General features: G+C 63.8%; 177 protein-coding genes, 2 pseudogenes and 1 riboswitch. Of the genes and pseudogenes, 95 read left to right on the plus strand and 84 right to left on the minus strand.

The genetic code is table 11. The annotated features are described in order from the left end of the window. Positions 1 to 327 precede the first annotated feature (327 nt). Positions 328 to 939: a lipopolysaccharide assembly protein LapB gene (locus JQ624_RS21550; protein WP_212420911.1), complete on the plus strand. Its 612-nt coding sequence runs from the start codon at positions 328 to 330 to the stop codon at positions 937 to 939. A gap of 880 nt (positions 940 to 1,819) precedes the next feature. Here the strand turns inward: JQ624_RS21550 and JQ624_RS21555 are convergent. Beyond that, positions 1,820 to 2,344 (minus strand): DUF6101 family protein, encoded by a 525-nt coding sequence (locus tag JQ624_RS21555; RefSeq protein ID WP_212420912.1) that lies wholly within the window; start codon positions 2,342 to 2,344, stop codon positions 1,820 to 1,822. A 286-nt stretch (positions 2,345 to 2,630) separates the two neighbouring features. Here JQ624_RS21555 and JQ624_RS21560 point away from each other — a divergent pair, with 286 nt between their 5' ends. The 6 genes from JQ624_RS21560 (at position 2,631) to lpxK (ending at position 8,191) form a co-directional block, all read left to right on the plus strand. Beyond that, positions 2,631 to 4,043: a TldD/PmbA family protein gene (locus JQ624_RS21560; RefSeq protein ID WP_212420913.1), complete on the plus strand. Its 1,413-nt coding sequence runs from the start codon at positions 2,631 to 2,633 to the stop codon at positions 4,041 to 4,043. Continuing rightward, positions 4,030 to 4,839 (plus strand): 3'(2'),5'-bisphosphate nucleotidase CysQ, encoded by an 810-nt coding sequence (locus JQ624_RS21565; RefSeq protein ID WP_212420914.1) that lies wholly within the window; start codon positions 4,030 to 4,032, stop codon positions 4,837 to 4,839. Before JQ624_RS21560 ends, JQ624_RS21565 begins: the two co-directional genes overlap by 14 nt. A 93-nt stretch (positions 4,840 to 4,932) precedes the next feature. Then, positions 4,933 to 5,181, plus strand: a complete 249-nt coding sequence (locus JQ624_RS21570; RefSeq protein ID WP_212420915.1) for a DUF4170 domain-containing protein — start codon at positions 4,933 to 4,935, stop codon at positions 5,179 to 5,181. Further along, positions 5,178 to 5,891, plus strand: a complete 714-nt coding sequence (locus JQ624_RS21575; protein ID WP_212420916.1) for a lysophospholipid acyltransferase family protein — start codon at positions 5,178 to 5,180, stop codon at positions 5,889 to 5,891. The genes JQ624_RS21570 and JQ624_RS21575 overlap by 4 nt, the downstream gene beginning before the upstream one ends. After that, entirely contained in the window at positions 5,854 to 7,188 is a 1,335-nt protein-coding gene (locus JQ624_RS21580) for a 3-deoxy-D-manno-octulosonic acid transferase (protein ID WP_212420917.1), read from the plus strand. The genes JQ624_RS21575 and JQ624_RS21580 overlap by 38 nt, the downstream gene beginning before the upstream one ends. Continuing rightward, positions 7,181 to 8,191 carry a tetraacyldisaccharide 4'-kinase gene (gene lpxK, locus JQ624_RS21585; protein ID WP_212420918.1) on the plus strand — a complete coding sequence of 337 codons (1,011 nt, stop codon included), beginning with the start codon at positions 7,181 to 7,183 and terminating at the stop codon, positions 8,189 to 8,191. Before JQ624_RS21580 ends, lpxK begins: the two co-directional genes overlap by 8 nt. Positions 8,192 to 8,302: 111 nt before the next feature. Here the strand turns inward: lpxK and JQ624_RS21590 are convergent, their stop codons facing one another. Continuing rightward, a complete protein-coding gene (locus tag JQ624_RS21590) occupies positions 8,303 to 8,530 on the minus strand; it encodes a DUF2093 domain-containing protein (RefSeq protein WP_108520004.1) in 228 nt (75 codons plus the stop codon). Positions 8,531 to 8,717: 187 nt separating this feature from the next. Here JQ624_RS21590 and JQ624_RS21595 point away from each other — a divergent pair, with 187 nt between their 5' ends. Further along, the gene (locus tag JQ624_RS21595) at positions 8,718 to 9,551 is read left to right on the plus strand and encodes a dienelactone hydrolase family protein (RefSeq protein WP_212420919.1); all 834 of its coding nucleotides are present in this window, start codon (positions 8,718 to 8,720) and stop codon (positions 9,549 to 9,551) included. Here JQ624_RS21595 and xseA read toward each other — a convergent pair. Next, entirely contained in the window at positions 9,548 to 11,170 is a 1,623-nt protein-coding gene (gene xseA, locus JQ624_RS21600; protein ID WP_212420920.1) for an exodeoxyribonuclease VII large subunit, read from the minus strand. The genes JQ624_RS21595 and xseA overlap by 4 nt on opposite strands. 136 nt (positions 11,171 to 11,306) lie before the next feature. Here xseA and JQ624_RS21605 point away from each other — a divergent pair, with 136 nt between their 5' ends. The 4 genes from JQ624_RS21605 to purD all read left to right on the plus strand — a co-directional run bounded on the left by JQ624_RS21605 (position 11,307) and on the right by purD (position 14,590). Continuing rightward, positions 11,307 to 12,317, plus strand: a complete 1,011-nt coding sequence (locus JQ624_RS21605) for an alpha/beta hydrolase (protein ID WP_212420921.1) — start codon at positions 11,307 to 11,309, stop codon at positions 12,315 to 12,317. Between the two features lie 25 nt (positions 12,318 to 12,342). Further along, positions 12,343 to 12,894, plus strand: coding sequence for a hypothetical protein (locus JQ624_RS21610; RefSeq protein ID WP_212420922.1), 552 nt, complete (start codon positions 12,343 to 12,345; stop codon positions 12,892 to 12,894). Between the two features lies 1 nt (position 12,895). Further along, positions 12,896 to 13,198, plus strand: a complete 303-nt coding sequence (locus JQ624_RS21615; RefSeq protein ID WP_212420923.1) for a transcriptional regulator — start codon at positions 12,896 to 12,898, stop codon at positions 13,196 to 13,198. Between the two features lie 108 nt (positions 13,199 to 13,306). Further along, positions 13,307 to 14,590 (plus strand): phosphoribosylamine--glycine ligase, encoded by a 1,284-nt coding sequence (purD, locus tag JQ624_RS21620; RefSeq protein ID WP_212420924.1) that lies wholly within the window; start codon positions 13,307 to 13,309, stop codon positions 14,588 to 14,590. Positions 14,591 to 14,679: 89 nt separating this feature from the next. Here the strand turns inward: purD and JQ624_RS21625 are convergent, their stop codons facing one another. Then, entirely contained in the window at positions 14,680 to 14,973 is a 294-nt protein-coding gene (locus JQ624_RS21625; RefSeq protein WP_212420925.1) for a GYD domain-containing protein, read from the minus strand. Positions 14,974 to 15,421: 448 nt separating this feature from the next. Continuing rightward, on the minus strand, positions 15,422 to 16,654 hold the full coding sequence (locus JQ624_RS21630; RefSeq protein WP_212420926.1) for an acyl-CoA dehydrogenase family protein: 1,233 nt from the start codon (positions 16,652 to 16,654) through the stop codon (positions 15,422 to 15,424). A gap of 109 nt (positions 16,655 to 16,763) precedes the next feature. On the opposite strand from JQ624_RS21630, the gene JQ624_RS21635 reads away from it, so the two are divergent. Then, positions 16,764 to 17,666, plus strand: a complete 903-nt coding sequence (locus JQ624_RS21635) for an alpha/beta fold hydrolase (protein ID WP_212420927.1) — start codon at positions 16,764 to 16,766, stop codon at positions 17,664 to 17,666. A 102-nt stretch (positions 17,667 to 17,768) separates the two neighbouring features. Here JQ624_RS21635 and JQ624_RS21640 read toward each other — a convergent pair whose 3' ends face one another. Continuing rightward, positions 17,769 to 18,215 carry a nucleoside deaminase gene (locus JQ624_RS21640; protein WP_247517706.1) on the minus strand — a complete coding sequence of 149 codons (447 nt, stop codon included), beginning with the start codon at positions 18,213 to 18,215 and terminating at the stop codon, positions 17,769 to 17,771. A gap of 165 nt (positions 18,216 to 18,380) precedes the next feature. Here JQ624_RS21640 and JQ624_RS21645 point away from each other — a divergent pair, with 165 nt between their 5' ends. Beyond that, a complete protein-coding gene (locus JQ624_RS21645) occupies positions 18,381 to 20,573 on the plus strand; it encodes a pseudouridine synthase (protein ID WP_212420929.1) in 2,193 nt (730 codons plus the stop codon). Positions 20,574 to 20,580: 7 nt separating this feature from the next. Further along, complete coding sequence (rsmD, locus tag JQ624_RS21650; RefSeq protein WP_212420930.1) at positions 20,581 to 21,153, plus strand: 16S rRNA (guanine(966)-N(2))-methyltransferase RsmD; 573 nt, start codon at positions 20,581 to 20,583, stop codon at positions 21,151 to 21,153. A 67-nt stretch (positions 21,154 to 21,220) separates the two neighbouring features. Here rsmD and mutL read toward each other — a convergent pair whose 3' ends face one another. Further along, positions 21,221 to 23,032, minus strand: a complete 1,812-nt coding sequence (mutL, locus tag JQ624_RS21655) for a DNA mismatch repair endonuclease MutL (protein WP_212420931.1) — start codon at positions 23,030 to 23,032, stop codon at positions 21,221 to 21,223. Positions 23,033 to 23,255: 223 nt separating this feature from the next. Between mutL and JQ624_RS21660 the strand changes: the two genes are divergently transcribed. After that, positions 23,256 to 23,570, plus strand: a complete 315-nt coding sequence (locus JQ624_RS21660) for a ribbon-helix-helix domain-containing protein (protein ID WP_212420932.1) — start codon at positions 23,256 to 23,258, stop codon at positions 23,568 to 23,570. 69 nt (positions 23,571 to 23,639) lie between these two features. On the opposite strand, the gene JQ624_RS21665 is transcribed toward JQ624_RS21660, so the two are convergent. Genes JQ624_RS21665 through JQ624_RS21680 form a run of 4 tightly spaced genes read right to left on the minus strand, consistent with a single transcriptional unit; the run spans position 23,640 to position 26,547 of the window. Continuing rightward, complete coding sequence (locus JQ624_RS21665) at positions 23,640 to 25,208, minus strand: GMC family oxidoreductase (RefSeq protein WP_212420933.1); 1,569 nt, start codon at positions 25,206 to 25,208, stop codon at positions 23,640 to 23,642. Positions 25,209 to 25,246: 38 nt separating this feature from the next. Beyond that, on the minus strand, positions 25,247 to 25,795 hold the full coding sequence (locus JQ624_RS21670) for a gluconate 2-dehydrogenase subunit 3 family protein (RefSeq protein ID WP_212420934.1): 549 nt from the start codon (positions 25,793 to 25,795) through the stop codon (positions 25,247 to 25,249). Positions 25,796 to 25,830: 35 nt separating this feature from the next. Then, the gene (locus JQ624_RS21675) at positions 25,831 to 26,226 is read right to left on the minus strand and encodes a VOC family protein (RefSeq protein ID WP_212420935.1); all 396 of its coding nucleotides are present in this window, start codon (positions 26,224 to 26,226) and stop codon (positions 25,831 to 25,833) included. Then, positions 26,227 to 26,547, minus strand: coding sequence for a c-type cytochrome (locus tag JQ624_RS21680; RefSeq protein WP_212421063.1), 321 nt, complete (start codon positions 26,545 to 26,547; stop codon positions 26,227 to 26,229). Between the two features lie 625 nt (positions 26,548 to 27,172). Here JQ624_RS21680 and JQ624_RS21685 point away from each other — a divergent pair. The 3 genes from JQ624_RS21685 (at position 27,173) to JQ624_RS21695 (ending at position 28,385) form a co-directional block, all read left to right on the plus strand. Next, a complete protein-coding gene (locus JQ624_RS21685) occupies positions 27,173 to 27,466 on the plus strand; it encodes a hypothetical protein (RefSeq protein ID WP_212420936.1) in 294 nt (97 codons plus the stop codon). Between the two features lie 182 nt (positions 27,467 to 27,648). Continuing rightward, entirely contained in the window at positions 27,649 to 27,855 is a 207-nt protein-coding gene (locus JQ624_RS21690) for a DUF2892 domain-containing protein (protein ID WP_212420937.1), read from the plus strand. Continuing rightward, positions 27,852 to 28,385: an RNA polymerase sigma factor gene (locus tag JQ624_RS21695; RefSeq protein ID WP_212420938.1), complete on the plus strand. Its 534-nt coding sequence runs from the start codon at positions 27,852 to 27,854 to the stop codon at positions 28,383 to 28,385. Before JQ624_RS21690 ends, JQ624_RS21695 begins: the two co-directional genes overlap by 4 nt. A 102-nt stretch (positions 28,386 to 28,487) precedes the next feature. Here the strand turns inward: JQ624_RS21695 and arfB are convergent, their stop codons facing one another. The 8 genes and pseudogenes from arfB to JQ624_RS21735 all read right to left on the minus strand — a co-directional run bounded on the left by arfB (position 28,488) and on the right by JQ624_RS21735 (position 38,560). After that, positions 28,488 to 28,907: an alternative ribosome rescue aminoacyl-tRNA hydrolase ArfB gene (gene arfB, locus JQ624_RS21700; protein WP_212421064.1), complete on the minus strand. Its 420-nt coding sequence runs from the start codon at positions 28,905 to 28,907 to the stop codon at positions 28,488 to 28,490. A 167-nt stretch (positions 28,908 to 29,074) separates the two neighbouring features. Then, entirely contained in the window at positions 29,075 to 30,445 is a 1,371-nt protein-coding gene (locus tag JQ624_RS21705; protein WP_409334354.1) for a M16 family metallopeptidase, read from the minus strand. Further along, complete coding sequence (locus JQ624_RS21710) at positions 30,442 to 31,830, minus strand: M16 family metallopeptidase (RefSeq protein WP_409334358.1); 1,389 nt, start codon at positions 31,828 to 31,830, stop codon at positions 30,442 to 30,444. The genes JQ624_RS21705 and JQ624_RS21710 overlap by 4 nt, the downstream gene beginning before the upstream one ends. A 163-nt stretch (positions 31,831 to 31,993) precedes the next feature. After that, a complete protein-coding gene (locus tag JQ624_RS21715) occupies positions 31,994 to 32,707 on the minus strand; it encodes a hypothetical protein (RefSeq protein WP_212420941.1) in 714 nt (237 codons plus the stop codon). A 93-nt stretch (positions 32,708 to 32,800) separates the two neighbouring features. Further along, on the minus strand, positions 32,801 to 33,319 hold the full coding sequence (gene lspA, locus JQ624_RS21720) for a signal peptidase II (RefSeq protein WP_312014464.1): 519 nt from the start codon (positions 33,317 to 33,319) through the stop codon (positions 32,801 to 32,803). A 525-nt stretch (positions 33,320 to 33,844) separates the two neighbouring features. Then, a pseudogene (gene ileS / locus JQ624_RS21725) lies at positions 33,845 to 36,829 on the minus strand (isoleucine--tRNA ligase); the annotation flags it as partial. Positions 36,830 to 37,025: 196 nt separating this feature from the next. Beyond that, a complete protein-coding gene (locus tag JQ624_RS21730; protein WP_212420942.1) occupies positions 37,026 to 37,580 on the minus strand; it encodes a sugar O-acetyltransferase in 555 nt (184 codons plus the stop codon). Next, a complete protein-coding gene (locus JQ624_RS21735; RefSeq protein WP_212420943.1) occupies positions 37,577 to 38,560 on the minus strand; it encodes a bifunctional riboflavin kinase/FAD synthetase in 984 nt (327 codons plus the stop codon). Before JQ624_RS21735 ends, JQ624_RS21730 begins: the two co-directional genes overlap by 4 nt. 220 nt (positions 38,561 to 38,780) lie before the next feature. On the opposite strand from JQ624_RS21735, the gene JQ624_RS21740 reads away from it, so the two are divergent. Further along, positions 38,781 to 39,176, plus strand: a complete 396-nt coding sequence (locus JQ624_RS21740) for a response regulator (protein ID WP_057835874.1) — start codon at positions 38,781 to 38,783, stop codon at positions 39,174 to 39,176. A gap of 173 nt (positions 39,177 to 39,349) precedes the next feature. Here JQ624_RS21740 and JQ624_RS21745 read toward each other — a convergent pair whose 3' ends face one another. The 8 genes from JQ624_RS21745 to uvrC form a co-directional block, all read right to left on the minus strand. Next, on the minus strand, positions 39,350 to 40,204 hold the full coding sequence (locus JQ624_RS21745; protein WP_212420944.1) for a TIGR01459 family HAD-type hydrolase: 855 nt from the start codon (positions 40,202 to 40,204) through the stop codon (positions 39,350 to 39,352). A 15-nt stretch (positions 40,205 to 40,219) separates the two neighbouring features. After that, positions 40,220 to 41,683, minus strand: a complete 1,464-nt coding sequence (locus JQ624_RS21750) for an EAL domain-containing protein (RefSeq protein WP_212420945.1) — start codon at positions 41,681 to 41,683, stop codon at positions 40,220 to 40,222. Positions 41,684 to 41,937: 254 nt separating this feature from the next. Further along, complete coding sequence (locus tag JQ624_RS21755; protein ID WP_212420946.1) at positions 41,938 to 43,284, minus strand: aspartate aminotransferase family protein; 1,347 nt, start codon at positions 43,282 to 43,284, stop codon at positions 41,938 to 41,940. A 107-nt stretch (positions 43,285 to 43,391) separates the two neighbouring features. Next, on the minus strand, positions 43,392 to 44,369 hold the full coding sequence (gene prmB / locus JQ624_RS21760; RefSeq protein ID WP_212420947.1) for a 50S ribosomal protein L3 N(5)-glutamine methyltransferase: 978 nt from the start codon (positions 44,367 to 44,369) through the stop codon (positions 43,392 to 43,394). After that, a complete protein-coding gene (locus tag JQ624_RS21765) occupies positions 44,369 to 44,836 on the minus strand; it encodes a molybdenum cofactor biosynthesis protein MoaE (RefSeq protein ID WP_212420948.1) in 468 nt (155 codons plus the stop codon). Before JQ624_RS21765 ends, prmB begins: the two co-directional genes overlap by 1 nt. A gap of 8 nt (positions 44,837 to 44,844) precedes the next feature. Continuing rightward, complete coding sequence (gene moaD / locus JQ624_RS21770) at positions 44,845 to 45,096, minus strand: molybdopterin converting factor subunit 1 (protein WP_212420949.1); 252 nt, start codon at positions 45,094 to 45,096, stop codon at positions 44,845 to 44,847. After that, on the minus strand, positions 45,093 to 45,707 hold the full coding sequence (pgsA, locus tag JQ624_RS21775) for a CDP-diacylglycerol--glycerol-3-phosphate 3-phosphatidyltransferase (RefSeq protein WP_212420950.1): 615 nt from the start codon (positions 45,705 to 45,707) through the stop codon (positions 45,093 to 45,095). Before pgsA ends, moaD begins: the two co-directional genes overlap by 4 nt. Positions 45,708 to 45,810: 103 nt before the next feature. After that, positions 45,811 to 47,877 carry an excinuclease ABC subunit UvrC gene (uvrC, locus tag JQ624_RS21780; RefSeq protein WP_212420951.1) on the minus strand — a complete coding sequence of 689 codons (2,067 nt, stop codon included), beginning with the start codon at positions 47,875 to 47,877 and terminating at the stop codon, positions 45,811 to 45,813. A 225-nt stretch (positions 47,878 to 48,102) separates the two neighbouring features. On the opposite strand from uvrC, the gene JQ624_RS21785 reads away from it, so the two are divergent. Then, complete coding sequence (locus JQ624_RS21785; RefSeq protein ID WP_212420952.1) at positions 48,103 to 48,723, plus strand: outer membrane protein; 621 nt, start codon at positions 48,103 to 48,105, stop codon at positions 48,721 to 48,723. 179 nt (positions 48,724 to 48,902) lie between these two features. On the opposite strand, the gene JQ624_RS21790 is transcribed toward JQ624_RS21785, so the two are convergent. The 4 genes from JQ624_RS21790 to JQ624_RS21805 form a co-directional block, all read right to left on the minus strand. Continuing rightward, a complete protein-coding gene (locus tag JQ624_RS21790; RefSeq protein ID WP_028350729.1) occupies positions 48,903 to 49,118 on the minus strand; it encodes a cold-shock protein in 216 nt (71 codons plus the stop codon). A gap of 257 nt (positions 49,119 to 49,375) precedes the next feature. Then, positions 49,376 to 50,236, minus strand: coding sequence for a 23S rRNA (adenine(2030)-N(6))-methyltransferase RlmJ (locus JQ624_RS21795; RefSeq protein ID WP_212420953.1), 861 nt, complete (start codon positions 50,234 to 50,236; stop codon positions 49,376 to 49,378). Between the two features lie 248 nt (positions 50,237 to 50,484). Continuing rightward, the gene (locus tag JQ624_RS21800; RefSeq protein ID WP_409334359.1) at positions 50,485 to 51,117 is read right to left on the minus strand and encodes a ribonuclease T2 family protein; all 633 of its coding nucleotides are present in this window, start codon (positions 51,115 to 51,117) and stop codon (positions 50,485 to 50,487) included. A 167-nt stretch (positions 51,118 to 51,284) separates the two neighbouring features. Beyond that, entirely contained in the window at positions 51,285 to 51,761 is a 477-nt protein-coding gene (locus JQ624_RS21805) for a hypothetical protein (protein WP_212420955.1), read from the minus strand. A gap of 166 nt (positions 51,762 to 51,927) precedes the next feature. Here JQ624_RS21805 and JQ624_RS21810 point away from each other — a divergent pair, with 166 nt between their 5' ends. Further along, positions 51,928 to 52,224 (plus strand): hypothetical protein, encoded by a 297-nt coding sequence (locus tag JQ624_RS21810; protein ID WP_212420956.1) that lies wholly within the window; start codon positions 51,928 to 51,930, stop codon positions 52,222 to 52,224. A 108-nt stretch (positions 52,225 to 52,332) separates the two neighbouring features. Further along, positions 52,333 to 52,875 (plus strand): DUF3617 family protein, encoded by a 543-nt coding sequence (locus tag JQ624_RS21815; RefSeq protein ID WP_249129977.1) that lies wholly within the window; start codon positions 52,333 to 52,335, stop codon positions 52,873 to 52,875. 56 nt (positions 52,876 to 52,931) lie between these two features. Here JQ624_RS21815 and JQ624_RS21820 read toward each other — a convergent pair whose 3' ends face one another. Genes JQ624_RS21820 through JQ624_RS21830 form a run of 3 tightly spaced genes read right to left on the minus strand, consistent with a single transcriptional unit; the run spans position 52,932 to position 55,616 of the window. Then, on the minus strand, positions 52,932 to 54,317 hold the full coding sequence (locus JQ624_RS21820; protein WP_212420957.1) for an ATP-binding protein: 1,386 nt from the start codon (positions 54,315 to 54,317) through the stop codon (positions 52,932 to 52,934). Between the two features lie 7 nt (positions 54,318 to 54,324). Then, positions 54,325 to 55,059 carry a response regulator transcription factor gene (locus JQ624_RS21825; protein WP_312014465.1) on the minus strand — a complete coding sequence of 245 codons (735 nt, stop codon included), beginning with the start codon at positions 55,057 to 55,059 and terminating at the stop codon, positions 54,325 to 54,327. A 2-nt stretch (positions 55,060 to 55,061) separates the two neighbouring features. Further along, positions 55,062 to 55,616, minus strand: a complete 555-nt coding sequence (locus JQ624_RS21830; protein ID WP_212420958.1) for a MarR family winged helix-turn-helix transcriptional regulator — start codon at positions 55,614 to 55,616, stop codon at positions 55,062 to 55,064. A gap of 325 nt (positions 55,617 to 55,941) precedes the next feature. Here JQ624_RS21830 and JQ624_RS21835 point away from each other — a divergent pair, with 325 nt between their 5' ends. The 3 genes from JQ624_RS21835 (at position 55,942) to JQ624_RS21845 (ending at position 58,729) form a co-directional block, all read left to right on the plus strand. Beyond that, positions 55,942 to 57,018: a branched-chain amino acid aminotransferase gene (locus JQ624_RS21835; protein WP_212420959.1), complete on the plus strand. Its 1,077-nt coding sequence runs from the start codon at positions 55,942 to 55,944 to the stop codon at positions 57,016 to 57,018. Positions 57,019 to 57,172: 154 nt separating this feature from the next. Then, a complete protein-coding gene (locus JQ624_RS21840) occupies positions 57,173 to 58,063 on the plus strand; it encodes a branched-chain amino acid aminotransferase (RefSeq protein ID WP_212420960.1) in 891 nt (296 codons plus the stop codon). A 393-nt stretch (positions 58,064 to 58,456) separates the two neighbouring features. Then, positions 58,457 to 58,729: a hypothetical protein gene (locus tag JQ624_RS21845; RefSeq protein WP_212420961.1), complete on the plus strand. Its 273-nt coding sequence runs from the start codon at positions 58,457 to 58,459 to the stop codon at positions 58,727 to 58,729. Between the two features lie 8 nt (positions 58,730 to 58,737). Here JQ624_RS21845 and JQ624_RS21850 read toward each other — a convergent pair whose 3' ends face one another. Continuing rightward, positions 58,738 to 58,956: a hypothetical protein gene (locus JQ624_RS21850; protein WP_212421081.1), complete on the minus strand. Its 219-nt coding sequence runs from the start codon at positions 58,954 to 58,956 to the stop codon at positions 58,738 to 58,740. A gap of 44 nt (positions 58,957 to 59,000) precedes the next feature. Here JQ624_RS21850 and JQ624_RS21855 point away from each other — a divergent pair, with 44 nt between their 5' ends. The 4 genes from JQ624_RS21855 to JQ624_RS21870 all read left to right on the plus strand — a co-directional run bounded on the left by JQ624_RS21855 (position 59,001) and on the right by JQ624_RS21870 (position 62,056). Next, complete coding sequence (locus JQ624_RS21855; protein WP_212420962.1) at positions 59,001 to 59,450, plus strand: DUF2314 domain-containing protein; 450 nt, start codon at positions 59,001 to 59,003, stop codon at positions 59,448 to 59,450. Between the two features lie 228 nt (positions 59,451 to 59,678). Then, a complete protein-coding gene (hisS, locus tag JQ624_RS21860; RefSeq protein WP_212420963.1) occupies positions 59,679 to 61,151 on the plus strand; it encodes a histidine--tRNA ligase in 1,473 nt (490 codons plus the stop codon). A 124-nt stretch (positions 61,152 to 61,275) separates the two neighbouring features. After that, positions 61,276 to 61,488 carry a tautomerase family protein gene (locus JQ624_RS21865; protein ID WP_028350741.1) on the plus strand — a complete coding sequence of 71 codons (213 nt, stop codon included), beginning with the start codon at positions 61,276 to 61,278 and terminating at the stop codon, positions 61,486 to 61,488. Positions 61,489 to 61,660: 172 nt separating this feature from the next. Then, positions 61,661 to 62,056, plus strand: coding sequence for a thioesterase family protein (locus tag JQ624_RS21870; protein ID WP_212420964.1), 396 nt, complete (start codon positions 61,661 to 61,663; stop codon positions 62,054 to 62,056). A 116-nt stretch (positions 62,057 to 62,172) separates the two neighbouring features. On the opposite strand, the gene proC is transcribed toward JQ624_RS21870, so the two are convergent. Next, positions 62,173 to 63,042 (minus strand): pyrroline-5-carboxylate reductase, encoded by an 870-nt coding sequence (gene proC, locus JQ624_RS21875; protein ID WP_212421068.1) that lies wholly within the window; start codon positions 63,040 to 63,042, stop codon positions 62,173 to 62,175. Between the two features lie 125 nt (positions 63,043 to 63,167). After that, positions 63,168 to 63,668, minus strand: a complete 501-nt coding sequence (locus JQ624_RS21880) for a YbjN domain-containing protein (protein WP_212420965.1) — start codon at positions 63,666 to 63,668, stop codon at positions 63,168 to 63,170. A 375-nt stretch (positions 63,669 to 64,043) separates the two neighbouring features. Between JQ624_RS21880 and JQ624_RS21885 the strand changes: the two genes are divergently transcribed. Beyond that, the gene (locus JQ624_RS21885; protein ID WP_312014471.1) at positions 64,044 to 64,250 is read left to right on the plus strand and encodes a hypothetical protein; all 207 of its coding nucleotides are present in this window, start codon (positions 64,044 to 64,046) and stop codon (positions 64,248 to 64,250) included. Between the two features lie 96 nt (positions 64,251 to 64,346). Further along, positions 64,347 to 65,177 carry an LON peptidase substrate-binding domain-containing protein gene (locus JQ624_RS21890; RefSeq protein ID WP_212420966.1) on the plus strand — a complete coding sequence of 277 codons (831 nt, stop codon included), beginning with the start codon at positions 64,347 to 64,349 and terminating at the stop codon, positions 65,175 to 65,177. Positions 65,178 to 65,201: 24 nt separating this feature from the next. On the opposite strand, the gene JQ624_RS21895 is transcribed toward JQ624_RS21890, so the two are convergent. Further along, complete coding sequence (locus JQ624_RS21895; RefSeq protein WP_312014466.1) at positions 65,202 to 66,824, minus strand: glycosyltransferase family 87 protein; 1,623 nt, start codon at positions 66,822 to 66,824, stop codon at positions 65,202 to 65,204. Between the two features lie 366 nt (positions 66,825 to 67,190). After that, positions 67,191 to 68,171 (minus strand): tripartite tricarboxylate transporter substrate binding protein, encoded by a 981-nt coding sequence (locus tag JQ624_RS21900; protein ID WP_212420967.1) that lies wholly within the window; start codon positions 68,169 to 68,171, stop codon positions 67,191 to 67,193. 186 nt (positions 68,172 to 68,357) lie between these two features. Beyond that, positions 68,358 to 68,511, plus strand: a riboswitch (FMN riboswitch). Between the two features lie 78 nt (positions 68,512 to 68,589). On the opposite strand from JQ624_RS21900, the gene JQ624_RS21905 reads away from it, so the two are divergent. From JQ624_RS21905 to JQ624_RS21950, 10 genes are all read left to right on the plus strand, one after another. Continuing rightward, on the plus strand, positions 68,590 to 69,174 hold the full coding sequence (locus tag JQ624_RS21905; protein ID WP_212420968.1) for a 6,7-dimethyl-8-ribityllumazine synthase: 585 nt from the start codon (positions 68,590 to 68,592) through the stop codon (positions 69,172 to 69,174). 166 nt (positions 69,175 to 69,340) lie between these two features. Further along, positions 69,341 to 70,558 carry an MHYT domain-containing protein gene (locus tag JQ624_RS21910; RefSeq protein WP_212420969.1) on the plus strand — a complete coding sequence of 406 codons (1,218 nt, stop codon included), beginning with the start codon at positions 69,341 to 69,343 and terminating at the stop codon, positions 70,556 to 70,558. A gap of 145 nt (positions 70,559 to 70,703) precedes the next feature. Then, the gene (locus JQ624_RS21915; RefSeq protein ID WP_212420970.1) at positions 70,704 to 71,567 is read left to right on the plus strand and encodes a xanthine dehydrogenase family protein subunit M; all 864 of its coding nucleotides are present in this window, start codon (positions 70,704 to 70,706) and stop codon (positions 71,565 to 71,567) included. A 102-nt stretch (positions 71,568 to 71,669) separates the two neighbouring features. Further along, positions 71,670 to 72,170 carry a (2Fe-2S)-binding protein gene (locus JQ624_RS21920; protein ID WP_212420971.1) on the plus strand — a complete coding sequence of 167 codons (501 nt, stop codon included), beginning with the start codon at positions 71,670 to 71,672 and terminating at the stop codon, positions 72,168 to 72,170. Beyond that, positions 72,167 to 74,587, plus strand: coding sequence for an aerobic carbon-monoxide dehydrogenase large subunit (locus tag JQ624_RS21925; protein WP_212420972.1), 2,421 nt, complete (start codon positions 72,167 to 72,169; stop codon positions 74,585 to 74,587). Before JQ624_RS21920 ends, JQ624_RS21925 begins: the two co-directional genes overlap by 4 nt. A gap of 178 nt (positions 74,588 to 74,765) precedes the next feature. Beyond that, the gene (locus JQ624_RS21930; RefSeq protein ID WP_212420973.1) at positions 74,766 to 75,638 is read left to right on the plus strand and encodes a MoxR family ATPase; all 873 of its coding nucleotides are present in this window, start codon (positions 74,766 to 74,768) and stop codon (positions 75,636 to 75,638) included. Further along, positions 75,635 to 76,837 carry a VWA domain-containing protein gene (locus JQ624_RS21935; protein ID WP_212420974.1) on the plus strand — a complete coding sequence of 401 codons (1,203 nt, stop codon included), beginning with the start codon at positions 75,635 to 75,637 and terminating at the stop codon, positions 76,835 to 76,837. Before JQ624_RS21930 ends, JQ624_RS21935 begins: the two co-directional genes overlap by 4 nt. A 12-nt stretch (positions 76,838 to 76,849) precedes the next feature. Further along, positions 76,850 to 77,689 (plus strand): XdhC family protein, encoded by an 840-nt coding sequence (locus tag JQ624_RS21940; protein ID WP_212420975.1) that lies wholly within the window; start codon positions 76,850 to 76,852, stop codon positions 77,687 to 77,689. Between the two features lie 2 nt (positions 77,690 to 77,691). Continuing rightward, entirely contained in the window at positions 77,692 to 78,153 is a 462-nt protein-coding gene (locus tag JQ624_RS21945) for a carbon monoxide dehydrogenase subunit G (RefSeq protein WP_212420976.1), read from the plus strand. Positions 78,154 to 78,224: 71 nt separating this feature from the next. After that, the gene (locus JQ624_RS21950; RefSeq protein WP_212420977.1) at positions 78,225 to 79,034 is read left to right on the plus strand and encodes an SDR family NAD(P)-dependent oxidoreductase; all 810 of its coding nucleotides are present in this window, start codon (positions 78,225 to 78,227) and stop codon (positions 79,032 to 79,034) included. A gap of 111 nt (positions 79,035 to 79,145) precedes the next feature. Here the strand turns inward: JQ624_RS21950 and JQ624_RS21955 are convergent, their stop codons facing one another. Next, the gene (locus JQ624_RS21955; RefSeq protein ID WP_212421071.1) at positions 79,146 to 80,099 is read right to left on the minus strand and encodes a ribose-phosphate pyrophosphokinase; all 954 of its coding nucleotides are present in this window, start codon (positions 80,097 to 80,099) and stop codon (positions 79,146 to 79,148) included. Between the two features lie 173 nt (positions 80,100 to 80,272). Then, complete coding sequence (locus JQ624_RS21960; protein ID WP_212420978.1) at positions 80,273 to 80,884, minus strand: hypothetical protein; 612 nt, start codon at positions 80,882 to 80,884, stop codon at positions 80,273 to 80,275. A gap of 133 nt (positions 80,885 to 81,017) precedes the next feature. Here JQ624_RS21960 and JQ624_RS21965 point away from each other — a divergent pair, with 133 nt between their 5' ends. Further along, entirely contained in the window at positions 81,018 to 82,019 is a 1,002-nt protein-coding gene (locus JQ624_RS21965; RefSeq protein ID WP_212420979.1) for an NADP-dependent oxidoreductase, read from the plus strand. A gap of 4 nt (positions 82,020 to 82,023) precedes the next feature. Here JQ624_RS21965 and pgeF read toward each other — a convergent pair whose 3' ends face one another. The 4 genes from pgeF to JQ624_RS21985 are packed head-to-tail and all read right to left on the minus strand — an operon-like array spanning position 82,024 to position 85,516. Further along, positions 82,024 to 82,791, minus strand: a complete 768-nt coding sequence (gene pgeF, locus JQ624_RS21970; protein WP_212420980.1) for a peptidoglycan editing factor PgeF — start codon at positions 82,789 to 82,791, stop codon at positions 82,024 to 82,026. Beyond that, positions 82,788 to 83,915 carry a class I SAM-dependent methyltransferase gene (locus JQ624_RS21975; protein WP_409334355.1) on the minus strand — a complete coding sequence of 376 codons (1,128 nt, stop codon included), beginning with the start codon at positions 83,913 to 83,915 and terminating at the stop codon, positions 82,788 to 82,790. The genes pgeF and JQ624_RS21975 overlap by 4 nt, the downstream gene beginning before the upstream one ends. Before the next feature lie 8 nt (positions 83,916 to 83,923). Next, positions 83,924 to 84,769, minus strand: a complete 846-nt coding sequence (lgt, locus tag JQ624_RS21980) for a prolipoprotein diacylglyceryl transferase (RefSeq protein WP_212420982.1) — start codon at positions 84,767 to 84,769, stop codon at positions 83,924 to 83,926. 12 nt (positions 84,770 to 84,781) lie between these two features. Then, positions 84,782 to 85,516, minus strand: coding sequence for a dienelactone hydrolase family protein (locus JQ624_RS21985; protein ID WP_212420983.1), 735 nt, complete (start codon positions 85,514 to 85,516; stop codon positions 84,782 to 84,784). A gap of 196 nt (positions 85,517 to 85,712) precedes the next feature. On the opposite strand from JQ624_RS21985, the gene JQ624_RS21990 reads away from it, so the two are divergent. From JQ624_RS21990 to ychF, 4 genes are all read left to right on the plus strand, one after another. Continuing rightward, entirely contained in the window at positions 85,713 to 86,006 is a 294-nt protein-coding gene (locus tag JQ624_RS21990) for an accessory factor UbiK family protein (protein ID WP_212420984.1), read from the plus strand. 323 nt (positions 86,007 to 86,329) lie between these two features. Continuing rightward, a complete protein-coding gene (locus JQ624_RS21995) occupies positions 86,330 to 87,058 on the plus strand; it encodes a 50S ribosomal protein L25/general stress protein Ctc (protein WP_212420985.1) in 729 nt (242 codons plus the stop codon). A gap of 21 nt (positions 87,059 to 87,079) precedes the next feature. After that, positions 87,080 to 87,688 carry an aminoacyl-tRNA hydrolase gene (gene pth, locus JQ624_RS22000; RefSeq protein WP_212420986.1) on the plus strand — a complete coding sequence of 203 codons (609 nt, stop codon included), beginning with the start codon at positions 87,080 to 87,082 and terminating at the stop codon, positions 87,686 to 87,688. A gap of 176 nt (positions 87,689 to 87,864) precedes the next feature. Continuing rightward, positions 87,865 to 88,962, plus strand: coding sequence for a redox-regulated ATPase YchF (ychF, locus tag JQ624_RS22005; protein WP_212420987.1), 1,098 nt, complete (start codon positions 87,865 to 87,867; stop codon positions 88,960 to 88,962). Between the two features lie 135 nt (positions 88,963 to 89,097). On the opposite strand, the gene JQ624_RS22010 is transcribed toward ychF, so the two are convergent. Next, positions 89,098 to 89,391: a DUF4282 domain-containing protein gene (locus tag JQ624_RS22010; protein WP_025590606.1), complete on the minus strand. Its 294-nt coding sequence runs from the start codon at positions 89,389 to 89,391 to the stop codon at positions 89,098 to 89,100. Positions 89,392 to 89,596: 205 nt separating this feature from the next. Here JQ624_RS22010 and JQ624_RS22015 point away from each other — a divergent pair, with 205 nt between their 5' ends. The 4 genes from JQ624_RS22015 to JQ624_RS22030 all read left to right on the plus strand — a co-directional run bounded on the left by JQ624_RS22015 (position 89,597) and on the right by JQ624_RS22030 (position 91,096). Continuing rightward, positions 89,597 to 90,052: a MaoC family dehydratase gene (locus JQ624_RS22015; protein WP_212420988.1), complete on the plus strand. Its 456-nt coding sequence runs from the start codon at positions 89,597 to 89,599 to the stop codon at positions 90,050 to 90,052. A gap of 2 nt (positions 90,053 to 90,054) precedes the next feature. Continuing rightward, positions 90,055 to 90,534, plus strand: coding sequence for a MaoC family dehydratase (locus JQ624_RS22020; RefSeq protein WP_212420989.1), 480 nt, complete (start codon positions 90,055 to 90,057; stop codon positions 90,532 to 90,534). 257 nt (positions 90,535 to 90,791) lie between these two features. After that, complete coding sequence (locus tag JQ624_RS22025; RefSeq protein WP_212420990.1) at positions 90,792 to 90,935, plus strand: hypothetical protein; 144 nt, start codon at positions 90,792 to 90,794, stop codon at positions 90,933 to 90,935. A gap of 17 nt (positions 90,936 to 90,952) precedes the next feature. Then, complete coding sequence (locus tag JQ624_RS22030) at positions 90,953 to 91,096, plus strand: hypothetical protein (RefSeq protein ID WP_212420991.1); 144 nt, start codon at positions 90,953 to 90,955, stop codon at positions 91,094 to 91,096. 170 nt (positions 91,097 to 91,266) lie between these two features. Here the strand turns inward: JQ624_RS22030 and JQ624_RS22035 are convergent, their stop codons facing one another. From JQ624_RS22035 to JQ624_RS22060, 6 genes are all read right to left on the minus strand, one after another. Next, a complete protein-coding gene (locus tag JQ624_RS22035) occupies positions 91,267 to 91,683 on the minus strand; it encodes a hypothetical protein (protein WP_212420992.1) in 417 nt (138 codons plus the stop codon). 182 nt (positions 91,684 to 91,865) lie between these two features. Next, positions 91,866 to 92,771, minus strand: coding sequence for a hypothetical protein (locus JQ624_RS22040; protein ID WP_249129978.1), 906 nt, complete (start codon positions 92,769 to 92,771; stop codon positions 91,866 to 91,868). Between the two features lie 247 nt (positions 92,772 to 93,018). Continuing rightward, the gene (locus JQ624_RS22045) at positions 93,019 to 93,453 is read right to left on the minus strand and encodes a nuclear transport factor 2 family protein (RefSeq protein ID WP_212420993.1); all 435 of its coding nucleotides are present in this window, start codon (positions 93,451 to 93,453) and stop codon (positions 93,019 to 93,021) included. 185 nt (positions 93,454 to 93,638) lie between these two features. Next, positions 93,639 to 93,905: a hypothetical protein gene (locus JQ624_RS22050; protein WP_212421073.1), complete on the minus strand. Its 267-nt coding sequence runs from the start codon at positions 93,903 to 93,905 to the stop codon at positions 93,639 to 93,641. Between the two features lie 200 nt (positions 93,906 to 94,105). Then, on the minus strand, positions 94,106 to 94,555 hold the full coding sequence (locus JQ624_RS22055) for a nuclear transport factor 2 family protein (RefSeq protein ID WP_212420994.1): 450 nt from the start codon (positions 94,553 to 94,555) through the stop codon (positions 94,106 to 94,108). 163 nt (positions 94,556 to 94,718) lie between these two features. Beyond that, positions 94,719 to 95,552 carry a hypothetical protein gene (locus JQ624_RS22060; protein WP_212420995.1) on the minus strand — a complete coding sequence of 278 codons (834 nt, stop codon included), beginning with the start codon at positions 95,550 to 95,552 and terminating at the stop codon, positions 94,719 to 94,721. A 125-nt stretch (positions 95,553 to 95,677) separates the two neighbouring features. Here JQ624_RS22060 and JQ624_RS22065 point away from each other — a divergent pair, with 125 nt between their 5' ends. Continuing rightward, the gene (locus tag JQ624_RS22065; RefSeq protein WP_212420996.1) at positions 95,678 to 95,857 is read left to right on the plus strand and encodes a hypothetical protein; all 180 of its coding nucleotides are present in this window, start codon (positions 95,678 to 95,680) and stop codon (positions 95,855 to 95,857) included. Positions 95,858 to 96,553: 696 nt separating this feature from the next. Here the strand turns inward: JQ624_RS22065 and JQ624_RS22070 are convergent. After that, the gene (locus JQ624_RS22070; protein ID WP_212420997.1) at positions 96,554 to 97,078 is read right to left on the minus strand and encodes a Spy/CpxP family protein refolding chaperone; all 525 of its coding nucleotides are present in this window, start codon (positions 97,076 to 97,078) and stop codon (positions 96,554 to 96,556) included. A gap of 429 nt (positions 97,079 to 97,507) precedes the next feature. Here JQ624_RS22070 and JQ624_RS22075 point away from each other — a divergent pair, with 429 nt between their 5' ends. Beyond that, positions 97,508 to 97,882, plus strand: a complete 375-nt coding sequence (locus JQ624_RS22075) for a hypothetical protein (RefSeq protein WP_212420998.1) — start codon at positions 97,508 to 97,510, stop codon at positions 97,880 to 97,882. A 57-nt stretch (positions 97,883 to 97,939) separates the two neighbouring features. On the opposite strand, the gene JQ624_RS22080 is transcribed toward JQ624_RS22075, so the two are convergent. The 3 genes from JQ624_RS22080 to uvrB all read right to left on the minus strand — a co-directional run bounded on the left by JQ624_RS22080 (position 97,940) and on the right by uvrB (position 102,198). Continuing rightward, entirely contained in the window at positions 97,940 to 98,146 is a 207-nt protein-coding gene (locus JQ624_RS22080) for a hypothetical protein (RefSeq protein ID WP_249129979.1), read from the minus strand. Positions 98,147 to 98,224: 78 nt separating this feature from the next. Further along, positions 98,225 to 98,992, minus strand: a complete 768-nt coding sequence (locus JQ624_RS22085; RefSeq protein ID WP_212421000.1) for a DpnI domain-containing protein — start codon at positions 98,990 to 98,992, stop codon at positions 98,225 to 98,227. 191 nt (positions 98,993 to 99,183) lie between these two features. After that, the gene (gene uvrB, locus JQ624_RS22090) at positions 99,184 to 102,198 is read right to left on the minus strand and encodes an excinuclease ABC subunit UvrB (RefSeq protein ID WP_212421001.1); all 3,015 of its coding nucleotides are present in this window, start codon (positions 102,196 to 102,198) and stop codon (positions 99,184 to 99,186) included. A 197-nt stretch (positions 102,199 to 102,395) separates the two neighbouring features. Here uvrB and JQ624_RS22095 point away from each other — a divergent pair, with 197 nt between their 5' ends. Then, positions 102,396 to 103,691 (plus strand): hypothetical protein, encoded by a 1,296-nt coding sequence (locus JQ624_RS22095; RefSeq protein ID WP_212421002.1) that lies wholly within the window; start codon positions 102,396 to 102,398, stop codon positions 103,689 to 103,691. 293 nt (positions 103,692 to 103,984) lie between these two features. Here the strand turns inward: JQ624_RS22095 and JQ624_RS22100 are convergent, their stop codons facing one another. The 3 genes from JQ624_RS22100 to JQ624_RS22110 all read right to left on the minus strand — a co-directional run bounded on the left by JQ624_RS22100 (position 103,985) and on the right by JQ624_RS22110 (position 106,468). Continuing rightward, a complete protein-coding gene (locus tag JQ624_RS22100) occupies positions 103,985 to 104,197 on the minus strand; it encodes a hypothetical protein (protein WP_212421003.1) in 213 nt (70 codons plus the stop codon). A 152-nt stretch (positions 104,198 to 104,349) separates the two neighbouring features. Then, entirely contained in the window at positions 104,350 to 105,573 is a 1,224-nt protein-coding gene (locus tag JQ624_RS22105) for an NAD(P)-binding domain-containing protein (protein WP_212421004.1), read from the minus strand. Continuing rightward, a complete protein-coding gene (locus tag JQ624_RS22110) occupies positions 105,563 to 106,468 on the minus strand; it encodes a LysR substrate-binding domain-containing protein (protein WP_212421005.1) in 906 nt (301 codons plus the stop codon). The genes JQ624_RS22105 and JQ624_RS22110 overlap by 11 nt, the downstream gene beginning before the upstream one ends. Before the next feature lie 90 nt (positions 106,469 to 106,558). On the opposite strand from JQ624_RS22110, the gene JQ624_RS22115 reads away from it, so the two are divergent. The 5 genes from JQ624_RS22115 to JQ624_RS22135 all read left to right on the plus strand — a co-directional run bounded on the left by JQ624_RS22115 (position 106,559) and on the right by JQ624_RS22135 (position 109,655). Further along, positions 106,559 to 107,320, plus strand: a complete 762-nt coding sequence (locus JQ624_RS22115) for a sulfite exporter TauE/SafE family protein (RefSeq protein WP_212421006.1) — start codon at positions 106,559 to 106,561, stop codon at positions 107,318 to 107,320. A 29-nt stretch (positions 107,321 to 107,349) separates the two neighbouring features. Next, the gene (locus JQ624_RS22120; protein WP_212421007.1) at positions 107,350 to 107,583 is read left to right on the plus strand and encodes a hypothetical protein; all 234 of its coding nucleotides are present in this window, start codon (positions 107,350 to 107,352) and stop codon (positions 107,581 to 107,583) included. 123 nt (positions 107,584 to 107,706) lie between these two features. After that, positions 107,707 to 108,414, plus strand: coding sequence for a glutathione binding-like protein (locus JQ624_RS22125; RefSeq protein WP_212421008.1), 708 nt, complete (start codon positions 107,707 to 107,709; stop codon positions 108,412 to 108,414). A 141-nt stretch (positions 108,415 to 108,555) separates the two neighbouring features. Continuing rightward, positions 108,556 to 109,248 carry a glutathione S-transferase family protein gene (locus JQ624_RS22130; protein ID WP_212421009.1) on the plus strand — a complete coding sequence of 231 codons (693 nt, stop codon included), beginning with the start codon at positions 108,556 to 108,558 and terminating at the stop codon, positions 109,246 to 109,248. Positions 109,249 to 109,478: 230 nt separating this feature from the next. Further along, a complete protein-coding gene (locus tag JQ624_RS22135; RefSeq protein WP_212421010.1) occupies positions 109,479 to 109,655 on the plus strand; it encodes a hypothetical protein in 177 nt (58 codons plus the stop codon). 97 nt (positions 109,656 to 109,752) lie between these two features. On the opposite strand, the gene JQ624_RS22140 is transcribed toward JQ624_RS22135, so the two are convergent. Both JQ624_RS22140 and JQ624_RS22145 read right to left on the minus strand, forming a co-directional pair. Further along, complete coding sequence (locus JQ624_RS22140) at positions 109,753 to 111,093, minus strand: serine hydrolase (RefSeq protein ID WP_312014467.1); 1,341 nt, start codon at positions 111,091 to 111,093, stop codon at positions 109,753 to 109,755. Between the two features lie 303 nt (positions 111,094 to 111,396). After that, complete coding sequence (locus JQ624_RS22145; protein ID WP_212421012.1) at positions 111,397 to 112,188, minus strand: crotonase/enoyl-CoA hydratase family protein; 792 nt, start codon at positions 112,186 to 112,188, stop codon at positions 111,397 to 111,399. A gap of 89 nt (positions 112,189 to 112,277) precedes the next feature. Here JQ624_RS22145 and JQ624_RS22150 point away from each other — a divergent pair, with 89 nt between their 5' ends. Continuing rightward, positions 112,278 to 112,886, plus strand: a complete 609-nt coding sequence (locus tag JQ624_RS22150; RefSeq protein ID WP_212421013.1) for a TetR/AcrR family transcriptional regulator — start codon at positions 112,278 to 112,280, stop codon at positions 112,884 to 112,886. Between the two features lie 120 nt (positions 112,887 to 113,006). Here JQ624_RS22150 and JQ624_RS22155 read toward each other — a convergent pair whose 3' ends face one another. After that, on the minus strand, positions 113,007 to 113,696 hold the full coding sequence (locus JQ624_RS22155; protein ID WP_212421014.1) for an HAD family phosphatase: 690 nt from the start codon (positions 113,694 to 113,696) through the stop codon (positions 113,007 to 113,009). Positions 113,697 to 113,997: 301 nt separating this feature from the next. On the opposite strand from JQ624_RS22155, the gene JQ624_RS22160 reads away from it, so the two are divergent. Both JQ624_RS22160 and JQ624_RS22165 read left to right on the plus strand, forming a co-directional pair. Then, positions 113,998 to 115,581, plus strand: coding sequence for a DUF1800 domain-containing protein (locus tag JQ624_RS22160; protein ID WP_212421015.1), 1,584 nt, complete (start codon positions 113,998 to 114,000; stop codon positions 115,579 to 115,581). 44 nt (positions 115,582 to 115,625) lie between these two features. Further along, on the plus strand, positions 115,626 to 116,819 hold the full coding sequence (locus JQ624_RS22165; protein WP_409334356.1) for a DUF1501 domain-containing protein: 1,194 nt from the start codon (positions 115,626 to 115,628) through the stop codon (positions 116,817 to 116,819). Between the two features lie 194 nt (positions 116,820 to 117,013). Here JQ624_RS22165 and JQ624_RS22170 read toward each other — a convergent pair whose 3' ends face one another. The 3 genes from JQ624_RS22170 to JQ624_RS22180 form a co-directional block, all read right to left on the minus strand. Then, positions 117,014 to 117,952, minus strand: a complete 939-nt coding sequence (locus tag JQ624_RS22170; protein ID WP_212421016.1) for an aldo/keto reductase — start codon at positions 117,950 to 117,952, stop codon at positions 117,014 to 117,016. 281 nt (positions 117,953 to 118,233) lie between these two features. Beyond that, complete coding sequence (locus JQ624_RS22175) at positions 118,234 to 118,695, minus strand: GNAT family N-acetyltransferase (protein WP_212421017.1); 462 nt, start codon at positions 118,693 to 118,695, stop codon at positions 118,234 to 118,236. Positions 118,696 to 118,810: 115 nt separating this feature from the next. Further along, positions 118,811 to 119,623, minus strand: coding sequence for a PAS-domain containing protein (locus JQ624_RS22180; protein WP_212421018.1), 813 nt, complete (start codon positions 119,621 to 119,623; stop codon positions 118,811 to 118,813). Positions 119,624 to 119,823: 200 nt separating this feature from the next. Here JQ624_RS22180 and JQ624_RS22185 point away from each other — a divergent pair, with 200 nt between their 5' ends. Continuing rightward, on the plus strand, positions 119,824 to 120,177 hold the full coding sequence (locus tag JQ624_RS22185) for a DMT family protein (protein ID WP_212421019.1): 354 nt from the start codon (positions 119,824 to 119,826) through the stop codon (positions 120,175 to 120,177). Between the two features lie 32 nt (positions 120,178 to 120,209). Here JQ624_RS22185 and JQ624_RS22190 read toward each other — a convergent pair whose 3' ends face one another. The 3 genes from JQ624_RS22190 to JQ624_RS22200 form a co-directional block, all read right to left on the minus strand. After that, on the minus strand, positions 120,210 to 121,370 hold the full coding sequence (locus JQ624_RS22190) for a PQQ-dependent sugar dehydrogenase (RefSeq protein ID WP_212421020.1): 1,161 nt from the start codon (positions 121,368 to 121,370) through the stop codon (positions 120,210 to 120,212). Between the two features lie 63 nt (positions 121,371 to 121,433). Beyond that, a complete protein-coding gene (locus JQ624_RS22195) occupies positions 121,434 to 121,607 on the minus strand; it encodes a hypothetical protein (RefSeq protein WP_212421021.1) in 174 nt (57 codons plus the stop codon). Between the two features lie 206 nt (positions 121,608 to 121,813). Then, positions 121,814 to 122,464: a glutathione S-transferase family protein gene (locus JQ624_RS22200; protein ID WP_212421075.1), complete on the minus strand. Its 651-nt coding sequence runs from the start codon at positions 122,462 to 122,464 to the stop codon at positions 121,814 to 121,816. A gap of 671 nt (positions 122,465 to 123,135) precedes the next feature. On the opposite strand from JQ624_RS22200, the gene JQ624_RS22205 reads away from it, so the two are divergent. From JQ624_RS22205 to JQ624_RS22235, 7 genes are all read left to right on the plus strand, one after another. Then, on the plus strand, positions 123,136 to 124,338 hold the full coding sequence (locus tag JQ624_RS22205; RefSeq protein ID WP_212421022.1) for a pyridoxal phosphate-dependent aminotransferase: 1,203 nt from the start codon (positions 123,136 to 123,138) through the stop codon (positions 124,336 to 124,338). 215 nt (positions 124,339 to 124,553) lie between these two features. Then, a complete protein-coding gene (locus JQ624_RS22210; RefSeq protein WP_212421023.1) occupies positions 124,554 to 125,069 on the plus strand; it encodes a DUF992 domain-containing protein in 516 nt (171 codons plus the stop codon). A gap of 186 nt (positions 125,070 to 125,255) precedes the next feature. Then, entirely contained in the window at positions 125,256 to 125,738 is a 483-nt protein-coding gene (locus JQ624_RS22215; protein WP_212421024.1) for a DUF992 domain-containing protein, read from the plus strand. A gap of 292 nt (positions 125,739 to 126,030) precedes the next feature. Continuing rightward, on the plus strand, positions 126,031 to 128,079 hold the full coding sequence (locus tag JQ624_RS22220; RefSeq protein WP_212421025.1) for an elongation factor G: 2,049 nt from the start codon (positions 126,031 to 126,033) through the stop codon (positions 128,077 to 128,079). Between the two features lie 132 nt (positions 128,080 to 128,211). Next, complete coding sequence (locus JQ624_RS22225; protein WP_212421026.1) at positions 128,212 to 129,045, plus strand: shikimate dehydrogenase; 834 nt, start codon at positions 128,212 to 128,214, stop codon at positions 129,043 to 129,045. Positions 129,046 to 129,132: 87 nt separating this feature from the next. Further along, complete coding sequence (locus JQ624_RS22230) at positions 129,133 to 129,759, plus strand: hypothetical protein (protein ID WP_212421027.1); 627 nt, start codon at positions 129,133 to 129,135, stop codon at positions 129,757 to 129,759. A gap of 104 nt (positions 129,760 to 129,863) precedes the next feature. Continuing rightward, the gene (locus JQ624_RS22235) at positions 129,864 to 130,463 is read left to right on the plus strand and encodes a hypothetical protein (protein ID WP_409334360.1); all 600 of its coding nucleotides are present in this window, start codon (positions 129,864 to 129,866) and stop codon (positions 130,461 to 130,463) included. 89 nt (positions 130,464 to 130,552) lie between these two features. On the opposite strand, the gene JQ624_RS22240 is transcribed toward JQ624_RS22235, so the two are convergent. Next, positions 130,553 to 131,689: an alpha-hydroxy acid oxidase gene (locus JQ624_RS22240; RefSeq protein WP_212421029.1), complete on the minus strand. Its 1,137-nt coding sequence runs from the start codon at positions 131,687 to 131,689 to the stop codon at positions 130,553 to 130,555. 109 nt (positions 131,690 to 131,798) lie between these two features. Here JQ624_RS22240 and JQ624_RS22245 point away from each other — a divergent pair, with 109 nt between their 5' ends. The 10 genes from JQ624_RS22245 (at position 131,799) to serA (ending at position 141,738) form a co-directional block, all read left to right on the plus strand. After that, positions 131,799 to 131,993, plus strand: coding sequence for a hypothetical protein (locus JQ624_RS22245; protein ID WP_212421030.1), 195 nt, complete (start codon positions 131,799 to 131,801; stop codon positions 131,991 to 131,993). Positions 131,994 to 132,207: 214 nt separating this feature from the next. Then, a complete protein-coding gene (gene glmM / locus JQ624_RS22250; protein ID WP_212421076.1) occupies positions 132,208 to 133,554 on the plus strand; it encodes a phosphoglucosamine mutase in 1,347 nt (448 codons plus the stop codon). Positions 133,555 to 133,700: 146 nt separating this feature from the next. Continuing rightward, entirely contained in the window at positions 133,701 to 134,963 is a 1,263-nt protein-coding gene (locus JQ624_RS22255; RefSeq protein ID WP_212421031.1) for an MFS transporter, read from the plus strand. A 290-nt stretch (positions 134,964 to 135,253) separates the two neighbouring features. Continuing rightward, the gene (locus JQ624_RS22260) at positions 135,254 to 136,081 is read left to right on the plus strand and encodes an outer membrane protein (RefSeq protein WP_212421032.1); all 828 of its coding nucleotides are present in this window, start codon (positions 135,254 to 135,256) and stop codon (positions 136,079 to 136,081) included. 211 nt (positions 136,082 to 136,292) lie between these two features. Beyond that, positions 136,293 to 137,120, plus strand: a complete 828-nt coding sequence (locus JQ624_RS22265) for an outer membrane protein (RefSeq protein ID WP_212421033.1) — start codon at positions 136,293 to 136,295, stop codon at positions 137,118 to 137,120. A gap of 82 nt (positions 137,121 to 137,202) precedes the next feature. Beyond that, positions 137,203 to 137,793, plus strand: coding sequence for a glutathione S-transferase family protein (locus JQ624_RS22270; RefSeq protein ID WP_212421034.1), 591 nt, complete (start codon positions 137,203 to 137,205; stop codon positions 137,791 to 137,793). Between the two features lie 17 nt (positions 137,794 to 137,810). After that, positions 137,811 to 138,281, plus strand: coding sequence for a GNAT family N-acetyltransferase (locus tag JQ624_RS22275; RefSeq protein WP_212421035.1), 471 nt, complete (start codon positions 137,811 to 137,813; stop codon positions 138,279 to 138,281). Positions 138,282 to 138,533: 252 nt separating this feature from the next. Next, positions 138,534 to 138,728 carry a hypothetical protein gene (locus JQ624_RS22280; protein WP_212421036.1) on the plus strand — a complete coding sequence of 65 codons (195 nt, stop codon included), beginning with the start codon at positions 138,534 to 138,536 and terminating at the stop codon, positions 138,726 to 138,728. Positions 138,729 to 138,807: 79 nt separating this feature from the next. Continuing rightward, positions 138,808 to 139,980 carry a phosphoserine transaminase gene (locus JQ624_RS22285; protein WP_212421037.1) on the plus strand — a complete coding sequence of 391 codons (1,173 nt, stop codon included), beginning with the start codon at positions 138,808 to 138,810 and terminating at the stop codon, positions 139,978 to 139,980. A gap of 168 nt (positions 139,981 to 140,148) precedes the next feature. Next, positions 140,149 to 141,738 (plus strand): phosphoglycerate dehydrogenase, encoded by a 1,590-nt coding sequence (gene serA / locus JQ624_RS22290; RefSeq protein WP_212421038.1) that lies wholly within the window; start codon positions 140,149 to 140,151, stop codon positions 141,736 to 141,738. A 128-nt stretch (positions 141,739 to 141,866) separates the two neighbouring features. Here the strand turns inward: serA and JQ624_RS22295 are convergent, their stop codons facing one another. Further along, entirely contained in the window at positions 141,867 to 143,090 is a 1,224-nt protein-coding gene (locus JQ624_RS22295; RefSeq protein WP_212421039.1) for a hypothetical protein, read from the minus strand. A gap of 122 nt (positions 143,091 to 143,212) precedes the next feature. On the opposite strand from JQ624_RS22295, the gene JQ624_RS22300 reads away from it, so the two are divergent. After that, positions 143,213 to 144,133 carry a LysR family transcriptional regulator gene (locus tag JQ624_RS22300; RefSeq protein ID WP_212421040.1) on the plus strand — a complete coding sequence of 307 codons (921 nt, stop codon included), beginning with the start codon at positions 143,213 to 143,215 and terminating at the stop codon, positions 144,131 to 144,133. A gap of 136 nt (positions 144,134 to 144,269) precedes the next feature. Next, the gene (locus tag JQ624_RS22305) at positions 144,270 to 145,955 is read left to right on the plus strand and encodes a mucoidy inhibitor MuiA family protein (RefSeq protein WP_212421041.1); all 1,686 of its coding nucleotides are present in this window, start codon (positions 144,270 to 144,272) and stop codon (positions 145,953 to 145,955) included. 68 nt (positions 145,956 to 146,023) lie between these two features. Here the strand turns inward: JQ624_RS22305 and JQ624_RS39735 are convergent, their stop codons facing one another. Then, entirely contained in the window at positions 146,024 to 146,284 is a 261-nt protein-coding gene (locus JQ624_RS39735; RefSeq protein WP_409334357.1) for a ChaB family protein, read from the minus strand. A 170-nt stretch (positions 146,285 to 146,454) separates the two neighbouring features. Then, positions 146,455 to 147,189, minus strand: a complete 735-nt coding sequence (locus tag JQ624_RS22315; RefSeq protein WP_312014469.1) for a CBS domain-containing protein — start codon at positions 147,187 to 147,189, stop codon at positions 146,455 to 146,457. Between the two features lie 102 nt (positions 147,190 to 147,291). Here JQ624_RS22315 and ftsH point away from each other — a divergent pair, with 102 nt between their 5' ends. Beyond that, entirely contained in the window at positions 147,292 to 149,130 is a 1,839-nt protein-coding gene (ftsH, locus tag JQ624_RS22320) for an ATP-dependent zinc metalloprotease FtsH (protein WP_212421042.1), read from the plus strand. A gap of 121 nt (positions 149,131 to 149,251) precedes the next feature. Continuing rightward, positions 149,252 to 151,291, plus strand: a complete 2,040-nt coding sequence (locus tag JQ624_RS22325; RefSeq protein WP_212421043.1) for a protein-L-isoaspartate(D-aspartate) O-methyltransferase — start codon at positions 149,252 to 149,254, stop codon at positions 151,289 to 151,291. A gap of 65 nt (positions 151,292 to 151,356) precedes the next feature. Here the strand turns inward: JQ624_RS22325 and JQ624_RS22330 are convergent, their stop codons facing one another. The 5 genes from JQ624_RS22330 to JQ624_RS38655 form a co-directional block, all read right to left on the minus strand. Continuing rightward, on the minus strand, positions 151,357 to 152,709 hold the full coding sequence (locus tag JQ624_RS22330) for an esterase-like activity of phytase family protein (RefSeq protein WP_212421044.1): 1,353 nt from the start codon (positions 152,707 to 152,709) through the stop codon (positions 151,357 to 151,359). Positions 152,710 to 152,816: 107 nt separating this feature from the next. Beyond that, positions 152,817 to 153,623, minus strand: coding sequence for a heme ABC transporter ATP-binding protein (locus tag JQ624_RS22335; protein WP_212421045.1), 807 nt, complete (start codon positions 153,621 to 153,623; stop codon positions 152,817 to 152,819). Next, the gene (locus JQ624_RS22340; protein WP_212421046.1) at positions 153,620 to 154,717 is read right to left on the minus strand and encodes an iron ABC transporter permease; all 1,098 of its coding nucleotides are present in this window, start codon (positions 154,715 to 154,717) and stop codon (positions 153,620 to 153,622) included. Before JQ624_RS22340 ends, JQ624_RS22335 begins: the two co-directional genes overlap by 4 nt. Then, positions 154,714 to 155,667 (minus strand): hemin ABC transporter substrate-binding protein, encoded by a 954-nt coding sequence (locus JQ624_RS22345; protein ID WP_212421047.1) that lies wholly within the window; start codon positions 155,665 to 155,667, stop codon positions 154,714 to 154,716. The genes JQ624_RS22340 and JQ624_RS22345 overlap by 4 nt, the downstream gene beginning before the upstream one ends. A 19-nt stretch (positions 155,668 to 155,686) precedes the next feature. Then, complete coding sequence (locus JQ624_RS38655; RefSeq protein ID WP_249129982.1) at positions 155,687 to 155,893, minus strand: hemin uptake protein HemP; 207 nt, start codon at positions 155,891 to 155,893, stop codon at positions 155,687 to 155,689. A 257-nt stretch (positions 155,894 to 156,150) separates the two neighbouring features. On the opposite strand from JQ624_RS38655, the gene JQ624_RS22355 reads away from it, so the two are divergent. From JQ624_RS22355 to JQ624_RS22380, 6 genes are all read left to right on the plus strand, one after another. Further along, on the plus strand, positions 156,151 to 158,499 hold the full coding sequence (locus JQ624_RS22355; RefSeq protein WP_212421048.1) for a TonB-dependent hemoglobin/transferrin/lactoferrin family receptor: 2,349 nt from the start codon (positions 156,151 to 156,153) through the stop codon (positions 158,497 to 158,499). 136 nt (positions 158,500 to 158,635) lie between these two features. Next, positions 158,636 to 158,971 (plus strand): antibiotic biosynthesis monooxygenase, encoded by a 336-nt coding sequence (locus tag JQ624_RS22360; RefSeq protein WP_212421049.1) that lies wholly within the window; start codon positions 158,636 to 158,638, stop codon positions 158,969 to 158,971. A gap of 13 nt (positions 158,972 to 158,984) precedes the next feature. Continuing rightward, entirely contained in the window at positions 158,985 to 159,500 is a 516-nt protein-coding gene (gene hutX / locus JQ624_RS22365) for a heme utilization cystosolic carrier protein HutX (protein WP_212421050.1), read from the plus strand. A 57-nt stretch (positions 159,501 to 159,557) separates the two neighbouring features. Next, positions 159,558 to 160,319, plus strand: a complete 762-nt coding sequence (exbB, locus tag JQ624_RS22370; RefSeq protein ID WP_212421079.1) for a tonB-system energizer ExbB — start codon at positions 159,558 to 159,560, stop codon at positions 160,317 to 160,319. A gap of 18 nt (positions 160,320 to 160,337) precedes the next feature. Beyond that, positions 160,338 to 160,781, plus strand: coding sequence for a TonB system transport protein ExbD (gene exbD / locus JQ624_RS22375; protein ID WP_212421051.1), 444 nt, complete (start codon positions 160,338 to 160,340; stop codon positions 160,779 to 160,781). A gap of 4 nt (positions 160,782 to 160,785) precedes the next feature. Continuing rightward, positions 160,786 to 161,616: an energy transducer TonB gene (locus JQ624_RS22380; protein WP_212421052.1), complete on the plus strand. Its 831-nt coding sequence runs from the start codon at positions 160,786 to 160,788 to the stop codon at positions 161,614 to 161,616. Positions 161,617 to 161,662: 46 nt separating this feature from the next. On the opposite strand, the gene JQ624_RS22385 is transcribed toward JQ624_RS22380, so the two are convergent. Further along, a complete protein-coding gene (locus JQ624_RS22385; protein ID WP_212421053.1) occupies positions 161,663 to 162,706 on the minus strand; it encodes a C-terminal binding protein in 1,044 nt (347 codons plus the stop codon). A gap of 255 nt (positions 162,707 to 162,961) precedes the next feature. On the opposite strand from JQ624_RS22385, the gene JQ624_RS22390 reads away from it, so the two are divergent. After that, positions 162,962 to 164,647 carry a methyl-accepting chemotaxis protein gene (locus JQ624_RS22390; RefSeq protein ID WP_212421054.1) on the plus strand — a complete coding sequence of 562 codons (1,686 nt, stop codon included), beginning with the start codon at positions 162,962 to 162,964 and terminating at the stop codon, positions 164,645 to 164,647. Positions 164,648 to 165,570: 923 nt separating this feature from the next. Here JQ624_RS22390 and JQ624_RS22395 read toward each other — a convergent pair. Further along, complete coding sequence (locus JQ624_RS22395) at positions 165,571 to 166,548, minus strand: tripartite tricarboxylate transporter substrate binding protein (RefSeq protein ID WP_212421055.1); 978 nt, start codon at positions 166,546 to 166,548, stop codon at positions 165,571 to 165,573. 99 nt (positions 166,549 to 166,647) lie between these two features. Then, positions 166,648 to 167,586 (minus strand): DMT family transporter, encoded by a 939-nt coding sequence (locus JQ624_RS22400; protein ID WP_212421056.1) that lies wholly within the window; start codon positions 167,584 to 167,586, stop codon positions 166,648 to 166,650. A gap of 94 nt (positions 167,587 to 167,680) precedes the next feature. Here JQ624_RS22400 and JQ624_RS22405 point away from each other — a divergent pair, with 94 nt between their 5' ends. Further along, positions 167,681 to 168,082 carry a DUF1330 domain-containing protein gene (locus JQ624_RS22405; RefSeq protein ID WP_212421057.1) on the plus strand — a complete coding sequence of 134 codons (402 nt, stop codon included), beginning with the start codon at positions 167,681 to 167,683 and terminating at the stop codon, positions 168,080 to 168,082. Positions 168,083 to 168,188: 106 nt separating this feature from the next. Here JQ624_RS22405 and JQ624_RS22410 read toward each other — a convergent pair whose 3' ends face one another. The 3 genes from JQ624_RS22410 to JQ624_RS22420 all read right to left on the minus strand — a co-directional run bounded on the left by JQ624_RS22410 (position 168,189) and on the right by JQ624_RS22420 (position 171,289). After that, the gene (locus tag JQ624_RS22410; RefSeq protein WP_212421080.1) at positions 168,189 to 169,343 is read right to left on the minus strand and encodes an alpha-hydroxy acid oxidase; all 1,155 of its coding nucleotides are present in this window, start codon (positions 169,341 to 169,343) and stop codon (positions 168,189 to 168,191) included. Between the two features lie 105 nt (positions 169,344 to 169,448). Beyond that, positions 169,449 to 170,264: an MlaD family protein gene (locus JQ624_RS22415; RefSeq protein ID WP_212421058.1), complete on the minus strand. Its 816-nt coding sequence runs from the start codon at positions 170,262 to 170,264 to the stop codon at positions 169,449 to 169,451. Between the two features lie 98 nt (positions 170,265 to 170,362). After that, positions 170,363 to 171,289, minus strand: a complete 927-nt coding sequence (locus tag JQ624_RS22420) for a DMT family transporter (protein WP_212421059.1) — start codon at positions 171,287 to 171,289, stop codon at positions 170,363 to 170,365. A gap of 390 nt (positions 171,290 to 171,679) precedes the next feature. On the opposite strand from JQ624_RS22420, the gene JQ624_RS22425 reads away from it, so the two are divergent. Further along, complete coding sequence (locus JQ624_RS22425) at positions 171,680 to 171,838, plus strand: hypothetical protein (RefSeq protein ID WP_212421060.1); 159 nt, start codon at positions 171,680 to 171,682, stop codon at positions 171,836 to 171,838. 23 nt (positions 171,839 to 171,861) lie between these two features. Here the strand turns inward: JQ624_RS22425 and ybaK are convergent, their stop codons facing one another. Beyond that, positions 171,862 to 172,335: a Cys-tRNA(Pro) deacylase gene (gene ybaK, locus JQ624_RS22430; RefSeq protein WP_212421061.1), complete on the minus strand. Its 474-nt coding sequence runs from the start codon at positions 172,333 to 172,335 to the stop codon at positions 171,862 to 171,864. 279 nt (positions 172,336 to 172,614) lie between these two features. Between ybaK and JQ624_RS22435 the strand changes: the two genes are divergently transcribed. Further along, complete coding sequence (locus JQ624_RS22435) at positions 172,615 to 173,907, plus strand: adenylosuccinate synthase (RefSeq protein ID WP_212421062.1); 1,293 nt, start codon at positions 172,615 to 172,617, stop codon at positions 173,905 to 173,907. 37 nt (positions 173,908 to 173,944) lie between these two features. Beyond that, positions 173,945 to 174,341: pseudogene (locus tag JQ624_RS22440) on the plus strand (hypothetical protein); the annotation flags it as partial.

A 174,341-nucleotide genomic window follows, 5' to 3' on the forward strand; every position in this document is an offset into this window, starting at 1 on the left:
CGCAAGCCCATCTGAACAAAGTGGCTCGTCAGCTAAACGAACGACCACGTGAGACCTTGCAATTTGAAACACCAGCAGAGAGATTTAACGCCTGTGTTGCGTCGACCGGTTGAGCCGGCAGCGGCATAGCGGACATGGCCGGACTTGCTGCCGGTTCGACCCCGGTCGCGAATGACCCCGTTGCAGACATTGACCTGCTCATAAGACAATATTGCTGTCACACCATCTCGGTTTTCTGAATACATTTTCAGGAATGTTTGAACCAGGCCGGAGTTAACACGTTCGGTTGGATTGCGAGCTCGAAGGCGTAGCATGCAGGAGGTTCCTATGACCAACTTGATGATCAGGAGTGTGACGCTGGCAACGTGTTCGATTGCGCTGATCGCTGCGTTCTCGGTCACTCCGGTTGTTGCGGCCGGGGGCGATCCAGGTGGCAGTGAGGCAAACTATAGCGGGATGAACCAACGCTCCGCTTATCCGCCTCCGTCATACCCGAAGCGGTCGGGCACCAAGGCCACTCACGCTCCCAAGGCCAAGAAAGCCAAGCAGTCCCTTTTCGACGATCCCGCCTTCGCTCGTGGGTACCGCGCAGCCTATTCGACGGTTTACGACCGCACGGACTATGCCTCTGCGATTGAGCAGTTGAAGGCGCTCGGCCACTACGATCACCCGAATGTGGCCAATCTGATCGGCTATTCCTATCGCAAGCTCGGCGACTACAAGCTTTCGCAAGTCTGGTACGAACGCGCCCTGAAAGCAGATCCGAACCATGTGCTGACCTGGCAATATTACGGTCTGTGGCAGATCGAGCAGGGCAACCGCGATCAAGCGCAATTTCATTTGAGTCGGATAGCGGTAATTTGCGGGACGGGCTGCGAAGAGTATCGGTCGTTGGCCGCCGCGCTAGAGAAACCGCCCGGCACTGGCCTGGTTTATTAGGAGGCTTTGCAGCGGCCGTCAGCGCTCGGCGCTAACGTGATGGTTGAGGCCATATCTGTTCATGGCACATCGCGTCATTTCGCGGTGGCGCGGTCGCTTTAGCTGTGAAGCGGAGATGAGCACGTAGCCCGGATGAGCGTAGCGACATCCGGGGCCTTCGTCATTTCCCCGACTCCCGCATATCGTTGCGCTCATGCGGGCTACTTGCTGCGAACTGATTTGGTTTGCGCGCAAGCGCAATCGCGAGGCGTAACCGCGACAAATCAACACGACGGGCAAATCACTTCTGATTTTCCGAAATCGTGTCAAGTCCGGGATTTAAAAATATTCTGCTTTCGCTCTCACCCAAATCAGTAGCACAACTTCTCCCGTCTCACGGCAGATGAGGGGCGCTCGCGATCGTCACGAACGTGCGGTGAGATGCGGTGGACGCTGAGGGCGCGATAGACGTACGCGCCGGAAGCGTACGGCGAAGTCGTGTGGTTCGGGCGTCGCGGTGCTGGCGCTAAGTTTCACGGGTTATCTCGTGGAGCGACGGAGGCAAAATAGCCGTTCTCCGGGAAGAGCACGAAGTAAGCCGTAAAGCCATTGCGCAGGGAAGGCCGGAATGCTCCCGCTGCCCTGTATGCTCGTGTGCACTTTTGTTTGCGCAAATCGCACGCGAGACCGCGGGTGCAGCAAGCACCCGGTCTTCCCTGCGCCCTCTAAATCCTGGAGGGCCAAACGAAGATGCAAACCTCGGGCGAAAGGCGTCGCGAGAATGCGAAGTCGTATCTGCGTAGGATGGGTGGAGCGAAGCGATACCCATCGCCATCCGCACCGGCATTGATGGGTATCGCTTCGCTCCACCCATCCTACGAGAGCAATGACGGGTGTGGCTTCAATCCCGCGCGATGATCTCGCGCTCGTCCCGATGAATGGTCTCGGTATTGTTCAGGTTACCGCCCCGGCGGCGCACCAGAAATTTCGGGCGGCGGGCGCGGATTGCGTTGTGGCGGCGGCGGCGGGCGGCCGGTTCGTGGTGGTCATCTTCCGCCAACAGCGGCAGCGCGAAGATGTCGCTCCACATCTGCCAGGCGGAGGCGATTTCCTCGTGGTCGGAGCTCACGCACAGCGGAATATTCAGCGAGGGATCGCGATGCACCAGCACCAGCATCTGCGCATCGTCGAGACCGCGCAGCGCGACGCCGAGAAAGTCGCTGACGCGGACGTTGATCGCCATCCGCATGCCCTTGACGGCACGGTGCAGCACGACACGTTCGCGATGAAGTTCTACTCTCCGCACGCCGCCGTCTGCGCGGGTATCGTGCGCATGGAAGCTGAGCGGCAGAGAAAGAGGGTCGAGCCGCATGACGCGGCTCGACCCGGCGGGATTGATCCCGCTTGTTGCTGTTTGACGCCTCACGGCTCTCATCTCCCCGCCGGGATTATGTTCCCGGTCGATACGTGAGACCTTAGCGGAAGCGTTTCCGTTTCGCCTTAAAAAGCCTGGTTAAGGAGAGGTCACCTGCCCTGGATCTCCCCGCATGATTGACAAGACCTTGGCACGCATGATTGACGAGACCTTGCGCCAAAGCCGAAAATGTTTGGCATTAGGTGGCGCAAAATGCTTGAAATCCCTGTGAATCAGGCACATCTGGTGGGTCTGCCGATTTGCGCCCAAGCCCCTTCAATTGTCAGGGATTTTGTTTGTGAACTCTTCACCATCCAGCGCTTCGCCGCTTTCGAAGGCCGAGACGGCCTCCGGCGCAACCTCCGGCCTGTTCGATCAATCGGCGCTCTCGACGCTGGCGCAGCGACTGGTTGAGGCCGCCAAGCGCGCGGGCGCGGACGCCGCCGACGCGGTTGCGGTGCGCGGCGTCTCGCAAGGCGTCGAAGTGCGTGATGGCCGGGTCGAGGAATCCGAGCGCTCCGAAGGCGACGATGTCGGATTGCGCGTATTGGTCGGGCAACGCCAGGCCGTGGTCTCGACCAACGATATTTCCGGCGATGGCATCGCCAAGCTCGCCGAGCGGGCGGTCGCGATGGCCCGCGTCGCGCCTGACGACAAATATGTCGGTCTCGCCGATCCCGCGCTTTTGGCGCGCGAGTTCGCCGATCTCGACCTGCTCGACCGCAATATCCCGACCACCAGCGAACTGGAGCGCCGCGCCTGCGAAGCGGAAGCCGCGGGCCTTGCGGTCAAGGGCGTGACCAAATCAGGCGGCGCGTCGGCCTCGAGCGGCATCGGCGGCATGGTGCTGGTGACCTCGACGGGTTTCCACGGCTCCTACCTGCGCTCCAGCCACGGCATCTCGATGACGGCGATCTCGGGCGACGGCACCAGCATGGAGCGCGATTACGATTTCACCTCGGCCCCGCACGCCTCCGATCTCGCGTCGCCTGACAGCGTCGGCCGCAAGGCGGGCGAGCGCACCGTGGCGCGGTCCAATCCGCGCAAGGTCGAAACCTGCAAGGTGCCGGTGGTGTACGATCCCCGGGTATCGGGATCGCTGGTCGGCCATCTCGTCGGCGCCATCAACGGCGCCTCGATCGCGCGCAAGACGAGCTTTTTGAAAGACCGGATGGGCGAGCAGCTGTTCGCGAAAAACATCCGCATAATCGACGATCCCTTGCGGGTGCGCGGCCTGCGCTCGCAGACCTTCGACGCCGAGGGCGTAAGAGTGAAGAAGACCGCGCTGATCGACGAGGGGGTGTTGACCACGTGGCTCTTGGATTGCGCGACCGCGCGCGAACTCGGGCTGGTCACGACCGGACACGCCCATCGCGGCGTCTCGTCCTCGCCGTCGCCGGGATCGTATAATCTGCATCTCGAGCCCGGCGAGATGACGCCGAAGGAGCTGATCTCCGATATCAAGCAGGGCTTTTACGTCACCGACCTGATCGGCTCCGGCGTCAACGGGGTGACCGGCGATTACAGCCGCGGCGCCTCCGGCTTCTGGATCGAGAACGGCGAGATTACTTACCCGGTCAGCGAGGTGACGATCGCGGGCCATCTGCTGCCGATGTTCAAATCGCTCGTTCCCGCCAACGATCTGGAATTCCGCTACGGCGTCAACGCGCCGACGCTGCGCATCGAGGGCCTGACGCTTGGCGGACGCTGACACGGCCGACAGGATCTGGGCGCGCGATGCCGCGCTGCTGAGGGACACCGTGCGCGAGGCCGGCGCGCTGGCCTTGTCGCTGTTTCGCACCGAGCTGAAGAACTGGACCAAGGGCGCCTCGTCGCCGGTCTCCGAGGCCGACATCGCCGTCAACGACCTCGTCGAACGCCGGCTGCGCGCGGCGACGCCGAAATATGGCTGGTTGTCGGAAGAGAGCGTCGATGATGACAGCCGTCTCGGCAAGGAACTGGTCTGGATTGTCGACCCGATCGACGGCACCCGCGCCTATCTTGCCGGCCGCGAAGACTGGTGCGTCAGCGTGGCGCTGGTTGCCGGTTCGGCGCCGGTGCTGGCAGCGGTGTTCGCTCCCGCCAGCGATGAATTCTTCTTCGCGGTCCGTGGTCAGGGCACCACGCGCAACGAAGGGCCGGTGTCTGCGGCCGCCGGTACCGGGCTCGATTTCTCCCGCATGGCCGGTCCAAAGCCGCTGGTGCAACGGCTGAGTGCGTCACCGGATGAGATCACGCTGCATCCGCGGATCGGATCGTTGGCGCTACGGCTGTGCCGGGTCGCCGACGGCAGCCTCGATGCCGCTTTTGCAGGCGGTCAGAGCCGCGACTGGGATCTTGCCGCGGCGAATTTGATCGTGCAGGAAGCGAATGGTAGAATGACCGCGCTCTCGGGGGATGCGATTGAGTTTAATCGCCGGGAGGTGGTGCACGGGGTGCTGGTGGCGGCGGGACACGATCGACATGCGCGCATTGTCGAGCATTTCCGAAATCGTCCGCTGCCCTGAATCGGTCTAAATCCGTGCCACAAATCATCCCGTCCACACCGCGATATCAGCTGTCGCTTCTGCTTGCCGGGCATCTCACTAGGAAAGACCATCATGCCAGATAGTGCCCCGCAGCAATTGCTTCATCTCGTCATCGGCGGCGAGCTGACCGATCTCGAACACACGACCTTCAAGGATCTCGACCAGGTCGAGATCGTCGGCGTGTATCCCAATTACGCGTCTGCTCTCGCGGCCTGGAAGGCGAAGGCGCAGCAGACCGTGGACAATGCCCACATGCGCTACTTCGTGGTTCACCTCCACCGGCTGCTCGATCCAGGTCAAGACACGAAGTCCTCCAGTTGAAACGATTCCTTCGCGATTTGCTGCGCAGCAGCTGGGTTCAGCGCGCGCTGGGTGTGCTCGCGGCCGAATATCTGCGGCTGGTCTGGCTGACCAACCGCTTCAGCTATGAGCCGGCCAACGTCTATGACATCGTCGAGCCGGAGATGCCGGCGATCTTCGCGTTCTGGCACGGCCAGCATTTCATGACGCCGTTCATCAAGACCAAGGAGAGCCACCGTGCCAAGGTGCTGATCTCGCGGCATCGCGACGGCGAATTCAACGCCATCGCCGCGGAGCGGCTCGGCATCGGAACCATCAGAGGTTCCGGCGATCATGGCGGCGCCTTTCACCGCAAGGGCGGCGTCGGCGCGTTCCGGGAGATGCTGCAGGCGCTGGAGGACAAGTGGAACGTCGCTACCACCGCCGACGTGCCGAAGCGGGCGCGGGTGGTGGGGCTCGGCATTATCATGCTGGCGCGGGAATCCGGGCGGCCGATCATGCCCTTTGCGATGGTGACCTCCAGGTTCATCCGGTTGAAGAACTGGGACTCCACCACCATCAATTTGCCATTCGGGCGCGGTGCCGTGGTCGGCATTGAGCACGTATACGTGCCGCCGGACGCCGACGCCGAGACTATGGAAAAGCTGCGTCTTCAGGTAGAAGCTTATCTGAACGAAGCGACCCGTCGCGCCTATGCGGCCGTCGGGCGTCCGGAGGCCGCTCTTGGCTAATCCACTGCCGATGACGTTGCGCGTCTACCGGAAACTGTCGTCCGCGATGGTGCCGCTGTCGCCAGCGTTGATCAGCCGGCGGTTGAAGCTCGGCAAGGAGGACCCGGCGCGGGTCGGCGAGCGCCGCGGTCTGAGCGCCGACATCAGGCCCACCGGGCCGCTGGTGTGGATTCACGGCGCCAGCGTCGGCGAGGTGCTGGCGGCGGCGGCGCTGATCGAGCGGCTGCGGGCCTTGAACCTGCGCATCCTCCTGACCTCGGGCACGGTGACCTCGGCTGCGATCGTCGCCAAGCGGTTCCCCGCCGACGTCATCCATCAATATGTGCCCTACGACTCGCCGCGCTACGTCGCGCGGTTTCTCGATCACTGGCGGCCCTCGCTGGCGCTGTTCATCGAATCCGACCTGTGGCCGAACCTGATCCTGTCCAGCGCCGCGCGGCGGCTGCCGATGGTGCTGATCAACGGACGGATGTCGCAGCGCTCGTTTCCGCGCTGGCGACGGGTCGCAGGGACCATCTCGGCGCTGCTCGGCAAGTTCGATGTCTGCCTGGCGCAGTCGCAGACCGATGCGGATCGCTTTGCGACGCTGGGCAGCCGCAATGTCATTGTCACGGGAAATCTCAAGCTCGACGTTCCCGCTCCGCCGGCCGACGCCAACAAGCTGGACATGCTGATGGCGATGACGCGCGGCCGGCCGGTGGTGGTCGCGGCCTCCACGCATCCGGGCGAGGAAGAGATCCTGACGGAAACACACCGGACGCTGGCCGGCTATTTTCCAAAGCTGTTGACCGTGATCGTGCCGCGGCATCCCGATCGCGGCGAGGCCATCGCGCGCATGATCGCAGCTTCCGGCCTCAATCCGACCCTGCGCTCGCATGAGGACTTACCCACCGCCACGACCGACATCTATGTCGCGGACACCATGGGTGAATTGGGGTTGTTCTACCGGCTGGCGCCGATCGTGTTCATGGGCGGATCGCTGGTCGAGCATGGCGGGCAGAATCCGATCGAGGCGATCAAGCTCGGTGCGTCGGTCATCCACGGCCCCCACGTCTTCAATTTCACCGACGTCTATGAAGCCCTCGATTCCGCAGGCGGCGCGCGGCGGGCCGATACGCAGGAAGCGCTGGTCAAGCAGTTCGGGCAGATGCTCGCCGATCCCAAGGCGCGCGAAGCCGTGCTTGCCGCGTCCGAGCGCGTGGTCGGGCAGCTCGGCGGCGCGCTGGAGCGCACGCTCTCCGCGCTCGAGCCGTATTTGCTGCAATTGCGGATCGAGATGGGAGCCGCCAATGCGTGAGCCGGGCTTCTGGCACGGCCCGGCCTCGCTCAACGCGCATCTCCTGAAACCGCTCGCCGCCCTCTATGGCGCCATCGCCGCACAGCGCCTGCGGCGCAGGGGACTGAATGCAGGCATTCCGGTGCTCTGCGTCGGTAATTATCACGTCGGCGGCGCCGGCAAGACGCCGACCGTGCTGGCGCTGGCGAAACTGCTGCGTGAGCTCGGCGAGACGCCGGTGGTCCTCAGCCGCGGCTATGGCGGGAAGCTGGCTGGGCCGGTCAGGGTCGATCCTGTCAGGCACACGGCTTCCGATGTTGGCGACGAGCCCTTGATGCTGGCGGGCCAACTGCCGGTCGTGGTGTCGCGCAAGCGCGCGGACGGCGTGCCGCTGGCGCGCGCGCGAGGCGCGACCGTGATCCTGATGGATGATGGCTTCCAGAGCCCGGCGGTCGTCAAGGACGCCTCCCTGATCGTGATCGACAGCGCGCGCGGGATAGGCAACGGGCAGGTGTTTCCCGCCGGCCCCCTGCGCGCGCCGCTGCGGCCGCAACTGGCGCGCACCGACGTGCTCATTGTTGTCGGCAACGGCACTGCTGCCGAGCCGGTGGCGGCCGAGATCGCGGCGCAAGGCAAGCCGGTGTTGTCAGCGCATCTGAAGCCGGATGAGGCGCAGGTCGCGCAGCTTCGGGGCAAGCGCGTACTGGCGTTTGCCGGCATCGGCGATCCCACGCGATTCTTCGACACGCTGCGCGCCAGCGGCATCGACGTGGCCGGGCAGCGCGCCTTCGCCGATCATCATCCGTATTCGCGAGCCGAGATCGAAAGCCTGATCGCCGAGGCCGGACGCGATGGGTTGACGCTGGTGACGACGGAAAAGGATCTGGCGCGGCTGCGGGATTGGTCGCAGCAAATAGTGCCGTTCAGGGTGACGCTGGAGTTCGACGATCCGGCGCTGTTGCGGAAGTTCGTGACCGACCGGTTGTTCAAGGCGCGCGAGAGGAAACAACCGCAGCCCGGATGAGCGATGCCTGTAGGATGGGCAAAGCGAAGCGTGCCCACCATTCAAGACAATGCTCGACGATAGATGGTGGGCACGGCGCGATGCGCCTTTGCCTACCCTACGAACCCGCGATTAGCCCTGCGTCTTCAGCGCGCCGGGAAAGTGCCGCTGCAGCACGGCGGTCGGGACCGAATAGGCCTCCTGCAGGTCGACGCTCCAGTATTTCAATTCGTCGAGCGGGATCCGCACGTCGGTGATGGCGCAACGTACATACGTTCCGGGCGAGATCACGCGGAAATCGCCATCCAGATATTGCACCTGCGCTTCGCCATGGCCCGAGGGGCCGAATTTATTGAGCACCGTCAAACTCTCCGATCGGCCGGTCCGTGCGGGCTGGCCTTAAGTATATTTTCCAAATTCAGTCTATCATAAATAGGTCGTACTGTCCGCCACGGAAACTGACCTACTTGTGATGATTTTGTGCCCACCTGCATGATAGCGTGAATTTCACCGTGCCCGCAGCGTCACACCGATCCGACAGAGACCGATGCGCCTGTTGTCAGCAACGCTATCCCTGACGCTCCTTGCTGCGGCCTGCACGGCCGGTGCCGCGCCATTGCCGGCCCCGCGCCAGGTCGATATCCCGGCGAGCGGTCTGACCCTGCATGCCCAGCTCTACAAGCCTGACGGTGACGGCCCGTTTCCCACCGTGATCGCGCTGCACGGCTGCGGCGGATTGGGTGGACAATCAGAGCCCGTGCTGCCGCGCTATCGCGACTGGACGGAACAGCTGTTGAAGACCGGCCATGCGGTGCTGCTGCCGGACAGTTTTGGTTCGCGGGAGCTCGGCCCGCAATGCCGTGTCAAGGAGCGCCGTGTGCTCGCCCGCCGCGAGCGAGTGGCCGATGTCAATGCATCGCGGCAATGGCTGTTGCAGCAATCCTGGGCCGCGCGTGACCGGATCAGCCTGATGGGATGGGCGCACGGCGCCAGTGCGGTCCTGTGGGCGGTGCGCCCGCAATCGTCAGCGCGCGGTATCGAGCCGGATTTTCGTTCGGCGATCGCATTCTATCCGGATTGCCGGATCTCCTCCGGCCTCGGCTGGAGCGCGCGCGTGCCGACGCTGCTGCTGATCGGCGCGCAGGACGACGTCAGTTCGCCGGCAGCCTGCCGCCAGGTGGTGGAAGGGGCCCGCGGCCGCAGTGCACTGGCGCGGATCGTGGTCTATCCCGGTGCGCCCCACGATTTCGATCGCGCCAACCTGCCGCTGCGGGCGATCGCAGGCTCCGACGCCGCATTGCCCGAACGCGGTCATATCGGCACCGATGGGGACGCGCGCAGGGACTCGCAAAAGCGCGTCGCGGAGTGGCTGGCGCGTTAGAACAGGCTTCCCTGATCAACCGGCTTGGCCACGCGCTTCGGCGCTGCCGGCTTCGCGTCGGGCGGCGCCGCTTTCGGCGTACTCGCGGCCGGCGCCGCGGTCTGAGGCCGATCGGCATCCGCGGTGGCGCCGACGCGGCCGTCGGCGAATTCGATGGTGAGATGTGCGCTCGGTCCGATCGCGGCGGCGGCATGCACGGCGTGGCCATGCTCGTCGCGCACCAGGGCAAAGCCGCGCGCGAGCACGCCGCGATACGACAGCGCCGACAACAATTGGCCGCTATGGGCAACGCGTGCGTCGAAACGCTGCATGGCGGTCTCGAGCGCGCGGCGGGCGCGCTCGGCCAGCCGTTGCGCGCGCTCGCGATCACGCGCGATGGCATTGCGCTGCGCCTGGGCGTTGGAGAGTTTCGAGGCCTTCAGCCTGACCTCCAGCCCGGCAAAGCGGTCCCGCCGGTTGCGCAGCAGGGCGCGGGCGGACAGCCTGATGCGTTCGCCCGACACCGTGAGGCGGTGATTGGCCTGCGCGACCTGCCCGCGCAGAACCTTCAGCGTCAGGCCGGCGCTGAGATGCGAGAAGCGGCGGTGATGGGCGTGCGTATTGGCCTTCAAGCCGCGGGGCAGGGCGGCGCCGAGGTGATCCAGCCTTTGCCTGGGGATCGCGAGCAGTTCGCTTAAGCCCGGCAGGGCGCGGGCCGCGGCGCGCAATTCATTGCGACGGCTCTCCTGCCCGCGTTGCCAGCACACCATCGTGCGCCGCGCCAGGCTCTCGACCTCGACGAACAATTCGCTGCGCACGGGGACCGCCATTTCGGCGGCGGCCGTCGGCGTCGGGGCGCGCTTGTCGGCGGCGAAATCGATCAGCGTGATATCGGTCTCATGGCCGACGGCCGAGATCAGCGGGATCATGCTCTCTGCGGCGGCGCGAACCACGATCTCCTCGTTGAACGACCACAAATCCTCCAGCGAGCCGCCGCCGCGCGCGACGATCAGCAGATCCGGCCGCGGAATCTTTCCCGCCTCGGGTAGCGCGTTGAAGCCGCGGATGGCGGCCGCCACTTGCTCGGCGGAACCTTCGCCCTGGACCTTGACCGGCCACACCAGCACGCGGCGGGGGAAGCGGTCCTGCAGCCGGTGCAGGATGTCCCGGATCACGGCGCCGGTCGGCGAGGTGACGACGCCGATCACTTCGGGCAGCCAGGGCAGCAATTGCTTGCGCGCCTCGTCGAACAGGCCCTCGGCGGCGAGCTTCCGTTTGCGCTCCTCCATCAGCGCCATCAGCGCGCCGATGCCGGCGGGTTCCAACGCCTCGATGACGATCTGGTATTTAGAGGAGCCCGGATAGGTCGTGAGCTTGCCGGTGGCGATGACCTCGAGCCCTTCCTGCGGCTTGAACCGCATTCGGGCGTGGGCGAACTTCCAGATCACCGCCTCGATCTTGGCGCTCTCGTCCTTCAGCGCGAAATAGCAATGGCCCGAGGAGTGCGGCCCGCGGAAGCCGGAAATTTCGCCGCGGACGCGGACATGGCCATAGGCGTCCTCCACCGTCCGCTTCAGGGCGGAGGACAACTCCGAGACGGTGAATTCGGGCGCGTTGATCAGGTTTTCGGCAGCAGGCATCGGCAACTGATTCGGACGTTGGAGGCGTTGCCGCAACGTAGGGATTTTTGACCATCCCCGCCAATCCGGCTCTTGTGAAACTCATATACTCTGTGATACAGAGTTCTCTGTATTTCATTCCGGCGAGGCAAGCTCGATGTTCAAATTCCTGATCCGCGGCACTCTGAGCTTCCTGAAATGGGCCCTGTGCGGCGTCGGCGTGCTGGCGCTGGTGGTGCTGGCGTTGCTGGCAACGCCGCTGCAGCCGGTGCCGGAACTGCAATCGATCTCGCGGGCGCGAGCCACCGTCGATCTTTCCAGCCTGCCTGCGATTGACCGGTTCCAGGCCCGCGACGGCACATGGCTCGGCTTCCGCCATTACGCGGCGGGTGGCACGCCGACCGGCCGCGTGGCGATCGTGATTCATGGCTCCTCCGGCTCCAGCGGCGGCACTATCCATGCGCTGTCCCAGGGGCTGGCTGCGCATGGGGTGGAAACCTTTGCCGTCGACATGCGCGGCCATGGCACGTCGGGCACGCGCGGCGACATCGGCTATGTCGGCCAGCTCGAGCACGATCTCGCCGATTTCGTCGCGGAGTTGCGCAAGACCGTGCCATCAGCGCCCCTGACGCTGGTCGGCCATTCGTCCGGCGGCGGCTTTGGGCTGCGCGTGGCGGGCTCGCCAATCCAGAACCTGTTCGAGCGCTTCGTGCTGCTCGCGCCCTATCTCGGCTACGACGCTCCCTCCACCCGGCCGAGTTCCGGCGGCTGGGCCCGCGCCGACATCCCGCGCATCCTCGGCTTGGTGGTGCTACGCGAGCTCGGGATCACCTGCTGTGAGGCGCTTCCGGTGCTGGCGCTCGCGGTGCCGCCGAACTCCGAGAAGACACTGGTGTCGACCTATACCGACCGGTTGATGCGCAACTTTGCTGTGCGGGGCGATTTCCGCCACGATCTCGCCGCTGCGACAAAACCGCTCACGATCATCTCCGGCGCCGACGACGAATTGATGTTTTCGGACAAATACGCCGAGGCCGTGCGTGGCGCGAAGGTCGCTGTCGACGTCAAGGTGCTCGACGGCATCAACCACATGGGTATCGTCGCCGCGCCGAAGGCGGTATCCATCGTTGCCGAAGATGTTGCCACGCGCGCCATGGCGGGGTCATAGCGGCGACGGGGCGGGAATGGGCAACATGATCGACAGCCGCGAGGCCTCCGCGGCGCTCGCCGAAATCAACGAGATGACGCGCCGCGTCCGGCAATCGCGGATCTACAATCTCGCCAGCCTGATGCTGATCATGTGGGGCGCGCTGGTATTTGCCGGCTATCTCAGCTCGTTTCTGGCGCCGCGCCAGGCCGGCTATTTCTGGGCCGCGCTGAACGCAGCGGGGGTCGCGGGCTCGTTTGCGATCAGCGCCTTCGGATATCGCAAGACAGGCATTCGTACCTTCGATTTCAGGATGCTGATCGCGTTCGTGCTGTTCTTCGCCTTTGGTTTCCTCTGCACGAGCGTGCTCGGCCACTTCACGCCGCGCCAGATGGGCACGTTCTGGCCGATTTATTTCATGCTGCTCTACATCATCGCGGGACTCTGGTTCGGCCACGCCTTTGTTGCGATCGGTCTCTCCATCAGCGCGCTGGCGCTGGCGGGCTATTTCTGGGCCGGCGACTGGTTCGATCTCTGGATGGCCTTTGTCAACGGCGGCGGGCTCATCCTTGGCGGCCTGTGGATGCGCCGGAGCTGATATGGACGGGCTCGACGACATCATTCATCAACCGCTGCGGCTGCGAATCATGGCGGCGCTGAACGCGCTGCCGTCGGGCGTGGGGCTCGAATTTGCCAGGCTGAAGAAGCTTACCGGTGCCACCGACGGCAATCTCGGGGCCCATATCGAGACGCTGTCGAAGGCGGGCTACGTCGCGGTCGAAAAGGCCTTTGTCGGCAAGAAGCCGCAGACCACGGTGACGGCCACGGCGGCGGGGCGGGGCGCCTTCGCCCGCCATGTCGCCATGCTGCAGGAAATCATCGCAGCCTCGGGCGGCAGATAGCGCCGAAACACCTCTGCACAACGGCTATTCTGCCGCCCGGTCCCCTTGCGGCCAGGGGGCGTTTTGTGCGACCGAAGCCGCATCTCATCCCCGCATCTGGCTCATGTCATGAACATCCTCCTGCTCGGTTCCGGCGGCCGCGAACACGCTCTCGCATGGAAGATCGCCGCTTCCCCGCTGCTCACCAAGCTGTGGTGCGCGCCGGGCAATGCCGGCATCGCGCGGGAAGCCGAATGTGTCGCGCTTGATGTCGCTAATCATGCCGCGGTGATCGAGTTCTGCAAAAGCAACGCCGTCGATCTGGTCGTGGTGGGGCCGGAGACGCCGTTGGCGGCCGGCATCGTCGACGATCTCGCGGCGGCCGGCATCAAGGCGTTCGGACCGGGCAGGCAGGCCGCGCAGCTCGAGGGATCCAAGGGGTTCACCAAGGCGCTCTGCACCGAATTCAACATTCCGACCGGTGCGTATGGCCGCTTCACGACGGCTGACGATGCGCTGGCTTATGTGCGCGCGCAGGGCGCGCCGATCGTGGTCAAGGCTGATGGCCTGGCCGCCGGCAAGGGCGTTGTCGTCGCCAAAACGCTTGATGAAGCCGAGGCGGCCATCGCCATGATGTTCGACGGCGCGTTCGGTTCGGCCGGCACGGAAGTCGTAATCGAGGAATTCCTCTCCGGCCGCGAGATCAGCTTCTTCGCGCTGTGCGACGGCGAAACCGCGATCCCGCTGGCCTCGGCCCAGGACCACAAGCGCGTGTTCGATCACGACGAGGGACCGAACACCGGCGGCATGGGCGCCTATTCGCCGACACCGTTCGTGACGGCTGAAATTCACGACCAGATCATGGCGCGGATCATCCTGCCGACCGTCGCCGGCATGAAGCAGCGCGGCACGCCGTTTCGCGGCGTGCTCTACGCCGGCGTGATGCTCACGGAGCAGGGGCCGAAGCTGTTCGAATACAATGTCCGCTTCGGCGATCCCGAATGCCAGGTGCTGATGCTGCGGATGATGTCCGACATCGTTCCGGCGTTTCTGGCGTCCTGCGATGGCGAACTGAAGCATTTCGACCTGCGTTGGTATCCGGAGCCGGCGCTGACCGTGGTGATGGCGGCGAAGGGCTATCCCGGCGACTACAAAAAGGGCACGCGAATCGATGGCCTCGATGAGGCCGCCGGAATCGAGGGGGTCGAGATATTCCATGCCGGCACGGTGGCAAAGGATGGCGCGGTCCTCGCCAATGGCGGGCGCGTGCTGAACGTGTGTGCGATGGGCAAGACCGTGCTGGAGGCGCAGCAGCGTGCCTATCAAGCTGTCGACCGCATCAAATGGTCTGATGGTTTCTGCCGCCGCGACATTGCCTGGCAGGCGGTGGAGGCGGAGAAGGCGCAGCACTGACGCAAGTCAGAAAACGAGATCAGCACCCCGCGACAGCGAGTTGGATCGTCGGCTTCGCTGCAGACTGCCAGCCGAGCGAAATGCGGTTATCAGAGCATGCTGCCGACGGCCTTTGTCATCTCAGCTGCAGAAAAGGCCCGCAGCGATTCGGTGCGAACATTGCCGAGCGCACCGAGGCTCAGCGTGAGCGACATGAAGGAGGACTCATCTGGCGCATCGACGATGGTCACAATGTCATATCGCCCCTGTGTCCAGAGGATTTCCTTCACCGTCACGCCGAACGTCTTCGCCATTGCCTTGAAGGCTTCCGCGCGCTTCGGTGACTCCTTGGCGTTGCGGATTCCTTGCTCCGTGAAATTTGCCAGCACGACATAAGCTACCATGGTCGTCCTCCCCGATTAGGAGCCTGTACAATTGGGATGAGGAAGTCGCGCGCAGAGCTTGCCACAGTACTTGCGACACTGCCACCGGCGGAATCGGAAAGGTCAGCGGGCGTGACTTATCCTGCCGCATCGGCGGAGGAGCTATGAATACGCTTTCCGCCGTCATTGCGAGGAGCGATCGGGTCGCGCGAATGCGCGCCCGCGACGAGCGCAATTGCGCTCGCGCAGTGATGACAGGCTTCGCGACGAAGCAATCCATCTATCCGTTATCTGGAGCTATGGATTGCTTCCGCCTTCGCTCGTTGAGCAACGGCGGACAAGCCGCTTCACTCGCAACGACACCGATCGCAATCGCGTAGGTGGGCAAAGCGAAGCGTGCCCACCGCGGCGATCTCAGTCCGCAATGGTGGGCACGGCGCTTCGCGCCTTTGCCCATCCTACGTAGTCGTCAAAGCAGATCCCCGCCTGCGGCGCTCGCGGTGGTGCCGTGCTCGCGGAACGCCTTGATGACGTTCTTGCCGATCCGCCACTTGTGTACTTCATCGGGACCGTCGACCAGCCGCTGCGCGCGCACCTGGGTGTACCATTTGGCGAGCGGCGTATCCTGGCTGAAGCCAAGCGCACCGTGGAGCTGGATCGCGGTGTCGATCACCTTGTGCACCATGTGCGCATGGAAGATCTTTGCGATCGAGTTCTCCTGCCGGATATCGAGGCCCTTTTCCGCCTTGTAGGCAATGTGCAGCAGCATCAGGCGACCGATATAGAGTTCGCTGGCGCAATCGGCGAGCATGAACTGCACCGCCTGCCGGTCGGCGAGCAATTGGCCGAAGGTCGAGCGCTTGGTGACATGGGCTGCCGCCATGTCGAGCGCGCGTTGCGCCTTGGCGACGTTGTGCATGCCGTGACGCAGGCGGCCATAGGCGAGGCGGTGCTGGCCCATGGCAAAGCCGTTGCCTTCGCCGCCGACCAGATTGTCGGCCGGCACCTTCAGATCCCTGATCTCGATTTCGGAGTGGCCGCCGTGCAGCACGTCGTCATGCGGTCCCTCGATCGCCATGTTGGCGACGTTGCGCTTGATCTTGTAGCCGGGGTTCGGCAGCTCGACGAGGAAGGTGGAATACTGCTTGTGACGCGGTGCGTTCGGATCGGTCTTGGCCATGACCAGCGCCATGTCGGCGACACTGGCCGAGGAGGAAAACCACTTCTCGCCGTTCAGGATGTAGTTCTCGTTGCCGTCCTTCACCGCCGTGGTCTGCATGCCGGTCGCGTCGGCGCCGGCGGCCTTTTCCGTCATCGAGAAGCAGATGCGCTTGTCGCCGTTGAGCAGCGGTTTGAGGAACTTCTCCTTCTGATATTCCGTGCCATGGGCAAGGATCGTCATCATCGATGCGTCGTCGGGCCCTTGCGTGTTCATCGACAGCGCGCCCAGCATGCTCTCGCCGAGCTCCATCTGCACCAGTGCGTTGGCCAGCGGACCGAGGCCCATGCCGCCATATTCCTTCGGCACCCACGGGCACCACAGGCCGCGCGCACGGGCCTTTGCCCGCAGCGGGCCGAGCACCTCGGCGAGCGGCTTGGTGTCGAGTTCCTTCTCCGCGGGGATGCACTCGTCGTGCACCCATTGGCGGACTTTTTCGCGGATCGCCTTGGCTTCGGCCGGGATTTCGAAATCGATCGACATCGCTGGTTTCCTCGGTTCTTGTTCCTGTTGGTCAGGCTTGAGGAATGGCATAAACCTGCGTTTCTCCAGCGGCAACGGCAAACAAAGTTTGAAGCAGCAAGGAGCGTCCATGCCCGATCTTGCCGATCTGTTTCCCGGATACGCCTCCGAATGGATCAACACCTCGTCGGGCCGCATCTTTGCCCGCGTCGGCGGCAAGGGGCCGCCGCTGTTGCTGCTGCATGGATTCTCGTCGACGCATGTGATGTGGCACCTGGTCGCGCCGCAGCTTGCAGACCAGTTCACGCTGATCATCGCAGACCTGCCGGGCTATGGCTGGTCGGATATGCCTCGCAGCGACGAGAACCACACGCCCTATACCAAGCGTGCGATGGCGAAGGTCATGGTGGAGGCGATGGAGCAGCTCGGCCATGTGCATTTCGCGCTCGCCGGTCACGACCGTGGCGGGCGCGTGTCGTATCGGCTGGCGCTCGATCATCCCGGCCGGCTATCGAAACTCGCTGTGCTCGATATCGCGCCGACTTATGATTACTGGGAGAAGCTGAACCGGCTCTCGGCGCTGAAGATCTACCATTGGGCGTTTCTGGCGCAGCCGTACCCGTTGCCGGAGACGCTGATCTCCGACCATGGCGAGTTTTTTCTCAAGCAGAAGATGGCGAGCCAGACGAAGACGAATACGCTCGACGCGATCGATCCGCGCGCGCTGGAACATTATCTGGCGCCATTCCGCGATCCCGCCCGCGTGCACGCGATGTGCGAGGATTACCGCGCCGGCGCCTATGCCGACTACGAGATCGACAAGGCGGATTTCGATGCTGGCAACAGGATCACGCTTCCGATGCTGGCGCTGTGGGGCGATGCCGGGGTCGCGAAGGCTGCGGCGACGACGCTGGATACGTGGAAGAAGTGGGCGACGAATGTAAGCGGTGCGCCGGTGGATTCCGGGCATTTTCTCACCGAGGAGAATCCGGAAGTGACGGCGAAATTGTTGAGGGAGTTTTTCCTGGCGTAGTTTTCCGTCATTGCGAGGAGCGAAGCGACGAAGCAATCCATCTATCCGTTATGCCGCGCGATGGATTGCTTCGCTTCGCTCGCAATGACAGTGGAGGGAGCGTCACCGCCTCACCTTGAAAAACTCCTTGAGCAGCGTCGCCGCTTCGGTTTCCCCGACGGCCGAATAAACCTCCGGCACGTGGTGGCAGGTCGGCTGGGCAAAGAACCGCACGCCGGAATCCACCGCGCCGCCCTTGGGATCGGCGGCGCCGTAGTAGAGCCGCCGGATCCGGGCGAAGGAGATCGCGCCGGCGCACATCGTGCAGGGCTCCAGCGTGACGTAGAGGTCGCAATCGACCAGCCGCTCGGTCCCGATGGCCTCGGCCGCCTGCCGGATCGCCAGGATTTCGGCGTGCGCAGTCGGATCGCGGTCGGTCAGCGTCCGGTTGCCGGCCGTGGCGATCACCTCGTAACCCCTGACGATTACGCATCCGATCGGAACTTCGCCGGCTTTTCCGGCGTTTTCGGCCGTTTTCAGCGCCAAATCCATGAAAGAAGGGACAGTCATGCCTCGTATCATCGGAAGAAACCTGCTAAGAGAGCCGCCTTCAGCAAACGCGGATACCGGTTTTGCGTGAGAATGCGCCTTGAGCAGAGTGCGCGCGCGTTATCGCTATGACAGCCCATCCGCATAAGTCTGATAGCCATTTCATCTGTACCCGAGAGACCATTCATGCCCCGCGATAGCGACAAAAACAACGATTCCCGCGGCCGGCGTGACCGTCCCGGCGGCGGCACGGGCCGCGCCGGCGGTGGCAAGGGCGGCGCCGGCGGTGGCAAGGGCCGCTCCGGGGCGGCGAGGGGGCCTGAGAAGAAGTTCGCCAAGCGCGGTTTTGCCGGAAAGGGTGAAGGCGACGGCGAGCGGCGCCCCTATGCCGGGAAGTCCGACGGCGCGAAGTCGTTTGGCAAGAAGCCCTATTCCGGTGGCGGAAAACCTTACGCCGGCAAGCGCGACGGCGACGATCGCCCGCCGCGCCGGGACTTTGGCGACGCGCCGCGTCCGCGCGGCGATCGGCCATTTGCTGGCCGTCCGCCACGCGGTGACGACGGTGAAAAGCGTTCGTTCAAGCCGCGTGAAGATCGTGGCGGTGGCGACAAGCGCCCGTACACGCCGCGCGGTGACCGTCCGAATTTCAATCGCGACGACCGACCGCCGCGCCGGGATCGCAAGGGCGACCCTGGGGATCGCGACGATGCACGCCCGGCAGGACGCTTTTCCGACAGGAAATTCGGCGACAAGAAGCCCTATACCCCGCGAGAGGGCGGCGGCGAGAAGCGGCCCTACACGCCGCGCGGCGAAGGTTTTCGTAAAGATGGCGACCGTCCGCGTGGCGATCGGCCCTTCAGCGCCCGGCCGTCGCGCGATGGCGATCGCCCCCGCGGTGATCGGCCTGAGAGAAAATTTGGCGGTGACAAGAAGTTCTCGCGTGGTGCACCCGACCGGGGGCCGCGAAAGGATTTTGGTGACCGTCCCGATCGTGGTCGGGACCGCGGCGATTCAAAGCCGTGGCAGAAGCGCGAGGATCGCGGCGAGCGCGATTCCCGTCCCGCCCGTGACGGTGCGCGCAATTTCAACAAGTCGCGCTTTGACCGGCCGCGCGACGACCGCGGCGGCGAGGAACGTCCGCGCTTCTCGCGTTCGCGTGAAGATCGCCCGAAATTCGACCGTCCCCGTCAGCGCCCCGAAGGCCGCACCGACTGGCAGGAGCATCCGCGCAGTGAAGCCGGTGACGATCGGCCGCGTCGCGAGAACGAGGACGACAGCAAGATTTTTGCAAAACGTCCGGCGTTCGGCGGCCGTGGCGCTTACCGTGAGCGCCAGCCTGAATTCGACAAGCGCGCGCCGCAGCCGCCACGCGTCAAGAAATCCGGCGAGCGCATCGCCAAGGTGGTCGCCCGTGCCGGCCTCGCCTCGCGCCGCGATGCCGAGGAATGGATCACGCAGGGCCGCGTCACCGTCAACGGCCGCGTCATCAATTCACCGGCGCTCGACGTCACCGCCAACGACACCATCGCCGTCGACGGCAAGCCGTTGCCGCCGCGCGAACGCACGCGGCTGTTCATGTTTCACAAGCCGCGCGGCCTGATGACCACGCATGCCGACCCCGAGGGGCGGCCGACCGTGTTCGACAATCTACCGGAAGGCCTGCCACGGCTGATCTCGATCGGTCGGCTCGATTTCAATACCGAAGGCTTGCTGCTGCTGACCAACGATGGCGGGCTGGCGCGTGCGCTCGAACTGCCCGACACCGGCTGGCTGCGGCGCTATCGTGTCCGCGCCCATGGCGAGGTCACGCAGGCACAGCTCGACGAACTGAAGAAGGGCGTCGAGGTCGACGGCGTCAAATACGGCTCGATCGACGCGACGCTGGAGCGCGACCAGGGCGCCAATGTCTGGCTGGTGTTTGCGATCCGCGAAGGCAAGAACCGCGAGGTCCGCAACGTCATGGCCCATCTCGGCCTCGAGGTGAACCGGCTGATCCGCGTCTCCTACGGACCGTTCCAGCTCGGCGAACTCGCCGAGGGGCAGGTCGAGGAGGTCAAGACGCGGGTCCTGCGCGAGCAGCTCGGCGAAAAGATCGCAACGCTTGCGGGTGCCGATTTCAACCGGCCGATGCCGGGTGAAAAATCGGACGAAAAGTCTGACGACGAAGAGGCCGAAGCGCCGCGTGGCAAGAAGCCGTTCAAGCCGGCCGGGAAAAGCGCGCTGATCGCCGACCGCAAGGGCCGCCGCGTGCTGGTGCAGCGCACCGGCAGCGAGGAGGCCCGCGCCCGCAACGAGGAAGAGGCCAACGGCTATGGCCCGCCGCGCCGCGCCAAGCGCGGCTATCACGGCAAGCGCGATCTGACGCCGCGGGACGAGTAGTTGGGCCATGCGTGTCGTCGGTGGACGATTGAAAGGCCGTAATCTGGCTTCGCCCTCCTCGCAGGCGATCCGTCCGACGGCGGATCGCTTGCGCGAGTCCGTGTTCAACATCCTGATTCACGCCTATGACAATCCGATCGAAGGCGCGCGCGTGCTCGACCTGTTCGCCGGCACCGGCGCACTCGGCATCGAGGCGGTGTCGCGCGGGGCGGCGTTCACGCTGTTCGTCGACAATGGCGCCGAAGCGCGTGCGCTGTTGCGCAACAATGTCGAGGCGCTCGGGCTCGGCGGGGTGACGAAAGTCTATCGCCGCGATGCCACCAATCTCGGTCCTGCGCATCCGATGGAGCCGTTCTCGCTCGCCTTTCTCGATCCACCCTACGGCAAGGGTCTCGCAGAGAAGGCGCTGGCCTCGCTGCGCGACGGTGGCTGGCTGACGCCGGGGGCGCTATTGGTGGTGGAAGAGGCGAAGGCGGCGGCGTTTGCGGCGTCGGATGGTTTCGAGGAGTTGGAACGCCGCGCGTATGACGATACGGAGTTTGTGTTTTTAAGATTTGTAGGGCGGATTAGCGAAGCGTAATCCGCCGCTTTCGCGCAAGTATCGGTGGGTTACGCCTTCGCTAACCCACCCTACGATTCCCGCGATTTCACCTTCGCCCGAATAGTTTCTCGATATCGCTCAGCTTCAATTCCACATAGGTCGGCCGGCCGTGGTTGCACTGGCCGGAATTCGGCGTGTCTTCCATCTCGCGCAGTAGCGCGTTCATCTCTTCCGGCTTGAGGCGGCGGCCGGCGCGGACCGAGCCGTGGCAGGCCATGGTGGCCGCGACATGCATCAGGCGCCGCTCCAGCGGCAACGCCTCGTCCCATTCGGCCATGTGCTCGGCGAGGTCGCGCAGCAGCGCCGCCGCGTTGGTCTTGCCGAGCAGCGACGGCGTCTCGCGCACCGCGACTGCGCCGGGGCCGAAGGATTCGATCGCCAGTCCAAACGATGCCAGTTCGTCGGCGCGTGCGAGCAGTTTTTCCACAGTGGCTTCGTCAAGCTCGACGATCTCGGGGATCAGCAATATCTGCCGCTGCACGCCATTCTTGGCCAGCGACGCCTTCAGCTTCTCATAGACGATACGCTCATGCGCGGCGTGCTGGTCTACAACGATCAGGCCGTCGCGGGTCTGCGACACAATGTAGGTCTCGTGGATCTGTGTCCGCGCCGCGCCGAGCGGACGGTCGATCAGGTCGGCGGAGGGGTGCGCCTCGAAGCGCACGTCGGCGGTCGGTGTGCCGACATCGAAGGCGGCCTGATCAGCTTCGGCGAGCGCAGATGCGAGCGAGCCTCCGAATGAAGGCGCGGGGCTCACCGGATAGGCCGGCGAACTTCGCCAGTCCCAGTTGGTCGGGCGCGGCGCAAACGATGGACGGAACGCCGACAGCGCCGCGCCGTCTGTATTGGCGGCGGTACGCCGGCCCTCGCGGGCGAGGCCGTCCTTCAGCGCGTGCACGATCAGTGCGCGAACGAGGCCGGCGTTGCGAAACCGCACTTCGGTCTTGGCCGGATGCACATTGGCATCGACTTCCTGCGGATCCGTCGTCACGAACAGCGCGACCACGGGATGGCGGTCGCGCGGCAGGTAATCCGAATAGGCCGCGCGCACCGCGCCGAGGATCAGCTTGTCGCGGACCGGGCGGCCGTTGACGAAGAGATATTGCCCGAGCGCGTTGGCGCGGGTTAGCGAGGGGGCTGCAGCGAAGCCTTCGACCACGACGCCTTCGCGCTCGACGCGCACTTCGATGGCGCTCGAACGAAAATCGCTGCCCAGGATATCGCCAAGCCGCGTCAGCCGGCCTGCGGCGCCGGGCAGCGCCGCGGCCCAGGTCGCCGGCGCGCGTTCCTCGCCGGCCAGCGTAAAGGCGATATCGGGCCGCGCCATCGCCAGCCGCCGCACCACTTCGCGGATCGCTTCGGCCTCGGTGCGGTCGGTCTTGAGGAATTTCAGCCGGGCGGGCGTCGCGTAAAAGAGATCGCTGACTTCGACGCGGGTGCCTTGCGACAGCGCGGCCGGCATGATCGCTGACTTCACGCCGCCTTCGACCGACAGCGACCAGGCATGCGGCTCGCTGGCGTGGCGCGTGGTGATGCCGAGCTTTGCCACCGCGCCGATCGAGGGCAGGGCCTCGCCGCGAAAGCCCAGCGTTCGAATGCGCAGCAAATCCTCGTCATCGAGCTTGGAGGTGGCGTGGCGGTCGACGGCGAGCGTGAGGTCGCCGTGGGTCATGCCGCTGCCATCATCGGTGATGCCGATCCGCCGCCTGCCGCCGCCATCGGTGAAAATGTCCACCCGGCTGGCACCGGCATCGATGGCGTTTTCGACCAGTTCCTTCACCACGCTCGCAGGACGTTCGACCACCTCGCCGGCGGCGATGCGGTTGACAACCTGTTCGGGGAGCTGGCGGACGGGCATGGGCAAGGCTTGAACGTCGATTCGAGGCTGGACTGCCATTGTAGGCGCCCGGGACGGCAAATGCATGGGAAGAAGCCGAAACAGCGCCCGGCTGGGGATGAAGGTAGACTATCGCCTTGAAGATGCTGAGGTTCGCTCTCGGCGGGTCGCAGGGACTGGGATTGTGAGGTCGCGTGGTCAGGTATATCATTTAGAAAAATTATAATCTGACGGGAGGAACGCCATGTGCCATCTGTTCGCGCATCAGCCCCAACGCGACTATGAATCGCAGACCCGATCACTGCGGATGGGCGGCCATTGCACCTCGATCCGGCTGGAAATGTTGTTCTGGGACACGCTGGAGGAGATAGCAGCGAAAGAGGGGATGAGCCTTGCAAAGTTCCTTACCACGCTGCACGACGAGGTCCTCGACCACCACGGCGAGGTCAAGAATTTTGCCTCGCTGTTGCGCTGCTCCTGCCTGATCTATCGCGCCAAGGCCGCTGTCGAGCCGGAGTTTCGTGGCAGCGCCGCCGTCATTCTCGACGCGGCCGAATAGGTTCCCGTTCGATCGACAAGGAAAAGCGGCTCGGTCCATCGAGGACCGAGCCGCTCCCGTTTGTGCGAACTAGATCTCCTTGCGCTGCATCGCGCCGGCAATGTGGTCCGCCTGCCGGATCGCCAGCGAGACGATCGTCAGCGTCGGATTGCAGGCGGCACCGCTGGTGAACTGGCTGCCGTCAGAGATGAACAGGTTCTTGACGTCGTGGGTCTGACCGAACTTGTTCACCACGCCATCCCGCGGTTTCTCGCTCATACGGTTGGTGCCGAGGTTATGCGTGCTCGGATAGGGCGGCGTCGGATAGGTCACGGTGGCGCCGACGGCCTCGTAGACGGCGGCGCCCTGCTTGTAGGCGTGACCGCGCATCGCGACGTCGTTGGGATGATCGTCGAAATGCACGCTAGCCACCGGCATGCCGAACTTGTCCTTGGCCTTCGGATCCAGCGTGATGCGGTTGGTTTCCTGCGGCATGTCCTCGCCGACCAGCCACATGCCGGCCATGCGCGGATAGGACTCCATCGCGCTTGTGAAGGAGCGTCCCCATGCGCCGGGGTTCAGGAATGCCGCCATGAAGGGCACGCCGACCGACAGCGTCTCCATCTCATAACCGCCGACGAAGCCGCGTTTGGGGTCGTTCTTCGCTTCGTCGCGAATGATGCCGGCCATGGTAGTGCCGCGATACATGTGCACCGACTTCTCGAACGCCGCGTACACGCTGCCGGTCATGTGCCGCATGTAGTTGCGGCCGACCTGCCCGGACGAGTTGGCAAGGCCGTCCGGGAACATGGTCGAGGCGCTGTTGAGCAATAGCCGTGGGCTCTCGATCGAGTTGCCCGCGACCGCGACCACGCGCGCCTTCTGGCGCTGCATCGCGCCGCTCTGGTCGGCATAGACCACGCCTGTCACCTTGCCGGACGCGTCGTGCTCGATCTTGATCACCATGCTGTTGGGGCGCACCTCGAGATTGCCGGTGGCCTCGCCCTTGGGGATTTCGGTATAGAGCGTCGACCATTTCGCCCCCGACTTGCAGCCCTGGAAGCAGAAGCCGATCTGCTGGCAGGCCCCGCGCCCGTCGCGGGGCTCGCTGTTGATCGCCATGTTGCCGGTGTGCACGGTCTTGTAGCCGAGCTTCTTCGCGCCGGCTTCCAGCACCTTGAAATTGTTGTTGCCGGGCAGCCCCGGAATGCCGTTGGTGCGGGTGACGCCCATCTTGTCCTCGGCCTTGGCGTACCACGGCTCCATCTCGGCGAGCGTGATCGGCCAATCCTGCAGATTGGCGCCGGGTATGCCGCCGTAGGTGCTCTTGACCTTGAACTCGTGCTCGTCGAAGCGCAGTGACGCGCCGGCCCAATGCGTTGTCGAGCCGCCGACCGCCTTGACGATCCATGCAGGCAGGTTGGCGAAGTCCTTGGCGACACGCCAGCTTCCTGATGTGGTGCGCATGTCCGACCAGGCGAGCTGGGTAAAGCTCTCCCATTCGTCGTTGACGAAGTCCTGGAGCTCGATGCGCGAGCCGGCTTCAAGGATCACGACCTTGACGCCCTTTTGCGCAAGCTCATTGCCGAGCGTTCCGCCGCCGGCACCGGAGCCGACGATCACGACCACGCCGCTGTCATTCAGATCGAATTTTGCCATGTTGAATTCCTCCCTGACTGTTCGTTGCCTGAGGCGCTTTAAGCCTTCGGGAGCCAGTCGATGTCGGCGAAGCCGCGCTTGATGTAGCCGCCGTACTCGGCGGAGGAGCCCTCGTAGCCGAACTTCGGCCAGAGCTCTTTCTGGTTGTAGAGGGAGACGACGAGATCGCCGCGGACCTTCTGGAAGAAGGCGGTCTGCTCGATGCGCTGCAGCAGCGCGACGCGATCATTTTCCCACGCCACCTGGGCGTAAGGCACCTTGTGGCGATCGTTGGCCTCCTGATCCAGACGCGCGACGCCGTCATTGATCAGCGACTTTGTGGCCGGATCTTTCGCCGCCTTGCCGTCCCACGGCTTGATCGCGGTGATGTAGTAGCTGTCGCCCAGGAAATCGTGCGGATAGATATCGCGCGCCATCTTCACCAATGTCTTCAGCGTCGCCGGCGTCAGCGTGGTGGCGTCGTCGGCCCAGGCGTCGCTGACAGTAAGGCCCGCACTTGTCGCGATGGCGACGGTTGGTACGGCCGTTGCTGCGCCCTTAAGAAAGACGCGGCGGTCGTATTTGCTTCGACGATCGACTTCTCTCATGGGTGTGTCCTCCATTGAACGTTTGTTGATTGCGATTAACCGAAGCGGCCGCCACGCTGGATCACTTCGATCTTGTAACCGTCGGGGTCGGCGACGAAGAAGAAGCGCGCCAGCGTCCTGCCGTCATGCTTGAAGTCGCGCAACGGCCCGGGCGACAGGTGTTCCCGCTCAAACCGCGCGTGTTCGGCGTCGACATCATCGACCACGACAGCGAGGTGGCCGTAGCCGTCGCCCAGCGAGTAGGGCTCCTTGCGATCGTAGTTGACGGTCAGTTCGACCTCGAACGGCGAGGAGGGATGACGCAGATAGATCAACGCGAAATCCGCAAACTTGAGATGGTCGGCAACTTCTAGGCCGAAGGCGCGTGCGTAGAAATCGAGCGATTTTGCCTCGTCGAATACGCGGATCATCGAGTGAGCGGGTTTGGCCATTCAGTTCAGCTCCTTGAGATAGGCGATAATGGCAGCACGGGTCTCGGGCTTCGGCTGGCGATAGGCCATCACGGAGCCGGGAATCATGCCCTGCGGATTGGCCAAGTAGGCGTCGAGCCTGGCGTCGTCCCAGACGAAGTCCGCGTTGCCGAAACCCGGCGAGTAATGGAAGCCATCCGACTTGCCTGCCTGCCTGCCGATGACCTTGAACAGGGACGGCCCTTGCCGGACCGGGTCGGATCGATTTGTGGTGTGACAGGTCGCGCATTGTTGCTTGAACAGTGTCGCGCCATCCGACGGCTTGGCAGAGGGCAGCGGCATCTGCGCTCCCGCCATCGGGATGACAAGCATCGCGCCGCAAAATCCAAGCCCGATTGCCCGTGTCGCGCGCTGCCTTGTCATATGCGTCACCGTTGCTATGAGCGGACTTTAGGTCGCGCCAAACAGGCGGTGGTAGTAGCGGGCTGTTTCACTGCAGAACAAAAAGGGGGACGTGCTTTGGATCGAACAGGTCCCGACGTCGTCGATCGCAACTGCGAGAAGATGATGGCCGGGCGATATCCGCGAAAGCGTTACGACCCGCATTCATCGCGCACGCGTGATAATCCGTGAATATCTGCTTTCGCGATTGAGGTCGCCTGTCCAAAACCGTTCCGAGTTCATTACTGCGGAACCCCATCGGCAAATGTTAAGTCAAAAGGTGTTTTCGCGGAAATCTTGTGAAGATCATCGTCTCGGCGCGGTGAACTGCCGCATATGCGGTCGGTCCGTGGCCAAGGATTCGCAAAATGACCCCGAAATCCCTGCACGATCACCACACCGCGCGGCTTGCATGGCGCGCGCGCCGTTCGCGAAACGACTGATCCGGCGATGAGCATGTTCGGGTGTCGAACGGCGCCTGAAGTCACCGAGCCGTTCATCGCCAACCAGAAATTGGGAGAATTGGATGAAGCTAGTGAAAACCTCGGCGATCGCGGTTGCAATCTCGGCCCTGCTTGCCGGTCCGGTACTGGCGCAAGGCGCCTCATCCGACACGCAGATCCGCGGCGGCGCGAGAGGCACGACCCAGATGCAGGGCGGCGCGTCGGGCAGCATGGACGAGGACGCCACCGCACCGGCGGGCGCCGCCAGGGCCGGCGCGAAGACCGGCATGAAGGGCACTGTCGGCGCCGGCAGCGGCGCGCCCCACGGAGCTGCCAAGACCACGGGCGGGGCTACCGCTCCTACGACCGGCCGATAAGCGCCTCCAGGAAGAAACCCGCCTCCTCCGTCGGGTTGCTCTCCAAACAGAACTCCGGTTGCCATGGGCGACCGGAGTTTTTTTGTGTCTTGGCCCGAGCGCCGCGAACCGAAAGCCCGGCTGGACGGCTCTATCTGACGAGAACGCGGTGAAGTTCTCTCGCTGAATCAAAGGGAGCTGTTATGTTTTATCGCAAGAATTTGCCGGGCTGGGAGCGGGCGATGCGGTCGGTCGGGGGTGTCGCGATGATCGCGTACGGGCTGCTCGGCATGCTCGGCACGATGGCCGGCTATCTGATCGCGGGCACTGGTGCGGTTGCGATTCTGACCGGCTTTTTCGGCTTTTGCCCGATGTGCGCCATGGTCGGCCGGAAGCTTCCTTCGCCATGACCGCGCTGGCCGGGGCAACGCGTTGCGACCCCTCGCTGGTCGAGGCCGCCCGCCGCGGCGACGCCGATGCGCTGGTGTCGCTGATCGCGGCGGCCCAGCCGGACATCCGCCGCTATGCCGCGCGCAACTGCCGCGCGGCCGACATCGACGATGCCGTTCAGGAAACGCTGTTGCTGCTGTACCGGCGGGTCGGCACGTTGCGCGCGGTGACGTCGTTCTCGGCGTGGCTATTTGCGGTGGCGCGCCGTGCCTGCCTTCGACTGCTGCGCCGGTCGGCGGGAATGGATGACGCTTCGGCCGACGATGCGGAAATGCGCCTGGCGCATCTCGCGCCCGAGGACATTCGCATCGACCTTTCCCGCGCCATCCAGTCGCTGCCCGATCATTATCGCGAGGTGATCTTGCTGCGCGATATCGAGGAATTGTCGATCGATGAGATCGCTGAGATTCTCGCCCTGACGCGCGAAAGCGTCAAGGCGCGCATTCACCGCGCGCGGTTGATGATCCGGGAATATCTGATCCGGGATTGAAGGGAGAGCGTTTTCAGACGAAGCATGCCCTCGGACTTGATCCGTGGGTGGATACCGGTTCGCGTCAAGAAAACGCGCCAATCAAAAGATCGGCGGCAGCCCTCAGTCGTCGAAGCGCGCGGTGTTGCGCTTCGCCTTGATGTCGCTGCGGCGCTTCTTGCCTTCCAGCCGCCGTTGCTTCGAGCCGAAGGTCGGCTTGGTGGCGCGCCGCGGTATCGGCCTTACCATGGCTTCGCGCAGTATTTCGAGCAGGCGGTCAATGGCGTCGGCGCGGTTGCGCTCCTGGGTGCGGAAGCGCTGGGCGTGGATCACGATCACGCCGTCCTTGGTCATGCGCTGGCCGGCAATCCGGTTCAGCCGCAGGGCCGCGTCCTCCGGCAGCGTGATCTTCCGCGTGTCGAAGCGGAGCTGCGCGGCTGTCGCGAGCTTGTTGACGTTCTGCCCGCCCGGGCCGGAGGCGCGGACGAAGCCGATCTCGATATCGTTTTCGTCAATCGTGAGGTCGCGGGAAACCCGCAGCATGGCAGCCCCGAAAGTCGTCATGCCCGGGCTTTCCCGGGCATCTACGTCTTATCAGTGTCTAAAGAGAAAAACACGTGGATGGCCGGGAGCGCAGACAAGTTCAAGTTTACGTAGTCTGCGCAAGGCAGACTACCGTGCCCGGCCATGAGACGGCGAAGGGCGGAAGTCTAGTTCGCCTTTGGCGGTGCCGCCACCGGCTGGGCGGCGGCCTGCGGGGCGCGGCCGACGATCACGGTGAGCAGGCCCTGGCCCCATAGCTGCTTCGCGACCTTCCTGGCGTCGTCGAGCGTCACGGCGTCGACGAGCGCGTTGCGCTTCTCGATGTAGTCGATCGGCAGCTTGTCGAGCTGGTACTGCAGCAGCGCCTGGGCGAGCTTCGAGGAGGTATCGAGCGCCAGCATCTGCGAGCCCTTGAGGTAGGACTTGGCCTCGTCCAGTTCCTTCTGGGTTGGGCCTTCCTCGGCCATGCGGCGGATTTCCTTCTCGATCGCGTCGACGGTTTCGCCGGCGCGGTCGGCGCGGGTGCCGGTATTGCCGATGAACAGGGCGGAGCGATCCATCCAGAGCAGGGATTCATAGACCGAATAGGCCAGGCCGCGCTTTTCGCGCACCTCCTTGTAGAGCCGCGACGACAATCCGCCGCCGCCGAGGATGTGGTTCACGACATAGCCGGCCATGAAATTCGGATCGTGGCGGCGAATACCGGGGCCGCCGAACGTCACCACGGTCTGCGGCACGTCGAGCGGCACGAACGCGCGCTGCGGCGGCCGGGTGGCCTCGACCTCGGCGATCGCCGTCAGGCTGGCCTTGGCCGGCAATCCGCCGAATGTCTTGTCCAGGAGCTTGCCGAGCGTGTCGGCATCGACATCGCCGACCACCGCGATGCGCAACGCATCCCTGGCGATCACGCGGCGGACGTAATCCTTCATGTCGGCGACGTCGATCTTCGGCACGCTGTCGAGCGTGCCGTTGCCCTGCCTGCCATAGGGATGATCGCCGAAGGCCAATTCCAGAAATTTGCGGCTCGCCAGCGAGGTCGGGTTGGTGGTGTCGCGGCGCAACCCGGAGAGCACCTGTGCGCGAATGCGCTCGACGTCGGTGGTGTCGAAATGCGGCGAGGTCAGCGCCAGATGCAACAGATCGAAAGCCTCGTCCTTGTTGTCCTTGAGCATGCGGAGCGAGCCGCGGAAATAATCCCGGGTCGAGGAGAAGCTCAACTCGATGGCGCGCCGCTCGAGGCGCTCGTGAAAGGTTTTGGAATCGAAATCGCCGGAGCCCTCGTCGAGCAGGCCGGCGACCAGGTTGCCGACGCCGGATTTGCCTGATGGGTCCTGGGCGGCGCCGCCGCTGAAGGCATATTCCATCGCGATCAGGGGCACGGTGGCGTCCTGCACGAACCACGCCTCGATGCCTCCGGGCGAGACCAGCCGCTGGATCTTTGTTGCGGCGTGCGACGGCATCGCCGCCAGCGACAGCAGCACGGCGCCGGCGATCAGGCCGGATGCGAGGCGCTGCGCGCCTATCGAAAAACGGATCACGAGCGCTTCTCCTCGCGTTTCGGCGCGGCATCCTTGATCAGGTAGCCGGTCACCGAGCGTTTGTTGTCGAGCCATTTCTGCGCGGCGTCGCGGACCTGTTCGGCGGTAACGGCGCGAATCCGGTCCGGCCAGCTCCTGATATCGTCGATGGAAAGCCCCGTGGTCAGCGCGCCGCCATACCAGCGCGCCAGCGTGGCCTGATTGTCTTGGGCGTAGATCGCTTCCGCAATCAACTGGGTCTTGACCCGCTCGAGATCCTCGGCGCGGGCGGGATTCTGGATAACGTCGGCAATCACGCCGTCGATCGCCCGCTCGATCTGCGAAAACTCCACGCCGGGCTTTGGCGAAACCGAGATGGAGAACTGCGAGGGATCCAGCGAAGTGCCCTGGTAACCGGCGCCGGCGCTGATCGCGAGCGGACGGTCGATCACCAGCGCGCGGTAGAGATAGGAGTTGGAGCCGCCGCCCATCAATTGCGCGAGCACGTCGAGCGCGGGGCCTTCGCCGGCCGCAGCCGTCGTGGAGGAGGGGACGAGATAATAGCGCCGCAGGCTGGTCTGTTCGACGCGCGGATCGGACAGCGTCACCGTGCGCGGCGCGGCGGGCACCGGCTCCTGCGGGCGGACGCGATGCGCTGAAATCGCCGGCTGCGCCGGGATGCCGGAATAGGCCTTTTCCACCATCGGGCGGACTTCCTTGGCGTCGACGTCGCCCGCGATCACCAGGATTGCGTTGTTCGGCGCGTAGAAGCGCTTGTAGAACGCCAATGCGTCCTCGCGGTCGAGCTTCTCGATCTCCTGGCGCCAGCCGATCACGGGGCGGCCATAGGGATGGTTGAGATACAGCGCCGCCATGATCTGCTCGGTCAACCGCGCATCCGGATTGTTGGCGACGCGCATGTTGAACTCCTCGAGCACGACGTCGCGCTCGGGCAGCACGTTCTCATCCTTGAGAATGAGGCCGGTCATGCGGTCGGCCTCGAACTCCATCATTTTCGCCAGTTGCTCGCGCGGCACGCGCTGGAAATAGCCGGTGTAGTCGAGCGAGGTGAAGGCGTTTTCGTTGCCGCCGATCCGCAGCACGGTCTGGGAAAATTCACCGGCGGGATGTTTGGCCGTCCCCTTGAACATCAGATGTTCGAGGAAGTGCGCCAGTCCCGATTTACCCGGCGTCTCGTCGGCGGAGCCGACCTTGTACCAGATCATCTGCGTGACGACGGGCGTGCGGTGATCCGGGATCACGACCACCTGCAGGCCGTTGTCGAGGGTGAAGCTGGCGGGACGTTCCGACGTGACCGTGGTCTGGGCGGATGCGCTGCCGGCGGAGAAAGCGAACGTCGAGATGAGGGCTGCAACGAAACAGGCGGCAAAACGGTGTGAGGACATCATGACCTATCTGGCGCGTATGCCGCAAAACGAGTGACCGGTCCTGCGATAGGAATTCGCGCAAACGTTAGAAGTAACCCGACAAAGCCGTTCGGGATCAAGCCACGGCATCGTACACCGCGGCGGTACCAACAATCGTCACGATGGCGAGAGATCAGCTTAACTAATCGCCATACTTGCCCTGGGCCGGGTTGTATTCCTTGTTGAGCGATTCCCTCGGCCCGGTGCCGTAGGCATAGTTCGGCGACGGCGTCTGGTAGCCCGGCGGAGGCTGGGTCAGCGAGTCCCGTGTCGGCTCGCCCTTGAAGGGGGCCGTCTCGCTCTTGTTGCCGCCGAACAGGCCGCTGAAGCCACCGGTATAGCCGAGCTGCGACGGGCTCAGCATCGGATTGTTGTTCGAGGTGCCGGGCTGCACCGGATCGTTGTCCTTGCGCGCGGGCGCCGCGGTCTTGCCCACCGCGAGTTCGGCCGGCGTCAGGATGCGGGCCGCTTCGCGCGGGTCCTTGTTATCTTTCTTGCGCGCCGCGATGGCGGCCTTGCGGCGCTGCTCGTCGGGATCCTTTGGCCAGTTCGGCGCCTGCACTTCGGCCGCGGTCGCAGCCGGCGGCGGCAAATCGAGCTTGGGAGGAACCACCAAGGGGGAACGCTCGCGGTACGCGATGCCGCGGTTTTCCATGTTGGTGCCGCCAACGCCGCGCATGATGCCTTCGATGATCTTTTCCTCGAAGGTCCTGTCGTCCTCGTCCTCGTCATCGGCCGCGCGCACGGGGCCGGCGGCCATTACGAGGCCTATGCTGAGGGCAATGGCGGCAAACCGCAGGGCCCGGCTCAGCGAGCTGGTCTGCAGCATAAAGAAGCGGGCTTCGGTCTCGCGCATCGCGCTGTTCCCATTCACAATTTCCGCAACGTGCGGGGGCCGGCCTTGAGGAGCGCAATAGCCCCATACCGCAGGGGTTCGTATCGGCCGGGATCAGGGCGCTTTTGCGGCGGGTACCCCCAGGAAGGAGTCATACAATAGGCCCGCTACCCCGGCAACAATGGCCGCATCCGCCAGGTTAAACACGTACCAATTGAAGGTTTTTCCCCCGATCTCGATATGGAACAGGGCGAAATCGACCACCGCGCCATGCAGGAAGCGGTCGATGCCGTTGCCGACCGCCCCACCGATGATCAGGCCGAGCGCCAGCGTCGCCAGGAGCGTGCTGGAGCGCGCCATCCAGATCCCCAGCACGATCACGGCAATCGCCTTGATCGCCATCAGCGCGACCTGGGCGAGCTCATTATCGGTCTGGAACCAGCCAAAGCTGATCCCGACGTTCCAGGCCAGCACCAGGTCGAAGAACGGCGTGACCCTAACCGCACCGCGTTGGGCGAGCTCGAACACGTAGAGCAGCCAGAGCTTTGAGGCCTGATCGATCACCAGCGTGACGATCGCGGCAATCGCGCCGGCGCGAAGGTAAGGGGTTCGCAGGCGTTCGAGGCCAGACACTTATCTGGCCTTCTTTTTCTTCTTTTTTGCCTTGGTCGTCGGCGGCTTCCTTCCCGGCTTCCTGGCCGTTTTTTTCTTCTTTGCCTTCTTGGTCACCGTCTTTGCAGCCGCCTTCTTGGCCCGCTTCGTTGCCGAAGAAGCTTTTTTGGATTTGGCAGCCTTCCTGGTCCTGGCTTTCTTGGTTATGGCTTTCTTAGCTTTAGCCTTCTTGGCCTTGGCCTTTTTGGCCTTGGGCTTCTTGGCGTCGGGCTTTTCGGCTTCAATGGCTTTCTCGGCTTCGACAGCCTTCCTGGCCGCTGCGACCTTCCTGGCTTTGACCGGTCTCTCGGCTTCCCCAGCCTGCGTGCCTTCCGAAGCCTTCCTGGCCCTGGCTTTCTTGTCAGGCAAGGCAGCCGTTACGTTTCCCGAACCGGCTTGCTCAGGCGTTTCCATGGTTTGCTGCTCTTGTTCGACGTGTTGCGTCTGGATCAGCCCGACAGGCTCGGCGGGCGCTTCGACCGCATCAACCGGTTTCTCGCCTTCGGTAAGCGCCTTCCATTCGCGCAAGGCCTGCGCATCGCGCGGGGAGACGTCGGGATACTCGGCGTCTTCACCGACGGTCGGCAGGATCTTCCACGACCGGGCGCATTTGGTGCCCACTGCCTTCTCGACCACGACGGCGACACCAGGCACGTCGGGGAGGGTGAATGCGCTGGCGGGCGCGTCGTCGTTGGTCGCCATCGCGTTCGAGGTGATGCAGACTTCGGCCAGATCGACGTCGAACAGCGTGTTGAAGATGTTCTTGTCCGACACATAGACCAGCGGCGAAGCCTCCAGCGAGGAGCCGATGTTCTTGGCGGCGCGTTCGAGCTCGAGCGCACCGGTGACCACGCGCCTGACGTCGCGGATGGTTTCCCACTTCGTGGCGAGCGCATCGTCGCGGAATTGGTCAAAACCTTCCGGGAACAGCGTCAGGTGCACCGACGGCTCGGCGTGCGGCCTGTACATCCGCCACGCCTCTTCGCAGGTGAAGCTGAGCACCGGCGCCAGCCAGCGCAGGATCGCATCGCAGATGATGTCGATCGCGGTCAGCGCCGCCTTGCGCGTGACCGAGGACGGCGGATCGCAATAGAGCGCGTCCTTGCGGATATCGAAATAGAACGCCGACAATTCGGTATTCATGAACGCCGCCAGCGTCGCGACCACCGTCTTGTAGTCGAACTCGGCATAGGCCTGGCGCACGATGGAGGCGCGTTTCGCCAGCTCGTGCAGCATCAAGCGTTCCAGCTCGGGCATGTCGGCATGGGCGACCGCATCGGCAGGATCGAAATGATGCAGCGTGCCGAGCATCCAGCGGATCGAGTTGCGCAGCTTGCGGTAGGTTTCGATGGTGTTCTTGAGGATCTCCGGTCCGATGCGCTGGTCGTCGGCATAGTCGGTGGCGCAGACCCAGAGGCGGAGAATATCCGCGCCAGAATCCTTCATCACCTTCTGCGGCTCGACGGTGTTGCCGAGTGATTTCGACATCTTGCGGCCGTTCTCGTCCAGCGTGAAGCCGTGGGTGAGCACCACGTCATACGGCGCGCGGCCGCGGGTGCCGGCGCTTTCCAGCAGCGAGGAATGAAACCAGCCGCGATGCTGGTCCGATCCTTCCAGATACATCACGGTATCGTCGCCGCCATCGATCTTGCGGACGATGTTGCCGAGATTGGGAAAGTTCTGACGGTCTTCCAGCACGAAGGCGTGGGTCGAACCCGAATCGAACCAGACGTCGCAGATATCGTCGACTTTCTTCCATTCCTCAGCCGAGCGCGACCCAAGGAAGCGCTCGCGCGCGCCGTCCATGTACCAGGCGTCGGCGCCTTCCTCCATGAAAGCTTCGACGATGCGCTGATTGACGATTTCGTCCTGCAGGATTTCGGCGGAGCCATCGCCCTTCTCGCGCACGAACACGGCGATCGGCACGCCCCAGGCGCGCTGGCGCGAGATCACCCAGTCCGGGCGGCCGGCGATCATGCCGTTGATGCGGTTTTGTCCTGCGGGCGGCACCCATTGCGTCACCGAGATCGCATGCAGCGCGCGGGCGCGCAGCGTGTCGCCGGGCTTCGCCTTGCCGTCAACGGCGATGTCCTTGTCCATCGCGATGAACCATTGCGGCGTGTTGCGGAAGATCACCGGCTTCTTCGAGCGCCAGGAATGCGGGTATTGATGCTTGAGCCGGCCGCGCGCCAGAAGCCTGCCGGCCTCGACCAGCGCCTTGATCACGGCCTCGTTGGCGTCGCCTTTTTCGCCCTTGTCGTTGATCACGCGCTTGCCCGTAAAGCCCGGGGCATGGTCGGTGAAGGCGCCGTTCTCGTCGACGGTGTAGGGGATGGCGGTATTGATGCCGCGCGGCTCCAGCTCGCGCGCATTCGCCATCCAGACGTCGAAGTCCTCGCGGCCGTGGCCGGGCGCGGTGTGGACGAAGCCGGTACCGGTGTCGTCGGTGACATGGTCGCCGGGCAACAGCGGCACCGTGAATTCGTATCCGCCGCCGAAGCCTCGCAACGGGTGAGCGCATTCCACCGCGTCGAGCGTATCGGCCGGTATATCGCGCACCTTCTCATAGGCCGTGACGCGCGCCTGTTTGAACACTTCCCCTGCGAGCGCATCGGCGAGGATCAGGAGATCGCCGGTCTTTGCCCAATTGTCTGACGGCGCATCGGTGACCTTGTAGAGGCCATAGGCGATCTTCGGCGAGAACGAGATGGCGCGGTTACCGGGCAGCGTCCACGGTGTCGTGGTCCAGATCACGACGGAAGCCTCGGCCAGCGCGCCATGCGCCGGCGAGGCGACCGGAAATTTCACCCACACCATGTCGGAGGTGTAGTCCTCGTATTCGACCTCAGCTTCGGCCAGCGCAGTCTTCTCGACCACGCTCCACATCACGGGCTTGGAGCCGCGATAGAGCGTTCCGTTGGCGGCGAACTTCATCAGCTCGCGCGCGATCTGCGCTTCGGCCGGATAGCTCATGGTGGCGTAGGGGTGATCCCAGTCGCCGATGATGCCGAGCCGCTTGAACTCCTCGCGCTGGACGTTGAGCCAGTGCGTCGCATAGGCGCGGCATTCTTTCCGGAACGCCACCATCGCGGTGGAGTCGCGGAAGTCCGGCTTCGGCTTGCCCTTGGAGCGGTAGTTCTCTTCCTCGATCTTCCATTCGATCGGCAGGCCGTGACAGTCCCAGCCCGGCACGTAGTTGGAATCGAAGCCCAGCATCTGCTGGCTCTTGGTGACGACGTCCTTGAGGATCTTGTTGAGGGCGTGTCCGATATGGATGTTGCCGTTGGCGTAGGGCGGCCCGTCATGCAGCACGAATTTGGCGCGGCCGGCGGCGTCCTTTCGTAGCTTTTCGTAGAGGTCGATCTCGTTCCAGTATTTGAGGATTTCCGGCTCGCGCTGGGGCAGGCCGGCGCGCATCGGGAATTCCGTCTGCGGCAGGAACAGGGTTTTTGAATAGTCGGGGACGTCGGACTTTTGCGGATTTTGGGACATGAACGCTCTGGTTTGGCTCGTAAACGGCGCGAGAGGCGCTGAGGAATAGCGGGTGAACAGGAAAATCCCGGTCTTGCGCCGAGCAGAACGCTCAGGCGGAAGCCGGGCCGCTAATGCTGATGGTGCGCCGCGCAAACATGGGGGCTTTCCATAGCAGCCGGAAGGCAGAAGCGCAAAGGCTGCGGCCGACGCGGTATCAGGCCTGTCGCAGTCGGGCCGGGTTTCCGGCAACCGTCTGGCCCGCGGCAACATCTCGCGTGACGACGCTGCCGGCGCCGATCACCGCGCCATCGCCGATCGTAATCCCTGGCAGGATGATGGCGCCGCCACCGATCCAGACATCGCTACCGATCCGCACCGGGCGGCCGAATTCAAGGCCGGTCCGCCGCGTCTCGGCGTCGCGCGGGTGGTCGGCGGCATAGATTTGCGTCGCGGGTCCGATCTGGGTGCGGTCGCCGATTGTGACTTCGACGACGTCGAGGATGACGCAGTTGAAGTTGAGAAACACCTCGTCGCCGAGCCGGATGTTGTAGCCATAGTCGCAAAAGAACGGCGGACGGATCACGGCGCCGGTGCCGACACGGGCGAAATGGGCCGACAGCAGCGCGTGACGCTCAGCCACGGGTGCTGCGAGCGCCGCATTGTAGTTGGCAAGCCAGGCCTTGTTGGCGGCGGCATCCGCCTGCAGCTCGGGGTCGCCGGGGCGGTACAGCTCGCCGGCCAGCATTTTTTCTTTTTCCGTCTTGTTCAACCAATCGCTCCGAGCTTGGGAAAGGCGTCCGGCGCCGCGGCCAGTGCCGCGCGCGCCCTGGCGCTGTCGTCATCCATCTGGCGTATCAACGCTTCGATGGTGTCGAATTTCAGCTCGTCACGGATGAAACCGATGAAGGCGACGTCGAGCACAGTGCCATAGAGGTCGCCCTTGAAGTCAAACAGGAACACTTCGAGCAGCGGCGCGCCGTTGTCGAAGGTCGGGCGGCGGCCGAAGCTCGCGACCGCATCGAAGCGCACTTGGTCCTTTCGCTGGCCGCGGCCGACCCGCACCGCATAGATGCCGTGCTTGAGGCTGCAATTCTTGTCGAGGCGGATATTGGCGGTGGGGTAGCCGAGATCGCGGCCGCGCTTCTCGCCATGGATCACCTCGCCGCTGACGAACCACGGCCCGCCCAGCATGGCGGTGGCTTCGTCGATCTGGCCCTCCGCCAGCGCCATGCGGATCGCGCTGGAGGACACCGGCCGTTCCTCGATATCGACATGGGCCTGGACGTCGACCTCGATGCCGAGCCGCGGCCCCTCGCTGACCAGCAGGCTCGGCGAGCCGGCACGGCCCTTGCCGAAATGAAAGTCGTAGCCGACCGCAATGCCGCTGACGCCGAGGCGCTGGATGAGGTCATGGTGAATGAATTCTTGCGCCGAGGTTCCGGCGCGGGTCTTGTCGAACGTCATCACCACGGCACCGTCCAGCCCTGTCCCGGCCAGCAGCCGCAGCTTGCTGGCTTCGTCGGACAGCCGGAATTGCGGGCTGTTCGGGCTGAAAAAGCTGCGCGGATGTGGCTCGAAGGTAACGGCGAAAGCTGGCTTGCCGTGGGCGCGGCCCATCCGTAAGGCCGCGTCGATCACGGCCCGGTGCCCCAGATGAACGCCGTCGAAATTGCCCATGGCGACCACGGTCCCGCGGGGGATCTCGGCGGCAGGGGTGGTGTCTCGGATAACGGTAAAATCAGTAGTCATTTCAGGGATTCTTCAGGGATTCTGGGTCTTGTGAACGCGGCCGGACCGTGACGCGGTGCCCCCGTCGAAGTCAAGCGGGGCGGGTCGGACCAAAACGGATGCAATCCGGTGCCGTCCGGTTAACGGGCTGTTTAACGGCAGGTGCTAGAGGTTGGGGGAGGACTGCGGGTCGCGCAGGCCTGTCGAATATTTGTGGCGTAAGCGTTGAGTGGGGGAAAAGATGGCGGTTGATTTGTCCATGCCGGTTCTGGTGGTTGATGACTACAGCACCATGATCCGCATCATCCGAAATCTTCTGAAGCAGCTCGGCTTCGACAACATCGACGATGCCAGCGACGGCTCGGCGGCGCTGAACAAGATGCGCGGCAAGAAATACGGGCTCGTGATTTCCGACTGGAACATGGAGCCGATGACCGGCTACGACCTGCTCAAGGAAGTCCGTGCCGACCCCAATCTGGCCACCACGCCCTTCATCATGATCACGGCGGAATCCAAGACCGAGAACGTGATCGCCGCCAAGAAGGCCGGCGTGAACAACTACATCGTCAAGCCGTTCAACGCGGCAACGCTGAAGACCAAGATCGAGGCGGTCTTCCCGGACATGGCGACGGCGTAAGGCGCCTGGTCTCCAGCTCGCTCCAATTCTCGTGATGCCCGGCCCAGTCCCAGGCATGCTGCGCTCTCATGAGTCCACGCCCTACCAGGTCTTGCGTTTTCAGATGATGTAAGGCCCATTCCTACCTTGCATGGGGTTGTTTTCGCAATTTTGAGTCCGGTGCAGCGATGCACCTACCACTTGAGCTCCCGCATCAGCGCGCGGGGTGGATGACCGAACAGCTCCTTCACCGAGGCCGGATCGAGCTGGTCGATGCCCTCGAATTCCTCGGAATGGATACCGCGGGTGAGGAAAAGGCAATCGACACCGAAACCGAGCGCGCCGGTGAGATCGGTCCGCACCGAATCTCCGATCGCCAGCACGCGGTCGAGCGAGGTCGGCTGGCCGCGGCGTTCGGCGGCGAGCGCCATGGCGCGTTCATAGATCGGCCGGTGCGGCTTGCCGTAGAAGATCACCTCGCCGCCTAATTCGCGATAGAGCTCCGCGATGGCGCCCGCGCAATAGATCAGGCGGTCGCCGCGTTCGACGACGATGTCGGGGTTGGCGCAAATCAGCGGCAGCTGGTGCTCGCGCGCCTGCAGCATCATGGCGCGATAGTCTTCCGCCGACTCGGTCTCGTCGTCGAACAGGCCGGTGCAGACGATGTAGTCGGCCTGTTCCAGCGGCGCCGTCGCGGCGTCGAGCCCGCGATGGATCGACGAATCCCGCTCCGGACCGATCCAGAACATCTTCTTGCCGGGATGGTCGGCGACGAAATTCCGGGTCAGGTCGCCGGAACTGACGATGGCGTCGTAGGTTTCGTCGGCGACGCCGAGCTTGCGCAACTGGCGCTGCACGGAATCGGCCGGCCGCGGCGCGTTGGTGATCAGGATGACGGTGCCGCCGCGCTGGCGATAGGTGTGCAGCGCCGCGCAGGCTTCGGGAAAGGACTCCAGCCCATTATGCACCACGCCCCAGATGTCGGAGAGGATGACCTCCACGCCCTCCACGAGGTCGCTCAGCCTCTCCACGAAACGCAATGAGGTCATGAGTTCGGAAGCCTGTTAGCCCGGTCCTGCGGCACGGCGCGCCAGTGCGGCATTGCCGGTCGCCCGCATCGGGGGCTCGGCGGCCGGGCCGGCGATGGGAACGGTGCTGCTGGAGCCATTGGGAGTGCCGGATTCCTTGTTTGCTGTCGCCCCGCCGGTAGCAGATGCCCCCTCGGGCCGCAACGGCCGCGGCGGCGCAAACAGGAAGCCCTGCCCAAACCGCACGTCATAGTCGAGCAGGTCCACCACCGCGCGCTCGCCCTCGATCTTTTCGGCGATCAGGTCGATGCCGAAGCGGCCGAGCAGGTCGGAAAGGTCGGAGGGATGGATGTCCGAGGTCGAGCTTTGCTTGGGATCGAGCAACAATGCCGCAGGCACCTTGATGAAACGGACGCCGCGGTCGGCGAGGTCGCGCGGTTCGATCCGCAAGTCGGTTACATGATCGATCGAGAAGCGGTAGCCGCGCTGCGACAGCGCGGCGAGATTCTCGATTTCGATCGGGCCGAGGTGGCGGAACGCCGCCTGCTTGAATTCGAGCACGAAGGACGGCGCCAGCGCCCGATTGGCCTCGAGGAAGTCGAGGCATTGCGCGAAATTGGCGGGATTGCCGAGCGTCGCCGCCGAGACGTTGCAGAACACGCCGACGTCCTTGTTGCGCACCATCAGTCGGCGCAACACCTGGATACAGCGCAGCATCACCATGTGATCGATCTTGCCAATCAGCCCGCCGGCTTCGGCGGTGGCGATGAAATCGTCGGCGGTGAGTATCTGGTCCTTGTCGTCGCGCAGCCGCGTCACCGCCTCGTAGAAGCGCACCTTGCGCTGCGGCAGCGTCACCATCGGCTGCAGGTAGATGTCGAGCCGGCTTTCCTCGACGGCATTTTTCACCGCGGCAAGCAGTTGCGGCTGGCTGCGCGAGGGCGAAGCGGCTTCCGCGGCAACCGCTGAAGGTGCCGGCTTTGCAGCTGCAACCGGCGCGGGCCTGACGGTGGGCGGCGCTTGCTCCGGGGTGATCGCCGGTTGTTCCTCGGAATGCGGCCTGTCCGACGGGGCGGGGGGCGCGGCCGCCGCGCCCGAGGCCAGCAGATCCTCATGGCTCGCCACCGAGATGGCCAGTTGCTTGACCAGCCCGCCGAGTTCGTTGATCTCGCCGAGGACGGCCTGGATGCGGTCGGAGCTTGCAGAGTTCGCCGACACCACCCGGCCCTCGACCGCGGCGAGCCGACGGCCGAATTCGGCGACCTGGCGGGCGAGGTCGGCGGTGCCGCGGGAAAGATCGGCGATCTGGCCGCCGACATCGGAGCGGTCGCGCAGCCGCATCGACACGGCGTTGTAGAGGATCAGGAAGGTCAGCGCGGTGAGCGCCACGATCGCGGATTCGGTGCCGCTGAAGCCGGCCACCGCATGCAGGACGAGGCCGAGGGAGGCTGCAACCAGCACCATGCAGATGGCGATGAAAATCGTCGAAATGCGAATCATGTCGCGCGCTGCGCCCTCAGGTCCGAACTGCATTCACCCGGGAAAACACGGAAGTTTCAGCCATGGTCCGCCTTGCGCTCCCCGAGCGGCGCAACCTTAGCATCAATGTTGATTCGCAGAGCTAGTGTTCTTTGGGCACGGTCGGAACTGGAAGTGCAGCGCCGGTCAGTCGCGTGTCCCGGCCGTGAGCCATGTCGAGGATCAGGACCGAGGAGAGATCGGCCCCGGCTCAAGGCCGGGGCACGGGGCAGCCGCTACGCCGTCGCGCGGATCACCTTGGCGACTTTTTCGATGATCTCGCCGATCTGCTCTTCGGTGATGATCAAGGGCGGGGTCAGGCACAGCGTGTCGCCAGCCACCCGCAGCATCAGATCATTGTCGTGGAAGGCGCTGTTGAGCCCGGCGAAGCCGCGCTTGCCCGGCGCGTCGGCGACCGGCGCGAGGTCGATGCCGGCGGTCAGGCCGACGGTGCGGATATCCACGATGCCGGGCTCCTTCCGCAGCGACATCACCGCATCGGCGAATTTCGGCTCGAGCCCATGAGCACGCTCGAACAGCTTTTCGTCGCGGTAGATGTCGAGCGTGGCCAGACCCGCCGCGCAGGCCAGCGGATGGGCCGAGTAGGTGTAGCCATGGGTCAGTTCGACCACATGTTCCGGGCCGCTCATGAAGGCGTCATGGATGGTGTCGCGCACCAGCACGCCGCCCATCGGGGCAGCGCCATTGGTGATGCCCTTGGCGAAGGTCAGCATATCGGGCGTCACGCCGTAGCGTTCGGCGGCAAAGGCGAAGCCGAGCCGGCCATAGCCGGTGATGACCTCGTCGAAGATCAAGAGGATGCCGTGCTTCTGGGTGATCTCGCGCAGCCGCTTGAGATAGCCCTTCGGCGCCGGCAGCACGCCGGTCGATCCGGCCATCGGCTCGACGATCACGGCCGCGACGGTGTTGGCGCCGTGCAGATTGACGATGCGTTCGAGCTCGTCGGCGAAATGCGCGCCATATTCCGGCTCGCCCTTGCTGAAGGCCTGCTTCTCGCGGTCATAGGTCGCCGGCAGATGGTCGACGCCGGTCAAGAGCGAGCCGAACATCTTTCGGTTGCCGACGATGCCGCCGACCGAGGTGCCGCCGAAACCGACGCCGTGATAGCCGCGCTCGCGCCCGATCAGGCGGATGCGGCTGCCCTGGCCGTTGATCTGGTGATAGGCGAGCGCGATCTTGAGCGCGGTGTCGGCCGCCTCCGAGCCGGAATTGCAGAAGAACACGTGGTCGAGCCCGGCGGGCGCCAGTTCCGCGATCCGGCTGGCGAGTTCGAAGGCCTGCGGGATGCCGAACTGGAACGGCGGCGCATAGTCCAGCGCCTCGGCCTGCTTGGCGATCGCCGACGAAATCTGGGTGCGGCCGTGGCCGGCATTGGTGCACCACATGCCCGAGGCGCCGTCGATGATCTTGCGGCCGTCGACGGTGAAGTAATGCATGTCCTTGGCGCCGGCGAGCAGCCGCGGGTTCTTCTTGAACGCCCGGTTCGCGGTGAACGGCATCCAGTGCGCGGCGAGGTCGTTCGGAACCGCGACGGGGGTGGGACGGGGGCTCTTGTCCAGCATGGGCGGCCTCTTTTCTGTTTGGGGCGATGAGCTGACACCAAACTACCAGTTTCGCCCCTGGACGGGAACGCCAGGACGTCGTGATATTTCCACGCCAGTCCGCAAATTCAGAGATCGGCGGCGGCGATCCAGAATACTTCGCCCTCGGAATCCGCGGTATCGAGCCAGAGCAGCGGCAGTTGCGGATAGGCGGCCTCGAGTTGCGGGCGGCAGCGGCCGATCTCGCAGAGCAGCCCGCCCTGCGGCGTCAGGTGCGCTTCTGCCTCGTCGAGGATGCGCCTGACAATGTCGAGCCCGTCGGCGCCGCCATCGAAGGCAAGCTTGGGCTCGGCGCGGCATTCGCGCGGTAGATCGGCCATTCCTTCCGCATCGACATAGGGCGGATTGGAAATGATCAGGTCGTAGCGCTTGCCGCCCAGCGGCTTGAACAAATCGCCACAGTACAGCTTCAAGCGATCCTGTAGCCCGTAATCTTCGACATTGCGCGTGGCGACCGCGATCGCGCCTTTTGAAATATCCACCGCGTCGATTGCGGCATTCGGAAAATTCCTGCTCGCCAGAATGGCGAGACAGCCTGAGCCGGTGCAGAGGTCGAGCACGCTGCGTATCGATGCCGGGTCGCCGATCAGCGAGCCGTCTTCCTCGTCATATTCTTCATTTGCCTGGCGGCCGAAATGCGAGTCCAGCAATTCGCCGATGAACGAGCGCGGCACGATGGTGCGCTCGTCGACATAGAAGGGCAGGCCGCGCATGTAGATCTTGTTGACGAGGTAGGCCGTGGGTTTTCGCGTCGTGACGCGGCGCCCGATCAGATCGAGGATCTTTCGGCCTTCGGCGGCAGTGACGCGCGCGGTGGCGAACGCCTCGAACTGGTCAGGGTGCAGATGCAGCGCCTCGCAGACCAGGAAGGCGGCCTCGGCGACCGGATCGGTGGTGCCATGGGCAAACACCAGCTCGGCCTCGGTGAAACGGCTGACGGCGTAGCGGACGAAATCGAGCAGCGTCAGCAATTCGCCGGCACCGACCTTGGCCGGTTTCAATCGGCCGGCGCCGCGCTTCGCAGCCGGTTTTGCGCGTTTGGCCATCAGGGCTTGGTCCAGCGCGCGGCGGCTGCATCATCATGGTCGCGCGCCTCCACCCAGCTGGTGCCTTTTTCGCCTTCCTCGCGCTTCCAGAACGGCGCGTTGGTCTTCAGATAGTCCATCAGGAATTCCGCCGCTTCGAAGGCTGCCTGGCGATGCGGCGACGCCGTCACCACCAGCACGATGTTCTCGCCCGGCGCGATGCGGCCGAACCGGTGAATGATGGTGAGCCCCTGCAACGGCCAGCGCGACAGCGCCTCGTCGGCGTGGCGTCCGATCTCGGCCTCGGCCATGCCGGGATAATGCTCGAGCGTCAGCGCGGCGATCGGTTCGCCGTTCTCGCTGCCGCGACAGATGCCGCTGAAAGAGACGACTGCACCGATATCGGTGCGGCCTTTGCTCAGCGCCGCGATTTCCTGCGCGACGTCGAAATCCGCTTCCTGGATGCGAATGGTCGCCGTGACAGACATGTGAAAGCTCAACCGCCGGTCATCGGCGGGAAGAACGCAATCTCGCGCGCGCCAGCGATCGCAGCGTCCGGCTTGACATGGGCGTGGTCGATTGCGGCGCGGATCACCTTCGGCTTTTCGAAGGCGTAGGCATAAGCCTCGCCTCGGCTGGAGAGCCAGCCGATCAAGTCGCTTACCGTGCGCACATCGGCCGGCGGCTCGACGGTTTCCTCCGCCATGCCCACCCGCTCGCGTACCCAGGCGAAATATTTCACCCTCATCCCTCATCCTCCTTGATGAGGTGATGGATGCCGGCGCGGAAATAGTCCCAGCCGGTGTAGATCGTGAAGATCGCCGACATCCACAACAGCGCGATCCCGATCAGGGTGGTCGAGGGTAGAATCTGCTCGCCCGCCTCGCCGGCGATCAGGAAGCCGATCGCGACCAGCTGGATCGTGGTCTTCCATTTCGCCAGCTTGGTCACGGGCACGCTGACCCGCAAGGCCGCCAGATATTCCCTTAAGCCGGAGACCAGGATTTCGCGGCACAGGATCACGATGGCCGCCCACAGGGTCCAGCCGTGGATCGAGTTGTCGGCCGCCAGCATCAACAGGCAGGACGCCACCAAGAGCTTGTCGGCGATCGGATCGAGCATCCGGCCGAAGGCGGATTGCTGGTCCCAGATTCGCGCATAGTAGCCATCCAGATAATCGGTGACTCCCGCGGCGATGAAGACAGCCAGGGCCACCCAGCGCAGCCACAGCGGGCCGTCCAGGATGGACTGGGCAAAAACGCAGCCGACCACTACCGGGATAGCGGCAATACGGGCGTAGGTCAGGATATTCGGCAGGGACAGGCTCTTGGTCTGCCCCCTGGTTGTTGCGATGTTCATCCGTCTTACCAATACCGCTGGAGCGTGAAGGTCAACCGTGCGGACCTAGATCATCTGTCGCAGGCGACGTCCAAATGACACGTACCTTTCGACTCGAAGTCCCCTAACCTGGCTGCGCATGAAAAAACTCGAAAATCTTGCGGGCGCTTTCGGCGCTGACGCCTGGAACCTTGCCGAGGTCCGCGATCGAGGCCCGCTCGATCTCCTTCAGCGTTCCGAAGTGATGCAGCAAGGCACGTTTGCGTGACGGGCCGATGCCCGGGATTTCCTGCAGGCCGGCTTCCCTGATGTCTTTTTTCCGCAGTTTGCGGTGTGAGCCGATCACGAAGCGATGCGCCTCGTCGCGCAGCCGCTGGATGAAATACAGCACCGGATCGCGCGGCTCGAGCTTGATGGCCTCGCGGTCCGGCATGAACAGAGTCTCCCGCCCGGCATCGCGGTCCGGGCCTTTTGCCACGGCCATCAGGGAGACCTGCGTCAATCCCAGACCCTCGAAAATCTCCCTGACGGCGTTGAGCTGGCCGCGGCCGCCGTCGATGATGACGAGGTCGGGCCATTGCGGAAACGAATCATCGTCGGCTTTCGCCTTGACGGCGTCGCCCTCCGGCGGTTTCAGGAGCCGCTTGAAGCGCCGTTCCAGCACCTCGCGCATCATCGCGTAGTCGTCGCCGGGCGTCAGTCCCTCGGACTTGATGTTGAACTTGCGGTACTGGTTTTTGATAAAGCCATCCGGCCCCGCCACGATCATCGCGCCGACGGCGTTGGTACCCTGGATGTGGCTGTTGTCGTAGACCTCGATGCGCTTCGGCACCTGCGGCAGTCCGAGCGTGGCCGCCATGCCCTGCAACAGGCGGCTCTGGGTTGCGGTATCGCTCAGCTTGCGGCCGAGCGCCTCGCGCGCATTGGTCAGCGCGTGCGCGATCAGCTCTTTCTTTTCGCCGCGCTTCGGCGTCGAGACTTCCACCTTGAAGCCGGCCTTGACCGAGAGTGCGTCGGCCAGCAGCGCGCTTTCCTCAATCTCATGCGACAGCAGGATGAGCTTTGGCGGCGGTTTGTCGTCGTAGAATTGCGCGAGGAACGAGGCCAGCACTTCCTCCGGCGTGAACGATTTCTCCGCGCGAGGAAAATAGGCACGGTTGCCCCAGTTCTGGCCGGTGCGGAAGAAGAACACTTCGACGCATGAATAGCCGCCCTCCTGATGGATGGCGAACACATCGGCTTCTTCCACGGTGCGGGGATTGATGCCCTGCTGCGACTGGATCGCCGACAGCGCGGCGAGGCGGTCGCGGTAGAGCGCCGCGGTCTCGAATTCGAGTTCAGTGGACGCCTTCTCCATCTCGGCGGCGAGCAACTCCTTCACGGCATGGCTGCGGCCGGACAGGAAATCGGTCGCCTCGCGCACCAGCTCGCTATAGCCGGAGAAGTCGACTTCGCGCGTGCAGGGGCCCGAGCAGCGGCGGATCTGATAGAGCAGGCAGGGGCGGCTGCGGCTCTCGAAAAAACCGTCGGTGCAGGAGCGGATCAGGAAGGCGCGCTGCAGCGCCGTGATGGTGCGGTTGACGGCGCCTGCGGATGCGAACGGCCCGAAATATCGTCCGGGCCTGCTTTGCGCGCCGCGATGCTTGAGGATCTGCGGCGCCCAATGGTCGCCTGATATCAGGATGTAGGGAAACGACTTGTCGTCGCGCAGCTGCACGTTGAAGCGCGGCCGCAGCTGCTTGATCAGGTTGGCTTCCAGCAGCAGCGCTTCGGTCTCGGTCGAGGTGGAGACGATCTCGACCGTCATTGTCGCGGCGATCATGCGCAGGATGCGCGCCGGCAGCGGCGCGTTGACGCGGGCATAGGAAGCAAGCCGCTTGCGGACGTTTTTCGCCTTGCCGACATACAGCACGTCGCTGGCGGCATTGAGCATGCGGTAGACGCCGGGAGAGGTCGGCGCCAGCCGCACCGCGTTTTCGATGGCCGCGTGGCCGACCGCCAGCGGGCCTTCGGCGATCGCCTCGGCAGCTTCCTCCGGGGCTTCCGGCAGGCGCGCCTCGTCGTCCTCCTCGGCGGCGGATGTCGCGGGATCGACGTCGGCGGCGATCAGGTCCTGCGGCGGCAGATCCGGCTGGGAACCCCGCCGCGCCTTGCGCGGGGGTTCCGGATGGTCGGTAGAATCGTGATCCATGGGCCTGAATTTAAGCGCTGCAGGGCAGCATCGCCAGCGTTCGCGGTGCGCTCTCCCGGGGAAGGCGCCGGTAACGCTTCGTTAAGAATGATGAGCGGGCGGTAACCCGGCTTAACAACCCTTTAACTTAAAACTCTCGATAAATCTTACTGGAAAAAAGTGCAGTTCCGTAACCAGACCGGTGTCTCGCCCGGCGTGGTCGCGGCAGTTGCGTGGAGTTGCGTGATGAGCAGGTTTGTGTTGGGCGCACTGGCGCTGATCGGTGCAGGCTGGACCATGTCGGCGCGGGCGGCCGACCTCTACGGATCGCGCGCACCCTATACCGTCAACCAGCCGCTCAATGCCTATAGCTGGGCCGGTCCCTATCTCGGCGGCAACCTCGGCTATGCCTGGGGTTCGGTCGCCAACAATCCGACCAAGCCGTCTGGTTTCGTGGGTGGTGTCCAGGCCGGCTACAACTGGCAGAACGGAGCTTGGGTGTTCGGTGTCGAAGGCGACATCCAGGCGACCGGCGCCGAAGAAACCTTCGCACCGTGGAAATTTTCCAACCCCTGGTTCGGCACGGTTCGCGGCCGCGCCGGTTACGCGCTCAACAACGTTCTGCTTTTCGGCACGGGCGGTCTGGCCTTCGGCGAGCTGCGCGCCACCACCTTCGGCCTGTCGGAATCCCATACCAATGCAGGCTGGACGCTCGGTGTCGGCGCCGAGATGGGCTTCGCCCCGAACTGGAGCGCCAAGGTCGAATACCTCTATGTCGATCTGGCCAACAGCAATTTCGTCATTACAGGCGCGTCAAATGGTTACCGGTTCGGCTTGATCCGGGCCGGCGTAAACTATCGCTTCTGAGAACAAAGAAACTATCGGCTATCACCTCCCGGCGGCGGTAAGTCGCCGGGATTTTTTTGCCTTCGGGCCAGAGTTACGCGCGCGGCTCGCCGCACACCTCAACCCTCTGGGCGCCGATGCCGTGTCCAGCGCAATCTTCGCAGCCAAAAATTCAGTCCGCGTCCAACGCGAGCGTCGGTTTACGATGAAATCACCAGGTTGACCGCCTTGGGGCCTTTGCCCTTCTTGTCCGGTTCGACCTCGAACGTAATGCGCTGCCCTTCAGTCAGATCCTTCAGTCCGGCCCGCTCGACGGCGGTGATGTGCACGAACACATCGCGACCGCCATCATCGGGCTTGATGAAGCCGTAGCCGCGTTCTCCATTGAAGAACTTGACTGTTCCAGTCATGGCCATCGGGAAACTCCTCCCCCGTATTGCTCTGCCGCTACGCGTATCTTGCGTATCAGCCGACCGGACATTCGCTGCCGGAAGCTTGGCCACCTGAGCCGATCGGGTTCACGCGGCCGACCGACCTGGATTTTTATTCGGCCTTGATCACTCCGCCGCAACCATTCGCGGAAGCGGAACGTAAAGCCAGTCCCAACGGCCTGAGCATAATACGGATTTGCGCGAATTGCCTATGGCCCAATCGCACTTTTCAGAGGTAGTCCTCAGGGCTTGGGCGTCTCAAGCCTGAAACGGCCGGCGCCGCCCTGGCCGAGCGGTTTTTCAAGTTCGGGTAGAATTGTCTTCAGTTCACCTGCCAGCGTCCACGGCGGATTGACGATCAGAAGGCCGGTGGAAGTGAGGGGCCCGCCCGGCGCCTGCGGCGCGGCGCTGAATTCGAGCCGCAGACACTTGCCCGCGGGCTTGCTGGCGGCGGCAGCGCCCGCGACAAGCCGCGCCAGGGTGTCGGTGGCCCGCCGGCTCTTCACCGGATACCAGATCAGATAGCTGCCGGTCGGCCATTTCGCGTAGGCTTCGGCGAATCCGCCGGCGAGCCTTTCGAATTCGTCCTTTTGCTCGAACGAGGGATCGATCAGCACCAGGCCGCGCCGCTCGTTTGGCGGCACGAAAGCCGGCAGCGCCGTCCAGCCGTCGAGATCGACCACCCGCGCCTGGCTGTCGCGGCGCAGCGCATCGATCAGTTGCCTGCGGGCGCCAGACTCGATTTCGCAGGCCGTGAGACGGTCCTGCGGCCGCAGCAGCGCGCGGGCGATCAGGGGCGATCCGGGATAGGTCTCAAGCTTGCCCGGCGCGTTGAATGCCCTGATGATATCCAGATAGGGCGCGACCAGCGGCAGCGCGTTTTCCGAAAACCGCGCCTGCAGTACCCGCGCGATGCCGGTCAGCCATTCGCCGCCGCGGCGCGCTTCTTCGCCTGTGAGATCGTAGCGCCCGGCGCCGGCATGGGTGTCGATGACGCGAAACGGGGCCTGCTTTTCCTGCAGATAGGTCAGCATGCGCACTAGCACGATGTGCTTGATGACATCGGCAAAGCCGCCGGCGTGGAAGGCGTGTCGGTAGTTCATGGCAGTCGGCTGACCCATTGGAGAAGACGCAGGTAGCGTCTTCTACGCGTCATGGCCGGGCTTGTCCCCCTTCGCAAACGCCCCCCGCGGCAGGGCTGAAGACCCGACGCAGCTTTGGCGGAGAGGGGTCCCGGCCATCCACGTACCTTGCAGACGACGATAAAGACGTGGATGACCGGGAACGCAGACAACCCTGGGCAGTCTGCGCAGGGCGGGCCGCCATGCCTTGGCATGGCGGAAGAGGATCTTCAGCCGCCCCGCACCGGCGGCATCACCACTTCGTCGCGGCGGCAGGCGCGGCGGTCGATTTCCTCGCAGGCGCGGAATTGCATGTCCCTGCTCAGGCAGACCCGCACTTCGCTGAGGCGCCGGCTCGAGCAGGTCACCGAAATCGCCGAACTGCTCAGGCCCGGATTGATCTTGATGAAGGCGGCCTCGAGATCGCCCGGAGCGATGGTTTTCTGCTCCGACAATTGCAGGAATTCCTCGGGGATCTTCACCGCCGCGCGCGCCTTGCGGATGCTCTCGAAATAGGCTCGCGCGCCAAGGCCCGAACAGGTGCCGTGCTTGTCCCACTCGTTGAAGATCAGGCCGGGCGCCGGCATCAGGTCCAGCATCGAGGTCATGATGTTGCGATCGAGCCGCGGCGAGGGCCGCTGGCAATATTCGGGAAAGCCGCGCTCATATTGTGGCCACAGGCCGTGAACCACAAAGGAATAGGGCCGTTCGCACTGGGCCTGCGAGCGCCCGCTATTGCCCCGCTCGGCCGCCGCCTCGCAGAACGAGGGCGACCACGAGAGGGCAAGGACATAAAAATCGAACTCGCCCGGGGCGTTCTGCCGGCGGTCCTGCGCGCACGCCATCCCGGCGGAAACGACCATAAGAGCCAGCGAAATCAGAAGCCGCGAAATAATGACGGATCGGTTCATCGAAAGCCCCTCTACTCGACTACCGGGAGCCTAGCAGGGAACCGGAACATTTCAAGAACAAAAATAGGTGGCCGCGGAAGTCAGCCACGCCGGCCTGTTCAATCGGCGAGGGTCAGGAGTCAGGGCCTGGCGGCCCGGCAGCCGGGGCTATACGCCCAGTTACGGTCAAGGCCGGTCACGCACCATTCGACGCCCTGTCCGTAGCCGGCAAAGCCGCCATCCTCGATGATCGAGAAGTGCACGGTGCGCATCTTGCCGTCGCTCAGCATCACGTCACCGCTGCAATAGCGGCGCGGAATGTTGTCGGACTGCCAAGGCCGAAACGCGGTTTCGTGGATCCGGCCGTAGGCGGTGATCGTCAGCGACGAATTCCAGAACTTGCTCTCCTTCTGCTGGAATTGCGACGTGATCGTCGTCAGCGCCCGCTCGCATTCGGCGACGCGGCCGTCATAGCGGGGGCCGAACAGCCCGAAATTCAGCTCCAGCGGGTTGGCGGCCTGGGCGGCAGGGCTGGAGACCAGCAGGGCGAGCGCCGCCGTCATCGGGCCAAGTGTTTTGGGGCCGAGTGTTCTCAAGGATTTGAACAGGTTGCGCATGGGGAATCCGCCGGTAAGCCAAGACCCGAGACGGTGCCGCGAAGCCCTGACGAGGTCAAGTGCAGCGCGGCAACACCTGACGGCCAAGTCCGCCTCGTGCTGCAACCGTTCTTTTCACGGCCATCGGCGCACACTATGGTGGGCTTCGAGCGAAATGGAGTCTGCGATGCGAAGAATTGTGGCCGCGGGCCTGATTGTCATGGGTGGAATGCTGGCGGGCGCGCCTGCGCAGGCTGATATCGACTGGGTGCCGCCGTTCAAGGGCAATGACACCGGCGGCATCATCGCCTATCCGCTCGCGATGCAGGCTGATGCCCGCCAACTCGCCGTCGATCACTGCGCCCGCTACGGCAAGGTGGTGAAATTCCTCGGCGTGCAGCCCAATTACGGCGGCTACGTTTCCTTTGCCTGCCGCTGGGTGCCCTACGGCGCCGCTGAGCGGCCGCTGCGCACGCTTTACTGAGCGCGGCCTCTATTTGGTTTTTCCGGCTGGACATGTTTTCGCCACGCGAGGCGTGTGTTCACTTCGCGCGAAGACGATAGCGTGGAAGAATTCAGCGGGAGCCTACGCATGAAACGACTGCTTCTTGTGTCTTGTTCGGCCGTTGGTTTGCTTGCCCTGCTGCAGGTGAGCGGCGCCGTCGCCGTGGAGTTGCCGGTGCGCAAGGCCGGACTATGGGAGATGAAGGTGCTGAGCGGCGGGTCAGTGCCCGAGATGACCATGCAGCAATGCACCGACGAGACCACGGACAAGGACATGAGCACCGCCATGTCGCCGATGGCCAAGGAGATCTGCTCCAAGCAGGACATCCAGAAGACGACGGCCGGCTATGTCACCGATTCCGTCTGCGGCGTCGCCGGCATGACGATCAAATCAAAGGCCGAGATCACTGGTGACTTCAATTCCGCCTACACCGTGAAATCGACTTCGCACACCGAGGGTGGGATGGCCGGCGCGCCGCGCGACAGCACCTCGACGATCGAGGCGAAGTGGCTCGGCGCCTGCAAGGCCGACCAGAAGCCTGGCGACATCATGATGCCCGGCGGCATGAAGATGAACATCAAGGACATGGAAAAGCTGAAGGCGCTGATCCCGAAGCAGCCGGGGAAGTAGCGATTTATCGCGGTTGCAGCACGTAGCCCGGATTGCTGCGCTGGGCTACGTGGCGCCTACACCGGCACCCTTACCGCAGCCCTCAATCCGCCCATCGGGCTGTCGCTGAGTGTGATGTCGCCGCCATGCGAGCGGGCGATGTCGCGGGCGATGGCCAGCCCTAGGCCCGTGCCGCCTTCGTCCTGGTTGCGGGCATCGTCGAGCCGCAGGAACGGCTTGAACACTTCCTCGCGCATATTGGCGGGAATGCCCGGCCCGTCGTCGTCGACCGTCACCGTCAGATAGCGGTGATCGCGATGACCGGTGATGGCGACCGTCTTGGCGTGGCGCGCCGCATTGGAGACGAGGTTGGCGATGCAGCGCTTGAACGAGGCCGGTTTCACCGTCACCACCGGCAGGCCATGGAACGTCACCGTCGCGGTATGGCCGTGGCGCTCGGCATCACTGCGTAATTCTTCCAGCGCCATCTCCATATCGGTCGGCTGCGCGATCTCGCCGCTGTCGCCGCGCGCGAACGCGAGATAGGCCTCCAGCATGCCGGACATTTCGTCGACATCCTTGCGCATGCCGTCGACTTCGGGGCTGTCGCCGATCAGTGCGAGCTCGAGCTTGAAGCGGGTCAGAATGGTGCGCAGATCGTGGCTGACGCCGGCCAGCATCGCGGTGCGCTGCTCGAGCGAGCGCTCGATGCGGGCCTTCATTTCCAGGAATGCCTGCGCCGCGCGCCGCACCTCGCGCGCCCCGCGCGGGCGGAAGTTCGGCACTTCGCGGCCCTTGCCGAAACTTTCTGCGGCGTCCGCCAGCCGCAGGATCGGCCTGATCTGGTTGCGCAGGAACAATACCGCGACGATCAAGAGGATCGAGGAGGTACCCAGCATCCAGAAGATGAAGATCTCCGAATTCGAGGCGTAGGCGGCGCTGCGCTGCGCGAACACCCGCATCACGACATCGTCGAGCTGGATGCGTATTTCGACCAGATTGGACTTGCCGACGGTGTCGATCCAGAACGGACGGCCGATCTGGCGGCCGAGCTGCACCGAGAGCGTCTGGTCGAGCAGCGAGAAGAACGGTTTCGGCCCCGGCGGCGGCATGTCGCCGACGGGGAGAAAATCGACCACGAGCTGCAGCCGCTGCCCGACGCGGCGCAACTGCGCACGCTCCTTGTCCTGCGGATAGAAGTTGTAGACGTCGATCAGGCTGGCGATGTCCTGCACCACAGCCGCCGACAGCCGACGCGTCACCGTGTTCCAGTGCCGCTCCATGAACACGAACGCCACGACTGTTTGCAGGATCACCATCGGCACGATCATGATCAGGAGCGCCCGGGCGTAGAGGCCGGTCGGCATCCAGCTCTTGAACGCGTTGCCCATCCAGCCATTGGCCCTGGAGACGCGTCGCGACGCATTGCGGATGAACGTCAGGCCGGTGTCGAGCGTGCTCATGAGTTGCTCAGGGCGACGCGACCAGGCGATAGCCGATGCCGCGCACCGCCTGCAGAAACAGCGGATTGGCGGGATCGCGCTCGATCTTGCGCCGCAGGCGGTTGATCTGCACGTCGACCGCGCGCTCGTTCACCGTGCCGCCGCCGGTCAGCGCCGCGCGCGGCACGGTTTCGCCGGGGCTGGCGGCCAGAATGCGCAGCATTTCGCGCTCGCGGTCGGTCAGGTGAATGATCTCCTCGCCCTGGCGCAGTTCGCCGCGGTCGAGATGATAGACGTAAGGGCCGAACGCGATCTGCTCCAGCGCCTCCACCGGCGGCGGCGCGGAGCGCTTGAGGATGTTGCCGATCCGCAAGATCAGTTCGCGCGGCTCGAACGGCTTGGCGACATAATCGTCGGCGCCGATCTGCAGGCCCTCGATCCTCGCTTCCGCCTCATGGCGCGCCGTCAGCATGATGATCGGCACCGAGGACGAGGTGCGAATGAAGCGGGCCAGCTCGAAGCCGGTTTCGCCGGGCATCATGACGTCGAGGATCAAAAGATCGAAATGCAGGCCGAGCAGTTTGGCGCGCGCGTCGCCCGCGCTCGACGCCGTGGTGACGCGATAACCCTCGCCGGACAGAAACCGCGACAAAAGATCGCGGATGCGGCGGTCATCGTCGACCAGCAGGAGATGCGGGGCGTCGTCGGCCAGCTGCCGCGGCGCGCGCGCGGTGGCTGCAGCGATGGTTACTCCTTGCGCCACGGTCACTCCCTTGGCTTCTTGCTGCCGATCCCGAAGATCGCCTCTAACACCTTGTCGGGGTCGTCGCGATCGATCATCGCGCGCAGGAACTGGCTGATCGCAGCGACGCCCTCCGGATTGATGTCCCGGAGCGCGTGGGTGATGCGATCGGTCTGCAGCCCTGCGAGCTTTGCCACCAAGGCTTCGCCCTTGGGGGTGGCGTAAAGAAGGCGCTGCCGGCGGTCGTTATTGCCGGTCTTCTGGACGATGTAGCCCTCATCGAGCAACTGCTTGAGTACCCGGCCAAGCGACTGCTTGGTGATCCGCAATACGTCCAGGAGGTCGGCGACCTTGAGGCCGGGATAGCGGTAGACGAAATGCATCACGCGGTGATGGGCGCGGCCGAACCCGAAAGCCTCGAGCTCATGGTCGGCATCGCCCACGAAGTCGCGATAGGCGAAGAACAACAATTCGATGATGTCCCAGCGCATTTCGCCGGCCCGCGTGGCAGGGGATGTGCCGGCGGCGCCTTGCGAATCGGGGTCGGCCGGGCCCCTTGAGAAATTTATGTCAGTCATGTTGACATATCTTGGGTTCAATGTTACAAAACTGCCAACCACGACGAAACTTTAAGTCGTTTCGAACCTGGTGACGTGTCAGGCAGCCGGAAAAAAGCCAGCAATGGCGGCAACGGCCGCAAATGAACTACCGTGCGATTGTCGAGCGGCATTTCGACAAACATACTGGACTTCGGCATCCCGCAAAAGCATGTCCTCAACCGACATGACGGCGATGGAGACCGGCCGCGAGGCTGGTGGTGGTGAAGTCCAGACCTATTAACCCAGCAGGCCCGGAGCGGCAGGCCGGCGCCAGTAATCGCGCCCGACAGCGGGAAGCAAGGGAATGAGCTTGAAATTCGAAATCCAGCCTGCGGCGAATCCGACTCCTGAGAAGGAGCGCACGGCAAGGCTCGCGGACCCCGGCTTCGGCCGGATTTTCACCGATCACATGGCGATCGTCCGCTACAATCAGGCCAACGGCTGGCATGGCGCGCGCGTCGAAGCTCGCGCGAATTTCCCGCTCGATCCGGCCACAGCCGTCCTGCACTACGCGCAGGAGATTTTCGAGGGCCTCAAGGCCTACAAGCGCGACAACGGCGTGAACCTGTTCCGCCCTGACGCCAATGCAAGGCGCTTTAAGAGTTCGGCTGAGCGCATGGCCATGGCGCCGCTGCCCGAGGCTGTGTTCATCGAAGCGGTCGAGCAGCTTGTGCGGATCGACAGCGCCTGGATACCGGGCGGCGAGGGCAGTCTCTATTTGCGGCCCTTCATGATCGCGAGCGAGGTCTTCCTCGGCGTGAAGCCGTCAGCGGAATACATCTTCGCCGTCATCGCCTCGCCGGTCGGCTCCTATTTCAAGGGCGGACCTGCGCCGGTGTCGATCTGGGTGTCGGAGAACTACACGCGCGCCGCGATCGGCGGCACCGGCGCCGTCAAGTGCGGCGGCAATTATGCCGCGAGCCTGCGCGCGCAGGCCGAGGCGATCGAGCACGGCTGCGATCAGGTGGTTTTCCTCGATGCGATCGAGCGCCGCTACATCGAGGAACTCGGCGGCATGAACGTCTTCTTCGTATTCGACGACGGGTCGCTGCTGACGCCGCCGCTCGGCACGATCCTGCCGGGCATCACCCGCGATTCGATCATCACGCTGGCGAACGATTCCGGCACGCGCGTGCGCGAGGAGGCCTACACGATCGACCAGTGGCGCACCGATGCCGCCAGCGGAAAGCTGAAAGAAGCCTTCGCCTGCGGTACGGCGGCGGTCATCTCGCCGATTGGCAAGGTGTGCTCCGCGAGCGGCGAGTTTCTGATCAGCGGCGGCGCGGCCGGCCCTGTCGCCATGGGGCTGCGCAAGAAGCTGGTCGACATCCAGTACGGCCGCGCTGAAGACCCGCACGACTGGATCAGAAAGGTCCTGTGACCGGCGGCGGAATTATCCCGCCGCTCTGCAACAAGCACACTGTTTCAACTTGAGCACGGGGCTCTGCGCCGCGCTTTGCGTCGACGCGCGTGCAGACTGGAAATTAATCAGGGAGTGTCAGGCGCGAATCTCGCGCCAAATCGGGAGAGAAGCCATGGGAGTTTCGTTCGACAAGATCGATGGCGTCATCTGGTACGATGGCAAACTGGTGCCGTGGAAGGACGCCAACGTCCACGTCCTGACCCATGGTCTGCACTATGCGAGCTGCGTGTTCGAGGGCGAGCGCGCCTATGGCGGCAAGGTCTTCAAGAGCACGGCGCATTCCGAGCGGCTGAGGAACTCGGCCAACATCCTCGATTTCGAGATTCCGTATTCTGTTGCCGAGATCGATGCCGCAAAACAGCTCGTGATCGACAGGAACAACCTGCCGGATGCCTATCTCCGCCCGATCGCCTGGCGCGGATCCGAGATGATGGGCGTCTCGGCGCCGACCAATACCATTCATCTCGCGATCGCCGCCTGGGACTGGCCGAGCTATTTCGATCCCGCCGAGAAGCTGAAGGGCATCCGGATCGGCATGGCCGAATACCGGCGGCCCGATCCGGCGACAATTCCGGCGATGGCGAAGGCGTCCGGTCTCTACATGATCTGCACCATCTCCAAGCACAAGGCCGAGCGTGCAGGCTATGCGGATGCCATGATGCTGGACTGGCAGGGCCGCGTCGCCGAGTGCACCGGCGCCAACATCTTCTTCATCAAGGACGGCAAGATCCACACGCCGATCGCCGATTGCTTCCTCGCCGGCATCACCCGCGCCACTGCGATCGACCTCGCGAAGCGCAGCGGCATCGAGGTGATCGAACGCCGCATCATGCCGGAGGAGCTTTCTCATTTCACTGAATGTTTCATCACCGGCACCGCCGCCGAAGTGACCCCGGTGTCCGAGATCGGCCAGTGGAAATTTACGCCCGGCAAGATCTCCGAGCAGTTGATGGCGGACTACACCGCCGAAGTGCAGCCCAAGGGTAAGGCTGCGGCGGCGTAGGTTTCCCTTTCGACAGGTTCCCTTTTCCCTCTCCCCTTGTGGGCTGTCGAAAGTGTCCACGATGTCTCCGAACACCTGTCCACCTTGTCTCCGGTCTGAACAGTGGGAGAGGGTCTCGCCTCACGAGGTGAGGCGACGAGTGAGCGGTCTGTCTCCGCGGATGCAAACCCCCTTATTCGGCATGGACTTCGTCCGCAATGGCCGCTGCAGCCGCCTTGGCCGCGTCCCACGGTGTCATGGTTGTTGAACTGGATAGAGGAACTCGGCCGGTCGGAGCCGCGTTGGTGATGCCGAAGATTGACGAAGCATTTCCAGCCGGCAGCAGCATCTGCGACGCCGCGCTGCACAACCTGATCGGAGCGAGCCGGTTTTCAGGCGAAATACGAAGCCATCATGGCCACGATCTTGGAGCGCTCAGGAACGGGCGGACAAGAGGAACACGGAGGGCACATGAGAAACATCGTGAACGAAGACGGCGAGATCATCGCCAAGGCAACGAAAGACGGTACACTGGTCGGCGGCCACCACCGCATCATAATGGCGGGCAGCCTCTGTCAAAAACTGTTCTGGCAAGATACCGGCGAACCTGTGAAGCTTGACGCCTTAATGCATCCAAATGCATCCAAGTTCTCATCGACATATAGCTTGATGCGTCCGCCGCGTTAGCGAACGGCTTACTTCTTTTCGTCCTTCGGGGCCGGTGCATTGTCCTTGTCCCTTTTGATATTGCCCTTGGTTGCGCTCATGCCGGTGGTGTCCATCGAACCATCTGGCTTGGCGCCGTTCGTCGTTCCGGGCTTCTCCATGCCGGTCTGCGGAGCGGGGCCGGTATTCTGGGCAAAGGCCGAGCCGCACAGGAGCGTAAGAGCGGTGACGGTGATAAGCTTCTTCATAGATCTCTCCTTTGGAGACCTACAAATAATTCGGCGCGCAAAGTGTGGTTCCTAGATTGGCGGCTGCGGCGCGTCCCTTTTGCGTCTCAAAGGCCAACACGCTGAATGTAGGAAGCGCGGGGAATGCCGCGATCGCAAAGGCGCGGGCCACGTTACCGACGTTCTGGGCCTCCTATGATGCGCCAAAACCGTCGGAGACCGGTCACTCCCTCAAGGTGCGGTTTCCAAATCCGAGGAATAATGGCGAGCACATCTGGATGGCAGACGTGAAGAAGACCGCGGATGGCCGCTATTCGGGACGGTTCGCCAACGCGCCGCGCGATCTGCCCGGCAAGAAGGCCGGCGAGGTGGCCTTGTTCAAGGAGGCCGACATCTCGGACTGGATGTTCATGCGGAACGGCAAGATAGTTGGCGGCGAGACCATCAAGCCGCTGCTGAAAGCAATGCCGAAGGCCGACGCCGATGCGCTTCGCGCGAGGTTGGAAACCCCTTAAGGGAGGCCCAAGGGCAAGGCGCTGCGGCTCGACAATCACCAGGGTCCAAACCGCAAGTTTCCGTCATGCCCGGGCAAAAGCGCCGACAAAGAAAGCCGTGGATGGCCGGGTCATAGGCGAGCGGAAGCGACGCCGTCCTTCGGACGGCTATGCCCGGCCATGATGAACCTTGCTTTAATGATGCCCAACGGTTGCCCGGCCGGGCCTTGGCTGGTACCAACGCGCCCCATGGCTGAAAAACCCAAAAAACCCCAGAAACTCCGCGCCCGCCTGCCGCGCGGGCTGGAAGATCGTGGCCCGGCGGCGATTGCCGCCACGCGCCAGATGGTCGAGAAAATCCGCGAGGTCTATGAGCGCTACGGTTTCGAGCCGGTCGAAACGCCGGCGATGGAGTTTACCGACGCGCTCGGAAAATTCCTGCCCGACCAGGACCGGCCGAACGAGGGCGTGTTCTCGTTCCAGGACGACGACGAACAGTGGATCTCGCTGCGCTACGACCTGACCGCGCCGCTGGCGCGCTATGTCGCAGAGAATTTCGACGCGCTGCCGAAGCCGTATCGCAGCTATCGCGCCGGCTATGTCTACCGCAACGAGAAGCCGGGTCCCGGCCGCTTCCGCCAATTCATGCAGTTCGATGCCGACACGGTGGGCTCCGCTTCGCCCGCGGCCGATGCCGAGATGTGCATGATGGCGGCGGACACGATGGAAGCGCTCGGCGTTCCCCGCGGCAGCTATGTGGTGAAGGTGAATAACCGCAAGGTGCTTGACGGGGTGCGCGACGCGCTCGGCATCGCGGATGATGGGCAATGGCTGACCGTGATGCGCGCGATCGACAAGCTTGATCGGCTCGGCATTGCCGGCGTGCGGCAATTGCTGGGCGATGGCCGCAAAGATGAGTCAGGTGATTTCACAAAGGGCGCTGGCCTGAAGTCCGATGACATCGCATTGGTCGTCGGCGCGATCGAGCAGGGCGCGCAGATCGACGCGCGGCTGCGCGACAGCAAGATCGGCCAGGAAGGCCGCGACGAACTCGACGCGATCAGCAAGCTTGTCACGGCATCCGGCTATGGGTCGGATCAGATTGTCATCGATCCCTCCGTCGTCCGCGGTCTCGAATATTACACCGGTCCTGTTTACGAGGTCGAACTCACGCTCGAAACCAAAGACGAAAAAGGCCGCCCCGTCCGCTTCGGTTCGGTCGGCGGCGGTGGCCGCTATGACGGGCTGGTCTCGCGCTTCCGCGGCGAGCCGGTGCCGGCGACGGGATTTTCCATCGGCGTGTCGCGCCTGCAGGCCGCGCTGACGTTGCTCGGCAAGCTCGACACCAAGCCGGCCTTTGGCCCGGTGGTCGTCACGGTGTTCGGAGGAGAAATCGCCGACTATCAAAAGATGGTCGCTAGTCTTCGCAACGCGAACATCCGTGCCGAGCTGTATCTTGGAAATCCAAAGCACAGCATTGGCCAGCAAATGAAATATGCCGACAGGCGAAATGCGCCCTGCGCGATCGTCCAGGGGTCGGACGAAAGGGCGAATGGCAAGATCCAGATCAAGGATCTCATCCTTGGTGCGGGGCTTACCGAGATCAAGGACCGCGAAGAGTATTTGAAGAAACAGGCCGAGGCTCAATACGAGGTCGACCAGGGCAAGCTCGTCGACGCCGTGCGCGAAGTGCTGGCGCGCCATGACGTGAAGTGGGGATAGCCATTCGTGCCAGGCGTCATGCCCGGCCTTGTGCCGGGCATCCACGTCTTGTTTGATAGGGGAGATCGCCGATGGCCGGGATACGCCCGGTCATGACGAAAAGAAAAGCAACGAGGAGATCACAATGCCTGAGATTACCGTGAGCATGGCCGCCGGCCGCACCGACGAACAGAAGGCTGGCATGATGCGTGACATCACGCAGGCGCTGGTCAAGAACCTCGGCGTCGATGCCGATGCGGTGGTGATCCAGATCAACGAAGCGCCGCTGGCCCACAAGATGAAGGGCGGCAAGACATTTGTGGAGCGCGCGGCGGCGGCTGCCGCGGCGAAAAAGTAGCTTGGCCTCACCTTTCGTCGTCCCTGCGAACGCAGGGACCCACAACCACCGATGTGAGTTGTGAGCAAGGCTGGAGCTGCAGCTCACTGCAACATTTGCCATTCGTGGTTATGGGTCCCGGCTCAAGGCCGGGACGACGCTTGTGGAAGCGGTTGTGCCTCAGGACAAATCCATGGACGCACGTGAGTTCATCAAGGTCGGCATGAGTGCGGAGCGGACGCTGGTCGTGCCGGCCGAGCGCACGGTCGGGCATTTCGTGCCTGATATGCCGATGGTCTATGCGACGCCGATGATGATCCTGGAAATGGAGATGGCATCCAGCGATGCCATCAGGGGCCACCTTCAGCCCGGCTGGATCACGGTCGGCACCGAGGTCGATATCCGCCATCTCGGCGCCTCGCTGGTCGGCGCGACGGTGCGGGTCACAGGAAAAGTTGTCGCGGTGGAGCGCCGCGTGATCCGCTTCGAGGTCGAAGCCTTCGAGGGCGAGCGCAGAATAGGCGACGGCCGCCACGCCCGCGGCCTCGTCAATGTCGAGATGTTTACGAAGCGGCTTGCGGGGAGGTAGCTGCTTGCTCGGAGCCGGGTGGCAAAAGCGCGCTTGCGCCATGCCCACCATTCTTGTGTATGTCGAAGATGGTGGGCACACTTCGCTTTGCCCACCGGACGATTCATCCACGATCCCTACTTCGCCAGATCCCTTGAACGCTGCGTCGCCGCGGCCACGGCGCGTGTCAGCAGCGGCTGCATGCCGTTCGGCCCCATCAGTACATCCAGTGCGGCGGCCGTGGTGCCGCCTGGCGAAGTGACGTTCTGGCGCAGGGTAGCGGGCGCCAGTTCCGAGCGATGCAGCAGTTCGCCGGAGCCGGCGACGGTTTCGCGGGCGAGCCGGGCGGCAAGCTCTGCCGGCAGGCCGGCGGCGACACCGGCGCGCGCGAGTTCTTCGGCGAGCAGGAAGACATAGGCCGGACCGGAGCCGGAGACCGCGGTCACGGCGTCCATCAGGCTTTCCTTGTCGACCCATTCCACCGCGCCTGTGGCGCGCAACAGCGCATCCGCAATCGCGCGCTGCGCGGCGCTGACACTCTTGGCTGCGACCGCGACCGTGATGCCGCGGCCGATCGCGGCCGGCGTATTGGGCATGGCGCGAACCACGCTGCCGCCGCAGACCGCTTCGAGCGAGGCGATGGTCGTGCCGGCCATGATCGAGACCACCAGCGTCGACGGGCCGGTGAACGGCTTGAACGTGGCGCCGGCCTCGCGGAACGATTGCGGCTTCACTGCGACCACCAGCGTGTCGACCTCGCCGGTATCCTTTGCCGTTGGATTGAGCCGGACGCCTTGCGCCGCCAGCGCGCCGATATCGGGCGAGGGATGCGGCTCGATCACCACGACGCGCCTGGCGTCGAGGCCGCCGGCCAGCCATCCCGTCAGCATTGCGCCGCCCATTTTGCCGGCGCCGGCGAGTGCGATGGTGCCGTGGAGGTTTTGAAGTGCGTTTGTGCTCAAGACGTCACCATATGCTCCGTCGTCCTTGCGAAAGCAGGGACCCATAACCACAGGAGTTTTTAGTGAAGCGAGAGAGGGGCTACAAGCAGTTTGCTGGAGCCCCAGAGGTCACGGCGCTTGGGTCCCTTGCTTTGGCAGGGACGACATCGTGTCTGCGGAAGCGGCGGGGCCTACGCCTCGCCCTCGGTATCGAACATCGCCGCGCTCATCGCCTCCGACGCAGTCTTCCCGGCCCAGACCACGAACTGGAACGCGGGGTAATAGCGCTCGCAGGCGTGGATGGCGCCGGCCAGCATGGCCTCGCATTGCGCGGTCGAGGCGCTCAGCCCACCCGGCAGCACCAGCGCCTGCCGGTACATGATCATGCCGGTATGGGTCCAGATGTCGAAATGGCCGACCCATAATTGCTCGTTGATCGCCGCGATCAGCCGCTGCACTTCGGCGCGGCGCGCTGGCGGAATCTTCATGTCGAAGGCGGAGGCCAGGTGCAGCGCCTCGATCTCCGCCATCCAGGTGAAGGAGAGCTGATAGTCCGTCCAGTTGCCCTTGGAGACGATGGTGACTTCGTCTTCGCCGGAGCGCTCGAACGCCCAGTTGTTGTCGGCGGCAATGTCCTCGACCACCGCCAACGGGTTGTTCCGGGAATCGATAATGCCTTCGAGGAGGGACATGCCGTCTCGACCTTGTTTTTGAATTCTTCTGATACGCACCACGGAGCCCGGCGCGCGTTGAACTTAGGCGGCGCCGCCGACTGCAATCCCCTGATCGCTGGTCGTCCCGGGGCCTGCTGACGCTCAAGTGATGTGATTTGCGGAATCCGCGCAACTGACCCCTGAGTCCGTCCACAGGCCAAAGCGGCGTCGTCCACAGCAGATCGCGGCCACAGCAATTAATTTGAGAACAAACCGGAATCGGATTCGAGCGTCGCGGAGTCCGGAGAAATCGGGCAGGTCTGCCACAATGGTTAATGGATTGTTAATTTCCCCTGGGATGACCTGGCAGAGACCCGGTTCCCGCCTCCCGCGCACGAGGACGTCGGCGCCATTATCAATCCGGCCAGCTTCACGTCGCCCGGCATCATAGGCACGATCAAGGCATTTGAAGGACCGGTGCGCGAAGTGCACGTCTCCCACGTCCACGGCCCGGACGAATGTCATCGCCATTCCGCAATTGACAGCCGCTCGGACCGGGGCGCATATTTTTCGTCGGGTGGATACGACCCGCTGCTTGCGCCCCTTCATGGGGTACGGTGAACGTATCGAGCCGCTTCAGGCACCCTTTGCCCAAGCGAACGAGTCAGTAACGCAAGCGCCTGACATTTCTCGTTCGCCAATGCAGAGGACGATCCCATGCGCGATTTCCGCGATGCAAAAGCTATAGCGCACACCCTGCGCGAGGCCCTCAAGGCCAAGTCTGTTTCCCTGACCCACAGTGAGAGTCTGGAACTGGTTGCCAAGGCGTTGGGTTTTCCCGACTGGAATTTTCTGGCCGCGAAGATTCAGCACAGCGAGCCGATATCCGCGCCGTCGGAGGCGCCGCCGCCCGCCACCAGTTTAGCAGCCAAGCCGTCCGGAGCCGTCGTTCCGATCGTGCCGATGCGGGATCTCGTTCTGTTTCCGCAAATGATCGCGCCGATCTTTGTCGGCCGCGACAAGACCAAGCGCGCCATCGAACGCGCTCTGGCGACGGATCGCCGGGTTCTCGTGCTGACGCAGCGGCGCTCGGCCGACGACGATCCTGCGCTGGATGCGCTTTATTCGGTCGGCGTGACCGCAGGCGTGATCAATTGCCTCACGCTGGCGGATGGGACCCTCAAGATTGTCGTCTCCGGACTCGAACGTGCCGCGGTCGTCAGGCCGATTGAGGAGGAATTCCTGGCGGCGGAGATTGCGCCGCGCGAAGAGAGCGGCAGCCAGACAGCGGAGGCCGTGGCCCTGTCGGGCGCCGTGGCCGACGCGTACCGGATCTATGCCAACCTCGATTACACGGCCCTGCCAAAGCCTCTTCAGGTTCGCCTGCGCCTGCCTAACATCGACGATCCGGGGATACTGGCCGATTCAGTTGCGCCGTTGCTGTCGGTCGGAATCGACCAGCGGCAACAGCTTCTGGAAATCGCCGACGTGGTTATGCGGCTGCAGAAAATTCTCGAGCTGCTGAAAGCAGACCAACAGGCGGCTTGAAGAACCGGCGGGAACGCTGCGGTCTTACTTCTCGCGCGCAACCAGCGGACACGCCTCGATGGCCGTCGCTAGCCACGCGCCTTCGATTTCGACGCAGGAGCGGGAAGCATCGACGCGCAAGCCATACCGCTCCAGCAATGGTTCGCGGATCGGCTTGCCGCGCGTGTGCAATCCCCATGCGCCGCCCGGCAGCGGATCTTTCAACGCGGTGCGGATGCGGCGGTCGAACTTGCCGTCGGGCATGATGGGCAGGGCAATGTCGGCGATCTGATAGAACCGCGACTGCGGCGGCAGCAGCGGGGCGACATAGGCCAGCGGCTTGTCGAGAAGAAGATAGACCGCGGGCTGCTCGAGGGATTTTGAAATCGTTGGGTTGTACGGGTTGGACCACGGACGGCGGAACCAGTCTCCCGGTTGCGACCACAACGCGATGGCCAGGGCAACCGTAAGCATCACCGCATTCATGCGCACCGAAGATACGCGGAGTGAGGCCGATCCAGGCGCTCCGGCCATGCCGCGTGCAATCAGCAGGACGATCAGGGGCGCACACAACAGCTCCAGTACGATCGCGTAGCGCTGGATCGAAAACACGGCGAGCCAGCTCGCATAGGAGACGACGAAGAACAGAAGGAACTGGGTGTCGCGGCGCGTGAAGATATCGGTGCGCGTGACGAGGCCTCGGCCGATGCCGAGCACGATCAGCACGGTTGCGACCGCAAACCGCGCGTCGCGAAACGGATATTCCGAGCTCCTGTTGTCGCCGACCAGCCAATAGAAAGGATACGCCAGGGCGTCCAGCATGCCCCGGGGCAGGAATTGCCAGTCCATGATGTTCATCGGGACCAATTCCCGGGACTGAAATACGGCGTTGAAGAGCGGGAAAATCGGATTGCCCATCTCGCGCCAGAGCATCAGCCCCCACGCGCCGCCCGTCGCCAGCGCGCCGACCGCGCCGCCAACTCCGAGGCAGAGCGTTGCTAGCAGTGGCCGGCTAGCGACGAGCACGGCGGCGGCGGCACCGAGCGCATAGACGGCATTGGTCAGCTTCAGCCCGACGGCCGCGCCGATCAGCAGGCCCGCGAGAACGTAGCGTCCGTGGTGCGATCCATCCGCCGACAGGATCAGGACACAGCCGGCCAGAATCGGAAGTGCGGTGAGAATGTCGGAGAAGCTCGTGCCCACCTCCGAAAGCGTCATCGGCCCGACCGCGGCAATCAGGATCGATGCGCCGATCGCGCTCGCCGTCGCCGCTTCCCGCAGTAGGACGCGGATCAGAAAATAGATCAGCAGCAAATTGAGGCCGTGCACCGCGCCGATGATCATCAGGCCGTAGGGCAGCGGCAGCAGATGGCGCAGATAATAAACCGGGAAATACACGGTCGGATTGAAATAGGTCTGGAAGCCGGGCGGCAGCGCATCAATGCCATAGCGGCCGTTGATGACCGCCCAGACATTGTACTCGTGGTAGTTCTGCCAGTCCCAGTTGACGTCCTCGCCGGCAAACCAGGTGTAGATGGCGCCGGCCAGGAGCGAGCCGAGCGCGATAGCTGTCGGCACCAAAACGTTGGTTTGAAGAACAGGCGTTTGCCAGGCCCGGTCCGCGGGCCTGGCTGCATCCGTGCCGGCAACGTCGGCGGCGTCTGTCACGCTTGTTTCCTGTGCGTCGCCCGGGCGATCTGGAGTTGGGCGCGATAGACACCTCTAGGACGCCGGCTTTAAGGATTCGTGAATGTTTCGCCGTGCATCGATACGCCCCAGACCGTTCGCAAATCGCGCGTTAACGCCCATTCGCTGGCGCCGCACAGCTTCCTCGCAGGATGCGCCCCATGACCTCGGAGTTCTCAGCCGCTTCCCTCCACGCGCCGCGCAATACGTGGCCTTCGCGCAAGGCGCAGCCATAGCGTTTTCCAGCGAAGTGGATGCCAGTTCGCATAAAGAAAATGCGTCACCACAAAACCTGGAGCCGGGCTCCGATGCAATCAGAACCGAAAGGCTCCAGGGGAGGCGGCCGCCTCACTCCGGCTTGAGGCCGCCGGTGCGAACCACCTTGCCCCATTTCTCGGTTTCGTCTGCGATCAGCTTGCCGAAATCGGCCGGTGAGCCCGGCATTGTCTCGCCGCCGATGGCGGCAAGCTTTGTCGTCATGCCGGGATCGGCGATCGCCGCATTGATTTCCTTGTTGAGCTTCTCGACGATCTCGGCCGGCGTGTTTTTCGGCGCGGCGAAGCCGTACCACTGGCTGGCTTCATATCGCGGCACGGAATCCGCCACCGTCGGAACCTCCGGCAGATCCGGCATGCGCGCGGCCGTGGTCACCGCGAGCGCACGCAGCTTGCCGGTCTTGACGTAGTCGGCGGTGCCGGGCGCAGCCGCAAACAGGATCTGCACCTGGCCGCCGAGCAAATCCGATAGCGCCGGCCCCTGGCCGCGATAGGGGACGTGGACCATGTCGACGCCGGTCATCATCTTGAACAGCTCGCCTGCCATGTGCGGCGCGCTGCCGCTGCCAGCCGAGGCCATGTTGACCTTTCCGAGATTGGCTTTGGCGTAGGTGATGAATTCGGCAAGCGTCTGCGCAGGGACGGCTGGATGGACGAGCACCACCATCGGCACGCGGATGACGCCCGCGACGGGCGCGATGTCGCGGACAAAATTGAAGCTGAGTTTTTCGTAGAGCGAGGCGTTGACCGCGTTCGGCACCGTTGCCAGCAGCAGCGTGTATCCGTCGGGAGCGGCGTTCACGACCGCCTCGGTGCCGATATTGCCGCCGGCGCCGGTGCGGTTCTCGACCACGAAGGGCTGCCCGAGATGGTCGGCCAGCCATTGGCCGATCAGGCGCGCGGTGATGTCGACGCCGCCACCGGCGGCGAAGCCGGCGACGATTTTCGTCGGCCGCGTCGGATAATCCAGCGCAGACGCCGGTCGCGGCAAGGCAGGTGCAGCGATGAGTGCGCCGGCGAGTTTGAGGAAATCTCGGCGAAGAAGAAGTTTCATGTTGAGCGCCCCCTGTTGGCAGCAAACCTATCCCAATTGCCGCGGCCTGAGTAAGGCCGTCCGCGGATCACGCCGGCGCGCCCTGTTCCCGCGGCATGGGGACATGCCGATTCCCCATGCCAAAGGTGCTTGCTGACACCCCGGCGTTTGGTCATATTCTTGAACAGGTCGTCCATTCCGGGCGGCCGATGTTCTCAGGGCGGGGTGAAAATCCCCACCGGCGGTAAGGGTGACGTAGCCCAAGCCCGCGAGCGCCTTCCTCTCCATGCGGGAAGAAGGGTCAGCAGATTCGGTGCGATTCCGAAGCCGACGGTTACAGTCCGGATGAAAGAGAACGGTTTGCGGCGGCCTCCGCGCGTTTGCGCGTGGGCTGGCGTCGTTCCGTATGCCCTGATTCTGGTCCTGAAAGAGGAAAGCCATGAATCAGATGTTGCAAGAGCCTGAAGTCCAATCCCACCCCCAAACGGTCGAAGCGAGTCACGTCCCTGACGTGCCCGAGCGTCCGCCGGCGCCGGTGTACCCGCGCTTCGTCAAGCCGCAGCGGGTCGCGTTCGTGCAGTCGTCGTGGCACCGTGACGTGGTCGAGGAATGCCGTATCGCCTTCCTCGAGGAGATCGAGGCGCGTCACATCACGCGCGCGCAGGTCGATCTGTTCGAGGTGCCGGGTTCGTTCGAGATACCCCTGCATGCGCAGCTGCTCGCCAAGACGCGGCGTTACACCGCGATCGTGGCCGCGGGCCTCGTCGTCGACGGCGGCATCTATCGCCACGAATTCGTCGCCGATACCGTGATCAAGGCGCTGATGGACGTGCAGCTCAAGACCGAGGTGCCGGTATTCTCCGCGGTGCTGACGCCGCAGCAATTCCACGACAGCGCCGTGCATCATGACTTCTTCCGCAAGCATTTCGTCATCAAGGGCATCGAGGTCGCGGAAGCCTGTGCCAACACGCTGCACAGTTTGGAACGGCTGCGCGGACAAGTGGCGGCGGGGATAGTTGGGTAAGATCATCACGATTTCGGATGAAAACGCTTCAAACACGGAGTCGCGGTCCGGCCTGGCTGGACCGCGGGCCGAAGTCACGATCGGCTGATTGTCAATTCCCCCGCCGCGTCTATAAACTCGGCGGCGGGAGGAGGCACGCCCGTGGAGACGGGCGGCCGAGACGATCATGCTCGAAGGACACGATCCCTATCTCGTCGCGCTCTCGGTGGTGATCGCGATTCTGGGAGGATACACCGGCTTCGGCCTCACCGCGCGCATCCGCGGGACGCCGGATGCCAGTCATCGCCTGTTGCTGGCGGGGGCTGCGTTCTTTCTCGCCATCGGCATCTGGACCATGCATTTCGTCGGCATGCTGGCGGCGCCGCTGCCGGCAGGCACGGTCTATCTGGTGCTGCCCACCATCGTGTCGTTCCTGATCTGCGCGCTGGTCGTCGGCATTTCCCTGTTCTTCGTCAGCGTCGGCGAGCCGCCGGTTTTCCGCGTGCTGTCTTCGGCGGTACTGCTCGGGGTCGGTATCGCCAGCATGCACTATGTCGGCATGCATGGATTGTCGGGCAATTTCGCCATGACGCATGACGGCGCCATGGTCGTACTGTCGGTCTTGATCGCGATCGCCACGGCCTATGGCGGCCTGCGTGCATTCCTGGCGCGGCAGGGCGGCGTGCAACTCGCACTGAGCGCGGTCGCCTACGGCTTCGCGGTGTCAGGTATGCACTACACCGCGATGGCCGGCATGCATCTGGTTCCACCGTCGCAAGGATCGCATCCCCACGTCGAAGGGTTGGCTGCGTCATCGCAAATGCTGTCGCTGGTCGTGGCGCTGCTCTGCTTCGTGATTGCCGCAGGCTTCCTGCTGTCGCTGGTGCCGGATCCGCGAAAAAAGGTTGCCGAGACGACAGACACGGTGGCGGCCATTCCTCAGGCTACCGTTCGCGTCGCAGATATCCCGCCGGCGGACTCCAGCGCTGCCACGACCAGCCCGCGGCTCCGGCCGACGCCGCTCGGCGGCATTGGCCAGCCGCCCCGCTCAGCGCCCGCGCCACGGATGCCGGTCGAAGGCGCCGACGGCACCCATTTCATCGACAGCGCCGACGTGAGGAGCGTCAGGGCCGACGCGCACTATACAAAGGTGCATGACGGGACCCGGGAACGGATGTGCCCGTGGTCGATTTCGGAGGCCGAAGCCCAGCTCGACCCCGGACTGTTCGTCCGGGTGCACCGCAGCCACATCGTGGCGATGGCGCACGTTACGCTGGTTCGCAAGGAAGGCGACGGCGCGATCGTCGAACTCGACGGTCCGTCGCCGCACCGGGTACCCGTGAGCCGCGCCAAGATCGCCGAGGTCAAAGCCCGGCTCGGCTTGGTCAGGCGGCATGCCTCCTGAATAGGTCGGCAAGACTGACGCATTTCGTGCGCGTTCATCTGCATTTCGTGCGAATTTATCGCCCTTGTGCCCACGCGATTGCGTTTTAGAACCTCTCCAATCAGCTTCGCCTCGAACGTCCGCAAAGGACGAATGGAGGAGATGCATGATCCCTGGCCCATTCAGCTACCACCGGCCGGTGACGGTCGCCGACGCGGTCAAACTGCTCTCGACCCTGGGCGATGAGGCTCGTCCGTTGGCCGGCGGCCACAGCCTGGTTCCAATGATGAAGCTGAGGCTCGCAAGCCCTGAGCATCTGGTCGATCTGCATGGCATCGCTGGCCTCAAGGGCATCCGCCGCGACGGCAACACAATCGTGATCGGCGCGATGACCACCCAGCACGAATTGCTGGCGTCCGACGAGATCGGCATGTCCTTGCCCATTCTGGACGAAACCGTGCTTCTGATCGCCGATCCCCAGGTGCGTTATCGCGGCACCATCGGCGGCAACGTCGCCAATGGCGATCCCGGCAACGACATGCCGGCGCTGATGATGACCCTGGGCGCGAGCTATCGGCTCGAAGGCGCGTCCGGCGCGCGCGAGGTCGCCGCAACTGAGTTCTACCAGGGCGCCTATTTTACCGCGCTGGAGCCCGGCGAACTCCTGACCGCGATCTCCATCCCTGTACCCGCCGCCGGTCACGGCTACGCCTATGAGAAGCTGAAGCGCAAGGTGGGCGATTACGCCACCGCCGCTGCCGCGGTCGTGCTGACGATGGCGGGCGGCAAGGTTGTCACTTGCAAGATCGGCCTGACGAATCTTTCGGAGACGCCGCTGCTCGCCGAGGACGCTGCCAAGGTCGTGATCGGCACCAGCCTCGATCCGGCCTCGCTGAAGAAGGCGTCTGCGGCGGCGGTCGCGATCATGTCGCCGGCCTCGGATGCCCGCGGGCCGGTCGAATACCGCAAACATGTCGGCGGCATCATGGTGACTCGCGCGCTGCAGCGCGCCGCCGGCCGCGCACGCTGAGGTCTGATCAAGTGATCAGACCTCAGCCCAGTTTTGACTGAGCATGATCTTCTCCGAAAACCGGCTTCCACTTTTCGGGATCATGCTCCTAGGGAGGGACAAATGGCAAAGACTCACGTCACCATGAAGGTGAACGGCACCGAGGTCGAAGGCCTCGTCGAACCGCGCACGCTGCTGGTGCATTTCATCCGCGAAAATCTCTCGCTCACCGGCACCCATATCGGCTGCGAGACCACCCATTGCGGCGCCTGCACCGTCGATATCGACGGCATGTCGGTGAAGTCCTGCACCATGTTCGCCGTGCAGGCGCAGGGCTCCGACATCACCACTATCGAGGGTGTCGCCAATGCCGACGGTTCGCTGTCGGCGCTGCAGGAAGGTTTTCGGATGATGCACGGCCTGCAATGCGGCTTCTGCACTCCCGGGATGATTCTACGCGCACAGCGCTTGCTCAAGGAGAATCCGTCTCCGAGCGAGGAAGAAATCCGGATGGGCATCTCGGGCAATATCTGCCGCTGCACCGGCTACCAGAACATCGTCAAGGCCATTCAATATGCCGCCGCCAAGATCAACGGCGTTGAATTCAGGGAGGCTGCGGAATGAACGACATGACTCCCACGCGGGAACAACGCGAAGCCAAACTCGAAGGCATGGGCTGCAAGCGCAAGCGGGTGGAAGACATCCGCTTCACCCAAGGCAAGGGCAATTACGTCGACGACCTGAAACTGCCGGGCATGCTGCACGGCGATTTTGTCAGATCGCCGCATTCGCACGCGCGGGTCAAGAAGATCGACGATACGGAGGCGCTGAAAGTGCCGGGTGTGCTCGCGGTCATCACCGCCGAGACGCTGAAGACCGTCAACCTCGCCTGGATGCCGACGCTCGCCGGCGACGTGCAGATGGTGCTGGCCGACGGCAAGGTGCTGTTCCAGAACCAGGAAGTCGCCTTCGTCGTCGCCACCGACCGCTATGCGGCCGACGACGGCATCAACAAGGTGGTGGTTGAATATGAACCGCTGCCGGTCGTGATCGATCCGTTCAAGGCGATGGACAAGGATGCGCCTGTCCTGCGCGAAGACCTCGCCGGCAAGACCACGGGCGCACATGGCCCGCGCAAGCACCACAACCACATCTTCGAGTGGACCGTCGGCGACAAGGATCTGACGGACGCCGCCTTCCGCAAGGCGGAGGTGACGATCAAGGAGATGATCTCCTACCATCGCACCCATCCGTCGCCGCTGGAGACCTGCCAGTGCGTCTGCTCCTTCGACAAGATCAAGGGCGAGTTGTCGATCTGGGGCACCTTCCAGGCGCCGCATGTGATCCGCACGGTCGTGGCTCTGATCGCCAAAATTCCCGAACACAAGATCCATGTGATCTCGCCCGATATCGGCGGCGGCTTCGGCAACAAGGTCGGTGCCTATCCCGGCTATATTTGCGTGGCGGTCGCCTCCATCGTGACTGGCAAACCGGTCAAGTGGGTCGAGGACCGCATCGAGAACCTGACAGCGACATCGTTCGCGCGCGACTACCACATGACGACCGAGATCGCGTCCACGAAGGAGGGCAAGGTCACAGGCCTGCGCGTGCACGTGCTGGCCGATCACGGCGCGTTCGACGCCTGCGCCGATCCCTCGAAATGGCCGGCCGGTTTCTTCAACATCGTCACGGGATCGTATGACTTCCCGACCGCGCATCTCTCGGTCGACGGCATCTACACCAACAAGGCGCCGGGCGGTGTCGCCTATCGATGCTCGTTCCGCGTCACCGAAGCGGCGTATTGCATCGAGCGCGCGATGGATATTCTGGCGCAGAAGCTCGGCATGGATCCGGCCGAATTGCGCCTGAAGAATTTTATCAAGGCCGAACAATTCCCGTATCACTCGGCCTTGGGCTGGGAGTACGATTCCGGCGATTACCACACTGCCATGCGCAAGATGATGGAGACGGTCGACTACGCCGGTCTGCGCAAGGAGCAGGCGGCGTTGCGCGCCGCGTTCAAGCGCGGCGAGACCCGCGAGATCATGGGCCTCGGCGTGTCGTTCTTTACCGAGATCGTCGGCGCCGGTCCGTCGAAGAATTGCGACATCCTGGGGATTGCGATGTTCGATTCCTGCGAAATCCGCCTGCACCCCACGGGAGCGGGCATCGCGCGGGTCGGCTCCAAGAGCCAGGGCCAGGGTCACGAGACCACTTGGGCGCAGATCATCGCCACCGAGATCGGCATTCCTGCCGACGACATCATGGTCGAGGAGGGCAATACCGACACCGCGCCTTACGGTCTCGGCACCTACGGCTCGCGTTCGACGCCGGTGGCGGGTGCCGCGATCGCGATGGCGGCGCGCAAGATCAAGGCCAAGGCGCAGATGATCGCGGCCTACAAGCTCGAGGTGCATGAAGACGACCTCGAATGGGATATCGACGGCTTCCGCGTCAAGGGCCTGCCAGAGAAGACGATGTCGATGAAGGACATCTGCTGGGCGGCCTACAATTCGGTTCCTCCCGGCATGGAGCCGGGGCTGGAGGCGGTGAGCTACTACGATCCGCCTAACATGACCTATCCGTTCGGCGCCTATATCTGCGTGATGAACATCGACGTCGATACCGGGGTCTACAAGGTCAGGCGCTTCTATGCGCTCGACGATTGCGGCACCCGCATCAACCCGATGATCATCGAGGGTCAGGTGCATGGCGGCCTCACCGAAGCCTTCGCGATCGCGATGGGCCAGGAAATCCGCTACGATGCCGACGGCAACGTGGTCACCGGCTCGTTCATGGATTTCTTCATGCCGACCGCGGTCGAGACCCCGCATTGGGAAACCGACTTCACCGTCACGCCGTCGCCGCATCACCCGATCGGCGCCAAGGGCGTCGGCGAGAGTCCAAACGTTGGCGGCGTGCCTGCGTTCTCCAACGCCGTCAACGACGCCTTCTCGTTCCTCGGCTCCACCCATATCCAGATGCCGCATGACTACTGGCGCAACTGGAAGGCAGCGAAGGATCTGGGAGTGTTCGCGTAGTTCCCCGTCATTGCGAGCGCAGCGAAGCAATCCATCGTGCCGACCAAAGAAAGAATGGATTGCTTCGTCGCTTCGCTCCTCGCAATGACGATGCTGATGCAGCAGGCTAAGGTCTCAGACCCTCATGGTGAGGAGCGCGTCTTCGCGCGTCTCGAACCATGAGGCCCCCGGAGAAGCAATGAAGAATCGTGACGAGATCGCGCAAGCGCTGGCGGCGTCGGGCTATATCGCCGACGGCGAACTCGCGACCGCGATCTCGCTGATGCAATTGCTCCGGCGCCCGCTGCTGCTGGAAGGCGAGGCGGGCGTCGGCAAGACCGAAGTGGCGAAGGCGCTGGCATCGGTGCACGCGACGGAATTGATCCGCCTGCAATGCTATGAGGGGTTGGATCAGTCGGCTGCGTTATACGAGTGGAATTACCAGCGGCAATTGCTCTCGATCCAGGCGCACCGTGGTGACAATCCCGATGATGTCGAGGACCAGATTTTCTCGGAAAAATATCTCTTGGAACGGCCTTTACTCGCCGCCATCCGCCGCGACAAGCCGCCGGTGCTGCTGATCGACGAGATCGACCGCGCCGACGATGAGTTCGAGGCGTTCCTGCTCGAGCTGTTGTCGGATTTCCAGGTCTCGATCCCCGAACTCGGCACCATCACCGCGACCACGATCCCGCATGTGGTGCTGACCTCGAACGGCACCCGCGAACTCTCCGACGCGCTGCGCCGCCGCTGCCTCTATCACTATGTCGATTATCCCGATGTCGATCGTGAGGCGCGCATCATCATGGCGCGGATTGATGGCGCCAGCGCGTCGCTGTCGCTGCAGATCGCGCGCATGGTCGAAGGCATCCGCAAAGAGGAGTTGCGCAAGGTGCCTGGCGTCGCGGAGACGCTGGACTGGGCGGCGGCTTTGGTCGGCCTCGACGTTCGCGATCTCCACGACGCGCCCGAAACGGTCCACGAGACCCTGATGTGCCTGCTCAAGACACATGAGGACAAGTCGCGGGTCACGCGCGAAGTCAGCGAACGGCTGTTGGGAAAGGTCGCATGAGCTGCTGCGGCACCAATCCCGGTTACGAAGAGCTCGATGAGGTCTCGCGCCTTGTCTCGTCAAGGCTTGCCGCGTTCCTCAAAACCCTGCGCGACAGCGGATTCGCCGTTGGCCTTGCCGAAGGCAACGACGCGGCGGAATTGATGACGGCCGGCTACGCGGCCAGACCGGGCTTGTTGCGTTCGGCGTTCAAGCACCTGTTCTCGGCGCGCAAATCCGATTGGGAAAAATTCGACGGGATCTTTGACGCGTTCTGGCTCGGCAAACGGGTGCGGTCACGATCAATGACCACGGGCGCGTCGAAGGCTGCGAACAGTCCGTCGCTCAAGACGCTGGCCGATGGCCAGCGCTCCGGTGGCGAGACGTCAATGGATCAGGTTCCATCCACCGACGATGCCGGCGTCGATCGTGCGGGCGAGGGCCGCATGGAAGGGGCCTCACGTGCCGACAATCTGGCCGAGGTGGATTTTCGTAAACTGGCCGATCCCACGCAAATCGAGCAGGCGCATGAAGCGGCCGTGCGGCTGGCGCGGGCGATGCGCACGCGGCTGACCCGTCGCGACCTGGCGCGACGGCGGGGCTACCGGCTCGATCTGCGACGCACCATTCACGGCAATATCAGCCATGGCGGCGTGCCGATTTCTCTGGTGAAGCGCCAGCGCAAGACGAAGCCGCTGCGGCTCGTCATGCTGCTCGACGCCTCCGGCTCGATGAGCATGTACACGGGCGTATTCCTGCGCTTCATCCATGGCGTACTCGATCAGTTTCGCGAGGCCGAGGCGTTCCTGTTCCATACGCGGCTGGCGCACGTCTCCGACGCGATGAAGGAAAAGGACGCGGCGCGCGCACTCGATCGGCTCTCGATCATGGCGCAGGGCGCCGGCGGCGGCACCAGGATCGGCGAGAGCCTGCAGACCTTCAACCGCTGGCACGCGGCGCGCGTGATCCATTCACGCACCGTCGTGATGATCGTGTCCGATGGCTACGAGACCGGCGATGCCGCGCTGCTGGGCCGCGAGATGGCGGCGCTCGGCCGCCGTTGCCGCCGCATCGTCTGGCTCAATCCGATGATGGCGTGGGAGGGCTACGCTCCAGAAGCCGCGGGCATCAAGGCGGCGCTGCCGCATGTCGATCTCTACGCCCCGGCCAATACACTCAACAGCCTGGCTGCGCTCGAACCCTATTTGGCGAAACTATAGATGGGCCGACCGATGAGCGCACATATCGAAGTGATGGATCTGGTCGCGCAGATGAAATCCGCCGAGCAGCCGTTCGTGCTGGCGACCGTCGTGCGCACGGTGTCGGTGACGGCCGCGAAAGCCGGCGCCAAGGCGATCATTCGCCCGGACGGCACGATCGTGGCGGGATGGATCGGCGGCGGCTGCGCGCGGGGCGCGGTGCTGAAAGCCGCACGCGAAGCACTGCTGGACGGGGAGCCGCGCATGGTGTCGGTGCAGCCCGAAAATCTCCTCGCCGAACTCGGCGTCAAGCCGGGCGATAATCGCGAGGGCATCCGCTTCGTCAGCAACATGTGTCCGAGCAAGGGCACCATGGACATCTTCGTCGAGCCGGTGCTGCCGCATCCCTCGCTGGTGATCTTTGGCGCAAGCCCGGTCGCGATGTCGCTGGCCGCGCAGGCGCGCCAGCTCGGTTATCACGTCACGCTGGCTGCGCCGGCCGCGGATATCGCCGCCGAGCCCGACGCCCATGTCATCGTCGACGGCTTCGCGCCCCGTTACCTCAACGACGCCCGGCGCTTCGTCGTGGTCTCGACCCAGGGCAAGGGCGATGAGGCCGCGTTGCGCGCGGCGCTTGCCATCAGGGCCGAGTATTACGCCTTCGTCGGCAGCCGCCGCAAGATGGCGGCGCTGCGCGAAAAGCTCGCGGCCGGCGGATCGGAGGCGGCCGCGATCGACCGCGTCAAGGCGCCGGCCGGGCTCGATCTCGGCGCCATCACGCCGGAAGAGATCGCGATGTCGATCCTTGCCGAAATCACCGTCGAGCGCCGGCGCGGCCATCGCACGACCAATCCCGCGAGGAGTAAGGACTGACCATGCAGATGAACGACAGCCAGCGCATCCCGGCGCCTAAGGAAAAGGTCTGGGCGGCGCTCAACGATCCCGAGATTCTGAAGCAATGCATCCCCGGCTGTCAGTCCCTCGAGATGTCCTCACCCACCGAGATGACCGCGACCGTGGTCTTCAAGGTCGGGCCGGTGAAGGCGACCTTCGGCGGCAAGGTGATGCTGTCCGATCTCGATCCGCCCAACAGCTACCGTATTTCGGGCGAGGGCTCCGGCGGGGTGGCCGGGTTCGCCAAGGGCGGCGCGCTCGTGCATCTCGAATCCGACGGACCTGAGATCACGGTGCTGCACTACGACGTCGACGCGCAGATCGGCGGCAAGCTCGCCCAGCTCGGCGCACGGCTGATCGATTCCACCGCGAGAAAGCTTGCAGCCGAATTCTTCAAATCGTTCGGCGAGGTGGTCGGAAAGAGGGTCGCGGCCGGCGTTTAATTCGCTCTCGTTCCGGACGTACTTTCGGGTATGCTGCCCGGCGTCAGTTCACCAGCTAAGAGTGATCGCGCATGACCGGGCAGGATTCGTCGGATTGGCTCGGCCTGTCGGGCCGCGTTTGCGTGGTGACAGGCGGGGGCGGCGGCATCGGCCGCGCCACGGCCCTCAGTTTGGCCCAGGCCGGCGCCCGGGTTGCCGCCATTGATCTCGACGAGCGCGGCCTCGAGGTGACGCGCGCCGAGCTCGGGAAGCTCGGCGCCGACCATGTCGTCGCACGCGGCGACACCGCGAGCGTCGAGAGCGTCACTGCCGCATCCGAGACAATCGAGAAATCGCTGGGGCCGTGCCAGGTACTGGTCAACACCGCGGCGGTGTTGCGGCCCGGCGCACTCGACGGCCTGTCCCTTGCCGAATGGAACGCAGTTCTGTCGGTCAACCTGACCGGCTACTTCCTTTGCGCACAGGTTTTCGGCCGGCAGATGCGTGTACATCGCCGCGGCAGTCTGGTGCATGTGGCCTCGATCGCCGGCAGCCATGCCCAGGGGCAGAGCGGCGCCTACAGCGTCAGCAAGGCCGGCGTGATCATGCTGTCGCGGCAGCTTGCCAATGAATGGGGACCGCACGGCATCCGCAGCAACGTCGTCAGCCCGGGCATGGTGATCACGCCGATGAGCCAGTCGTTTTACGATACGCCAGGGGTGACCGAGCGACGCGCCGCCGTGGTGCCGATGCGGCGGGTCGGCATGCCGCAGGACATGGCTGATGCGATCCTGTTCCTCGCCAGCGACCGTGCGTCCTATGTCAACGGCGACGAGATCACCGTCGACGGCGGCTACGCCAATATGCTGATGAATTTGGTGCCGCGGCCGGGATTTGAATGAAGCTCCGTAGGCCGTAGGGTGGGCAAAGGCGCGTTTGCGCCGTGCCCACCATCTATCTCGGCATCGTCAAATGGTGGGCACGCTTCGCTTTGCTCACCCTACGAAGCAATCTTAATCGAACAGGCTCGACACCGATTCTTCCGACGCGGTGCGGCTGATCGCTTCCGCGATCAGGGGCGCGATCGACAGCGTGCGGATGTTCGCGGCCTTGGTGACCGCCTCGGTCGGCAGGATGGAGTCGGTGATGACGAGTTCCTTCAGCCGCGAGCCGGCGATACGTGCCGCAGCACCCCCCGACAGCACACCATGGGAGATGTAGGCGTAGACATCCTTGGCGCCGTTGGCGAGCAGCGCGTCGGCTGCGTTCACCAGCGTGCCGCCGGAATCCACGATGTCGTCGATCAGGATGCAGGTGAAGCCGGCGCAGTCGCCGATCACGTTCATGACTTCGGACTCGCCGGCGCGCTCGCGGCGCTTGTCGATGATGGCGAGCGGCGTGTTGATGCGCTTGGCAAGGCCGCGCGCGCGCACCACGCCGCCGACATCGGGCGACACCACCATGACGTTGCCGAGGTCGAACCGCTCCTTGATGTCGCGCACCATGACCGGCGAGGCGTAGAGATTGTCGGTCGGGATGTCGAAGAAGCCCTGGATCTGGCCGGCATGCAGGTCGAGCGTCATCACGCGGTCGACGCCGGCGCGGGTGATCAGATTGGCGACCAGCTTGGCCGAGATCGGCGACCGCGAACCGACTTTGCGGTCCTGCCGGGCGTAGCCGAAATAGGGGATGACCGCGGTGATGCGGCGCGCGGAAGCCCGGCGCAGTGCATCGGTGATGATCAGGAGTTCCATCAGATGGTCGTTGGCCGGAAACGACGTCGACTGGATGATATAGATATCGGAACCGCGGACGTTTTCCTGGATTTCGACGAAAATCTCCATGTCCGCGAAACGCCGGACAGTGGCCTTGGTCAGCGGCAGATGCAGCCAGTTGGCGATTTCCTGGGCCAGCGCGGGATTGGAATTGCCGGCGACCAGCTTGATCGAGCCGTTCTTGGCCGCCATCGACGCTTCTCCTCGCGCCTTGCTGGATACGACGTTCAGCATATCGAGAAATCCTCGGGAACCGGCGCTTCTTGGTGAGCGAGGAGATATCAGGCAGGTGGCTCGGCTGGCAACCCATGGCCCCGGTTTTCCCGGCGAAAAATAGGCCGTTACCGGACTATTTCGGGGCCGCTTTATTGGGCGCTGTAGCCCAGCGCCATGATGCCGGCCGCATCCTGGGCGGGTACCGTGTCTGCTGCGCTCGCAACCGCCGGACCGCCTCTCGCCGGGCCCGGCGCCGCATCCGGAGTTCCGTTAATCATACCCGACAGACCGCTGAGGCCGGCCTGCGCAATCTTGCGCAAGACGAGGTCGTCGGCCGCCGCCCAGGCGTCACGTCCGGCTTTGCCGCCCGCTTCTTCGCCGGAAAGCCGCAGCGCACGCTGCTGGTTGTTGTCATAGACGTCCCACACCCAGGCGATCACGGTTTTGCCGCGAACCACCTGCGCCGAGAGATAGCTGCGCACACGGTAGGAAGCCCCGCCCTCGCGGGAGACGATCGACAGATTTCGCAGCTTCGATTCGCTGTCGAGCACGCTGACCATGCGGTCGAACACCTGCGGCGGCGGACCGTCGATCGATTCGAACGCCACGGTGGCGCCAGCGCTCGATGCCATCGCATATGAGCCGCTGCCCGTTGCGCCGCCGCCGGCGCAGCCACCCAGCGCGCAGGAAACAACAAACAGTGCCGCGGCAATCATCGCGCGCGGCGCCTTCAGGCACGAAGCTATCAGGGCGTCCCTCATTGCTCCCTGCGATATCGTTAAAATGTGTTAAGGTCTAGGGCAGCGGGTGCACCGGCTCGCCAAAAAGATTGCGTCGGGCTCGCCCCCGTTCACCTTTTTGTTGCCAGAATTCCTCAACCCCGCAGGATGATCCATGCGAGCCTTTGTTCTCGACGGCTATGGCGCGATCGCCGACCATGTCCGCCTGGCGGAAATCGCCGATCCGGTCCCAGGCCCCGACGACGTCAGAATCGAAATCCATGCCGCCAGCCTCAATCCGATCGACTTCAAGATCGTGCATGGCGACCTCAAGCGCGTCTCGAAATATCAATTGCCGCGCCCGTTCGGGTTCGATGCCAGCGGTGTCGTGACCTCGGTGGGTGCCGTGGCGTCGAAATTCAAGCCGGGCGATGCGGTCTTTGTCCGCGCGTCGCGCGAAGCGATCGGTACCTTTGCCGAGAAAATAGCCCTCGGCGAAAATCTCGTCGCGCTCAAGCCGGCCACAATTTCACACGCGGAAGCGGCTTCGCTGCCGCTCGTCGGGCTGACCACGGTGCAGATGTTCGGGCGTGCCGGTGCGAAGTCCGGGCAGCGGATCCTGATCCATGCCGGCTCCGGCGGCGTCGGCACATTTGCGGTTCAGTACGCAAAGCATCTCGGTCTTCACGTGACGTCGACGACGAGTTCGAAAAACGTGGGTTTCGTCGCTTCGCTCGGGGCTGACCGTGTCATCGCCTACGACCGCGAGAACTATCTTCAACAGGATGGCAATTACGATATCGTCTATGACACGCTGGGCGGCGCATTCACCGTCGATGCCTTCAAGGTGGTGAAGCGCGGCGGCGTGGTGATTTCGCTCAGCGGGCCACCGGATCGGGATTTCGCTCGGCGCGAAGGCGCCGGGCTGCTGGTAGGTATCGTCGTCTGGCTGATGGGACGGAAGGTTTACGCCGCCAGCGCGGCTGCCGGGGCGCGATACGAATGGTCCTTCACGGAATCCAACGGCGACCAGCTACGCGACATCGCCGCCCTGGTCGATGGCGGCGCGATCAGGCCGGTGATCGACCGCGAATTTCCTTTCGAACAATTGCCCGCGGCGCTCACCTATCTCGAAGCGGGGCGGGCGCGGGGCAAGGTGGTGTTGAGAGTGAAGTAGCGAACTACTCGCTCGCCAGCGCGATCGCGTGGACGTGGCGGCCGTAGTCCGGCTCGTTCCGGTGCACCGAGCGACGGTAGCTGTAGAACCGCTCGTCGGAATAGGTGTCGACGCCGATGTCGTCGATCATCAGCACGCCGGCATTCTCCAGCCGCATGCGGATGAAGCCGGCGAGATCGAACATCGCATGACCCGCGCGAGTGGAGGGGATGAAGAACACGGCATTCCCGGCGTCTGCATCCAGGAAGCGCTCGACGAATTCGCTGCCGACTTCATAGGAGTGCTGGCGGATCAGCGGGCCGATGGCGGCGACGATGCCGCAGCGGTCGGCGCCGAGATTCTCCATCGCGTCGATGGTCGATTCCAGCACGCCGGTCAGCGCGCCCTTCCAGCCGGCGTGCGCCGCGCCGATCACGCGCGCGCTGGCGTCGGCGAACAGGATCGGACCGCAATCCGCGGCGGTGACGCCGATGGCGATGCCTTCCGTGCGGGTGACGAGCGCGTCGGCGCGCGGTTTGTCGCCTCGCCATGGTCCGGTTACCACCACGACGTCGGGCGAATGGATCTGGTGCGCGCTGAGGAGGCGCTCGGGCGCGACGCCCATCTGCTCGGCCATCCGGCGGCGATTTTCCGCGACACTGGCCGGATCGTCGTTGGAGCCCAGCCCGCCATTGAGGCCTTGGTATACTCCCTTGGATATCCCGCCCTCGCGGGTGAAGAAGGCGTGGCGCAGCCCGGGAATGGCTGCGAGCAGCGACGATCCGAACGTCATGCTGTTTCGTCTCCCCGCGCGGGCGGTTCGTCGCTGAGACCCGCAACCGCGGTAAGATTGGGTTCGGTGACCGCAAGCACCTTGAACATAGATCCCATGCCGCCGCGGCCGCTGTCGGTCAGGCGCTTCAGCGCGGCGGAAATATCGGCGGAAACTTCCGCTGTGGTTTTTCCCATCAGCGTGACGGCCCGCGTCTCGATGCCGAGCCGCTTGAGGAATTCGCCCTGCGTCACCGGGCCATGAACGCGCGCGCCGACGTCTTCCGCCGCACGCGCCAGCGCCTGGAAATCGACATGGGCGGTGACGTCGGCCTGCCCTGGATTCTTCAGGGGATCGGCAAAGCTGTGGCGGGCAATCGCCTGGAAGGTGTCGCCGGCATCGCTGCGCAGATGGCCGTAATCGATGATCAGCGCCGCGCCGTCCTGGTCGCGCACCCGCGTGGCGATCTTCATCATCTCGGTGTCCGGCCGCCATTCGAACACGGCGCCGACAGGCGCCGCGCGCACCAGCGGCGGCAGCAGCACCTCGAAGCGCGGCATCGGCTCGTCCGAGGCGGCAAATACCAGCTTGCCATTGGCGTCGAGGTTGACCACGCGCTCGTGCCAGCCGGTCTCGCGCTTGACCACCTGATGGATCGGCAGCACGTCGAAATATTCGTTGGCGAGAATGACCGCGGGGCCCTCCGGTACGTCGTCAATGCTGTCATGCCAGCTAATGTTGCGCGCGCCGGATAGCGTCGCCCGCTGCTTTTCGCGCAGCACCGGGTTGATCTCGACGAGATGGATATGGAGCGATTGATAGAGCGGCGGCAGCACCCGAACCGCGCGGAGCGCGTCCGCCATCATGGTGCCGCGGCCGGGGCCGAGTTCGACCAGCCGCAGCATCGGCGGCGACCCGATCGCCTTCCACACCGAGGCCGTCCATAGACCGAGCAGCTCGCCGAACATCTGGCTGACCTCGGGCGCGGTGGTGAAATCGCCCTCGCGGCCCAATGGATCGCGCGACACGTAATAGCCGTGCTCGGGATGCATCAGGCACAGCTCCATGTACCGCCAGACCGGCATCGGTCCTGACGATTTGATCAGCTTGAGGATCTCCGCCTGCAACGGTGAAAATTCGGTCACGGCCTGCCTTAAATCGACTTCTGTATGTGCTCCGGCGCCTTGCGGCGCCATGCCATCATGATCAGGATGGCCCCGGCAATGATCATTGGTACCGACAAAAGCATGCCCATGGTCAGCCCGCCCCACAAAAATCCGAGCTGGGGATCGGGTTCGCGGAAGAATTCGCCGGTAATACGCGCAAGACCGTAGATCGCGATGAAGCTGCCGAGGATCAGGCCCGGCCGCTTCAGGGCGCCCATTCGAATCATGACTGCCAGGATCGTAAACAGCAGGATGCCCTCAAGCGCCGCTTCGTAGAGCTGGCTTGGATGGCGGAAAAGGTGCAGCGGGTCATCGGGAAAGACCATTCGCCAGGGCACGCTGGCATCCGCCTCACGTCCCCACAACTCGCCTTTGATGAAGTTGGCGAGCCGCCCGAGCAATATTCCGATCGGAGCGACCGCGGTCGTGATGTCGCCAAGCGACAGGATGGAGATCTTGTTCTTGAGCGCAAACAGCATCACCGCGGCGACGCAGCCGAGAAAACCGCCATGGAAGGACATGCCGCCTTCCCATAGTTTGAGAATAGCGGCCGGATGCTGGATGAAGAAGGCGGGGTTGTAAAACAGCACATAGCCGGTGCGGCCGCCGAGGATGATGCCGATGGTGACCCAGAGAATGAAGTCGTCTAGTTGCACGGGCGCGATCGGCGCCGGCCCGTCCCACAATTTCTCGTTTCTGATCAGCGCGCGCGCGTATATCCATCCGAACACGATGCCGCTGATATAGGCCAGTGCATACCATCGGATCGCGAGCGGTCCGATCGAGATGGCGACGGGATCGATGGCCGGAAACGTGATGGCAAGAAAGGGCATCTGGTGCGATGCCTACGGCACGAGGTTGCGGCGATACAGCGCCAGCAGCCGCTCCCAGTGCCGTTCGGCGGCATCGCGGTGGTAGACCGGACGTTTCGGGAAGGCGAAACCGTGATGGGTGCCGGGATAAATTTCGACTTCGTTGTTCGATCCCTTCATGCCGGCGGTGACCTTGTCGATAATCTCCTGCGGCGCATAGATGTCGGTCTCGGCGCAGGCGAAATAGAGTTCAGCTTTGGTCTTCGACGCGGCCAGATGCGGGCTATCGGGCTGGTCGGTCGCAAGATGGGTGCCATAGACCGAGGCCGCCGCCTTCACACGATCCGGAAAATGCGTCGCCGCGTTGACCGCGTAGCGGCCGCTCATGCAGTAGCCGACGGTGCCGACGATCCTGGTGTTCGCCGCTTCCTGCGTCTCGGCGTAGGCGAGCAGGGCCTTGGTGTCTTCCATCACCATGGGAATGTTGATCGAGTTCATGAAGCCGAACATCCGCTTGCGCTCGGGTGCCTCCGGATCCGGCGGGATCGGTCCCAACTCCATGACGCCGGAGCGGTAATACATATTGGGCAGCATCACGTAATAACCCGAGGTGCCGAGCCGCCGCGCCATGTCGCGCAGTTCCTCGCGGATCGCCGGCGCGTCCATGTAGAAGATGATGACCGGAAAGGGCCCGCCGCGTTCGGGATGGGTGATGAAGGTCGTGGTCCTGCCGTCCTTGGTCGCAATGTCGATCTGCTGGTCGATCATGGCCGTTTCTTTTTGTGTTGTGATTCTGGTTTCTGGTTAAGCGCTTGATACGATTGCAAGGAAACCGGGGCATGACAAGGCAGAGGGGCATCCGTCGGCCTTGAACGGGCACTTGAACCTTGCCCTTGAACCTTTCCTTTGGGATCGCCATTGTCATGTCGATGACGATCAATTTGCGGCGACCGGAGCGTTTCAGATGACCCAGACCAGCAATCGGTTTTTCGACGAGATCGGCCGTTTGATGAACGACGCCGCCGGCGCCGCCCAGGGCGTCAAGCGCGAGGTCGACACCGTCATGCGCAACCAGGCCGAACGCATCCTGCGCGACCTCGACCTCGTCAAGCGCGAGGAGTTCGACGCGGTCAAGGACATGGCCCGCCTGGCGCGCGAGGAGAACGAGGCGCTGAAGAGCCGGATTGCGGCGCTGGAAGCCAAGCTGGGTATTTCGCCAGCCGGGCCGGATGCCGGCAGCACGAAGACGGACGGGTAGGGGATTTCATCACCGATCGTCATGGCCGGGTACATTCCCGGCCATCCACGCTCTTCGTCGCGGCGGCAAGGACGTGGATGCCCGGCATCGCAGACAAGTTTACGCAGTCTGCGTAAAACAGACTGCTTTGGCCGGGCATGACGGCTTTGGGGCCTTTACTGGCCCAAAATCGCAGAAAAATCCCTGCATTTCCTTGTCATTTCGTCCCTTTGGGGCTAAAAGCCCGCCACGTCCGCAGCCCCCGCACCCCTGGAGGCTTGCTGTGGGACGCCAACGGGCCGCGATGCGGCCTTTAACTTTTTAGAAAACAAGGACTTAACACGATGGCGACCGTCAAGGAATTGAAGGCGACCGCGCGTCCGCAGAGCGGCAAGGGGGCCGCCCGGGCAGAGCGTCGCGCCGGGAGAGTGCCCGGAGTGATCTACGGCAACAACCAGCCCCCCGTGACCATTTCGGTCGACGACAAGGAACTGCGCCAGCGCATCCTGGCAGGCCGTTTCCTGACCACGCTTTTCGACATCGATCTCGAGGGCAAGAAGCACCGCGTGATTCCGCGCGACTTCCACCTCGATCCGGTCCGTGATTTCCCGCTGCATGTCGATTTCATGCGTCTCGGTGAAGGCGCGACCATCCGCGTCAGCGTCCCCCTGCATGTCGTGAACGGCGAAACCTCGCCCGGCGTCAAGCGCGGCGGCACCGTCAACATCGTCACCCACACCATCGATCTCGAATGCTCGGTCGACAATATTCCGCAGTACATCGAGGCCGATGTCGGCGCGCTGGAAATCAGCCACTCGCTGCATCTGTCCGAAATCAAGCTGCCGACCGGCGTGAAGTCGCTGTCGCGTGAGGACGCGACGCTGGTGACCATCGTGCCGCCGTCCGGCTACGCCGAAGAACAGAAGGCTGCAGCGGCTGCTGCGGCTGCAGGCACGGCTGCTCCGGCGGCGGGTGCCGCTGCGGCGCCGGCTGCTGCCGCCGCGCCTGCGGCGGGTGCTGCGGCTCCGGCGGCTGGCGCGAAGGCGCCGGCTGGCGGCGAGAAGAAGAAGTAAGCAGCGGCGGGATGCCGCATCATGCGCCTGTTTGTCGGTCTCGGTAACCCCGGTTCGAAATACGCGAACAACCGGCACAACATCGGGTTCATGGCCGTCGATGAAATTGCGCGGCGTCACGGTTTTGCACCGTGGCGCCGCCGCTTTCAGGGTGAGACTTCCGAAGGCACGCTCGATCGCGAGCGCGTCGTTCTGCTCCGTCCGACCACGTTCATGAACGAGTCGGGGCGCGCGGTTCAGGAAGCTGCCAACTTCTTCAAACTGTCTGCCGGCGAGATCACCGTGTTTCAGGACGAGCTCGAACTGCCGGCGGCGAAGGTACGCGTCAAGATCGGCGGCGGCATCGCCGGTCACAACGGGCTGCGCTCGATCTCCTCGCATATCGGCAACGATTATCGCCGTGTGCGGCTCGGGATCGGTCATCCCGGCGTCAAGGAGCTGGTGCACAGCCACGTGCTGTCGGATTTTGCGAAGAGCGACCGGCCCTGGGTCGAGGCGCTGTGCGAGGCGGTCGCCGACAATGCCGGGCTGTTGGCGACGGGCAAGGACTCAACGTTCCAGAACAAGGTGCATCTGACGCTGCAGGCCAAGGGATTTTTCGACAAGGAAGATGACGGGAAGCAGGGCTGACTTCTCGCGCCGACTAACAACACACTCCGTCGTCATGGCCGGGCTTGTCCCGGCCATCCACGTCTTCGTCGCAATGGAGAAGGACGTAGATGCCCGGCACCGCAGACAAGTTTACGCAGTCTGCGTAAAACAGACTGCTTCGGCCCGGCATGACGAACACCGAGATTGAGGACGAAATGGGATTTAAATGCGGTATCGTTGGCCTGCCTAATGTCGGCAAATCGACGCTGTTCAACGCGCTGACCGAGACGGCAGCGGCGCAGGCGGCGAATTATCCGTTCTGCACCATCGAGCCGAATGTCGGCGAGGTCGCCGTGCCTGATCCCCGGCTCGACAAGTTGTCGGCGATCGCAGGCTCCGCGCAGATCATCCCGACGCGACTGACCTTCGTCGATATTGCGGGTCTGGTCCGCGGCGCCTCCAAGGGCGAAGGCCTCGGCAACCAGTTCCTGGCCACCATTCGCGAAGTCGACGCGGTGGCGCATGTGGTGCGGTGTTTCGAAGACTCCGACATCACCCATGTCGAAGGCAAGATCGCGCCATTGGCCGACATCGAGACCATCGAAACCGAGTTGATGCTCGCCGACCTCGACAGTCTCGAAAAGCGCGTCGACAATCTGGCGAAGAAGGCCAAGGGCAACGACAAGGACGCCAAGGAACAGCTCGACCTCGTCAACCGCGCGCTGGTGCTGCTGCGCGACGGCAAGCCGGCGCGATTTCTCGAGCGCAAGCCGGAGGAAGAGCGCGCCTTCGGCATGCTTGGCCTGCTGACGTCGAAGCCCGTGCTCTATGTCTGCAACGTCGAGGAAGGCTCGGCCAAGGACGGCAACAGCTTCTCAAAACAGGTGTTCGAGCACGCCAAGAAGGAAGGCGCGGTCGCGGTGGTGATCTCGGCCAAGATCGAATCAGAGATCGCGACCCTGTCGCGCGAGGAGCGCGCCGAGTTTCTCGAGACGCTGGGCCTCGAAGAGGCCGGCCTCGACCGCCTGATCCGCGCCGGCTACCAGTTGCTCGATCTCATCACCTATTTCACCGTCGGTCCCAAGGAAGCCCGCGCCTGGACCATCCACCGCGGCACCAAGGCGCCCGCCGCGGCCGGCGTGATCCATACCGATTTCGAAAAGGGCTTTATCCGGGCCGAGACCATCGCCTATGCCGATTACGTCGCGCTGAACGGCGAAGCCGGCGCCCGCGACGCCGGCAAGCTGCGGCTGGAAGGCAAGGAATATATCGTCGCCGACGGCGACGTGATGCATTTCAGGTTCAATACCTGAGATATTGCGTGCCGCGGATGCGGACCCCGGGTGGGCAAAGGCGCAGCCGTGCCCACCATCTTTCCATGATCGCGAGGGAAATGGTGGGCACGCAGCGCTTTGCCGACCCTACGATTCCTTCGATTCCCTCCGCAATTACCGCATCTGCCCCTGATCGCGGATCGCGCCGAGATGCTCGTTGATGCGGAAGACAATCAGGATGAATTCGGCGGCGATGCGTGAAAACACCACGCCGACTACGACACCGGCGATCGAGGACAGCAGCAGGATGAATCCGCCGAACGGGCTGATCGCCATCGCGGCAAGCGCCGAGAAGATCCCGGACAGGCCGAACAGAACGATCAAGCCGATGACCAGCCAGTAGAAGGTCTTGATGATCGTGGGCGTGATGAAGCGGTCCCACTGAAACAGATCCTGAAAATCGAGCATCGATGGTTCTCCGGCGAGTCAAAAACCTGGTCCCAGATGGCACAGGGCTAGCCCCGAAAATTGCTTCGGGCAAGTCAGGGGTGAGCTCCGGGAGCGGTACTCGCCTCTGGCGAACGAGCCATGCGGGTGGACGGGTTGAGATTGCCGCAAATAACGGCCACATTCAGGCTTCCCCGCCGCAATCCTCAGTCCAAATCGCCGATAGATGACAACGCTGACCTTCGAAGACTTCACGCCCGGCCATTTCGGCACGTTCGGACCGCGCCACGTCGCGCGCGAGGAGATTTTGGCCTTCGCCGCCGAATTCGACCCGCAGCTGATGCATCTCGACGAAGCCGCCGCCAACGCGTCGATGCTGAAGGGGCTGTCCGGTTCGGGCTGGCACCTCGGCTCGATTATGATGCGGATGCTGTTTGACGGCTTTATCGGCCGCACCGCCTCGCTCGGCTCGCCCGGCGTCAACGAGATGCGCTGGATGGCGCCGCTCCGGCCGGGCGACGACCTGACGCTGGATGTCGACGTTGCGGAAGCCAGGATTTCGAACAGCCGTCCCGAAACCGGCATCGTGACCTTCAAGGGCACGATCCGCAACGCGGCCGGCGTGGTGCTGTGCGAGATGGAGTCGCCGATCATCGTGCGCCGGCGTACCGAGGCGGGATAGCGATGCGTTTCTTCGAGGACATCGAGATCGGGGCGCAGCGCGAGTTTGGCTCGTTCACCTTCACCGCCGACGACATCAAGAAGTTTGCCACGCAGTTCGATCCGCAGCGCTTTCACCTCGATGAGGAGGAAGGACGCAAATCCCTGTTCGGGGGACTGGCGGCATCGGGCTGGCACGTCGCCGCGGTCTGCATGAAGCTCATGGTCGCCGATGGCAAGCGTTTGACGGCGGAGGCTGTCGCACGCGGCGAGAAGGTCGCGGTGTGGGGGCCGTCGCCCGGCTTTCGTGAACTGCGCTGGATCAGGCCGGTGCTGGCCGGAGACACCATCAGCTTCTCCAGTGTAGTTGAAACCAAGCGGGCCTCGGAGAAGCGTCCGGAATGGGGCATCGTACAGGCCCGCAATACCGGCATCAACCAGCGCGGCGAAGTGGCGTATTCGTTCCTCTCGACCGCCTTCGTGCCGCGACGGAATGTGGGTTGAGGGAAGCCTGCTCTCACCGCGTCATGCCCAGCCTTCCGGCTTTATGCCGGGCATCCACGTCTTAACCGCTGCGGAAGCAAGTCGTGGATGGCCCGGTTTGGGCCCGGCCATGACGAGGGTGCGGGCCGGAACATGGTTAGCGAATTGTGCCGTTAGCTCCTCGTAATCCATGACTCCACGGAGCGGATTTTTTGCTAACGCAATTTGAACTTTCTGCCTGCCATAAGCGTCTCAGGGGAAGTACCGAGGGGATGATGATGGCAGATCGCAGCAGCCTGAAATTCGTCGGCTTTGTCTTCGCAACCGTCACGCTGGCGGTAATGCTGACCGCCGGCATGGTGGTGAAATCCTATGCCGACGGCGTCTACACGATCGAGGACACCGCGTTCGTCCGCCAGTAGTCGCGGATCGGATAGCCATGAGCGCTGAAGAAGTTCAGCGGCTCCAGATCAGCGTCATTGCCACGACCGCAAGCGTCAGCAGTCCGACGAAGCGGATCGCGATCGTGCCCACGCTGTGCGACGATTGCCGCAACGGCATGGAATTCATGTTGTCTGGCTGAACGTTTTGCATCGCCGGTGTGTGTCCCCCAAAAGGTGCCTGCCGTCACGTGACGACATCCGTCCTTGGACGCCACCGTGCTTATAAAGTTCAGATCGAATCCTGCCAAACGAAACCGCCGCGCTCCCGTACGGAACGCGGCGGAGTGTTAGATTTTTGCAACGATCGGGATCAGCTGTTGCGCAGGCCGTCGGCGGCGCGCTTCCACTGCGTGACGTTGTCGGCGATCATGCGCGTCGACTTCATCGCAGCCTGGCTGAGCTGGGCATAGCCGGAAATCTCGCGCTGGACGCGCTGGCCTTCGGCATGCAGGAGGTCGCGGAGGCTTTCGAGTTCGGAAATAAGCTTCTCGATTTCCGCAAGCGAGGTGCCGGCGACGCGCTGGATCAGCGAATTGACGTTGTTGACGGTGGCTTCCGCGTTGGCGTCGAGCGGCGCGGTGTCCGGGGCCAATGCGGGGCGGCGCAGGTAGGCAATGTCGTTGCGAACGAAATCGCGGATGCCGGCTTCGACTTCGGATACGGCGGCGAGATCGTTGTCGACCTCCGGGGTTTCATCAATCTGTTCGGGGCGAATGGTGGCGTTCATCGGCAATTCCTCTGTTTCGCTTTCAGGCGAGCGCGGAAGTCCCCCGCACGACAAAGTGGAGCGTTCCCATCTGCCCTGCCGATTTTGGCCGCATCTGGGCCAATCTGCGGCAATGCTGGATCATTCTCGGGGGACGGTGCCTTCGGGCCGGAAAACGCGTCAAATCGGGACAACTCCAGCCTCTACCAGCTGCGTTTGAACCCTGCGCTGAGGCTTTTGTTGGCGGCGCCGGACGGCGTTTCGCCGATCGAGCCGGAAATGGTGACGCCGTCGAACAGCTTCTGCTCGGCGCCGACCTTGCGCAGCCATTTGTCGTCCGACGTCGACAGGGTCTGGCCGGCGATCAGGCTGGTGCCGGTGTCGGTGATGCTGAGTTTTGCCGACTGGTCGGTCTCGTGGCTGCGCGCCGGATGGCTGACGATGCCGGGCACCGGCACGATGCCTTGCTGGATCAGGTTGTAGTTGTTCTTCAGGGTCAGCGAATATTGCTCGCCGAGCGGCAGCGATTTGCTCAAGGAGGTGCCGAGCCTGCTCTGCTCGGATCCGGGATCGACGCGGGCTTCGACCGAGGTCTTGTCCCAAATCGAGGCAACGCCGGGGGCCGTGATCGCCGCCCAGGCGGTGCCGGACGATTGCGGCAGGCTGCCGCCATTGGCGAGTTTTTCCGAGAGCAGTTCGGACGTCGTCGCCGTGCCCTGCCGTGCGACCGTCATGTCGGCGCCGACGCGCGTATCCCAGAACGGCGAGATGGATTGCTTGACCGACACCGCGGAGGTGCCGTTCGCTCTTTCATTGGCGGACCATGCGGCATCCGCGCTGGCAGTGGCTTTCGACGCGGCGCTTGCCTTCGGCGCCGGACCGGTCAGGGTCGACGCATCGACATTGAGCAGGCTCCAGTCGAGCTTGCTGACGTCGATGTCTTTCATGATGTCGATGTCGTTGACGCTGGGAGCCGCCTCGGTCTCTTCCGCCGCCGCAGGCTCGTCCGCATCGTCGTCCGCCGGCGGCGTCTGCGCCGCTGCCGCCAGCATCGAAGCCACACTTACGCCGGCCGCCAGCATTGGCAGCCACGCCCAGCCAAATCGCATTTTGGGAATCATTGCCCGCCCGCATTCCAAGTCGCGCCCAGAATGCGTTCGCTCTGTTGCGAAATTGTGGCGGGTGCGATCCTGCTCACTTCACGCGAACGTCATGGCCGGGCACAGCGCATCGTCACGCCAGCTGACCCGGCCATCCACGCTCCCTTGGGGCGGGCGAAGGAAGACGTGGATGCCCGCGCGCGCGAAGTTGCTGCTCGCGCTTCCGGGCATGACGATTGGAATCGATTAGCGTGAGCTAGACCGCCATCCGCGGCAGGTGAATCGGAAAGCCCACGGTCTGTTCGACCAGATCGAAGGTGTCGACCAGCACGCGGAAGTTGGTCAGGCGGCCGGCCCTGAACTGGGCGAAATGGGCGATCCGTAAGGAGATCGGCTTGTTCGAATCCAGCGCGGTCAGCGAATAGCGCATCATCGAGGCGGCCGAATCCAAGCCCAGCATGATCGATTCGCGGTCGAAGCGGTGGACGCGAAAGTTGTCGGCGATCTGCCTGATCACGTCGATCACGGCCGCCTTGCCGCGGCGCGAGCCGAAGAACGGATACATGTCGATCGGGCCAAAGATCGCCCAGTCGACGTCCTCATCGAGCAGGGCTTCGAGATCGGCGGGCTGGCGTTCATTGATCGCGCGATGCAACGCGCGCGAAAAACGCCAGAGACTATGCTCTGTCATTTTGGTCTGGTCCTTGAGACTGGATTCAATAAGCGGCCATCGCGGCCAAAGGGGGCGTCTTCATCGACGCCGGGCCGAAATGCCGAACTTCACTGTTGCAGCCAGAAATAGAACAGTTTGGCCGAAATACAATTGTCGTTTTTGCATTGCACAAATGCGGCGATTCCGGCCGGTTTTCCGATCACTTAATGGTCATGGCGGCGCACCGGCTTGCGCTCGATGGCGATTTCGGTGTCGCGAATGGCGATGATGCCGAACAGCAGGGCACCGCCGATGCCGCCGATCGCGGCTCCCAGCGGCATGAAGGTGAAGAACACCAGCATCCCGCTATAGCCTTCAAAACTCGTGGTTTTGAAGAATTCCACCCAGGCGAGGCCGGCCCCGATGCCCAGTGCCGCACCTCCCAGCGCCCCCAACGCCAAACCAAGCAAAGCCAGCAATGCGATCTTCATACGTTCTTCGTGTCCGGAAACAGCCTTGTGGTGTGTCACGGCCAACGTGATGAGGTTCAATGGCGCGCGGAAGAAACTGAAGGGCTGTCATTCCGGGATGGTCCGAAGGACCAGACCTCAGGTGCGCAATCGCGCACCGGGGAATCTCGAGATTCCGGGTTCGCACTTCGTGCGCCCCGGAATGACGGCGTCCGTAAACGCTAGATCGGGTCCGGCCTCCGGCCGGTCAGGATCGCGGCGACGTCGCGTTCGAGCAGTTGCTGGACCAGATCGAAGGTGTCGATGATTTCCCTGATCTGGCTGATCTTGCCGTCGCGCAGCGTATAGAAGCCGGCGATGTCGAACTGCACCATGCGCTGATTGATGCTCTTGCGGAAGAACACGCGGATGAACGCCGCCGCCTTGTTGTCTTCGGTGACCAGCATCGGCACCTCGCAGCGCAATTCGGAATAGCGGGCGCGCACCGCATTCCACATCTCGCGCAGCTCGGCCTTGCCGCGGCGGTGGCCCATATGCGGCAGGATGTCGATCGGGGCATTGGCGAGGAATTCGACGTCGTCAGTGCAGCGCTCCAGCGCGGCTTCGACGTCGCCGGAATACAGGACGTTGAGGAAATCCAGCACGTGCTGGCGGTTGGGCCCCTCGGTCATTCGTCGCTCCCCGCCTGCATTCGACCCTGCTCTTGCCGCCGGACCCATGGTGAAGGGAACGGCAGAGCGATCAATCAGCAAAAGGACTCACAGTATGTGACGCGGTGGTTTCCAAAAGGTTCACCGCCGTCCACATGCGGCCGTGACGCAGCAAGGGCGGTAATCATCGCTTGCCGAACTCCGCTTCCGGCACCGCCTGGCTGGTCGTGAGGTCGATCACGAACCTTGCCTTCTTCTCATGGCCGGGCGGGACATAGGCCTCGCCGGGTCCGAGCTCGCCAAGGATATCCTTCGGGCGCGGAAAGCCCTTTCCACATGCGGTCGCGATCGTGTCCTTGTCGGCGTAGGCGATATCGACGGCGACCGTATCGCGCCCCGGTCCGGCGCCGAGTTTGGCGAGGCCGAAATAAACCGACGTTTCCTTGCAGTCGACGGCGTTGGAGCCATGGGCGCCGGTCGCGTCCTCCGCCCTCACGAAATAGTTCAGCGACACATCGATGTTACCAGAGAAGTCCCGGGTGAACACCATTTCCGCGACGCCGGATTCGAGATGGCCTTGCCCGAGATGGCCGGTGATGCAGATCAGGCGGTCCTGCTTCTCATTCCGCGCAAGGATGATGCAATCATTGGCCCGGAAGCCGGGCTGATATCCCCTGAAGATGGCGGCGCCGTCCTTCTGTTCGAAGATCACCGCGCCGCCGAAATCCGTGGCGTGGGGCTCGCATCCACTCCCGTAATTGACGACGAGAAGTGTGCTGCCGTCGGCGAGGAATTTGCCGCTGTGGCGGTCCGGCTGCAGCTTGACGTCACAACGCTTGCCGCTGCGATATCCCCTTGCCCGGCTGCAGGCCGATCCCTTGATGTCAGCGGCATCGCAGAACGTCGCGAGCAACGGCCGGTCGGCATTTGGCGCCTTATCTTTTGCCTGGGCGAAGGCCGGTCCGCTCAGCGGCAGGCCGCCGAGTGCGAGCAAGATGACCGCGCCGATTGCCTTCAAGAGGGTCTCCCATTGTAGCCACCGTATCCGCACTAAACCGGCTTTTGCGGCCGGCGACAATGTGTACCAGGGAACGATCTCGCCGTGAGCAGCGTTGACTCTTTCCGTTGATAACGGAGACCATGATGACGAAATCCGTTCCTCCGATCCCTGAGGACAACCAGAGCCACAAGGGCCCCGGCAGCGCACCCAGCGTTCCCCTCGACACCACCAAGGGCCATCGCGACGACGAGAAGAACAACATCCGCGAGCAGGCCGCGCACGGCAATCTGACCCAGAACACGAGCAACCGGCGATCGGGGTGAGGGGGCATCTTCGATGTCGTCCTTGCGAACGCAGGGACCCATACCGCGTGATCTCTCGATAAGGCCGTGTGGGAGATACCTTTCGCAAAACGTCCGCCGGTGGCTATGGGTCCCTGCGTTCGCAGGGACGACAGCGAGTGTGCTGCGCGCTCATTCGAATTTCAAACAGCCATCACCCGAGCGGGTGATCCAGAACCTAGGATGGGTGGAGCGAAGCGATACCCATCAACCGCGACGGACGCGGTGCTCGATGGGTTTCGCTTCGCTCTACCCATCCTACAAGAAGACACGCCTCCGCATTCTCGCGGCGCGAAGCGCCCGTAGGGATGCGATCGGCGATGCCCTCGAAAAACCAACAGGGCGCAGGGAAAGCCGGGTGCCCTCAGCACCCGCAGTCGTGCGCACATCAATGCACACGGCAGACTACAAGTGCGGCGGAACACCCGGCTTTCCCTGCGCGATGGTTTTAACGGCATAACCGCAGAGGGGCGGCGCGCACTGATCCGCTGGCTTCGCATCGTGAGGCGTGTGCATTGATAAACGAGCGGTTTCTGCTTTCGAGGGCAAAGCAAACACGCCTTGTAGACCCGGGGATGTCGGCCTTTGCCCCCAAAGCGGACATCGCCCGAGCTTAACGTCAGTTAGCCGCGCATGCTCCGACCATTATGCGGCAGGTACGAATCGAACTACTTTGCTTCAGTCCTCGTCCTCAGACTGCGCACGACGCCGTTCTACGGCATCACTCATATCGTGGAGTACAAAGATCGCGAGGGCCGTCATGCGCTGCCTCTGTTCGGGGCTAAGCGTTTTGTAGAGTGGCTGCCAGGCCTCGGCGAGCTTATCCAAATCGGCTGATCGTTGAGCCAATGCTTCCGATCGTCGTTGCAAGAAGGCGATGGGGTCACGATTGCGCATGACTTCGACACGGCTCTCGTCGGCCCGTCTACCCACTGTTTCCTGGATTTTTGCAATACGGGCTTTCCGATCGTCCGTCCTGGCACGAATAGCGGTCTCCACAGGCGGCCAAAGCTTTTCTTGGTCAGGTGTTAGCTGCAACGCGGCCTTTGCTAGATCAATCCTCATGTCCGTCAGACTATTCCGGTCGGCTGCATTTAACCGTTCCGGAGACGCGGGAGCAGAGGTTTGCGAACTTTGCGCGTTGGCAATCGAGGATGCAGTAAGGAAGAGTGCAGTTGTTCCGGCCATTACTATCTTCAACATCGGCGTTCTCCCAGGTAAGCCCCCAGGCAGGCCGCAAAAAATGGTCACGCACTGTGAGGTCCCGTTGACTTAAATCAAAGGAACCAGAGAAGTTGTTTGACGTCCCTACGAGGGCTGGACCAAGCCAGGCCTCGTTTGCCTGGCAAGCAACGCAATCGATGGTAGTGCTCGTGCGACGCCGCTCGGAATTTGTCAGGTTTTTGCGGCCGCGCGAAGCGCACCGGGAGTTGCCTCGCCCCGCACTTGCGGGGTCGAGACGAGCGAAGCTCGCTCTTAGAGGTCGGCGCGAAGCGCCAAGTGAGGGGCTCTCGCCATGCGCTCCCATGCTTCAAGCAGCGTGATCCCCATCACGGCATAACTCTTCCCGATTTTTCATTCTCCCGCTCATGACCGTCCTCGCCGAGGACGTGAAGCGCAGGAGCCGCCGCCATGAACGCGATTGCCGCCCCGAAATCATCCGCGCAGAACCGCCTCGAAGGCTTTACGCTGACCGCCATCCTGCAGGGCTTTCCGACATTCGCCGCCGCGGCGTTGCTGCTGAAACTCGCCCGCCACGACATCGCCGGCGGCGTCGTGTTGTTCGTCGTGCTGACCTCGGTGCTCCACGGCCTGTTCACGCCCTGGCTCGCGCCAAAATTTCCAAAATTCTTCAGGCACGGCTACGAGCCGCTGTTCTTCAACGCGAGCCTGTCATTCGCCGAGAAGATCGCGAAGTGGCGCGAACGGCCGACGACGTCGGTGCAACTGGTGACGAGCGAACTGATGCTGGCGCTGCTGGCGGTCGCGGTGGTGAGTATGAAGTGATCTGTCGGCCGGTCATTCCGATCCGCTATACGGCTTCCGGAATGACGCACATTCAGGTCATCCGTCCGCAGACAAAAACTCCAGCGCCTTTTCGCGGGACGGAAAACGCCCGAGTTCGCGGTAGTCAGGATCGTGCTCTGCCGTCTCCGGCGACCAGAGCACGACGAACTCACCACGTTCTTCCTCGATCAAGGTGGTCAATTCTTCACTCTCGTACGGCGTCATGTCGCGCGCGCCGCAATGCGGACATTCATCGTCGCACATGCAGGACCATTCATCGGCCCATCGGCGCCTGCATCGATCGCATTTGTAGAGATTGAGAAACCACGCCATGCGATTCTCCTAGGGTCGCATACGATAATTGCCGCGCGACACGAACTCGATAAATCCACGGTCGCGCAGATATTGAAGCTGCTGGCGTATCTTGGGCTTGACGTTCTGATTGCCCGGGTAAAGATCGCCAAGATGCCGCTCGAAAGCATACACCTCTTCGAGTGTGAAATCACGCTTGCCGAGCGACTCCACGCATCTCATCACATCGAGCAGCCATCCCCGGGTCTCCGGCGACTCGTTCCTGAGAAACGGCGTCCTTTGCCACTCTTCGAGGACGATGTCTTTGGGACGAACGACGCCGCCCTTCACGATGTGAATTTTGCCGGACTCGGGAACGCGGGACAGGATGATGTTAGATCCTATCCAGCCAGCTCTTCTCGCTGTAGCCGCCAACGGCTTGCGCTCTTCAATGATCTCGCGGACGAAGAAGTGTTTTGGAACGATCAGGAGATTGACGACCGATAGTGATTTGACGTTGTAGTTCATCAGCAGCAGGTTGGGATTGTTGCTGGCCGCCAACCTCTCGCATTTGGTCTTGTAGGCACCGTCGGCGACCTTCGCGCCGAACCTGCTCTTCTGACTCTTCAGTTCGAATTCCTCGCTGCACGATCCGCAAAGGAAGTCGGCGAGCGGACTGTTGTTCGGAAATTGCGACATCTTCGCGTTGCCGCAGTGCGGGCAATACGCCTGTGCGCTGACCCAGGCTTCGGTCCACGCGCGGGCTTTCTGCGTACCGCTGGTGTAAAGGGTTTGGGACTCTTCGAAGCCGAGTTTCATGGCGCCAGCGTAGCGCAACTACTTCGAATTGCTAGAGCATGACGATTTTAGATTGAATCAGCGGTGACGGATGCTACCTCATTGCGAGGTGCGTAGCGACGAAGCAATCCAGAGCCAAAAGAGAGCTGGATTCGCTGCGCTCGCAATGACGATCGATCGCCGTCAATTCATTTCGCGCTGGTAGCCTGACTCTACCTCTTCTTCCGCCCACCCCGATGCCCCGGTGCACCGCCGCTTGAGCGGGGCGCGGGGCCGAACTCCGGGCCGGACTGGCGCGAGTCTGTCGGCTGGAAGATTTTGCTGCCGCTGGTGAGCTCCGGCTTGCGCGGTTTGGCGCTGCCGGGGCGGAAGGGCAGGGATTCCGGGCCGTGCATTTCGTCGAGGTGGGGTTTGTGGATTTTGGAGGTGCTGCTGGCACCGCCCGTGGATTGCCCCTCACCCCGACCCTCTAAGAGCGAGCTTCGCTCGTCTCGACCCCGTGAAGGACGGGGCGAGGGAGCAGAGGGAGCGCGGCTGCCGCTGGCTTTGAGGGCGGCGGAGACGCCTTTCTTTTTCATCGCGCTGACGGGCAAATTCGCGGCCTCGCCGTATTTCTTCGTCCCGGCATAGGCGCCGGCCTTGCCTTGCACGGTGCGTTGCTTGGCGGTGGGGTCGTCGACGACGGCCATTTCGGTGGCGCGGAGGCGTTTGACTTCGTCGCGCAGTCTGGCGGCTTCCTCAAAATTCAGGTCGGCGGCGGCTTCACGCATTCTTGTTTCGAGGTCGGACAATACCGCCTCGAAATTGTGGCCGATGGAGATCACGTCGTCGGCCATGCCGCCGTCGCCGATCTCGACCAGCACGTGGTCGCGCTCGTAGACAGAGTTCATGATGTCGCCGATCGACTTCTTGATGCTCTCCGGCGTGATGTCGTTCGCCGTGTTGTACTCGACCTGCTTCTCGCGGCGGCGGTCGGTTTCGGCGATGGCGCGCTCCATCGAGCCGGTCATCTGGTCGGCATAGAGGATCACCTTGCCGTCGACGTTGCGCGCGGCGCGGCCGATGGTCTGGATCAGCGAGGTCTCGCTGCGCAAAAAGCCTTCCTTGTCGGCATCGAGGATCGCAACCAGCGCGCATTCGGGAATGTCGAGGCCCTCGCGCAGCAGATTGATGCCGACCAGCGCGTCGAACGCGCCGAGGCGCAGGTCCCGGATGATCTCGATGCGCTCGATGGTGTCGATATCCGAGTGCATGTAGCGCACGCGAATGCCCTGCTCGTGCAAATATTCCGTGAGGTCTTCCGCCATCCGTTTGGTCAGCACCGTGATCAGCGAGCGATGACCGGCTTGTGCCGTGGCGCGCACCTCGCCGACGAGATCGTCGACCTGCGTACGGGCGGGGCGAATGTGGACCGGCGGATCGATCAGCCCGGTCGGGCGGATCACCTGCTCGACGAACACGCCGCCGCTTTCGTTCAGCTCCCAGCCGCTCGGGGTCGCCGACACCGCGATGCTCTGCGGGCGCATCATGTCCCATTCCTCGAACCGCAGTGGACGGTTGTCCATGCAGGAGGGCAGGCGGAAACCGTATTCGGCGAGCGTCGCCTTGCGGCGGAAGTCGCCCTTGAACATGCCGCCGATCTGGGGGACGGTGACGTGGCTTTCGTCGGCGAACACCAGCGCATTGTCGGGCACGTATTCGAACAGCGTCGGCGGCGGCTCGCCGGGGCGGCGTCCCGTGAGGTAGCGCGAATAGTTTTCGATGCCGGCGCAGCTGCCCGTCGCCTCCATCATTTCGAGATCGAAGGTGGTGCGCTGCTCCAGTCGCTGCGCTTCCAGGAGGCGGCCGTGGTTGTTGAGCTCGTCGAGCCGCAGCTTGAGTTCGCTCTTGATCGACTTGATCGCCTGCACCAGCGTCGGTCGCGGCGTCACATAGTGCGAATTGGCGTAGATCTTGATGAATTCGAGATCGTCCTGTTTGTGGCCGGTGAGCGGGTCGAACTCTTCGATATTTTCCACGGTGTCGCCGAACAGGTTCACGCGCCAGGCGCGGTCCTCATAGTGCGCCGGGAAGATGTCGATGACGTCGCCACGGACGCGAAACGTGCCGCGGGTGAAATCGGCCTGCGTGCGCTTGTATTGCAGCGCGACGAGGTCGGCGATCAATTGCCGCTGGTCGATGCGCTCGCCCTTCTTCAGCGCGAAGGTCATCGCGGTGTAGGTCTCGACCGAGCCGATACCGTAGATGCAGGACACGGACGCGACGATGATGACGTCGTCGCGCTCGAGCAGCGCGCGCGTCGCCGAATGGCGCATGCGGTCGATCTGCTCGTTGATGGACGAGTCTTTTTCGATGTAGGTATCGGTCCGCGGGACGTAGGCCTCTGGCTGGTAGTAGTCGTAATAACTGACGAAATATTCCACCGCGTTGTCGGGGAAAAAACTCTTGAACTCGCCATAGAGCTGGGCGGCCAGCGTCTTGTTCGGCGCGAGGATGATGGCGGGGCGCTGCGTGGCCTCGATCACCTTGGCCATGGTGTAGGTCTTGCCCGAGCCGGTGACGCCGAGCAGCACCTGCGTGCGGTCGTTGCGGTTGATGCCTTCGACCAGTTCCTTGATCGCGGTCGGCTGGTCGCCCTTCGGCTCGTATTCGGATTTGATCACGAAGCGCACGCCGCCTTCGGACTTTTCCGGGCGCGGCGGCCGGTGCGGCGTCCAGACTCTGATCTGGCCGTCATCGCCCTTGAATTCCGGGCGGCCGTCGCGGATCAGATTCTCCAGCGCGTCGGCGGTGGCCTTGACGCCGAACGCCTCCATCTTGCTGCGCGGCGGCCGGGCCAGCGCCTCGTCGTCGTCCTCCGCCGTCGGCAGGCCGAGTTGCCGCGCGAGTTCAGGATCGAGCGTCGGAATCGTCGCCGACGTGCCGTAATTGGCTTGCGGGGCTTCTTCGAGGCCTTGGCTGGATGCATCGCGTTTGGCAACGTCTTCGCCGGTTCCCTTGGTCGAGGCGCGCGCACGGTGCGCCGCGGCCTCGCCGCCGGCGCGGCGGTCCCACGAATTGTCCGGCGGCGGCTGCAGGCCGGTGCCCGAACCCATGCCGGCGTCGCCGCGGTTGATCGCGGGATTGAGCAGTTCGGCGAGCGCCGGAGCGATCGGCTGCACGTCCGGCCGGTGCGCTTTGGATTTCGGGGTTTTGGATTTTTTTGGAACTTCGGGAGTCTTCGCCATGCCGGCAATATGGGACTGCGGCAGGCCGCTGAAAAGGCCGAAATCGTCAACCCGTCTTGTCGACCCGCCACAAACGCGCCGGCGCCGGAACTGCTGCCAACCGCTGACAATCGCGGTGCAGAACGAAGCGAGAGACGTTGACCGCAAAAAACAGCCTGTGATTGAATGTCGACGGGGTAGATCGAGGGGGGAAGTCAATGCAGCTCATTGAAGCCGCGCTGGCCTTCGCGATCACGATGCTCGCGTTGTCGCTGGTGGTCTCGTCATTCGTCGAAATCATTCACCGCACCTTCTCGATGCGCGAAGCTGGACTCAAATACGTGCTCGGGCAGATGTTCGACCAGGTGCTCGCGAAATATGTCGCGCCGGCGATCGCGCGCGCCGTGGCGGCGGATCCGGCGATCGCGGCCGCGGCCAGGAGCGATCGAATCAGGGAGTTGCTGACGGGCGCGCGCACGGCGTTCGTCGAGCGCATGAGCGCCAACCGCGCCCCGATGGGCGTGACGCCCAAGGCGACGCCGACCGATCCGGCCGCGCAGGTCGCAAACAATCCGAGCGGGGCATTCGGCCTGTGGAGCGGCCGCGATCTGGCCGCGATGACGCCGGCCGAGTTCATGGAGCGGCTCGGCAGTATCGATGTCGGACAGGCGATTGCCGATGCGGATGCGGCGGCCACCAATGCCGCCCGGGAGGCCGGCGCTACGGCGGCGGACGCGGTCAATGTCGTGCTCAAGGATGTCGCGCAAAAGTTCGAGGCGTTCGGCAGGGAAGCCAGCGTCTATTTCGAGGGCCGCGCCCGGCTGCTCTCGGTGGCGGTCGCGATCGCGCTGGCCTTTCTGGCCCATGTCGATGCGGTCGATCTGTTTCGGACCTATCTGCGCGATCCGAACGCACGCGCCAAGGTGATCGAGCAATCCGAAGCGGTGACGGCGCGGTACAAGGCGGCCAAGGACGCCGCCGACGCGGTGAAGGATATCGTCAAGGATGCGAACGCCGCGCCGCCCGATGTGAAGGCGCAGGTGGAGAAGATCAGGCAGGATTGGACGGAGGCGATCGGCAAGGTCGACGCGACGGTCAAGCAATATGCCGATCTTGGCGTGCCCCTCGGCTGGAACGACGAGCGCATCGAGCGGGCGAGAATGTCTCAATGGGCGTGGACCTGCAAGGACCCGAACAAGCAGGAGGGCGAAGGCCTGGGGTCGCTGTGGAAGGACTGCGGCAAGAACCAATGGCGTAGAGAGATATGGGTTCAGGTGCCGACCTCGCCCGGCGTCTGGTTCTATCTTTTCCTCGGGGGATTGCTGGTCGGGCTCGGCGCGCCATTCTGGTATAACGCGGTCACCGGCCTGACCAACATCCGCAACGCGGCGCGCGGGACGGCGTCCGCCGATGCGCAAACGCGCGCTGGCGTTGCGGCCGCCGCAGGGGCCGGCACGACACAGCCGGCGACGCCGGTCGATATCTTCAGGGTTTCGAACGCGGCGCAACGGTGAACGGCAGTAGGGGGACCGGAATGCGCCCGCCGCGATGGCGGCGGGTTGCACGCCTTACGCCGTCAGTGGGGCGGTCGCGGGTTTGACGATATCGAGATGGACCCCGCCGCAACGGGTGCATCGCATGGTCCAGTATTCGGCGCCGGCGCGGCCGGGGATGATGCGCAGGACCGCGAGCGAGGCGCGGCAATCCGGACAGTTCGAGAGCGTCGGCGTCGCCTGCAGGGTCTGTTCGGGAAGGGGTACGGAGATTCGGCCGGCCAGCGCGTGGCCGCTCGTTCCACCAGTCGCGCCTACGGATTCGCGAACCGCGGCTTGAAACGATCGATATGGGCTTTCGCGTCCGCAATCGCCGCTTCCGGATCCGACCACGCGAAACCCACTTCGAGTGTCGGAAACGTCATCCCATCGATCACCACCGGCTTCTGGTCGGCCCGTTGAATCCTGGCGTGCCACAGCCCTCTCCCTGCCTCGAACGACTGAATTTCAAAGCCACCATAGATCATGGCGTGTCCCCCGGGTTTGTCCCATGGGACGACAGAAGCACGGCTGGAGCAGGGACTTTGTGAACGGGTTCACATGTCCGCTGATTTTTTGCGGGTTCCCCGGATGCGATCGACTCCCTCTCCCCGTCCTTCACCCCGCAAGCGGGGCGAGGTTAGAAGCGCCGCGCGAGAATATGATCGGCGAGCACGGCCGCGTCGTCGCCGACGCCGGACAGGAACGAGGAGTTCATCTTCGACAGCCATTGCAGGCCGAGGAAATACAGGCCCGGCACAGCGGATATGCCGTTGCGGTGGACTGCTTCGCCTTTGGCGTCAGTGACCGGAAGATCGATCCAGCCGAAATCGACGCCGTAGCCGGTCGCCCAGATCACCGCGGAGATGCCTTCCGCGGCGAGGTCGAGCCGCGTGAGCGGCGCGGTGACGCAAGGCGGGTCGGCGAACGTCGCGCGGGCGTCGGGGTCTTCGGGCAGCTCCATGCGGCGCCGTTTCACATACGCGTCCACCGTATCGAGGAAGGTGGTGAAGACGAGGTCGCCGTCGGCAAGGCTTTCGGCAAGGCCGGATGCAATGTCGAGCACGCCGTTATGCGCCGCCTCGATACGCCCCAACAGGATCATGCCATCGGCGGCGAAGTTGCGGAAATCGATGGTGCGGCCGCCATAGGCGCCTGAAATGACAGGGCCCAGGCGCGCGGGCCCACGCTCCTCCGGCGTGACCTGATCGAGCCGCATCTCGGCGAGCCACCAGATCAGGTCGCGGCCGCGGTAGCGGCGCGGCAGGCGGCGGTGCCGTCCGACCGAGAGATAGACGCGGCGGCCGGCCTGCACCAATTCCTCGGCGATCTGCGCGCCCGATGCGCCGGCGCCGGCCACCAGCACCGCGCCCGGCGGAAGCTGCCCGGGATTCTTGTAGTCAGCGGCATGGACCTGGAACACGGGATGATCGCCCAGCAGGTCCGGGACGATGTTGCGCTGGTAGGGACCGGTGGCGACGACGACATTGTCCGCCGCGATCGTGCCGTCGGAGGTCTCGGCGATGAACCCTGCGCCGTCACGCTGCGACAGCCGCGTCACCTCGACGCCGCAGCGGATCGGGGGGCTGACGAAGCCGGCATAGGCCTCGATGTATTTGATGATGTCATCCACGTTTGCAAAGGCATCCGGATCGCTGTGCGGAAACGGAAAGTCCGGCAACCGCACCGACCAGTTGGGAAACTGGAATTTCAGCCCGTCCCAGCGTTCGCTGCGCCAGCGTTCGGCGATCCGATGGCGCTCGAGCACGAGATGCGAAAGCCCGCGCTCCTTCAGCCGGTGGCTCATCACGAGGCCAGCCTGGCCGCCGCCGATCACGAGCGTTTCGATTTTTTCATCCGGCATGTTTCTGGCCCCTGCGGCGCGTGGCGGGTTCTGCCGCCGCGCGGATAATCCAGCGCCGGAACGCGGCGAAATCGCGCTGGGCGGTGCTGAAGCCGCGATAGACCAGATACCAGCGCATGCCTTTCGGCACACTTAACGCAAACGGCGCGACCAGCCGGCCGGCGGCCAAGTCGTCGTCGATATAGGGGCGGATGCCCATGGCGATGCCGAGGCCGTCGACGGCGGCCTGCAGCGCCTGGCCGTAGAATTCGAACTCCGGTCCGCGGGCGGTGATGCGGGCCGTGCCGGCGGCCTCGAGCCATGACGGCCAATCGTCGGGCGAATGCGCCACCCGCAGCAGCGTCGGCCCCTTCAGATCGCCGGGGCGTTTGAGCGTGTTGGCAAGGCGCGGCGCGCAGACCGGCAGCAGGTCGGCGGCGAATAGCGGTTCGGCGATCAGGCCGGGCCATTCGCCGTCGCCGAGCTTGATGCCGCAGCTCCAGTCCTCGCCGAACGGCACCGCGGCGCCGCCGGTGGTGATGCGGACGTCGATATCCGGCTCCTGTTTGCGGAAGTCCGCCAGCCGCGGGATCAGCCACTTCATCGCAAAGGTGGGACCGACGCCGATGGTCAGCACGCGCACGCTTGCAGGCGCAGTGACCTGCGCGGTCAGGCTCGCCAGCGCGTCGAAGATCGGCGTCAGCCCGCTTTGGTAGGCGCGGCCCGCCGCCGTGGTGGCGAGGCGGTTGGCCTTGCGTTCGAACAGCGCGACCTCCAGCCGCTCTTCCAGCAGGTGCACCATCCGGCTGACCGCGGCGGCGGATACGTTGAGCTCGGCGCCGGCGGCGGCAAAGCTGCCGGTCCTGGCCGCAGCTTCGAACGCCTTGATACCGTTGAGAAAGAGCAGCCGGCGCACAACACCCTCAGGAAAACTGATGCCAGAGCAAGATAACTCAGTTTGCGTGCGCCGTCCAAGCGCGGCAGAAACATGATTGTGGAGATTCCGATGACGCCCCTCATGATCGCAGCCCTCGGTGCGTTGATGGTCGCGACAGCCTTCCTGTCGGGCCTGTTCGGCATGGCCGGCGGGATGATCCTGATCGGCGTGCTGTTGATGCTGATGCCGCTGCCCACCGCGATGGTGCTGCATGCGATCACGCAGATGGCGTCGAACGGCTGGCGCGCCTTTCTGTGGCGGGCGCATATCAGCTGGCGGCCGGTGTTCGTCTATCTGATCGGTTGCGCGCTCGCGCTCGGCGTCTGGTCGATCACCCGTTACGTGCCGGACAAGCCGATTGCGCTGCTGCTGCTCGGGGTGACGCCGTTCATGGCGCGGCTGATGCCGAAGAACCTCAAGCCCAATCCCGACAGCATCGCGCAGGGCTCGTTCTACGGCTTCATCTGCATGGGGCTGATGCTGATGACCGGCGTCTCCGGCCCGCTGATGGACACCTTCTTTCTCGGCGGCAATTTCGGCCGCCGCGAGGTGGTCGCCACCAAGGCGACCTGCCAGGTCGCCAGCCATCTGACAAAGCTGATCTATTTCGGCGGCATCGTCGACCAGGCGGCGACGCTCGATCCGGTGCTCGCTGGCGTCGCCATCGCCGCCTCGATGCTCGGCACCACGCTGGCGCGGCGCATCCTGGAAGCGATGAGCGACGCGCAGTTTCGCACCTGGGCGAACCGGCTGATCACGACCGTCGCGGGCTACTACATCCTCTACGGCGGCTGGCTGCTGTTCACGCGCACCAGCGCGATGGCATTTTGAGTTTGACCGCTTCGGATGCGGAGGCGCTGATGACCGAGACAACGGACGCACTGGTGCTCGACCTCGTCGAATGGATCGGCCGCGAGCCACGGCTCTATTCCGAGGTGATCGAGACGTGGCGCACCTCGTGCCCGCGCCTCACCATCTGGGAGGACGCGGTCGATCGCGGTTACGTGGCGCGGCAGCCGGCGGCGGGTGGCGTGCGCGTCGCGATCACCGAAAGCGGCGCCAAATTCCTGCGCGAGCACGGCCGCGGCGCGTGAGGCGCCATCACATTTGCGCGCGCGAGGCCGGCGCCGATTGACTTGCACCGCCGATCCTCCCAAATTCATGCAGTCGCATCTTTCTTGCGAAAACAACAATCCAGCGCATAGCAGGATCGCCCCATGATCGACCTTTACTACTGGACCACGCCGAACGGCCACAAGATCACGATGTTCCTCGAAGAGACCGGGCTTCCCTACAAGGTCTTTCCGGTCAACATCGGCAAGGGCGAACAGTTCAAGACGGAGTTTCTGGCAATCGCGCCGAACAACCGCATTCCCGCGATGGTCGATCATGCGCCGAAAGGCGGGGGAAAGCCGATTTCGATCTTCGAGTCGGGTGCGATGCTTTTGTATCTCGCCGAGAAGACCGGAAAGTTCCTCCCCACCGATCTCTACGGCCGCTATGACGCGATCCAGTGGACGTTCTGGCAGATGGGCGGGCTCGGGCCGATGGCCGGACAGAACCATCACTTCAGAAATTACGCGGTGGAGAAAATCAAATACGCCATCGACCGCTACGTGAACGAGACCAACCGGCTCTACGGCGTGCTCAACAAGCGTCTGTCGGACCGCGAATTCATCGCCGGCGACTATTCGATCGCCGACATGGCGAGCTATCCCTGGGTCGTGCCCTACAAGAACCAGGACCAGAATATCGACGACTTCCCGCATCTGAAGCGTTGGCTGGAGACCATCCGCGCCCGGCCCGCCACGATGCGCGCCTATGCCAAGGCGAAAGAGGTCAATCCGAATTTCGGCCAGCCCGTCAACCGCACAGAGGAGGAGCGCAGGATCCTGTTCGGCCAGACCGCGGCGGTGGTGCGGTAGGAAGGACGGTCCCTCCACCGTCATTGCGAGCGCCAGCGAAGCAATCCATATTGCGGCATAATGGATAGATGGATTGCTTCGTCGCTTGCGCTCCTCGCAATGACGGTTAGGCTGGCGGTCATCTTCGGAACTGGCCACGACATGTCCCTCAAACTCTTCGAACTCGTCGGCACCGACCCATCCCGCCCGTTCAGCCCGTTCTGCTGGCGGACGCGGATGGCGCTGGCGCACAAGGGGCTGTCGGCGGAAACCATCCCGTGGTGCTTCACCGAGAAGCGCGCAATCGCGCCGCATGGCTCCGAAAAAGTGCCGGTGCTGCTCGACGGCGATCGTGCCCTCGTCGATTCCTGGACCATCGCCAACTATCTCGAAGACACATATCCGGACCGGCCGTCGCTGTTCGGCGGCGAGGGCGGCCGCGCGATGGGGCGGATGCTGAACTGGTGGGGCGACGGCGTGATCGGCGGCATGTTTCCGCTGATCATCGCCGACATCCCGCTCAACCTGAAGCCGGAGGACGCGGCCTATTTCCGCAACAGCCGCGAAGCGCGTTTCGGCAGGAAGCTCGAAGAGATCATGGCCAGCCGCGACAAGGCGGTCGAAGGTTTCCGCAAATCGCTCGACCCGCTGCGGCTGACATTGCGGACGCAGCCCTTTCTCGGCGGCACTGCGGCGAACTATGCGGACTATATCGTGTTCGGCGCGTTCCAGTGGGCGCGGGTGGTCAGCCCGTTCAGGCTGCTGATGGAAGACGATCCGGTCTATGCCTGGCGCCAGCGGTTGCTCGATGCGTTCGACGGACTGGCGCGAAAGTCGCCAAGCTATCACGGGTAGGGCAAGCGGGACGCGTAGGTCACCCGGATCGCCGGCCGGAGCCAATCGCGGCGGCTTGGCTGACAGCAGGAATGATCACGTTCGCTGACGTAAATCAGCAGGTAATGATTGCGCGACTGTCCGGCCTATCGCCGAGGCTGTAAATTAGTTCTATCCGATAACGATGTTAGCTGTGACGTAAAATGAAGGCGTAGTCTTGTTCCTTTGGTGGGCTGTAGGGGAGGCGCGTCATGACCGACTTTGAAGCCAAACTGGAGCGGTTTGAGACTCTCGCTGCCGAATGCGATTTGATCGGCAAGTTGTCGGCGGATGCAGCGAAGCGCGAGCTATATCTGCGCCTCGGCCAGCACTACCGCGAACTGGCTGATGACATGCGAACGGTGATTGCGACCAAAAATGCCGCTTAGCGCGTGGACTCATTGGCGCGTCACAGCCGTTGACAGGGTGAGGCGCGCCGACGTCTGGCCGCGCTGCGGCATCAACATGTTGGGCTAGCTTGGGCGGTCATTGTCCAAGCTGGCCGAGCACGGCGAACCACAACGCGAGCGTCTCGGCATAAGAGCGCGGCTCCGACGGCTTCCTGCGAACGGCGGTATGGACCATGACGAGTTTGGTGGCTGGATCGACCAGGATGATCTGTCCCCGGATGCCGAGCAGCGCAAATCTGCGACGCTCACCGGGGAGCAGCCACACCTGGTATCCATAGCCGAAGTAGGGAGTTGCCGTTCCCGGGGCGAGATGACCGTCGGCTGGCTTCACCGTGGTGGCGTCCAACACCCACTGCCGTGGAATCAGTTGGCGTCCTTCCCATGCGCCGTCATGCGCGAGCAGCCGGCCCAGACGCGCGTAGTCGCGCAAGGTCGCGTTAAAGCAGCAGAAGGCGATCTCCTGGCCGGTGTGATCGACGGCCCAGGCCGCGTCGGCCTCCGCGCCGATTGCGTCCCAGACCCTGCTATGAAGATAGTCCGCAAGTGGCTCACCCGTGGCAGACCGCAACACCAGGCCCAGGATCTCGGTCTCGACGCTGGCGTAGTGCCATTTGGTTCCCGGTGGAGTAGCGCGCGTGTTGAACTGGGCGACGGTGGCGACGGGGTCCTTTCCGGGCTCAACGAACAGGTCGCGCGACAGTCGCGCGATGTCGTCCTGCCCGTCATAGATTTCCGAAAAGGCAACGCCTGACGACATGTGCAGGAGGTCGCGGATTGAGGTCTTTCCATATTCCGCATCCGCGAGGCCGGGAACATAGGCCGAGACGGGATCGTCGATCGATTTGATTTTTCCTTCGGAGACGGCAACGCCGATCAGCATCGCCGTGATCGTCTTGGCCATGGACTGCGACAGGAAGCGGTGGCGGTCGGTGCGAGCATATTGATAATGCTCGTACAGGATGGTGTCGTCTTTCGCGATCAGGAGGGCCGTGGTCGGGTTTTGGCCGAGATAGTCGGAGATCGAGCGCTGCTCGGATCCGAACTTGTAGGAGATCGCCGGCTCCGGCGCCCGCTTGAACAGCCAGGGTGTGGTCGCGCGTCGGACCTGGCGCGAGGGAAACATTTCGCCGAAATGGCTATAAGTGCCGACCAGATTTTCGAGCTGACTTGCGGTCGCCCGGGTACCAACTGGAAAACCTGCCGCCGCGCCATAGGCGGCCGCGTCGGGGCCAGTATCCGAAAACACCGGCCCCGGCGCAGCCGCACCGTTGTTCCCCGCGCCTGGCATGCCTTGCGCGTGCGCCGATGGCGTCAAACCGGCCATGACAAGATTGAGCGACAACAAGAGAGAACGTAAGCAGCACGACATATCCAGGGCTGCGAACGCGCTTGGGGCCGACATCGAAATCCTGATCACCTGCATTCTCCCGCTCTGGTCTTGCCATCGGAAAATTTGGCGGATGATCGCGTGCTGGCTTGTCAAATTTTAAAATCGCCCGGTCGAATCGATCCCCGACCCGTGTGTCCGGCATCCGGCCTGGCGCACCAGCAGCAGCCCACAAATCATGAGAACCAGGCCAACCGTCGCGTCGCGGAAACCGAAATCAAGTGCCGTCCACGCCATAACCTACCCCCCCCGCCGTTTCCCGGAGTTCTCATATCCGTCATCAGCATAGCGCCTCCAATCTTTCGGATGAAGAGGCGTATGGGGCATTGGTCGTCAGCGGCCGGCAAAGACCGGCGGCCGGCGCTCGATCCAGGCGTTGATGCCTTCGCCGAGATCGATGGTCGGCACGACCGCGGCGAATTGCTCGCTCTCGACCTGCAGCCCTTCGCCGATGCCCATGTTCAGTCCGCGGGTGACCGCCGTGATGATCCCGCCGACCGCGAGCGGCGAATGCCCGACGATGTGGCTTGCCAGTTCGCGCGCGGCCGGCAGCAGCACGTCATGCGGCACGACGCTGTTGACCAGCCCGATCTCCAGCGCCCGTTGCGGCGAGAACGGATCGCCCGTCAGCAGCAGTTCGAGCGCGCGCTTGCGCCCGGCGAGCCGCGGCAGCCGCTGCGTTCCGCCGAAGGTCGGCGGCATGCCCAGATTGATTTCCGGCTTGGCGAAACGCGCGCGCTCGCTGGCGATGGCCAGATGCACGGCCTCGGTGATCTCGCATCCGCCGCCGAACGCCAGCCCGTTGACGGCTGCAATCACCGGTTTCCTGAAGGCTTCAAGCCGCGCGGTCATGGCCTGGCCGCGCCGGACGAAGTCCCGCATGGCCGTATCGCGGCCGCGCCGGACGCTGCCTGCGAATTCGTGAATGTCGGCGCCCGCGGAGAACGCGCGTTCGCCCGCGCCGGTCAGAATTGCCGCTCGCACGGCGGCGTCCGTCTCGATCGTGTCCAGCACGGCCATCAGGCGGTCGATCAACGCATAGTTCAAGGCGTTGAGCTTGTCAGGCCGGTTAAGCGTGATCAGCGCAATGCCGTCGTTGATTTCAAGCAGGATGGGATCGGGCATCAAGGGCTCCATGAGAGTGACAGTGGCTATGGTCACCCTAGGAGCACGTTCGCGTTGTGTATATTCACTGGTTAGTATACATGCGGGCCATGGCACGATCCGGCATCCCGACACGTGAGCGCATTATTTCGGCGGCAAGCGCGTTGTTCTACAATGACGGTATCCGGGGCGTCAGCGTCGATGCGGTGGCGGCGAAGGCCGGCGTCACCAAGCGAACGCTGTATTATCATTTCAAGAGCAAGGACGATCTCGTCGCGGCGTATCTCGCTGCCCGCGATCAGCCCAATCTCGCGCTGTTCAGGCAATGGTTCGCGGAGGCCGACGACGGGCTGCCGGCCCAGGTCGAGCGCATCTTTCGCAACCTCGCCCGCTCGGCGCGGCATCCGAAATGGAAGGGCTGCGGATTCCTGCGGACATCAGCCGAACTCGCCAACATGCCCGGCCATCCCGCGATGAAAATCGGCGCCGCGCACAAGAAGAAGTTCGAGGAATGGCTGCGCGGGACCTTTGCCGCTGCCGGGATCGCGCAGGCGGCACAGCTCGCACGGCAAATCCTGCTGCTGCTCGATGGATCGTTCGCCGTCGTGCTGCTGCACCGCGATCCCAGCTATATGGAGACGGCGGGTGAAGCGGCGCATGCGTTGATCGAGGCGGCGCTTACTGGGCGGGGTAGGCCGAAGTCGCGGCGGGCGCGGTAGGTTCCCACGTCATTGCCCGCGACAAACGCGAAGCGTTTGCGCAAGGGAGTGAAGCGACGAAGCAATCCACCCTCACGGCAAACGGAGAGATGGATTGCTTCGCTTCGCTCGCAATGACGGTTAGAGTGAGCGGCGTCCAAACCCGCCGCGCTCGCGCAGCACCTCGAGCACCGCGCCGAGATCCGGCACGATAGCTGCGCATCGCGCGCGTGACTCGTCCGTCGGGGTCACCATATCCGGCACCATGATCGTAATCGCGCCTGCGGCGTGGGCGGCGGCCACGCCGTGATTTGAATCCTCCACCGCCACGCAAACTTCCGGCTTCAGGCCGAACCGCGACGCCGCCAGCAGATAGAGATCGGGGCTCGGCTTGCCGCGGACGACGTCGTCGCGGGTCAGGAGCGTTTCGAAGCGGTGGCGAATGCCGGCAAGTCGCAGATGCGTATCCGCCGTGCGCAGCGACGAGGAGGTGACGATCGCCATCGGGCATTCGGCCGCCTGCAGCGCATCCAGCAGTTCGATCGCGCCGTTCTTCAACGCCAGGCCTGCACTAAGAATTTCATCGCGGTTGCTGACGAAAGCCCGGCTGATCTCCGCAAGCGGAAAGGTTTCGCCGTAACGCGCATGCAGCATGGCTTCGCAGTCCGGCCCCGGCAGGCCGACCATCGCCTGGCACAGCGTTACGGTATCGTCGGTGTAGCCATGCGTCTGCAGCGCCGCCACCAGGCTGTCGAAATAGACCCGCTCGGTGTCGAGCAGCGTGCCGTCCATGTCGAGAAGGACAGCGCTGACATTCCATCTGTCGGTCACGACGCACCCGCACCGGTGCTTTGTTCCGCCAGCTTGCGCAAGCAGTTCGGACAGAGACAATCGCCACCATCCGTGGGCATCGGCAGACGGAACGCCTCGTCGGAACACCAGCACGGACCTGACAGGCTGCAACTGAATTCAGTGCCGCAAGCAGCGCAGGCGAGGCGGCGCGTGGGCTGATTTTCCAAACGATTTGTCATCAACGGGGCAACATCCTGACGCGGAATTAATCCCGGGTTCATGCCGAAGCACGTTATACTCGGCGGCTACTATACGCCCGGGAAGATTCAAGGGAAATCCGATGGCCCGCGATTCGCAAGCAGCCCTTGTTGCGCTCAATCGCTTCGGACTGGGCGCGCGCGGCGGGGCGTCCGGCGATTTCCTCAATGCGGCCTCCGATCCGCGCGGCTTCGTCAAGGCCGAACTCGCCCGTCCCAATGGCGTGCTGCTCGAAGTGCCGGGACTGCAGTCGACGCCGGCGCTCGGCAAGGCCGTGTTCGACTATCAGTTCGAGATTCAGCAGGCCCGCGACGCAGCCGCCAAGCAGGCCGCGCCGGCGCCCGCGACCGAAGGTCAACCGCCGCCGGATGCGAAAGCGCAACGGCGAAACTTTTCGCTCAACAGCATCGCCATGGAGTTAGCACCCAAGGACTTGGCGCCCAAAGAACCGTCAACGGAACCGCCGGGGAAGCCGCCGGAAAATCGCGATGCGGCCATGTCGCCCGCCGAGGCAATGCGGCCCAATGCGCCAAAACCGCCACCGGCGCCGCTCAACATCATCCAGAAAACCTTTCGCGCCGAAGCGCTGGCGCGGCTGCAACGGGCGGTGATCGCCGATTGCGGATTCGTCGAACGGCTGGTGGTGTTCTGGTCCAACCATTTCTGCATCTCCGCCAACAAGGGCGGGCCGGCGCGGATGTGGGCCGGCTCGTTCGAGCGCGAGGCGATCCGCCCCCATGTGCTCGGGCGCTTCGGCGACATGCTGAAGGCGGTCGAACAGCATCCGGCGATGCTGTTCTTTCTCGACAACCAGCAATCGCTGGGCCCGGATTCGCGCGCCGGGAAAAACCGTAACCGCGGACTGAACGAAAACCTCGCCCGCGAAATCCTCGAACTGCATACGCTCGGCGTCGGCGGCGGCTATTCGCAGGACGACGTGACGGCGCTGGCGAACATCATCACGGGTTGGACCTATGCCGGAAGGCTGGGCCAATTGGGGGCACCAGGCTCTTTCGTGTTCAACGCCAATGCGCATCAGCCGGGCGCGCAGCGGGTGATGGGAAAAATCTACGACGCGTCAGACGTCACGCAGGGCGAGGCGGTGCTGGCGGATCTCGCCCGCCATCCGTCGACGGCGAAATTCATCGCGGCTAAGTTCGCGCGTCACTTCGTGGCCGACGATCCGCCACCGGCCCTGGTGGCGCGGCTCGCCGATGTCTTCACGCGAACCGACGGCGACCTCAAGGCGCTGGCGACGGCGCTGGTGGATTCCGATGACGCCTGGAAGGCGCCGCTTTCAAAAATGCGCTCGCCTTACGAATTCCTGGTCGCGGCAGGCCGGCTGCTGGCGCAGATCCCGAACGATCCCGGCCGCTATCTCGCCGGCCTCAATGCGTTGGGCCAGCCGCTGTGGGCGCCGGCCGGGCCGAACGGTTTCGCCGATAGCAACGCGGCCTGGGCAGCGCCTGAAGGCATCAAGCTGCGGCTCGATATATCCGCGCAGATCGCCTCCCGGCTCGCCGACGGCGTCGATCCGCGCGACCTGCTCGAACTCGTTGCCGCGGATGCGGCATCATCAGAGACGCGGAAAACCATCGAGCGCGCGGAATCGCGGCAGCAGGCGCTGGCGCTGTTGCTGATGTCGCCGGAATTCCAGAGGAGATGATACCAATGGAAACGACAATGGATTGCGAAAGCCTGAGATCATCGATGGTTTCGCGACGCGCGCTGTTGCTCGGCGGCGCCTCCTTTGCGGCGTGGGCCTACTTGCCGAAATTCGCCCGCGCCGCCGACGGCCGCGATCCGCGGCTGGTGGTCGTCATCCTGCGCGGCGCGCTGGATGGGCTTGCCACCGTCGCGCCGGTTGGCGATCCCGATTATGCCGGGCTGCATGGCTCGATCGCGTTGTCGTCGAGCGGGCCGAACGCGGCCTTGCCGCTCGACAATTTCTTTTCGCTGCATCCGGCGATGCCGGAATTCGCGCGGATGTATCGTGAGAAGAAGGCTGCCGTGATTCACGCGGTGGCGACGTCGTATCGCGACCGTTCGCATTTCGACGGGCAGGACGTGCTCGAGAGCGGCTTTGCGGGACCGGGCCGGGTGCAGTCCGGCTGGCTCAACCGCGCGCTGGAAGGTCTGCCGAAAGGCGAACGGGTGACAAGCGCGCTAGCCGTCGGCCCGACCACGCCGCTGGTGCTGCGTGGTGCGGCGCCAACGGTCGGCTGGGCGCCGGTCGCGGTGCCGCAGGCTGCGGAAGATACCGCGATGCGGCTCGTCGAACTCTACCAACACCGCGATCCCGCGCTGGCCAGTGCGTTGAAGCAAGGCCTCGCGCTCGACAAGGCCGCGCAGGGCGACGACATGAAGCCGAAGCCTGGCACCAACGGCGTGGCCGCGATGCGGCTGGTAGCGCGGGGCGCCGCAAAGCTGATGGCCGCCGACGACGGCCCGCGGATCGGCGCGCTCGCTTTCGATGGCTGGGACACCCATGCCAATGAAGGCGGGCCGGTCGGGCGGCTGGCGCAATTGCTCGGCGGCCTCGACGGCGCGCTGGCGGAATTCGAAAGCGGCTTGGGTCCGCGCTGGCGCGACACGGTGATCGTGGTCGCCACCGAATTCGGCCGCACCGCGCGCATCAACGGCACGCAAGGCACCGATCACGGCACCGGCACCATCGCGCTGCTCGCCGGCGGCGCGGTGAAAGGCGGCCGCGTGATTGCGGACTGGCCGGGGCTCAAGCCGGCTAATCTCTACCAGGGCCGCGACCTCGCGCCGACCACCGACCTGCGCGCGGTGATAAAAGGCGTGCTGAAGGATCAGTTCGGGCTGGCCGAGAAGGTGCTGGCGGAGAGCGTGTTTCCCGACAGTGCCGCAGTGAAGCCGATGCAGGGGCTGGTGGGGTAGGGAGCTAACCTCAACCACGATGTCGTCCCTGCGAACGCAGGGACCCATACGCCGCGGCCGGCGGAAAGGGGCACGCCGCGTGACGGCTTTGCTTCAGCAGCCCACAGCACTGGTTGATTAACGCAGAGTGTCAGCCACCGCGCTTCTTCGATGGATCACGCGGTATGGGTCCCTGCGTTCGCAGGGACGACAACCTACTTCGTAATCCCGTCAATTTCCGCCATCTCTTCCGCGCTCAGTGTCCAGTCGATCGCTTTGACGTTCTGCTCGACCTGTTCGACGCGGGTGGCGCCGGCGATGACGCTCGCGACCTGCGGGCGCGACGCCAGCCAGGAGAAGGCAAGCTCCAGCATGGTGTGGCCGCGGGCTTGCGCAAACGCCTGCAGCTTCTCGACGATATCTTCATTACGCGGGGTGACGTAGCGGTCCTTCAAGGCCGGCGCCTTGGCGAAGCGGGTGTCGGAGGGTGCGGCGGCGCCGCGCTTGTATTTGCCGGTCAGGAGCCCGCTCGCCAGCGGGAAGAACGGCAGCAGGCCGAGCCTGTATTCCGTTGCTGCGGGCAGCAGATCCTTTTCGATGCCGCGCACCACGAGGCTGTATTCGTCCTGGCAGGAGACGAAGCGGTTGACGTTCATCTGCCGCGCCAGCATTTCGGCTTCCGCGATCCGCCACGCCGGAAAATTCGAATTGCCGATGTAGCGGACCTTGCCCTGGCGGACGAGATCGTCGAGCGCGCGCAGCGTCTCTTCCATCGGCGTCAAGGAATCGTAATCGTGCTGCTGGTAGAGATCGATGTAGTCGGTCTTCAGCCGCGTCAGGCTGGCCTCGACCGCAGACATGATGTAGCGGCGCGAGGCGCCCTGCTTGGTGCCGTCGGTTGCCATCGGCTTGGAATATTTCGTCGCCAGCACGATGTCCTTGCGGCGGTCGCCGAGCACGGTGCCGAGCACGGTCTCGGAGCCGCCCATGCCGGCATAGATGTCGGCGGTGTCGAACAGGGTGATGCCGAGGTCGATCGCCTTGTGGATCACCTTACGCGAGGTTTCCAGATCGGTGCGCTGGCCAAAGTTGTTGCAGCCGAGGCCGACGGCGGAAACGCGCAGGCCGGAGCCGCCGAGGTTGCGAATTTGCATGGATCGATCCTGTGGGATGGCCGCGGGAGGAGCCGCATTGTGGCCCGCGCCAACTCGCCCGGCAAGCAGCGGGGCTATCGGCCGCCACGCTTGGCAGCCATGCGCACAAAAAGATGCGGCCCCGGCCAGACGCGGCGACTGACGGGGGCCGCTTGGGGCGCGTGATCTGAGACGGGGGGCCTGATCAGACGCGGCTGCAACCTATCCGCGCTTTGTTACGCCGCCGTGACATCAGGACTTATCCACAGGCGACCTGACGGGACCGCCTTCACGAAACCGTGTCAGAGCAGCTTGCGGTAGACGACGAAGCCGGAACGCTCCGCCACCTTGTCGTAAAGCTGCATCGCGGTGTGGTTGGTCTCATGCGTCTGCCAATAGACGCGGGAAGATCCCGCGAGCTTTGCCTGTTCGTACACGCCGTTGATCAAGGCGCGGCCGACGCCCTTGCCGCGCGCGGCGGCGCTCGTGAACAGATCCTGCAGATAGCAGTTCGGCTCGATCATTGTCGTAGAGCGGTGAAACAGATAATGCGTCAGCCCAAGCAGTTCGCCGCTGCTCTCGGCGACCAGCGCGTGCACCGGCTCGTAGGCGTCGAAGAAGCGCGTCCACGTCATCGCCGTGATCTCGGGCGCAAGCGCAGTCGCGCCCGAGCGGCCGTAGAAGGCGTTGTAGCCCTCCCACAGCGGAAGCCATTGCGCGTAGTCCTGACGGGTGACGAAGCGGATGGTGAGGTCGCCGGACATCAAGCGATTCCGTTTTGCTGGGAGATGACGCGCCGGGGATGCGCAGGAAGGGTGTCCGCTCATTACTACAGACGCGGCCGGAGGGGATCAATGTCGCAGCGCGTGCTGCGTGCCGCTACTCCGCGGCGCCGAGGTGGTGGGCGAGGCTGCGATAGCTGCCGCGCAGCGCGCGGTAGTAGTCGCCGCTTCCGGGATCGTCGGTGTGGCGGACGAGGTCGGTGACCGGCGTGTAGCTCAGCATGCGTCCGCCATCGGGCAGCGCCGTGCAAATGAAGCGCAGCACCTGTCCATCGGCGAGATCGATGTTGATCGGCGTGGAATCGCCGACCCGTATCATCTCGGTGCGCTTGGCGATGAACGCGCTCAACTCGTCCTCGGGCAGTTGCCAGGCGCCGGTGTCGCGGCCGTGATACATCAGCGCGATGAAGGGCGGCTTGCTGTCGGCCTGCTCGTCGGACAGCTTGAAGTAATCGCGGAAGGCGCGGTTGATGAATTCGGCGCGGGTATCGGAATCGAGCAGCACGATGCCGATATCGACCTGATCGAGCGCGGCCGACAGGCGGTCGGCGGTGGCATGATGCTTCTTCTCCCACGCGAACGCATCGACCCACTTCTGCCGCAAGAGGCCGGTGATGAGCGCGGTGCCGCCGGCGGTCGCCGCCAGCAGCAGCATGCGCGCCAGGTCCGACGTGTCGTAACCGGGCGCGGCGCGGTGGTTGAGGAAGAGCAGCGCGGAAGACGCTACCGCAATGACGGCGCTGGCCATGCCGGAGACGATGCCGCTGACGGAAGCGGCAAGCGCGACGATGCAGACGAACAGCGGCGCTGGATTGGGGACGGCAACCAAATGCCGGTCGACCAGGAAGGCGAGCACCGCCGTCGCTGTCGTAAGAGCCGGACCGGAGATTGCGCGCCAGTCTAACTGCATGCCCGTCCTCGCCACTTGCCGGGAATAAGACGCAAGCATGCCCGATTGTTGCGATTGTGCACGCCTTTCTGCCGCCAGTCTTAAGGGAGCGTTGCAGGGATGCGGCGGGCTTTCGCATTTTTGAAATCAAATGATATCGAGTTAAGGAACGGGGTACCGCACCCGACGATTTGCGCATGACATTTTGCAAGAGGACATCGATGCCCACTGTTTCCCCGACGCTGCTGCCGATCCTGATGCTGTTCGCCTCCAACGTCTTCATGACGTTTGCCTGGTACGGTCACCTGAAATTCAAAGAGAGCCCGCTGGCTTTGGTCGTGGTGGCGAGCTGGGGGATCGCCTTCGTCGAATACTGGCTGGCGGTGCCGGCCAACCGCTGGGGCAGCGCGGTGTATTCGGCGGCGCAGCTCAAGACCATGCAGGAGGTGATCACGCTGGTGGTGTTCGCCTGCTTCTCGGTGTTGTACCTGAAGGAGCCGCTGGGCTGGAATCACGCGCTCGGCTTTGCCTGCATCGCCTTTGGCGCGTTTCTGATCTTTCACAAATGGGCGTGAGCCGGTTGCGGCCGACGAACGTAATCCGGACGTTATTTCGCGGCCGGCGCCACCCGCAAGACGCGTCCGTTCGAACTGTCCGTCAGCAGCCACAGCGCGCCGTCCGGCCCCTGGCGGACGTCCCTGATACGCTCGTGCAGGTTTTGCAGCAGGCGCTCCTCCGAGGTGACCGCGTTTCCGTTCAGCGTCAGCCGCACCAGCATCGCGCCGCGCAGCGCGCCCGTGAACAGGCTGCCGTTCCATTTCGGAAACAGCTTTCCGGTATAGAAGGCCATGCCTGACGGTGCGATCGACGGCACCCAATATTTGAGCGGCTGCTCCATCCCGTCCTTGGCCGTCGCATCGTGGATCTTGGCGCCGGAGTAATCGATGCCGTAGCCGATCACCGGCCAGCCGTAATTCTTGCCCTTGCCGATCAGATTGACCTCGTCGCCGCCGCGCGGGCCGTGCTCGATTTCCCAGAGTTCGCCGGAGGCGGGATGAATCGCAAGCGACTGGGGATTGCGATGGCCGTAGCTCCAGATCTCCGGCTTGGCGTCGGCGCGGCCAGCGAACGGGTTGCCCGATGGCACCGAACCATCCGGCGCGATCCGGATCACCTTGCCGAGATGATTGCCGAGACTTTGCGCCTGGTCGCGGAAGGTGAAGTGCTCGCCCAGCGTGACGAACAGATTGCCGTCGTCGGCCTGCGCGATGCGGCAGCCGTAGTGATTGCCCGATGACAGCGGCCCCTGCTGGCGGAAGATGATCTTGACGTCGTCGAGCCGGACCTTGCCGTCGTTGAGTTTGGCGCGCGCGACCGCGGTGCGTCCGCCGCCCTCAGTCCGCTCGGCAAAACAGAAATAGAGGGTCTTGTTCTGCGCAAAGGATTTGTCGGTGACGACGTCGAGCAGGCCGCCCTGGCCGGACGCCCACACCTCCGGAACGCCCTTGAGCGGCGGCGAGACCTGTCCTTCCGCCGTAACGATACGCATGCGGCCCGGACGTTCGGTCACCAGCATCGTGCTGTCGGGCAGGAACGCCAGCGCCCACGGATTGACGAGGCCCCTTGCGATGGTCCGAACCTCGAGTTCGCCCGCCGACGAGTCAAACGCCGGCTGTTCGCCGCGGGTGCCGGTGGCGATCAGGAACGAGACGGCAAGCAGGATCGCGACCGCCAAGGCGGCGGTCACGAGGCCGACAGGTGTCTTCATGCTCGTCCATTCGCGATGTCGATCATCGCGCGTTCGCTAATGATGCAAACAAAAAAGCCGCAATCACGGAAAGGGCATGGCGACGGTGGCCTTGATCGATAGCACCGTCAGGGTGACCACGAGGCAAAGCGATAGTGTGCCGATCGCGAGCGAGGTGGCGATGGCACCAAGCAATCGGGAAGAAGCGACGGGCGCGCGGCTGCTCTCGAAGCCGACCGCGCCGGGGGACCGTATCATTGGTCTAAATCCTTGTAACGCGGGACGAATCACCCGCGACTCACGCGACGTCAGGAAAATGTTGCAATGATCACCGGCAATATTGCGGCGACCAGCCCCTGAAAATGGCGAAGTCGGGGCAAAGGTTAACGTTATGCCCGCTATTGTTAACCTTTGGCGGCGTGCTCGCGCGAAAGTGAGGAGGCTGCTCGCGGGCGTGGCGGCGGTTATGCGCCGGCGGCGATGCCGGCCGGGTCGTCGACCTCGGCCGGCTGCCAGTCCATGGTGACGAAGCCGGGGGTCTGCTCGACCCGCCGCAGCCAGGCGCGGATGGCGGGGAAGGTCGCCAGATCATAATCGCAGCGATCGGCGACATGGGTGTAACCGTACAGCGCGATATCGGCGACTGTCAGTTGCCCCGCGGCGAAATAGGCGCGGGTCTTGATATGGTTTTCCATCACCTGAAGCGCGGCATAGCCGCGCTCCATCCAGTCCTCCAGCGCATGCGTCTGCAGGTCGCGGCCGCCCTTGACCAGCGACAGCCAGAAATAGGCGGCGCCGATATTGGGCTCGAGCGCGTGCTGCTCGAAGAACATCCATTGCAGCGCTTCGGCGCGTTCGACCCGTGACTCCGGGGCCAGCGAAGTGCCGCCGCAGACATACCAGAGGATGGCGTTGGACTCGGCGAGGTAGCGCCCTTCGGCGACTTCCAAGAGCGGCACCTGCCCAGAAGGATTCTTCGCCAGAAAATCCGGCGTGCGGCTTTCGCCTCGGAGAATGTCGACTTCGATCGCCTGATATGGCGCGTTGAGCAGCGCCAGCGCAAGGCGGACCTTGTAGCTGTTGCCGGAGCGCTGCATCGAATAGAGCTTGTACATCGTCGTTGGATTCACTCGTGATCGAGGGGCGCACGCGGTGGGCGAGCTGCCGAAAGCTCTCGCGCCGCAACGCGGCTAAACAATGATGCCGATACGAATGCGTCGCAAGACCCGCGGAATGGAAAAAGTCGAAAACCTCTACTGCACTGCACGCGCACAGCATGTCATGCCACGGCGCAGGGATCACGTGGTCGGGAGTGGAGGAGCAAACCGATTCAAGCCTTCGCGAGAAGGCGCCCGCGTCCGCTTCCGGCATCAGCGAGGTGGAAACCGAATCGCGGGCGAGTCACTCGTGGCGTCGAGTCCATGTTGTCCGCGAACAAGCGCGCGCCGCGCCATCCGCCCCCTGCGCGGTGGAGAAGCGGGATGTCGGGCGGCCTCCCGCGGTGGCCATGCAGGACAGTGGTCGCGGCGCCGTCAGCCGCTCTCGGCATCGCGGTCCCTGAACGTCAGTCTTGCCCCTTGTCAGATATGAGTCAATTCGCTGCGGAACTTTGCGAATATTGCGCCGATATTGCTCCGATCGTACCGAGCCTGCGCGGCGTTCCCCAAAGTTTGTCCCGTATCCGGCCAAGCTTCTTGCGATGCAGCGCGCCGCGCCTTAGGGTGCGGCGTTCCCATCAAAAAGAGTCGTGAATTCTTGAGGTCACGACGTTTGCCAGGAGATGATGATGCCCTTCCTGTCCGCCGCGCTCGCCCGTGTGAAGCCGTCCGCGACGATCGCGGTCACGGATAAAGCGCGTGCGCTGAAAGCGGCGGGGCGCAACGTCATCGGCCTTGGCGCCGGTGAGCCGGATTTCGACACGCCCGCCAACATCAAGCTGGCGGCGATCCGCGCCATCGAGGCCGGCAAGACCAAGTATACCGATGTCGGCGGCATCCCCGAGTTGAAGGAAGCCATCATCAACAAGTTCCGGCGCGAGAACGGCCTGACCTACAAGCCGAACCAGATCATCGTCGGCACCGGCGGCAAGCAGGTGCTCTACAACGCGTTGATGGCGACGCTGAACCCCGGCGACGAGGTCATCATCCCGGCGCCGTACTGGGTCAGCTATCCCGAAATGGTGGCGCTGGCCGGCGGTGAATCGGTGCCAGTGGTGTGCCCGGCGTCGAGCGGCTTCAAGCTGCGCCCCGAGGATCTCGAAAAGGCGATCACGCCGAAGACCAAATGGATCATCCTGTGCTCGCCGTCGAACCCGACCGGCGCTGCCTACACGCGCACTGAGCTGAAGGCGATCACCGACGTGCTGGTGAAGCATCCGCATGTCTGGGTGATGACCGACGACATGTACGAGCACCTGGTCTATGACGACTTCCAGTTTGCAACGCCGGCGCAGGTCGAGCCGAAACTGTACGACCGCACACTGACGGTGAACGGCGTGTCGAAGGCCTATTGCATGACCGGCTGGCGCATCGGCTATGCCGGCGGTCCCGCCGACCTGATCAAGGCGATGGCGACGATCCAGTCGCAGTCGACCTCGAACCCGTCGTCGATCGCGCAGTGGGCCTCGGTGGAAGCGTTGAACGGTCCGCAGGACTTCATCCCCGTGCACAACAAGGTGTTCAAGGAGCGTCGCGACCTCGTGGTGTCGATGCTCAACCAGGCCAAGGGCATCGAATGCCCGCGGCCCGAAGGCGCGTTCTACGTCTATCCGTCCTGCGCCGGCACCATCGGCAAGACCGCGCCGTCAGGCAAGGTGATCGCGAATGACGAGGACTTCGTCACCGAACTCTTGGAGAGCGAAGGCGTCGCCGTCGTGCAGGGTTCCGCGTTCGGGCTGGGCCCGGCGTTCCGGATTTCCTACGCGACCAAGACCTCCGATCTCGAAGACGCCTGCAAGCGCATCCAGCGCTTTTGCGGCAATTTGAGATAAGAAGCGTTTTCGAGACACCAGCCTGTCCCGTACGTGATGCGGGACAGGCTCCGCTTCGCGGAAAGAGAACGCGTCAAAAAGACGGCCGTCAAATCACAACAGGTCGTGATCACCTGATGTTTTGACGGCTTCTTGAGCAAGCGCCATGTTTTGGACACGGCGCTTCCCTCCTGTCCGCTCTGCAAATTTAGTTTTTCATGCGGAGACTGGGACACATGCGACTTCTGACTTTGACACTCGCCACGCTTTCGCTGCTCGCGCCGATCGCAAGCGCTGACGCGGCGCCGCCGGTTCGCGCCGGCGTCCTGCAATGCCAGGGCGGCCAGAATGTCGGCTTCGTGGTCGGCTCAGTGACGAGCCTCGAATGCGTGTTCCGCAGCGAAGGCCGCCGGCCTGAACCCTACATCGCCAAGGTGCAGCGCATCGGCCTCGATCTCGGCGTGACCGAGCAGACCCAGTTGTCCTGGGCGGTCAATGCGCTGAACAGCCGGCTCGGGCGCGGCGAACTCGCCGGCAGCTATGGCGGCGTCGGCGCCAACGCCTCGATCGGCGGCGGCGGCGGCGGCAACTTCCTGGTGGGCGGTCCCGCCAACGCCTACGCGCTGCAGCCGATCAGCCTGCAGGGACAAACCGGCCTGAACGTCGCCGCCGGTATCGCCGGCCTCGAGCTGCAGCCGATCCAATTCGGCCCGCGCCGGCATCACCATCGCCGCCATCACCGCCGCGGCTGAGGGGTGCTGTGATCTCCGGAAAAGGCCCGCGCACGCGGGCCTTTTTTATTTCATGACGTGGGGCGGCTCCGGCGGCAAATTCTGGCACGGCCCAAGATGTTGTGGCATAGATCGGAAAGCGCCGCGGGCACGGCGCCATTCTTGTTTCTCTGCTCGCATCACCGTTTTTCAGCCGGAGATTCCTTTATGCGTCGTTCTCTCATTCTCGCAGGTACTGCCCTTGCCATGCTGGCTGCGTCGATCGGCGGCGCCAATGCGCAGCAGATGCAGCGCGTGCAGGTCGGCGTGCTGGAATGCCGCGGCGGCGCCAGCGTCGGTTTCATCGTCGGCTCCGTCACCAATCTCGGCTGCGTGCTGCGCGCCGAAGGGATGCCGGAGGATCGCTACATCGCCACCATCCGCAAAGTGGGGCTCGATCTTGGCATCACCCAGGAATCGGCGCTGGCCTGGGGCGTGTTCGCACCTGTAGCGCGGCTCGGGCCGGGCGGACTCTCCGGCGACTATGTCGGCGCGCAAGGCAGTGCCACGCTCGGCGTCGGCGTCGGCGGCAATGTGCTGGTCGGCGGCTCCGCGAATTCGATCGCGCTGCAGCCGCTGAGCGTGCAGGGCCAAGTTGGTGTCAGCATTGCTGCCGGATTGGAAAGCCTGGAACTTCGGCCGGGACGTTAACTTTCGTCGCCCTCCGCCGTCATTGCCTGCGACAAACGCGAAGCGTTTGCGCAAGGGAGCGAGCGACGAAGCAATCCATCTTTTCGCGGATGGATGGATTGCTTCGCGGAGCCTGTCATCGGGCGCGCATTCGCGCGACCCGCTGGCTCGCACTGACGGAGCTAGTTTAGCTGCCCTCCGCTTCACGCCGCACCGCAGCGACGTTTTCCCGCTTGCCAAAATCACGAGACAGGCGGAGCATTGGAAGTCGCCGACCCAATCACGGGCCGAGCTCCAAGCAAAGGAGGCGGCAATGGGACAAGACGTCAGAAGTCCCCGAGGTCCACGGTGCATAGCGCTGGTGGGCCCTTTCCAGAGCGGTAAAACCACACTCCTAGAAGCGATATTGGCCCGAACAGGGGCCATTAAAAATGCCGGCAGCGTCGATGCCGGAACTTCCGTCGGCGATGCCAGCCCCGAGGCGCGACACCACAAGATGGGCGTCGGCCTCTCCGCCGCCACCACCACCTTCATGGGCGATAGTTACACCTTTATCGATTGTCCCGGCTCGATCGAGTTCGCGCATGACATGCGCGCCGCGTTGCCCGCGGTCGATGCTGCGGTCGTGGTCTGCGAGGCGGACGAGAAGAAGCTGCCGCAACTGCAGATCATCCTGCGTGAGCTCGAGGATCTCGGTATTCCGCGTTTTCTGTTTCTGAACAAGATCGACCGCGCCAACAAGCGCATCCGCGAGACGCTGGCGACGCTGCAGCCGGCCTCGCGCGTGCCGCTGGTGCTGCGGCAGATTCCGATCTGGAACGGCGACCTGATCGAGGGTTTTGTCGATCTCGCGCTGGAGCGCGCCTTCGTCTACCGCGAACACAAGCCTTCCGAAGTGATCGCGCTGGAAGGCGGCAATCTCGACCGCGAGAAGGAAGCGCGCTTCTCGATGTTGGAAAAGCTCGCCGACCACGACGATGCGCTGATGGAGCAGTTGCTGGACGACATCCAGCCGCCGCGTGACGCGGTGTTCGACGACCTCGCCCGCGAATTGCGCGAAGGCCTGATCTGCCCGGTGCTGCTGGGCGCCGCGAGCCGCGAAAACGGCGTGCTGCGATTGATGAAGGCGCTGCGGCATGAAGCACCCGGCGTTGCCGAGACGGCGAAGCGGCTCGGCGTGCCGGCGCAGAAGGAAGCGCTGGCCTATGTGTTCAAGACGCTGCATCTGCAGCACGGCGGCAAGCTGTCGCTGACGCGGCTGCTCGCCGGCCATCTCGATGACGGCGCGACGCTGCAATCTTCCTCCGGTGAGGCCGGGCGGGTTTCCGGCATTCTCGCGGTGAGCGGCGGACACGACACCAAGCGGGCCGCGGCCGAGGCCGGAGACACCATCGCCCTCGGCAAGCTCGACGCGATCAAGACCGGCGACTCGCTGTCGAGCGGCAAGACCGCGCCGGCCGCGCTCGTGCGCATCGAGCCGACGCCGCCGGTGCTGGCGATGTCGCTCGCGGCGGTCGATCGCAAGGACGACGTCAAGCTCGGCCAGGCGCTGCTGCGGCTGAACGAGGAGGACCCGTCGCTGTCGATGATCCAGAACCAGCAGACCCACGACATCGTGCTGTGGGGGCAGGGCGAGATGCATCTGCGCGTCGCACTCGAGCGGCTCAAGGACCGCTTCGGCGTCAACGTCAAATCGCAACCACCCGCGATCGGCTATCAGGAGACCATCCGCAAATCGATCACCCAGCGCGGCCGTCACAAGAAGCAGTCCGGCGGCCATGGCCAGTTCGGCGACGTGGTGCTGGAGATCAAGCCGATGCCACGCGGCTCGGGCTTCGGGTTCGACGAAAAGGTGGTCGGCGGCGCGGTGCCGCGCAACTATATCGGCGCGGTGGAGGAGGGCGTGGTCGACGGCCTTGCGAAGGGCCCGCTCGGCTTCCCCGTCATCGACGTGCAGGTGACCCTGACCGACGGCTCCTATCACAGCGTCGACTCCTCCGATCTTGCCTTCCGCACCGCGGCGCGAATCGGCATGAGCGAGGCGCTGCCGCAGTGCCAGCCGGTGCTGCTGGAGCCGATCCACATGGTGGAGATCGTCTGCCCGACGGAGGCGACGGCGAAGATCAACGCCATCCTGTCGGCGCGGCGCGGCCAGATTTTGGGCTTCGACACCCGCGACAACTGGCCGGGATGGGATTGCGTCCGCGCCACCATGCCGGAAGCGGAGATCGGCGACCTGATCGTGGAATTGCGCTCGGCCACCGCCGGCGCCGGCAGCTTTACGCGGGCTTTCGACCGCATGGCCGAAGTCACCGGCCGCGCCGCCGACCAGATCATCGCCGCGCACCGCGTCGCGGCGTAGTTAACGGCGGGACGCCGCGGCCTTGGCCGGCCGCGGTGGTTGGCGTTCGGCTTGACACACCCCAAGGGAAGATAAATTGATCGTCGTGGCCGGGTTGATCCCGGCCATCGACGTCTTTGAGGAGTTGTTGCCGTGCCTAAACCCCCCGCCGCCTGCCTGATCGGATGGCCGGCCGCGCATTCGCGCTCGCCGCTGATCCATCATTACTGGCTGCGGACGCTCGGCATCGAGGGCGGCTATGTCATCGAGGCGGTGCCGCCCGACGAGTTCAAGGATTTCATCTTCCGGCTGTCGCTGCGCGGCTTCGTCGGCGCCAACGTCACCATTCCGCACAAGGAGCGCGCGCTTTCGCTGTCGAAGCCGGACGCGCGCGCCCGCGCGGTCGGCGCGGCCAACACGCTGTGGTTCGAGAATGGCGAGCTCTGCTCGACCAACACGGACGTCGAGGGTTTTATCAACAATCTCGACGCCTGCGCTGATGGATGGGACAGGTGCGAGGATGCGCTGGTGCTCGGCGCTGGCGGTTCGGCGCGCGCGGTGGTGTTCGGATTGCTCGACCGTGGCATCAAGCGCGTGCACCTCGCCAACCGCACCATGGAGCGCGCCCGCGCGCTGGCGGACCAATTCGGCGCGAGCGTTCTGCCGGTGGCGTGGGATGCGCTCGGCGATCTGCTGCCGCGCGTCGGGCTGCTGGTGAATACGACCTCGCTCGGCATGAAGGGGCAGCCGCCGCTCGAACTCGATGTCGGGCGGTTGCCGCCACACGCTGTCGTCGCCGATCTCGTCTACGTGCCGCTCGACACGCCGCTGCTGACGGCGTCACGCGCGCGCGGACTGAAGACCGCCGACGGGCTCGGCATGCTGTTGCACCAGGCGGTGCGCGGCTTCGAATTGTGGTTCGGCCGGCGCCCCGAGGTGACGGCGGAGCTTCGTGCGCTGGTCGAGGCCGATCTCACGAATACATGATCGGTTGATCGCGGAGTCTTGAGCCGGAATTTTTTTGAAAGACCGGGGTCAATGGTTAGGTCAGTGCCGCCACCGGAGATTCCCGACATGTCCGTCAGTCGCTTTCAATTCGTTCGCCCGCTTGCCGCCATAGCGATGGTCGCGGGCTCGACGCTTTACGCGATCGCCCAGCAGCCGCCCACGCCGACACGCGTTCGCGGCACCATCGAAGCCGTCGATGGCGATGTGCTGGCCGTGAAGTCGCGTGGCGGCGAAGACGTCAGGCTGCATATGACCGGCGATCTCAGGGTCGTGGGGATCAGCAAAATCTCCTTGTCGGACATCAAGGTCGGTTCCTTCATCGGCACCACCACGGTGCCGGGGCCGGACGGCAGCCAGAACGCTGTCGAGGTGCATGTGTTTCCGGAAGCCATGCGCGGCACCGGCGAGGGGTCGCGGCCCTATGATCTCCGCCCTAACTCCACCATGACCAACGCCACGGTGGCGGAGTCCGTGGTCGGCAATGACGGTCACACCCTGATGATCAAGTACAAGGACGGCGAGAAGAAAGTCGTAGTCTCACCGGAGACGCCGGTCGTGACCTACGTTCCCGCCGACAAGTCCGACCTCAAGCCCGGCGCCAAGGTGATCGCCTTCATGAAGAAGCTGCCGGACGGCTCGTTCGAAACCAACCGCGTCAGCGTGGGCCGCGAGGGGCTGACCCCGCCGATGTGATCTCGCCTCGTGGAATAGCACCTCCCGTGCGGTGTTTGAGTTGAGTTGGGCGCCAAATACACCTCGGGAGGAATACCATGCTGAAATCTTCTTCACGGCCGCGGATGCTCGCGGCCTCGCTGGCCTTTGTCACGCTGCTCGGATCGGTGGCGTGGGCGCAGCAGCCGCCGACGGTTCGAATTCGCGGTACCATCGAGGCCGTAGATCTGCCCATGCTGTCGATCAAATCGCGCGAGGGCACCGACATGAAGGTGCGCGTCACCGACAATGTCGCGGTGTTCGGCGTCGCCAAGACCGAACTGTCGGAGATCAAGGAAGGCTCCTATATCGGCGTCACCGCAATGCCGGAGCCGGACGGCACCCAGAAGGCGGTCGCGGTGCATATCTTCCCTGAAAACCAGCGCGGCGCGGCCGAAGGTTTCCGGCCCTGGGATCAGCGGCCGAACTCGACCATGACCAATGCCACCGTCGCCCAGACGGTGAAGGGCACCGACGGCCAGAACATCCTGGTCAAATACAAGGACGGCGAAAAGAAGGTCGTGGTGCCGGAGGGGACGCCGATCGTCACCTTCGTCGCCGGTGACAAGTCCGAACTGAAGCCGGGCGCCAAGGTGATTATCTTCAGCGCGGTGAAGAAGGACGATGGCACGCTGGAAGCCAATCGCGTCAATGTCGGCCGCGACGGAATTACGCCGCCGATGTGAGGTGAGAGCGCAGCTCTCTCAACGGGTTGTCCCCGCCTTGTGCGCAATTGCGCACAAGGCGGGGACGACGATAGAGCTTCGCTGCTTCCTCACACCGCCAGCACGTTATCGTCGATCTCGGCGATCGTGTTGACGCCGCACAATCCCATGGTGGTCAGCATTTCCTTGGCGATGATGTCGAGCGCCTTGGCGACGCCGGCCTGTCCGCCGGCGCCCAGGCCGTAGGCGTAGGCGCGGCCGATCATGCAGGATTTGGCGCCGAGCGCGAGCGCGCGCACCACGTCCTGGCCGGAGCGGATGCCGCCGTCGAACATGATCTCCATCTTCGAGCCGACGGCGTCGACGATCTCGGGCAGCACCTCGATGGAAGACGGCGCGCCGTCGAGCTGGCGGCCGCCATGGTTGGACACGACAAGCGCCTGCGCGCCGGTCTTGGCCGCGATCTCGGCGTCCTCGACGTCGAGAATGCCTTTCAGGATCAGCTTGCCCGGCCAGATCGAGCGGATCCAGTCGATGTCCTTCCAGTTCAGCGAGGTATCGAACTGCGACGCCGTCCATTCCGACAGTTTTGTGAGATCCTCGGTGCCTTTGACGTGGCCGACGATGTTGCCGAAGCTGCGGCGCTTGCCGCGCAGCACGCCGGCGACCCATGACGGCTTGCTGGCGAAGTCGAGCAGTTTCGACAGCGACCATTCCGGCGGCACCGACATGCCGTTCTTGATGTCCTGGTGACGCTGCCCGATCACCTGCAGGTCGACGGTCAGCACCAGCGCCGAGCATTTCGCCGCGATCGCGCGCTCGATCAACGCCTTGATGAAGCCGCGGTCTTTCATCACGTAGAGCTGGAACCAGAACGGCTTGTCGACGCTGGCGGCGATATCCTCGATCGAGCAGATCGACATCGTGCTCTGGGTAAAGGGAATGCCGGCGGCCTGGGCGGCGCGGCAGGCATGAATCTCGCCGTCGCCATGCTGCATGCCGAGCAGGCCGACCGGCGCGAGGATCAACGGCATCGCGGCCGGCTCGCCGAGGATCGTGGTGGAAAGATCGCGCTTGGAGACGTCGACCAGGATGCGCTGGCGGAACTTGATCTGCTGCAGATCCTCGGAGTTGGCGCGCAGCGTGTCCTCGGTGTAGGAGCCGCGGTCGGTGTAGTCGAAAAACGCCTTGGGAACCCGGCGCTTGTGCAACTGGCGCAGATCCTCAATGCAGGTGATGTGCTTCATGGACGTCCCGGCCTCTTCTTGAATTTCTTCGCTGCGTTGTCATCTAGCACGGTTGGAAGGCCAGCCAAATCGCATCTCGTAGGCACCTTCCGGAGCGGAGGGACACCCCATGACCGGACCGCGCACTGTTTCCAGTCCCGACGCCCGCGCCAAGGATCGCGAAGACAAGGATCGCGAGGAAAAGCGCCGGCTGGACGACGCCCTGGAGGAAGGTCTGGAAGAGACCTTTCCGGCCTCCGACCCGGTCAATGTCACCCAGCCGCCGCCTTCGAAGGGCGACCACCACGTCAAGCGGGGGAACTAGCGCGCCGGTGCGGGACACGCATTCGCGAAAAAATTTAATTATACCAAGTGCTTATATGCTAGCCGCGGTTGCCCATAGCCGTAATGATTAATCATATTTTTTGAAGTCATTTTAGCCGCCGAGGGATTATAACCCATGCACGCTACGATGGAGGGCGTTCGGGGATTCGTGGCCGTGATGGCCTTAAAGAAGACCTGGAATGGCTGGGGGTCACATGAGCCGCAAATATTTCGGTACCGACGGAATTCGGGGCCGTGCCAATGGTCTGATTACCCCGGAGCTCGCGCTCAAGGTGGGGCAGGCGGCCGGCCTGGTGTTTCAGCGCGGCGAGCATCGCCACCGCGTCGTGATCGGCAAGGACACCCGGCTCTCCGGCTACATGATCGAATACGCCATGGTGGCCGGCTTTACCTCGGTCGGCATGGACGTGCTGCTGCTCGGCCCGATGCCGACGCCGGCGGTTGCGATGCTGACCAAGTCGATGCGTGCCGATCTCGGCGTGATGATTTCGGCTTCCCACAATCTGTTCGAGGACAACGGCATCAAGCTGTTCGGCCCGCAGGGCTTCAAATTGTCCGACGATGTCGAAAAGCAGATCGAGCAACTGCTCGACGAGCCGATCGACCGCCGTCTGGCGCAGAGCGCCAGCCTGGGGCGCGCCCGCCGCATAGACGGCGTGCATGACCGCTACATCGAATTCGCCAAGCGCACGCTGCCGCGCGAACTCTCGCTCGACGGCCTTCGCGTCGTGATCGATTGCGCGCACGGCGCCGCCTACAAGGTGGTGCCGGAAGCGCTGTGGGAATTGGGCGCGGACGTCATCGCGATCGGCGTCGAACCCGACGGATTCAACATCAACAAGGAATGCGGCTCGACCTCGCCGGAAGCGCTGGCGAAAAAGGTGCGCGAGATGCGCGCCGATATCGGCATCGCGCTCGACGGCGACGCCGATCGCGTCATCCTGGTCGACGAGCGCGGCCATGTGGTCGACGGCGACCAGTTGCTCGCGGTGATCGCGCAAAGCTGGAAGGACGACGGCCGTCTCGCCAGGCCCGGCATCGTCGCCACCGTGATGTCCAACCTCGGGCTCGAGCGCTTTCTCGAAGGGCAGGGCATCGGCATGGTGCGCACGCCGGTCGGCGATCGCTACGTGCTCGAGCAGATGCTCAAGCAGGGCTACAATCTCGGCGGCGAGCCTTCGGGCCATATCATTCTCTCCGACTACGCCACGACAGGCGACGGCTTTGTCGCCGCACTGCAGGTGCTGGCCGTGGTGCAAAAGCTTCGCCGTCCGGTGTCGGAAGTCTGCCACCGTTTCGATCCGCTGCCGCAGATCCTGAAGAACGTGCGCTACCGCTCCGGCAAGCCGCTCGACCATGCCGAGGTGAAATCGGCGATCATGGACGGCGAGAATCGCCTCAACGGCCACGGCCGGCTCTTGGTCCGTTCGTCCGGCACCGAGTCTGTGATCCGCGTGATGGGCGAGGGCGACGACCGCATCCTGGTCGAGGACGTCGTCGATCAGATCGTCACCGCGCTCGGCCACGCCGCGGCGGCATAAGCGCGTTTTATTTTGATGGCGCAGGATCGTTGATCGGTGGTGTGGCAACGCATCGCAGCCATAAGCTATTGATGCTGGTCGCGACGATGGCCCGGCCGTAGAACACCACACATTGCCTGCCCGCGATTCTTTTCGGGAATGCGCCCTTGAACAAGCCCGTCATCGTCTCAGAGGAAACGACGACCGCGCCGGTGGTCGTGCTGGACGCGACGCCAAGCCGTGCCGCCAAGGCGGCTGTCGCGGGACCGGCCTATGTCGTGCTGGCCGGCATCAGCTTCTCGCATTTCCTCAACGACACCATGCAGTCGTTGATCGCTTCGGTCTATCCGATCCTGAAGGATGCTTACGCGCTGGACTACGGGCAGATCGGCATGATCACGCTGGCGTTCCAGTTCACTGCGTCGCTGCTGCAGCCGCTGGTCGGGCATTTCACCGACAAGAAGGCGCAGCCGTTCTCGCTTGCGATCGGCATGGGCTTCACCTTCTTTGGCTTGCTGCTCTTGAGCGTCGCGGCGCGCTATCCCGTCATCCTGATCGCAGCCGCGCTGGTCGGCCTCGGCTCGGCGGTGTTCCATCCGGAGTCGGCGCGGATCGCGCGCCTCGCCTCGGGCGGCCGCTACGGCTTCGCGCAATCGGTGTTTCAACTCGGCGGCAGTTTTGGCACGTCGATGGGACCGGTGCTGGCGGCGCTGATCGTGGTGCCGTTCGGCCAGCCCTCGATCGCCTGGTTTTCATCGATCGCGTTTCTGGCGATCGTGATCCTGTGGCGGATCGGCGCCTGGTACAAGCCGCAGATCGCGACGAAGAAGTCGGCTGCGGTGGAACGTCATCCGGACCTGCCGGATTCCCGGCGCGTCAGGATCGCGCTCGCGGTGCTGGTCGCGCTGCTGTTCTCAAAACAGCTCTACGTGTCGAGCCTGTCGAGCTATTACATCTTCTATCTGATCGACAAGTTTCAGGTGTCGACGCAGGCGGCCCAGCTCTACCTCTTCCTCTTTCTCGCCGCCAATGCAGCGGGCGCGTTCTTCGGCGGGCCGCTCGGTGATCGCTTCGGCCGCCAATACGTCATCTGGTTCTCGATAGCAGGCGCGCTGCCGTTCACGCTGGCGCTGCCCTATGCCGGCCTGTTCGCCAGCGCCGTGCTGACGATATTCATCGGCCTGATTATTTCCTCGGCGACATCCTCAATCATTGTGTTCGCGCAGGAGCTGATGCCGCACCGCTTCGGGATGATCTCGGGCGTGTTCTTCGGCGTCGCCTTCGGCATCGGCGGACTTGGCGCCGCCGTGCTCGGCAAGCTTGCCGATCACACCGGGATCGCGTTCGTCTATCATCTCTGCGCGTTCCTGCCCGCGCTCGGCCTGCTCGCGGTGTTCCTGCCGAAGATTAGGCAGGCGAATAGCGAATAGGGAGTGGCGAGTAGTGCGCAGGAAATGAGGTGCTTCTCTCCTCGCCATTCGCTATTCGCCACTCGCCCTTCGTCAATACATCGTTAGGATGTATGGCGGTTTCGCCATTTTCCGGTGTTGCAAGATGCATTGCGACTCGCGTCGCAAACAGCGGCACGAAAGCAGTCAGAGATTGTCAACCTTAATAATTAGGGTTAAGCGCCGCTTAAGCATTTAATGCCATCGTCCGTCCGTGAGTTTTTGAAGTGGGGCCATTGCAGTCAGCCTCACCGGACAAAAGGACGAAGCCCATGCGTAGCGTTAAGTCTTTCATTGCCGCCGGTGCGGCCACATTGTTGTCGCAGGCGGTGTTTGCTGCCGACATGGCGATCGCGCCTCCTCCAGCATACGCGCCGGCCCCGGTGGTCGAGGACTTCGGCGGCTGGTATCTGCGCGGCGACATCGGCTTCAGCAACCAGCGCGTCGATCGTCTGAACAACGCGCTCGACGCCAACAACACGTCGTCGGTTCAGACCCTGAACTTCAACACCGCGGGCATCTTCGGCCTCGGCGTCGGTTACAAGGTCAACAACTGGTTCCGCGCCGACGTCACCGGTGAATACCGCGGCAATTCGCAGTTCTTCGGCACCGATCGCATCACCTATGCGGGCGGCGTCGGCACTGACACCTATCACGCCACCAAGAACGAGTGGGTCGTTCTCGCCAACGCCTATGTCGATCTCGGCACCTGGTGGTGCATCACCCCGTTCATCGGCGCCGGCGTCGGCGGCGCGCGGGTTGCGATCAACGGCTTCACCGATCAGGGCATTGCCAACAATGGCGGCGGTGCGCTTCCGGGTCTCGCCTATGGCGACAGCGTCGCGAAATGGAATTTCGCCTGGGCCGCGCATGCCGGTCTCGCCTACAAGGTCACGCCGAGCTTCACCGTCGAACTCGCCTATCGCTATCTCGACATGGGCGACGGCCTGACCGGCGATCTCCGCACCTTCGATGGCGTCAATGCGATCAACAACCCGATGACCTTCAAGCACATCACTTCGCATGACCTGAAGCTCGGCGTGCGCTGGGATCTGACCAGCCCGCAGGTTTACGCGCCGCCGCTGATCCGCAAAGGTTAATCGCGACTTCCATTCGTTAACGGTTGCCGAACGGCGCGGGGTACTTCCCGCGCCGTTTGCTTTTGGCCCATGACGATGCGGGAGTTGCAGCCGGTGAAAATCTTGCCGGCTTTTCGACAAGATCGCGCCCAATCCGTGCACGCGACAACGATTGATTAAGGTTAACAGGCGATGATCAGCCCAAGTTCAGAGTGTCGAATGGAGCGTTGCGATGCGTCGATTGTTGCTGGTGGCTGTGATGTGCGGAGTGGTAAGCGGCGCGCAAGCGGCTGACATGCCGGACTTGCCTTTTCTCCGCGGCAGCTTCACCGAGGGGCTGAGCACAGCGAGCGTCAACTGGGGGGGCGGCTACATCGGTGGCCACGCTTCCCACGGCGCGGCGGACATGGACTTCACCAACTCCGGCCAGGACTTGCTCGCCAAGCTCTTGAACAACGTCGATCTGGAAGCGCAGTTCAATATCTCCAAGTGGCCCCTGCTCGGCAAGGCCCATATGCAAAACAGCGGCTTTGGCGGGTTCATCGGCTACAATTTCCAGTTTAGCGAGGCCGTCATCGGTGTTGAGCTGAACTATACCCACGGCAATTTCTTCGGAGCCAACAGCGGCGGTCAGGCTCGCGTGTTCCAGTACCCGACTGACTACGTGACGTTCGCTGCCGCATCCTCGTCGGCCTCGATGAAGATCACCGATTACGGCTCGTTGCGGGCGCGAGCCGCATACCCCGTCGGCAATTTCCTGCCTTATGGATTTGTCGGCCTCGCGCTGGGGCAGGCGAACATCAATCGCAGGGCCGATGTGAACCTTAACTACCAGTATGTCGGCGCCGCCGTTCCCCCGCTTCCAAATTACTCGGGCGCCTACAGCCTGACGGACAACGCCAACTCTCATTTCATCATGGGCTTCGCCGGAGGTGTCGGTGTCGACATAATGCTATACGCGGGCCTCTTCCTTCGTGCCGAGTGGGAGTATCTCCGGTTCAGCACCACTGTCGAAACCAGCGTCAACACGGTGAAGGCCGGTCTCGGCTACAAGTTCTGACGCGTGGCGGCGGCGCCGATCCGCGCGCCGTTGACAGATTTGCCGCCGCCTGTTGCAGTGTCGCCGTAAGCGGAGGCGGCGCATGAAGGTTTACGGCGATACCAATTCCGGCAATTGCCTGAAAGTGAAGTGGGTGTGCGACCATCTCGCGCTGCCCTACACCTGGATAGCGGTCGACACCCTCAAGGGCGAGACGCGCACTGCGGAATTCCTCAAGCTCAACGGCGCCGGCCAGGTGCCCACGATCGAACTCGACGACGGCCGCACGCTGGCGCAATCCAACGCCATCATCCGTTATCTCGCCCGCGGTTCTCGTCTCATTCCGCAGGATGCGTTCGCGGAAGGGAAGATGGACGAGTGGCTGTTCTGGGAACAATACAGCCATGAGCCATACATCGCCGTCTGCCGCTTCCAGATGTTCTATCTGGGCAAGTCGGCTTCCGATCTCGACCCCGACAAGGTCAAGCGCGGCTATACGGCGCTGGCGCAGATGGAGCATCAGCTCGCCGTCACGCCATTTCTGGCCGGCGACGCCGTCACGCTCGCCGACATCTCGCTGCTGGCCTATACGCGCGTCGCGCATGAAGGCGGCTTCCATCTCGATGGCTACGCCGCGGTGCGCCGCTGGATCGGCGCGACCGAAAAATTCCTCGGCCTGCCGCCGGCGCGCTGACTACACCGGAAATTGCCATGTCTGCCATCTCAGAGATCACCATCCGCCGCGCCCGCCGCGAGGACGTCGGCACCATCGTCGTCATGCTGGCGGACGATCCGCTCGGCGGCGGCCGTGAGCGGATCGAAGACCCGTTGCCGCAATCCTATTTCACGACATTCGAGACGGTCGACCGCGATCCGAACATCCAACTCGTCGTTGCCGAGGACCGCGCGGGCGCTGTGGTCGGCTGCCTGCAGCTCTGCATCCTGCCGGGGCTGAGCTCGCAGGGCGCCTCGCGCGGGCTGATCGAGGATGTCCGCGTCGCCAGACACTGCCGCAGCCGCGGCATAGGCGAGCAGATGGTGCAGTGGGCGGTTGTCGAAGCGCGGGACAAGGGATGCAAACTGGTCGAACTGCTGACGCATCACACCCGCGTCGATGCGCAGCGATTTTACGAGCGGCTCGGCTTTGCGCGCAGCCATGTCGGCATGACCTTGCGATTTTGATCGCCTTAGCGTTTTCGAGCCGAAAGCCTGTCCCGGACTTGATCCGGGGTGGAATCCGGTTCGCGCAATGAAAACGCGTCAGAGTCAGCCAACTGCGGTTGAAGCGAATTTGCGATGAATGCCTGAGGTAGTCGTCACTCTACGATCCGGTTAACAACCGATAAACTACGCGTGCGTCCGTGATTTTACGGACCGGAAGGTCTCCGCTATGCCGACGTCTCCCACGGGGCTTGGGCAGCTTGGGGATTTCCGATGAAAAAATATTCGATTGTCCGGATCGGAAGCGAATATGTCGTTCAGGCCGGAGAGACCAGCATTCTGAAGGTGTCGAGCCGGCGGGAGGCGGCCAAACTGGTCACCGATGCCGCCGAACTCCTGCAGCAGGAGCCGGCGCCTGTCGCGGACGAGCACCCATCAATCGGGCGTGATGCTCCCGAAGATCCTTGACGATCGGGCACGATTCCCCTATTGACCGCCGCGGGACACCTCCCCCCAACGGGAGGCTTGCTATCTGGAAGGATAGATTATGACCGTAGCGAAGCCCGCTTCGCGGCCCAACGTGCCGCATTTTTCCTCCGGCCCCTGCGCCAAGCGCCCCGGCTGGACCCCCCAAAATCTCAAGGACGCAGCCCTCGGCCGCTCGCATCGCGCGAAGGTTGGCAAGGCCAAGCTCAAGCTCGCGATCGAACTGACGCGCGAAGTGCTTGAAGTGCCGGCCGACTACAAGATCGGCATCGTGCCGGCGTCCGATACCGGCGCGGTCGAAATGGCGCTGTGGTCGCTGCTCGGCGCGCGGCCCGTCACCACCATCGCCTGGGAATCCTTCGGCGAGGGCTGGGTCAGCGACATCGTCAAGGAATTGAAGCTGAAGGATGTCACCAAGCTGCATGCCGGCTATGGCGATCTTCCCGATCTCTCCAAGGCCGATCCGGCTTCCGACATCGTCTTCACCTGGAACGGCACGACGTCTGGCGTGCGCGTGCCGAACGCCGACTGGATCAGCGCGACCCGCGAAGGCCTCACCATCTGCGACGCGACGTCGGCCGCCTTTGCGCAGCCGCTCGATTTCGCAAAGCTCGATGTAGTGACGTTCTCCTGGCAGAAGGCGCTGGGCGGCGAGGCCGCGCACGGCATGCTGATCCTGTCACCGCGGGCGGTGGAGCGGCTCGAGACCTACAAGCCGGCCTGGCCGCTGCCGAAGATTTTCCGCCTGACCAAGGGCGGCAAGCTCAACCAGGGCATCTTCGAAGGCGAGACCATCAACACGCCGTCGATGCTGTGCGTCGAGGATTATCTCGATGCGCTGAACTGGGCGAAATCGATCGGCGGCCTGAAGGCCCTGATCGCGCGCGCCGACGCCAACACCAAGGTGCTGTCGGACTGGAAGGCAAAGACGCCGTGGATCGATTTCCTGGCGAAGGAAGCTTCGATCCGTTCCAACACCTCGGTGTGCCTGAAGTTCACGGATCCCGCGATCACCTCGCTGCCGCCTGACGCGCAGGCGGACTTTTCGAAGAAGCTGGTCGCGCTCGTGGAGAAGGAAGCCGCCGGTTACGACTTCGCCTATTACCGCGATGCGCCGGCAGGCCTGCGGATCTGGTGCGGCGCCACCGTCGAAGCCTCCGACGTCGCGCTGCTGACGCAGTGGATCGACTGGGCGTTCGCCGAGACCAAGGCCGCGCTGCCGAAGGCGGCTTGATCGTCACCCTCCCCTGGAGGGGGAGGGTCGACGCACCCGAAGGGTGCGTCGGGGTGGGGTGATCTCTCCGCACCCGACGCACGCAGAGTTCGCACCGACAGTTTCACCCCACCCCGGCGCTTCGCGCCGACCCTCCCCCTCCAGGGGAGGGTGTGAAGGATCACACCAATGTCCAAACCCAAAGTTCTCATTTCCGACGCGCTCTCTCCGGCCGCCGTCCAGATCTTCAAAGACCGCGGTATCGAGGTCGACTTCCAGCCCAATCTCGGCAAGGACAAGGACAAGCTCGCCGAGATCATCGGCAATTACGACGGGCTTGCGATCCGCTCGGCGACCAAGGCGACCGCGAAGATCATCGACAAGGCCACCAGGCTGAAGGTGATCGGCCGCGCCGGTATCGGCGTCGACAATGTCGACATCCCGGCGGCGACCGCCAAGGGCATCATCGTGATGAACACGCCGTTCGGCAATTCGATCACGACCGCCGAGCATGCAATTACCTTGATGCTGGCGCTGGCGCGTGAAATTCCGCAGGCCGACGCCTCGACCCAGGCCGGCAAGTGGGAGAAGAACCGCTTCATGGGCGTCGAGATCACCGGCAAGACGCTGGGCGTGATCGGCTGCGGCAATATTGGCTCGATCGCCGCCGACCGCGCGCTCGGCCTGAAAATGAAGGTTATCGCGTTCGATCCGTTCCTGTCGCCGGAGCGCGCCAGGGACATCGGCGTCGAGAAGGTCGAACTCGACGAGTTGTTCAAGCGCGCCGATTTCATCACGCTGCACACGCCGCTGACCGAGAAGACCAAAAACATCATTGACGCGGCGGCGCTCGCCAGGATGAAGAAGGGCGTGCGCATCATCAACTGCGCCCGCGGCGGCCTGGTCGACGAGCAGGCGCTGGTCGACGCGCTGAATTCCAGGCACGTCGCCGGCGCCGCCTTCGACGTGTTCGTCGAGGAGCCCGCCACCAAGAACGTGCTGTTCGGTCATCCCAACGTGATCTGCACGCCGCATCTCGGCGCCTCCACCACGGAAGCTCAGGAGAACGTCGCGCTGCAGGTCGCCGAGCAGATGTCGGATTATCTCCTGACCGGCGCGATATCGAATGCGGTGAACTTCCCCTCGATCACGGCCGAAGAAGCGCCGAAGCTGAAGCCGTTCATCGAGCTTGCCGAAAAGCTCGGCTCGTTCGCGGGACAGCTCACCGAGAGCGGAATCCTGAAGGTGCAGATCACCTACGAGGGGCACGTCGCCGAGATGAAGATCAAGGCGATCACTTCGGCGGTGCTGTCGGGCCTGCTGCGGCCGATGCTGGGCGAGGTCAACGTCGTCTCCGCGCCGGTTGTTGCGAAAGAGCGCGGCATGGTGGTGGACGAGATCGTGCGCGCGGCGCAGAGCGACTATGAAAGCCTGATCACGGTCACCGTCACCACCGAACGGCAGGAACGCTCGGTGTCCGGCACCGTCTATCACGACGGCAAGCCGCGGCTGGTCGACATCAAGGGCATCCGGGTCGACGCCGAATTCGGCAAGTCGATGATCTATGTCACCAACGAGGACAAGCCCGGCTTCATCGGCAGCTTCGCCGGCCTGCTCGGCGACGCCAAGATCAACATCGCCACCTTCCATCTCGGCCGCGTCAAGCAGGGCGGCGACGCCATCGCGCTGGTCGAGATCGACGGGCCGGTCCCGGCGGAGGTGCTGGCCAAGGTGCAGAAGTTGCCGCAGGTGAAGCAGGCGAAGGCACTGGCGTTCTAGAGCGACGTCCTTCACCCCTCTAGGGGGAGGATAAGATGCTTCCCGTTGTCGGCGCAAAAAGAAGCGGACCCCGATCATGGCATCGGGATCCGCTGACGCGTCAGAGATCGTGTTTCGCGGCGATCTAGCTAGTTGACCCGTATCTTGGAAGGATAGAACCGGTCCTTGGCCGCCACCGCGTGGGGCATCGGCATGGGGGCTGTCTTGATCTGCCCGAAACGCGGCGGCAGTTGCGGTGTGGTCCGGGGCGGCACCGGCGCGACCTTTGTCCCGACGGCCACGCCCGGGACGACAGGCCTCGGCGCCTTCGGGGTCGCCTGCGGCAGGCTGTCCGGATTGGCGTTGCCCGGCGTGCCTGAGAGACCCCCGCCGCCGGCGCCGGTGCAGTCGAGCTTCACCTCTTTCCAGCCGGTCGACTGACCGATCGGGTTGGTCAGATCCTCGGCCATCGCCTGAACCGTCGTGGTCTTGTCGACCGTGAAGGTCTTGGTGAAGTTCGCCTCGAATTTGCCGGGACCGACGAATTTCGACCAGGCTTCGACGAACTGGTTCTGCATCGGCTCGTTGCCGACCTTGGTCCACAGCCTGAACTTGACGCCGCCGGCCTTGGAGGTTTCCAGCCGCACCTTGGCCTCGGTCAGTTGGCATTTTGTGGCCGGATTCGGCCTGGTCGGGTAACCCGCCGTGGTCATGAAGCGCAGGTGGATGCCCTTGACGCCGAAGTTCGGTTCCTTGGCTGCGACATCATCCGCGGCGCCGTGCTTGCCTTCGCACTTCACAGGCACGCTCACATTGGCAGTCGCCTTGTGCGGCTCGCCCAGTCCGCCCGAAGGAAGTGGGCCGACATCCTTGCTCGGGGTCAGGAACGAGGCAGTCAGCTCGACTCCGACCGCGCCGAAGGTGTTGTGGCTTTCGCGAATGCCCTTTCCTTCGCCGAGCTTGCTGTTGCAAGTCGCGATGATGGCCTGCTTTTCCGCGGCGGTCATATAGTCGGTCGAGCCTTCATAGGTCGTCGAGAAGTCCACCTGATCGTCGTGATGTTTGTCGGGGGAGACGTTGACGAAGTACTGGCCGTTGGGCTGGCCGAGCTGACGAACCTTGTAGTTCACGATCGGATATCCCGGCATCCCGATGTGGACGGTGACGGGCAAGCCGACGGTGCTTCCCTCGATCTTGGTCCATGACGTTCCATTCTCGGAAACGACCTTGAGAATGGTCGGACTGAAGCCGTTGCCGGAGATCTGGGCGTTGGCGGCGGCCGCATGTGCACCGGAGGTCAGTCCGGCCATCAGGAGGATCGAGGCCGCTGCACTGTGCAGCGCCCGCGAGGTGAGGTGGGTAGTAGCAAACATGGCATTTCTCCATAAGGGTTTGAATCAACATTGCTTTCCGTAGTGCAGCGGGTTGTTGATCGGCTGCATGACCTTTCGTCGCCATTGTTCCAAAATTAGTTTCAGTATATAATTTCAGTAATATGCTGAAAAATATTCAGTTAGGTCGCGTCGACCTGAACCTGCTCCCGGTTTTCGAAGCCGTGCTCGCAGAGGGAAATGTGGCACGGGCGGCAGCGCGTCTGCATGTGACGCCGTCGGCGGTAAGCCACGGGCTCAACCGTCTCAGGCACCAGTTCAACGATCCGCTGTTTCTGAAGGCGCCGAAGGGCGTGGTGCCGACGGCGCGCGCACTCGAACTCGCGGACGCCATCGCCGATGTCCTGGCGCGGGCGCGACGTGTTGTAGGAGCGGCAGAGCCATTTGATCCCGGCCGCTCGAAGCGGCGCTTCACGATCGGCGCACCGGACGCGATCGCCGCGGTCATGATGCCGCAATTGCTGAAGGTAGTTCAGCGCGATGCACCCTTTATCGATATGGCCCTGCGATACGTGTTGCGCGACATGGCGTTTGCCGAGCTGGATGCGCGCGCGATCGATGTCGCCGTCGTTCCCATCGATGAAGTTCCCGCCCGCTTCACGTCAAAGGTCGTGTTCGAAGACGAATTCCAGATTGTTGCCCGGCAAGGGCATCCATTCGCGGACGAACCGACATTGAAGCGCTATTGCGAGATGCAACATGTCATTGTGTCGCCGGCCGGCGATGCGCGTGCCTATGTCGATGACGTACTCGCAAGCAAAGGTCTGTCCCGCCGCGTCGCGATGACCGTTCCGAGTTTTATGCTCATGTTGGCGGTAATTGCCGAGACCGATCTGATCGCCGCGCTGCCGAAGGGCCTTCTTGATGCTCATGGCGTCCGCTTCGGTCTGGTCGGCATCGACCCACCGCTGCCGATGCGAAGCTTTCAACTCCGCGCCATCGCGCCGAAGGTTGCGATGATGGATGCCGGCGTCGAGTGGCTGTTCGGCTTGCTCGATCATCCTCCATCACGGGCACCGGCGTAGGCCTTGCTGCGGCGCCACCTGCCGCAGTCTTGCCGCAAATTCTGATCGAACCCGTTTCTCGCTCGCTGCGTCTCATCACCGGGGGTGGTGGGCATTTCGCGCGCTGCCATCAGGCGCGCGGTTCAGGAGAAATTCCATGCGATTGATTGCGAACACCTATCTGACGGCGAGCCTCGTCGTCCTTGCGGCGCTGGCGGCAGGCGAGGGCCGAGCGGCCGACATCGACGCCAGTTCGGCGGTCGATGCCGTCACCGTCTATCCCGATGGCGCCAGCGTCACGCGGATCATCTCGCTCGATTTGCCGGCGGGCGAGAATTCCGCCGTCCTCAAGGATTTTCCGCTGACGCTCGATCCCTCATCGCTGCGGGTTGAGGGTGAGGCGGGGACGAAACTCACGATCGGCACGATCGACGCAAAACCGCCGCGCGCGGCGCCGCCAGTCAACCTGCCCGAACTCGACAAGCGCATCGAGGCGCTGAAGGACGAGCGCGTCAATCTGCAGGGCGCGATCGATGCGGCGACCGCGCGCCGTAAATTCGCCGAGCGATTTGCGGATACTTCTCCGGCTGGAATCGGCGACAAGGGTGAGGCGCGTCCGATCGCCGAATGGCGCGCGGCCTTTGCCGCAGTCGGGGAAGAAGTCGCCAGCGCTGATACCGTCATTCGCGACGCCGTGCGCAAGCAGCGCGAACTCGACCGCGAAATCGCGCGTCTTGAACAGGACCGGGCGCAAAAGCCGCCAAGCAGGCTGGAAGTCCGGATCGAACTCGCAGCTGCCGCCGCGACGAAAGCGACGCTGCGCGTGACCTATGCGGTGCGCAACGCACGCTGGATGCCGCTCTACGACGCCCGCCTCGATACCGGCGCCAAGGACCGCAAGCCGGCGCTCGAACTGGTGCGCCGTGCCGAAATCACGCAAAACACCGGCGAGGATTGGTCGAATGTCGTGCTCGCCGTTTCCACCGTGCGCACCGCGCGCGGCGGCAGCGCGCCCGACCTGAAGTCGCTCGTCGTTCAATACCCGCAAGTACCGCGTCCGATGGCCGCCGGGTCCGTATCGGATTATGCAACGCCCTCGGCTGCGCCGCCCCCGGACAGGCTGAGGCAGCTCCGCGCCGGCGGAGGGAAGAGCGAGGAGCCCGTGATGGAGAAGGCGGCCGAGCAACAGGCCGCCGCTGATGTCAGCGGCTTCCAGGTGGTGTTCAAGATTCCGGGGCGCGTCAGCCTCGGTGCCAGCGAAGGCGCCAAGAGCCTGCGCATCTCCAGTGCGAGCATTGCGCCCGACCTCGCGGTCCGCGCCGTGCCGGTGCTGGACCCGACCGCGTTCCTCGAAGCGAGCTTCAAGCAGACCGAGGATGCGCCGCTATTGCCCGGCCGGGTCGCGATCTATCGCGACGGCGTGTTCGTCGGCCGCGGCCAGATGGCCGCTGCGGCCAAGGACGAGACCGTGCGGCTCGGCTTCGGCGCCGACGACAAGATCAAGATCGAGCGCACCGTCGTCAAACGCAACGAGGGCTCGGCCGGCCTGATCGTGACGACGTCGAAGACCGACGAACGCGCGTTCAAGACCACGGTGCGCAACGGCCACGACTTCCCGATCCGGATCGCGATCGAGGACCAGTTGCCGGTCAGCGAGAACGAGGAGATCCAGGTCGAAATGTTGCCGTCGACGACAACACCGACCGCGACCAATGTTCGTGACAAGCGCGGCGTGCTGGAATGGGCTTTTGAGGCCAAGGCGGGCGAGGTCAGGGACATCAATTTCGCCTGGCGGGTACGCTGGCCCAAGGACAAGGGCGTCGTGATGGTGCCGGCCGGCTGAGCCGGCGAGGGCAGGCACGGACTTTCCGGTTCTCTCGTCCAGCGGAGGGGATCGGAAGCATAACAGGATCAGCCGGATTCGCGTGCGATCCAACGGTCGCCGACCTCCTGATAGCTGTGCTTCACCGCCGCCCAGGCGACGCGATGGGCTGTTCTTTCGCGTTGCAGGGGACCGCGCGACGCGTTTGCGTTCAGGCGCTGTTGAAAGCGGCGAGATAGATCTCCCTCGCATGCGGCGGCAAATGCGCTCGAATGGGCGGCGGGAGGTCGTCGATTGATGCGTACGGCAAGCGATGTCTCCCGTACGACGGTGCGCTGGTCGAATGCCAATCGATCTAGACCGGCTGCTTGAGCTTCGGTTCTGATTGAATCAGAACCAAAGCTCTAGATTCTTTATCTGACGCGTTATCTGCCGCAGATAAGTCTGCGCAATCTGCGCAAGCTGATTGCTATGCGAACCGGTATCCACTTCGCTCGAAAACGCTATAATGGATCAACGCTCAGGCCCAACCACCGCCGCGGTACACGACCAGATTGTCATGGACGGCGCCAACGCCGGGCGTGGATTCTGCCGCAACCCTGATCGCCTTTCGCTCGGCATCCGATTCTGCAAGGCCCCAGAGATCGACGATGCCGTTGGCGACTGTGACGTTCAGCAGGCCCGTGTGGGCCCAATCTTCTTTCTTCAAGCTGGCGAGGATGCGGTCGCGGATCGCCTTGTCCGATGGAGCTATGTCGAGCAGCTGGCGTGCGCTGGCCACAGCCTGAAGGAGATTGGCCCTGCTCACGATACCGACCAGTTGACCGTTCTCCAGAATGGGCAATCTTCTGATTGCGTTCTTCTCCATCAGGGCGGCGACTTCATGGAGCGGCGCTTGGGGAGAGGTCGTGATGACATCCCGGGTCATGACATCCGAAACCTTGCGGCTATGAGATTTGATATATTCGGCCGCCAGTGTGTCGCTCTCGATCAATGCTCGAAGCCACCAGGACCGTTGCCGTTCCGTACCCGCCTCGACGCGGTGCAGCAGATCGCCTTCGCTGACAATGCCGACCAGCTTGCCCTTGCCGTCCAGCACCGGGACCGCGCTGATCTGCTTTTCGAGAAACAGCTTTGCAACCTGCTGTACGGTCGCGGAAGGTTCGACGGTGATAACAGGCGCAACCATGACGTCACGGACAAGCATAGCAACCTCCCTCAGTCGATGGTTTGATCGATAGCCGGCGCCGGGCACCTGTCATTGATGCATGTCAAGCTCAACGGAACTCAAGCAGCTACGAATTTTTAGGCCGGCGCAGATGCGGACGGCGTTCGCGTTAGTTGAGCGGAGAACTTGATGGAGTCCGACCCCTCGTCTCGCAAGCAGGCGGTTATCATTGGATATTTTGTGGCCGCCGGGATCGGCATGCTGGCGCTGCAATGGCTGCTGGCGACCTACAACACCATCGAAACCATTCCCTATAGCGAGTTCGAGCGATTGGTCGCCCAGGGCGGCGTCACAGAGGTGTCCGTCGCCCAGGATACCATCCAGGGAAAACTGAAGGACAAGCTTCCGAGCGGAAAGTCCGCCTTCATCACTGCGCGCGTCGATCCGGGGTTGGCGGAAAAGCTCGAGAGCAAGGGCGTCGTCGTCACAGGTGTCCCGTCGGGCGGGCTGTTCCAGACCATCCTGTCCTGGATCATCCCTGCGCTGATGTTCTACCTGATCTGGATATTTCTCGGGCGCCGGCTGGCGGATCGTCAGGGATTTGGCGGACTGATGTCGATCGGGAAATCGCGCGCCAAGGTCTATGTCGAAAAGGACACCAAGGTCACCTTCGCCGATGTGGCCGGCGTCGACGAAGCAAAATTCGAGTTGCAGGAAGTCGTGTCCTTCCTCAGGGATCCCAAGAGTTACGGCCGGCTCGGCGCTCATGTTCCCAAGGGAATTCTGCTGGTCGGGCCGCCCGGCACCGGCAAGACCCTGCTTGCCCGCGCGGTAGCCGGCGAAGCCGGGGTTGCATTCTTCTCGATCTCCGGGTCCGAATTCGTCGAGATGTTCGTCGGCGTCGGCGCAGCCCGGGTCCGCGATCTGTTCGATCAGGCGCGCAAGGCTGCACCCTGCATCATCTTCATCGACGAACTCGACGCGCTTGGGCGTAGCCGTTCTGCCGGCGCTTTCGGCGGCTACGACGAGAAGGAGCAGACGCTCAATCAGTTGCTCGCCGAGCTTGACGGCTTCGATCCCAGCGCCGGGGTGATCCTACTGGCGGCGACGAACCGGCCTGAAATCCTTGATCCTGCGCTGCTGCGGGCCGGCCGGTTCGACCGGCAGGTGCTTGTCGATCGTCCGGACAAGAGCGGGCGTATCGCCATCCTCAAGGTACATGTTCGCAAGATCAGGGTCGGCAAGGATGTCGATCTGGAGAAGGTCGCCGCGCTGACCCCGGGTTTCACGGGGGCAGATCTTGCCAACCTGATCAACGAGGCCGCCATTGCCGCCACCAGACGCAACGCCGACGACGTGTCCCTTGACGATTTCACGGTCGCGATCGAGCGGATCGTCGCCGGAATCGAGAAGAAGAGCAGGGTGCTCGGCAAGGACGAGCGTCGAAGGGTCGCCTATCATGAGATGGGTCATGCCCTCGTCGCCGCAAACCTTTCCGGCGTCGATCCCGTGCAAAAGGTGTCCATCATTCCCCGCGGGGTAGGCGCCCTTGGCTATACCCTGCAGCGGCCGACCGAGGATCGCTTTCTGCTCTCTGTACGCCAATTGAAGAATCGGATCGCAGTGCTGATGGGAGGTCGGGCATCCGAGCGGCTGATCTTTGACGGCGACGTCTCGACCGGGGCGGCCGACGATCTGCAACGGGCAACCGAGATCGCGATCGAGATGGTCACCAAATACGGAATGGACGAGAAAGTCGGACAGCGAACCTACGCATCCCGTCCTCAGATGTTTCTTCAAGCCGCACAGGATACAGTCGTCAGCGCGGCCGAGCTGACCGGGCGCGAGATCGATCTGGCGGTGCGAGATCTGGTCGAGGCGGGCGACGCCTGTGCGCGCGCCATTCTCGAAAAGCACCGGCGCGATCTGGACGAGGGCGTCGGGATCCTGATCGCAAAGGAGACACTGACGGCGGAGGAATTTGCTCCGTTGCGTCCGGCACCGGCGCAGCAAACGGCATCCCCCTGACGAGAGGAGCTTTTTTCGGCCGGTTTTGGATTTGATGCGGATCAATTTGGCCGCCGCGCCGCGATCATAGCCTGTCGTTGGGTTTCGCACGACATCGCTGCGACTTGGGAGGCGTCTTGTCATGGGATCGCCAGCATCGAAAGACAACAAGTCCGGAGCCGCAAAATCGTTTGATCTGCTTCGCAGGGAGATGGTCGCTTACAATATTGCCGCGCGCGGCGTGCGCGACGAACTCGTGCTTGAGGCGATGCGGAAGGTTCCGCGCGAATTGTTCCTGCCGGAAAGGCTCCGGGAATTCGCCTACGAGGACTCGCCGCTCCCGATCGCCGGGGAACAGACCATTTCCCAACCCTATATCGTTGCCTTCATGGCCGAGGCTCTGATGCTCAGGGGCGGCGAAAAGATTCTCGAGATCGGCGCCGGCTCCGGTTACGCCGCCGCCGTGCTTTCGGAGATCGCGGCCGACGTCTACACGGTCGAACGTCTCGGTCGGCTGGCAGAGCAGGCTGCGGCGACGCTGGCTGACCTCGGCTATGACAATGTTCATGTGCTGCACGGCGACGGCACCAGAGGCTGGCCGGAACATGCGCCCTATGATGCGATAGTGGTGGCGGCCGGCGGGCCGCAGGTACCGGAATCGCTCAAGGAGCAGCTGAAAATCGGCGGGCGGCTGGTGATAGCGGTCGGTGCTGATCAGCGTGCCCAGGAACTGGTGCGCATCACCCGCATCTCGAAAGATCAATATCGCAGCGAAGACATCGCTGACGTCCGCTTCGTTCCGTTGATCGGGGAAGAGGGCTGGGCTGCGCCAGGAACGGAGCCTGCGCGAAAACGCCGGGCGCTGCGGCCCGGCGCCCGAGGCGAGGAAGCACTGGTCCGCAATCTTGCAGATGCAGCAGAATCCTTTCCGTCGATCGAGACCGTGGATCTCGCCTCGCTGATGCAGCGGATCGGATCGGCTCGCGTCGTGCTGCTTGGCGAAGCGACCCACGGCACCAGCGAGTTCTACCGGATGCGCGCGCGGATCACCCGCGAGCTGATCGTCGAGAAGGGATTCCAGTTTGTCGCGATCGAGGCGGACTGGCCTGACGCCGCACGCGTGGATCACTATGTGCGGCATTTCCAGTATCCGCCGTCGGAATGGACGGCGTTCGCACGGTTTCCGACCTGGATGTGGCGCAACACCGAGGTGCGCGATTTTGTAAGCTGGCTGCGCAAGCACAACGGGACCGTGGAGAAGAACGAGCGCGTCGCATTTCACGGCCTCGATCTTTACAGCCTCTACGACTCGATCCGGTCGGTTCTGACCTATCTCGACGAGGTCGATCCGCAGTCGGCCAGGGTCGCCCGCGCGCGCTACGGCTGCCTGACTCCGTGGCAGAACGATCCTGCCACCTACGGTCACGCCGCCTTGACCGGATCGTACCCGACCTGCGAGTCCGATGTGGTTCGCGCGCTGAGCGATCTTCAGGCCAAACGCCGGGCCTACGCCGAGCATGACGGCGAGCGCTTCCTCGATGCCGAACAGAATGCCCGGCTGGTGGCAAATGCGGAGCGCTATTACCGGATCATGTACTACGGTTCACGGGCGTCGTGGAATCTGCGCGATTCCCACATGTTCGAAACTCTGAACAACCTGTTGGCGTTTCACGGCAAGGACAGCAAGGCGGTCGTATGGGCGCACAATTCTCACGTCGGGAACGCAGGCGCGACGGAGATGGCTGCGCGCGGCGAACACAATATCGGCCAGCTTTGCCGCGAGCAGTTTGGCGAACAGGCCTATATTGTCGGTTTTGGCACCAACAGCGGGACGGTTGCCGCGGCGTCCGAGTGGGATGGTCCGATGGAGGTGAAGGACGTGCGGCCGGCGCTTCCCGATAGCTACGAGCGGTTATGTCATGCAACGGGCCATGCTCGGTTCATGCTCGGCTTGCGTGGCCGGATCGATCTGTGCGGTCCGAACGGGCTCGGCAGGGAACGTCTCGAGCGGGCGATTGGCGTGATCTACCGGCCCGAAACCGAGATGGCCAGCCATTACTTCAGGGCCAACCTGCCACAACAATTCGACGAATATATCTGGTTCGACGACACGCGCGCGGTGACTCCGCTGGACACCGCCGAGATCAAGGGACTTCCCGATACCTATCCGTTCGGGGTGTGACTCCGGCGCGGGCCGCTTTTCCCTCTCCCCGCAAAGAGGCGGGGAGAGGGAGTGAAGCGCCGGCGTCACTTCGCCTTCAAAAATTCGCCGACTTCCAGCAGCACGAACTCGTTGTCATCCGCCTTGTTGGGATCGCGGCTCGACGAGAACGGCAAATTGTTGTCGTTGCCGACGATGATATGCGTGTCATCGACGCGATCGACGTTCTCGATGGTGAAGAACGGGAAGGTCAAGACGCCGTCGTTGAGCGGCTTGCGGGCCTTCTTGTCGGGATCCCGGATCTTCATCAGGTCGATATAGGCGATCTTGCGCACCGGCTTGCCGACATTGGCGTCGGAGAGTTCTACCTTGTAGACGCGCTTGAACTTCGCCAGATCCGGAAAGCAGTTCTCGCCGCGCTGGCCTTGCGGGCAAGCCTTGTCGGCGGTGCCTTCGCCATTGTCGCGCTCGATGATCAGGCCGCTCGTGGCGTCGATCATGTTGAAGTCGCCGATGGCGTGGCCGTTCTGCTCGAACACGTAAGTCCAGTAGCGCCCGGTGAATTTTTCCGCGGCGACGTCGAATTCGAGAATCCGCGAGGCTTCCTTGCCGTCGATCTTTTCAAAATCCTTCTTCTCGGCGTCCCACAGCGGGCCTTCGAGCAGGCCGTACAGGAATTTTCCGTCCTTCGACGACGCAAAGCCTTCATAGCCCTTGGAGCGGCGCAGATTGACCGTGGTGTAGCTCGCGCCTGGTGCTGCCGGCGACTGCACCGACCAATGGTCGGGTGAGCGCACCGGCTTGCCGTCGGCGGTGGTTTCGAACACGCCCAGCACCTTGCCGTTGCGGTCGGTCTTCAGGACGTAGGGCCCGAACTCATCGCCGATCCAGAAGGTGTCGCCGATGATCTGAAAACCTTCGGTGTCGAAATCGGCGCCGGTGAGATAGCGCTTGGCGGCGTCCTCATGCAGGATGCGGAACGGCACCTTCCTGTCGGGATCGTGCAGGAAGATGGTTTCCTGCCGTTCGATCTTGCCGGTCGCCCAGTCGATCTTGTGGCGGTTGAGATAGAGCATCGAGTCGGCCGAGTTGTAGCGCGAGCCCATGCCGTTGTCGGTGAGCACCCAGAACGAACCGTCCGGCATCACCTTGATGCCGGAATGGCCCTGCTGCGGCTGGCCCTTGAACGGCAGCGACACGCCGGTCGGCCGTTCATAGGATTTGCCCATCACGGTGCCGACAGTGTCAACGCGCTTGCCGGTGGTGTATTTGCCCGCGGCCTTGAGATCATCAGGCGCGTCGGCGGGTGCGTCGATGAAGGTCTGCGCCGGCAGCACGGCGTGGCCCTTCAGCGTGGCGGGAAACTCGCCTTCGCCCTGTGCAAAGGCGGCACTGGCCAGAAGGACTGATACGACGGAGCAGAGCAATGACACGCGCATGGCGGATCTCCTCATGATGACGATGCGCCTGTCTTGCGGAGCGGCTGTTACAACTGGCTGACAGTTCTGTGAAGAACCTGTAACGCCGTTGGATAAGCCTTGCGGCGTTATGCCGTCGGCGGGCCTGCGGGCCGCATGGTCTGCGGCAGCAGGAACGGCACGCCACCGTCGGTATAGTCGATCGTGACGTCCACCTCGAAAATCCGGCGGATGGTCTCGGCCGTGATCGCCTCGGAACGGCCGCCGTCGACGGCGAGCCGTCCGCGGTGCAGCAGCACGATCCGGTCGGCAAAGCGCATCGCCAGATTGAGGTCATGCAGCACGGCGATCACGGCCGTGCCGTTCTGCGCGCGCCCTCTTGCGGTCTCCACCAGATCGATCTGGTGGCGCATGTCGAGGCTGGAGGTCGGCTCGTCCAGCAGCAGCAGGCCGGGGCCGTGCTGTTCTTCGCCGCAGGCGAGTTGCACCAGCACGCGGGCAAAATGCGTGCGTTGCTGCTCGCCGCCGGAGAGTGTCGGCAATTGCCGGTGACTGAAATGCGTGAGCCCTACCTCGCCCAGCGCGGCATCGACCAGCCTTTGCGCGGTGGCGCGGCCGGTGTCGCCCGCGCCCATATGGACGATTTCCTCGACCGTGAACGGGAAGGTGACATTGACGTGCTGCGACAGCATCGCGCGGTGATGGGCGAGAACGCGCGGCGCATAGAGGTGGATGTTGCGCTGCTTCAATTTGATCTGTCCGCGCGTCGGGCGGAGATCGCCGGACAGCATCCGCAGCAGTGTCGATTTGCCGGCGCCATTGGGGCCGACGATGGCGACCATCTCGCCGGCCTTGATACGCAGATCGATGCCGTCGACCAGCGTGGCGCCGCCAACGATCATCGATACCGCCTGCGCTTCGAGGATGGCGATCATAGCGAGACCAGCCCGCGCCGGCGGAGCAGCATGCCTAAGAAGAACGGCGCGCCGATCGCCGCGGTCAGAATTCCGATCGGCATTTCCGCGGGCGCCACGATGGTGCGGGCCAGCGTATCGGCGCCCACCAGCAGCACCGCACCCAACAGCATCGAGGCCGGCAGCAGCAGCCGGTGCGCCGGCCCGATCACCAGCCGGAGCAGGTGCGGCACCACGATGCCGACAAAGCCGACCACGCCGCAGACCGAAACCGCAACGCCCGTCATCGCCGATACCAGCACGATCGAAATCCGCTTCAGCCGCTCGACGTCGACGCCGCTGTGAAACGCTTCGGCCTCGCCGAGCACCAGCACATCGAGCCCGCGCGCGATCGAGACGCAGGCGATCAAGGCCGGCCCCAGCACTGGCGCCAGCGTGGCGAGCTTGGGCCAGGTCGCGCCGCTCAGCGAGCCCAGCATCCAGAACGTGATGTCGCGCAACTGCCGATCGTCGGCGATGAACACCAGAAGCCCGACGCCGGCATTGGCGATGGCGGCAATCGCGATGCCGGCCAACAGGAAGATCGCAATCGACGTTCGTCCCGAGCGGCTCGCGATGGAGTAAAGGATGATCGTCGTTGCCAGTGAACCAACGAAGGCTGCGACCGGCAGCAACTGATGCTGCATGAAGCGCAAGCTTTGGCCGATCTGGCTGTCGGTGAACACGATCGCCGCCGCCGCCGCCAGCGCGCCGCCGGAGGAAACGCCGACCAAAGCGGGGTCGGCGAGGGGATTGCGAAACAGCCCCTGCATGATGGCGCCCGATGCCGCGAGCAAGGCGCCGACCATCGTGGCGGCCGCGATCCGCGGAATCCGGATCGACCACAGCACGAGCTGGTCGCGCGCGAGGCTTGGGCCTGCTGCTGCGTCGCCCCACAGGCCGAGCGCGGCCGGCAGCCGCGCCAGCGCAATGCCGGCGGCGCCCATCGTGAGCGCGATCAGCGCCGCACCGGCAAGCGCGGCGAACAGGCAGGTGAGGGTCAGCGAAGCGGGCGGGCGCAACGCATACCCGCTGCGGCGCTTCGCACGTTCCGTGCTGTCGGCTAGCGCTGTCACAGCCGGCAGTTTGCGGAGAGTGCCGCCGGCGTGAATTTCTCGGCCTGCGGCGCCAGCGCCGGATAGAGCTTGATCGAGAGGTCGCGGGCGGCGGCGGCCGTGCGCGGCCCGAAGCCGAGCAGATAGAGGCCTTCCATCGAGATGAAGGTCTTGTTGGCCGCGACGGGGGTCAGCGCGAAGGCCGGATGAAGATACACCGTCTCCGCGTCCACCGAGTCCTTGCCGCGCTGGATCGAGAGCACCACATCGGGTTTTGCGGCGACGATCGCCTCGTCGTTGATGATCTTGTAGCCGTCATAGCCGTCGATCGCGTTGACGCCGCCGGCGAGCGCGATGATCTCGTTGGCCGCGGTGTTCTTTCCTGCGGCCATCGCCCGGCCGTTCAAGAGCGACATCACGAACATCACGCGCACCGGCTTCGTTACCTTGGCGCGCAGCTCGCGCAATTGCGTCAGATCGTCTGTTACCGCCGCGGTCAGGCATTCGGCGCGCTTGTCCGCGCCCATGGCGTGGCCGACCAGCTTGATCTTGTCGAGCAGGCCTGCTTCCGAAAATGTTTCCGGCACCAGCACCAGCGGCACCTTGGCGGCCTCCAGCACGTCCATGGTTTCCTTCGGCCCGGAGCCTTGCGCGGCCAGCACCAGCGAGGGGTTGAGCCCAAGCACGCCCTCGGCCGAAAGCTGGCGCATGTAGCCGACATTCGGCTTGTCGCGCAGCGCCGCGGCCGGATAGAGGCTGGTCGAGTCGACACCTGCCAGGCGGTCCTCGAAACCCAGCGCGTAGAGGATTTCCGTAATCGCGCCGCCGATCGAGACGATCCGTGCGGCATCGCCGATCGTGACGTCGCGGTTGCGGGCATCATGCACCGTAATGCCCGCGGCGAGCGTTGTGCCGCCGAACAGGAAAGCGCCCGCAGCGATCGACAATGCGAGTGTGCGACAAAATGTCATTGCCGGTTCACCTGGTCGGTCACTTGGTCAGGATCAGCTTGTTCTGCGACGTCAGCCGCAGGCGATAGTTGTCCTCGCCATGCGCGATGATGATTTCGCGCTCGCTCGCGAACAGCTCGCGGCTGTCGATACGGCTGCCGTTCATGGTGAGAAGGCGTGTCGCAGACGGCGCATTGTCGGCATGTCTTCCGGCGCCTCCGACATTATCTCCTGAAGGTGCCGTCATAGTTGCTGTTGTGTCCCCAATGTTTCCGACCAGCTGCTTGTATAATTCGATCGACGCGCAATCCAACTGCTGCACTTTACAATCGATATAAAGTGCGCCGTGCCGTTATTGACCGCTCCCGCAACGCGGCGTAACCAAGATGAACGCGATACGAGCGGGGGTGCCCGGTCGCGAAAATTGTTAGCCAGCAAGCAGCCGCTCATCTCAACGGCGCCCGCCAGCCAAACCCAAGAGACAGAACAACAGGTTGGGGCAGTATGGCTTTCGGGGCTAGGCATTCGCGCGCCTTGTTTTTCGGCGCGTCCGCATTTTCGTTCGCATTGGTGTCGTCAAGCGCAGCGTTCACGCAGGCGCTGGAAGCGGAGGCCGTCACGAGCCCTGCCGCGCAGAAGAAACAGAAGCAGGCCAAGCGCCAAGCCAAGCCGCAACAGGAAACGCAGGCGCCGGCGATGAATGCGCGGGCGCAGATTGGCGGCACGGCGGTGCAGTCGCTCGATACGATCACGGTGGCAGCGTCGAAAACCGAGGAGCGCGCGATCGACGCGCTGGCTCCCGTCAGCGTGGTGACGCTCGAGCAGATCCAGGGCCGGCAGCCGAACCGGCTGTCTGATATCTTCTACAACGTGCCAGGTGTTTCGTTCCAGGAGCGCGGCGACGATCCCTCGACCGTCATCAACATCCGCGGCCTGCAGGATTTCGGCCGCGTCGCGGTCGTCGTCGACGGCGCGCGGCAGAACTATCAGCGTACTGGCCACAATGCCAACGGCTCGTTCTTCCTCGATCCGGAGCTGGTCGGCGGCGTCGACGTGGTGCGCGGCCCGACTGCCAACATCTACGGCTCCGGCGCGATCGGCGGCGTGGTCTCGTTCCGCACCAAGGACATCAACGACGTGGTGCGCCCCGGCGAGCGCTGGGGCGTCGACATGACCGGCTCCTACGGCACCAACAATAATCGCGGCCTCGGCTCGATCTTCGGCGGCGTGCGCGCCGATCCCAATGTCGATGTGTTCGGCGGCGCGGTCTACCGCACGCAAGGCAATTACAAGGACGGCAACGGCACCGAGATCGGCAACACCGGCAACGAGATCGCAGCGGGCCTGATGAAGCTCACCGTTCGCCCTGCCGACGGCCACGAGATCAAGTTCGGCGCCATATTCCAAGATTACCAGTACAGCATCGGCCAGCTCAATCGCGGGCCGACGACGACCACCGCTCTGCGCGCGCTGAACCAGGGATCCTCGGTCTATGCCTCCGATGCCAAGAACTATACGGGGACGGTCACCTGGAAATACACCAAGCCGGGTGACAATCTCTGGGACTGGAATATGTCCCTCTACGGCAACCGCACCGACAACGATCAGACCAAGACCTATCACTACAGCACCAGCGCGCCGGCGAGCTGCAGCGGCGCGGCCGGCAACAACATTTCGGGCTGCGTCGGCGACAAGCGGGGCTATGTGCTCGATACGCTCGGGATCGACGTCAACAATACGACGCGGTTCAATGTTGGCGACTGGCGCAACGCGGTCACGCTGGGCTTCGACGCCTTCCAGGATGACGTGAAAACATCCGACGGCCGCGGCAATTCCAATATCACCACGCCCAGCGGCCTGCGCACCGTTTCCGGCGGCTTTGCGCAGTTGAAGCAGAACTATTCGACCTGGTTCGAGGCCGTCAGCGCGATCCGCTACGACCGTTACGATTTGGATTCGCCGACGGTGGCGACCGGTGGCGGTGGCGACCGCTTCTCGCCGAAGATCACCATCGGCGTGACGCTGGTGGCGGGCTTTACGCCCTATGTCAGCTATGCCGAAGGCTACCGTGCGCCTTCGATCACGGAGACGCTGATCTCCGGCGCGCATGCGACCGGCGGCGGTCCCGCATTCTTCCCGTGCCCGGACGGCACCACCGGTCTGTTCTGCTTTCTGCCCAATCCGAACCTGCGGCCGGAGGTCGGCAAGAACAAGGAAGCCGGCCTCAACCTGAAATATGACGGCATCTTCGCTGCCAACGACAGCTTCCGCGGCAAGTTCAATGTGTTTCGCAACGACGTTGAAGGCTATATCGATCTGGTTGCTTCGGCACCCATTCCTGTGCCGCCGTTCGGCTCGTTCTCACAGTACTACCAGTACCAGAACATTGCGCATGCCCGGATCGAAGGCTTCGAGGCCGAAACGATGTACGATGCCGGTCTGTGGTATGTCGGCGTTGCCGGCCACCTGATCCGCGGCAAGAACGTCGCGACCAATATCGGGCTTGCGACCATCACGCCGCGCAAGATCACCACGACCGGCGGCGTGCGGCTGCTCGACCGCAGGCTGATCCTGGCCGCGCAATGGTCCTCGTTCGGCGCCAACAACGACGTGCCCGCCGGCTATCTGCCCTCGACCGGGTATGAACTGGTCAATGTGTACCTGACCTGGAACGCGACCAGGGACATCGTCTTCTCGGCATCGATCGACAATCTGTTGAACCAGTATTACCGGCCTTACGCCATCCCCGGCAGTTCCACCGACGGCACCACGCAGAACGACGTGTTGTGGTCGAGCCCCGGACCGGGCAGGGTCTACAAGGCTGGCTTGAAGATTCACTTTGGCGGAGCGTAGTTCGACGAGCTGACCAACCAATAAAGTTGCACTGCACCGCGTTGATGCTCCAGCGCGGCTTCGGTGCATCCATGTTTCCAACCAACTCAAACGGTACGCCAGGCGCACCCCAGCAACCCAGCAAGGAGAGTTTGAAATGTTTATCGCTATGAACCGGTTCCAGGTGAAGATTGGCTCTGAAGCAGCCTTCGAGACCGTCTGGCGCACGCGCGAATCCTATCTCAGCAACATGGCCGGCTTCGTCGAGTTTCACCTGCTCAAGGGCCCTGTTGCCGAGGATCACACGCTGTATTCGTCGCATACGGTCTGGGCCGACAAGGCCGCGTTCGAAGCCTGGACCAAATCGGAAGAGTTCCGCCGCGCGCACGCCCGCGCCGACAACAAGACCGGTGAAAGCCTTTACCTCGGCCACCCCAAGTTCGAAGGATTCGAGGTGATCCTGAGCGAGCGCAAATCCAGCGCCGCCGCGTGACGGGGAGGGTGCGATGTTGAGCACGGACCTTGCCGGCCTCAAGGCCTATATGGCTGACAATCCGGGCGCTGTCATCGAGGACGTGGCGCGGGAGCGGAAAGTGAGCCCGCGCGCCGTGCTCGAGGCGCTGCCGGACACGATGGTGCGCCTCGGCCCCGGCAGCGAATTTGCCGCCGCGATGACCGACATCGCGCAATGGGGCGAGGTGACGCTGATCGTCCATACCGATGATGCGATCTTCGAATTCACCGGCAGCGTGCCCGCGGGCGAGATCGGCCGCGGCTATTTCAACCTGATGCAGCCGAAGGGGCTGCACGGCCATCTCCGGCATGAGCGTTGCGCCGCGATCGCCTTTGTCGAACGTCCCTTCATGGGCAAGTCGTCGGCCTTCATTGCGTTCGTCAATGTGGACGGCGGCATCATGTTCAAGGTGTTCGTCGGCCGCGACGAGACGCGCGCGCTGCGCTGCGACCAGCTGCAGCGCTTTCGTGCGTTGGCGGAAAGGATCGCGCCAGCGCGTGCGGCGTAGCCGATTCCCACATTGTCAGCCCGGGAGAAGATCATGCAGCGAACAGTGCTGGAAATTATGATCCGTTGGTGTGGCGCGGCCGGCGTGGCCGCCTTGCCGGGCACGGCGCTCGCCGCCACCGACGTCGCGCTGCTGCCGCGCAACCTGTCGCCCTGGAACATGTTTGTGAATGCCGACATCGTGGTGCAGGCGGTCATGGTGGGGCTCGCCATTGCTTCGTTGGTGACGTGGACGATCTGGCTTGCCAAGACCATTGAAGTCCGCCGCAAGACCGCGACCGCCAGGCGGCGCCTGAGCCTGCTGGAAACCGATACGGTACTGGCCAAGGCCGAGCAGGATACCCGCGGCGGCAACGATGCGGTGGCGCAGATCATCCAGTCCGCCGCGCGCGAGGCCAGCCTCTCCGGCGGTCATTTCGACGACGGCCTCATGGAGCGGGTGGCGCTGCGGCTGGAGCGGGTCGAGGCTGCGATGTCGCGGCAGATCGCGCGCGGCACCGGCGTGCTCGCGACCATCGGCGCCACCGCGCCGTTCGTCGGCCTGTTCGGAACGGTCTGGGGCATCATGAATTCGTTCGTCGGCATTTCCGAAGCCCACACCACCAACCTCGCCGTCGTCGCGCCCGGCATTGCGGAGGCGTTGCTTGCGACCGCGCTGGGTCTCGTGGCGGCGATCCCGGCGGTGGTGATCTACAACCATCTCACCCGCACGATATCGGCGCATCGCGCGCTGCTCGGCGACGCCTCGGCGATGGTGCTGCTTCTGATCAGCCGCGAGGGCGACCGTGGCTCGTTCCGCCTCGCGCGCGCCGCCGAGTAAGCGAGGGAGTGTGAAGCGATGGGCGCGAAGCTCGGTCAAGCAATCGGCGGACGGGCGCGCGGCGGCGGCGACGATCTTGTCGAGGCTTATGAGATCAACGTCACGCCGTTCATCGACGTGATGCTGGTGCTCCTGATCATCTTCATGGTCGCCGCCCCGCTCGCCACCGTCGATCTTGGTGTCGATCTCCCGGCGAGCGCGGTGGAGCCGCAGCCGCGCCCTGACAAGCCGGTGTTCGTCACGGTGAAGCCGGATCTTTCGGTCGCGGTGGGCGAGGATGTGATTGCCCGCGACACGCTGACCGCCACGCTCGATGGCGCCACGCAGGGCAAGAAGGACGAGCGCATCTATCTGCGCGCCGACAAGGCCGTCAGCTATGGCGACCTGATGGAGGTGATGAACCTGTTGCGTAACGCCGGCTATCTCAAGATCGCGCTGGTCGGCCTCGACGGCCGGAGCTAGCGCCGTGAACGCGTTCGCGCTGCACGATATCTCCGATCAGACCTCCGTCCGGCGCTGGGGAGCGTCGGCGACGGCGATCGTCGTCGCGCATGCGGCACTGATTGCGCTTGCCTTGAATTGGTACACGCAGCGGCCGGTGCCCGGCGTCTCCCTGCCTGCGATCATGGTCGACATGGCGCCGGTTTCCTCCGCGCCGCAACCGACGCAAATGGATCTCGCGCCGGGACCCGTCATGCAACAGGCCGATGCCTCGCCGCCGGAGCCCGCGGCTGCGGAAGCCGTGCAGGAACAGATCGCGCCGACCCCGCCGCAGGAAAAGCCGGAAATCGTAGCTCCATCGGAGCAGAAGACCGAGCCGACCTCGCCGAAACCCGAGCCTGCCAGGGTCGAGCCCGAGAAGAAGCCGTCACCCGTGAAGCCAAAGATTGTTCGCGCGGAGGCGAAGAAGCCGACCGACGCGCCGCCCGCGCCGCGAACGACGGCCTCGCCCAAGGCCGAGCGCCAGGCGCCGGCCGCGTCCGCCGTCAGCGCCGGAGCATCGGCGGCGGCCCTCGCCTCCTACCGGCAGATGGTCGCCGCGCACCTGCAACGCTTCAAGCAATACCCGCCCGCCGCCGAGTCCGCGGGCCAACAGGGCACCGCGCGGGTCAGCTTCACGCTCAGCCGAAGCGGTGGGGTGCTTTCCGTCGGCCTCGACGGCTCGTCAGGTCATTCGGCGCTGGATGCCGAGACGCTGGCAATGGTGCGCCGCGCCCAGCCGTTTCCCGCATTCCCTGAGGATGTGAAGCAGTCCTCGATGCCGTTCAGCGCGCCGGTGGCGTTCTATATTCGCTGAGGCGTTGAACCGCCGGTGAACGTCGTTCGAAACGTTTTCATCGTCTTCAGCTATTGGGGCCGCGATCCATGCTGACGGGCTGCCAGCGGCGGAGCGAGGTGTTTTGCAGCACCGACGGATTGACGCAGCTCACCGGCCACATCCCCTGCAGGACCAGTGACAATTCGTAGCCCACGCGGCGCTTGCGCGCCTCGTCAAAACGTGCCGATGCCGAGGCGACATGCGCGGTCAGGGTAACGTTTTCCATCGAAAGCATCGGGTTGTTGTGGGACGGCGGCTCCTTTTCCAGCACGTCGAGGGCGGCGTGGGCGATCCAGCCCTCCTGCAGCGCCTTGATCAGCGATTCCTCGTCCACCGTGGCGCCGCGGCCGGTATTGATGAAGACGGCGGATTTTTTCATCTGGCGGAAATGCTTCTCGGTGAGCATGTGATGCACCTCGGGCCGCGCCGGCGCATGCATCGAGACGAAGTCTGATTGCGACAGCACCTCGTTCAGCGTCGAGGGGATCACGCCGTGATCGTACATCAGCGTTTCCTGGATGAAGGGATCGTAGGCCATCATGCGCAAGCCAAAGGGCGCCGCGCGCTTGGCGACCGCACGCGCCACCCGGCCGAAGGAGATGAAGCCAAGCGTCTGGCCCATCAGCCGCGGGATCTTCAAGAGCGCCGGCCGGCCTTCCGACCAGCGGCCGGTGCGCACCATCCTGTCCTGCTCGACCAGTCTCCGGAACCCCGCCAGCAAGAGCATCATGGCGTGGTCGGCGACCTCCTCGATGAAGGTGTCGGGGATGTTGGTGACGGGAATGCCGCGGGCGGTGGCGGCCTTGACGTCGACCGAGTCAACGCCGACGGTGCCGAGCGTGATCACCTTGCAGTTCTCGAGGGCGTCGATGACCGTTTTCGTGATCGGCATGCCCTTGGCGTAGATCGCATCCGCAGTCTTCGCAGCAGCGATGAATTCCGCCTCGTTGGCCGGCGCCTCGATGATTTCGGCCCCAATCGGATCGAGCGCTTCCTTCTCATAATCGTAACCGCCGCCGGCGACCGTGAAGCTCGCGCCCTTCGGCGTCACCACCCTGTATTTCGGCATTTCCTGCTCTCCCGATTTTATTCTTCGGTGTTGGTTTGAAGCGGCGAACGCCGCCACTTTCTTGTGCGTGACTTCGTCTTTTACGCGACCTGATCGCTGCTAGCTACAATCGCCGGTTGCTGCCTCGAATCGAAGGCAGCGGTTTCCGACGGATTTCCGCTGGCCTTCGTAACAAAGCGCTAAAGGGTCTCACGATATTGTGCGCCGAATCAATCGGCCAATCGCGTGCCACGCGCCTATTTTCCGGAGATCCCCGTGAAGCTGACCAATCTGAAGATCACCCCCAAGCTCGGCATTCTGGTGGGTGTGACCCTGCTCGGCCTCTGCGCCGCCGGCGCACTCGCGGGCTATTTGATGCAGCGTGAGATGCTGAACGGCCGAATCGAGCAGACCAGGGCGATCGTCGACATGGCACGCAACATGGCGTTGGGCTTGCAGAAGCAGGTCGAGGCCGGCCAGATGACCAAGGAAGCCGCGATTGCCGAATTCAGCAAGCGCGGCAATACGCTGACCTTCGACAAGGGCGCCGGTTATGTGTTCGCCTATACGATGGATGGCGTTGCGGTGCTGGCGCCGGTTCCCTCGCAGATCGGCCAGAACCGCATGGACATCGACACCGGCGGCAGAAAACTCGTGCGCGAACTGCGCGACGGCATCGCGGCCAATGGCGAAATCATGTTGCGCTACGAATTCCGCAAACCCGGAGAGGAAGAGCTGATCCGCAAATTCTCCTACGCGGTTCCGATCCCCGGCTGGAACATGTTCGTCGGCACCGGCGCCTATCTCGACGATCTCGACGCCAAGATGAAGCCGATCGCGATGCTGCTCGGTCTTGCCATTCTCGGCATCGCGCTGGTTTCAGGCAGCATCGCCTGGATGATTGGCCGCAGTATCTCGAAGCCGCTCGGTCAGCTCGGCGCCCGCATGCAGGATCTGGCCGAGGGCCGGCTGGACGGCGAAATTCCCGGCATCGGCCGCGGCGACGAGATCGGCGCGATGGCCGCGACCGTCCAGATCTTCAAGGACAACGCCGTGCGTATCCGTGGGCTCGAACAGAAGGAAGCCGAGGTGCAGGCGCGCGCCGAGGCCGAGCGGCGGGCGGCGATGGAAAGCATCGCCAGCGACTTCGAACGCAGCGTGACCGGCATTGTTCGCTCGGTGTCGACGGCCGCCGCCGGCATGCAGACCACCGCGCAGTCCATGACCACCACCGCCAGCGACGCCAGCGCGCGGGCTGCGACCGTCGGCGCCGCATCGCAGCGTTCGTCCGACAACGTCGGCACGGTCGCCTCCGCCGCCGAAGAGCTCTCCAGCTCGGTGACCGAGATTTCCCGCCAGGTGGCGCGCTCCAGCGAGATCGCCAGCAAGGCGGTTAGCGACGCCGAACGCACCAACGCCACCGTCGGCGCGCTCTCGACCGGCGCCGAGAAGATCGGCGAAGTGGTCAAGCTGATCCATAGTATCGCAGCTCAGACCAATTTGCTCGCGCTCAACGCCACCATCGAGGCGGCGCGCGCCGGCGATTCCGGCCGCGGCTTCGCGGTGGTGGCGTCGGAAGTGAAGGCGCTCGCCAACCAGACCGCGAAGGCGACCGAGGAAATCTCGGCGCAGGTCGCGGCCATGCAGGCTTCCACCAGCGAAGCCGTGGCCTCGATCGGCGGCATCACCGAAACCATCTCGCAGATGAGCGAGATCACGGTTTCGATCTCGACCGCCGTCGAGCAGCAGGGCGGCGCCACCCGCGAGATCGCCCGCAACATTCAGTCGGTGGCGGCCGGATCGAACGAGATCTCTACCCATATCGGCGGCGTCACCACGGCGGCGGCGGCGACCGGCAAGGCGGCGTCCGAAGTGCTGGCCAACGCCCGCGAGCTCGACACCCAGTCCGGCATGCTGCGCAGCGCGGTCGACGAATTTTTGGGGAAGGTGCGGGCGGCGTAAGCGGCGGACCGTAGGGTGGACAAAGGCGCTCTTGCGCCATGCCCATCATCCATCCACGGATCGGAACGCAAATGGTGGGCACGCGGAGCCTGTCATCGGCGCGCATGCGCACGACCCGGTGGCTTTGCCTACCCTACGCGTGCTATTCACAGGGTAATCAGGCAACACAAATCTCCTCCACATCAAATCACAATCCAATAAACTGACTTCGTGAGAGATTTTATTTTTTGCGGTAGTTTTGCACTCCGATTGACAATGCGACCAAGGAAGATTTGCAGACATCGGCCGACTTCAGGCAGGGCAGCGTCGGCGCGATGACCGGGCAGTGACGCTGTCGCAAATCGTGCATCTAACCTTGCGCTGCAGGTTTGAACCGGACGCTAATTTTGACAAGCAGCGCCGGCTGATTGCCTGCGCACCGATCCCCTAACCCATATGGGTCGTGCGATGACTCGCACCGGGTTTCCGTGTTTTCGTCAACCCCAACGGGACACCGTGCGGCCTTCTCTGGGCGCGGATGATCGTCGCGAAGCACGTTGCGTAACGGAATGGAATGCGGCGATGAAGTACAAAGATCGTATTAGCGAACGCGAGTATCAGGACCGTCTCGAGACTTTGCTAAAGAACGCCCTCACCACGAATCTGCAGCCGCTGCGGTCACTCGAGACCGCAACCAAAAAGCGGAGAGCGCAGAAGAAGGCGGCAACCGATTCGGGGTTCACGAAATCAACGAAGAGGACTTCCGGCTAACGGTGCGCCCGGCCGCGCCCAACCAGTCCGGCGCGGCCACTTTGGCGTCGGGTGCGCCACGCCGTTAGCGATCGCTTTAATATGCATTGTGTATTGGATCGTCCGCCCCTGTGCGCAATTGCGCACTGGGCGGACGATGACGAGCTCGTTGCCGGCGTCGGGGTCGCTTCCTTTTACTGCTTCTCGATCCCTGCGCCCGCGATCAGCTTCTCCCACACCTTGAGCTGCACCTTGACGAAGGCGTCGAACTCTTCCGGTGTGCCGGAGAACGCTTCCATGCCGCGCTCGGCGAGCGCGCTCTTGATATCCGGCCGCTCGACGACCTTGCGGATTTCCGCGTTCAGCCTGGTGACGACATCCTTTGGCATATTGGCCGGGCCGAAATAGCCCTGCCACGAGGTGATGTCGAATCCCTTGACCGTATCATCCATGGTCGGGAGCTCGGGCAACAGCGCCGAGCGCTGCTTGGTCGTGACCGCCAGCGCCTTCAGCGCCTTGGCGTTGACGTGGGGCAGGCCGGTCGGGACGTCGATGAACATCATCGAGACGCGGCCGGCGATCAGATCGGTCAGCGCAGGCGGCGAGCTCTTGTAGGGAACGTGAAGCAGGTCGATGCCGGCGAGGCTGGCGAATGTCGCCCCCGATACGATCGCCGCAGAGCTGCCGCTGGCATAGGAGTACTTGCCGGGCTCTTTCTTTGCCAGCGCGATCAGTTCGGCCACTGAGTTCGCCGGGATATCCGGGTGGATCACCAGCATGAAGGGCAGGTCGCCGGTCCGCGCGACCGGAGTGAAATCCTTGACCGGGTCGTAGGTCATGTTCTTCATCAGATACGGATTGGCTGAATGCGGCGTGTTCGTCGACACCATCAGCGTGTAGCCATCCGGCGCGGAGCGGGCGACCTGGCTTGCCGCGAGCGAGCCGTTGGCGCCCGGCTTGTTCTCGATCACGATGCCGACGCCGAGCGCGGTGCCGAGCTCCTTCGAGATGATGCGCGTCGTGGTGTCGGTGCCGCTGCCGGCGGCGAACGGCAGCACCAGCGTGATGTTGCGGTTCGGATAGGGCGCCTGCGCGGACGCAGTGGCGATCATCGCCAGCATCAGGGGAGCCACTGCGGCGACGCGCCGGTACCGCTTCAAAGTTGCGAACATATAGTCGTTTCCTCGGTTGTTCTTATGTTGAATTGGCCGGCACGCTAGCCTGCCGGGGACAAAAGTGGAAGCCGGTAAGACGCTACGCCGCAGGCTGGCTCAAGCCTTCTTTGCCGAGGCCCGCCTGGACGCGATCACCACGCCAGCCAGCACCAGCGCATAGCCCACCAGATGGAATAACCGCAATTGCTCGCCGAGCAGCAGGATCGCCATCGCCGAGCCGAACACCGGCACCAAATGAAAGAACGGCGCCGCACGATTGGGTCCGATCAGCGCCAGCCCGCGGTTGAAGAACAGATAGGCCAGCGTCGAGGGAAAGATCACGGCATAGCCCAGCGTCGCCATCGAGATGAAGTCGAACTTCAGCGTGACGCCGGTCGAATATTCCCAGATCGAGAACGGCAGCAGCATCAGCGCGCCGCAGCAGGTGGTGAATGAAATCAGCGACAGCGCGTGCGTCACCGGCCGGCGCGGGATCAGCGCCGAATACAGTCCGAACGACACCAGCGAGCTGGCAAACATCAGGTCGCCCCGGTTGAAGCTGATGCTGGCGAGCGCGCCAAAATCGCCGCGCAGGATGATAGTCAAGACGCCCGCGAGCGAGATGGTGATGCCGGCCAATTGCGCACCCGTCAGGCGGATGCCGAACAGCGCCAGCGACCACAGCGCGACAAACAGCGGTCCGGCCGACTGGATCAAAAGCGCGTTCAGTGCCTCGGTATATTGCAGGGCCCAGTAGGAGATCGCATTGTTGTAGGCGAACCCGACCAGCGACAGGAACAGCATCATCGGCAGATGGGCCCGCAGCACCGGCCAGTCCTGCTTCAGATGCGGCCAGGCAAAGGGCAGCAGGATCAGAAAGGTGCCGATCCAGCGGACGCAGGACAGCGTCAAGGGCGGCACGTGGCCGGCGACATGGCGCGCCAGCACGATGTTGCCGGCCCAGAACAGCGAGGTCAGGGTCAGCAGCAAATAAGGCTGGTTGTTCAGCCACCGAACCGGATCGAGGGCAGGCGGCGCTGGTGCGGGCTGGGTCATGGTCGCGAGTCGGGATAGGGCCGCATTTTCCGCCGCACGACAAGTCCCGTGCATGCAATGCTACAATGTCCGGAATTGTCGCGAGGTGCCGTCGATGGGTGTGGATTTGCTGAACGTGAAGGGCTTGCAGGAGCTCGACCAGAAGGCGCCGGTGGTGATGGTGAACCTGATGCGGTTTCGCGAGCGTTCGCTCGACGGCGATGGCTCGGGCTGGGATGCCTACCTGCGCTACAGCGCGCTCACCGTGCCGATGATCAAGGCGCGCGGCGGCACGCTGCTATGGACCGGCGACGCCAAGGCGGTCGCGCTGGGGCGGCAAGACGGCAATCAGTGGGACTATCTGGCGCTGGTTTACTATCCGACCGTCGCCGCCTTCACCGACATGATGACGTCGAAAGACTACGAGCGGCGCTGCGATCCGCACCGCACCAACGGCTGCGCCGAGCACGTCATCATCGCGACCAGCGAAGCCTACAGCAAGTTCAAGATCGGATAGGGACCGTCGTTGCGAGGAGCGAAGCGACGAAGCAATCCATTCTTTCTTTGCTCGAAAAGAACGGATTGCTTCGCTTCGCTCGCAATGAAGTGGTGAGACCTTCGACTTAAAACTTCCGCACCAAATCCGGCGTGATCTCGCTGATCGAGCGAATACCAAGCAGCGCGAGGTCGCGGTCGATCTCGGCCTGGAGCAGCGTGATGGCGCGCTGCACGCCGGCTTCGCCGCCGGCGATCGCGGCATAGAGGAAGGGACGGCCGATCCAGACGAAATGCGCGCCGAGCGCCAGCGCCTTGATCACGTCGGTGCCGCGGCGGATGCCACTATCGACCATGATTGTCATGCCCTTTGCTTCGGCCGCGATCTCCGGCAGCGTGCGCAGGCCCGACATGGTGTAGTCGAGCTGGCGGCCGCCATGGTTGGACAGCATCACGCCGTCGACGCCGCTCTCGCGCGCCATGCGCGCATCCGCCGGCGAGACCAGTCCCTTGACGACGAGCTTGCCCTTCCAGCGTTTGCGGATCAGTTCGACATGCTTCCAGGCGAGCTGGTCGCGATGGCCGATATTGCGCATCAGGTTTTTCGCCAGCACCGGCGGGCCGCGTTTGGCGTCCATGTTCTCGAAATGCGGCATGCCGAAATTTATCAATGTGCGGGCCCAGGTGCCGAACAGCCAGTACGGATGCGTGACCGTATCCCAGAACACGCGCGGCGTGATTGCGAGCGGCACCTGAAAGCCGTTGCGGATGTTGTTCTCGCGGTTCGGCTGCACCGGGACGTCGGCGGTGACGACGAAGGTGTCATAGCCGGCCGCCGCCACGCGGTCGATCAGCGGCTCGATCCGCTCGGGCAAGCCGGCGAGATAGGCCTGATACCACGCGGCCTGATTGGCGGCGCGCACATCCTCCAGCGTGATCAGCGACGAGGCGCTGAGAATCATCGGCACGTTTTCGGCTTTCGCCGCCTTCGTCAGCACGATATCGCCGCGATAGGCGCACAGCGCCGAAGAGCCCATCGGGGGAATGCCGAACGGCGAGGCATAGGTCTTGCCGAACAGCGTGGTGGTCTGGTCGCGGCCGGAGACGTCGTTGAGCACGCGCGGCACGAAGCCGTATTCGTCGAAGGCCTTGCGGTTGTCGCGCAGCGCGGCGTCGGTCTCGACGCCGCCGGAGATGTAGCCGTAGAGGAATTTCGGAATCCGGCGCCGCGCCACAGGCTCGAAATCGTCGAGCGAGAGATATTTTCGCAAAGCCCGCGGCACCGCGCTCCGGGCGCGGGTCACGGTCGGGGGCGGCGCAATCAGGCTTGCGGATTTGTCGAGCACGTCGGGCGTTCCATTTTTTTTGGTTGTTGTGCGAAAGGCAGGTTAGCGCCGGGGAGGCGGCCCGCCAAATTTCTGGCCGGCCTTGTTGACGGACGCGCTGACGTCGCCGAGCATCTTTCGCGTCTCGGCGATCAATTGCCCGGATTTCTTGTCGAAACTTTCGATCAGCTCGCGCATCGAGATCACGGTCGGCAGCAATTCGCCGCCATATTTGTCGCTGGCGAGCCCGCCGAGGAAATCCTTGGTCTTGGTCAGCGCGCCATCGACCGCGTTGATGCCGGATTCGGCGGTCGAGATGATGCTGGTGATCCTCTCGCCATTGCCGGACAGCGAGGCGGTGAACGTCTCGAAATTCCGCAGCGTATCCTTGATCGCCACCTCATTGTCGGCGATCACCCTGTCGACGTTGCGCAGCGCCGCGCGGATCTTTTCCTGGGTGTTGAGCGTGCCGTCCGGGTCGGCGGTCAGCTCGGGGACGCCGTCCGGGCCCTTTGGCGGCGACGGCGCCTCGTCCGATCCGCCGGTGAAGGAGATCGCCGCAATGCCCGTCAGCCCCTGAAACTCGAGGCCGACCTGGGTATCGCTTTTCACCGGCGTGTTGCCGTCGATCATGGCAAGCGCGACGACGCGGCGCGGATGGTCGAGCTTGAGCGACACCACTTCGCCGACCCGGATGCCGGCGAAATTCACGCTGCCGCCCTTGCGCAGGCCGGACGCCGAGCCTTCGAAGATCACGCGGAACGGCACCTTCTGCTTGATGCCGGCGAGCTTCTGATAGCCGAGGAACGCACCAAGCGACCCGCCGATCATTGCCAGGGTCAGGGTGCCGATCATCAGATTGCTGGCGCGCGCTCTCATCGAAAAATCCAAACGAAGCAGGGCCAAGAGATAACGGATTTAGCCCGTTAAGTCACCGCGAGTCCCTTAACCTCGCCCCGCCTGCGGGAGATAGAACGCTACGCGGACGCCTTTCGCGACGCCACAAATACCCCGGTCAGCACCAGCGCGAAGCCGATGAAGTGGAACGCTTGCGGGTGCTCGCCGAGGAAGACGATCGACATGATGGTTCCGAACACCGGCACCACGTGGAAGAACGGTGCGGCGCGGTTGGCGCCGATCAGCTGCACGCCGCGATTGAAGCAGAGATAGGCGATCGTCGAGGGAAACAGCGCGACATAGAACAGCGTCAAGAGGTTCGCCGCATCGATCTGCATCGGCGGCCGCGCGAACAGTTCCCAGATGAACAACGGGATCAGGCAGGCCGCGCCGGCCCCGAAGGTGAAGGCGACGAACGACAGGCCGTGGATAGCAGGGCGTTTTAGCGACAGTACCGAATAGATCCCGAAGATCGCCAGCGCCACGATGAAGATCAGGTCGCCGATATTGAAGTCGATCTTCGACAACGTGGTGAGGTCGCCATGCAGCAGGATCACGAGCACGCCGGCCATCGACAGCAGGACGCCTGCGGCTTGCGCCAGCGTCAGCCGTACCCCGAGCAGCACCAGCGACCACACCGCGACCACCAGCGGGCCTGCCGACTGCAACAACAGCGTGTTCAGCGCCTGGGTGTGCTCGAGCGCCCAGTATTGCAGGGTGTTGAAGGCGCCGATGCCGGTGATGGAGAGCAGGATCATGATGCCGAGGCGGCTGCGGATCGCGCCCCAGTCGCGGACCAGATGCTTCCAGGCAAACGGCAGGATGATCAGGAACGCGAACGACCAGCGCAGGAACGAAAGCGTCACCGGCGCGATATGGCCGGCGGCCAGCCTTCCTACGATGGCGTTGCCGGCCCAGCACAGCGCCGTGATGCTGAGCAGCAGATAAGGCTGGTTGGCGAGCCAGTTCCCGGATCGGGCGGATGAAGTCTGTTCGGAAGCCGTCATTTAAAGGTAAGGCCCGGTTCATGGCGCCGCGGCCCGCCCGGCCGACGTCGCCGGGCCGGAATGTGGCCCGGCTCCTGTCACAGACACGGATTTGCGGCGCGCATCAATGGCGCCGGACGCATCGCGACCATGCAGCCTGCCTTTGTTTGTTCCTTGTCTGTTGTTTGGGGTTGCCAGCGGGCAGACGAATATGCAATCAAAGGACGATTGATTCATGCGACCCAACCTTTGTTTGTTTTTTGAGGTCGCATGAGGTTTTTCCGGGGTATTTTCAGTATCGGGCGTTCGATCGTTGGGACCACGGGTTTGCGGGCGGCTGTGTTTTCGGCAGCTCCCTTGTCCGTGAGGTCGAATTTCTAGAGATGATGGGTCATTCCTTTGAACAAGCCGATGTCGGCCGAAGAAGCCGAAACGCGTCACCAGTTTGCCGTTCGCGCCAATTCTATTCTGGCGTTCATCGAATGCGATGAGGAGCAGCGCCCGAAACTGCGCAAGGCCATCATCGAGGCGATGCTATGGGCACAGACGCAGCCCAAACTTACCAGGTAGGGCCCAGCCGACGCGAAGGCCGCTCACGCCACGAGTGCGCGGGCGATCGCGCCCACAGCCTTCACGGCGTCTTGGGGAGCGAGTTCGACCTGCAAGCCGCGCTGCCCGCCATTGAGGAACACGCTGGCATGGCCGAGCGCGCCTTCCTCGATCGCGACCGGCACGCGCTTCTTCTGCCCGAACGGCGAGATGCCGCCGACATGGTAGCCGGTCAGCCGTTCGGCATCCGCCGGCCGCATCATCCTCGCCGCCTTGGCCCCGAAGGCACCTGCGAGTTTTTTCATGCTGACCTCGCAGTCCGACGGCACCACGGCGCAGACCGGCTTGCCGTCGACCTCGGCCATCAGCGTCTTGAGCACGCGCGCAGGCTCAACGCCCAGCGCTTCCGCCGCCTGCAGCCCGATGCTCGCCGCATCCGGGTCGTAGTCGTAGGCATGCAGGGTGAATTTCACGCCAAGCTTTTCCAGCGACTGGGTTGCACGGGTGGTTTTCGACATGGCCTTTCCGTCATTGCCGGATGTTAATGCGTCCCGCCCCCAGGTGGAACAAATTTTCCGGGGATATCAATGGGTTGGATGCGTTCTAAGGTCCCCTTGAAGATGCCTTCTTGCTTGCCTAGAGCAGCCGCTTCCTTTATCCGGTGGGGCTGCCTCGCATGCGAACGGCCCCGGCCGTGATTTTGGCTGGGCAAGCTAGCGCATGATCCGGAAAAGTGGAGACCGGTTTTCCGGAAAGGTCATGCTGGGACCACCAGAATTGCAGGGAACGCATTAGATATGGCCAATGTTGTCGTCGTCGGCGCCCAATGGGGCGACGAGGGGAAGGGCAAGATCGTCGACTGGTTGTCGGAGCAGGCCGATATCGTCGTGCGCTTCCAGGGCGGCCACAATGCCGGCCATACACTCGTCATCAATGGCGAGACCTACAAGCTGGCGCTGCTGCCCTCCGGCGTGCTGCGGCCCTCGAAGCTGGCCGTGATCGGCAATGGCGTGGTGTTCGATCCGCAGGCCTTCCTCGACGAGGTTGCAAAACTGATGGGCCAGGGCGTCGCCATCAGCCCAGACAATCTGCGCGTCGCCGAAAACGTCACGCTGATCCTGCCGCTGCACCGCGAGCTCGATGCGCTGCGCGAATCCTCTAACTCGGCAACGGCGATCGGCACCACGCGCCGCGGCATCGGCCCGGCCTATGAGGACAAGGTCGGCCGCCGCGCCATCCGCCTGATGGACCTCGCCGACCTCGACACGCTGCCGCACAAGATCGACCGTCTGCTGGCGCATCACAACGCGCTACGCCGCGGGCTCAATCTGGAGGAGATCGACGGCGACGGGATACTGAAGGAGCTCACCGCGCTGGCGCCAAAACTGCTGCCCTACACCGAGACGGTGTGGCGGCTGCTCGACATCAAACGCCGCGAGGGCAAGCGCATCCTGTTCGAAGGCGCGCAGGGTGCGCTGCTGGACGTGGATCACGGTACCTATCCTTACGTCACCTCGTCCAACACCGTGGCGGCGCAAGCGGCGACCGGCTCCGGCCTGGGACCGGCCTCCGTCGGTTACGTGCTAGGCATCTGCAAGGCCTATACGACCCGGGTCGGGCAGGGTCCGTTCCCGACCGAGCAGGACAACGAGATCGGCCGCAAGATCGGCGAGCGTGGCCGCGAATTCGGCACCAACACCGGCCGCCCGCGGCGCTGCGGCTGGTTTGACGCGGTGCTGGTGCGCCAGGCGGCGCGGACCTGCGGCATCACCGGGCTCGCACTTACAAAACTCGACATTCTCGACGGCTTCGACACCATCGAGGTCTGCACCGGCTACATGCTTGACGGCAAGGAAATCGACCATCTGCCGGCGGGCGAGGGCGCCCAGGCCCGGGTGGTGCCCATTTATGAGACGATCGAAGGCTGGAAGGAGCCGACGGCCAACGCCCGTTCCTGGGCGGATCTGCCGGCCCAGGCGATCAAATATGTCCGCCGGGTCGAGGAACTCGTGGGTTGTCCGATTGCATTGCTTTCCACCAGCCCCGAACGCGAGGATACTATTCTGGTACAGAACCCGTTCGAGGCTTAACGAGATGTTACCAACGGGCCTGCAGTATTGAAGAGAAATGGCTGATTATTACCCGCTGATCGCGCGCGCTATCGCCGGCCTGGACCCCAATGCTCCAGGCGAGAGCCGCCGTGCGCTCTATGAGCGGGCTCGCACCGCGCTGATCGCGCAGTTGCGCAGCGTTCAGCCGCCGCTTTCCGAATCCGAAATCACCCGCGAGCGGCTCTCGCTGGAAGAGGCCGTGCGCAAGGTCGAATCGGAAGCCGCCCAGCGCGCTCGCGAGGCCTCGCGGCCGGGCGGCGGCAGCAGTGCCCCGCGCGGCGGCGACGCTTTCCGCCGCGCCAATGCCCGCCCGCCGGAATCCGCGGGCCCTCCGGGCGCGCCGCCCGGTCCGCCGCGGCAGCGTCCGTCTCAGGCCCCCTCGCGCGAGGCCCGTCCGCCGCTTGGCCAGGATG

This window comes from Bradyrhizobium sp. AUGA SZCCT0283, from assembly GCF_018130385.1.
Lineage (GTDB): Bacteria > Pseudomonadota > Alphaproteobacteria > Rhizobiales > Xanthobacteraceae > Bradyrhizobium.

Bases quoted from the DNA above. Each gene is read 5' to 3' on its own strand.
- JQ624_RS21550 (WP_212420911.1), top strand. From the start codon at position 328: ATGACCAACTTGATGATCAGGAGTGTGACGCTGGCAACGTGTTCGATT.
- JQ624_RS21570 (WP_212420915.1), top strand. From the start codon at position 4,933: ATGCCAGATAGTGCCCCGCAGCAATTGCTTCATCTCGTCATCGGCGGC.
- JQ624_RS21580 (WP_212420917.1), top strand. From the start codon at position 5,854: ATGCGGCCGTCGGGCGTCCGGAGGCCGCTCTTGGCTAATCCACTGCCG.
- lpxK (WP_212420918.1), top strand. From the start codon at position 7,181: ATGCGTGAGCCGGGCTTCTGGCACGGCCCGGCCTCGCTCAACGCGCAT.
- JQ624_RS21595 (WP_212420919.1), top strand. From the start codon at position 8,718: ATGCGCCTGTTGTCAGCAACGCTATCCCTGACGCTCCTTGCTGCGGCC.
- xseA (WP_212420920.1), bottom strand. From the start codon at position 11,170: ATGCCTGCTGCCGAAAACCTGATCAACGCGCCCGAATTCACCGTCTCG.
- JQ624_RS21605 (WP_212420921.1), top strand. From the start codon at position 11,307: ATGTTCAAATTCCTGATCCGCGGCACTCTGAGCTTCCTGAAATGGGCC.
- JQ624_RS21610 (WP_212420922.1), top strand. From the start codon at position 12,343: ATGATCGACAGCCGCGAGGCCTCCGCGGCGCTCGCCGAAATCAACGAG.
- JQ624_RS21615 (WP_212420923.1), top strand. From the start codon at position 12,896: ATGGACGGGCTCGACGACATCATTCATCAACCGCTGCGGCTGCGAATC.
- purD (WP_212420924.1), top strand. From the start codon at position 13,307: ATGAACATCCTCCTGCTCGGTTCCGGCGGCCGCGAACACGCTCTCGCA.
- JQ624_RS21625 (WP_212420925.1), bottom strand. From the start codon at position 14,973: ATGGTAGCTTATGTCGTGCTGGCAAATTTCACGGAGCAAGGAATCCGC.
- JQ624_RS21630 (WP_212420926.1), bottom strand. From the start codon at position 16,654: ATGTCGATCGATTTCGAAATCCCGGCCGAAGCCAAGGCGATCCGCGAA.
- JQ624_RS21635 (WP_212420927.1), top strand. From the start codon at position 16,764: ATGCCCGATCTTGCCGATCTGTTTCCCGGATACGCCTCCGAATGGATC.
- JQ624_RS21640 (WP_247517706.1), bottom strand. From the start codon at position 18,215: ATGACTGTCCCTTCTTTCATGGATTTGGCGCTGAAAACGGCCGAAAAC.
- JQ624_RS21645 (WP_212420929.1), top strand. From the start codon at position 18,381: ATGCCCCGCGATAGCGACAAAAACAACGATTCCCGCGGCCGGCGTGAC.
- rsmD (WP_212420930.1), top strand. From the start codon at position 20,581: ATGCGTGTCGTCGGTGGACGATTGAAAGGCCGTAATCTGGCTTCGCCC.
- mutL (WP_212420931.1), bottom strand. From the start codon at position 23,032: ATGCCCGTCCGCCAGCTCCCCGAACAGGTTGTCAACCGCATCGCCGCC.
- JQ624_RS21660 (WP_212420932.1), top strand. From the start codon at position 23,256: ATGTGCCATCTGTTCGCGCATCAGCCCCAACGCGACTATGAATCGCAG.
- JQ624_RS21665 (WP_212420933.1), bottom strand. From the start codon at position 25,208: ATGGCAAAATTCGATCTGAATGACAGCGGCGTGGTCGTGATCGTCGGC.
- JQ624_RS21670 (WP_212420934.1), bottom strand. From the start codon at position 25,795: ATGAGAGAAGTCGATCGTCGAAGCAAATACGACCGCCGCGTCTTTCTT.
- JQ624_RS21675 (WP_212420935.1), bottom strand. From the start codon at position 26,226: ATGGCCAAACCCGCTCACTCGATGATCCGCGTATTCGACGAGGCAAAA.
- JQ624_RS21680 (WP_212421063.1), bottom strand. From the start codon at position 26,547: ATGCCGCTGCCCTCTGCCAAGCCGTCGGATGGCGCGACACTGTTCAAG.
- JQ624_RS21685 (WP_212420936.1), top strand. From the start codon at position 27,173: ATGAAGCTAGTGAAAACCTCGGCGATCGCGGTTGCAATCTCGGCCCTG.
- JQ624_RS21690 (WP_212420937.1), top strand. From the start codon at position 27,649: ATGTTTTATCGCAAGAATTTGCCGGGCTGGGAGCGGGCGATGCGGTCG.
- JQ624_RS21695 (WP_212420938.1), top strand. From the start codon at position 27,852: ATGACCGCGCTGGCCGGGGCAACGCGTTGCGACCCCTCGCTGGTCGAG.
- arfB (WP_212421064.1), bottom strand. From the start codon at position 28,907: ATGCTGCGGGTTTCCCGCGACCTCACGATTGACGAAAACGATATCGAG.
- JQ624_RS21710 (WP_409334358.1), bottom strand. From the start codon at position 31,830: ATGTCCTCACACCGTTTTGCCGCCTGTTTCGTTGCAGCCCTCATCTCG.
- JQ624_RS21715 (WP_212420941.1), bottom strand. From the start codon at position 32,707: ATGCGCGAGACCGAAGCCCGCTTCTTTATGCTGCAGACCAGCTCGCTG.
- JQ624_RS21735 (WP_212420943.1), bottom strand. From the start codon at position 38,560: ATGACTACTGATTTTACCGTTATCCGAGACACCACCCCTGCCGCCGAG.
- JQ624_RS21740 (WP_057835874.1), top strand. From the start codon at position 38,781: ATGGCGGTTGATTTGTCCATGCCGGTTCTGGTGGTTGATGACTACAGC.
- JQ624_RS21745 (WP_212420944.1), bottom strand. From the start codon at position 40,204: ATGACCTCATTGCGTTTCGTGGAGAGGCTGAGCGACCTCGTGGAGGGC.
- JQ624_RS21750 (WP_212420945.1), bottom strand. From the start codon at position 41,683: ATGATTCGCATTTCGACGATTTTCATCGCCATCTGCATGGTGCTGGTT.
- JQ624_RS21755 (WP_212420946.1), bottom strand. From the start codon at position 43,284: ATGCTGGACAAGAGCCCCCGTCCCACCCCCGTCGCGGTTCCGAACGAC.
- prmB (WP_212420947.1), bottom strand. From the start codon at position 44,369: ATGGCCAAACGCGCAAAACCGGCTGCGAAGCGCGGCGCCGGCCGATTG.
- JQ624_RS21765 (WP_212420948.1), bottom strand. From the start codon at position 44,836: ATGTCTGTCACGGCGACCATTCGCATCCAGGAAGCGGATTTCGACGTC.
- moaD (WP_212420949.1), bottom strand. From the start codon at position 45,096: ATGAGGGTGAAATATTTCGCCTGGGTACGCGAGCGGGTGGGCATGGCG.
- pgsA (WP_212420950.1), bottom strand. From the start codon at position 45,707: ATGAACATCGCAACAACCAGGGGGCAGACCAAGAGCCTGTCCCTGCCG.
- uvrC (WP_212420951.1), bottom strand. From the start codon at position 47,877: ATGGATCACGATTCTACCGACCATCCGGAACCCCCGCGCAAGGCGCGG.
- JQ624_RS21785 (WP_212420952.1), top strand. From the start codon at position 48,103: ATGAGCAGGTTTGTGTTGGGCGCACTGGCGCTGATCGGTGCAGGCTGG.
- JQ624_RS21790 (WP_028350729.1), bottom strand. From the start codon at position 49,118: ATGGCCATGACTGGAACAGTCAAGTTCTTCAATGGAGAACGCGGCTAC.
- JQ624_RS21795 (WP_212420953.1), bottom strand. From the start codon at position 50,236: ATGAACTACCGACACGCCTTCCACGCCGGCGGCTTTGCCGATGTCATC.
- JQ624_RS21800 (WP_409334359.1), bottom strand. From the start codon at position 51,117: ATGGTCGTTTCCGCCGGGATGGCGTGCGCGCAGGACCGCCGGCAGAAC.
- JQ624_RS21805 (WP_212420955.1), bottom strand. From the start codon at position 51,761: ATGCGCAACCTGTTCAAATCCTTGAGAACACTCGGCCCCAAAACACTT.
- JQ624_RS21810 (WP_212420956.1), top strand. From the start codon at position 51,928: ATGCGAAGAATTGTGGCCGCGGGCCTGATTGTCATGGGTGGAATGCTG.
- JQ624_RS21815 (WP_249129977.1), top strand. From the start codon at position 52,333: ATGAAACGACTGCTTCTTGTGTCTTGTTCGGCCGTTGGTTTGCTTGCC.
- JQ624_RS21820 (WP_212420957.1), bottom strand. From the start codon at position 54,317: ATGAGCACGCTCGACACCGGCCTGACGTTCATCCGCAATGCGTCGCGA.
- JQ624_RS21830 (WP_212420958.1), bottom strand. From the start codon at position 55,616: ATGACTGACATAAATTTCTCAAGGGGCCCGGCCGACCCCGATTCGCAA.
- JQ624_RS21835 (WP_212420959.1), top strand. From the start codon at position 55,942: ATGAGCTTGAAATTCGAAATCCAGCCTGCGGCGAATCCGACTCCTGAG.
- JQ624_RS21840 (WP_212420960.1), top strand. From the start codon at position 57,173: ATGGGAGTTTCGTTCGACAAGATCGATGGCGTCATCTGGTACGATGGC.
- JQ624_RS21845 (WP_212420961.1), top strand. From the start codon at position 58,457: ATGGCCACGATCTTGGAGCGCTCAGGAACGGGCGGACAAGAGGAACAC.
- JQ624_RS21850 (WP_212421081.1), bottom strand. From the start codon at position 58,956: ATGAAGAAGCTTATCACCGTCACCGCTCTTACGCTCCTGTGCGGCTCG.
- hisS (WP_212420963.1), top strand. From the start codon at position 59,679: ATGGCTGAAAAACCCAAAAAACCCCAGAAACTCCGCGCCCGCCTGCCG.
- JQ624_RS21865 (WP_028350741.1), top strand. From the start codon at position 61,276: ATGCCTGAGATTACCGTGAGCATGGCCGCCGGCCGCACCGACGAACAG.
- JQ624_RS21870 (WP_212420964.1), top strand. From the start codon at position 61,661: ATGGACGCACGTGAGTTCATCAAGGTCGGCATGAGTGCGGAGCGGACG.
- proC (WP_212421068.1), bottom strand. From the start codon at position 63,042: ATGGGTCCCTGCTTTCGCAAGGACGACGGAGCATATGGTGACGTCTTG.
- JQ624_RS21880 (WP_212420965.1), bottom strand. From the start codon at position 63,668: ATGTCCCTCCTCGAAGGCATTATCGATTCCCGGAACAACCCGTTGGCG.
- JQ624_RS21890 (WP_212420966.1), top strand. From the start codon at position 64,347: ATGCGCGATTTCCGCGATGCAAAAGCTATAGCGCACACCCTGCGCGAG.
- JQ624_RS21900 (WP_212420967.1), bottom strand. From the start codon at position 68,171: ATGAAACTTCTTCTTCGCCGAGATTTCCTCAAACTCGCCGGCGCACTC.
- JQ624_RS21905 (WP_212420968.1), top strand. From the start codon at position 68,590: ATGAATCAGATGTTGCAAGAGCCTGAAGTCCAATCCCACCCCCAAACG.
- JQ624_RS21910 (WP_212420969.1), top strand. From the start codon at position 69,341: ATGCTCGAAGGACACGATCCCTATCTCGTCGCGCTCTCGGTGGTGATC.
- JQ624_RS21915 (WP_212420970.1), top strand. From the start codon at position 70,704: ATGATCCCTGGCCCATTCAGCTACCACCGGCCGGTGACGGTCGCCGAC.
- JQ624_RS21920 (WP_212420971.1), top strand. From the start codon at position 71,670: ATGGCAAAGACTCACGTCACCATGAAGGTGAACGGCACCGAGGTCGAA.
- JQ624_RS21925 (WP_212420972.1), top strand. From the start codon at position 72,167: ATGAACGACATGACTCCCACGCGGGAACAACGCGAAGCCAAACTCGAA.
- JQ624_RS21930 (WP_212420973.1), top strand. From the start codon at position 74,766: ATGAAGAATCGTGACGAGATCGCGCAAGCGCTGGCGGCGTCGGGCTAT.
- JQ624_RS21935 (WP_212420974.1), top strand. From the start codon at position 75,635: ATGAGCTGCTGCGGCACCAATCCCGGTTACGAAGAGCTCGATGAGGTC.
- JQ624_RS21940 (WP_212420975.1), top strand. From the start codon at position 76,850: ATGAGCGCACATATCGAAGTGATGGATCTGGTCGCGCAGATGAAATCC.
- JQ624_RS21945 (WP_212420976.1), top strand. From the start codon at position 77,692: ATGCAGATGAACGACAGCCAGCGCATCCCGGCGCCTAAGGAAAAGGTC.
- JQ624_RS21950 (WP_212420977.1), top strand. From the start codon at position 78,225: ATGACCGGGCAGGATTCGTCGGATTGGCTCGGCCTGTCGGGCCGCGTT.
- JQ624_RS21955 (WP_212421071.1), bottom strand. From the start codon at position 80,099: ATGGCGGCCAAGAACGGCTCGATCAAGCTGGTCGCCGGCAATTCCAAT.
- JQ624_RS21960 (WP_212420978.1), bottom strand. From the start codon at position 80,884: ATGAGGGACGCCCTGATAGCTTCGTGCCTGAAGGCGCCGCGCGCGATG.
- JQ624_RS21965 (WP_212420979.1), top strand. From the start codon at position 81,018: ATGCGAGCCTTTGTTCTCGACGGCTATGGCGCGATCGCCGACCATGTC.
- pgeF (WP_212420980.1), bottom strand. From the start codon at position 82,791: ATGACGTTCGGATCGTCGCTGCTCGCAGCCATTCCCGGGCTGCGCCAC.
- lgt (WP_212420982.1), bottom strand. From the start codon at position 84,769: ATGCCCTTTCTTGCCATCACGTTTCCGGCCATCGATCCCGTCGCCATC.
- JQ624_RS21985 (WP_212420983.1), bottom strand. From the start codon at position 85,516: ATGATCGACCAGCAGATCGACATTGCGACCAAGGACGGCAGGACCACG.
- JQ624_RS21990 (WP_212420984.1), top strand. From the start codon at position 85,713: ATGACCCAGACCAGCAATCGGTTTTTCGACGAGATCGGCCGTTTGATG.
- JQ624_RS21995 (WP_212420985.1), top strand. From the start codon at position 86,330: ATGGCGACCGTCAAGGAATTGAAGGCGACCGCGCGTCCGCAGAGCGGC.
- pth (WP_212420986.1), top strand. From the start codon at position 87,080: ATGCGCCTGTTTGTCGGTCTCGGTAACCCCGGTTCGAAATACGCGAAC.
- ychF (WP_212420987.1), top strand. From the start codon at position 87,865: ATGGGATTTAAATGCGGTATCGTTGGCCTGCCTAATGTCGGCAAATCG.
- JQ624_RS22010 (WP_025590606.1), bottom strand. From the start codon at position 89,391: ATGCTCGATTTTCAGGATCTGTTTCAGTGGGACCGCTTCATCACGCCC.
- JQ624_RS22015 (WP_212420988.1), top strand. From the start codon at position 89,597: ATGACAACGCTGACCTTCGAAGACTTCACGCCCGGCCATTTCGGCACG.
- JQ624_RS22020 (WP_212420989.1), top strand. From the start codon at position 90,055: ATGCGTTTCTTCGAGGACATCGAGATCGGGGCGCAGCGCGAGTTTGGC.
- JQ624_RS22025 (WP_212420990.1), top strand. From the start codon at position 90,792: ATGGCAGATCGCAGCAGCCTGAAATTCGTCGGCTTTGTCTTCGCAACC.
- JQ624_RS22030 (WP_212420991.1), top strand. From the start codon at position 90,953: ATGAGCGCTGAAGAAGTTCAGCGGCTCCAGATCAGCGTCATTGCCACG.
- JQ624_RS22035 (WP_212420992.1), bottom strand. From the start codon at position 91,683: ATGAACGCCACCATTCGCCCCGAACAGATTGATGAAACCCCGGAGGTC.
- JQ624_RS22040 (WP_249129978.1), bottom strand. From the start codon at position 92,771: ATGCGATTTGGCTGGGCGTGGCTGCCAATGCTGGCGGCCGGCGTAAGT.
- JQ624_RS22045 (WP_212420993.1), bottom strand. From the start codon at position 93,453: ATGACAGAGCATAGTCTCTGGCGTTTTTCGCGCGCGTTGCATCGCGCG.
- JQ624_RS22050 (WP_212421073.1), bottom strand. From the start codon at position 93,905: ATGAAGATCGCATTGCTGGCTTTGCTTGGTTTGGCGTTGGGGGCGCTG.
- JQ624_RS22055 (WP_212420994.1), bottom strand. From the start codon at position 94,555: ATGACCGAGGGGCCCAACCGCCAGCACGTGCTGGATTTCCTCAACGTC.
- JQ624_RS22065 (WP_212420996.1), top strand. From the start codon at position 95,678: ATGACGAAATCCGTTCCTCCGATCCCTGAGGACAACCAGAGCCACAAG.
- JQ624_RS22070 (WP_212420997.1), bottom strand. From the start codon at position 97,078: ATGTTGAAGATAGTAATGGCCGGAACAACTGCACTCTTCCTTACTGCA.
- JQ624_RS22075 (WP_212420998.1), top strand. From the start codon at position 97,508: ATGAACGCGATTGCCGCCCCGAAATCATCCGCGCAGAACCGCCTCGAA.
- JQ624_RS22080 (WP_249129979.1), bottom strand. From the start codon at position 98,146: ATGTGCGACGATGAATGTCCGCATTGCGGCGCGCGCGACATGACGCCG.
- JQ624_RS22085 (WP_212421000.1), bottom strand. From the start codon at position 98,992: ATGAAACTCGGCTTCGAAGAGTCCCAAACCCTTTACACCAGCGGTACG.
- uvrB (WP_212421001.1), bottom strand. From the start codon at position 102,198: ATGGCGAAGACTCCCGAAGTTCCAAAAAAATCCAAAACCCCGAAATCC.
- JQ624_RS22095 (WP_212421002.1), top strand. From the start codon at position 102,396: ATGCAGCTCATTGAAGCCGCGCTGGCCTTCGCGATCACGATGCTCGCG.
- JQ624_RS22100 (WP_212421003.1), bottom strand. From the start codon at position 104,197: ATGATCTATGGTGGCTTTGAAATTCAGTCGTTCGAGGCAGGGAGAGGG.
- JQ624_RS22105 (WP_212421004.1), bottom strand. From the start codon at position 105,573: ATGCCGGATGAAAAAATCGAAACGCTCGTGATCGGCGGCGGCCAGGCT.
- JQ624_RS22115 (WP_212421006.1), top strand. From the start codon at position 106,559: ATGACGCCCCTCATGATCGCAGCCCTCGGTGCGTTGATGGTCGCGACA.
- JQ624_RS22120 (WP_212421007.1), top strand. From the start codon at position 107,350: ATGACCGAGACAACGGACGCACTGGTGCTCGACCTCGTCGAATGGATC.
- JQ624_RS22125 (WP_212421008.1), top strand. From the start codon at position 107,707: ATGATCGACCTTTACTACTGGACCACGCCGAACGGCCACAAGATCACG.
- JQ624_RS22130 (WP_212421009.1), top strand. From the start codon at position 108,556: ATGTCCCTCAAACTCTTCGAACTCGTCGGCACCGACCCATCCCGCCCG.
- JQ624_RS22135 (WP_212421010.1), top strand. From the start codon at position 109,479: ATGACCGACTTTGAAGCCAAACTGGAGCGGTTTGAGACTCTCGCTGCC.
- JQ624_RS22145 (WP_212421012.1), bottom strand. From the start codon at position 112,188: ATGCCCGATCCCATCCTGCTTGAAATCAACGACGGCATTGCGCTGATC.
- JQ624_RS22150 (WP_212421013.1), top strand. From the start codon at position 112,278: ATGGCACGATCCGGCATCCCGACACGTGAGCGCATTATTTCGGCGGCA.
- JQ624_RS22160 (WP_212421015.1), top strand. From the start codon at position 113,998: ATGGCCCGCGATTCGCAAGCAGCCCTTGTTGCGCTCAATCGCTTCGGA.
- JQ624_RS22165 (WP_409334356.1), top strand. From the start codon at position 115,626: ATGGTTTCGCGACGCGCGCTGTTGCTCGGCGGCGCCTCCTTTGCGGCG.
- JQ624_RS22170 (WP_212421016.1), bottom strand. From the start codon at position 117,952: ATGCAAATTCGCAACCTCGGCGGCTCCGGCCTGCGCGTTTCCGCCGTC.
- JQ624_RS22175 (WP_212421017.1), bottom strand. From the start codon at position 118,695: ATGTCCGGCGACCTCACCATCCGCTTCGTCACCCGTCAGGACTACGCG.
- JQ624_RS22180 (WP_212421018.1), bottom strand. From the start codon at position 119,623: ATGCAGTTAGACTGGCGCGCAATCTCCGGTCCGGCTCTTACGACAGCG.
- JQ624_RS22185 (WP_212421019.1), top strand. From the start codon at position 119,824: ATGCCCACTGTTTCCCCGACGCTGCTGCCGATCCTGATGCTGTTCGCC.
- JQ624_RS22190 (WP_212421020.1), bottom strand. From the start codon at position 121,370: ATGAAGACACCTGTCGGCCTCGTGACCGCCGCCTTGGCGGTCGCGATC.
- JQ624_RS22195 (WP_212421021.1), bottom strand. From the start codon at position 121,607: ATGATACGGTCCCCCGGCGCGGTCGGCTTCGAGAGCAGCCGCGCGCCC.
- JQ624_RS22200 (WP_212421075.1), bottom strand. From the start codon at position 122,464: ATGTACAAGCTCTATTCGATGCAGCGCTCCGGCAACAGCTACAAGGTC.
- JQ624_RS22205 (WP_212421022.1), top strand. From the start codon at position 123,136: ATGCCCTTCCTGTCCGCCGCGCTCGCCCGTGTGAAGCCGTCCGCGACG.
- JQ624_RS22210 (WP_212421023.1), top strand. From the start codon at position 124,554: ATGCGACTTCTGACTTTGACACTCGCCACGCTTTCGCTGCTCGCGCCG.
- JQ624_RS22215 (WP_212421024.1), top strand. From the start codon at position 125,256: ATGCGTCGTTCTCTCATTCTCGCAGGTACTGCCCTTGCCATGCTGGCT.
- JQ624_RS22220 (WP_212421025.1), top strand. From the start codon at position 126,031: ATGGGACAAGACGTCAGAAGTCCCCGAGGTCCACGGTGCATAGCGCTG.
- JQ624_RS22230 (WP_212421027.1), top strand. From the start codon at position 129,133: ATGTCCGTCAGTCGCTTTCAATTCGTTCGCCCGCTTGCCGCCATAGCG.
- JQ624_RS22235 (WP_409334360.1), top strand. From the start codon at position 129,864: ATGCTCGCGGCCTCGCTGGCCTTTGTCACGCTGCTCGGATCGGTGGCG.
- JQ624_RS22240 (WP_212421029.1), bottom strand. From the start codon at position 131,689: ATGAAGCACATCACCTGCATTGAGGATCTGCGCCAGTTGCACAAGCGC.
- JQ624_RS22245 (WP_212421030.1), top strand. From the start codon at position 131,799: ATGACCGGACCGCGCACTGTTTCCAGTCCCGACGCCCGCGCCAAGGAT.
- glmM (WP_212421076.1), top strand. From the start codon at position 132,208: ATGAGCCGCAAATATTTCGGTACCGACGGAATTCGGGGCCGTGCCAAT.
- JQ624_RS22260 (WP_212421032.1), top strand. From the start codon at position 135,254: ATGCGTAGCGTTAAGTCTTTCATTGCCGCCGGTGCGGCCACATTGTTG.
- JQ624_RS22265 (WP_212421033.1), top strand. From the start codon at position 136,293: ATGCGTCGATTGTTGCTGGTGGCTGTGATGTGCGGAGTGGTAAGCGGC.
- JQ624_RS22270 (WP_212421034.1), top strand. From the start codon at position 137,203: ATGAAGGTTTACGGCGATACCAATTCCGGCAATTGCCTGAAAGTGAAG.
- JQ624_RS22275 (WP_212421035.1), top strand. From the start codon at position 137,811: ATGTCTGCCATCTCAGAGATCACCATCCGCCGCGCCCGCCGCGAGGAC.
- JQ624_RS22280 (WP_212421036.1), top strand. From the start codon at position 138,534: ATGAAAAAATATTCGATTGTCCGGATCGGAAGCGAATATGTCGTTCAG.
- JQ624_RS22285 (WP_212421037.1), top strand. From the start codon at position 138,808: ATGACCGTAGCGAAGCCCGCTTCGCGGCCCAACGTGCCGCATTTTTCC.
- serA (WP_212421038.1), top strand. From the start codon at position 140,149: ATGTCCAAACCCAAAGTTCTCATTTCCGACGCGCTCTCTCCGGCCGCC.
- JQ624_RS22295 (WP_212421039.1), bottom strand. From the start codon at position 143,090: ATGTTTGCTACTACCCACCTCACCTCGCGGGCGCTGCACAGTGCAGCG.
- JQ624_RS22300 (WP_212421040.1), top strand. From the start codon at position 143,213: ATGCTGAAAAATATTCAGTTAGGTCGCGTCGACCTGAACCTGCTCCCG.
- JQ624_RS22305 (WP_212421041.1), top strand. From the start codon at position 144,270: ATGCGATTGATTGCGAACACCTATCTGACGGCGAGCCTCGTCGTCCTT.
- ftsH (WP_212421042.1), top strand. From the start codon at position 147,292: ATGGAGTCCGACCCCTCGTCTCGCAAGCAGGCGGTTATCATTGGATAT.
- JQ624_RS22325 (WP_212421043.1), top strand. From the start codon at position 149,252: ATGGGATCGCCAGCATCGAAAGACAACAAGTCCGGAGCCGCAAAATCG.
- JQ624_RS22330 (WP_212421044.1), bottom strand. From the start codon at position 152,709: ATGCGCGTGTCATTGCTCTGCTCCGTCGTATCAGTCCTTCTGGCCAGT.
- JQ624_RS22335 (WP_212421045.1), bottom strand. From the start codon at position 153,623: ATGATCGCCATCCTCGAAGCGCAGGCGGTATCGATGATCGTTGGCGGC.
- JQ624_RS22345 (WP_212421047.1), bottom strand. From the start codon at position 155,667: ATGACATTTTGTCGCACACTCGCATTGTCGATCGCTGCGGGCGCTTTC.
- JQ624_RS38655 (WP_249129982.1), bottom strand. From the start codon at position 155,893: ATGACGGCACCTTCAGGAGATAATGTCGGAGGCGCCGGAAGACATGCC.
- JQ624_RS22355 (WP_212421048.1), top strand. From the start codon at position 156,151: ATGGCTTTCGGGGCTAGGCATTCGCGCGCCTTGTTTTTCGGCGCGTCC.
- JQ624_RS22360 (WP_212421049.1), top strand. From the start codon at position 158,636: ATGTTTATCGCTATGAACCGGTTCCAGGTGAAGATTGGCTCTGAAGCA.
- hutX (WP_212421050.1), top strand. From the start codon at position 158,985: ATGTTGAGCACGGACCTTGCCGGCCTCAAGGCCTATATGGCTGACAAT.
- exbB (WP_212421079.1), top strand. From the start codon at position 159,558: ATGATCCGTTGGTGTGGCGCGGCCGGCGTGGCCGCCTTGCCGGGCACG.
- exbD (WP_212421051.1), top strand. From the start codon at position 160,338: ATGGGCGCGAAGCTCGGTCAAGCAATCGGCGGACGGGCGCGCGGCGGC.
- JQ624_RS22385 (WP_212421053.1), bottom strand. From the start codon at position 162,706: ATGCCGAAATACAGGGTGGTGACGCCGAAGGGCGCGAGCTTCACGGTC.
- JQ624_RS22395 (WP_212421055.1), bottom strand. From the start codon at position 166,548: ATGTTCGCAACTTTGAAGCGGTACCGGCGCGTCGCCGCAGTGGCTCCC.
- JQ624_RS22400 (WP_212421056.1), bottom strand. From the start codon at position 167,586: ATGACCCAGCCCGCACCAGCGCCGCCTGCCCTCGATCCGGTTCGGTGG.
- JQ624_RS22405 (WP_212421057.1), top strand. From the start codon at position 167,681: ATGGGTGTGGATTTGCTGAACGTGAAGGGCTTGCAGGAGCTCGACCAG.
- JQ624_RS22415 (WP_212421058.1), bottom strand. From the start codon at position 170,264: ATGAGAGCGCGCGCCAGCAATCTGATGATCGGCACCCTGACCCTGGCA.
- JQ624_RS22420 (WP_212421059.1), bottom strand. From the start codon at position 171,289: ATGACGGCTTCCGAACAGACTTCATCCGCCCGATCCGGGAACTGGCTC.
- JQ624_RS22425 (WP_212421060.1), top strand. From the start codon at position 171,680: ATGTCGGCCGAAGAAGCCGAAACGCGTCACCAGTTTGCCGTTCGCGCC.
- ybaK (WP_212421061.1), bottom strand. From the start codon at position 172,335: ATGTCGAAAACCACCCGTGCAACCCAGTCGCTGGAAAAGCTTGGCGTG.
- JQ624_RS22435 (WP_212421062.1), top strand. From the start codon at position 172,615: ATGGCCAATGTTGTCGTCGTCGGCGCCCAATGGGGCGACGAGGGGAAG.